This is a genomic window from Chryseobacterium flavum (assembly GCF_003385595.1).
GTDB lineage: Bacteria > Bacteroidota > Bacteroidia > Flavobacteriales > Weeksellaceae > Chryseobacterium > Chryseobacterium flavum.
The window spans coordinates 173,015-403,700 of the sequence record NZ_QNUE01000001.1; the positions used below are offsets into that span (position 1 = coordinate 173,015).

Consider the following 230,686-nt stretch of genomic DNA (forward strand, 5'->3'; position numbering starts at 1 on the left):
GGCTCATATATCCTTCTCTTCCGCCCCAGAAAACATAATTTTCACCACCAAGTGCTATCGTAGCATCTATTGAATTTTTCACCTGCGTTCCTGCGCAAGCAACAACATCAAAATTTGGGTTTGTAGAAGCACCGTTCATGTATCTTTCATGGGTGAAAACATTCGCTGTTCCCCATAAAAGCTTAATGCCTGTTTCCTGCTGCTTTTGTTTGGCGTATTCCACGATAGTCTGCATATTCTTCTCGTAGTCTTTCCAGTTGCTGGCTGGGTCTACCAAATCGATATCATGGAAGCAGTAATAATTGAAACCCATTTTGGACATGAATTCAAAGCCTGCATCCATTTTGTGCATTGCTCTTGTTACCGGATCATTTCCGATATCCCATGGGTGGTGGATGGTAGGTCCCCCGAACGGATCACTTCCGTTTGCACATAAGGTGTGCCACCATGCCATTGCAAATCTTGTCCAGTCTTTCATAGGTTTTCCCATCACGATCTTTTCCGCATCATAATAGCGGAATGCCAACGGGTTCCTGCTCTCCTTCCCTTCAAACTTAATTTTTTCAATACCCGTAAAAAACTCTTTTGTACCTGTTAAAGTGTTCATATTTATTTGATTATTTTTTATTTATTTTTAATTTTTTGCGTAGAGATCCCCTTCTCACTGGTTCTTAAGGATCAGTAAGAGGATGAAAAATACGGTTGTAATTGTCCTAGATTATTTCGTTAAGATGATGTTTCCATCTGCCATAGGCTTCTAAATATTGTTCTCGTTTTTCGTGTTCAGGCTCTATTACCGCTATCTGCTCAAGGGAAGAAAATGCTTCCCTGGAATCTGAATAAAATCCTATTCCCATTCCGGCAGCTCTTGCTGCTCCCACCGCTCCATCGGTATCATAAAGTTCAATGACCGCATTGCTTACACTGGATAGCGACTGGCGAAAAATTGAACTTAAAAACATGTTGGCATTTCCTGCACGGATGACCTGGATATCCATTCCGATATTTCTCATGATATCCATTCCGTATTCATAAGAGAATACAATACCTTCCTGCGCCGCACGCAGTATATCTCCTTTAGTATGTATATTGAAATTAATTCCGTGAATAGAACAGCTTGTATCTTTATTTTCCAGCACTCTTTCTGCTCCGTTTCCAAAAGGAATAATGCTTAACCCTTTTGAACCGATAGGTGAAAGTGAAGCCATATCGTTCATATCCCCGTAAGAAGAAAGTGAGGTTGCAAAATTGTGCTTCAGCCACGAATTTAAAATACCGGTTCCGTTGATACACAGCAAAACCCCAAGTCTGATCTGTTCCGGAGTATAATTGACATGGGCAAATGTATTTACCCTTGATAATTTATCATATTCCAGCTGGTCCAAAACTCCGTATACCACTCCTGAAGTTCCTGCTGTAGAGGCAATTTCTCCCGGATTAAAAACATTCAGGGAAAGCGCATTGTTGGGCTGATCTCCTGCTCTGTAAGAAATAGGTGTACCTTCCTTTAAGCCTAATTCTTCCGCTGCTGCCCTTGAAACTGTTGCCTGAATACCGAATGTAGGTACAATTTCGGGGAAAAAACTTTCAGGAATTCCATAGTGGTTAATGATATCTTCCGAAATGCAGTTGTTCTTAAAATCCCAGAATATTCCTTCTGATAATCCTTCAATGGTCATTCCTATCTGCCCTGAAAGTCTCATGGCAATATAGTCTCCCGGAAGCATTATTTTATCTATCTTTTCAAAGATCTCAGGTTCATTTTCTTTTACCCATGCAAGCTTAGAAGCGGTAAAATTCCCCGGTGAATTCAACAGATGAGAAAGACATTTTTCTTCACCTATGGTTTTAAAAGCATGCTCACCATAAGGCACAGCACGGCTGTCACACCAGATAATGGATGGTCTTAAAAGGTTCTGATCTTTGTCTACCAGAATCAACCCATGCATCTGCCAGGTGATTCCGATTCCTTTGATATCTTCAGCATGTACTCCAGATTCATGCATGACAGCTTCGTGTGCCAACTTCAGATTGATCCACCAGTCAACCGGATTTTGCTCTGCCCATCCCGGATTTATAGCAGTGATTTTCATTTCTTTTTTGGGAGAAAATTCAGAAGCAATCACCTTTCCACTGGATGCCTCGATGAGACACACTTTCACAGAAGAACTGCCAATGTCATAGCCTAGTAAGTACATAATTTTTTTAAAAAAGATTATTTTATAAGTTTTGTATTGTTTTTCTTGTAAATCTTAGCATCAAACCTGTAATATCTTGCGGCGCGGTGTGATACATCTTTTTGGATTTCATCCAAAGGAACAATATAGGGGAACGAAGATATTTTCTTATGAAAATTCTTAATATCGATATTTTTTTCGCTTAAAGCACTGTATAGCTGATAAAGCTGTCTTATGGTAAACCTTTTCGGCAGCAGCTCAAAAATAATGGAGAAATCAGATTCAATCCACTTTCTGATCTCAATCAGTGATTCATTGATAATTTTGTTATGGTCAAACGGCAGTACCGGAACCTCATCAATAGGATACCAGTCTACGGTATCGTATTTTGTACTGTTGATCTTATGGTCTATTTTGCAAAGGGAAAGATAAGCCACTGTGATGATCCTGTCTATATGATGCTTGTATTCCTTATCCATCCATTTTATATCATGTATGTTGCTCGCTCTCATAGGGTCAGCAAAGCACCGGAACTGTTTAAGAACCATTTTCTTTATTCCTGTAAGCTCATGAAGTACCCTTTGTGCAGCATCATCTACATCTTCATCACTAAAGATCAGGCTTCCCGGCAGTTTTCTCTGTTTTTCCAACGGAATATCATCAACATGGCGTTGTACTAATAAGATATTCAACCGGTTTTCATGGTCAAATCCAAATACAACACAATCGACAGAGACATAGGTATGAATAAAGTTCTGATTCATTAGTTTGTTAACATTTTGGTAACATTACAAATATAAAAATTCATCTGAATAAAAAAAATAAATCAACCATTATCTGCTGCTTATCAACACCTTACATATCGAATTTTTATGATATCAATTGTATAAAAAATATGATAAGGTTATCATTGATTTTACACTTAGTATTTTCATAAGATATGAATTCACAATTAATTGCAATCTTAATCAGCTTAAAAAAAAAATTAAATTTTCTGAAGAAATATTATGATAAGAAGAATGATTTTTTTTTTCATTTCACTTGAAAAAAAAATGTAAAAAACACACTTTTCATTAATAAAATACCACCAAAAATGGTTTTTTTTTCACCATTTTTCTTACTCAACCCTAAAGATTTACGAAATAAAGAATTCGAAGAGAAGAAACAACTGATTTTTACAGGTATCAGAATTCAGAACCAGGAATGGCCGGAAATAATTCTGTTAATATGTTTCGTTGAATGACTCGAAATACCAGTAAATCTAATGAATTCAACCTTAAAAAAAACACAATACTCAACCATTAACACACTGAAAACCAACGGCATAAAATTTACTATTTGTTAACTATCAAATCACTCCCTATGTCACATAAATTTATTCTTTTTCTGTATTCCGTACCTTTCATAACATTAGCTCAAGTTGGTATTAATACCAATACTCCAACACGCAAACTTCATGTCGTTGGTAACATGCGCGTTGGTGTTTTGACCAATAAATCTGAATCTGCGGCATATGATCAAATATTATCTACAGATATTAACGGGAATGTAGATTATATTACAAAGTCCAGTATGAAGCCTCCATTGGATCCCGGAACGTCCAACAAAGAAAGTTACAGTTTACTTTATAATATGCCCGGCCCTAACGGAGATCCTGCCAGAACATTAAAATGTGGTAAATTTTTATTTGTCTTTGAAGGCACCGATCAATCACGGATCAATTTCAGGCTGGCTGAAAATCCGGGAACTGATGTAAATATTTATATGAGTATGGAGCAGAATTTTAATGCCAATGGCTTTCAGTTTTATCAGGGAAAAGCTCCAACCGACCCCTCCACTGTTCCCTTTTTATTCACTACCTCTAACTGGAACGTTAATCAAGAATTTGCACGGGCAAATTTAGCTGATTATGAACAGAATATTATGCATTTCCAATACCCAAATGACACAGATTTTTATAGGCTGACCATTTATAAGGTAAAGCAGAATACCGGAGCAGATAGTTGGGATTTTGTTGCTTCTTGTGAAAAATTTTAGATATGAGGAATATAGTATTTTTAGTTATTGGGCTTAATGGTCTTGTGATGGCTCAGGATCAAAAGTTTGGTATAGATACCAATATGCCCACAAGGAAATTGGATATAAACGGAGACTTAAGGGTCACTTCTACAAACGACGTAACTAATAATGTTTCCTATGACAGAATTGTAACCGCAAGTAATGCAACAGGTAATATAGACTATATTAATATATCTGCTGTTGCACAAACAGAGACAAACAATGTTGAAGTAAAACGTATGGTCTATAACAGTTCTGTGCCGGATGAGACTAAAGAATGTAGTTGTGGTGATGTCACTTTTCGGATTAATAATCTGAATACTGCTGAAATTAAACTTAATTCCCTCACCACTTTTGTAACAAATGGGAACATTACAAACTTTAACCTGGGCTATGGAATTAAAAGATGGATAAATAATTCATATAATTTTGTCAACAGAACAATTGCATTTACAAATTTGAATTATTCAGCTTATCAGTCATTAGACCCTGCTACATTTACCACAGGTCCAAATTACACAGTCAGAATCTATACAATTGTACCGCCAAAACAAAATAATTTGTACCGCCTCACTCTATCCCGTATCAGTAATACCAATACTGATTTTACATATGCCCTTATATGTGAAAAATTTTATATTCAAACTCTATAATATGAAAAATATTTCTTTATTTTTTAGCCTGGTATCATTTTCCATTAACGCTCAAGTTGGCATAGGAACAACTGCGCCAGCCAGAGCATTAGATGTTAATGGTGATGTAAGAATAAGAACGTTAACAGATAAAAGTACCGATGGTAATTACAATAAAATAATTGTTGCCAATTCAAATGGAGATCTCGACTCCTGGGATAAAGCAAGTTTATTAAATACGGTAAGAGATCGTGCCATAGAAAATAAAAAAATTGTTTATTTTTCAAATTCCCCTGTAATAGGGAATGTCATGGATTGTGGCAAAATGCAATACAGATTTGACACTGGTCCCCTACCTCAAATGAGATTGGTAACCGCTGCTGATATTATAATCTATTACACTAAGATTCAAAAAGTAAATAGCAACGTCAATACTTTTATACCTCCCAACAGCATTATATCAAACCTTACTGCAACATATACTGCATCAAACACCTGGTTCACTCTGGACCCTGCTTATTCAAATAACATTTTAGATGAACTTTACATGACTTATCCAGGTGATGCCAACCTTTACAGGGTAACTTTTCTAGCAAGAAATATGGGAGCAGACCAATATTTCTATACGATGCTCTGCGAAAAATTTTAAATGAGAAATTAAAGTATCCGGATTAGCGGCTGAAACAATCTCTGATGAACTGAGCTTTGACTTTGCATGGATGGATAATTGATATCATTCCCGAAAATGAAATCAAATAATAGACTAATACATAATCATTGTTTGCATCTTATTAACTTAATTCCACTTGTTCAGCAAGAAATATTGACTATTCTTAACCGATTTAACGACAAAATGCCAAATGATTGTTTTTGCATCATTTGGCATTCTTTGTTATTAGTGAACCCACTGGTACAGAACTCGAACTCACTACTGGAAGATTTGAGGCGATTGAACCAATTGAAAGACAGTCCATATCAACAAGATTTAAACACGGAAAAGGTTAGTCAATCTAAACCTAAACAGCCTCAAAGCCCTGCAAAAGTAGAGGGAGCTAAAAAGATACGGTTTTGATATACATGGTATATATACCCAATGTTTTGCAAAGGCTTTCGATATTGTCCAGTTTATCCCCTAAAAAAATCTTACCTGACTTCGGTTCGTATCATGGAACAAATTCATAGTTAAGGCTAATATTTGTATTAAGATAGATATTACCTGATTTAAAAACCGTGGCTATGAGACATCCATTACAGACCATTGTTGCCGACATCCAAAAGCAGGAAAGAAAATTATCTGCCGAAGCATCCAGTTTCATTGATGAGGCTTATAAAATGACTATTTATCTTCAAGAGTTGTTGCGTACCCTCAAAGAAGATGTATTGAAAGAGGGCTTTTCCAGCAAAGACGAAGAAATCAATTTTTTCAAGCTGATAAAACCTAATATTCTCGGTAAACTCATTTATTACAACAAAGTGTACCGGATTGAAACAGCCTGTCCCGCAGAAAACGGAAATTTACATCAATGCTATTTTGCTTTGCAGTTGAGGGAATTAAAGCAGGAATACAAAGAGCATATCTGTAACTCGGAATTTTACAGGTATTACCGCTCCGGCAGAACCGACCGTGATGAGAATTACTATACGCTGGGTAACATCAACTACTATGATGGGCTAAATAGCTTTGTATTTGAAATTGACCCGAGCTTCTCTACCTACTTTGATTATAAGGTGGCAAAAATCATCGCCAACGAACTCATCTATAATTATCTCACCACAAAATTAAGCCCTGAACAAAATCCCGATGTTTTATTGCAGGATAGCGATGCAAAAGATATTTTTTGGACACAAACAAAGAACGCACTCATTGAATTGATTTATGCACTCCATGCCGCCGATGCCATTTCACACGGAAAATTAGGCATCCGCAAAATCAGCATGGTGTTTCAAATCCTGTTCCGTGTTTCTCTTAATGATATACACAACAGCTTTCACCGTATGAAAACCCGTGCAGGCTCACGCACTTTGTTTTTAGACCAACTGAAATACAGTTTAGAGGAATATATGGATAAGGAAGATAACCACTAATTGCCCTCTTTTCTTTCAGGTAAAGGAACAGCATCATTGGTGCTGTTCCTTTTTTTGCCCCTTTGCCTATATGTGTATATAGACAAATCCGTTGTTTGGAACACCCCATGAGCAACGGTAAAAGCAAGAAACCCCTAAAAAGCAGCACTTTAAATCAATTGCAAAAAAATTGAAAAAAGTGCCTTTTTGATAGACACGTATCGGAAGACAGGCCCCGCCAAACGCTCCAATTTTGTATGGTAAGAATATCATTAAAACGTACCATTATGAATATTGACAGAATGGAATTTACCGCATGGATGGAGCGTATCATGGAGCGTTTCGACATTTTAAAAGAGCATATCATTGATATACAGAAACAGCGCAACAGCATAGACGGCGAAGAGCTACTGGACAATCAAGACCTGCTCCAAATGCTCAAAATCAGTCATCGCTCTTTGCAACGATACCGCTCGTCCGGCAAGTTGCCTTACTATACCATTAGCGGTAAACTGTACTACAAACTATCAGATGTACACCAATTCGTCAGGGAGAGTTTTAATATGCCCCTGCAACGTACAAAGGACAATCAATGACAAACAGTGCCACCTAAAGACGGGTACGGCTAAGCCGTATTCACTTCAATTACATTCGGATGGTAACATTTTAAAATAGCAATATTATGAGCGAACAAAACATTGAAAATCCACAGCAATATCCCGAACAGCTTTCGGATGTGCTGTTGGTGATGGACAAAGAGAAAAAGAAAATCCAAGCGGTTACAGGTATTGACGAAAATGGCAATTTGAAAACCGTTGATGCCGATAAAAAGAACCAAAGTGAGTTCATGCGGGTAGATAAAAGCGGTGATTTATTCTCCAACTTCTTTTCCAATTTTTGGCGACAGCTTAAAGACCCGACCCACTTTTCATTCTTTAAAGTTCCTGCATCGGAAGCGGTCGAAACCGCTAAAGAAATGCAGAAACAAGTTGATGCCCCTACCAAAGAGGGTGAGGCGGTTATGCAGAAGCATGAAGTCAAAGAGCCAAAGGAACAGCAACAGGAAAACAAAAATGAGACGGGAACAGCACAAGCAACGCCCACGCCGGAAACAACCGAATATCGCTATAAGGCAGAAGATATTGATTGGAAAACTTTAGAGCAAATCGGGATAACCAAAGATAGGCTTGAAAAGGACGGTGTGCTGGATACGCTATTGAAAGGCTATAAAACTAATAAGGTATATCCGGTGAGTATCAATTTTGGTTCAGCCATAATCCGTTCCGAAGCGAGGTTGGGGCTTCAAAACGGCGAAGATGGAAAGCCCGTATTTGTCATGTATGGTGTCCGCCACGAACCGAACCTTAATGCTCCTTTCTTTGGTCATGAATTTACCAAAGAGGACAAAGACAACCTGCTCAAAACCGGAAACATGGGGCGTATGGTGGAATTGACCAATCCAAAAACAGGAGAAAAGATACCGTCCATCATTAGTATTGACAAGTTAACAAACGAGGTAATCGCCTTACGGCAAAATTGGATAAAAGTACCTGACAAAATTGGAGGTGTGAAACTCAATGCAGAACAAAAACAAGCTCTATATGAGGGCAAAGTCATCCACTTAGAGGGTATGGTGTCCAAAAAAGGAAAGCCTTTCGATAGCGATGTTCAATATAACGCTGATAAGCGTTATCCAGAGTACCTTTTTGACAGGGGTATTAACAACAAACAATCCCAAAACCATCAGCAAACGCAGTCACAGGATAACCCAAGATTATTCAGGGGCAAAGAGTTTAGCGATGAACAATACAAAAAACTCATGGAGGGCAAGACCGTTTACGTTTCGGATTTCAAAGACGGAAAAGGACAGCCTTATAAGGGCTACGTTACATTGAGTGCCGAAACAGGAAAGTATGGCTTCAATTTTAGAAACCCTGACAAGTTAAAGGATAAGATTGTTCCGGCAGAAACCCACAAAACACAGGTTGCCGTTAATTCTGAGGGAAAAACCAATGAGGCAACCAAAAATATCAATGAGCCTCTAAAATCCCAACAAACCGCCCCAGCCAACAAACAGCAGCAGGAAAAGCAGGAAACACCAAAACCAGCTAAATCAAAGGGTGTAAGACGATAATCACTAAAAAGAAAAAGATATGAAAGCAGTTATTGCAGAGAAACCGAGCGTAGCCCGTGAGATAGCCGCCCTGTTGGGAGCCACCGATAAAAAGGATGGCTACCTAACAGGCAGCGGCTATCAGGTTACGTGGGCATTCGGGCATTTAATCGGACTGGCTATGCCGGAAGATTACGGATTGTCGGGCTTCCAAAAAGAAGCCCTGCCCATTTTACCAAATCCCTTTTTACTGACTGTACGAAAGGTAAAAAAGGACAAAACCTATGTTCCCGATAGCGGAGCGTTAAAACAATTGAAAGTTATCGAGCAGGTTATTGGTCGTTGCGATAGCATCATCGTGGCTACCGATGCCGGGCGTGAGGGTGAACTCATCTTTAGATACATTTACGAATACCTAAAGTGTAGTAAGCCTTTTCAACGTTTATGGATAAGTTCACTTACTGAAAAAGCCATTAAGCAAGGGTTTGACAACCTGAAAGCTGGAAGCGACTTTGACGGGCTTTATCAAGCCGGACAAGGACGGAGCAAAGCCGATTGGCTGGTAGGGATTAATGCTTCGCAGGCATTGAGTATTTCAGGTCGTGGCGTGTACTCCCTCGGTAGAGTGCAAACGCCCACGCTTGCCCTTATCTGCAAACGGTATTTGGAAAACAAAAACTTTACCGTCAAAAAATATTGGCAGATACAATTGGGACACCGCAAAGAGTTTTTGGATTTTAAAAGCCTTTCTAAAACCAAATGGGAAGACAAAAAGTTGGCTGACGATACGCTTAAATCCATTGAGCGTGCCGGAATAGCGACCATTACGGCGGTAGAGAACAAAACCTTTTCAGAACAGCCACCGTTGCTGTTCGACCTTACAGGACTACAAAAGGAAGCCAACAAAAAGCTGGGGCTTTCTGCCGAAGAAACATTGAACATAGCGCAAAGCCTGTATGAAAAGAAATTTATTACCTACCCCCGCACAGGTAGCAAATATATTCCCGAAGATATTTGGACTGAAATTCCTGCATTGGTAAGGTCATTGGAAGCAAAAACTTCCTGTAAAGAAGCTATTGGGAAAGTGAAATGGGGTCGGTTCAATAAGCGCATCGTGAACGATGTAAAGGTAACAGACCATCACGGTTTGCTGATAACCGAAAAAATACCGTCCGCCTTGCCCGCAAAGGAAGATGCCATATACGATATGATTGCCTTGCGTTTGCTGGAAGCCCTATCACAAGCCTGTTCCAAAGAGGTAACCGACATCACATTACAGGCTGTTCATTATGATTTTATGCTCAAAGGCTGTAAAATTCTCGAAGCAGGCTGGCGTGGTATCAAAGGAAATTTTACAGAAGAAGACAGCGAGCCTGCACAGGAATTGCCCGATTTAAAAGTTGGTGATGAACTAAAAATAAAAGATACATCCGTATTGGAAAAGAAAACCAAACCACCTGTACTTTATACGGAAGCTGGTCTATTGTCCGCAATGGAAAATGCCGGAAAGGAAATAGCGAACGAAGACGAACGGAAAGCCCTGCAAGGCATCGGTATCGGCACACCTGCTACAAGAGCCGCCATTATCGAAACGCTTTTTAAGCGGGATTATATCAGGAGGGAAACGAAATCCCTTATTCCTACAGAAAAGGGTTTACAGGTGTACGAAGCGGTAAAGGACAAACGGATTGCCGATGTAGCCATGACTGCCGAATGGGAAATGGCTTTGCAGAAGATTGAGAACAACGAAGCGGATGCTATGGATTTTCACCAATCAATGGAAGCCTATACTTCATCTATTACACAGGAACTTATGAACATCAGCATTGCAAGCGAAAAGCATCCCGAATTGACCTGCCCTAAATGCAAATCCCAAAAACTGCTCATCAGGGATAAGGTTGTAAAATGCACGGATGAAACTTGCAGTTGGCTCCAATTCCGCAATGTGTGTGGAATACAATTAAGTCTTCTTGAAATAGAAAACCTCGTAAATAAAGGTAAAACCAGCCTTATTAAAGGAATGAAAAGCAAAGCGGGTAAAAAGTTTGATGCCTATATCGTCCTGAAAAATAACGGGGAAACCTCTTTTGAATTTGAAAATAACAAGTACAAAAAGAAATGAATAGTAACGTTTTTATAAGCCAAAAGGAAATAGAACCCCTTATCTATACGGTACGGGGTAAACAGGTCATGGTTGATAAAGACCTGGCTATGCTTTATCAGGTCGAAACCAAAATTCTGAACAAAGCCGTAAAAAGGAATATCGAGCGGTTTCCCGACACATTTTGTTTCCAGTTGACCGAGCAGGAAAGTGAAACTTTGAGGTTCCAATTTGGAACCTCAAACGGCGGACGTGGCGGGCGGCGTTATCTTGCCTATGTGTTCACAGAACAAGGAGTGGCTCAGCTCTCTGCCGTATTGCGCAGTGATATAGCTATAAAAGTAAGCATTGCGATTATGAATGCCTTTGTAGAAATGCGGAAACTGTTAATCGGTAATGCTGCATTGTTCTCCCGGATGGATAAAATAGAATTAAAACAGATTGAAGCAGACGGCAAGTTTGAGGAAATTTTTAAGGCTTTGGAAAGCGGCAAGCTCCATAGCGATAAAGGTATTTTCTATGACGGGCAGATATTCGATGCCTACACCTTTGTTGCCGATATTATACGGAGCGCAGAAAGGTCAATTATCCTGATTGACAACTATGTGGACGATACGGTGCTAACGCTACTTGGAAAGCGTGGCCAATCCGTATCTGCCACTATTTATACCAAAAGCATCAGCAATCAATTACAGCTCGATTTGCAACGCTACAACAGTCAGTACCCGCCTATAACTATTCATACTTTTGCCCATGCACATGACCGTTTCCTCATTGTTGACAATACTGAACTATACCATGTCGGCGCATCATTAAAGGATTTGGGTAAAAAGTGGTTTGCTTTTTCGAGAATGGATATTGAAGTAGGTAAAATGCTTCAGAACTTATCTCCATAGTACAAATCCTCTTAAATTTTAGAGGGTTTTCTATGTTATTGTTAACGGTGGTTGGGAGTTTCAGCCCAATCATTGTATGCCATCTCAAATTTAATTTCGCCTTTACCGTGCATCCCGATTTCTTTCCAGCCAGCTTTTCTATAAAATGCTTCTGCTCTTGTTCCCGGAGCGGTTCCTAACCAAACAGTTTCTTTTGTTTTACTAAAATACCAATCAATCATCACATCATGTAGTTGTCTGCCAACTCCCTGTTTGTCAAATTTAGGATGAACAAATAAAGCCCAGATATTATGCTCTTCCAAATCGGCAATAGAAAATCCAACAATTTCATTATTTATCTCACAAACCCAGCCTTTGCCTCTTTCTGTCATAAATATTCTGCAATCTTCGTCTGTTACAAGATTAGGGTCTGATAAGGTGTTTTCTTTTACAGCATTTCTTACTATTTGAATTTGACCAATATCTTCAATCTTTGCTTCTCTAATTATCATATATAGCCTCTTTTTTGTTGAGCGTATTGTATTGTTTATTCTTTCAATTTATATTTTGGCTAAAATACAAAATATATAGCTTTGCATTTATCTTATCATATTCAATTCCTTAATTATACCATTATAGAAGCTTGGGCAAAAAAGATTTACCTTTTCCAAAATGAACGCAGAAGCAATCAAGATGCTTAGTTTTCTGAATGGGATATAGCGTGAGGGATAGAAACGGCATCCTTTTGTAGTTCTTGCAGATCTACAAAAGATATAGTGGATAGCCCGACCCGCTTGTATTTTGAGATTGCCCGTTATGAGTTGGTGAAATGCAGGCGGTGGCACGTCCAAATAAAACTAAATTTCATTTGTCCTGCTCATCCATTTTCCTGATAAGCCCGTCCCGGAGTGCATCAAGGAATTTGGTGCGGTTCATTTTTCGGGTTCTCAATTCCAAATAGGTTTGGTAAAAATTGCCTAAGTCAATGTTATAGTTATTTTCAAAATCTTTGGCTATAATCTGTATATCGTTGTTTCCGTTGTTAAAAGCACCCTGATAATGCAAGGCATAAATCAGCTCTATCAAGGAGGCTTTACTGCCAGTCCATTTTAATTTTTGCTGGCTTGACGATTTGTCTATTTGTGATGTTTTATAAAGTTGGTCTTCGATATAGACTTGTATCAAATCATTCGCCATAATTTTGGCTACCTTGAAATCATGCGATGTAGAAAATGATTGGTCGGACTGGAAATAATAGGTATCTAAACATAGCTTAATATCATGCTTGCCCCGAACAAAAAAACTCTCGTCAAGAAAGGAATTATTATTGCGGTAATACTTATAAAAATCAAGGTTATTGTCAAAGAACCTTTTGAGTTTTTTCAATTCTTTATTCAAGTATTTCCGTATAGATTTTGTGCCATAGGGCTTCTTTATCTCGATTTTATAAATGGCATTGTAGTAGATAAGTTTTGCAAGAATAGTTGGCTTTTGATACTTGAAAAATCGGATTTCCTCATTCACATTCTTAAACCCTTTTTTTAAGACATATTCTTTTACATCGGAAAGGCATTCTACAATCAGGTGTATAACAGCCTCTATACGTTGTATAGAGCAATCGGCTTCAATTTCTAATTCGCCGATTGCAGTTTCCAGTTTATATAATATTTCAGTATGGTATTTTTCCATTCCCTTTACAAGCACACGTTATTTTGAAAAGTGCAACTTTTTATTGTCCCTGCTCCACACGTTCCAAAGCCTCATTATGCTTTTTTCTGAATTGGAAATGCTGAAAATCTGTACTTGTTGGTGCTTCTAATTCGAAATTCTTTAGAACCGCAATTTCTATTTTTAGGTTCTGACCTTTAAAGCCTAATACGTGTCCGCCCTGTTTTGTGTCTGAACTAAGGTAATGCAGATGAAAACCGCTTACTTGTATTCCGTTCAGATATTCAGGAAGATGATAGCCAACCAATGTCCCTGCGGTGTTTTGGATGTCGAAGAACTGCTGCCTGTCTAAAATAGTTGAAAGCACCGGAAAGGGTTCTTCTTTTACTGGCGGAAATGCCCGTGTTTTCACATTGTTGAAATCCCCTGTAATCCTGATGGCGTACATCGCATTTTTATTAATCAACTTACTTTCTATGGTTTCCAACAATGCTTTTTGTTCCATAGTCCCGTTGACGGTGAATGTTGTGTCCGCCTTGAAAAAAGTTACCGTTGAAAAAGATGTTTTATGGTCATTATCCAACACAGTAGTTTCTCCGGTAGATTTGGTTTGGTAAGCTTTGCCGTTCAGCATAGTCAATTCTCCATCCAACATATCAGGCGCACCAATCCCGAAATCACCTTTCAATTTTAAATCCTTAATAGGTAACGAGCCTTTGTAAAGCCCGCCTATAAACGCATCTATAATACCGTAGTTATACAATATGTTGGTTTTAGGATGTGCATCTGTAATTAGTTTATCCTTTTCGGTAATGATGACCTGATTGTGGAACATTTGGGGCATATAAATTTTTTGCGTGGCAGGGTCGTAGTAAATATCTGCGATACTTTCAGCTGTCAGGTAAGACTGGCTTTTCTGCTTCGACAAATCGTAAATCCACATTTTCCCAAAACCCTTGATAGGGAATGTTACCCAATCCGAGATTAGCAAATGGGTATCATCTATCCATTCTATACCGTCAAAAAAACCATTGGCAATATTGGGAAGCTCCTGAAAACTCCCATTGCCTGATTTTATATAAACACTTCCATCTCCGTAACTTTTTCCATTGGTACAGACCACTAACTGTTTTGTCCTCTCGTTGTAATTAATCCCGTTTGCAGTAGGTACATTACCGATGATTTCAAAGGATTTGTTTTTGGTGTTTATTTTATAGATGTTGCCCGAAACCGTTTCTGTAACCGCTATAAAACCATTTTCCAAACGGCATATATCGTTCAATACTTTTGTTGCGGGAATGGTTAATTCAAAAACTGTTTTTCGTGTATTGATGTCAAAACCAACAACACGCTCCATATCGGCAACGTACAAAATATTGCCCGAAACCGTCATTCCTTTGGGTGCATTCAATATTCCGGTTTCCGGAAGAAATTTTGGGTTGACTAATTTTCCTTCTGTGGAAATTTCACTGATAAAGCCATCACCATCTTTACTGAAAACGTCTTGCCCCTGATTGGAAACAAAAAAACGTTTGCCTTTAGATGTAATACTTTCCGGCATTGCAAAGCCATTAGTAACCTGTTGTGAAAAGCCACCTAATCCGATACACATAAAAGCGGCTGTTAATATATTTTTTAATTTCATTTCTCTTTGTTTAAAATTTATTGGAACGGGCTTTAATTGTTAATCAGTTTAAAAGCACCCTCACTGTATCTTGCTCCCACATTGGGATGTTTAGCGACAATAGTATCAATAGCCTTTAATTCTTCTGCCGAAAGTTTTAAGTCAATTGCCACCATATTTTCTTCTAAGTATTTCCTTTTTTTAGTGCCGGGAATTGGAATAATGTCTTCGCCCTGCGCCAGTACCCATGCTAAAGCCAATTGTGCCGGAGTACAGCCTTTTGATGATGCAACTTGTGCAAACTCTGTAACAAGACGATTATTATTTTCGGCAAATTCTTTTTGATAACGTGGCAGATTTTTTCTAAAATCACCATCGCCAAACGCCTCTATATTTTGTGTATTGGTTACTAATCCCCTCGCCAAAGGCGAATAAGGAATGAATGTTATACCCAACTCTCTTACTGTGTTTAGTATTTCGCCCTCAACATCTCTTGTCAATAATGAATATTCTGTTTGTAAAGCAGCAATGGGATGTACAGCATGTGCTTTTCGGATTGACGTTGCCGAAGCTTCACTTAAACCAAGATAACGGACTTTTCCCTCTTTAACCAAATCAGCCATTGCACCAACCATGTCTTCAACCGGAACGTTTGGGTCAATGCGATGAGCATAGTACAAATCAATTACGTCAATATTTAAACGTTTGAGGCTTTTCTCCACCGCTTCTTTTACATATTGAGGCGAGCCATCAAAATAAGTGGTGGGCGAACCGCTTACCCCGGCAACTCCGTCTTTGAAACGAAAGCCGAATTTGGTCGCAATAAAAATTTTATCACGGTTTGGGGCAAGGACTTTAGATAGTAGTTCTTCATTAGCACCATTGGCATACATATCGGCGGTGTCCCAAAAATTAATACCAAGGTCTAAAGCCTTGTGCAAGGTGGCTATACTTTCAGTATCATCTGTCTGACCGTAAGCAAAGCTCATTCCCATGCAGCCTAATCCTAAAGCCGAAAGTATTTCTCCAGTATTTCCTAATTTTCTGTATTGCATATTTTCTGTTTTAGGTTGTTAAAACTTGATAACGATTTTACCAAAAGCCTTACCCGATTTCAATTTTTGAAATGCTTCCTGTGTCTGTTCTAAGGTGTAGATGCTATCAATAACAGGTTTGAGATTGTTCTTCTCAATACCATTTATCAAATCACCTAATTCCTGTGCATTGCCTACGGAATAACCTTGTAAACGGATATAGTTCATAATGAGTGGGAACACATCAAAAGACAATTTGCTGCCCGACATAAAACCCACCAAGCCCACAAAACCGTGTTCTTTAACGGAAAGAATACTTTGCTCAATGGTTTCATTTCCTGCTACATCAAGTGTAATATCTACGCCTAAGCCGTTGTTCAGCCGTTTTACTTCATTGCTCCACTGTGGAAAGTCTTTGTAATTGATAACTTCATCAGCTCCTAAGTCTTTCAGCTTTTGTTCTTTTTCTTTGCTTCCGGTTGTAGCAATTACTTTCAATCCAGACATTTTAGCAATTTGTAAGGCAGCTAAAGAAACTCCTCCGGTTCCCTGTATCAGAATGGTTTGTCCCGCTTTGATGTTGGCTTGTGTTACGAGCATTGCCCAAGCGGTAAGACCTGCAACAGAAAGTGATGTAGCTTCTTCATCGGTCAGGTTTCCAGGAGTGCGAACCAATGTGTTTTCAGGCTGTACGGTAAACTCTGCCATTGTTCCCGAAGTCTGCATACCCGTTCTCAAAGCATTGTGGTAAGGCGTAGTTTTCCCTGCTTCCCAACGAGGAATAAAAGGAATGAGAACACGGTCGCCTTTTTTCCATCGTGTTACATTCTTACCCACGCTTTCCACAACACCCACACCCTCTGACACAGGAATGAACGGAAGCGGAATATTCAACCCTACTGTATTTTCTACTGTGAGCAAATCAAGATATTGAAGCGATACAGCTGTGGTTTTTACCAATATTTCATTTTCTCCTATTTCGGGCGTTGGCACTTTGGCAACTTTTAAATGCTCAATGCCGTAATTTTCTAATTGTATTGCTTGCATAAGTTTAAATGTATTAAGGTACAAAGTTCGCCTTGATGCCTCTTTAAAAATTATGCAATTCAAACAAATGGTTATGAAATGCAACCAATAAAATTACTTGTAATAATAGGGCATGCTTAATCTTCTTCTTTATTGACAATCCTACCTTAATCTTGTGAACGGGTCAGTACGAAAGCTTTTCTCCTTTCCAGCCAGTAATATGTAGAAACTCTTCCCAGGTGAGTGTGTTGGGATTTATCTGTTTGCTCCACATCAAATCACGGTCTTTTCTAAAATACCCATATTCAACGGCATACTCTGCCATCCCTAAAATCTCACGTACTAAAGTTTCATTTGAACCAAATTCGGGGAAATGGTTAATCAATTCCTCCTGTGAAAATGCAGAACTGTAAACAGCTTTTTTGCCTGTTACTTCAATAAACTTATCCACTATTTCCTGCGGTGAGATAATGTCCCCGATTACTGGCAACGACTTGCCCGCATATTTGCTTGGATTTGAAAAAATTTCCAAAACGGCAGGGCCTGTCGCAGTAAGAGGGTCAACAAATGGCGCACGGAAATCTCTTGGTAAATAAATCGGAAACACAAGTGTATCGCCTTTCATAACAGGTGTATAAAATTCTATCAAATTGGTATAAAAGAACGACATATAAATAAATGAACTTGTAACAGGGAGCGTTCGAATGTATTCTTCAATTTTGGCTTTGTCTGTAAAATGAGGAGCAAACTTTCTTCCCATTGTAATTTTATCCACATTTTCCAAGCTGCTGAATACAATATGTTGCACTTCTGCTTCAACAGCTGCATCTGCAAGTTGTTTGCCCAATTCCATCTCGTGGGTTGCAGGTGGTGCAATATTGGGTGTCATCATAAAAACCCCATTTGAACCACGAAAAGCCTTTACAAAATCTTCTTTATATCCGAGGTCAAGTGGTAAATCTACAAGTTCAAGCCCTTGCTCTACCAAATTAATTGCTTCTGGTGAATTAATACGACGGGTAATGCCTCGAACTCGGTAACGTCCACTCTCCAACAGGGTACGTGCGACACTAAGACCTTGTTTACCCAAAACTCCAACAATAGTGATGAGTGGTTTATCGTCCTGTTTCATCTTTTTATTCTCTTTTAAATTTGATACCATTCCTTTTCTATTTAGTAAAATAATAAACTATAATAATTATAGTTGCAAAATTAATTTTAGTAGATTATTTTTGCAATAACTATCAAAATGGATAGGTTCAAAAAACTTGCTATATGAAAACAGAATGTCTTGGTGATTTTGTAAAACTGAATGGAAAAACTTACCCCTGTACGGTAAGTCTAACAATGGATTTGGTAGGTGGAAAATGGAAAACGGTAATCCTTTATCATCTAAAAGATGAACCAAAAAGATATAATGAACTTCGCAAAGAAATGCCGTCCGTAACCGAAATGACTTTGAGTTTGCAATTAAAACAATTAGAAAAAGACGGTTTGGTGTCAAGAAAAGTATATGGCAAAAAACCGCCTATTAAAGTTATTTACAGCCTAACCGATTTCGGTAGCAGTTTTGTTCCTGTTTTAGAAGCCATTACTAAATGGGGCAATGAAATTGTCAGTGGAAAAGGCGAATTTGTTTCTATTGAACAGAGCGTATAATAAAGTTTAAGTTCTATTATTTTAAACAATACTTATTCCGATTTCTTTCCTGAATTGCAAAGGTGTACTATCCGTCTGCTTCTTGAAGAAAATAATAAAGTTTGATGAGTGTTCAAAGCCTAAACTGTATGCTATTTCGGCTATATCCCAATTGCTGAACTGTAACAACGCCTTAGCTTCCTTAATCATTCTTTCGGCAATCCATTCCGTAGTTGTTTTGCCTGTACTTTCTTTCAAAGCCCTGTTTAATGTATTGGTGTGTACGTTGAGTTGCAGAGCAAATTCATTGGCTGTATTGAGTTTTAGGGTTTGGCTCGGTGCATCAATAGGATATTGCCGTTCCAATAGTTCCAAAAACAAGGTACTGATACGTTCCGAGGCATTACCGTGCTGATAAAAGGTTTCAGGTGGTTGTATTTTCATTGCTTCGTGCATAATGATTTGCACGTAGCTTCTCAACAAATCGTATTTGTTGGTATAACCGGAGTTCAGTTCACGAAACATACTTTCAAAAATCCCTTTCAATAGCAAAATGCTTTCTTCACTCGGAAAAAATATGTGATTACCTCCAACCTTGAATAAAGGTGATTGGGATAGGCTTTCGCTTTTGAGGTTCTGATTAATGAAGTCCTCTGTAAAAAGACAAAAATAACCCGCCTGGTCTTGCGAAGTCGGCTCCCACGAATAAGGAATGAGTGGATTTAAAAAGGTAATGGTTGGCTTGTCAATGTTAATGGCTTTATCAGCATAACTGATAATACCTGTCCCTTTGGTAATCATGGAGATTTTGTAAAAATCCCTGCGGTTGGGAGGGAGAGCGGTACTGTCACAGGCAAATTCTTCCCTGCGGTATATATTGAACTGTCCGGCTTTTGGATATTCCTGCCCATGTCGGGTATAAAATTCTGCTATGCTCTCTTTCTTGCTCATTGTACAAAGTTATTAAATTCAAACAAACCTAAACAAGATTGTGCTTTATATTTTAGTGCAGTCCCGTTTTTAGTATCTATTAGTAATTAACCCTGTTGCACCAAATGCTGTAAGTCCGGGTCATTCTTGATGCGCTCCATTTCACTTTCAACAATATTCATAACATCCAGTTTTATCTGTTTGTAATTGCTTTCAATTTCCTGCTTCATATTGTCCGCTCCGTTTTCATCGGTAAAAGACAGTATCTGCGGTATCTTTTTGTAGGCTTTGGTTTCGGCAGCAACCCTGTCATTATCTACTACGATTTCTGCATGAAATATTTTTTGCTCGATGCGTTCATCGAAGTTGTCCGATACCGCTCCAACAAACATACCCTGTGTAAGCGTGGAGATTTTGGACGCTGGTATCAAGCTATCCATTTGGGTAGATATAGAGGTGGATTTATCGTTACGGTTGATGGTCATGCTTTGGCGTTTCTGCAATACTTTCCCGAACCTTTCGGAAAGGTTCTTAGCGGTTTCGCCAACTACCTGACCACTGAAAATATTACCAACGGTGTTCTGTATTACCTTACTCTCTTTATCGCCGTAATCCCTCGTTAATTGCGAAAAGTCCTGAAAACCCAAACAAACTGCAACCTTATTACTTCTCGCAGTTGCGATAAGGTTGTCCAATCCCCTAAAATAAATTGTGGGCAGCTCATCTATGATAACTGAACTCTTTAATTGACCTTTCTTATTAATGAGTTTGACAATTCTTGAATTGTACAATCCCAAAGCTGCGGAGTAAATATTTTGCCTGTCGGGGTTGTTGCCAACGCATAAAATTTTAGGCTCTTTCGGGTTGTTGATGTCTAATGAAAAGTCATCGCCTGTCATTACCCAATACAATTGTGGGCTAATCATACGGGACAAAGGAATTTTTGCCGATGCAATCTGTCCTTGTAACTGGTCTTGTGCGCCTCCTAACCAGGCATCCATGAACGGCGATAAATAATTTTCCAATTCAGGATATGAAGTCAATATAGTAAATACGTCTGCGTATTTTTTGTTGAGCAATTCGATGGCGTGTGGAAACGTGCAATGCTTGCCATCCTCGTAGATTTTCAGATACCAAATAATAGCAGCCAAAAGAATGATTGGGCTTTCCACGAAAAAGTCTCCCTGCTTCGTTATCCAGCTTTTGTTAAGGTTCAGCATGATGGTATAAGCGGCTTCGTAGGCATCCGATATGTCCGTCATGAAATTAGGATTAAGGGGATTGCATCGGTGGCTCCGGCGTGGGTCGTCAAAGTTGATGGCGTAAAATTTGGGTTTTACCTCGTACTTATTGCTGTGCTTTAACAGGTGGTTGTAAGCAATGGTAGAAAGGTCATCGAATTTGAAATCGTAGATGTACATCGAAAAGCCCTTTTCGATGTGTTGTTTGATATAATTATTTACGATTGCATAGGATTTTCCTGAACCCGGAGTTCCCAGCACAATCGAGGCTCGAAAAGGGTTGACTACATTAATCCAGCCGTTGTTCCATTTGCCTTTGTAATAAAACTTCGTGGGAAGATTAACCGAATATTCATTTTGCATCAGGCTGGTTTCCTGTTGGAAACTCTCGTTTTCATTATTGAAAACGTCGTCCATCAGGTTGTTGCGGAGCAGTCGGCTCATCCATACCCCGGCCATGAGCAGGACAATATATCCCATACCCGTTGTAAGGATGTAAAGCGATGTGGCAACCACTGCCGATAGCTTTAATAATGGTGTGTTCAGGAAGAACAGTACAAAGCCGATGGCTAAGGCAACATAAATCTTAGTCCATGTTATCTTTTCGTTCTTTACGCCCTTAGTACCGAGGCAACTCAACGCCAGTAATACCAGCGCAAAAATTTTGGTGTAAAGTGTATGTGCAAAAAGCCCTGCGGTACGATTGAAATTGGTGAGTATCTTACCGATGATTTCCAATGTCCAGCCCCGCTGGTCAAAGTACCCGTAGCAGAACCAATAAAAGTGCATCAACACAATGATGATGCTTACCGCTCTCATAAAAGCCATTATTTTGGCTAACCCTCTTAAATCGTCTTCTCCTTGCATAATTCAAAAATTTGTTTTGATGCAAGTGTAGCCGCTATGAATATTGGCTTGCCGAAATTGGTGTCAGATGGCTTTTGGTGGCATTATTTGGCTTTATTTTAAAACCACAAAGACCAAGATGTTAATCCTGGTCTTTGTTAGTTAAAAGGTAATCTCGTCTATATTTTGAATTTTAATATAGCACAAAGAATTAGCCAATATGCTTTTTAAAGAATGGTATAATTTGCTCAATTGCCTTGCCCGTAGCTTCTTTTCCGTCATACAGGTCATAGTGGCTTGCTCCCTGAACAACCTGAATGGTTTTTTGCTTTGAAGCAGCTTTATCAAACAGTTCAAATCCGTCCCTGTATGAACCAAACGCACCTACTTTATCGCCGATTACTACGTGAAGCGGCTGCGTAAGTAATAAATCTGCCAAATGGAAGGCATCGAATGCCATCGCTTTATCCAAGCTGTCCACACGCAAATGGTTCGGGGAGTTCGGATGCTGCGCTCTCGGTGTCTGGTAATAATCAACGGCTTCAACAACATCAATATCGTTTATTCCTGCTGCTTGCCTTTCTTCCTGTGAGTTTGGTCTGTAAACTGTAATAGCAGGTTCGGCACCTCTTGCCTGTGCGGTACGTTGCTTTGCAATCCCCTCCAGTGTTTTGATGGCTGCATCGGTAGTAAAGTCGCCCTCACGAAGTAAACGACCATAATTTGCACCCACAACCGTCACAACAGCCTTAAATCTTCTTTCGGTCATTGCAGCATTGGCAGCATAGCCACCGCCGCCACATACGCCTAAAACACCTATTTTTTCTTCATCAATATAGTTTAACGTAGTCAAAAAGTCTGCTGCACAACGAAAGTCCTCTATACGGGTTGCGGGGTCTTCTAAAAATCTTACTTCGCCGCCGCTTTCGCCCTGATTGGAAGCGTCAAAAGCCAGTGTAATAAAACCTGCTTCCGCCAATGCCTTACCGTAGATGTTTCCGGCTGTCTGTTCTTTACAACTGCTGATTGGATGCGCACAAACAATTGCCGGATATTTTTTAGTTTCATCAAAGTCTTTCGGGAACTGCAATATGCCTGCTACTTCCCAATTCCTGTTTTTGAATTTTACTGCTTTCATTGTCATTTATCTTTAAAAGTTATTGAACAGTACAAAGATATTTCAAGCTGAAAGCTATCTGCTTAAAGTAATTACGGGAAGACTTTAACTAATTACTGATTTCTGAAAACACTGGGAGAAATACCTGTTTCCTTTTTAAAGAACGTTGCAAAGTAAGATGGGTATTCAAACCCTAAGCTGAAAGCAATTTCACTCACGCTTAATGACGTTGTCCTTAATTTGTTCTTGGCAATCTGTATCAACAGTTGATGTATATGTTCCTGTGGCGAACGACCTGTGTAGTGCTTGATTAAGTCGCCAAAATAGTTGGAAGACAGGTTAGCCATGTCCGAAAAATAAGAAACTGATGGGACTTTCAGCGCATTCTGCTCATCGTGGTAATAGGCTTCAAGATTTTTATAAAAATCAGCTACGGTAGTGTTATACAATTCCTCCCTCGTATCAAATTGCCTGCTGTAAAACTTTTGAATGTAGGACAGGATAAGCGAAGCATAGTGAATGACAATGTCTTTTGAGAAATGCTCATTCCCCTCAAATTCATTCAGTGCTTTTTTGAAAAGGTCAGTAATAATCTGCTCTTCTTCTTTAGTGATGAATAATGCTTCATGGTTACCGTAATAGGTAAAACTGTACTCTTTGGCAATCTTTCGGAACAGTCCTGCATCTATCAGAATATGATAGCCAGATATTTGATGCTCAATATCCCATTGAAGCAAATCGCCCGGTTGGTCAAGATAGACAAAGGCATCAGCCTGGTCAAATGTTGTCTGTCCAAAATTTTTGTCCTTGTCGTAGTCCAGTTTAATTGCCAGTAGATAAAAATCAAGCTCGATAGGTGCTGATTTTCGCCTCATATCCTTTTGCTTTTGGTATTCCACCAAATGGATATGATTGTTCTTATACCCACTGATGTTGGTATAATCCAAAAATTCTTTTATATCGTACTTTTTCTTCAATGCTTTTTCTCTTAATATAATACAAATTTAGAAATTAGTAGGACTATGAGCTTTAAGTTTTCACTGAAAGACTTTCAATTTTTACAGTATAACTAAGAATGCTGATTAACTGCCATACGAATAAGGGAATTAGAATGAAATGGAAAATCAAAGTTTTTTTCTCCGCTTCTTTTTCTTCATTCGTTTGGCAAAAGCCTGTTCTTCGTAATCCTCGGCCTGTGCTTCGGGCAGTAACCCACCAAAGCCATCAATCATTCCTGTATCATCATTCGGTTGTTCTTTATTCAGGAAATCAAAAAGCTGGTGGGTTTCTTCCTTTTCATCTGCAACGTTTTTACCTGTGGTTGGTGCATCTGCGATGCTGGTCTGTTCCGCATTTTGGCGTTGCTCAACTGCCTGCTCTTTCCACCAATCATTAAAGACATTGGCAGAAATATTTTTGCCCAAAGCAGAACCGTTCCAAACGGTACGGCTTTCATGGTCTATAAATGTCATACCATATATGCGCCCCTCATCATTGCGCCGAACAACAGTATTGATGCCTTGTTCCAAAAGTTGCCTTTTAAAATCCGTTTCATTAGTAGTTGTGTGCATAGCTGCCTCGATGGTGTTTTTCAACACGGCTCTTACCGGGCTATTTTTCATCTGCTCTTTAGATTGCATAAAATGTTCCTGCAAGGCTTCCAATCCTGCGTGTTTGCCAAAACGTGAAGCCTTAAAGGGATTGCTGGCTTTTTCTCCCTGTTCGTTCAGGGCAAAATACACCAGCCCATTTTTGGGCTGTCCGTTCAGCTCGCCTTTCACTTCTTCCGCCGTAATATTAAAGAGGGAAAGCAACGCATTATACGTTCCGAGGCTTGGGTATTTGTAATACTTCGGCAGGTGTCGTACCACCGAAGCAATTTGGCTCTTAACGTCTCCGGCTCTGTAATCCACCGGACGGAATACCTGCTCGTTGCCTGTGCTTTGTTTTTCCGTTGCGGATACAAGATTGTATCGCTGTTCTAAATCCCTGCAAATAGCCATTGACCGTGGATGGTCGTAACTATCCGGTATTTTCTTCCCGTCCAAACCCGTACAGACCGTTACGATATGGATGTGGGTGCGTTCAATATCGGTATGCTTAAAAACAATATAAGGTTGGTTGCCATATCCCATTTCCTGCATATACAACTGTGCCATTTCCATAAACTGCGCATCGCTGACCCTATCCGCAGGATCAGGGTTCAGCGATATATGGCGCACTGGCTTTTCGGTTCTGATATTTGCGGACAAATAAGGTTCAAAACGCTGGTGCAGGTAGCTGGTCGAATAGTTATTATCCAACCTTTCAGGTATCTTGTTCAATAGTAAAAACTGCCCTTTTTCCGTATCAATCTTCTGTTGGTTGTAAGAAATCGCACCGTACAAATTCTCACCCTTGCCAATCTTCGCTATCATTTTATTGGTCTTTGTGCAGGTGCTTTTTCTCAAATTCCTGTGCCAGTTCAATCACTTTCCGGCACAAGTCCGCCATTTCCGCTGTTTGCTTTTCCAGTTTAAAGAGATAAGCTGCTGCTTTTTTCTCCGAAAAATTACGGTACAATATCTTCACGATTTGATTGTAGTTCACACCAACCGCCCTGAACTGGCTGTAAAAATTAGTGAGCCGTGTATGAAACTCTATGGCATCCATATCAATTTTTACGGTCTTTACTGTTTTCTGAAAGATGCAGGCGATAATAAAATGTGCCATTACTTTCATTCCCGATTGCTCGAACAAGCTCAGGAACTGTGCATTTTCCGTGTCGTTCAGGCTAATCGAATAGCGGTGGATAGCAGGGTCTTTCTTAGGCTTGCGACCACCTTTGCTAATTTGATTTCTTTTGTTGTCTTCCATATCTCTAATCCATTATAATTAAAATAAACCCCGACTTCGGAGGGCGTTTTCCGGCTCCATGCAATGGCAAGTTGTTTTTAGCTGCGGAAAGCATTTCGAGCAGCTAAAAACATAACTTGCTCTGTTCGGGTGAACAGAAAATCCGCCCTGCGGGACGGATTAAGTAAAGTAGAAAAAACGGCTTTGAGCCGTTCCACCTGTTCCCTGTTATCTGAAATGATTTCTCCATTCTTCTGTTGCATTTATGCAATTACAAAATAAGCGCAGCTTTCCCAAAGCATTGCAGTACGACATACTGCCAAACCCTGCCACTGAACGCCAAAACAGGACAGGTTTAATAAAGCGGGTATATATCTGCATTCCTTTGTATCAGCATCCGCTTTTAACTGAATATGTATGTAGGAACGTGGCTACATAGCTATGTGAATACGGAAGCAGGCAAGTAACGATGTATGCGATTGGGTAAGCCTGTACAATATGATGTAAGCTGTTATGCAGATAAGCAGGTAAAAATGTACAGTTACATTTCCCTGCATACGGATATAAAACAGGATGTATGTTTTTACGAAAATACCAGCGTACAAAAGCCTGCAAATGAAAATATGCGGATGTGCCTATGTAATTACTTGGGTAATCAGCTATAAGAATATAGCAATACATAAACAAATGAATAATTAAAAACAGTTACGCACATGGACACAAAGAAACAACCATTGTTTATCGCCTTTTCCTCCCAAAAGGGTGGTGTAGGCAAAAGCACTTTTACCACACTTGTTGCCAGTCTTCTTCATTATCGGCTTGGCTATAATGTAGTCGTCTTTGACTGCGATTTTCCCCAACACAGTCTGATGCAGATGAGGGCAAGAGATATGGGCAGCATTATGGGTAATGAGGTGTACAAAAAACTGGCTCATAAACAGTTTACGAGCATCAATAAAAAAGCCTATCCGGTTATGCAGCATCGGGCAGACGGTGTGCTGGATGAGGTAGCGCAATTCCTGCAATCTTCTTCCGTTCCGGTGGATGTGGTTTTCTTCGACCTGCCGGGTACGGTCAATTCCGCAGGGATATTGAAAACACTGGCGGGTATGCACCACATCTTTACACCCATTATCGCAGACCGTGTAGTCATGGAAAGCACCTTGATTTTTACACAGGTATTAAACGATGTTGTCCGCAAACAGGGCGCAACGGCTATCCAAAGCATCAACCTGTTTTGGAACCAGGTGGACGGCAGGGAAAAATCTGCTTTATACAACGTGTATGAAGACTTAATCAACAGCTTGGGCATCCACTTGATGGGTAGCCGTATCACAGATAGCAAGCGTTTCCGAAAAGAGGGGGAAGCCGAGGCAAAAACGGTCTTCCGCTCGACCTTGCTTCCTGCCGATGAACGGTTAATGAAAGCCTGCCGTTTGGATTTGTTTATGGAGGAATTTTTAAGAACCGTGAAATTGTAAGCCCTATGGAAAATGATAATAAAAGGAAAAACAAGCCGGAGATAGACGAGGAATTTTTGATGAACATTATCGCCGATGGCGTAAAAAAGGACGGTTTGAATATACCGCCCGAACCTCCTAAAAAACAGGAAGCGGAAAAAGAGCCGGAAAAGCCAGTAAGCAGGGAAAGGAACCGTTCAAAAAAAGCCAGCGAAGCGGATTACGAAAAGCTATTTTTCAAAAGAGCGGAAACCAACGCCCGCAATGGAAAGTCGGTGTATATACGCCCCGATTTCCACGAAAGGCTTTCCCGTATCGTGCAGGTCATCGGTGAAGACAAGATAACGATATATGCCTATCTCGATAACCTGCTGGAATATCATTTTCAGGAATTTGGCGAAGATATTACCAAAAGTTTCAATGATAAGTATAAACCCATTTTATAAGTACAGCTATGGAAATTATAATAGTTATCTGCTTGCTCATTGTTATTGTGCTGTTGGCAAAGGACAAAATCATCATTAAAAAAGTGGTAAAGAGCAAGCCCCAGCAACCTATGGTAAATCCCGATTTACCGGAAATAATGGGGCAACCAAAACCAATAGAGCGACACATAGTGCCAACAACTGCCACAAAACGTCAATTGGTTGAACAGGACGATATACCTGATAATTTTGGAACAGAAACCTACGAAACAGGTTTTTCAAGGGAAATTCCGCAGGAAGAATTGGATGAAGTTTTCGGGAGTGAACCTGATTTTGATTTCGAGGATGAGGACGAAGAATGGGAAGAACAGGGATTACCGGACAGCGACAATGGGTTTGCCACAGGGGTTACCTTTGATGAGCTAAGTACCGTGGGGGCATTGTTACAGCAGGATGTGCTGGAACCTGCCTTGCAACAAAAAGCGGTCGATATAGTTCAGCGAATACAAGGAACCGAATTGTTTAGCTTGCTCGAAAACTCAATGGAGGGGGCTTCGCAAAAGATTGCAGCGTTGTTGGATAAGAGCCTCTCCACCGGAACGGATTTCAGTTCTTCCAATTTGCGGAATAAGGATTTAGAGGGTTTCGACATCGGGGAGTTTGTGTAAGCAAACTCCCTTTTGTTTATATCGCTTTATCAAGCCTTTTATGAATGTAGAATATAGTGTTCAAAATATCCAAAGCCTCATCTTCGGTGATTTCAAATTTTATTTTAGGTTCATGTGCCGTAGAGTTTCTGATTAAGCCAAACATACCTTTAATTAAATTACATAATCCTAAATGCTCGCTTCTATCTGTATCTGTTTTTAGGTGATTAATTTTAACCAAAGGATTACTGGTAGAAAATGCTGTTTCTGCCAACGCATTACCATCTGCATAAAGTCCGGTCATTGTCCTTAAACGGTCTGCAATACTTTTGGTAGCCTCAAAGACTGAATGAAAGTAGTTTTCAACCAATAATTCAGCTTTGCAATATTCAAATACCGCAGCATGAACATTTCTGTTTTCCAACTTATGTTTTAAACGGCTGGCACGTTGTTCAGCTTCTGCGATTGTTGTAGCCTTTTCAACCAATCTGAATTTACCTTGTTCTGTAAATTCTGTACCTATAAATGCTAAACGTTTATTAACCTCTAATCTACGATTATGAAAAATTTCTTCTTTTCCAATGTATCGCACAGGTTGCAAAGCATCTTGCACAAATCTTAGTATATGATTTGAGCATTGGTTTTTATTCTGCCAATCAGCAAATGCCGAAAACAGCCTTCTCCATTTTGTGTTTTGAGGGTCAATATCTGGAATGTTTGAGTTTAAAAGAATTTGCCCTATTTCCGTGCCTGTTAAACCATCCGAAGTATCTCCAATAGTTCTACATAATCCCTCCAATACGTGTGCTTCAAACATTGGACGTTTAATACTTGCCATTATTATTTTTTCATTTATTTAGAAAATCGTTATTTAATAAGACTGATAAATTCGGCAGCATATTTCTCTGCCAACTCACGGCTATTTTCAACACTTGCTGTTTCTCTGTTCCAGTTCGCTTTTGTTGTCCAATTATATGACCCATGAATAATTGTCTTTAAATCAATAATGCAAAACTTATGGTGCATTATATTTTCATATTTCCCGTTTTTGGGAACTCTTTTTGTTTCAAAATACTTTTCATAATCGAAGCCATATTTCGTATTAATCTCATCGTCTAAAACAACAACACGAACGTTAATACCTTCTTGCTTTCGATTGTATAGCTCCCTCATTAGTGTTTTGTTTGTAAACCACGCTACCGCTACCCAAATAGAAAATTTCGCAGCTCGAATTTGCTCAACAATCTGCGCCTCTATATCCTCAAAATGAACTTCCACTTCAATATTTTCCGGCAAGTCCGCACCTATAATTTTATACTTTCCCTCGAAATCTTCAAGTCGATAACCATCCTGTTGTAAGAGTGGGTTAATTTGTTCTACTGCTGCCTTTATATCTTTTGAAGTGTCTTGGGCAAAATGTCTTGGGTCGAAGACTACCTGCAATAGCTGAACCATCTCTTTTCGACCATTTATTTCATATAATTTTTCTAAAACATACGCATTTCGGCTAAGACTATTTGGCATCCCACCGTCACCATATTTATAAACGTCTTTGAACCCAACGTGATTAAACAGTTTCAAAATTTTTTCACCTGTTAATCGTGGTGTTAAATGATTATCACCTGATATAAATTCCTTTATGCTTTCTATTGTTAAGTCCGAAAGTTTCATGTTCTATTAAAGTAAATATTATTAGTGCTAAAATAACATAAACTAATTTTATAGAGAAGATAAGCCACTTTGTAACATGATTTAGACACTCCTAATGGTTTCCTAAAACGCCACTCACTGCCAAGTAATTCCACTGAAAGACACATCATTATTACGCCTTGTTTTTCCTGACACTTTTGTCCCTAAAGCCCGCACGAAGTTGAAGGATTTCGACATGGAGGAGTTTGTGTAAGCAAACTTCCTTTTTATCTATGGTAAATTTAAGCGACTGCAATCACGTTATCATTCCCAAACCATACTTTAGCTTTAGCTATTACTTGCGGGTCAGGATTATGAAAAAAAACTGCTAAACTTTCTTTAGCCCTTGTACAACAAACATAAAATATCTTTTGAGTTCTATCCAATACACTTGCCGAGCCTGTTTCTAAAAAAAGATTTCCGAAATTGTAATTGTTCCAACCTCCATTATCAAGTATCACCAAGACGTTATTAAATTCAGCACCTTTAGTTTTATGCTGTGTTGAAAAGGGTGTTTGTCCTTCTAAATATTCGTATAGTTTCTGAAATTCACTAAACTTGACATCCTTTACACGGTTGTACAAATACTCTTTTTTATCCTTAAAATCAATGAGCTTGTCATCAATCAAACAAATACCTTTTTCATTAGCATCGTTAATTACGTCTTCAATCGTTTTTTCTCCAACATTTACAAGGCTTTCAATATTTTCTTTTAATGCCCTTTTGCTTGCTATACTTACTATTCTAAAACGATAGTCGGTGGCTCTTAGAAACTCGTTATACTTTTTACTCTGATACAGAAAAATGTTAGTTTGAATTTTGAATAAGTGTTTTATCAGATTATCTCTTTTTGAACCTTTCTTATTTTCATCGTTTTCATCTTGCTTTTTATCATCAATGAGAGCATCTTTATTCAAATAGATTTTTCTTACTTCCGAAAACGGCTTATCCTTTAATTGATTATAAAGCTCTGCTTTTAAAGGGTCAGCCATTATAATATCCTTTTTTAATTGCTTCTGTCTGTTTTTTAATTGAAACTTATCTACAACAACATCAAAAGTATCATCGTCATTGATTTCGACTTCTGGCTTGTTGTTTTTCTTGTTGTATTTAATCTTTTCAAGTATTTCAGATTTCAAGCCAATAATGGGGTCGTCATCATAAATATCCATTAGGGTTCTAAAGCCAGCTTTACCTGCTATTAAATTGTGAGTAAGGTTCAGTTCCTTTGTTTCTTTTGAATTATTGAAATCCCATTGATAGTTTTCTTCCAGGAACTTTTCAACCTTACTAATATCTCCATCCGTAGAATGTAAAAATAAAACAGTGCCTTGCTTTACAACACCATCGACCATATTAGGTGCTTTAGGGTCAATGGATGGCTCTTGCGTTATCCCGTCTGTCCTTAGTTTATTAGCTAAGTCAATTACAAGTTGAGGATTTCTTCTATTTTGTTTTTTCGGAATTTCATTCACAGTATCCGCATCGTTTCCTTTGTATTCATCTAAATTCCCAATGCCATCTTCATAAATTGATTGCATCGCATCACCAAAAAAACCAATAATATTTTTCCTTTCGCTTTTCTTGAAATGAGTTAGAAATGTATCTACAACATCTTTACTTGTATCTTGATACTCATCAATAAAAATGAATTTGTATTTATCTTTTACTATACTACTTAGTTTAGGATATTTCTCGAATAGGTAATTGGCAACTACAAGTAATTCATCATGAGAAATTATCCCTTCACGTAACCTTACAAATTCTTTATACTGTATTCCATCTGGCAAAAGGTCAAAGTATGTGTCGGGAATGGGATGTACATCCTCAATTGAAATCTTGCTAACCTCTTCATTATTCGCCAAAGAAATGATAGCCTCTTTAAGCTCCTTTTGAAAATGTTTTATATTATCCCACAAAAAGTCGTGTATCGTAGATACATTCAGGTTCTTGTGGTTTACTCTTTCTTCGATTTCCTTTACTGCCGCATTGGTGTATGTCATGCAGGCTACTTTTGCCGTTGGATATTCTGCAATTACCTGACGAATGACACTTACCAGTGAATAAGTTTTGCCACTTCCTGCTCCGCCGCTTAAAAGAAAATTTCTCCCATTGTCAATTGATTGAAGAATTTCTTGTACTTCGGGTTCTAAACTTAATCTTCCTTCAACCATAATAAACCATTTTTTATATATGCTGGAATATCCCAATTGCTAAAGTCCTTATCACTGTGATATAAAATATCCAATGCAAAGTGAGTTTTCTTTTTAATACAGGAGCCTGCTAATGAATAGGCATCATTGGCAGCCTCGTCAAATAACTTTCTATTTTGTAATCCCTGAAATTCATCTTTTTTGCCATTTACAAAAGCACGGTTAATATGAATAAATGCATCCTCGAAACTCCTTGCATGATATGCATTTTCTTCCTGCTGATAGCATATACAAACCGTAGAACTTCCAACAAGAATTGTTCTATTTGCGACAGGCAATGTCTTTAAATCATCCCAAACAACTTCTTTCAAAAAATGATTGATTGCAGAATTGCTTGTTTTTGTTCCCTCATTGACGGGGCAAGCACCCCAAACATCTTGCCCTTTGTGGTCTTTCTTTACAACTTTAATGGCATCAATATCCGTTAATATCAAAGATTTAATACCTAAAAAGTCAATAAATTTTTCAAAGATTTGGGAATATGCGCCCACTTCAATTATTGATATATTTTGGGATAATAGCGGAAGAAAAGTGTCCTCTTTACCCTCTGCCTTTAGGCGAGCAGCTTCTTCCAAATCAACTTTTCGCATAAAGGTTGGTATCAATATCCTTTCTGTGTCGCCTTCAATCAAAACGGCTTTATCTGCAAAGAAAATTTCAGCCCTGCTTATTGTTAAATATTGTTTTAGAAATTGATATTGGCTTGGGTCGGCATCGTATTGCTTTCTTAAATCCGAAAGATTTTTTGCAACAACATTATTTTTATTCTCCGATTTCAAGTATTTAATATCATCAAAATCACTATCTGCAACAATATGGGACGAATGGGTAGTAATGATATATTGTAAGGGTCTTTTTATTCCGTCATCCCGCTTAATACCTTCAGCAAGCAATTTCTTTATATTCTTTATAAAGACATACTGCATTTGTGGATGAGTATGGGCTTCCGGCTCTTCGATAATTAGTAAATTAATGTCCGCTGGCCTTTTGTCTTTATCTCTTTTGAAATCCTGGACAAGAATTTCAATTTCAAAAATCATACTTATAAGGTTCATGTAACCTAAGCCATTGTAATGTTCAGGTAGCTTATGGTCATCATGAGTATATACTACGGTTGTATTTCCTTCAAGTAGTTCCCTGTGTTGCAGTGTTGAAATTATTGCTATATCAGTGTCATTCAGTTTTATTCCTCCGAAGTCTTGTACTTTTTTAATTACATCACTGAACAGGTCTTTGTATATTTCGCTTAATGTACTATCAGTTTCAGAAAGCTGGTCTTTAAAATTTTCAGTAGCTTGATTTTTTTCGCTGTTATCCTCCTGCTTTTTATAAAGACTGGATGTTTGTTTTGATAAGGTATTTTCCTTCTCCTTATTGGTTACATCTCGTCTTGCACTAATGTATTTGAAGCCAATTATATCTTTAATGGCAATACCTTCACTTTCAAGGTCTATAAAATTAGCATCATTAACTTTATTAGTAGCCATATCATACTCAAAAGACATTTTATGGGTATGGAAATAGTTATCTAATCCTTGCTTTAAAAATTCTTTAATCTCGCCGGGTTTATTTTTCTTTTTTGCATCAACTTTTCCCTTTTCATTTGCTTCAAAAGCGGCATAGTCGGTTTTGACTTTAAAAAAATCAGTGTAGGTTACCGTATATTCAAATCCCAATACAATTTTGTTATTGTCCGGGTCTAAATCCATCAAAACTCTACTAACATTTGATAAATCATCTTTCTCGTTGTATTCAATAAATATTTTTAGTTTGATGCCTTTGGGTGTAAATTCTTCGGGAATAGCCCCTGATTTTATAAGAGCTTCTAATTCGTTTTTGAAATCAATATTAAAATCATCATAAGAAAATTTACTTTTCTCGTTCAGGAACTTGTCAAGAACGGAAAGGATAGAGGTTTTTCCCGTATTGTTTTTCCCGATAACTAAGGAGAGGTCTTCCTCCAAATCCATTGAAAAATTCTTTAGTAGGCGAAAATTTTCAACTTCAATTTTTATAATCTTCATAATGGCTGTTTATCGTATTTAATTAGTTTTTACTGTTCCCCTCTCTCATTCTTTTTTGTGTCATTTTTAACGCTTGTTCAGCTAATGGCTCGTCTCGCAATAATTCGGTCATTTTATCCGACAGCCACAAAATCAATAGTTCGTCCAATTGTACATTCAGAAATTCAGCGAGCCTTTCCAAATGCTTTCTCGGTAAAAGTCTTTCTTCATTTTCCACCTTGCTGATAAAAGCGTTATCCAACTGTAAAGCGGCTCCAACCTCTCGTAGAAACAGCCCTTTACTTTCTCTCAATTCTTTTATGCGTTTACCAAGTGCCATTTTGATTTTTTAAGACTTGTCTAAATAAATCAAATTTAAGCAAAACAATGCAATAATCTATAAGCCAAGTAACAGTATATGAGATTACAGTAAGGCAATTAAAAATGTACTAAAAATTCTTAGACACTGCCACTCACTGCCAAGTAATTCCACTGAAAGACATATCGTTATTGCGCCATGTTTTTCCTGACACTTTTGTTCCGAAAGCCCGCAAAGAGCGGGAAAACAGAAACAAATTAATGTGTTTAAATCATGGAAAAACAAAGAAAAAAAGTATTGCTGACAGGCTTAGGGTTACTGTCAGCATTTGGTGTGTTCGCACAGGGCAACGGCTCGGCTGGTATCAATGAAGCCACGCAGATGGTAACAAGCTACTTTGACCCTGCAACCCAACTCATCTATGCGATTGGTGCAGTCGTGGGGCTTATCGGAGGCGTGAAAGTGTACAATAAATTCAGCAGTGGTGACCCTGACACATCTAAGACGGCGGCAAGCTGGTTCGGAGCCTGTATTTTCTTAATCGTTGCAGCTACTATCCTGCGTTCATTCTTCCTTTAATCCATAGCCCTATGAGTAGTTACAATATCAATAGAGGCATTGGAAGAACGGTTGAGTTCAACGGACTGAAAGCACAATATCTGTTCATTTTCGCAGGCGGTTTGCTCGGTATGCTAATCCTCGTGATGGTTATGTACATGGCAGGCGTAAACTCTTACGTGTGCCTGTTCATCGGAGCTGGTGGCGCATCGCTCATCGTATGGCAAACATTCGCACTCAACGGTAAGTATGGCGAACACGGGTTAATGAAAGTCGGCGCAAAAAAAAGGCATCCGAAATATATCATTTGCCGCAAAGCTATACACCGCTATTTGAAGTTAACCGCTAAACACAATGCCGTATGAGAAACACAGCAAAAGCCACAACGCTTGAAAGCAAGTTTCCATTACTGGCGGTGGAACACAATTGCATCATTTCAAAGGATGCGGACATTACGGCTTGCTTTCGGGTACACTTGCCCGAACTATTTACAGTAGCATCACCAGAGTACGATGCCATTCATTCGGCATGGCACAAGGCAATTAAAACCTTACCCGATTTCTCCATCATCCACAAACAGGACTGGTTTATCAAAGAAAATTATGCACCTGATATTGCACAGGATGGATTGAGTTTTTTAGCGAAATCTTACCAGCAACATTTCAACGAACGTCCCTTTCTCAACCATTACTGTTACCTCTTCCTGACCAAAACCACAAAAGAACGGATGCGGATGCAGAGCAACTTTAGTTCGCTTTGCAAAGGTGTTCTTATCCCGAAAGAAATAAGGGATAAAGAAGCCGTTCGCAGATTTATGGAAGCGGTGGCACAGTTTGAGCGCATCATGAACGATTGCGGGTTTGTGAAACTGGAACGACTGACCGAAGATGACATTATCGGTACAGATGACAAACAGGGATTGCTGGAACAATACTTTACCCTGTCAAGGGAAACGGGAACAGCCATGCAGGACATCGCTCTCGGTTCAGAAGATGTGCGTATTGGCAACAAAAGGTTGTGCCTGCACACCCTTTCAGATACGGACGATTTGCCCGGAACGGTATCGGCAAACACCCGCTACGAAAAACTGTCAACTGACAGAAGTGATTGCCTGTTGTCCTTTGCTGCTCCGGTGGGCTTGCTTCTTAGCTGTAACCATATCTACAACCAGTATTTGTTTTTGGATAACAGTGATGAGAACCTGCGCAAGTTTGAAAAATCCGCACGTAATATGCACTCGCTGGCAAGGTACAGCAGGGCTAATCAGATTAACAAAGAATGGATTGAAAAGTACCTGAACGAAGCGCACAGCTTCGGGCTTTCCTCCATTCGTGCGCACTTCAATATAATGGCGTGGTCGGACGACCCGAACGAACTCAAACAGCTAAAGAACGATACAGGTAGTGCGCTGGCTTTAATGGAATGCAAACCACGCCACAATACCGTTGATGTTGCCACGCTGTATTGGGCAGCTATGCCGGGCAATGCGGGCGACTTTCCCGCAGAGGAAAGTTTTTATACGTTCATTGAGCCAGCCTTGTGCTTCTTCACCGAAGAAACCAATTACCAAAGTTCGCCCTCACCGTTCGGTATCAAGATGGCAGATAGACTAACGGGTAAACCTATCCATTTGGATATTTCCGACCTGCCCATGAAACGGGGTATCATCACGAACCGCAACAAATTTATTTTGGGGCCATCAGGTTCGGGTAAATCTTTTTTCACTAATCACATGGTGCGGCAATACTACGAACAGGGCGCACACGTCCTGCTCGTGGACACGGGTAATTCCTATCAGGGATTATGTGAGTTGATTAAAGGAAAGACCAAAGGCGAAGACGGTGTTTACTTTACCTATACCGAAGACAATCCTATTGCATTCAATCCATTTTATACGGACGATGGTGTATTTGACATTGAGAAAAGGGAAAGTATCAAAACGCTCATCCTTACCCTATGGAAGCGTGATGACGAACCGCCGAAGCGTTCGGAAGAAGTGGCATTGTCCAATGCCGTGAGCGGCTACATAGACCGTATCAAACAAACCGATGAATACCCATCATTCAACGGCTTTTATGAGTACGTGAAAGGTGATTACAAAAATGTGCTGGAAGAAAAACAGGTACGGGAAAAAGATTTTGACCTCGCAAATTTCCTGAACGTACTCGAACCTTATTACAAGGGCGGAGAGTATGATTACTTGCTCAATTCAGATAAGCAACTCGACCTGCTTTCCAAACGCTTTATCGTGTTTGAAATTGATGCGATTAAAGACCACAAAATTTTATTCCCAATCGTGACCATCATCATCATGGAGGTCTTCATCAACAAGATGCGCCGATTGAAAGGTGTGCGTAAGCTGATACTGATTGAAGAAGCGTGGAAAGCGATTGCGAAAGAGGGCATGGCAGAATACATCAAGTATTTGTTTAAAACTGTCCGCAAATTTTTTGGTGAAGCCATCGTGGTTACGCAGGAAGTGGACGACATCATCCAGTCGCCCATCGTAAAAGAAAGTATCATCAATAACTCCGACTGCAAAATCCTGTTAGACCAACGCAAGTACATGAACAAGTTCGATGACATTCAGGCGATGCTCGGACTTACGGAAAAGGAAAAATCACAAATCCTTTCTATCAATATGAACAATGATGCAAGCCGACTTTACAAAGAGGTATGGATTGGCTTGGGCGGTACGCATTCCGCAGTGTATGCCACAGAAGTTAGTGTTGAGGAATATTTAGCCTACACCACGGAGGAAACCGAAAAAATGGAAGTGATGCAGCTTGCCCACGAACTGGACGGCAATGTGGAGCAAGCCATTAAGCGTATCGCCCTCCAAAGACGTGAAAAAACAAATAATTATTAATCATTAAAAAATCAGAAGCAATGAAAAAAGCAATGTTACTGGTGTGTACGGTATTAATGTTAGCCGTTGCACCATCCGCTAAGGCACAATGGATAGTTACTGACCCTGCAAACCTTGCATCGGGTATCATCAACAGTGCCAACGAAATCATACAGACCTCATCCACCGTATCGAATGTCGTTAAGAATTTCAACGAGGTAAAAAAAGTGTATGAACAGGGTAAGGAATATTACGACAAACTGAAAGCCGTAAGCAACTTGGTGAAAGATGCCCGTAAGGTACAGCAGACTGTTTTGCTGGTGGGCGATGTATCCGAAATGTATGTGAAGAATTTCGGCAAGATGATGAACGACCCAAATTTCACCCCACAGGAATTGGCGGCAATCGCCAACGGTTATTCCACGCTCCTGAACGAAAGTACAGAGTTGCTGAAAGAACTGAAACAAATTGTCAACAATACCGGACTTTCCCTGAACGACAAAGAGCGCATGGACATCATAGACAAGGTGTACAATGAGGTAAAGGACTATCACAACCTTGTGCGCTATTACACCAATAAGAACATCTCCGTAAGCATTTTGAGAGCCAAGAAACAGAACAATACCAAAAGGGTGCTGGAACTGTACGGCACTGCTGAACAAAAATACTGGTAAGCTATGGAATGGAATAATCTTCACGAAATGCTGCGGAGCCTGTACGATGAAATGATGCCTTTAACGGCAGACATGGCGGCAGTGGCAAAAGGCATCGCCGGACTGGGCGCACTGTTTTACGTTGCCCTGAAAGTATGGCAGGCATTGAGCCGGGCAGAACCAATAGACGTGTTTCCGCTCTTACGACCTTTTGCCATCGGGCTATGTATCATGTTTTTTCCAACAATGGTATTGGGAACAATCAATGCGGTAATGTCCCCCTTGGTAAAAGGCACACACGCCATGCTCGAAGACCAGGTGCTTGACCTGAATAAGCTGCAACAGCAGAAAGACCAGTTGGAAAGGGAGGCAATGCTACGCAATCCCGAAACCGCTTACCTCGTAAGCGATGAGGAATTTGATAAGAAGCTGGACGAATTGGGATGGTCGCCGTCCGATTTGGCAACCATGTCGGGAATGTACCTTGACAGGCAAGCCTACAAGATAGAAAAAGCGATAAAGGAATGGTTTCGCAACCTGCTGGAAATACTGTTTCAGGCGGCGGCACTCGTCATAGACACGATACGAACATTCTTTCTTATTGTGCTTTCGATATTGGGGCCAATAGCCTTTGCCATAAGCGTATGGGACGGTCTTCAGTCTACGCTTACGCAATGGCTGACCCGATATATCAGTGTCTATCTGTGGTTGCCCATATCTGATATGTTCAGCTCCATACTGGCAAAAATACAATCGCTCATACTGGAAAGGGATATTGAAATGCTTGCCGACCCAACGTTTATACCCGACACATCCAACACCGTGTACATCATTTTCATGCTGATTGGCATTGTGGGTTATTTCACCATTCCAACGGTGGCGGGCTGGGTGATACAGGCGGGAGGTGCAGGAAATTTCATGCGCAACGTAAACTCTACGGCATCGAAAACCGGAAACCTCGCCGGAGCCGGAACGGGAGCCACAGTTGGCAATATAGGCGGCAGGTTAATGAACAAATAATAATCATCGTAAAAATGGAATTTAAGACTTTAAGAAATATCGAAAACAGTTTTAGACAGATAAGACTGTATGCTATTGTATTTGCCATTCTCTGCATTGCAGTGGTAGGATATGCCGTATGGCAGTCCTACCGCTTTGCGGAATTACAACGGCAAAAAGTATATGTACTGGACAATGGCAAATCATTGATGCTGGCATTGTCACAGGATGCAAGCATTAACAGACCTGTGGAAGCCCGTGAACACGTAAGGCGTTTCCACGAGTTGTTTTTCACCCTTGCACCGGACAAGAATGCCATCGAAAGCAATATGAAGCGGGCGTTTAACCTTGCTGATAAATCGGCTTTTGATTACTACAAAGACCTGTCGGAAAAGGGCTACTATAACCGTATCATTTCGGGCAATGTACAGCAACGCATCGAAGTAGATAGTGTGGTCTGCAACTTCGACAACTATCCTTATGCTGTAAGAACCTACGCCAAACAATTCATTATCCGTTCCAGCAATGTTACAAGACGAAACCTTGTAACCTCCTGCTATCTCGTAAACTCCGTCCGTTCGGACAACAACCCACAGGGCTTCAATATCGAAAAGTTCGCCGTGCTGGAAAACAAGGACATAGAGGTCATAGAACGTTAAAATCAATCTTATGGAAGCATTATCAGATTTAAACACATTTGCCAAAATCCTTACAGCCAAAGGATATAATGGCTATTTCCATACGCAGGGTGCGTATGCCGGAAAATTGAAAGAAAGCATAGGTACATATCTCGAAAATTGCCGGAAAGGTACAGAGGGAACACCTAAATCTGAACTGCTGCTGACAGGCTTCCTCCAATGGACTGGTGAAGATGAGCCACGGATAGAATGCAGTATGTGGGTAAAGTACCTGAACGGAAAATTCTTCCTCCATAAAATGGAAGTTGCAAAGAAAGACCAGTTCGGCGGGTTACTGAAACAGTCGAAACTGACCAATCTATCCGTAATTACTGCTCCCAAAGCTAAGGAGGTAATCGCTATGGTAAGCGATACGCCTGTGCAAAAGGTTGTTCCCAAAGGCAAAGGTTTCAGGCACTAAACTAAATAATCAGGCATGAAAAAATGGAGAACAACAATCAGTAAATGGTTTGATAGGCTCGATGAGCAGTGGCGGGATTTACCTGTTAAAAGGCAACACCACTATACGCTGCTACTCTTTGCAGGCTATGCAGCATTGTCCCTTATCGTCATAGCGAAAGTATGTTATGATGTTGGCGAGAGCGATGGCAAGCTGACAATAGAGCATATCGAAAACCCGCTTATTAAGCAAAAAAAGTCCTCGGCAAGTCCGCAGGACAGTATAACAACAATTTTAAAACGTAAAATGTATGAAAGATAGCGAAAACAAAAGAGTGAGTTTTCTGGTCGAAGATGACGGGCAGAAAACCGGAACAGACGTGCCGAAAGACGGTGCGCAGAGCAAAGCCGAAAAGTTAAAGAAACCCATCATTTTCGCCCTCATGGGCGTGGTGTTTCTCGGCTGTATGTACCTAATCTTCAAACCGTCTTCGGATAAAAATAAAATAGAAGATATTGGTTTGAACGATGCCGTACCACAGGCGACCGATGCAGGTATGCAGTCGGATAAGCAAAAGGCTTATGAGCAGGAAATGCTCGAACAAAAAACACAGGAAAAGCGTAGTTCCCTTATGTCCCTGTCGGATTATTGGAATGAAGACAGTACCGCCAATAAGGAAGCAGTTCTACCGGATGAGGGTTACGAAGACGGATCTGCTGACGGAGGCGGTACACGCAGGAATGCAAATCCGGCATTGAACAGTTACCGCAATGCACAGAATACACTGACCTCGTTCTATGATAACAACGATAATCAAACGCAGGAACTCCGTAAACAGATTGACGAACTGAAAGAGCAGTTGGCAGAAAAGGACGTACCACCAAACAATACCGTCCAAGACCAGTTGACGTTGATGGAAAAGTCCTATGAAATGGCGGCTAAATATTTACCGTCCAGTACGACTACACCATCCAACAAACCCGATACGATTATTGCGACAAAGGGCGGTACACAAAAAGAGCATTTTGTGGCTTTCAAGCCTATCAGGAAAAATGCTGTATCAGCCCTGTACCGTGAACCGACCGATAGTGCTTTCCTTGCAAATTGGAACGAAACCCGCAACAGGGGATTTTATACAACCGGAACAAGCGAACAGGTACAACAGCCTAAAAACAGCATTAGGGCAATTGTACAGGAAACACAGACCGTAACCGATGAAAGCGGTATTAGGTTGCGTTTGCTGGAAACAGCAAAAACGCCCAGCCGTACCATTCCCGTAGGGACGGTACTAACGGCAAATGCAAAATTTCAGAATGGCAGGTTACAGTTAAAAGTAACATCCGTTGAGTTTGAGGGCAATATTATTCCTGTGGATATAACCGTGTACGATTTGGACGGACAGCAGGGTCTGTATGTGCCTTATTCGCCCGAAATGAATGCTTTAACGGAAATCGCTTCCAACATGAGCCAGACCTCCGGTACTTCCATTATGATGACCCGTTCCGCCGGGCAACAGGCGGCGGGCGACCTATCCCGTGGCGTGGTGCAAGGTATATCGGGGTATTTCTCCAAGAAAATGAGAACGCCAAAAGTTACCGTTAAAGCCGGTCATCAGTTATTCCTTGTTTCAAAAAACTAATGTTCAACAAAAAAATCAGAAAGAAAATGAAAGCAATATTTAAAAGCCTTTTGGCAATAGTTTGTTTAATAGCCTTTAGTACAGGTACGAACGCACAACAAGTGGCATCCACCACGAGTAAATTAAGCATGGGTAAGGTAGAGCCTTACGAAATGCAAGTAACGTATAACAAGACCTCTCATTTGATATTCCCGGCGGCAATCCGCTATGTGGATTTGGGCAGTGAATACCTGATTGCAGGAAAAGCCGAAGATGCGGAAAACGTATTGCGTGTAAAAGCTACCGTTAGGGATTTTGAAGAAGAAACCAATTTTTCAGTCATTACCGATGACGGACGTTTCTACAATTTCAACGTGTTTTATAGTAGCTATCCTGCAACGCTCAACTATGACTTGCTAACGATGCAAAAAGCATCCGACAGGGAAAACGGTAACGATGTGTTGTTTGAAGAATTGGGTAGCAACTCGCCATCACTGGCAGGCTTGCTCATGGAAACCATTTACAAAAAGAACAAAAGAATTGTAAAGCATATCGGGGCAAAAAGCTACGGCATCCAGTTCTTGCTGAAAGGCATATACGTTCACAACGGTAAGTTCTATTTCCATACGGAGCTGCGCAACCAAAGCAATGTGCCATTTCAGATTGACTTTGTGAACTTCAAGGTCGTGGATAAGAAAGTAGCGAAGCGCACCGTGGTACAGGAAAAGCCGATGAACCCGTTGCGTATGTACAAACCGCTCGATGAAATTATGGGCAATACTACCGAGCAAAACGTGTTCCTGCTCGACCAATTTACGATAACGGATGATAAAGTATTGGTGATTGAAATCTTTGAAAAGAACGGTGGAAGACAGCAAATGCTTGAAATCGAAAATTCGGATTTGGTACATGCCAAACTGATAAACGATATGCACCTAAAAATTAATTAACCCAAACAGAAAGAACAATGTTAAAATACATTTTTGCCGTGATGTTTGCCATGTTGAGCATTACGGCAGTACAGGCACAAAGAATGACACCCGGACAAAAGGGGCTGGAAATAAACGCAGGTTTATTGTCCAAAGAAATAAGCGACAATTACTACCTGAATTTGACCTTGACCGTTTACGGAAAGAACGGTAGCTATTGGATATGGGGGGCTGAATATACCCACGGGCTTGCCGATTACAGGACTGTACGGATACCGCTCGAAACCTATACAGGCGAAATGGGTTACAGTCTTCAGCTATTGGGCGATGCAAGAAAAACGTTCACCTTAAACGCCGGGCTTATGGCCGTGGCAGGCTACGAAACCATTAACCGCAGTGAGGCAAGACTGTTTGACGGTTCAAAAATCCTCGATAAAGACAATTTTATCTACGGAGCCGGAGGGCGTTTGTCTTTTGAAACCTATTTATCTGACAGGTTGGTGCTGCTCCTGCAAGGTCGTACCAAAGTATTATGGGGTACGGATTTAAAACAGTTCCGTCCATCAGCAGGCGTTGGGCTAAGATTTAACTTTTAAAAAGAACAACAATGAAACGATTATTAAGTAAAAGCAAAATTTTATGGATGCTTGTCCTGGTCTTTACAAGTGCCATCATGTTATCGTCCTGTGATAAGGATGAATTGGAGATACAACAGAATTATCCGTTTGAGGTTAAGGTAATGCCAGTTCCGGGAGATGTAGCGAACGGACAGACCGTTGAAATAAGGATTACGATAGAGCGAAGCGGAAACTTCAACGATGCGGAATACTATATACGCTACTTCCAGTTTGACGGACAAGGTACATTACGGTATCATAACGAACCAGTGTATCAGCCCAACGACCTTTATCCGTTGCCAGCAAGACAGTTCAGGTTGTATTATACTTCACAGTCCGCCGTTTCGCAGTCCTTTGATATTTGGATAAGCGACAATTTCGGAAATGAAAAACAGGTCAGTTTTCAGTTTAACAGTAGTGATTAACAACATAAAATCCTGCCGAATTGTGGCAGGATTTTTTCATTTAGAAGCCTCTTACTTTATGGTTTTTTAGTAAATTTAAACAGTAGAAATAAATAGGTCATCGTTATGGTTGCATCATTGGTTATAGGCATAATATTTTTAGTTACGGGCTTGGGATTGCGTTATTGGATTAATCGCAGAAAGTTTTACAGGCGAAGCCCTATGGGAGCGGAGGGGTTTTCAAGCTATGAAAAGTCAGTTGCCATTAAGTTTATCGAACGGGTCGGCAAATGGGCAGCTTATGCCTTGATTATATTCGGGCTATTGTCGCTATGGGTCTATTCCCGTGAGAAAAAAGAAATTACTACCAAAAATACGGAAGTGCAAAAACCACGATAATCAGCAATACAAATATTATATAGAACGGTACAGGTCTTTAGGGGACTGTACCGTTTTCTTTTGAGCCAACCCTTAGAACGCTGAATTAAACTATTAACCATAAATAAGCAGAAAGATAAAATACACGGTTGTGTAAGAGAACCAACATTGTTATCTTTGCTATGTAAAATATAGAAAATACTTGAAGTGTTTTTGCTTTAAGTCCCACATTGAAAACTGGTAATTTTTAGACAACGGGACAAATAAGTAGGAACGCTCACGTCAAAAGCGTGGGCGCTCGCTTATTCGTTGTCGGGCATACCAGTGCCTCAATGTGCGGTAAGTGTAGTTGCCTGCGCTTCTTTTTTGTTGCAGGCTCCGACACTGAAAAAACGTACATTATGGACACTGCAAACAATACCTATCCTGACTTAAAATTTCCTTCTTCCGAATTATCGGCTTTTGCGGTTACTATCGACTTTTTTATCATATCCTTCAAAAATGGCAACCTGATACACTTCGTACCTGATAATGTACAGACGTTTTACGACTGGCTGATTGCTCATGGCGTAAGGGATATACAAAAGGAAAATCCTACCGCTATAACACCAAACAGAGAAAGTAAAGGATGGTTCAAGCGCAAAAAACAACATGAAAAATTATGAATAACGGGAATATAATTCGTGTAGCGGTTATAAATTACCATGCACAACTTCGGGATATATCTGTAAAACAACTTGAAAATGCAGGTTTCAATATATTTTTCCAAGCGGATAATGGGCAACAAGCCCTTGAAAAAATAACGAGCGATGGTTTACCGGATGTTTGTATCGTAGAAGAGGATTTTGCAACGACTAAATTGCTGCTCGAAAAATATCCCGATTTAAACGTATTGATTTCGAGCATGGATGATGACGAAAGAAGCGTGAAAGATATGCTGAAAACGGGTGTATCAGGCTATATACTGAAATATGCCGACCCTAACGAGATAGTAACCGCCGTTAACGCATTGAACGGAGGCAAAAAATATTTCAGCGTGGGAATTAGCGGGATAGCTAAGGAATATTTAAAAGGGCAATCATAATCTTTGGTTTCTTTGCTACTTTCTTTTTCGCCAACTCACGAAAGAAAGTAGTCCGTTCCAAAAATAATAAATGGGATAATGAATATCCCACTAAAATTTCCGCAACATGTTTGGCAAAATGTATCGGATGGAATGGTGCGCAGGCATTGCATTTTGACAAAGGGGTTGTACCGTTTTAAGGCAAAAAGACTGTTCCGACCATCGGTAGGATCTGTCTTTTTGCCCCCCCCCCGATTTTTCGGGTCAGGCTATGGGAACGCTTACCGCTCCCGTAAATTCAATTTGACATAACTTATTCCTCCTTCAAAGAGGTTGCTATCATTTTAGCATAACCGAAAAGCAAGTGTATAGCCTCTTTCAGCTTACGGTCGCATTCTTTCGTGTCCGCATACTCTAACAGGCAGTTTGTTAGAAATATGGCATTGTATCCGTCGAATAGTTGGTCGGAAAATACCCGTGTGCTACGGTGTAACATCACGTTGTATTGCTTTAATATATGTTCGGTATTGCCTACCAAGCCAAACCAAAAATCAGCGGTTATGAGGGTTTTGTCTGCCCAAATGCTACGCATATATTCCTCCTGCGTTCTGAAACGCTCCGTTTCCTGTTGTACAAAAACGGTCAATTCCTTTAGGGTTTCAGGGAATAGCTTTGCAAGCAAATACGCCCTTTCAACGTTGTTCATTTCTTTTAATGCTTTCATCTTTATTGATTTTTTAAAGGCGACCACCTTTGCAGGCGGTCGCCTGTGATTGAAAAATTGTATTTATGAATTGTAGAATACATAGCCGCTATCGCTCCAATAGTCGCCCAAAAACAAGTCCCTTGCATACGCCTCATAATCAAAGTATCTTTTTGCGAAGTCGGGTAAATTCATTTCTTCTACTTGTTCATAGGCAAAATCTTCTTCGGTGTTATATTCCCCGATATAGTCGCTTTCAAAGGCACTGATTAAGTCGTCTATATCTTCGTCTGATAGGCTATGATGCCCGTTATTGCACCATATTAAGAATGGCTCTTTTTGGTTTTCGTCCATATTCCCGAAAGCCTCTATAACCTGAAATATGTTGTTGCTCATCCCGTATTCACTGATTAAACCCTCCGGGATATTTTCATAATCCTGAAACATAAATTCGGGGTCTTCCTCATCGTTGTGAAGTTCTTTACAGGCTGTGTAAAATTCTTCTTTGTCTGTATAGTCGGATAGGTTTAACCATTTTCCGAATATTGAACCCTCATTGTATTTATGGTATGTTCCTACATATACGCTTGCTTCTGATATATTGATTTGATGTGTCATTTCTTTAGTGTTTAATCGTGATTTGAATTGATTTTTTTTCTGATTTATTCGGTAATGAGAGGAGGTGCTGTTTCGTTTCATTACCATTTCCAATGCTGTTAATCTTCATGCTTGACATTTTTTTTATTCGTCTAAAGAGCCGGAGTATGCTATGTTTCGTTTCACGAGCAGTTTAGGTTAGTGTTTAGGAGGCACAAGGTTTTGAAAAAAAATACTTACCCAACGGGTGGAGATTTTTTTTCAAACTTGCATGACCTTTTGCCTCCGTTAAGAACACGTCCAACCTTTGCTCTTGACAACGGGACAAAACCGCATACTGGCTCTTTGAATAAAAAAACAGGAGTGGAAACAATGAAGATTACATTGGCAAATGGTTCCCAATGGATTGAAACAACAGTTCTAATTCACTGAATTTTTGAACACCAAATCATAACACATTCGATGACAATCAAAGCCAAATAGTGCTACCGGAAGCCAGTTTCAAATATCCTTTCTGTCAGCTCTCTATGTTTGTTTGTGCGGGCTATTCCGCATGGTTAACAGGTGAAAATGAGTTGAAGATGGAGAAAGAAAAAGGGAACGAATTAACTCCGGAAAGAGTTATGCAAATCTTGAAAAAGAAAGGAACGGAAGTAGATATAGAGGAAGCTAAAATCATCTTGGCATTTGTCCAAAAAATTGCTCACATAGCAGTTAACCAGTATCTAAGGGGAAACCTCTAATCCAGTAGAACAAGAAAAGTTGTTGTGATGAGAAAGGCAGATTTGTACATACGTGTATCGACCGATGAGCAGGCGGACAAGGGATATTCGCAACGTGACCAGGAAGAACGTCTACGAAAATATTGTGAAATAAAAGGTATTTCAATAAGGGATGTCTATATAGAAGACCATTCGGCCAAGTCTTTCAAACGCCCCGAATGGCAGAGATATTTATCCAACCTACGCAAAACCAAAAATAGTAAGTCAGGAGCATTTTTACTATTTACCAAATGGGATAGGTTCAGCAGAAATGCTGGAGATGCCTATCAAATGATTAATCAATTGCGGACATTCGGTGTTGAACCGGGAGCAATAGAACAACCCTTAGACCTGACCATTCCCGAAAATAAAATCATGCTGGCATTCTATCTCGCTGCACCGGAAGTTGAAAATGACCGGAGGGCGCTTAATGTTTTCCACGGAATGCGCAGGGCAAAAAAAGAGGGACGGTATATGGGTACGGCTCCATTAGGATATATCAATAAAATAACGGAGGATAAAAAGAAATTTATTGCTCCACATGAAGTTGAAGCTCCCGTTTTGAAATGGGCATTTGAGCAGATTGTAGCAAACAATTTCAATACCGAACAGATATGGAAAATGGTGCGGGAAAAAACCGATGGTAAAGGTAGGTTTAGTAAGAATAATTTTTGGGTAGCCTTGCGAAACCCATTGTATTGCGGCAAGATTTTCATTCCTCCATACAAAGATGAGCAAGGGTACTTCGTGGCTGGACAGCATGAACCGCTAATCAGCGAAAAGATGTTTACGGATGTTCAAGATGTTCTTGATGGAAGAATGAGGGAAATAAAGCCCAAAATAGTGGCAATGGACAATCTGCCACTTAGAGGCTTTCTAAAATGTCCTAAATGCGAAAGGATGTTGACGGGGAGTGCCTCAAAGGGAAAAATGGGTAATTACTACAACTATTATCATTGTAGTTCTTCTTGCGGAACACGGTTCAGGGCGGAAGCCGCAAATGAGGCATTTATAAAACAATTGAAGTATCTATCTCCAAAGGAGGGTATGGTGGATATTTTCATTGAAGCCTTTATAAGAGACTTCAATAATAAAACTAAAGCCCAAAACAGTGAAAGAACCAATATCATAAGTGAGATTGATACATTGAACAAACGTTATCAAAATGCACTATTAAAGAACGCAGATGGTGAGATGGCAGATGATGATTTCCAAGAAGTGAAGAAATTGACCAAAGGCAGGATTGAAAAATTGGAGGGACAGTTGAATGCTTTAGCATCGGTAGGAACTGAAATTAGGGACTTGGTAGCATCTACCTTAAAAAAGGTCGCAAACATTGATAGACGCTATGAAAACGGGGATATAGAAGAAAAAAGGACAATAATAAGTTCGATGTTCCCTGAATTTTTGGAATTTGACGGGACACGACATCGAACTCGAAAGATAAATTCTGCGATAATGCTTATTTATCAGAATACCAGCAAATTACAGGGTAAAAAAAATGGGACAAGTCTATCATTTTTAGACTTGTCCCAAGACGTGACCCGGCTGGGATTCGAACCCAGGACCCATACATTAAAAGTGTATTGCTCTACCAGCTGAGCTACCGAGTCAGTTTTTACTTCTTATGTTTCCATATTCAAGCAAATCCTTTATTTAAGGGACCGCAAAGATAATAATTATCTGTTTGAATCCAATCTTTTCTGAACATTTTCTGGTTCCCAGCCTTGTATTTAAATGTAAACAACAGGCAGACAGGCAGATTAATTTATATAAAATCAAAAAGATAATCTGTAGTAAATCCCGCTACAAAAAATGGATGATCAAGTCTGATCATCCAATTGTGACCCGGCTGGGATTCGAACCCAGGACCCATACATTAAAAGTGTATTGCTCTACCAGCTGAGCTACCGAGTCGGCCTTACTTTTTATGTTTCCATTTTTAAGTAAATCCCTTTGTTTAAGGGACTGCAAAGATAGTAATTATACATTTAATTCCAATTTTTTTTGAATGTTTTTACCCTAAAAAATCTTAATCAGAATGCAATATTCTGTTATTAAACCAATTACCGTATCAATACTTAATGTATATTTTGTGATCTGGTATGAAAGACTATATGTAAATTGGATCATTTAGACATTTGGTCAAATCAAAAATAAAACATATCTTAGCAACTAAGATAATCATATACTAAAATAAATGAATAAAAAGGTAATCCGGCAATTTAGGGAAGCCAGCAGACAATACTCTGATGCATCTGTATTTATGCATGAAGCTATTGCCAGAAAAGCAGGTCTCTCAAGTGCAGACCATAAATATCTGGGGCTTATCCTTCAGTATGAATCCATAACAGCCGGGGAAATCTCAAAAATAACAGGGCTTACTACCGGTGCTGTAACAGGTTTGATAGACCGGTTGGAAAAAAAGGAACTGCTTAAAAGGCAGTTTGCCAAAGAAGACAGAAGAAAAGTTTTTATCATTCCTGACCTTGAAAACAGCATGAAATTACTGGGGCCGATTTTTGATGAACTGCAACAAAAAACAACCGCTCTTATTTCAACTTTTTCAGAGACCGAAATAAAAATCATTGAACGCTATTTTAAAGAAGCGACCTTAATTATGAAGGAAACTGCAGATCACTTAAACAATACATAAAACCATGGACAGCTTAACAACAACCTATGTAACACGGGCCGAAATATGGCTGGGAATTACAATTTTACTTTATTTCCTGATGAACGGAGCCCAGATTTTTGAAACGTTTGTATTTGTACCCAAATGGGCTTCATCACCTCCTGACAGTCTGAAGCTGCTTTCAGATGGAAAAGGAATAAGCCTTAAAGTTTTCTGGATTATATTTCATTCACTGCATGAAGCAGCATTTATTCTTGCGATCATATTTTGCTGGAAAATTGATCCGGTAAGAAACTGGCTCCTGATTTTATTTGTCGTTCATGCATCCTTAAGGATCTGGACCTTATCATTTTTTGCTCCCAATATCATTCATTTTCAAAAGATTGCAGAATTGCCGGGTTTCTCAGAGGATCTGACTCAGAAGATTTCACTTTGGCAAACTCTCAACTATGTGAGGGTTGCTATCTTCGTTGCTGTTTCACTGGGATTTATTCCCCTGCTTATTAAAATCTTTAATTTACGTTGAATAAGAGTATGATCATTCCTCATTCCTGGATCCTGATAACTACTTGATATCCGGGCCATTTCATTTATCCGGAACTACTTCAAACAGGTTAAGGAATATAATTAAGCATTTCAGGCCCAAGGATTTCCCTTATTTTAACAGCTTTGCTTATATTTTGATCAGAGGTTTCCATATTATCATCCAAATCTATTATTATTCCGTTTTCAGAATCGTGAATACGGATGGTATCAGGTAAAGCCCTTGCTTCATTTCTATTTTCAAAATAAGTTAAAAAACCAACCCATAAGTTTTGTCCGGCAGTTTTCACTTTACGTCTGAATTCATTCGAAATAATAACAGCATATATTAAGTCTCCTGATAACTCTATAGATTTAATGATTTTTATAAGAGATTCTTTGGTAATATCATTAAGAAACTCATCAGAAAATTCAATATTAATTAAAGCGGTTTTGTTTTTTTCAGCTGCTCCCTGGGTGATATTTACAGAAATATCACTTACCTCACTTTTTTCCCTGCTTATATACACTAAGGTGTTAAATCCTACCCAGCTTTTTGAATTTTCATGAAGATCTTTATCTTGTCCGTCCTGATTTGAAAAGACATCTTCTTCTTTGTTATATATAAGTATTTTGTCAAGGTTCTGACCGTTAAAATCCATTAAGTCATTCTGAAAATAAAATTTGGAATCTGTACTATCATCCCATGTTGACACCATATGGAGGTCATTGAACTTATTTTTTATATTTATAATAATATTTTTGCAATAATCAATAAATTCATGGGCAGACATTTCCCTGTTTTTCAAACGGCTAATCAATTTTATTTTTTCCATATTTTATTTATTTTGGTACCACGATCACATCAATATCTATATTTGCATCATCAAATAAGTCAGCTAATTCATCTGCTTTTTCCTGGGTGGGAACATGCCATTCAAGCTTTGAGCCTGCTTCCTGAGCGATCTCAGCATCTTTTCTGGCGGAATCAAGCATTTGCTGCCTTCTTCTTCTTGCCCAGTCACTATCTCCTTTAGGCGGCCATTTGTCCCAATCTTTAGAGTCTTGCAGCGTATTTGTATCAGGGTCATATCCATCGAATTTTTTTTCTCCGCTCTTCATTTTATCTGTCTTTACAACGTACTCTGTATCGTCCGGTGCTCCCGTTGTTTTCTTCTGATACTCTGCCCCTGCTTTGGGTGAATGCCGGTTTTCCCATGTTCCGGGCCCGCCATCACTTTCTCCGATTTTATAAGATGGCTTTTTGATCGTTCCATCTGTAACTTTGGCAATATCCGCCCCTTCTTTTTTAGCAAGCTGCTCCAGTGTTTCAGCAATGCCTTTTTTGGTTCCGGCTTCCACAACATCATCTGCTCCTTTTTTTACTCCCTGTTCTACAGCTTCTTCTACGCCTTCTTTAACTGTTTTCTCTACAACCGCTTCAGCTCCTTCCTTTAAAACTGTTTTTCCGGCAGTAGCTGCCAGGGATGTTCCTCCTGAATACACTGCTGCTGCTGCATCAGGAATAAACTCTCCTACAGTAGTTCCTATTTTTCTGGGGTTTTCAGCTACCCACCCTGCAGCATCTTGTGTACCTTCCCAGGCTGCATTTCCTGCATCTACCCAGTTCTGGCCATCACTGGCCCAGTTCCATGCTCCTTCGGCCGCATTGCTCCAGTTTTCCCCTTTGCTTGCCCAATCCCATGCATTTCCCACACCTTCAGTAGTTGCATTCCAGGCATCGCTTACCATTCCGCCCAATCCTTCTGCAGTGCCTACAGGATCTTGCCCGACCTGATAGATGGTTTCTCCCAGCCCTACTACACCATTCACAGCACCTTCAACCAAGCCTGTTCCCAGATCACTGAACCAATCTGATACCCCCGTTACCGGTTTCATCCAGTCCGGAAGCATCTGATCCCGGATATCACGGGATTTTTTGTTCTGCTCAGCCAGCCAGTCAAAACCTTCTTTTATATAATCAGTAGGCATTTTTCCTTCACCTATACCATACGATACTGCAGCTGCCCTGTCAAAAAAGATACTGATCTTCCCTCCAAATATACAATTACAAAAAGAATCTTCCAACAGCATTCTGCTTCCGTTTATTTTAACACCATCTTTTGGCTGCTGCCATCCTGTGGGAACAGTTGGAAGACATGAAACTCCTGTTGCCCATTTTAAAGGATTGGTACAGAGTCCCATTGGCTTGATATTGAAAAAAGGAAGAAAATCCAGCTCAGAAGCCATAGGAACGCTATATATTGTAGTGTTCTTATTATTGCTTACTCTTAGAGTAGAAGGGCTTGTTCCTTTGTCGCAAGCTAAAAAAGCACCTTCAGGTACATATTTTTTTGCCATAATGCGATGTTTTAGAGGTTAATTTTATCTGAACTCAGAATTACATGGGTCAGTCTTCTGAAAATATTTTCCAGTTTATTTAAATTTTCCTGAGTCTCAAGGACTATCTTACCAGGAACATTTAGCAGCTCCGACACTTTACAGCTTCCAACCGTACACCAATACTCCCCGTCTGCATATATATGCCATTCAGCAGGAACTGTAACCTTCAGTATTCTTTCATCCTCAAAAAGAAGATAATAACGGTCATTCTGGAAAACAATATCAAGCAGTTGGACGGTCATGAATAGCTTTTAAAATATTTTTTTCTTCACGGTATAAACTTCCCGGGATCTGTGCCAGGCTCATACACATGCTTTGTTCAGACCAGGGCCATTCTTCAAGAAGATAACGTTCCATATAGTTCAATTGCAGGAGTGTAGGCACACGGGGACGGTTTTTTAAAATGCGGATCATAGCTGTAACTTTATCCTGTTCAAACCGGTTTTCATCTATACTTCCCTTTACATCAATCTGGTATCTGCCATCTTCCAGCTCTGAGATTTTTTCTTCGGTGGTAATGGGAACACTCTTTGCAGCAATAAAATTCGGAAGTTCACGATAACCGCTGATGATTTGATTTTTTTTAAATTCTTTCAGATGAATACCCGGAAAAAGTAACTGATAGGGCATTGCAAAACGAAAAGCTTCTGCCAGACGCTTACCATCTTCAAGAAGTTCTTCAACTCCTTTAATAAAAATTTCACGATATCGCTCATTTCTGTGTTTCAGAATAATTTTCGGTTTTATTTCCCTCCACTTATTCTGAACCTCATCAATATTGATAATTTTTCCGAGCTGCCCATTTTCATTGAGTGTACAAACAATTTTTTCCCTCAGCTGATGAAGGTCCCCCACCCATTTATACATACCCTCTGTATTCGTCTGTCTGTAAAGCGGCATTTCTACTGTAAATACAGGTTTTTCCTGTTCAAAAGAAGATAATGTCACCTTTAGTTCCGCTTCAATGTAGTTCTCATTCCGAAGACCCTGAAACTGATATCTTTCTTCCCTCAGGAATGTATACTTCCGAAATTCTCCTTTGTTATCTGTATTGACCTGCATGATTATCCTTTGTTAATTTCCACATCAACTCCTTTAATATTGGTGGGTCCTGATGAAGATGAATTTATTTTAGCGGCATTGGCATTGATATCATTATCAATTTTAATTCCCGGATTTGCTGCTGCTTTCCCCAATTCAGTCGTGCTCTTTCCTATAACTTTTACATTAAGCCCCTCTATAGTAATATCGCCATTGGTATTAAGAATAATTGAGCTGCTGCCGGTTTTAATCGTAATATTTGTATCACATTCCAGGGTAATATTTCCACTGTTATCCATTTTTAATATAGAATTTGCACCCCCGCCTTCTTTTCCTCCTACATTAATAGCGCTGATACTTCCTACATTTACAGTGTTATTATTCCCTACAGTTACCGTTTTATTATTATTGGCGTGAGTGCTTGCATTTCCTGCTCCATCAAAAAACATACTGGCTCCTCCCTGATCTTTCAGGTTCATGGAACCTGTACCGTTATCATATTTAAGCTCTGCTCCGCTTCTACCGCTGAAACTCATAATGTTATTACCAGCTCCTCCACCTGCACCAATACTGCCATGAAACATTCCTCCCATTACAAAGGGGCGGTCCGGATGCTGATGAGCAAAATTCACTACAACCTGGTCTCCTACCTCAGGTACAGACATAAATCCCCGGTTTTTATTCACTTTATCACTACTTCCTGCATCGGGAGTCATTACTCTGATAAATTCTGTAGTTTGTTGTCCCTTCTGCCAGTCAAACTGCACCTGCACCCTTCCCTGGTTCAAAGGATCTGTATTGGAAATAACTTTAGCAAACTGAGCTTCAGCTTTTGGAAATTCAAATTCCGGTCTGGGTATGTATCCGGTATCTGCAGCTATACCTTCAAAAGCCCCGTTGTAATACCCCCTGGTATCTACCTCATGAGTAACTTCTGTAATCATCAGCTTCGTAAAATAAGAAGTCTCATTACTGTCTGTTTTTCTCATTTCAATATCTGCTGTACATCCCGGATATAAAAAAGGGACACTGGTGGTTCCAGAAGTAATAAATACCTGTGAGGCCTTACTTCCCGCAGTTCCTTTCTGAGAAGCATCTACATCCATAAATGAAGAAGCTTTGATAGGGGCTACTCTTAGTGAAGGGGTTTTAAAGATCTTTTCTGAAATTTCATAAGCCCGTTTTGCAATATCTGAAGTATGATTTATCCTGGAACTTCCGGTAATCAGCTTTTCATTTTTGCTGCTGTTATACCCATAAAATGTAGGATTTACATGCTGGGCTTTCATCTTTATCTTTATATCATGAACACTGCTTCCGTAAGTAAGTGTTACAGGCTTTTCCTGAGGGGGAAGCTTGCCGAAATGGAGAACTTCGCCGTCATAAAAAAATTGTTCCCCATATGCTTCAGCCATTCTCGCCAGGTAATTATAATGGGTTTCTTCATACTGGGAGCTATAGGAAACATTTCCATGCTGGGCATCTACCCTGAAATCAAATTTGCTTGATCCCAGCCCCTCCTTTATTACTTCACTCGCTATACTGTTCAGGCTTATAGGCTGATCTCCTCCAAAACTCTGAATATGAGGTGCTGCATCCAGCAGAATTGTCGGGCTATACCCTGTAAGCACTACATCTCCCAGGCTTCCTTTTTCCTGATTAAAACCTACTTCAGTAATTACTCCTATAAAAATTCTTTCAGGGCCTTCTTCAACATCTTTATACCTGAAAACAACTGTTATTCTTTTTCCTAAAAAATTTTGAGTCTCTTCCAGATTATGATTTTCAGGATTACCTAACGTATCATGGGCAAGTGTTAATTCAAATTCATGATGTTTTGTAGCACTCTGCTTTAATTTAAAATGTTTGAAATGGGTGATAATCTTACCTTCCACAATAATATCGAGCTTTATAACCCGGTTAATTCCCAGAATCTGGTTTACGAGAATAGATTCTGCATTATGTATTCTGGAAGTAGGCTGATTCGCCCAGATCTTATCATTTACTATGGAGGTCTGGTTAGGAGTGAAAGCATTATTCATAAACATGGCGCCTTCTTTTACCGAATTGATTTTTGACAGAGTGTTCAAGGGATCACCGTCAATAGACTTTTTATCTGATTTAATATTTCCCGGAGACTTTTTCCCATTTTTGGGTGACTTTCCATTGGATGATTCTTTAAACATGATATATTTTTTTACAGGTATGTAAAAGTATTCCGCATATAAAACGGAATGAAGTATGACCAAAATTCAGCAAGCAGCAGGATAATGATGTAATGGCCCAAAAACAGATTTCCTTATAAGCTGCGGTCTGTAGATCGAATGTAAGAAATGATAATTAAGAACCCCTGACGGAATATATCCGCTCAGTTGTCCACCCTTTTTTTTATTTATTTAACTGATACTCTTTGACTTGGTACTGCCAATTTATCAATATTAAAATTCACGGCAAAATGAATTTTAATTTATTTAAAAAATTGTAGTAATTCTACGATTTTATCTTTTTAAAATCACAACCCAACTGATACAATACACTGATCAGTATTCTTGAAAAGATACTTTATATACCCGCTCAGTCCGGCTGTTCTTACATAAAAGGTTTCAGAAATACAGGCCTGGAAAATTAATACAAAACTCAGCTGCTTTAAATTCAATGGTTTTTTTATGCCGGGGATAATCTTCGGGATTTCAAATAAAGAACAGTACGGTTGAGATATGGAAAAAAAATGATTAATACCAAAGTGGCAGCAAGAAGCCAGACCATCATTTCATAGTAATCCATGGCAAAACGTACATGGTTCTGAATATTCAGCTTTCCAATCAGCAGTTTATGAGCTGCTTTCCCGGCATGGTCTTCAGGCATTCCTTTTGCAGCAAGTCTGGCCGTCTGCCTGTAGAGAAAATTCTTTACTTCAGGGTCTGTTTCAGTCAGGTGATCCTGAAAGGCATTATAATGCCTGCTTTTCTCAAAGAGTTCATAAAAGTTAATCAGGGCAATACTGACACAAAAACCCAGATACCGTATAGCTAATGCTACCGCTGCAGCCGAAGGACCAATGGAAGCAGGAACTGAAGAAATAATATAAATAACCGTAGGAACCATGATCAGCCCTACGCCCAATCCCTGGATAAATAGTGGTATAAAATAATTAAATTCATCAGCCTGAATGTCAAAGGAATAGTACATCAGAACATGAAACAGCAACAGCATCAAAAATCCGGGAAACCAGATGTATTGTATTCTTTTTTTCTGCAATACCATACAACAGGCAATGATAACCCCGGTAACGAGCCCTGAAATATTAAAAACATTAATGTACGAAACATAAAAGGGATCAAAATGCAGTTCTGTTACAAAATAAGTATTGGTAATTCCTGATGTAAAACGACAGATGTACATGATGAAAAGAATCAGTAATCCTACTTTAAAGTTCCTGTACCTGAAAATACGCATATCTATATATGGTCTTTTAATGGCTTTTTGCCGGTATACAGATATGATGGTCAGAATCAGTATTCCCACTACACTTCCAAGAATCCTCCTGTCTTCCAGCCAGTAATATTCCTGTCCGAAAATCATAATATATCCAATAAGTACCAGCATTGTACTGTAAAGAGCAAAACTCTGCCAGTCCAGCTTATACAGCGGAAACCTGGCAGCGCTCTTATAATTGGTCATGGTAAAGCTGATAAACAGAAGTCCCGGTAAATATGAAAAAATTGCAACTTTATAGATAATATTAAAATTATAAGAATCAATAAGTTCAGCCGTAATCAGGTTGTTAAAAGGCAATGCACACAGCAAGGTTCCGAAAAAGACCGAAAAACTAATCTCCCTGCCCCTTTCAGTACTCAGTCTTGTAAAGATCAGGGTAAGAGATAAATTGACATTACAGGCAAACAGCATTCCCTGAATAAAACGTACCGGAAACAGGATATATATTTCATGGGTAAAATAGCAGATGAGGCTGGCCAGGATCTGCATTGTTGTAAAAATCAGGAAGTATTCCTTTGCCGCAAGAAAACTGAAAAACCTCCTTTCCAGGCTATAAAATCCTACATACCCGGCATAAAAAAGTGCTACAGAAAACTGTATATCTGCAGGCTCACATCCATAATACCCTGCAGCTGCATTAATGTTGGTAAGGGGAAGGAAAAATATAATGATTCCCGGAAGTGTCATTGCAAAAAGAATAATCTTGATCAGCCATTCCGGGGCCCACCTTTTGAAAACAGGGATTTTTCTAGCCATTGAAATGCTTTTTATCCGCATATACATTCACATTCATTCCCATCTTCAGGACGTTAATTTCATTTCTTTTCCCGTCAACTCTTATTCTTACCGGGATGCGCTGTACAATTTTAACATAATTTCCGGTAGAATTATCAGGAGGTAAAAGCGAAAAGCTTGAGCCCGTTGCCGGTGACAGGGAGATGATGGTTCCATGAAATTCCCGGTCAGGATAAGAATCAGCAACAATTTTTACCCGGTCTCCGATTTTCATATCCTTTATCTGTGTTTCTTTATAATTGGCAACCACCCATTTGTCAGTTTCATTGTTAACTATAAAAGCGAGTGTTTCCCCGGCATCAATCATTTGTCCCACTTCTACGGTTCTCCTTCCCATTCTTCCGTCATAAGCCGCTGTAATGGCTGTATAGCTGACATCCAGTTTATGCCGGTCCAGCAATGCTTCCAACCTGGCAATCTCAGCCTGTACCACTTTTTTTTCAGCCTGAATATCATTAATTTTAGATACAGAGGCAGCATAGGTATCGCGGGAGGACTGATAGTTGCTTTCATTGACTTCCAGAGTAGCTTTTACCTCTTCAAGGCGCTGTTTAGTGGCAGATTCTTCATCATAAAGCTTTTTATACCGGTTATAATCCAGCTCCTGTTTCCAAACTTTTGCTTTATTTGCTTCCACCTGAGCCTGGGCTGAAGCGGCTTCCTTTGTGATAGTGCCTGTATTGCTTTCAAGTACTTTCAGCTCCGCACGTGCTTTCTGAAGAGCTGCCTGGGTTTGCTTTTGCTGCAAAATGTACTCACGATTATCAATCAGTAATAAGGTATCCCCTTTTTTCACTTCCTGATTTTCCTCAAACCTTACAGCAACTATAAATCCGCCTGCCCTGGAAATGACGGGGTTTATATATTCCTGAACCTGGGCATCATTGGTCTGTTCATATTCATAATAATTCTTAAGAGTAAAGCCGCCCCAGATAGTCAGTGCCGCAACAATTAAAACTGAAATCCATCCTGTAATTTTTGTAATTATCCTGTCGGTAGGGGTATATTTTTTTTTCATTGTATTATAAAACGCCTGTGATATTTTGTAGTAAATAATAATTGTTCTGTGCCGTAATCTTAGCCGATTCCAGTTCAAACCGGGTCTGAAGAAGCTGTATATCAGCATCCAGTAACTCTGTAATAAGTGAGGTCTGGCTGAAATAGGTATTTCTGGTAATGCGTGCATTTTCTTTCGCCTGAGCAACATCAGCTTCAGCAACTTTAATCTGCTCAAGAGCTTCCTGGTATCTCAGGTAAGCCTCTTTCACCTGTTGCCTTACCTTGTCTTCCGTATCCTTATGCATCTCTTCTTCTTTTTCAAACTCCAGTTTTGCAGCCTTTACTTTATGAGTATTATGATACAGGGAGGAAATGGAAAAAGATGCTTTTACCCCAACCACTCCCAACGAATACCAGTAGGGATTATAAGGAAAAAGAAAAATCTGCGGGTTGGCATAGTAAAACTCTCCATACAGTCCGATTTTAGGGCTTACATTGGCTTTAACCTGTTTCAGTTTAATTTTGCTCAGTTCCGTTTGCTGCCCGGAAACATGATAGTCAAAAGAATGTTCCAGCGCCTGCTTCAGATAATCCTCATAAGAGGTATTTTCATTCCATTGGGTAACCGGAGCATCGGGGATGACAATCTGATCATCAGGAAGTCCTAAGATAATATTCAGCTTCTGCGTAGCAATAAGGATATCATTTTCTATGGTCACCAGGGCCATCTTCCGCTTCGATAGTTCAAGTTCAATCCTTAAGACATCACTTTTCAATACAACCCCATTCTTATATAGAGCCTGTATTTCTTTAAGCTGTTCTTTCTGGTCCTCAATATCCTGTTTTATAAGATTTCTGAAAATTAAAGTTTTCTGAAGCTCAAGATACAGAGCTGCTGTTTTGTAATGAATATCGGAAACAGACTGCTCCTTCCTGATTTCCTTAACTTTCTGAAGAACCTGATTCTCTTTAATCTTCAGATTCAGTTTATTGCCATTATAAATATTCAGATAAAAATCGGCTCCGGCTCTGTAAAGCGTATGAATTACCTCATGCTGGGACGGTCTTGAAAAAAGCCCGTTTTCATAAACAGGGATATTGGAAGCTTTTTCTACAGAACCTTTTACTCCTATTTCCGGAAGACGTTCTCTTTTCGAATCTTTAACTTCGGCTTCCGCAATATCTGCACTGATGGTATTGATTTTAATATGACGGCTGTTTTCTTCAGCTCTTTGCCATGCATCCCGTAAAGAGAGCCGTATGGTATCATTTCGGGGACTGCCTGTCTGGGCCGATACAGCATAAGAGGTGCCCAGTATCAGCAGTCCGGTGACATACATTTTCATCTGAATTTTTGAATTATTGCAGTGCAAATTTATCTGCAATCCCGATATTATTTTTATCTAAAATAGTCAAGTTTTACATGATTCCAGCCAAATTATTATATTTGTATTTTATACTATTTCAAATTATTCAATGGGGCTTATTGCAACTCTTCCGCATATAGATCAGTATGATAAAAGTGTATTTGTCATGCATGAAAAATCGGAAAAACTCATTCCTTTCCATAAACATACCAAGGGACAACTGAGCTATGTAGAAGGAGGTATTGCCTATATTACCATAGATAACCGTACCTATGTAGTTCCCGCCAGGCATTTCTTCTGGATTCCTCAGGGAATGGAACATATTTTAGAGATCGGACACACAGCCACCGTATTGCGCTCCCTTTATTTTTATTCCCATGATGATACTTCAGATGCGTTTTACAGCCGGTTGGGCATTTATCCGGCCTCTGAGCTTTTGATCCAGATGATCAAATACACTGAAATATGGGATGAAAAACATATTACAGCTAAAGATGAGAATTTTGAATTTCTGGTCGCCTTAAAAAAGATCCTGCCGAAGACTCATAAACAGCCCTTGCCTATTATTCTTCCTGCCACCCACAACCAGCAGATGATGAAAATCGTCTCTTACCTGGAGTGGAATATCGGAGAAAAGCATACTCTTACGAATATAAGTTCAAGATTTGGATTAAGCGAACGCTCCTTATCCCGTCTGTTCAAAGCCGATATGAATATTTCTTTTCTTCAGTATCTGAAAACTTTAAGAATTATTAAAGCCATTGAACTGCTTTTAAACACCAACAAGTCAATCAATGAAATCGCCGATGATGTGGGTTACAGCTCAATAAGTGCCTTCAGCGACACTTTTCATGAATTTACCCGGTCGCGGCCTTCTGATCTGAGAAAAAGCAGTAAAGTACTCCGAAGTTCTTCAATATAGAAATATGCAGTACAACTTTAGCACATGGGTTAAAAATAAAAGAGTTTTTTATCTTTTATTAAAAATAACTTTATATCTTTGCTTTATAAAAATTCAGAAAATGTTTTCAAAAACCTGTGAATATGCTTTAAGAGCTTTAATCTATATAGCCCAGCAGTCTAAAAATGACAGCAGGATTGGCATCAAGGATATTGCAAAAAACATTAACTCACCAGAACATTTCATTGCTAAGATACTACAGGATTTAAGCAGAAAAGGATTTGTACAGTCTGCCAAAGGCCCCAATGGCGGGTTTTATATGGATACTAAAAATCTGGATCTTACCATTGCTGATATTGTAAGGGAAATTGATGGTGACAAGCTGTTTACCGGTTGTGGCCTTGGCCTTGAAGAATGCTCTGAAAGTCATCCCTGCCCCCTGCACAATCAGTTCAAAAGCATCAGACAGGATCTGCGCATTATGCTCGAATGTTCTAAAATTCAAATGTTTGTTGATAACCTGGATTTAAAACTGACCCATCTTAAAGTATAAATTTATCCTGATAAAAGTCAGACAAAATAAAAGACAAAAAAGTCTCTTATTTTAAAAATAGATTTTATCTTTGTATTAGTAAAAATAACATACTACAAAACCCGGTAAAAAATATACAGCTGAGAATTATAATTCTCTTCCTGATACAAGACTCAATTATAAAATTTAACTGCCTGCTTATAAGTTTTTATTAAGTTTGAATTGTTAATAAAGGATAAAAAGGTATTAATATCTTAAAAATGAAACTGAATATTAAAAATCCTCTGGTACTCATGCTGCTTTGTCTTATGACAGGCGTCTTTGTCACCGTCAGTTTTCTGGAAACACCCATGAAATTTCAGGTTCCGGGAATGACTCTCCCGGCAGCACTCGGACTGGGCATGCTGATGTTTGGGATATCTACTAAAATACAGTGCCTTTTTCTGGTCCTTATTATAATAACAATGCTCATAACCAGAAAAAAATATACAAAAACAGATTTTATTATCATAGCCGTCTTATTTGCTGTTTTAATTATAGAAAAGTTTTGGATGCTCCCGGTTCTGGATAGCCGCGCCCATCTGCTATCAGTTGGAAAACCGGTTTCTCCGTCAGAAATGCATACCTATTTCATCTATGCGGAATCCTTCAAGACTTTCTTCCTGCTTACAGCCATTATTTTTCAGTTTACAAAGCATAAAAATAATTACTGAAGCAAATTATTACCCATGCAGAAGATTTAAATCATTAATTATACGTTATGAAAAAAACACTATTATTCACTGCAGCTTTATGGGCAGTGCTGGCTCTTGATGCCTGCAAACAAAACCCTGCAACAGATTCCGGTAATCCTGCAAATACAGAAAATATCAAAACAGACGGTACAAGTGAAGAGCTGAAAATGCCACTCCCACCTAATGTTCCGTTACCTGTAGGCCAGCGTGCAGCAAAAAAAATTATCGTGAAGCTGGAAACCATAGAAAAAACAGGAGAACTGGCGGATGGTACACAATACAATTTCTGGACGTTCAACGGAACAGTTCCGGGAAGCTTCATCCGGGCAAGAGTCGGAGATGATATTGAACTGCATTTAAAGAATCATGAAAATAATACATTTCCTCATAATATTGACCTGCATGCAGTAAATGGCCCTGCAGGTGGTGCTGAAGCTACTTTTGTAGCTCCCGGTAAAGAAGCTGTTTTTAGTTTTAAAGCGCTGAATCCCGGATTATATGTATATCACTGTGCAACTGCCCCGGTAGGAATGCATATTGCAAACGGAATGTACGGACTTATCCTTATTGAACCTGAAGGCGGGCTTCCTAGAGTTGACAAGGAATTTTACATCATGCAGGGAGATTTCTACACAAAAGGAAAATTTGGCGAAAAAGGGCTTCAGGAATTTGACATGGATAAAGCTATTGATGAACATCCTGAGTACGTAGTCTTTAATGGGAATACAGCTTCTCTTTTAGGCGATAAAGAACTTCAGGTAAAAACCGGTGAAACCGTACGGTTCTTTGTTGGAAACGGAGGGCCTAACCTCACCTCCTCTTTCCACATTATCGGGGAGATATTTGATAAAGTATATATAGAAGGGGGAAGCAAAGTCAACGATAATGTACAAACCACTGTAATTCCTCCGGGTGGTGCTTCTATAGTAGAATTCAAAGCTACGGTACCGGGAGAATATGTCATTGTGGACCATGCTATTTTCCGGGCATTCAATAAGGGAACTTTAGGTAAGATCAAAGTAACCGGACCTGAAAATCCGGCAGTTTATAAAAAGAACTGACTATCAATATTCATCAGGATATAAATAAAGAAGTAATGAGGGCTTTTACATTCATAACGCTTTTAGCGGTCTGCTCGGGATTGGTCTTCTGTTCTGAACAGACAAACAGTCCGGATGCTGAAGTTCCGGTCCGTACTCAGCTGCAACCCATTATAAGCCAGAAAAAAATGATTGAAATACAAGGCGGAACCTATAAGGCATTTATAGGAAAAGATTCAGGAAGGATTGTAAAGGTACAGACTTTTTATCTGGATGACAGTCCTGTTACCAACCGGGAATATCTTGAGTTTCTTATCGCTAATCCTCAATGGACAAAAAGTAAAGTCCTCCAATTATATGCAGATTCCAATTATCTGAAACATTGGAAAAGCGATTATGAAATTCCGGAAGGAATAAGCCCTGATGCTCCGGTGACCAATGTTTCATGGTTTGCTGCTGAGTCCTATGCAAAAAGTGCCGGGAAAAGGCTTCCGGAAATAGATGAATGGGAATATGCAGCACTGGCGGATCAGCATTCTAAAAATGCTTCTGAAAAACCTGCCTTTACAGACTATATCCTGAAGTCTTATCAGAAAAAAAATAAAAACAAACAACCTGTAAAACAGAATCTTCCCAATTATTACGGCATACATGACCTGTACGGAATGGTTTGGGAATGGACTCATGATTTCAATTCTGTTATGATGAGCGGAGAATCCAGAAAAGATAATACCGTTAATGACAACCTGTTCTGTGCGGGAGCAGCAGTAACTTCGTCTGACCTAAGAAACTATGCTGCCTTCATCAGGTATGCCTTACGGGGAAGTATAAAAGCCGATTACTGTCTTAATAATCTCGGATTCAGATGTGCTAAAAATTAAAAATAATCCTTATGAAAAATATAACAACCTGTATCCTGGTGGCATTAATAATGCTATCCTGCAGTAAAAAAGATGAAGAAGCGCCCTCTGATTCCATTTACAATATTCCCACAAGCTGGGAAAAGCAGGATGGTAGGAATATTACATTTTCGGACCTGAAAGGGAAAGTACTGGTAACAGCCATGATTTTCACTTCCTGTAAAACCGCCTGCCCGAGACTGACCGCAGAAATGAGAACCATATCCCAAAAAGTCGGCAAAACAGATCCGGACCAGATCCAATACGTACTCATCTCCATTGATCCGGAAAATGATACCCCAAATGCAATGAAAAGATATCTTGATATGAACCGTTTCAATGAAAAAGAATGGACTTTTATCCGCGGCAGTGAAGAGGAAATCCGGGAGCTGGCCAATATAATGGCTGTAAAGTATAAACAGATCTCCCCTATAGAATTTTCACATTCCAATATTATAACGGTATATTCAAAAAAAGGAGTTCTTTCTTTTCAGAAAGAGGGACTTGATAGTGATTACGAAGCTATCGTACATGAAATAAAAAAACAAATACAACTTTAAATGGATTAGATTATGAAAAAATTAATTTTAACAGCTTTGCTGTTTTCACTCACTGTAACTTCATGTTCAGATAAAAAGGAAGAATCAATTCCTCCTCTGCAGGAATCAAATGTAATGCTGGATGAACCTAAACCCCAGAATACAGCTCCAGCTGCAACTCCCCTATCAGGAGCTGATGCAGAAATTGCCGAAGGAAAATCCCTGGTAGAGGGAACCGACTGTTTATCCTGTCATAAAATAGATTCTAAACTCGTAGGCCCGGCATATCAGGATATTGCTTCAAAATATACTGATGCGGATATTGATCTTCTTGCCCAAAAAGTTATTGACGGAGGAAAAGGTAACTGGGGAGATATTCCAATGACACCCCATACAGGCTTAAGTAAAGACAATGCAAAACTTATGATCAGGTACATCCTTTCCCTTAAAAAACAGTAAAAAAAATTTAAAATAATAAAAGACAAAAAAGTATTATATTATGAATACAAAAACAGATTTTATAGGAAATATTGTTGCCGAAGATTTCAGAACGGCCGCTATTTTTAAACGACACGGAATTGATTTCTGCTGTAAGGGAGGAAGAACTATAGAAGAGGCCTGTCATAACAAAAAACTGGATCCCGAAAGAATCTATGAGGAGCTGGATGCTCTTCCGGGAAATGAGGAAGCTTCAATAGACTTCAGCAGCTGGCCTCCTGATCTTCTGGCAGACTATATTGAAAAAACCCATCATCGTTATGTAGAAGAAAAAATTCCTGTTTTACAGACGTTCCTCGATAAATTATGTAAAGTCCACGGAGAGAGGCATCCTGAGTTATTTGAAATCAACACTTTATTTAATGAGTCTGCACAGGATCTGGCAGCGCATATGAAGAAGGAAGAATTTATTCTGTTCCCCTTTATCAGAAATATGATGAATGCTAAATTATCAGGAACAGCTTTGCCACATCCACCTTTCGGAACAGTTGAAAACCCGGTAAACATGATGCAGCATGAGCATACGGTGGAAGGAGAACGTTTCAGAAAAATCGCTGAAATTACAGATGAATACCTGCCTCCTGCTGATGCCTGCAATACCTACAAAGTAGCTTTTGCCATGCTTCAGGATTTTGAGAATGATTTACACAAACACATTCATCTTGAAAATAATATTCTTTTTCCACAGGCTATCCAACTGGAAAAAGAATTTACTGTTGAATCTTAAAAATGATACCCAATGACACCTAAAAAACTCTGGATATGGCTTGCTGTAGTCATGGTTGCTTCATTTGCCGTCCTCATATTTTACGGAACTGAAATTTACAGAAAAATTCCTCCCATCCCGGATAAAATAGTAAGTACAGACGGAACTGTAATTGCTACCGGCCAGGATATTAAAGACGGGCAAAATGTCTGGCAATCTATCGGAGGACAAACGGTAGGAAGTATCTGGGGGCATGGTGCTTATATCGCTCCGGACTGGACGGCTGATTACCTGCATCGAGAATCACTTCTTCTGCTCGGGGAGCTGGCTGAAAAAGATGGAAAATCTTATACAGACCTTCCTGACGACGAACAGGCTAAATATCAGGTATTGCTGAAAAAAGAACTGCGTACCAATACCTTTAATGAAAGCAGTAATGAAATCGTATTCTCCCATGAACGGGCTGAAGTTCAGAAACAGCTGTCTCAGTATTATTCACAACTATTCATGAATGACACTTCAATGGCAAAGCTCCGGGATCAGTATGCAATCCCGGAGAATACCATCAAAGATCCTGAAAGAATGACTAAAATGAACGCATTTTTTGCATGGAGCACATGGGTCTGTATCACAGAGAGACCAGGAGACGATGTTACATACACCAATAACTGGCCGCATGATGAATCAGTAGGAAATATTCCACCACCTTCACTGCATTTATGGTCGGGATTCAGTGTATTGCTGCTGCTGGCATGTGTGGGCCTTCTGGTATTCTACCATGCCAGAAACAAGGAAGAAGAGATCAGTGAAGCACTTCCTCATGAAGATCCGCTTCGAAATATGAAACCTACTCCTTCTATGAAAGCTACGCTGAAATACATCTGGGTGGTCGCATTACTGATCCTTATACAGATGCTTGCCGGTGTGGTTACTGCTCATTACGGCGTAGAAGGAAGCGGTTTTTATGGTATTCCTTTAGACCAGTTTTTACCTCAGTCAGTTTCCAGAAGCTGGCATGTACAGCTGGCTATATTCTGGATCGCTACATCATGGCTGGCCACAGGACTTTATATAGCTCCCGCTGTTTCAGGTTATGAACCGAAATATCAGAAGCTGGGGGTCAATATCCTTTTCGGAGCTTTACTGATTGTTGTTCTCGGGTCTTTAACCGGACAATGGCTGGGAGTAATGCAAAAACTTGGACTGGTTGATAATTTCCTATGGGGACATCAGGGATATGAATATGTAGAACTGGGAAGAATCTGGCAGGTCTTACTGCTTATCGGACTTATACTCTGGCTGGTTTTAATGGTAAGAGCTCTTCTTCCTGCATTAAAAAGAAAAGATGGAGACCGTCATTTACTTACCTTATTTACTCTTTCTTCTGTAGCTATTGCAATGTTCTATGGAGCCGGCCTGATGTATGGAAGACAAACCCATATGGCCATTGCCGAATATTGGAGATGGTGGGTAGTTCACCTTTGGGTAGAAGGTTTCTTTGAGGTTTTTGCAACGGTAGTGGCAGCATTCCTGTTTACAAGACTTGGGCTGCTAAGACTGAAATCTGCAACAAATGCCGTTTTATTTTCCACCATTATTTTTCTGGCAGGAGGAATTTTAGGAACATTCCACCACCTCTATTTCAGTGCAACTCCTACTGCCGTACTGGCATTGGGAGCCACTTTCAGCGCACTGGAAATTGTACCGCTGGTCCTGATCGGTTATGAGGCATATCAGAATTACCAGCTCAGTAAATCCACCAAATGGATACAGGCTTACAAATGGCCTATCTATTGTTTCATTGCCATGTGTTTCTGGAATTTTCTGGGAGCAGGGATTTTCGGATTTGCCATTAATCCGCCCATAGCGCTGTATTATATTCAGGGACTGAACACCACAGCTGTTCACGGGCATGCTGCTCTGTTTGGAGTATATGGTATTCTGGGAATTGGCTTGATGATGTTTGTTTTAAGAGGCTTATATCCGGACCGGCAATGGAATGACAAACTTATAGGCTGGGCATTCTGGCTCACCAATATCGGACTACTGGTAATGGTAACAATCAGCCTCCTTCCTATAGGAATTATGCAGTCAATAGCTTCTATAAAAGAAGGATACTGGTATGCCCGTTCCGCTGAATTTATGCAGACCGACATGATGCATTTCTTAAGATGGATGCGTGTTCCCGGAGATATTTTGCTGGCTGCCGGAGAACTGCTGCTTGTTATTTTTATCATGGGACTGAAGTTTGGATGGTCATTGAAAGAAAAGCGTTAGTATAGTATTTATGTAACCTCACAGGATTTGAACCTGTGAGGTTTATTTTCATAAAAAAAACATCTCGTGTGAGATGTTTCAATATAATTGCCGTTTTACCGGGTAGCTTTAATAACTGCTGCAGTAATTTCATTTTCTTTCTTCCTGGAATATGTAGAATCATAAGGCTCCATGATCTCAAACAAATACTGGTAAAAAGGTGTAATCTTCTGGACATTCCCAGATTCTTTTACAGCTTTTTCTTTTCCCATTTTCTGCAGTCCTGCTATAAAAGCATTCAACTTCTGATCTACCGGTTCTATAGATTTCAGCAGATATCCATAGGCTTTTTCTTTTTGTCCCAGTGTTTTATAAGCTTCTGTAACCGCAGAGACCACAAGGGCATATTCCATAGGTTTGGTTTTCAGCTGTTTCCGCGCAGCTTTCCGGAATGAAGGAGAAAGACTGAGATAATACTCATACTCTTTAAAAATATTTTTCTTTAGATCTTCTGCCAGCTGAATCCCTTTCTTTTCCTGACCGGCCATAATGTATCCGGACACCATTAAACTTAATGAACGCGGATCGTTGTATTTTTCAGCAGGAATTTCCCTGGCTGCAAGATCCAAAAGCTCTGTGGCCCTTGCTTGTTGTCCGGCCAATACCAATGCTGAAACGGCTCTGCCCACAGCCATTCTGTAACCGATTATATTGGAAGTGGCTGTTTCATCATAATGAATACCCAGGTCTTTAAAATTCCCCCATCTGAAATTTTTTACCACCTGGTAAAGAGCATTGGCATCTACCCGTCCTTTATCACCATCCGTGTTTTGAGGGGTACGGATCGGGACCAGCCTGTAACTAAAACCGTCAAACTGAAGGTAATCATCCAGGTAGAAAATATTTTCACTGTCATAAATACCTCCTGAAGAGAAACTAATCGGGCGTTTCCAGTCGAAGTTTGCCAGCAGGTCCAGCATCACCAGGTTGTTTTTGAAAAGTGTATTCCCTTTATAGGTAATCATAATCCGGTCTGCTGCGTCCGGCAAATCTTCCCGGGAAATAATTCCTGCCTTTACCGCGTTTTCTTTATTTACCGGAAGAATAAACTTGTTTACCGGGAGAATATTGAATCTCTCATACTTTTCCTCACCAAAATACATCTTCAATAATTCATCTTTTTCAGGTGATTTGAATTTAATGAAATCAATAGCTTCTTTCAATGTTAAAGAATCCTGGGTAAGATATTTTCTGAATGACTGGAATTCTGTTTCCGGTGCTCCCTGTTCTTTTAACATTGCAAAAAGTCCTTCCCAGTCTTCTTTTTTCATCATATAAATCTGATCGTTTACCCCGTCTCTGTAATCTTCATGGGTCAGCTGTCCGGGAATTCCTTCTGCATTATAGGTTTTTCTCTTTACCTGATCAATATTCCAGGGCGTAGCCAACAGTGTAAAATTTACCGTTTTTACATCATCTCTGAACCTTTCCGTTTCCTGGATTCCCCAAACCGGATAGGTATCATTATCCGCATAAATAAAAATGATATCATCTTTAGGCAGCGATCTAAGAAATGAATAGGCATAGTCATAAGCGGCAGATTTCCTGCTCCGGTCATGTGATGTATAGTTCTGGAATCCCATCATAAAAGGAATGCCCAGCAAAACTACACCTAAAGCAACATTTGCACCATTGGATTTAATTCTGGATTGCAGGAACCATAAGATAGCACCGGCTCCCAGTCCGATCCAGATGGCAAAAGCATAGAATGAGCCTACCATGGCATAATCTCTTTCTCTCGGCTCAAAAGGTTTCACCCCTGTATAGAAGATAATCCCTACGCTGGTTAAAATAAATAAAGAAAGTAATGCATAGAATCTTCCGAAATCCCTGTTCAGCTGGAAAAAGAATCCGATCAATCCTAAAATTAAAGGAAGGAAGAAAAATGTTACCGTACTTTCATTTTTAAATTGGGCAGGCATTTTATCCTGATTGCCTACCAGAGCATTATCGATAAAAGAAAATCCAGAGATCCAGTTTCCACGGGTATTTTCCATATATCCCTGAAGATCGTTTTGTCTTCCTACAAAGTTCCACATCAGATATCTTACAAAATAATAACCATTCTGAAAGGATATAAAATAATCCATATTTTGTAGAAAAGAAGGACGCTGAACCTTAATCAGATCATAGGGCTTTACTTTCAGATAATCTGAAGCTGTAATTGATTTATCTTCATATTTGGTTCTGAGCTCATCAAAAATCTGATGTGCCTGCGGGTTATCTGCCACCTCTTCATTAGCATAGTTAAATGTAAAATCCGGAGCGCCATACATAGCAATATAGTTAGCCATCACCTCTTTGTCCTCATTGAACATTCTCGGCATTAAGCTCACCTGAGACTTATTGAATACATAATTAAAACGGTCTCCGGTTTTTCTGTACGTTCCGGTCTTTTCATCTTTCTCATAGATTTCACCGGTTTTCTCTGTTTTATAGCTTCCGTCTTCATTTTTTTCAATTCCGTTTGCATCAAGGAAAGCAGTATAATTTTGTCCGTAGATCGTAGGCCAGTCCCCATATTGTACCCTGGTATAATAATCTCTCATTCCGATTGCCGTATCAGGATCATTAAGGTTCATCGGAGGATTGGCATTTGCCCTGATTGGAATTACCATCCAGCAGGAAAATCCTATAATCATATACACTGCAGACAGAATAACAGTCTGATATATCTTTTTTTTACTCTTACGGGACCATCTGATCAGGAAATAGCAAACCGCAGTCATTAAGATAAATGCAGCAATTGTTCCTGAATGGAAAGGAAGCCCAAGGCCGTTTACGAAGAATATTTCCAGCCTTCCGAATAGGGTCATAACCGACGGGAAAACAACTTTAAACACCATTGCAAGAATAATAAGTGTTATCAGATTTGCTATCATAAAACTTTTCCAGGTAAACGTATAATTTCTTGCATAATATACGAGGCATACAGCAGGAATAGCCAGCATACACATCATATGTACTCCTACAGAAAGCCCCAGAATAAAGAAAATCAGGACAATCCATCTTTCGCTGTCTGCAGCTTTATATTCAATTTCCCATTTGGTGATCAGCCAGACCAACAGTGCAATAAACATGGAAGCCATGGAATACACTTCTCCTTCTACTGCTGAAAACCAGAAAGTATCTGAGAAGGTAAAGCAAAGTGCTCCCACAGCTCCAGCAAATAAAACAGAGATTTTCCGGCTTCCGGTCATCTCTTCAGCGTCTTTGTTTATGAGCCTTCTCAAAAAATGGGTGATCGTCCAGAACAAAAACAAAATGGTAAATGCACTGAACACTGCTGACATGGCGTTGATCACAATAGAATAATTCTGCTCATTACCCAGTGCAAAAATACTGGCTACCGCGCCTGCAATCTGGAATAAAGCAGCTCCCGGAGCATGGGTCACTTCCAGTTTCACTGCTGAAGAAATATATTCTCCGCAATCCCAGAAGCTCAGGTAATGTTCAATAGTAGAAAGATAAGTAATTAAAGCAATTACGAAAAGGAACCATCCTACTATAGTGTTCCATTTTTTAAAAGGCAGGGTTTTCATATAATATTTCCAATAATAAACAGGACAACTGACCGGCCGGAAATATTACACGATTTTGTGAAATTAGTATCTAATAGGTATTATTCAGTCCTCCGTCCAGGGGAATACTCGTTCCTGTAAGGTAAGATGAATATTCCGATGCCAGAAAAGCAACCAGATGGCCGTATTCCTCCGGCCTTCCCAACCGTTTCATCGGAATTTTATTTTCCCTTACTTTTCTGATTTCTTCAATAGTGGCCCCGGTTTGTTCAGATTCATGTTCTATTAAATTCTGAATACGTTCCGTATCAAAATATCCGGTAAGAATAGTATTGACTGTAATATGGTGCGCCGCCACCTCATTTGACAATGTTTTCGCCCAAGCAATTACCGCCGACCGGATCGAATTGGAAAGCACCAGATTATGAATAGGCTCTTTTACCGATAAAGAAGAAACATTAATAATACGTCCGCTTTTCTTGCTGATCATATGAGGTAAAGCCAGTAAGGTGGTTTCACAAACCGTTTTAAAAAGAAGGTCAAATGCCCTTTGATAATCATCTGTATTCTTATCAAGTGCCAGGCCCGGCTCCGGACCATTCGTATTATTCACCAGAATATCTATAGAATTCGTAAGGAAATAGGCTTTAATAATTCTTTTGTAATTTTCAAAATCAGAAAAATCAGTAACCAGATATTGATGTTTCTGTCCGGAGTGTACTACCGGTAATGATGACACCATATCCCTTAGTTTCATTTCATTTCGGGCCATAAGAGTAACATTAGCTCCGCATTTAGCCAGTTCGGAGGCAATACCGGCACCTATTCCCTGAGTGGAAGCTCCCACTAAAGCATTTTTTGAAAAAAGCTGAATATTCATACAATAATAATGATTGAGTCTTATAAAAATACGAAAAACCTCCAAATATTGGAGGTTCGCTTGGTGTATTCAATAGAGTAATTTAAAGATTCCGGGGTTAGTATCCTTTTAAGCTTCAAATAATACGTTATTTCCGAAAGGATAACAACATTTCCACGGCCCGGATTACGATTGCATTGTAAGCAAATAACAGCAGAATACAAATGTCAATACATACTATTGATTACACCTGATATGATGTATTGTGTTTATTCTTTTAAATTCTTCCTATGATCCAGTATGTTGTACCATCATCAGGCAGAACAACACCGGAATACGGCACTGATTGATATAAAATACTGGTTATCAATATTATTTAAAGCAAGCTACGGCTGTATTATAAATTAAAAGCCCTGTAGCCGCATCTTTTATTGTTGTACCGTCACTGATTTCTTTCAGATCAATTCCTGGCGGCAGAATCCTTTATCAGTTCCGGCAATCTCCAATGCTGCAGAAGCATGGGGCTGAACAGTATTTATTCCTACCTGACCAAAAACAGTTAGTGAAATACACTCAGAGACTATTCCTGTCATCACTTTTTGATTCATATATTTTCTGATTAATATCTTTATATCTCCTTTCGCTCGACTGTCAACATATAATTTTTATATAAATACCCGTTTTCAGCCATTAGGTTTATAAGATAAAAATTGGAGACTGTTGTACAATTCTAACCTGAATTGAAAAAAGAGCTTCTAAGATTATAGTAGTAATCCATACAATGGAATATCAATATAGGGCTAAAATGTTTGGAAAATCAGCATCATGTCAATTGCTACTTCATTGACGGCGCAAAAGTAAAAAGGTCTTTTTTTATATAATGTAAAAAAGGTAAAAAACAATATGACAAATTAACAATTCAGATTTACCTTTTTATAAAAAATTCATTATCAGTATTTTAAATATATTGCTAATCATCAATCAAATTTTCTGCAAAGCCGGTCTGAAATCTCTATGGATCTTTAATCTGAATGTCTGAAAAAGGAGGATTTATACTTTCAAAAGATAAAAATAATTATTCTGACCCACTATCTATGAATAAAATTACCGACGTGAAAACTAAGGCATTCCTCAATACCGATAAAATGATAATTGAGTTTTTTCACTATTTTTTGACCGGATACTTTTTGAAAAGAGCTCAGAAATTCAATATTAGCTTTGGTAAGCAGTCTCAATTCCGGAAACAGCCAGCCTAAAAAAGGCTTAAAAAAACAGACTGTGTGCATAATTCTTCCGGATAAAACAAATGGCTTATTTTTATGCTGCTTCATTTTGGCTATCCTGGCGATATCCCTGTACCTGAGATTCCCGGAAGCAATAAGAAACTGCTCTCCAAAAGCATTCTTATCCATCAGCTCTACAGCTATCTTTGCTGCATCTCTTACATCTACCCATCCTGCTCCTCCTGAAAATGTATAAAACCGGCTGATAAGGATCTGCAACAACTCACCGCTGCTGCTTTGCCAGTTTCCGCTCCCTATGATCATTCCCGGATTCAGGACAATGGTATTCAGACCTTCTGCAGAAGCTTTACAAACCTCTCTGTTCGCTTTAACTTTTGATATCGCATAATCCGTATTATTCTTACTGCTGATCAGAGGGGATTTTTCATCAATATAACCATCCTTTTCACTGTCAAAAATAATTGAAGATCCTATATATAGAAACTTTTTTATATTGCTGTATTTGCAGGCTCTCAGGATACTTTGGGTACCACTGACATTGGTATGGTATATTTCTTTCCGGTCAGCCGGATCATAACTTACCTTAGCTGCGCAATGGTATACCTCCTCCACCCCCTGCAGAGCATTGCGGAGGCTGGACTGCTGATCAAAGTCCACCGTAACCCATTCAATCCTGTTAAAATACATATCCGATTGTTCGCTGTAGCACCGTAATGATATCCTGACTTCATGAAGATCACTGGATATTCTTCTGGCAGCCCGGACCTTCCTCCCTCTTTTCAGCAGCTCAAAAACAATAATTCTTCCAAGAATTCCTGTAGCTCCGGTCACAAAAGCAATATTACCCATGTATATTAAATTATTCCATATCCTATAAATGTAGGTATATACCGCATCAACACTTTATGAGCAGGCTCACAAAGTATCTGACTTGCGTAACTGGTATTGTTAAAAAGCAGGTCTGAACAGGGACTTGTAAACTTCTAATATAAAGCCGACTTTGAAGAAGATTTCAGGATCTTCTCGCTTCTCTTGAGGCTCTGGAAACTCCTGAATCCGGAAAGATATACCAGTTCTTCATCTTCCGCGTTTTCATACTCCGGCAGTTTTTTTAATCTCTCAAACTCTTCCAGCCTGAACCGGTTTATATACATACTGAAATTTAATCCGTATGTTGTATTAATAAAAGAAGACAAGTATGTCCGGTTGGTCCCGAAAACTGTTATCAGGTCTGTAATTTTCAGATTTGGATCCAGATAAGGCTTTTCCTGAATCATGTATCTGGAAACGGTCTCATGATTGAGCATTTCCCTGCTTCCTTTTTCCTGCTCGGCAAGCCTGTCCGCTATAATGTCCTCCGTCAGCAGTATAAAATTTTGCCTGAATATATGATAACACAGGATCACATTCAGGAAAAGCAGGAATAAATTAGGAATGATCAATCCTATAAAACGCGTGTAGGCTTCATTATCAATAAAATAGTATAGAAGCGGAAACGGGATAACCAGAAACAAAGCTCCAAAAATCTGATAAAGCCATCTCAAAGAAGCCACTTCAAAATTAGAAGAGTATTGTACAATTTCTTTCCTGTACAGAATCACTCTTCTTATTGACAAGTATGTATAGATCAGACTTAAAGTTATTCTTATATAGAATCGCGCATAATCAAAAATGACAAATCCTTCATATCCTGTTCCCCATTGAAACGTTTTATCGTTTGTATTTCTTCTGATTTCTTCAGGCATCAGCATAAACCATATTCCATATGCTGCAGCCAGAGCATAAGGAGCAGCATAGTGCCAGAGTGTAAATTCCTCGGAAGTCCTGAGCCTTGTCAACTTAAAAACCAAATGGTAGAACATAACAGGAAGCACCAGCATGGAGAGAAAATTAAAGGGTTTTGTTTGAATAAATGCTTCCTGGTCAAAATTATAAAAGAAAATTGTAGTTATATAGATCATTTCCATTACATACCCCCATATAAGCAATACAATAACTCTTCTTACATATTTATCTACCTGACTAAAAAGTCTCATCAAAAGCAGTATGCTGCAGAAAAAAGCAGAAAATACGGCAACAGAAAAAGATATGAGCAGAAGTAAATGTTTAATTTCCATATTTCCTATAACTTACTATTTTCTTTAGATAGATCTTTCTGATCAAAGCTTTTTTTAACCCTCCAATACGACCGTACATTACCGAACCCCGCCATCAGGGAAAGCTCCTCCTGGGTCTTATCCTGATAATCACCATTTTTCTGAAGGTATTCCATTTCTTTCAATCGCCAAAGATTATTATACTGGGAAAAATTCACCCCGAACGTTTTATTTATAAATCCGGAAAGATAAGTTCTGTTGGTTTCAAAATAGGCTGCCAGATCATTCATCTTAAACCCTGCGTTCAGATAAGGCTTGTTTTTTTCATAATAGGATTCAAGTTCTTCTTTGGTAAGAAGCGGAACCATATCCATTTCTAATTGGGTTTTCTGTACCCCATCTTCTTTTAACAATGAAATGACTTCTCCTCCTGTAATCATGATAACATGATTTTCATTAGAAGACAATATATTATAGTTTTTCATCAGCATATTATACACAATAATAAGGTGCTGGGCAGAAAGAACTATCATCATCATTACAGTAATAAATCCTGGTTCCAGCCGGTTAAACGTAAGCAAAACAATAAATATAGCTTTCAGAAACATAAGGTATACAATCCAGAACATTGCTTTCCATTTTTTTGTCCCGTTGTTTTCCATCAGCCTTCTCCTGTATTTTATAATGCGCATGCTTCCCAATATAATGTAAAATACCATATAAAACAGAGATGATACTATAACATACGGCCTGAAAAAAGTGGGAATATCATCATTAGAAAACTGGTCGGTATAGAGATAGGTAATCATAAAAATGCCTATAACCACACAAAGAACGAAGGGAGGAATATAGTGCAGCTTTATATGAAGGGGATTTTTCTTTTTCAGCGGGGTAAGCAGGTAGATATAATGATAAAAAATAACCTGAGTGATCTGAATAACCAGACAGGTTAACGGGATCAGATATTTTAAAAAAGGCTCATATCCGGGATATAGCAAAGCATGGAACCAGCTGATGGCCATAAGAATAAAATAAACACATAATAATTTCTTAGCCTGATGCTCTACTTTGGTTAACTCCTGCTGATATGCAATAACAAAAAGCATCCCACAGGTAAGGGAAGAAATCATAGGTAGAGAAGTATAGATGTATTTCAAAAGCTCTGCCATACCAATAATAAATTATACAAAAATATAAAATTATAGATCAGGTTTTTACATGATTTTCATTATAATATTTTATTCTTAAAAAGCAAACAGCTTCTTCAACAAGATACTGTGCAAAAAAACAGGGCTCCGTTATAAAGGCCTGCATGATTCTCTGACAATTATCTGTTTTATATTGTTATTTTTCCATTGCCATTGATTATCCTAATTCAGTCTTTGAGCCGTCATATAAAAATAATAATTGGAGCTATCCTGAGTTGCATGCCAGGTACAGTTGTACCATTCACCATCCGGAAAAGTCAGCATGACGTTCATATATTCTGCAGTAGTTCCCGGTATCGTTGAGAACTGGTCATCTCCATCGATTACAAAACTGTAGGCTTGTGGAACTATACTCGCTCCTCCCCCTCCTATATTCTGGTTTCCGGTTGAAAGGGAAGATACATTGTATTTGATTGTTTCATTAGTTACATTATACAGCTTGGGACTGATATCATCTGTTCCGATTGACTTACTCATAAAATCCATTCTCAATCCTTTAATTTCAATGTATTTAGCCTGTTCGGAGGGGGCAGCCGTTAGATATCCTCCTCTTCTGTTCGTTGTGGTATAAGCTGTTTTAGAATACATTACCTTTACATTCGGGCCGCTGGTCTTGAACACAGAAGCAGGTACCGTGATTCTGGCTGACTTTACTTCTCCCACAGCAAATGATGAGCTGTTATTTCCCAATGAGACAGCGCATGTATTTCCGAGAAAGTTCAAAGGTACAGATATCGTATCGGGAGACGAGAAATCCGGTATCCCTGAAATTGAATAGGTTGCCGTCCCGTTTCCACTGTTCAGAACTCCCTCATTTAAGGTAAAAGTAAGTCCGTTCTGGGTATGTGCAGGGCCTCCAGCATAGGCTCCTCCATTCCCTAAAGTATAGGGAAGTGTCAGTACCCCTTCATAAGGCTGTCCGGAGATAAACTGAATAGGAAATGCTGAGGCATTCTTACAGTTGATACTTTGAACCACAGGTGTTTTGGTTGTAGAGTAATTGATGGCTTTCCACTCTGCTCCGTTCCAAAACAGGAATCCCTTATATTTCAGCTGGCCGATTCCTTCATTATATACCAGTAATCCCGAAGCAGGTGTGGCAATAGTGATACTATCCGTAGGACTGTTAAGCACTACCTTTGGAATTAAAACTCCTTTATCAGAGGATGCAATATCCAGTATGGCAGAAGGGTCCGGAGCTATTTTGCCTATTCCTATCCGCCCGTCAGATGTTATGGTGAAATCATCAGAAAATTTCTCATTATCAGGAAGCTCTAAAGTATCCTGCGGATTATTTTTCTTACTATCCACGTGAAATGCTCCTTTTGGCTGTGTTGTATTAATGCCCACCTGAGCTTTCACCGTCTGCATACAGCCTATCATGGCTGCCGTAAACATTATAATTTTTTTAGAATTGTTCATAAAATTTGGTTATCAATGGTATTTTTTAGCTTAATATGTTGAAATACTATATTTAATCACTCCGGTAAATGGAGATAACGTCTTTGTTTTTAATCAGGTCCGGATAAAGCTCCGACCCTCAAAAAGTATTTTTAAATCACACCGGATATTTCTTTATAGGATTTTTTCCACTTTGCTATTGTATTACGACTGATCCCCAGCTCTTTTGATAACTCCACATTATTCATCCTGTTTTCAGACTGGTACTTCAGGATTTTCAAAATTGATTTTTTATCATAGGACCGGTGGATTCTTTTCTTCCTGCTTTTGCCGAATATAATCCTGTTGATCTGGATTACATCAAGCGCTGTCATCGTATTTTTTTCAAGAAGTATACTGCATACATCCTTCTTTTCAGGATATTTCAGTTCAATAAGGTCACTGTAGATTCTCTTGTAATCAGGAGTATTTTGAATTATTTTTTGATTTCTCATAATGAGTATATTTTGGTAGTGAAAGAATATTATATTGATTGTAGTAACATGGTGTGTTTTTTTGAGTAGGATAAAGTATCCGGGCATCGCCTGTGTGTTTATGAAACCAATGGCAGATGACTTTTCTTTTCACCGGTTAGAAATTTAAGTACAGATCAAAGGTTACTGTTTCATAAAGCAGGGAATTGCTTTTTCATCATCGTATGTTTAAGAATCGTATTTCACTCTGATCTGTAAGAATTAACCCAACTGCACCGTTATCTTACTTTTCTGATTTCAATATAGGTGGCATTGGCTGTCCCTAAAGAGGGTACTCCCGGACTACGATAATCAAGTTTACGAAGAGTAAATGGTCTGTAATGCCCCGTTTGTAATCTGTATGATTGTCCTCCGATCAAATTTCTAATAATAGCTTTACCTCCATTTGTATGTTACCTTTACTGACAGATAAACAGCTCTATCATCTTCAAATTCAATATGCAATGTCGTTTTCTGCACCATCCATGAGGTATCTACGATGTAACTCCATAAATCGTCTTCCATCTGATCCGGTTTTCTCTCCATTCTTTCATACACCTGCTTTTTCGTCTTGCCCAGCAGATTATAATTCACGAATTTATTTTTGATTTTTAAAAACATTGGGAATTATGTTTAATGGTTGTACAAATGTTCTTTTTCCCAATGAATTTTATTAAAAACTCTTTGAGATAGGAACCCAAAATTTCTTTCCTTTTTTATTAGTTGAAGGCAGTATTATTCATACTCAAATTATATATGAATGCTTCAAATAAGACCTAATGGGGAGGGATCCTCCCCATCTGCAGGCTGCGAAAGTAATTACTAACGAATTGTTGTTACTACCAGGTGTTGTACCTTCGACAGCCTACAGGGTCTACACAAAACACTTAACTTAAGAATGCTTCACTATATTTTCAATTGTGTTATGATGATATGTCAAATAATTATTTATGTATCTAAATAACCTCAGTCTTCATCAGGTTTTTGCTGCTTGTATTTGGTCAGCCATTTATATAAGGTAGTCTTTGGTATTTTATAATCTTCCATAACTTCCTGCCTTGTTTTTTCTCCGGTATCAATAAGCCCAAGAATAAATTGGATGATTTCAGTAGTATAAATATTCTTCCTGAATACAGGTAGCGAAGTCTCTCCATCCTTCTCTTTCTTCTTCTCATTCATAAGATCTTTTCCTGTAGGAGCATACAGCATAATATGCTGAGTATATAGCCTGAAAAAATCATATCGTAACAATTTGCTCCACCTAAGCAGTACTTCAGTATCAAGAGAAGAACAAGTAAACATTTCCAGAATTTCCTCTTCCGTTCTTTTCATAAATCCAATAATGCGATCCATTTCCAATCCTGATTCATCTACTCTTCTTCTGATAAAATTCCCTATGTGAATACTTCTAAAATCTTCCATGGCTCAATGTTTATTTATTAAGTTACCTATGATCCCAAATGCATCGTGTAGGTATGCCAGACAGACAGGATGAGGAGGAAACCTCCTCATCGGGAAGTTGTTTCAAGCATACTTTTCATCTTTGTGTTTGTTTTTCATCATTTGTTTAATTCATCATTTGAATTTTAAGGTATGCTCAATAAACTGTCCATCTGCACAAAATACTTAGGGATGTATTATTGTTTAAAAAAAATTAATAGTAACATATTATGAATACTTTCTGAATAGATCTGATTAAATTCACTAGATAGATGTTATTCTTAATTTTGATGGAGCAAAACTAAAGCTTCACAATGAAGCATAAATAAAAAAAGGTAAAAATCAACACTGACATTTTGTAAAATTTGATTTACAAAACAATTAAAACGCTGAAATGCAATAACTTAATCAAACTAACAGATTAGTAAAAAAAATCGGCAGAATATTCGTAAAAAAAGAATTTATTCAGGATTTAAGCCTATCATATTTTATTTTTCAAGTAAAAAAAAATGAAAATAATTCGAAACATTAAATTATTTTTCACCAAGTGTTGATATTTAATATGACTTTTATTTACCAAAAAAGAGATGAAAAAAATAATGATGGAATTTTAATCAAGATCATATGTCAGACCCCAGCGTTATAAAATAAAAAAACAAATATTAAAGGTCATTTCTCATTTTCCGGTTTTGCCCTGTTAAAATAAAGAACAGGAAATATCCTTTTATAAATATTCATTATCTATCTAAACAACAAACATTTATGAAAAAATAAACATACACTGATGAATTGTCAGTGTATGTTTTTACCTTTTTCACAATCTAATACGCTGAATTAGAAATAGCTTTGCCCAGTTAATCCTTACCATATATTATGAAACTACAAAAGATATTAATAGCATCTCTGTGCAGTGGCAGCCTGCTGGCGGTTTGCTCATGCAGTAAAGATGATATTGAAAGTACTGAAACCAGAATTACATATGCTGACCTTCCTGTTGCCAGTCAGAAAATAATCACCGAAAATTTTGCGGATGCCTACGTAACACAGGCTGTAAAAAAGAATAATCCCGAGTCAGACGGTACACTTTATAAGACCTGGCTCAGCAACAGCTTTAAAATAAATTTTGATGTTAAAGGAAGCCCTACAGATATTGAGGGTCATCAAAAAAAAATCCCCGATAATATGGTGCATCCCAATATCCTATCTTATGTAAATCAGCATTATTCTGCTTCGGTGTACATCAGAGATATTGATAAAGAGCATTATGGCTATGAAGTGGAATTATCCAATGATGTAGAACTTAAGTTTGATAATTCAGGGAACTTCATGAGTGCAGAAACGGACAATGATTCTGGTGAAATTTCAATTTCATACAGCAGCCTTCCAAAAAAAAGCAGGATTTTTACAGAAACCCATTTCCCGGGAATCACGGTGTCATCTGTGGTAAAAAATAAAGTCATTGACAGTGACGGCATCCTGTATGAATTAAAACTGTCCAACGGTGCTGAAATTGATTTTGATCCGGAAGGAAACTGGATGGAAGTTGAAAATAAATATCATAAGATTCCCAGCAGCATAATTCCTTCTCCTATTCTGTTATATACCCAGCAAAACTACCCGGTACCCCTGTTTGTCAAAGGGATCAAAAAGAAAATCTACGGATATAAAACTGAAATCTCCAATGGAGTGGATCTGAAGTTTGATATCAATGGAATTTTTCTGGGTATTGATGATTAATAATTAAACCTCAATAACTAAATAATTGTACACTAGCCGGACAGATTCTGTCCGAAAAGCTGTCTCCTTCATGGAGACAGCTTTATTTTTTTATCAATATACCGGAAATAAAGCAATAAATTCAGCATAATCCTGTTTGTAGAATAAAACTAAACCACAGACTAAGCAGAAAATATTAATATTTTTCGTATGTAACGAATCCCCTGTTCTTCCAACTAATCCAGCATCAGATAAAACCGGAATTGTATAAAAGAGATCTACTACTTTAAACAAAACTAATGCAAACATCCTTTTTTAAAATTACCGCAGCCACTGCTGCGCTCTGTTTCAGCACCTTTGTACTCGCACAGCAGACCTATTCCGTAAGCGGAACGGTGAAAGACAAAAAGAATGGTGAACTGCTGATCGGAGTCACGGTAAAAGTAAGTGAAGACCCTTCCATCAATGTGATTGCCAATGAATACGGATTCTATTCTTTATCCTTACCGCAAGGAAATTATACGATTGTGATTTCCAGTCCCGGATATAAAGATTTTGAACAACAGGTCACTGTAAATCAAAACCTGAAACTTGATCTACCGCTTGTCCCGCAGGATACCCCTTCCAAAGCCATTGATGAAGTAGTGATCACCGGTATTAAAAAAGACAAAAATCTTTCTACCGCTCAGATGGGAACTGAAACCCTGAACATTAAAAGTATAGAAAAACTGCCCGTTCTTTTCGGGGAAAAGGATGTTATGAAAACAATACAGCTGTTGCCCGGCATCAAAAGCAATGGTGAAGGAAGCAGCGGATTCAGTGTACGGGGAGGTGCTACCGATCAGAATCTTATCTTACTGGATGAAGCACCGGTGTATAATGCTTCTCATTTGCTGGGCTTTTTCAGTACTTTTAACAGTGATGCCCTGAAAGATGCCAGCATTATTAAAGGAAACAGCCCTGCCCAATATGGAGGCCGCCTTTCTTCCGTACTGGATGTTAAAATGAAGGACGGAAACAATCAGGATTACAATGTAAACGGAGGAATCGGGCTGATCAGCAGCAGACTGAGCGTAGAAGGACCTATCCAAAAGGAAAAATCTTCATTCATTGTGTCTGGCAGAAGGACCTATGCTGACCTGTTTCTTAAAGCCAATAAGGATTACAAAGACAATAAGCTGTACTTCTATGATCTTAACCTGAAAGCCAATTACCGGGTTAATGAAAACAACCGCCTGTACCTGTCCGGATATTTTGGAAGAGATGTTCTGGGATTGGGTAACACATTCTCAACTGATTGGGGAAATACCACTGCTACCCTACGCTGGAACAGCATTATCAGCAGTAAATTATTCTCCAATACTTCCCTGATTTACAGCAATTATGATTACAAGATCAGTCTGAAAAGTAATGATAATGTATTTGATATGAACTCAAGAATACGGGACTGGAACCTTAAGCAGGATTTTACCTGGTTTGCCGGAAACAGGCATTCAGTCCGTTTTGGTCTGCAGTCCATTTATCATACTATTACCCCAAGCAGTGCTTCCGGAACCAGTGTGAGCAGTTTTCCAAGAAATCCAAGGTATTCATGGGAAAATGCACTCTACATCAATGATGATTTTAAAGCTACAGAAAAGCTGACTATTAATTATGGGATCAGACTTTCTCTGTTCAGTGTACTCGGAGGAGACACGTTCAATACTTATGAAAACGGAGTTCTTATCAGCAGCCGTTTTTTAGAAAAGGGAAAATTCGGAAAAACTTACGTCAACCCTGAGCCCCGTATTACAGCCAATTACCGCATCAATGAAGTGAGTAGTATAAAAGGAGGTTATTCCCGGAATACGCAAAACCTTCACCTTCTCAGCAACAGCAACAGTGGAAATCCTACCGACCAGTGGATAGGAAGCAGCTATAGTGTAAAGCCTGAAATTGCAGACCAGATCAGCGCAGGCTACAGCAGAAATTTCAAAAACAATAATTATGAACTCAATGCTGAGATCTATTACAAATCCATGCAAAATCAGATCGACTTCAAAAACGGAGCCCAGATCTCTTTTGATACCGGATCTGATGTAGAAAGTGAATTGCTGTTCGGAAAAGGAAGAGCTTACGGGCTTGAGCTTATCGCCAAAAAGAAAAGCGGAAAACTGACCGGCTGGATTTCCTATACGCTTTCCAAAACAGAAAGAAAGATAAACGGGATCAATAATAATGAGTGGTACAACGCCAGAATGGATAAAACGCACGATCTTTCCATCGTAGCAACCTATCAGCTGAATCCGAAATGGTCTTTTTCAGGACTTTTCCTCTACAGTACAGGAAATGCAGTCACCTTTCCTACCGGAAAATATGAACTGAACGGGCAGACCATATTCCAGTACAGCAACAGGAATGCAGACCGTATGCCGGCGTACCACAGGATGGATCTGAGCGCTACTTATGAGCCGGAATCCAATAAGCGCTTCAAAGGCTCGTGGACATTTGGGATCTATAATCTTTACGGACGTGAAAATGCCTATACCATCACCTTTGAAGACAACCCGAATAACCCGGGAACAACCCGTGCCATGCAGACCTCATTATTCCGCTGGGTTCCCAACATTACTTATAATTTCAAATTCTAAATCATGAAAAATACATTTCTTATCATATTATCCCTGTTCGCTTTATCCTCCTGCCAGAAAGAAATCGACCTGGACCTGGATGACCAGAGCGGAAATATTGTTATTGAAGGCAATATTACAGATCAGGCCGGGCCCTATACTGTAAGAATAACAAAATCCGTTGCCGTTTCCCAAAACAACCAATATCCGGCTATTACCGACGCAAAAGTAACTTTGAGTGACAATACCGGACAAACAGAAATTCTCCAGTACATTGGCCAGGGACAATACCAGACCTCAGCTTTTACAGGTGTGCCGGGCAGAACCTATACCCTGAACGTACAGGCGGAAGGAAAACAATACACTGCACAAAGTACAATGCCGGAGGCGGTTCCTTTTGAAGGACTGCAGCAGGACTCCTTTATTTTCGGAGATAAAACAAGCTATACCCTTTTACCTATCTTTACAGATCCTGCAGCTTTGGGGAACCGGTATCTTTTCAGTTTTACCATCAATCATTTAACCAGGAAGACCCTCAATGTATTTTCAGACAATGTGAATAACGGACTTCCCAACCAGCGCCCGCTGATGCTTCCTAATGATGACAACGACGGGAATGACCATGAAGTGGTAGCAGGCGATACCATCCATGTTGAAATGCAGAGTATTGACCCTAATATATTTACCTACTACAGCGCCCTCCTTGATATTTCAGGAGGTGGAGGGGTTACCCCTGCCAATCCTCCGAGCAACATCAGTAACGGAGCCTTAGGGTATTTCTCTGCCCATACGGAAAGCAGAAGGAGTTATATCATCCAGTAGCTAAACCCGACCATCCATAGCAAAAAGCTGTTCTGAAATACCGGAACAGCTTTTTTATAATCTAAGTTTTCTTTTCAGGGCATAATAACGGTATAACACCTTATCATACCGGATAATTAAGATCATTAGTCCTGCTGCATACAAAAGTGTTTTCAGATGCAGTATTTTATACAACAATCCTCCAATCATGCAGCCGCTGAAAAAACAGATAATAATAACCAGCTTCAGCATAATATTTTTTTTCAACTGCCTATATCCGTTTTCTTCATGTTTAAAAAACAGCTTTGACAGCTCTATACCCAGATCGGTAAAAAGCCCGGTAAGATGTGTGGTTCTTACTACAGACTGCGAGACTCTTGTGACCAGGGAATTCTGTAGTCCCATCGCAAAAAGCAGCAGTGCAGCAATGGTGTAGGCAGAAACTGTAATGCCCAGCTTTTTGATATCTGATAGTCCTGCAAAACCAAGGATCAGGATTTCAATAACGAGGGGAATAAGATGTGGACGAAGTTTTTTACGGCCGGAAGAAAACTCCACAATCAGACTTGAACAGAAAGCCCCGGCCAGAAAAAACAGAATATATAAAAGGTATACCAATGCATTACTGTAATTCTTAAGAAATATCTCTTCGGAGAAGAAAGCAAAGTGCCCCGTTATATTGGTTGTCAGTATATTCACAGACAATACTCCCGTAATATTTACAATCCCGGCAACAAATGAAAGGGCTGAAGCCAGTTTAAGGTTGTGAAAATAAGTCCGGTTTTTTCCTCTGTGCCTGAACATAACAAAATTCTAAACAGTTCAATTTCCAAATGATCTTATAACTATGATATGCAGTTACAGGACTTCTTCAAGGTTTTGTATACTGAAGCCCTGAGACTCCATCCACTCATCATTATATATTTTCGAAATATAACGTGATCCATGATCGGGAAAAATGAGCACTACAATATCTTCTGCGGAAAATGTGTGGCTTTCAGAATATTGTTTTAAAGCCTGTACTACGGCTCCTGTGGTATAGCCTCCCATAACTCCTTCTTTCAGCGCTGTTTCCCTGGCTGCAAAAGCGGAATTTTCATCATTCACCCGAATAAATTCATCTATCTGATCAAATAATAACGCTCCGGGAATAAGATTTTTACCCAGTCCTTCAATCTGGTAAGAATGAATTTCATTATAATTAATGACTCCGGTTTCATGATATGTTTTCAGAACAGATCCATCAGCATCTACCCCTATTACCTTAATATCAGGGTTTTGTTCTTTTAAAAATTTTGCTGTCCCGGACAAGGTTCCACCGGTACCGCAACATGCAAAGATATGGGTGATCTTTCCTTTTGTCTGTTTCCATATTTCAGGACCTGTACCCGTATAATGGGCCTCAATATTCAATTCATTAAAATACTGGTTGATATAAATGGATTCCGGAGTTTCTGCGGCAATTCTTTTAGCAACTTCGTAGTAAGATCTGGGATCATCAGCAGGCACATCCGCCGGGCATACATATACTTTCGCTCCTAAAGCTTTTAAATAGGCAATTTTTTCAGGTTTGGTCTTATTACTGACCGCCAGTATACACCGGTAACCTTTAATAATGCTGATCATGGCTATGGAAAATCCGGTATTTCCTGAAGTGGTTTCTACAATGGTTGCTCCTGGCTTTAAAACTCCTTTTTTCTCAGCAGTCTCTATGATATGGGCAGCGATTCTGTCTTTGGTAGAATGTCCCGGATTACAGGATTCAAGTTTAGCATATACAGCAGCGGGAACCTCCTTCATAATCCCGTTTAGTTTTACAAGAGGCGTATTCCCGATCAGCTCTAAAATATTATCAAATACATTCATTATTTACTACTCTGGCTACCTGCTTTAAAAGGGGATATATCTTTTCAGAAAAGAGTGAAAAACTGGATAAAATAAATAAGTAAAAAAAAAAATAATTTAGAAATGTCAGAGGGTAACCGTTAAAAACATATCAACTTAAATTTTTATCCAGTGCTTTTATATCCTTACTTCAGGTAAGCATTTATTATTCATGAACGGCCAGTGTTTTTCCCTGTATATGCGGAAAGATCTGTAAAAAGGTTCCGGCATCTGCACAATCAGAGATATTCTCCGGCCATTTCAAAATCTATTTTATACTTTTGTAAAAGTAACCTCTTTGGTTAAAAAATTTAGTGAGATAAATCTGCTTAAAATGTGATTTAAGTTAAAAAAATGAACGTTTTCCAATAGTCCTGATATAACAATTATGATCTCAAAGTTTACCTTTAACAATCAATATCTTTTTGATGAACTTCCCGAATATGACAAGAATTTACTGCTGAAGGCAATGAAGACCAAGAATTACCGGAAAGATGAGGCCGTATTTGCTGACGGTACAAAACCCAATGGAATTTACTATCTCAATGAAGGTAAAATAAAGAAATACAAGGTAGATAATGACGGCCGGGAACAGATTATCTATATCTACAGTTCAGGAGAATTCTTCGGATATTCTGCAATATTGAGTAATGAATCCTATGGGGATACCACCACCACACTGGAAAATTCTGTTATCTCATTCATTCCGAAAGACAGTTTTCTGGAAATCATGGATCAGTCCCCGGTGTTTTCCAGATTATTACTGAAATCTTTAAGCCATGAGTTTAGTGTGATGGCCAACCTTATTGCCGTTCTGTCCCACCGCACTGTCAGGGAAAGGGCCGCCCTAAGCTTACTGATCCTTCATGATAAATATAAAACGAATGCTCCTCATGAAACAGAAGTCCTGATTTCCTTATCCCGTGTTGATCTTGCCAATATGGTGGGAACCGCAAGGGAAACCCTGGCCCGAATTATCAATGATTTCAAGCAGGAAAAGCTGATCAGAACAGAAGGAAGAAAAATAAAAATTACTGATTTTAAGCAATTAATCCATATCGCAAACTTCTACTGATCCGGAGCTGCATTTAGTTTTTACCTCCCTCTTTTTCCATAGCCTGCCTAATTTTGACAAGCATATCGATCGCATTCAGATTTTTTGGGTTCAGAGATAAAGATTTACCGTAATTGAGAATAGCGGCATTATAATCTTTGGCTACCCAGTATGCTTCTCCGAGACTGTCGAACAAATTGGCATCTCCGGGGTACATTTCCGTAGCGAAAGTGAAGATCTTTATAGCTCCGTTTACCTGCTTTTTATCGCGCATCCATTCATATCCTATATAATTACTGAGCCATACCAGCCCGGAAGCAGACCTGTATTTTTCAATTTCGTCCCTGGATTTACCAGCCGTTCCTTTTGTCCAGAGTTCCCTGATATATCCTGCCGGATCATTGGGATTATTATATTTTTTATAAAATGCTACCCCTTCGGCAGATTCCGGAAACAGCTCTGCCATCATATAGGAATGCGCCCCTTTCTTCAGCTCATCTTTCAGATTAATTTCCACGGAATGACCGAAATCATGGTGCAGGAACAGTTGTATAGTTCCTTTATTCAGGTCATAAATATTGGTATACTGAGTGTCTTTTACGTGCATCTGATCCATCACCGAAGAACAGAAAGCTGCTGTTCCGGTTGGCTGGTTAGAAGCAAGAAAGCTGATTCCTTTCATATAATAATCCAGTTTTTTCCTGTCTTCTTCCACAGTACTTTTAGTAGGGTTAAAATTGGACTGGATATAGTATTCCTGCTTCCCGAGGGTGAGTGCACCGCCTTCTACCAGCAGATATTCGCCCGTTTTATCCACAAACATCATCACACTCGAAGTCAGGAAACTCATATCAATGGTAGACAGGTAATCTTTCACCTGATGCACAGTGTGGAAATGACTCATTACCTGCCGAACAATTTCTTTCACAGGCATTTCAATCTTACCCGCCTGTTTGGCCACAGGCATTTCCGGTGTGGCAAAACCGTCAAAAACCAACCCTGCCTCATTCATTGCGCCCTGTGGAAACCGGTTAATGAATCCCACATAAGCAACTCCGTAGCTGTTCTGCATTTTAGGTTCAAACCAGATTTCAGCATTCGGGCTTACCCAATCTTCATTGTTTCCTACAATGGTTTTGCCTTTATGGGTCATTTTAAACATACTGCAGCAGTAAGCAGTATGGCCCAGGACAAGCAGAAAAATAGTTAATAATCTGATTTTCATAGATTAACATTTTAATATTATCAAATTTAGCTAAAAAAAAATATGAAAACCATTTATAAAATATAAAAATTCGGATCTGTCCTGACAAGCTGTTGTCACCCAATGCTCCTAGTTTTGCATATAGTATTAAACCTCAATAAGACATTATGAAATTAACATCATTAAGAATTATCACAAAAAACATTCAAAAATCTGTTGAATTTTATGAAAAAATAACCGGATTAAAGGCGCAATGGTATACGGAAGATTTTGCCGAACTTTCCACCGGAACAATTACACTCGCCATCGGAAGTACCCGCACCATGAAGCTTTTCGGTGAAGGGCTTACCGAAATATCAGGATATAAAAACAGTATTATAGAATTTATGGTCACGAATGTAGAATACGAAAAAATAAAAACACTAACCCATGATATTATGCAGAAGCCTACAACGATGCCGTGGGGTAACCGTTCTCTTCTGTTCTGCGATCCTGATGGAAACCTGATTAATTTTTTTACTCCTGTAACGCCCGAGGCAATAAAGAAATTCAGTTAATCCGGATAAATAACACTCCGCCATATTGTACTGATCATCAAATGGTTAAGGTCATTTAATAATTCATTGACCTGCAGGAGAACTTCAAAATGCAGACCCGCCGATCAGTAAGAAATAAAAAAGCAGGATTTAAATTATTTTTAAAATTATTTTACTTTTTATGCTGTGAATCATAAAATATCTGGAAATGTGGTACGTATTTTTGTATTACCATAATTAGTTGTGCTGGTAGCAGTGCAAAATTTAACCCTCCTTAATGGGAGGGTTTTATTTTTGGACCGGAATATTTTATCAGGAAATTTCTGCTTTTTCCTTTAATTTTTCCAATTCTGATTGTAACATTTCAACCTGCTCTTTCAGAAGGCCAATGTATTCATGATTTTACAGAAAGTACTCAGGAATATTACAATACTGATTATAGTTATACTTAAAATAATTTTTTGATTTTAATATCAATTCATGCAGTAACTCTAACAATAATTCAAAACTTAGCCTCAATTTTTTTACTTAGTAAATAAATGAATAAACCTAATGTTACATATCCCAGCAATACTTCCAAAATAACTAATGCCTGGCCAAAATCACCCACCGGATGTATATCACCATACCCCAATGTTGTGAACGTAACAATACTGTAATAGAAACAATCAAAAAAAGTATACTCTTTAGAGAAAATAAAATCATTTCCAAAAAAATAATAAACCCCAGAAAAAATCAGATTTATTATTAAACTGACGACCCCAAGTACACTAAATGACTGCCAGTATTTTGTAAAAAGAACTTCAAAAAAAAACTGCAGTCGTATCTTAAAAGGTAAGGCCTCATATCTATGAACCATTCTGTACACATGCTGAAACCATTTTATATAATAAGCTAATGGAATTAGCTCAGAATTATTGATCCCAGTAATGGAATTTGTCTGAAAAAGAGTATGCTTTCTTATCTCAGGATCCTTCACGGGCCTAAATAAATTGATCATACTTAATTTAAGCAGTTCCCAATAAGAAATTTTATTAAACTTTATGGGATTATCACCCAGGTTTTTATCATTAAAATCAATAGCATTGACAAAAGCATTAGTAAAATTTACTCCATTAATTGAAGAATGCTCATCCATTCTAACAGAATAAAACCGGGCATTTGTAAAATCTGAATTTGTAAAAGTGGTATTTTTCCATTGTAATTGCTGAAAATGACTGTCTTTAAAGTCAGCATAAGCAAACATACAATTTACAATAATGCAGGAATCCAGCTGTATCCCTTGTAAGTCAATACCTCTCAAATCAGCCAGACCGGAAATTTGAGAGGTAGAAAAACTTTTCGCAAAAGATTCAAGATTATAATGCACTCCTTTATATTCAAATGTAAAATCTGTAAAGTCTATGTCCGTATATTCAAAAGGAGCAAAACCTTCATATTTTCTTTCATACCTTTTACTACTCTTAAGTAGTAAATAATCTTTTACTTTTTGCCTGCAGACTTTTCCAAAATCTGACTCCCAACGAACCGCTAATCCAAAAAGGTCAGGTTCCCCATTATTAAAGAAAATATCTGAAGCTTCATTTACTCCCTTTTCAAACCAGAAGTCAGAAATATTTACATCTTTATCAAATGATTTATGCTGCTTTAATTTAGACTTGTAAAAATCATATATTCTCATGGTTATAGTTATAGTTTTAGATCTAAATCTACAAAATTCAATTCATAAGGAATAATTCATTCATCCCTTTTTGGGAAAGTATGAGTTTATTTTCCTAAAAACTCGGTTGTCTTGGCTACAAACTTTTCATGATTTTGAAAGAAAGAGGCGTGTCCTGAATCGGGGAAGATGAGCAGTTCTGCATGCTCCAGATTCTGAGCCATATTTTTAGCATTCTGCACAGATACCGGCAAGTCATTTTCACCGTGAACAATAAGAACGGGATTCTTAATATTCTTCAGCTCTGTCAATGCATTGGCATCGGGTTGGGCCCAATTTAAAACGGCGGTCAGCTGTGTGCCTGAGCTGGCATCGGTTAACGGCAGATCCCTGTCTGTGGTACGGCGCTGAATTCTTGTATAGGCGGCTTTTCCTGCTGCGATACTTTCTGCAGACTGGGTAAACCCGAATTTCAGGAAAGATTCTTCCGGACTTAATCCGGCTGTTCCTGCAATAATACCCGGCAGATCGGATAATCCAATTGCTCCTTTCGGGCCTGTCCCGGTTAAGATCACTTTATTAATCAGTGTCGGGTGGGTAAGCACTACTCTCTGTGCTACAAATCCTCCCATTGAAAAACCCATAATATTCACCTTATTCAGGTTCAGGGCCTGTATAAAATCAACGGCATCGTCTGCCATTTCCTGAATGGAATTCGGAGTTGTTCCTTTTGAAGAGGCCACTCCCCTGTTATCAAAGATAATAACCTTGTACTTTTGGGCCAGGCCATCGGTAATCGCGGGATCCCAGTCATCCATTGATCCGCCCAGACCAGGCAGCATTACCAAAGGAATTCCTCCTTCTTTTCCCAAAATACGATAGGCAAATGAATTTCCTTTTACATTTATAAATTGGGTTTTGGCGTTCTGGTGGTCATTGTTTTGTATCTCCTGAGCCGTGGGAGGTTCACTTTCTTCACTGCAGGACACCGTCACTACGGTAAAAAGACTTAAGAATAACAGACTTGCTACTGAGAATTTTCTGATTGTTTTCATTGTTGTTTATTTTTGTAAGATTATGGTGCAAACATAGAACACAAAAATAAACGGACCTTCCGGAAACCTTCCGAACCGGACATCTTCAGCTGTAAACCGGACATTGCGAAAAGTGATTCAGCTCCTGTTTTTCTTAAAACAGATAAAGCAGTACAAAACTGCACTGCTTTATCTGCTATTTCTTAAAATAAATGTTCTCTGCTTTTAAACAGGGTTTAGTAATAAATCTGACGTTCTCTGATCTGCACCATATTTTCCTGTTCCATTTTTTTTACAGCACGTATCACCGTTTCAACACGCAATCCCGTTAAATTGGCAATCTGCTGGCGGGTCAGCGGAATATGATATCCAAACTGCTTGGTCACCGGAGAAGATTCCTTATAATAATCCATCAAAGACCTGATCTTTGAGGCGGGATCTACCGCAGAATTATTGAAAAGCATGACATACTTATAAAATAACCTGTCAGACAGGTGACGGAACAGATCAAATACAGTTTCCTGATTATCCCGGAGCAGCTGTAAAAAATTGGATTTCGACAATTTTAATAAACGGCAATCTGTTTTTGCAACAGCATTCATGGGATAGGTTTTATCACCAAAAAGCAGTGACTCTCCTATACTCTGCCCCTCAGAAAGAATATTCAGGGTAAATTCTTTACCATCTTCATGGTAATTGTTCAGCTCTACAGTACCGCGGATGATCTGGAAATAATAATGAGGAGTATCCCCAATGTGATAGATCGTTTCCTTTGCGGTGTAGTCTTCGTACGCAGCTCCATTTTCGAGCAAAAGATTTTCATCGATTATCATATTTATATCAATATTTGGTTATTGTTGAATGGATGAACATCTTAGTATTGGCTTCATTTGAAATACAAATACCAGGCCATATCAGGAGCATTTAAAGTTAACACGTACCACATAATTCACTATTTTATAACAAATTACATATATTGTATATATGTTGTCAATATAGATCAATGGGTGATAGGTACAGAGAAAACAAACCATATATTTCTGCACATAGTTTCCTTAATTAATATAATTTTTTTAAAGAAGATTTCCCATATGCAGTAAAAATCATCAATACTATAGGAATAAAAAAAGGAGGCTCTCGCCTCCAGTTTTTTCGGGTATCATAGCCTTAAAGGAACAAAATTAACTTCTCTATATATATTTGTGTTTTTTTGGGTTTCAAGAAGTTAATATAAGGCCATCATCATTTTCTAATTCTATCTCATCACCTGTGCTTTGTATATAACTATAGTTTATTATGTATAATATCGCTTTTATCATTTGTGTTGTTTTCTCATTTGTGTAAAAACTCAAAAAACATACTTTTTTCGCTTGTTGAATTTTATACTACAAAGTAACAACATCAGAGGATAAAGTCAACTATATTTACCATAGATAGCCCTCTAGACAGGTATAGATATTTATCTATATTTAATATGATGAACCAGAACGGATGATGATGCTTTAGATTTTATGATGGGTCTTGATCAGATCAATCAGTTCCACAATATTTTCAATTTTCAATTTCTCAAAAATATTTTTCTTAATGGTACTTACTGTATTTTGCTTGATGTCAAGGCTATTTGAAATTTCCAGGTTTCCAAGCCCGTCTGCATACATTTCTGCAATCTGCAATTCCCTTTTGGTTAAACGGCTCAGGGGGTTTATAAGATCCGGGTTGGCAATTAACTGTACCAGAAGGTTCCGGGAAATTTCAGAATAAAACTCTCCCTTCTGTATAAAGTGAAGCAGGGCCTCTCTTACTTCTTCTTCTTCACTTAATTTACTAAGATATCCATTGGCTCCTGCTTTGAAAAATTTAAGTGCATGCACTTCTTCCTCCAATCCGGAAAATATTAATATCCTGATATCGGGGTTTGCCTTTTTCATATCCGCTATAATGTGCAGACTGTTCCCATCCGGAAAATGGGCATCCATGACCGCAATTTCTATTCCTTTGGTTTCTACCAGCTCTATCACCTTTTGTAAAGATGAAGTGTGATAAAATATAGCGTCCGGAACAATATCACTAATCGTAATTTCCATCCCCTGCCGTACAATACTGTGATCATCAGCCAGCAGGAATGTAATTTTTCTGTTTTCAATTTGTTCCATTTTCATAAATATTTAAATTGATCCTGAATGTTATTTTTGTTCCTTTATGCAGTTTGCTTTCAGCAGAAATCTCACCGTTAAAAAGTTCCACAATTTCTTTGCATAAATTTAATCCCAGACCTGCTCCCAGGTTATCGATCTCGTCAGACAGCACTCCCTGATAATAGGGTTCAAAAATTTTTGCCACATCAGATTCTGATATTCCTACACCTGTATCTGCCACTGTAGTGATGAGGGAAATTATTTTTTCGTCTACCGGTTCTGTAGCCATAATAAGGTCTATCTGCCCGTTTTCAGTAAATTTATTGGCATTTCCCAGAATATTCATAAATACCTGGTTAATCTTTATATTATCCGCAAAAACCATGATACCCTCCGGTATTCTGTCTGTTACTACAAACTTATTATTCCTTGTTTCTATATAAGGCGTAATGATTTTGGCAATAGAATTAAGCTCATCCTTAAGGTTAAAAACCTTATTCACCATTTTTTTATCGGCCTCCTGATTTTTAGTGTATTCCAAAATCTGATTAGACTGCATCAGCAAGGTACTGTTGGTAAATTTTATAGATTGCAGGTAATCCTTGATCCCGTCATCAGTGGTTGTTCTGCGGATCTTATCAATAAAGATATTAATGATCTTCAGCGGAGATCTCAGGTCATGGCTCAGCATTCCCAGAATCCTGTTTTTGAAGTTCAGGTTCTTTTTAATTTCCTCATTTGCCGCATTAAGCTGCCTTTCATAGATAAAAGCCAGCCTTGTAAGATACATGATCAGAATGGAAACAATGAACATCAGGATCATCAGCCCAAGAACCATTTTGGTCCTGATCTTATTATTATTTGAACTTTGCTCGTTATATTCTTTTTCCAGTTGTGCCCTGAAGTCATTAATGGCATTTTCATATACTTCTATCAATCCGTTACTATATACAAGCAGCTTGTTAAAATTACTGTAAAACTGCAGGTTATCACGCTGGGATTTGGCTGCGGTTAACTGCACTTTCTTGATTTCAGCAGTATAATGCTTATCCATGGATTTCATGGCGTTGTTCATTTCAGATTTTACCTGCGAAAGATCAAAGGTCCTGTTATTGCTCAAGGTAACAACGGTGCTTTCTTTCTGTACATTCACTTTATTTGTAATCGCATCTTTTAACCGTCCCATAAAGCCTTTCTTTTTGATGGTATCAGCATATGTTCTGGTTTGTATATTCAGATTTTCAAAATCATTCTTATACTTTTCCGGCTCATAAGGTTTTTCATCAATTTTTGCGGGAGGGTTCAGAGAAGTCTGGTAAACAGAGTCTATTAATGTTTTAAACTTGATAATTTTCAGGGTATCTTTTCTGCGCCGCTCCAGGTTAGTTTTCAGCCTTGGACTCGTTTTTTCATACTCCCCTATTTTATCAAAATTACTCTTAAGCTTTTTGAGTGACTGAAAATACAGCTGCAAATCTTTATCATCCTGAGTAACCATATATTTCTGAAGAAATTCCTGCGCATCCATAAAATCTTTTCTGGAATTATCAGTCAGCCCACCAAGAGCCCTGCTTTCTTCCAATTGATCTTTAATGAACTTTAACTTCTTTGCATTAACAAATTCAGTATAAAAAAAGGTTGCTATAATCACCTGTATCAACAGAATACAAAAGATCAGTGAATAATGGACAACTTTTCTCCATTTAAAATTTAAGAATTTATATTCCATATTTATTTATCACAATTTAATCCGCGATTACTCAAGCTCATGTGGTATCAGTTTAAACAATAAAAATAGTACCAAAAAAATCAGTAACTGCAAAATATTATCCAATCTGCAAAGTTAAAGTAATTTTTATCTTCCTAAAATAGTGGATAACAGACCAAAACGAATATTTTAATTCTTCTCTATACTAAATTACAAATAAAATTTTAAGATTTTGTTAACATAAATGTATTTTTTTAATTGGATATAAAAAATTTAGTTCCTCACAAAATATGAAGGATTTTATTTATTTTTTTTCGAAGCCTTACCGGAAGGACAGTCTACCACATTCCACGGGCTATTCTGATGATATTGTAAAAAAATAAAAACCTGCTGTTATGCAGGTTTCCAGTATTGTTACAGCCGGTTTTTTATTGTACATATTATTTCCAATGTACCATATCATACGGATAATAAGGATTATCTTTAAAGCCACTGTCATCCAATCCCTTTCTTTTTACAACAGCACCTGCTTCCCAGGCCCAGTATCCGCTGTATCCCCAGTCTCTCAGATGCGAATTATACCAGGCTTCCTCTTTATACAGACTGTACCAGTCTTCAAGATATTTTTTTACAGCCGTTTCCGCTTCCTGTACAGAAAGATTGATGATATTGTTTAGTAAAACAAATGGTTTATAATCATTGGTACTTACCGCTTTATTTTCAATGCCGGCAATGAAATAGATAGCCGGAATCGGTTTAAATTCCGGATCCGTACTACTATTCTCCCAGGCACCGATGAAATTTTGTATTTGAGTTTTGTGATCCTCAAGCTTATTTAAAAGCAATAGTAAAGAACAGCATTTAAGAAACAGGGAATTATCCTTAAACTCTGCCGGATCAGCCTGAAAAAGAAAGCTTAAAGCTTCATCAAGAACAGGTGATATCTTTTCTACATCCTCTCCTTTTGAATATATATCCTGGATCTTTTGAAGTCTGATCGTACAGGCTTCAATATAATGATGGTTTTCCAGTTTTCCGTTTTTTTGTTTATAGGCCTGAAAATCTTCTTCATCATCTTTCATCCAGAGGTCAATTCTTTCTATTTCCTTTGTGAAATATTTTCTGTCTTTATATTGTGATCTTATTTTTTGAGAACTGTTGTTTTCTTTATCCTCGCCAAATATTTTACTAAAAAATCCCATAATTAATTTTTATTACTGCTAATTTAAATTAAAATAACCAATCTACGATCTTAGATCCTGCGCCACTTCCTATCAATCCACCCACAATTCCGCCTACTACTCCCCCTACCACAGTTCCTATTCCCGGACAGATCGCTGTCCCGATAACGGCACCGATTTCTGCTCCGGCCCATCCTCCGGCCATTCCACCTACTGCCGATCCTGTTGCCTGCTGGGTTTTATCTCCAAAACCACCTTCTTCCTGATAGGCAGAATAAATACTTGCAGCATCCAGCACCACTCCCACTACTACAGCTCCTCTTCCCAATACTTTTCCTGTTGTTTTAAGGGCCGGACTGGATTCTACAGCCTGAGTAGCTTTCCATAATGCATCATTAGCCTTTGTTGCACCTTTACTTGACTGTACCGCAGCAGAAAAATTTGAGTTAGCCAAAGCCTGTACCGGTTTGGAATTACGAAGTGATGACCGGGTACCCTGAATAAACTGGGAAGCTTTTGAGGGAGGTTTCATTTCGATATCAGTAATAGCTCCCGCTCCTTTTCTATAGCCATCATCATTTACAGGAATATTCCGCATATTCCCTTCCGTATCTATATGGGTAACAGCTCGTTCCAAAGACCCGTTGTTATTTGCCCTTCTCATCCTTCTGGCATCTTCGGCACTTGTAATAGCTCCATTATCTATATGATCATTCGTCCATTTTACATCGAGCTCCCTGTTTCCACTTCCTTTATTTGTTTTCAGCTTAGCCTGATCATATTTTGCATCTGTTTCCCTGTATACCCCTCCTTTTTCATAAGCTCCGTCAATCCCTGATGCAGTAGGCTTGTCTATATCCATATTGGGAGATTCTTTCCGTATATCTCTCCAACCCTGCTCTCTATAATACACCTGATCTTTCATTTCTCCATAATTCCCTTTTCTATGCTGAGATCCGGTGTCTGTGGTTAATGCAAGCTTACCTTTTTCCACATCATAAATAACCCCTCTCTGGTTATAATCAAGAACGCCGTTATAATCCATCCACTGGCCTGCCAATGCAACACTGCCATAAGAAAACCAAAATCCGGAACTGGAAGACGGAGCATTGAAATCAACACTTATTTTTCCTCCCTGCTGACAAAGCAGGTTCGCATCTTCAAAAACAAGTTTATAACCATTCAGCTTTACTCCTTCATTACACTTATCCCAATAGATCGGTGCAAATTTGCACGGACCTCCTGCAATAGAACAGGTTCCCAGCGGAGGAATATTCTCCCCCGGAATCATATCCATTTCATTCGCCAGATATTCTCCATATATCTTTGAATTGTTATGGTGGGTCACTTTAAGTTTAACCGGCACAGATCCTTTATCACATTTAAGCCAACTGTTATCCGGTATATATTTCTTGGCCATGATGCTATTCTTTTACAGTGGTATTCAGGGTATCCAGGGCAAGAGAAAAATGGTTCTCCGGAGATTTATTTTTCAAAGATCTTGCTACGGTATAGCTATAAATAGGTGATTCTATAAATGACATATACGTTTCCGCTTCCTGAAGAATATGATGTTCATCAAATAAGTAAGATTCTTCATGATCAAATGAATAATCAATTTTAAGATCGTATTGATTAACCAGTTCCTTTAAATTTCTTACATAGCTCTTCCTGTCAAATTTATCTTCGTCCACTTCTCCTTTGACCTTTACCAATATAGCCCGGGTATCCGGGATTACAACCGCCTCCCATTTTTTCTTTATGAACAGATCCAGCCCCATAATCAAGGTTTCAAATACCTGTTCTTCTTTTATTTCAGAGGAAAAATCTTTATAATATCCGGCAAAGAACATTTGTTGAAAACCAGTGCTGTTAAGCTGCTTAACCAGTTTTTCCCGGTTATTGACAAAATGATGAATATGTTCTGCGGTCTGCTTTACAAGCTCATTATCCTGATAATTATTCTGCAGTCTTTTTCCCAGTTCCCTTAATTTTCCATCCAGGTCAGGAATTTCCACATCAATAGCTCTTCCCTCATGATCAGGCAATACCAGAATTTGGTTTAACAATGAATTGACCAGGTTGGTAAATGTAAAAAAATCAGGATGGGAGCTTTCAAAAGAGACTTCTTTAACTTCCATTTTTACCACAATATCTTTGTTGGCATTGAGCAGATAGCTGAATTCCACATCAATATCTTCAACCATTTTAACGGTATAGGTCCCCAGATGAATCTGCATTGCAGTAGAGATACGGTATAACTGAGGAGACATTACCGGAATATTTAAAACTACTTTATCCATTATGACTGATTTATTTCAACTTCATTTCCTGATATAAACACCATATCTCCTCCGGAGACATTTACCTTTGTAGATCCGTCAATTCCTACTTCTGCCGAGCTGCTTTTTATGGTTACCGGCCCTGCTGATGCAATGGTTTCCACTTTTCCTTCGCTTACAGTCGTTATGATTCCTTCAGGGGAAATCGTAATGGTATTGTTTCCTACTTTGAAAACAATACTGGTTTTTCCTTCCAGAATAATATTTCCTCCGGCATCCATCTGCAGCAGAGACTGAGGCGGTGCGCCTTTCTCTCCTCCCACATTAATGGTACTGCTGCTCCCCGCATTAATGGTACTGGCAGCACCGGCATTGACCATATGATTGCTTCCGGCGTTTGTGGTATGGTTCACATTGGTATTGGTGGTTGCATTACCGGCTCCGTCAAATACCATATTCGCTCCTCCCTGATCTTTCAGACTGACAGAACCACTCCCGTTATCATATTTCAGTTCGGCACCGCTTCTTCCGCTGAAGCTCATAATATTATTTCCTGCTCCTCCTCCTGCACTGATCCCGCCATGATACATTCCGCCCATGACAAAAGGCCGGTCAGGATGAAGATGTACAAAGTTTACAATGACCTGATCCCCCACTTCGGGAACCGACATAAAGCCACGGTTTTTACCCACCTTTTCACTGCTTCCGGCATCAGGGGACATCACTCTTATAAATTCCGTAGTATCCTGTCCTTTTTGCCAGTCAAGCTGAACCTGAACACGACCCTGATTCAGTGGATCGGTATTTGAGATCACTTTACCAAACTGAGGCTCAGCAATCGGAACCGTGAATTCCGGTCTCGGGATAAATCCGGTATCTGAAGCAATGGCTTCAAAATAACCGTCATAATAGCCTCTGGCATCTACTTCGTGGGTTACTGCTATCAGCATTAATTTTGTAAAGTAAGAAGTATCATTACTATCCGCCTTACGCATTTCAACATCTGCAATACATCCCGGATACAGGAATGGTACGGTGGTAGACCCCGAGGTAACAAATACTTCAGAAGCCTTACTTCCCGCAGTTCCTTTCTGTGAGGCATCAATATCCATAAAAGAAGAAGCCTTTATGGGCGCAACCCTTAAGGAAGGGGTAGAAAAGGTTTTTTCTGATATTTCATAAGCACGTCTTGCAATATCTGAGGTATGGCTGATCTTTGAGCTTCCTCCTGTAAATTTTTCATTTTTACTGCTGTTATATCCATAGAAAGTAGGATTAACATGCTGTGCCCTCATTTTTATTTTAATGTCACTCAGGTTACTGCCATAGGTTAGTTTAACAGGCTGCTCCTGTGGCGGTAACTGTCCGAAGTGCAATACTTCCCCATCATAGAAAAACTGTTCTCCATATGCCTCAGCCAGCCTTGCAAGATAATTGTAATGAGTCTCCTCATACTGAGAGCTGTAAGAAACATTTCCGTAACGGGCATCAACCCTAAAGTCATATTTTCCTTCTCCCAGCCCTTCCCTGATAACATGGTGGGCAATACTATTAAGACTGATAGGCTGTCCTCCGCCAAAGCTTTGGATATGTGGCGCTGCATCCAGGAGGATAGTGGGGCTATATCCTTTCAGTACAAGATTTCCAAGGCTGCCTTTTTCCTGACTGAAGCCAACCTCTGTAATAACACCAATAAAATTTCTTTCCGGGCTGCTCACCACATCTTTATATTTAAATACTATGGTAATCCGCTTGCCAAGAAGCTTCTGTGCTCCTTCAAGATTGTGGTTTTCTGTATTTCCCAGGGCATCATGGGCCAGAATAAGATCAAACTCATGATGTTTTACTGCACTTTGGGTAAGCTTAAAATGTTTAAAAAATTTAATAGGTTCACCTTCTACAAAAATATCCAGACGCACAACCCTGTTTATTCCGGCTATAAAATTTTCAGGGATGCCTTTTGCATTAAATATCTTTGAGGTAGGCTGTTTTGACCATACTTTATCCGGAACAACCGCCGGATCATTGGGAAGCAGCGGCTGGTTCAGAAATCTTCTTCCGGTATCTGCTGCTTTTTTATGCTTTGATACCGTATTTTCGGAGTCAGGAATGTGGACAATATCCTGAATTTTATCTGTAATATCTGTTTTGTCTGAGACAATTTTCTGTGTGGGAATATCTTTTCCTTCTTGAAACATGACAAAGTTTTTTTCAGTTGTTGATTTGGATTTGAAGAATACTTTCAGGTAACTTTAAGTTCTGAAACAGCCTATAATAGTTGACCGGACAGAATTCCGGAAGAGTTATTATACTGAAACTCTTCCACTTGATCTGATAAGCAATGGTTTGGACCTCTTTTCATACTTTTTACTGATTTGGTAATGCAATATATTACCTAAAAAATTCACGTACAAATGAATTAGGAGTTATTTCGAAAAGTGTCGTAATTCTACGATTTAACAGGGACTGCTCATAAAATTATGAATTCCGGCTGCCTTCTCTGAGCTGTCAGTTTATAATTTATGTGAAGATTTTCAGTTTCACTATCAGATTCCCATCCATCTTTTCCGGACATTCAGCTGCTTTAAACCGGGATTATCAATATAGTCAGCCTTAATATGTATTTTAGGGTTCTCTTTCAGGATAAAGGAGATTTTCTTTTCCAGGCCATCTCTTTTTATACTGATAATTACCTCATCACCGATATTCTTTTTTGCAAAGACTGGTAAGGTTTCCAGGGCTACAATAGACCCCGATTTTATATTGCTCATCTCCCTTGTAATTTCTGAACCGTCCAGAGCAAGTATTTCATCATGTACATTTAAACCATGCATCCATGCCGGTGAATCTTTTAAAACACTGCTGACCTTTACGGTATTTTCTGCTTTTACTAAAGCTCCTGTATAAGGCTTTCCGGGGGAGGCAATCTCTTTATCCGCCTGTATGCCGGCGTAGGAAAAGTATTTTTCGAAATCAATATCATCAGTTCCGTCAATATATTTTTTCCAGAATACCGTAAAATCAATACCACTTATTTTCTCTACCATTGCTTTGAATTCAGCATCAGTGTAGCCACGCTTTTGAGCATTGCCCTGTTGGTACATTGCTTTCATCACGTCGTCCAGGCTTTTAGCTCCGTTGGTAGCATTGGCAATTTCCAGATCCATCAGCAAACCGATAATTTCTCCTTTGCTATAATAAGAAACAGAACTGTTCCTGGAATTTTCATTAGGCCTGTATTCAATTATCCAGGCATCAAAGCTCGATGAAGAGGCAGACTGTACTTTTGTACCGGGTGTATTGATCACATTTTCAAGATCTCTGATCAGGTCTTTTAAAAAAACAGCCTGATCAATAATTCCGGCTCTGAGTAATATTTTGTTCTCATAATAAGAGGTAAAGCCTTCTGCTGTCCAAAGATTGGTTGTGTAATTTTCCTTATCATAATCAAACGGTCCGAGTGCTACGGGACGCAATCTTTTTGCGTTCCATAAGTGGAAATATTCATGAGCAACCAGACTGTGAAATATTTTGTATCCTTTTTCTGTATTATAGGCATTTCTACCTGCTGCCAGAACGGTTGAGTTTAAATGCTCCAGCCCGCTTCCTCCAGGCAAAGAATTATTGTGAACGATAAATGTATAATGCTTATTGGGATTATCAGCAAAGATACCGGCACTTTGTTCCACCACTTTTGCCATATCTGCCTTCAGTCTTTCTTTATCATAATTCCCACCGCCATACATTGCTACTTCATGCCGTATTCCTAATGCCTTAAATTCAAAAACATCCTGATTTCCCACTTCAATAGGACTGTCAAAAAGAATATCAAAATCCGGGGCATAATAGGTAAACTTCTGCCCTGCCACCGGTTCCAGTCCTGTACTTACTTTATCCCATTTTCCAAAAGGTAAAATTTTTACAGTGGTGGGTGTAATGATCATTCCGTCAGGATACATAAAAACTCCTGTCGGGGAAAGAAATGCATGTGAATCATCAATAAAAGAAGACCGGACCGAAACTTCAAACGCATATATTCTGTAGTGTATTTTTGCAGCGGCAGCTCCGTCATTGAAAACCCTCCAGGTATTCTTGGTTATTTTCTGAACTTTGGCAGCCTTCCCGTTAACAGCCGCAGTAAAGCCTTCTACATTTTTACTGAACTCACGGACCAGATAGGATCCCGGGGCCCACACCGGCATTTTCAAATCAATATAATCTTTTCCTCCAAGGCCTCCTATATTCATGTCCACCTCTGCATAGTGCGCCTGTGGTTCTTTAAAGGATATTTCAAAATCTATTTTAATCTGTGATTTTACACTGATGCTAAACATCATCAGCAATACTATTCCCAGTATTTTTTTCATATCGTACGGTATAATGATTGGATTGCTTTATAGCTTTGTTGAAAATATTGTTATTCAAATTCACATTTATCTTTTATCCTCTGGTACGCCAGCTATATCCCCGAAAATTATCATCATACAAAAAGATCAGGTTTACAGGCTTTTGAATCAGATCAAAATATTTCTGTTCTTATTTTACGTATACGTTTTTATCATGCAGCTCCATCCATTTGGAAGGATCAGCAATATCTGTCCATCCAAACTGGCGGTATAGTCCATGCGCATCACCAGTCAGCAGAATCCATCTTCTGAGCCCCTGTAGATCAGGATGCTGCATAATCATTTCCATTAACCGTTTAGAAAGTCCATGCCCCCTGAATTCTTCCAGAATATAAACATCCCCTAAATAAGCAATGGTAGAAAAGTCTGAAATGATCCTTGCAAACCCAATTTGTTTTTGATCATAATACACTCCAAAACAAAGAGAGTTCTGTATTGCTGTCTGCACCTTTTCTTCTGGAATATTCAGGCTCCAGTATGCTTTGGTGGATAAAAATTGGTGTATCGCATGAATATCCAGTTTACTTTTATCCGTAGATATCAGAAACTCTCCTGAGTTTATTTCAACATTTTTCATATTATTTATTCTTAATGCACACTATAATTAAATAAATCTGTTAAAATTAGTAATTCTTTACTAGCATAAAATAAATTCTATTAAAAAAATATTACGATAGGTAAATCAGCAAAGAAGACCATAAAAAAAGGCTGTTCATCCCGAACAGTCTTGTGAGAAATATAACTTATTCCTGTAAGTTAGCTTTTTTACATAGTCTATACACCTTTTGAATCAGCAGAAAAGATACAGTCTAATTGTTAGACTATATAAAATTGTTTTTTAATTTACATCCTTAACAAATATACTTTAGCTTTTATTCACGCAAAAGTTTTCATCTGTTGACTTCGTCATATTTTTTATATTTTTTCCGGACTGTTTTTTTAGGTTTTTTAATTTTCTGTTCTTTTTTCTTGATTTCAATAAGCAAAAGCATCATTATTAAATGATAGATACTGAAAAAAACATTCATCAACACAATATCGAAATCCAGGGAACATCTCAATATAACCCCAATCAGGTTTGCAAATAAATACCATAAAGTATCTTAGATAATAATACCTGACTCCTGTTTATTACTTTCCTTTATTATGGAATAAAACCAGTAGAAACCGGCTGAACAAAGTCCGGCTAAGTATATCAGTAAAGAATATTTTTCCATATCATATGAGTATTTTATTCCCGCTTTTTGGAGCAATTTGTGTTGTCAGTCTTATACTGGGTATAAGTAAAATGATTTTATTTTTGCACCAGCTTTCTTGATACATTCCTATAAACAATTATTTTCCTGCTATTACTGACCATATAATTTTTTCCATTTCGTAACCGTATTTCTACTCAGCTTAAAATATGAGGCCAGGTCACTGTTATTAAAGTTGTATTTTTTTTGAAAATCCAGTATTTGTAGAATATCTTCTTTACTGTAAGATTTTAACTGCTGATTCTTCCGGGAGGATATCTTGTTTCCGAAAATCTTTTCATTCATATCTATAATATCCAGAGCAGATAATTCCTGTTTTTGTAGTAATAGTTCAAATTCTTTTTTCCTTTCCGGATACATTTTAGTCAGAATATCTGAATAAATAGCTTTATAATCAGGTTGTTTATATTGTTTCATTACATTTTTAACCAGTATCAATAGATTTGCAGTCAGACCAGAGGGAAGGCCGGTTTTATTTACCATACTTCGCAATCCATTTATACAATGTAGTTTTAGGAATGCGGTATCTTTCCATTACTTCCCGCTTTGTCATCTCCCCTTTTTTAATCTGGGTTAAAATAAAATCAATTACCTCTTTGGTGTAGATATTCTTACGGAATATCGGAGATTTTGTTCCGAAACCATCTTCAGATATTATCTTTTCAACCGGCGGCGAGTACAAAATAAGATGTTGGGAATAGATTCTGAAAAAATCATATTTCAGAAGTTTGCACCATTTCAGGAGCACATCTGTAGAAAGGCTCTCCTGTTTAAAGACCTGCTCTACTTCCCCTACACTACATTCAAAAAAATTACAGATCCGCTCTATATTCATATTAATCTCTGCAATTCTAAAGCTTATCATAGAACCAATATGGATGTTCTTAAAGTCCATGAATATGTATTAGATTAAACCCATCCATATAACAGTAATTCTGGTAAACTGCAGCAATATAAACCACACAGGAAAAATTAATTTTCTTTTTCCACATCTTCTTATGTTATTTTTTATCATTTTTGTGAAAAACTATAAAAAAAGTCAATTAAAATTAAATCAACCTATTCAAAATAGTTTTTTATTTTTTGCGCAAATATATAACGATAATTCAGTTTAAATTATAAAAAATAAAATACGTTAAAAACTTTTAATGCAATAAGTTACATTGTACATATCCACTCTTGGGCATATGATATATTTTTAAACATTTATTATTAAATCTAATTTCTATATAATAAATTATGAATTAATAATCATTAAAAAAAAACAGAAAATAAAAGCAATACATCAAAAAATAATTACAGATTAACTTTCGTTAATACATGACAAAAATCACACTTAAAACAAGAAGTCTATTGCTCAACAAACTACTTACGGATTAGCTTTTATATTGAATCCATATCATAACCATTAGTATTTTCTATTTTTAATATCATTTTCCCATATGATATTTTACTAACTTTTCAGTTTGAAAAAAGAGTATCTTATACATTATTGATATTCTTAATTCAGCTAAGTATTGATTGTTCAGTTTGAGTACTTACAACATCAAAAACAGATTTTTCATCTTATGAAAAAAACAGATTTTAATTTTCATCATGGCATTACCTTCAGTAAGCATGTACCGGAAAACTTATCAGATTTTGACAGGGTTTTTGATATTTTCAAAGATCTGCTTACTCATACTTCCGGCGATATTGAAGAAGCTTTTGAATGGCTGGATATGCTTGATAAGGAATATGACATTTTTAATGAGGAATATACCCTTCAGGATTTCGAAGAAGATTTGAAAAAGCGGGGATACATCAGGGAAGAAAAAGACCCGGAAGATGGCGGTTCGGGAAAAGGGAAAGGTAAAAATATCATGACTCCAAAACTGGAAGCTGCCCTAAGAGAATATGCACTGGACCAGATCTTTGGAAAACTGAAGAAAAGTGGCATAGGAAATCACAGGACTACAAAAACAGGAATCGGTGATGAACGGGATGGTGAAAACCGCTCCTATCAGTATGGAGATGATCTCTCCACCATCAATATGACGGAAAGTTTAAAAAATGCACAGATTAATAACGGAATTTCCGGCCTTCACATGACTGAGGATGATCTTATTGTAGAAGAAACCAGACACAAGGCACAAATGAGTACCGTTTTAATGATCGATATCAGCCACTCCATGATTCTATATGGTGAAGACCGTATTACCCCTGCCAAAAAAGTAGCAATGGCTCTGGTGGAATTAATTAAACGAAAATATCCGAAAGACTCAATAGATATTATTGTTTTCGGAAATGAAGCCTGGCCGGTTAAGATCAAAGACCTTCCATATCTGAAAGTAGGCCCTTACCATACCAATACGGTTGCCGGTTTAGAACTTGCCATGGATATCCTGCGCAGAAAAAGAAATACAAACAAGCAGATTTTTATGATCACAGACGGAAAGCCAAGCTGTATAAAGCTTCCCAATGGGGAACTCTATATGAACAGCTATGGCCTGGATGAAATGATCGTAACCCAATGCCTTAACCGGGCAGCACAAGCCCGTAAATTAAAAATTCCGATTACCACCTTCATGATCGCACAGGATCCTTATCTACGTCAGTTTGTAAAAGCATTCACAGCCCAAAACAACGGAAAGGCTTTTCTGACGGGACTTTCAGGCTTAGGACAAATGATTTTTGAAGATTATGAGAAGAACAGAATAAAGAGAATATAAAAATGAAAAACGATATTACATTCAAAGAATTAAAAAAATCCGGTTATACAGACAAAACCATCACTGAGGAGATCCGGGCTAATTTAATATCACGTATCAAAGCTAAAGAACCGGTATTTGAAGGGCTATGGGGATATGAAGACACTGTTATTCCGCAGCTCAAAAAGGCTATTCTTGCCGGGCATCACATCAATCTTTTAGGACTGCGCGGACAGGCTAAAACCAGAATTGCAAGAAGTATGGTCAATCTTCTTGATGAATATATGCCAATTGTAAAGGGTTCCGAAATTAATGACAGCCCGTTTCATCCTATTTCTAAATTTGCCAGGGATCTCATTGCCGAATCAGGTGATGAAACACCCATATCCTGGGTACACCGATCGGATCGTTTCTTTGAAAAACTGGCCACTCCCGATGTTAACATTGCTGACCTGATCGGCGATATCGACCCTATTAAAGCTGCCACCCTTAAACTTCCTTACTCTGATGAACGGGTATTACATTATGGAATGATTCCGCGTGCCAATCGTTCTATATTTGTATTAAACGAGCTTCCGGATCTGCAGGCCAGAATTCAGGTTTCCCTGTTCAATATTCTACAGGAAGGAGATGTTCAGATCCGTGGATTCCAACTGAGAATGCCTCTTGATATTCAGTTTATCTTTACTGCCAATCCGGAAGATTATACCAATCGTGGAAGTATTGTAACTCCATTGAAAGACCGGATCGGATCCCAGATTTTTACCCATTATCCCAAAACAATCGCACTGGCAAAACAAATCACAGAACAGGAAGCTATGATTTCAGCCGAAGACAGATCCCAGATTCAGATTCCTGATCTGGCAAAAGATCTTTTGGAAGAAGTAGCGTTTGCAGCACGGGACAGTGAGTATGTAGATGCTAAAAGCGGAGTAAGCGCACGTCTTACAATCAGTGCCATGGAGAATTTGGTTGCAGCCGCAAAATTGAGACTGATTGAATCTGGCGCAGAAAAAACCACAGTCCGCCTGCTCGATTTTATGTCTATCATCCCATCCATAACAGGGAAGATTGAACTTGTATATGAAGGAGAACAGGAAGGCGCAGATTATGTAGCAAAAATATTAATAGACAAAGCAGTAATGATACAGTTCGAAAGCCTGTTCCCCCGTATCTCCAAACTGGAAAAAGAAGGAATAAAAACACCTTATACCGATCTGATTAAGTGGTTTGATAAAAACCATCTGGAACTTAACTACAATGATACTGATGAAGAATTTTATGCTAAGATTGATAAGATTGGTCCTTTAGCTACTCTTGTTGAAGAAAATGTTTCTGAACTAAGCACTGAAGATCAGAATTTTTGCAAAGAGCTTATATTATGGGCATTAACCATCAGTAACAAAATAGACAAATCTGAGAATCAGTCTGTTTTCACTTTTGACTCTGCAGGAATTCGTCAGTATCTACGGGATTAAAACTTTTTCAAACGTTATAAAAAAGCTATCGGAATCGGTAGCTTTTGTTTTAAATTCTTACCTTAATAAAAAAAGAACCTTAGATATTATATCAATTCATCATTGAATTTCCCTGTTCAGTAAAAATCTCTGAGGATAGAGTACGATACAATCGTTAAAAAATAACGTAAATTTGCTCATCCTTCCCCGAAGGAGCTCTTTTTAGTTTACTCCATCATGAAAAAAATAACACTTTCTTTATTTGTATTCCTGGTTCATATGACCTGCCAGGCCCAAAACTTCAGCCTTGTTCCTTTGGGTATATATGGCGGAGAGCAGGAAGATAATCTGTCTTCTTATTTAGTAGGGACACCGGAAGACAGTACTTTTATTTGTCTCGATGCAGGTACGGTAAATACCGGAATACGAAAAGCCATTCAGTTAAAAAGTCTTCACGGAACAACAGAAACAGTCCTGCGGGATCAGATCAAAGGGTATTTTGTATCTCATGGCCATCTGGATCATTTGGCCGGTCTTATTATCAATTCTCCGGCTGATTCCAAAAAAGACATTTACGCCATGTCTCCGGTACTTCAAATCTTGCAAAACCACTATTTTATCAATGATACCTGGATCAATTTTGCAGATCAGGGCCAAAAACCGATACTTGGGAAATACCACTATAATGAACTCCAGGAAGGGAAAGAAATACCGGCATCTCAAACCCCGTTCTATTTAACAGCCTATGAACTGAGCCATGTCAACCCTTATAAAAGCAGTGCTGTACTTGTAAGAAATAACACGCATTACTTATTGTATTTAGGAGATACAGGAGCAGACCGGATAGAGAATTCTGACCGGCTGAATAATCTCTGGACTACTATTGCTCCCCTGGTCAGAAAAAAACAACTGCATACAATATTAATAGAAGTTTCTTTTCCAAACAGCCAGCCTGAAAAACAGTTATTTGGCCACCTTACACCTAATCTTCTGGTGGAGGAATTAGAAAAGCTCAAAGAAAAAACCGGTCAGAAAAATCTGGAGAACCTGCATGTTGTTGTTACTCACAGGAAACCTACAGGAGATAATCCTGAAATCATAAAAAAAGAATTACTGGACAACAACCCTTTAAAAATACAGTATATTTTTCCTGAGCAGGGAAAAAAGATCATTTTACCATAACTATCAATAAAAAAGATGAAGCATTATAGCTTCATCTTTTTTATATCAATCTGATTATTAAAGACTTAATATCCACCGGACATTAAAAATATCCGTAATTTCAAGGAGTTTTTCCTCCCCAAAATACTTCATAGGGCCTCCTTTTTCTCCGGTAACCAGCTGCCTGGCAAGTTCTGTCCTTTCTGAAAGATTTTTACAGGGAAAATAAACAGCGAGGTGATTACCTGTTCTTTTTCCTTCATGAGGAACAAGATCAGATCCATAAATAGTGATCCTTTCAGAAATAAGAGAGCCACTCACCACCGGTTTATCTTTATATCCGTCCAGAGCCAAAGTGAATAAGTCTAAAAAAAGCTCTCCTCCCAAACAGGATTTATAAAAAGCCAGCGCTTTTTTACAGTCTCCTGCAAATGTTATAAAGATTCCGGACTTAGCTATTTTTTTTTGCTGCTCAGACATCACTGTTCAGTTAAGCATCCGGGATTTCAGGCTCTACAAGCCTCTTTAATTTATCCAGGGATTCCTGCCAGCCCAGATAACACATCTCAACAGGAATCATATCCGGAATGCCGGTCTGTTCAATATTAATCTCCGTACCACATGACACTTTATTCAATGAAACCGTAGTGGTCATTTCCCCGGGTAAAGCCGGATTATCAAATTTTTCTGCATATTTAAGAAATTCGTTGGGTTTAATTTCAATATATTGCCCTCCAAATGAATGTCCGTTACCGGTACTGAAATTTATAAAGGTCATTTTAAATGCTCCTCCCACTCTAAAATCCATTTGTTGTACCGTACATACAAAGCCATAGGGAGGAAGCCATGTGGCATGTGCGGCAGGATCTGAAAATGCCCGGAAAACTTTCTCAGGCGCAGCCTGAATAACTCTGTGTAAAGAAACGCTGTTATTTTTCATTTTGTTTGATTTTTTTAGATATTGTTTCAAAAATAATTTTTATCAACTGATATTCAGTTTTATTCTATATAACAGAAACCTCACTGTAAGGATCAGCTTCAGTAAAGGAAACTTTTCTGCTATTCCATTTTCTGAACCGGTAAGAAATCATCAGTATTCCCAGGAAGACCAGTGGCATTAACATGTATTCCGGTTTTTGATCAACGCAGGCGTGACTTATCAATGCAAATATCAAGTTAAATGCCAGTCCCGCATATGCCCATTCTTTTAACTTATCCGGTACCTTATTCACTGAGATTGCCGTTACTCCAAGTATTTTACAAATAATCAGCGAATAAGCAAAGTAATCAGGATATCCCAGGGCCTTCGTTCCGGCATTTACATACTCTGGTGCAAATACCAGTGTGGCAGCAGGCATGATTCCTTCCCAAAGGATCAGGATAACAGTAGCTACCCAGAAAAATATCTTACTTTTTTTCATGATTTCAAGTATTAATGTATTGATTCCACATATTTTACAAAATTACCAAGTATTGCCTGCCAGCCCTGCTTTTGAAATTCATGATCGTTTTCACTTTCCGGATCAAATGCAGTTAAAACCTTTGTTTTTCCATTCTTGTCTTCAAAAGTAGTAGAGACTTTTCTTCCGTCTGTCATGGTATAGGCTATTTCCTTATGTAGATCTACTTTATCATAGATCCCGGTAAAGTCAAAGCCAAAACTGCCGTCCTTTGCTTCCATTCTGTTATTAAAAGCACCTCCTACTCTAAGATCATTGGTGCTGTCCGGACAGTGCCAGCCCGGATCTGCAGTATTCCAGTTCATAATATCTTCAGGAGTATTCCACATCTTCCATACTTTTTCTACTGAAGCGTCAATCAATGCTTCTACCTTAATTTTTACTGATTCTTTCATTGTTTTAATTTTTGTTTGTAATCTTATGACAAAGATGGGACAGAATCTAAAATTCCTTCTGTTGCAAAAACGACAACTTAAAGGGTAGATTGCGACAGGAAATATACTTATATTTGTAAGTAATTAAATTATAGAGATATGCAGGTTTCAGTTTTCGTTCCGCAATATGGCACAATCGAAGCCATCACTCCGGCATTCAGGACTTTCCATACAGCCAATGAATTTCTTTCTGTATTTGGAAAAAAACCGGTCTTCAAGGTAGAATATGTAGGCCTTAATGAATATGTCCCGGCTAATAGCGGAGAATATACAATCAGGACCAACCGGCTTCTTCAGAACGTTACGCAAACTGACCTTCTCATTATTCCACCGACTTTCGGAGATATGGATCAGGGTATCACCGCCAATGCAGAGGCTATCCCTTACTTCAGAAAACTGTATTATGGAGGAGCCAGCCTTGCCAGCCTATGTGTCGGGGCTTTTCTTCTTGCTGAAACGGGACTTATTGACGGTAAAAAATGTTCTACCCACTGGGCCTATATCAGCGAATTTAAAAACCGGTATCCTTACGTAGAAGTAGAAGACGGAGCTGTTATCACTGAACACGATAATATCTACAGCAGTGGCGGAGCCAGCAGTCTGTGGAATCTCATCCTGTATCTGGTAGAAAAATACTCAGACCGTGAAACGGCCGTTATGATCTCAAAATATTTCGCCCTTGACATCAGCAGAGACAGCCAGTCTCAGTTTGCCATATTCAGAGGACAGCGAAATCATAATGATGAACAGATAAAAAAAGTACAGGATTATATTGAAGAAAACTATGAGGAAAAAATAAATGTTGAAGAACTGGCAGAATATGCAGGTACCGGACGACGGACTTTTGAAAGAAGATTCAAGGAAGCAACTAACAATACCCCTGTGGAATATATACAACGGGTACGGATAGAAGCCGCAAAGAAATTTTTTGAAGCCTCCAGAAAAAACGTTTCAGAGGTAATGTATGATGTAGGGTATACAGATACCAAGGCATTCCGAGATATTTTCAGGAAAATAACAGGTCTTACGCCCGTTGAATACAGGAATAAATTTGCTAAGTTTGTTGAAATTCCTTAATTCTCCATAACAGTATTTTCCAGGTTATCGGGTTAAAAATACTTTAAAAGCAAAAATCTGCAATACTAATAAAAAAATTTCTATACTGATCTAAGGGGTTTGCTGTACATTGAAAACGGTACCTGCAGGATCTGTAATCCAATGCATATTTTCAGGAAGCTCCTCAAATTCATCACAGGTCTCCACCCCTTTTGACCGGAGATATCCGGTGGCTTCTTCCACGTTACGAACTGTAAGCTGCAGCCAGGTTTCGGAGTGGGTATAGTTATCCACGCAATCCAGCCATATGATATTATTACCAAACTTCACCTCATGTGTTCTGGAAACCGTAGGATTGTCAATTGGCTTTTCTTCAACATCCAACTTCAGGATATCCCTGTAGAAAGCAATTGTTTTATCATATTTATTTTTTGGAATCTTTATAGCAATATTAATTCCTGCTTCAAATTTTATATCCATAGCAGCCTTTTTAAATTTCAATGTCACCGGTCAAAATTTCTCCATCACGTTTATAACACGCAATGATTACTCCTTTTGAAGTTATATGGCTCTCTGTTAAAGCAAATGCAGCCGGAACCGCGTTATTGTCAAACAGTTTTTTCCCATCGCCAAGAATCAGCGGATAAATTTTAAACCGAAATTCATCCACCAGATTATGCTTCAGCAAAAGGCGGACAAGCTCACCGCTTCCCCAAACCTGAATATCAGTTCCCTCTGACTGTTTAAGCTTCTCTATATCAGATAAACTCCTGAGAAAAACAGTATTATCCCAATCAGACTGCTCCAGGGTCCGGGATAAAACATATTTAGTTCCCTCATTAATAGCCGGCCAGAAATCAGCATGCTGAGGCCAGTAAGATGAAAAGATATCAAATGTCTTTCTTCCGAGTAGATAATCTGCCGGTCTCATTTCCTGTTGTATAACTTTTCCCAAAAGTTCATCACCATATGATACCGTCCAACCACCATATTTAAATTCTCCGGACCTGTCCTCTTCAGGACCGCCAGGTGCCTGCATTACCCCATCCAGGGTAATCATTGATAAAACCGTTATTTTTCTCATTATATTGGATTTTATGAATAAAGTGAATGATATATCAGATCCTGTTTTTTATATTAAAATTAAAAACTCAGAAGCATAACCGGCTTGTCATAAGGTAAGATTTTTTCTTTATCCGGATCAGATCTTGTACCAGGCAGAACAACTGAATATATTTGTTGAAATCAGCGGATTGATATTTGACAGGAAAAATGTGTCTGATGCCGGAACTAAAAGAAACCCTGCCTTTTTTTCGAATGATCTTTAGAGAATTGCACCACCTTAATCTTGTTTTCCACTTCGAACTTAACAGTAATCGTATCAATTTCGATTTTTCGCCTGGCTTCATTCCCTTTTTCATAATCAAGATCTTTTACATATAGGTTTTCAGCATTTTTCAGATGGGATACCTTTTTATCATATCTATTCAACACTCCATATTCTTTGGAGCTTACTTCTAAAACCCGGACTTGTTTGGAAGAACCACTCTTATTTGTAAAATAGGCAACCAGACCTTTTTTAGGCAGGCCATTCTGGCGTGGATAATTATTGATTAAGTATCCGACTTCATAAAAGTAGGAGCTGACATCAATACTGGGTTTATCATAGCTGATAACAGAATATTCAGTACACCCCAATAAGAGCAGCAATGTTCCCAAAAGTATTTTTTTCATGATTATCATTTTTAAAAGGCAGCTTTCCATATTAAAGATCCATATTCCGGCTTTAACTATACTGCATACCCTTCTTATGCCTTAAATATACATTTTTTACAACAATAAATAAAAAACACTCAATGGCTGAGAATACAATACTATCATCAGCTTTCCGTAAAAAACCCATTTTTTTTAATACAAATATCGTGTAAATACGGATTGTGACTTTATACAGTAAATTATACATTTGCTCAATATGAAATCAGCCTTTCATTTATACAAGTATCTATCTTTATTCAATGAAAAAATTTTTTTTCTTTTTTTTGTCTGCCATTGTATTTGTATCTGCCTCTTTCACACGGGAACAAAGGGTGATGGATAACCCTGGATATGAAAACACCCGGTCTGAACCGACTGCCTCCTTACTTCAAAATAAACTTACCCCCAAACTCTTTATCTGGAAAGATAGTATCACGATCTTTAAATACAGATATACGTCCTTAGCACAGCCGTCATTAAAAGTCATGTTTACGAAACATCATCTCGCTATAACCCATTTGATTCTAAAGTCTCCAATTATGGAAAAACCATCAGATTCTTCAGCTGTAAAGCAAAAAAGGACAGCAAGATATAAGTCGGTAAATAAATTCTTTTTTTGGTGGCAACCCAAGCCTTTTACCATAAAAACGTCCTCTTATAATGCATCCCCTGTATTGTTAGATTCTTTCAAATAATTGAAATTGTGAATCAGTTTTGCAGCTATGTTTTAGCTTTTCTTTTTCTCTAATTCAACAACTGATCAGTGAAAGTATTTCGTTCTTATAAAATTGCTGAGAGTTACATCTAATTTAAAATAACTCTGGATGGCTACATAGTCGAGAGAAATTAAAGGGTTATTGAACCAAATTCTTAATCTGCCCTTTATCATCAACAACTTCAATTTTTGGTTTGCCACTTTTATCCACATAGATTTTCATTTTCGCTTTTCCATTTTCGTCGTATAAAAACAACCCGGCATCACTTTTAGTTGTTCTTCCAACGAAAACCCTCTTCTTTGCTCCTTCCTTTTCGAATAATTCATTGATTTTCTGTTCCCGTTCTTTGGCGTCAGCAATCTTCTCCAAAGCTGCCATTTTATTTTGTCTGGAAATTAAATCAGAACCTACCGGAAATTCCCTTACTATAAATCCTCTCTGCACAGAAGCTTTTCCTTCCTCATAAGTTTCATCATTCAGAAGTTGAATGACCTGGTCATCATGATAGTTATCCATTGTAAAAGACATTCCTGAATTTATAGATTTCCCCTGTTCCGATACTGCAGCCACAATACCTCCACATTCATCCCCTTGATTGTTGAAAAAAATAATTCCCGCAGGGCGCTCTCTTTTAGCTAAGTCCTGGCCGTTAATTCTACCGGAATGCTGCCGTGTTTCATTACTGATAACCATTCTAAGACTACCGTCTTCACCAATCAGATTGATTTTTTTTACAGTGAGTTCATCCATATTTTCCTTTCTGTCTTTTTCGGCAAAGGAAGTGAGAACAAATAGTAAAAACATTGTTGAACTTATCACCGCATAAACTATAAGGTAGTTTATTTTTCTTTGAAGACTTTTTTCTGGCTTATCCATTTTATAAATTATTAAATTAGTTTATCAAAAAAAGATTGCTATTAGTATTTCTAATTTTAAGCAATCTATTTAATTTACCATAATATGTTTTAGATGTGTTAATATTACAACTTCTATTTTTATCATTCTGCTAACATAATGCTTTTTTTAATTAAATATAACACAAAATTTAGCCATACTCACATAACTCTTTTATAAATTGGAATAAGGTCATTTTATGGATAGAAGTAAGATAAAGCAGATACAATTAATTCCTAATCACTTAGATAAAGCTACAATCTGTAGCAAGATATATTTCTGATCATTTAGAAAAATCTTGATATCAATACAACGATTACTGTTGGTTGTATATGGTTATGATCCAACTAAACAGCCATCAGAGACGTTGAATAAGCAGAAATTACATCATGTTCTGCATTAAGAAGATTATAATGAATTAATCATAGGAAATGTTTAAACTTATTTGGCAGAAGCCTAGTATCTTATCTAGATAAAAATTTTAGAATATAGCTTAGAGTGTAAAGAATAAATGTTCTTCAGGTTTAATCAAAATTTTTGTTAAGCTTCTGACTTTACATCTGAACTAAAACTCTAACAAAAAAACCTGCTGGAATCAGCAGGTTCTATTAAGTATTTCGCGGAGAGTGAGGGATTCGAACCCCCGGACCTGTTACAGTCAACAGTTTTCAAGACTGCCGCAATCGACCACTCTGCCAACTCTCCTTAAACTCCGGTTATACCGTTGTTTTCAGTGGTGCAAATATAGAACGATTTTTAATTTCCGCAAAACTTTTACAAGATAAATTTTAACAAAACTTAATAATAGATTAGTAATCAAGGGAATTATTTTCTGAAGGATGTAAACTATTCCCTGTCTACGATTGCAATAAAACTGTTTTTTAAAAGATCTGACGGATAAACAAACTGATCTCCGCCTTCTCTTTTTACTACAATAGCACCCTGTTCATCATTCAGGCACTTGTCCAGTTGGGTTTTCATGTCATTAAGTGCTCCATTGGGAACCTCAATAATGTATGTTCCTGTGACATGTGTGATTTTTATAATTTTTCTTTCCATATTCTTTTTTGATTAGGGAGCTAAATGTAAGGATTTTACCTGACACAATAGGAATAATTGCTTACCCGCAACGTTTGTCATTCTGAACAATTTAAACTGTTATTTTATCATCACTTATTATAAGAATACTTTTTGGCCTGGATTCCTACGGAATGATAAGCAGAACGCTTTATCTATGCGCACACTTTGTCATTCCTAGAAATCTAAGCTTTATTAAAATATTCTAGTCCACGCTTTATCTTGTCCCGCACTGAATGACAATCTTTAAGTATAGCTAATAGCAGGTTGTCAATCACAGCCCTTTCCGTCCTCTACTCTCCTGCCGGTTCAAATAATTCTATCTTATTTCCTTCCGGATCCAGGATGTGTACAAATTTTCCATATTCGTACGTAGCAATCTCATCCAGAACCGTAACCCCTTCTTTTTTTAATTCCTCTACCAGCGTTTCAATATTCTCCACATGATAATTGATCATAAATTCTTTGGCAGAAGGCTCAAAGTATTGGGTAGATTCTTTAAAAGGACTCCACAGCGTATATCCTTTCTTACCGGATTCTTCGTCTTTCCAGTCGAATTTGGCTCCGTATGGGCTGGTGGGCAATCCCAGATGGGTTTTGTACCATTCATTTACTTGTTCAGGGTCTTTACACTTAAAGAAGATTCCCCCGATAGCGGTTACTCTTTTCATTTTTGATTCGTTTTTTCAGTTTATATATAATGGATGCAAAGCAGAAACGTTTGCAGTTTCACAAATATATTAATGTTTTCATGGAATATTTGATATATAAAAACATTTTATATTGGAAAACAGTATAATATTTAACCATTAAGAAAAATTAAATCCTTAAGAATATTAAGAAACGGTACGCTTTAAAAGTATCTTTGATACTTCCTTAATTTTCCTTCACAGCTTCAATCTGCTTAATGGTTCAAAAATCTGAAAACATTATATTATTTTTTCAATTCTCAGAAAAGAATATAACAAAAAAGCGCACCCTTTGGGTACGCTTTGTATTGTATAAACTGAATAGTATTAGTGTAATTCGGCTAAATATTTCTCTGCATCCATTGCAGCCATACATCCGCTTCCGGCAGCCGTAATAGCCTGTCTGTAAATGTGGTCCTGAACATCTCCGGCAGCAAATACTCCCGGAAGATTTGTTCTTGAAGAACCTTTTTCAGTAACAATATATCCGTTCTCATCAAGATCTATTTGTCCAACAAAGATATCTGTATTCGGTTTATGACCAATTGCGATGAAGATTCCTTCAACATCAATTTTAGAAGTTTCCTGGGTCTGATTATTAATGACCACAGCCTTCTCCACTAAACCGTTTTCCCCTTCAATCCCGATTAACTCATGATGAAACTTCACCTCAATGTTCGGAGTATTTTCAACTCTGTGGATCATTGCTTTTGAAGCTCTAAAGACATCTTTTCTAACCAGCATAGTCACTTTCTTACATAGTTTAGCAAGATAAGTTGCTTCCTCTGCTGCTGTATCTCCCGCTCCTACTACCACAACATCTTTACCTTTGTAGAAGAATCCGTCACAGGTTGCACAGGCGGAAACTCCACCTCCTGCATATTTTTTTTCGTCTTCTAGTCCCAGATATTTTGCTGTAGCGCCTGTAGAAATAATAACTGTTTTAGCCAGGATTTCTTTATTTCCTGCATACAGTTTGTGAACTCCTCCTGCTTCTTTGGAGAATTCAGCTTTAGTAATCATCTCATAATGAACTTTGGTATCAAATCTTTCTGCCTGTTTCTGCAGATCCATCATCATTTCAGGACCTGTAATCCCGGCTGGATATCCTGGAAAGTTATCAACCTCAGTAGTTGTAGTTAATTGTCCGCCCGGCTCCAAACCTGTATACAATTCAGGTTTTAAATCTGCTCTTGCTGCGTAAATAGCAGCTGTGAAACCAGAAGGTCCAGATCCAACGATCACACAATCTAAAATGTTTTGCTCCATATCTATTTGTTCAAAAAGATTTAATTAAATTAAGACCGCTAATTTCGTAATTTTTAATGTTTTTTTAAAGTTATTTTAATGATACTTGTCAATATCAGATATGCGGATTGTCAATTGAAGGATGTGAATATTAAAACAAATCAAAGTATAGTTTAAGAATAGGGTTTGAAATTCAAAAAAGTTATCTGTTCAATACAGGATTACACCTTCATTTTAAATTTATCGATATTAATAATCTTATACACCAGCTCCCTGATCAGTTCTGCCTCACCCATATTTACGGCTCCAAGCCCTTTTCCCTTCATATCAAACTCCCTTAAAACAGAGATTACCCTTGTTGCATGTTTTAAAGGATATAACCTTGCACTTTCTGCATAATCCTTGATGAAATAAGGATTTACGCCCATTTGTGAAGCAATCGCCTGCGGTGGCTGACCTGCCATTGTCTGATAAATAATCACATTTGAAAAGTAATTGTAAAGACTGGCCAACAACATTACAAAAGGATTATTTTTTGGATTTTTACCCATAAAGTGAGCGATCTTAAAGGCAGCATTCGCATTTTTTGTTCCTAAAGCTTTCTGAAGCTCAAAAACATTATATTCCTTACTGATTCCGATATGGTTTTCTACAATAGTTCCGTCCAATACTTCTCCCTCTTTCAGGATAATCTTCAGCTTATTTAATTCATTAGCAATCCTTGAAAGGTCATTTCCCAGATACTCCGCCAGAAGATGTGAAATATTAGGTGCTGTCTTGATCTTCAGTTTTGAACATTCGTCACTAATCCATTTGGGCAGATTACTTTCCTTTACGGATTCACTTAAAAAAAGGAAATTAGCTTTATCCAGGGCCCTGGCTGCTTTTTTCCTGCTGTCCAGTTTCTTATGTTTATGCGCAAAAACCAATACTGTGGAAGGAACAGGATTTTCGACATATGCTTCCAGAATCCGGTTTTCCTCTTCATTAAACCTGAGGTCCTGAGCTTCTTTGACGATGATTACCTGCTTGTCCCCCATCATCGGAAACTGTCTTGCCAGAGAAAGTACTTCCTGATAAGAAGTATCCTTTCCGTATGCAACAGTTTGATTGAAGGCTTTTTCATCCTCTTCCAGAAAGTTGTGTTCAAGAGCTTTTACAGCTACATCAATAAAGTAGGGTTCTTCTCCGTGGAAAAAATAAATAGGTAAAACTTCTTTATTTTTAATATTTTTGAGGATTAAATCTAATTCTTTCATCTTACTAATGGAACTTCCAAAACTGAATTTTCAGGAAACTTTTGATTTTAAATTCAAGAAAGACAAAGATAAGTTTTTTATTTATGATTTGGTTCGTAAAACTTATCTTCTGCTTACTCCTGAAGAATGGGTCAGACAACACTGGATACACTATTACCTTACTGTAAAAGCCTATTCCGTATCAGCATTAATCACAGAAAAAAAAATTATTCTGAACGGGTTAACCAAAAGAGTGGATCTGCTGATTACTGAAAAAACAGAACCTGTAATCCTGATTGAATGTAAAGCTCCACACATCAAATTAACGGAAAAGACATTTGAACAGACTGCCAGATACAATTCTATTATCGGAGCTAAAGAAATCATCCTTACCAATGGCCTGCAGCATATCAATGCCTATTATGAAAACGGGCAATATCAGTTCTATAAGCCCGAGTAGAACCGATTAAAAAGTAACAGGTTAAAAAAACACTTTTCTATCTTATAAAGCCGATTCAGAACATCGCATAAATGGAAATCAACACTACTTTTTAATCAGCCATACAACATTATTAATTAAGTTATTTTCATTAATTTAGCTAATAATTTACTTGTATCAAAAAAAACAGATTACAATATTAAATTTAATTAACCAATACAAAATAAAAAGTATGATTCGTTCAATCTTATTAACCACATTCATTATGGCTTCAGGAACATTTTTCAGTCAAAAACTCAAAACAGTTTCCTATCAGGATGGTAATCAAAAACTGAATGGCATGATCACCTCCAATGCAGGAAAAAAACTTCCCGGAGTATTGATTCTTCCAGCCTGGAAAGGAATTGACGAAGAAGCTAAAACAGCAGCCATCGAACTTGAAAAACAGGGATACATAGCTTTTATTGCTGATATTTATGGGGAGGGTAAAATTCCTGCTGATAATGATGCAGCAGCAAAAAGTTCAGGATATTACAAACAGAATTATAAAGAATATCAGAAAAGAATATCTCTGGCTCTGGAAGAACTGAAAAAAAATGGTGCGATCTCTGATAAAACGGCAGTAATCGGATATTGCTTCGGGGGTACCGGAGCTTTAGAATCTGCCAGAGGGCATTTACCTGTTGCAGGAGTTGTTTCCATTCACGGAAGTCTGTCAAAAGACCAGAACAGAAAAAATGAAGCCTTAACCGCCAAAATCCTGGTAGAAAATCCTGCAGATGATCAGAGTGTAACCCAGCAGGATTACGACAACCTCATCAAAGAAATGAATGAAGGAAACGCTGACTGGCAGATCATTACCTACGCCCATTCAAAACATACTTTCACGGATCCCAAATCACCGGATTATAATGAAATAATGGCAAGGAGAGCATGGAATCATACTTTGATGTTTCTGAAAGAGATTTTGAAATAAATTTCAATGAGTAAATAAACAATGTACCCATACAAAATATGGGTACATTGTTTATTTATAAGATTAATCCACTCCTTCCTCTTCCCTATGGACCAGTTCCATAGAAAAAGCCGGAAGGCAAATGGAAAGATATTCACAAGGTTCTGAAAACGGATTGCTATACCGTATTCTGGCTCCTTTTTCGACAAGAATACTGTTTCCTTTTTCCAGGACGATAATCTCACCGTCTATTTCAAATTGTTTTTTACCTGAAATAATATAGGTAAATTCATCAAATTCCGGAGTCTGATGGGGTTCACTCCAATCCGGGGGTGCTATCATATGCGCAATAGACACATTGGAATTTCCTGTAGAATTCCCCCAATGCTCTTCGATTAGCTTTCCATCATGAGTTGGAACGATGAATGGAGATTGCTGAATTTTATATTTTTTCATACCCAATCTTCTTTTTTGATTTCATATACGAAATTAGTCCTCGTAGGTTCAGCATAATAAGCCACTTCCTCCTCAGCAATCTTTTTGGCCCCAAGCCTTTCCATAGCAGTCTGGGAACGAAAGTTTTCTTTCCCTACATGAAAATGAACCTTATCTACATATTGGAAAATATAATCCAGCATCAGTTTTTTAATTTGTGGATTAATGCCTTTCCCCCATGATTTTGTTCCGTAAAAAGTATAGCCTACAAAAATATGGTTATCATGCTCATCAAAATTATAATAGCGGCTGCTTCCCAATACATCTCCGGAAGCTTTTTCAATGATTTTAAAAGCGCCTCCGCTATGCATAGCCCCTTCAAAAAAGGTTTCAAATACTTCTCTTTTATACCGGTCCTTATTGGGATGCTGTTTCCACACTTCAGGATCGGAAGCAACTTCATACAAAGATTCAAAATCCCCTTGCTGCAAGGGAACTAACTGAAATTCTTCATTCTCTAAAACAGGCTGAACAGAAAAATTCATTTCTTAGCTTTTTTTAGTAGAATCAGCTTCTATTTTCTTAATTTCTTTCAACTTATCAGAAATCTTGATTACCGCATCAAGTTTGGATGGCTTTAACGGAACTTCCGCCTGCAGATAATCCCATTTCAACACTAAATTAGCCGTATTTTCATCGGTAGGATTTAAGGTAATTTCAAACCATTCCTGTTTATCAGCCAGTTTGTTAACCGGTACTGTAACATCTACGACATCCTGTTTTGGATCATAGGTGTAGGCTCCCCATTGCTGAAAGTCTTTATTTAAAATCACTTTCCATTCTTTTTCTGTAGGAACAATAAACAGTCCATAGGTTCCGGCAGGAACAATTTTCCCTCCGAAGTTTACAGATTGTCCAAAAGTAATTTTTGTAGAGGAGTTAGCCCCTGCTCTCCAAACCTGTCCGTATGGTACCAGCTCTCCAAAAATCTTACGCCCCTTTACCCCCGGTCTTCCATAATCTATAGAGATCTTGGACATCGAAAACTGTTGTTCCACTTTCTGACGCGGACTCGCTGCCGGTACAGAATAATCCTGTGCAAAACTGAATGTTGAAACTGAGATGCAAACTGCTGCTAATAACTTTTTCACGTTTAAATTTTTGTTTAAAATTACAAAAATCAGAACAAAATAGCTTTCTCTAATTCCAATAATTTTTGTTTTCTCCATATCCCTCCGCCATAGCCTGTGAGCTGGCCATTACTTCCGATGACTCTGTGACAGGGAATTATGATAGAGATTTTATTCAGTCCGTTGGCATTGGCAACGGCTCTCACAGATTTAGGATTTCCCAAGATATCAGCCTGTTCCTGATAACTTCTTGTTGTTCCATAAGGTATTCCTTTTAAAATAGTCCAGACTTCCTTTTGAAACGTTGTTCCTACCATGGAAAGAGGAACAGTGAACTCAGTTCTTTTTCCTTCAAAATATTCAGAAAGTTCTTTTTCAAGAATCATAAAATGTGGGTTTTCTCCCTGCACAATATTGGCATTAAAATATTTTGAGATTGCTTTTAATTCTGTAGGAAGGGCTTTCCTGTCCGAGAATTCGAGGAGGCAGATTCCTTTCTCATCAGCACAGGCGATCATTGTTCCCAGTATTGTCTCTATCCTTGTAAGGTCTATGATTTTTTCCATACTCTTATTTTTGGGAGATACTCCAAAGATGTTCTTAAAACTTTCATTAAAACCACTCAGACTTTCATATCCCATATCATATGCAACTTCTGTAACGGGTTCACCCTGCTTAAGTTTCTTAAAAGCTGTATGCAGTTTAAACATTCTCTGAAAAGCATGAAAGGTAATCCCATGATGCTTAAGAAACCATCTGCGTACAGTAGCTGGCTCAAGCCCCCGTTTTACCAGATCGTAATCTTTGAGTTTCAGAGAGGGATCTTTAGAAATTTCCTGTAACAGTTCTCTGATATATTGCGGTGTTGCATCCAGATTTTCTAAAGGCCGGCATACTTTACACGGCCGGTATCCTTTTAGGATAGCATCCTTTGTGTTTGAAAAAAATTCTACATTTTCAAATTTCGGCTTGCGTGCCGTACAGGTCGGGCGACAGAATATTCCGGTAGTTTTTACGCCCATCCAGAATATTCCTTCAAATGATACATCTTTATGAAAAGAGGCATTATACATTATTTTTTCAGTAAGTTCCATTTTTAAGTAAAAAGAGGTGAAAAACTTTGATTATCTTTAATAATTCCGCAAACCCTTTCCAGTTCCTTATAAATATGTCTGTTTAAAAAAGCTCCCGACGTAATTCTTCTTATCCCCAGTCTTTTCAGGGTATTAAAATCCGGAAGCCCTGGCAGACACATCACATTCACGGGCAAAGATGTTGCCTTAACGACAGTCTGTATATCAGCTTCAGCAGTCATTCCGGGAATAAAAACTCCATCAATCTTTAATTCCTCAAATAACCTGATTCTTTCCAAGGTTTCTTTTAACGCATGGTCAATCCCCAATAAAAAAGGATCAGTTCTTACATTAATAAAAATCTCAGTCCGCCTTTCTTTCAGCTTTACAATAATATCCTTCAGCTTTTCAGAAAAGGCTTCACGTCCTGCAAGCTGTCTCACGCCATCCTCCATATAAGTATCTTCCAGATTAATACCTGCAATTCCTATGTCCAGAAGTCTTGTAATATTGGAAACAATAAGATCTCCGTCTGCTCCATATCCTGCTTCCAGGTCTACAGATAAAGGAACAGAAACCGATGCTTTAATTCGCCTGATCATATAAAAATATTCATCAAAGCTCATCTGCTCACCATCTTCATATCCTAAACTGAGGGCTACCGCTGAACTGGAAGTTGCCAATGCTTTATATCCTGCGTTTTCATAAATCTCTGCACTCTGTACATTCCATACATTACCTAATAATAAAGGTTCTTCATTATGGTGTAATTCTTTGAAACCAGTCATTATCTTTTTTATTCAAAAGTAAGAATATCGCAGGGCTGCCCGCAACCGAAAAATGAACAGCTATTTTTTATGAATGAAAATGGTTCCGGGAATGGTAAATTGAATATTGCTTAAAATAAAATTGCTTTTTCCAGTTCCAGAAGTTTTTGTTTTCTCCAGATTCCTCCTGCATACCCTACCAATTCCCCGTTTGAACCGATCACCCGGTGGCATGGGATTAAAATAGCAATTTTATTGATCCCGTTAGCCGTACCTACCGCACGTATAGCTTTCGGATTTCCCAGAAATTCTGATTGCTGTTTATAGGTTCTTATTTCTCCCATTGGAATTTCACGCAGGAGCTTCCATACTTTTTCCTGAAATTCTGTTCCTGTGGTAAATACCGGAACCTCAAACTGTTTTCTTTTCCCTTCAAAATATTCTCCCAACTCTGTTTCCAGCTGCCTGAAATGTTTATGCTCTTTTTTTATAATTTCAGATTGAAGAGCCTTTGATAAAGATTTAAACTGCTTCTCAATATTTTTCCGGTCTGTAAATTCAAGGAGACAAATCCCCTGATCTACCGCGCAGGCTATCATCTCACCTAATGGTGTTGATATTGTTTTCTGATATATGGTTTCCATTAGGCTAAAATTAATATTTTTTCAGAATTTAAACCTTATCAATTATCCGGAATTTCCAAAACAGTTACACCCCTTTTTTTAAAACTCTTTAAAAACATTCTTCTGCCCAATCGGACTGATTTCTCCGGTTTTTAATTTTTCTACCATTCCGGTTTATTATTTGCTGTTCCGAAGATAATCGGTAATTTTAAGGTCTCTTTATAACACCAATCACTTATAATGCTCAAAAGAACAAGTCTTCTATTCCTTTTTGTGGCAGGACATTTCAGTCTGCAGGCCCAGCAGGTCATTCCTTTCCGGATAACAAAACATAACAATATTATTGTTAAGACATTGGTCAATAAAAAAGATTCTCTTGATCTTATGTTTCAGATTGCGATGAAAGAAGGATCTATATCACCGGAACGTCAGCGAAAAGCAGATCACCTCATATTTAATAAGGATGGAATCAGTGATCATAATACTGTTAGTATAGGAAAAATGACGTGGAAGAACATCCGTTTTCTTGACAATCAGATAACGGGTCATGAAGCAGACGGGAAGATTGGAACAGGACTTTTTGAAGGAAAAGTATTCAAAATTGATTACGATAATAATCAATTTGCAATATATGATGAAAAGCCAGATCTGAACGGGTTCCAGCCTGTTAAAATTATTTTTGATCAGGATGCGTTCTATATTCCTGCTGATAATATTATTGATGACCATCAACAGCAGGAAGCTTATTTTGTTCTTCAATCGGGGTATTCCGGAGGGATACTGTACAGCAATGAGTTTGCTGAAAAAAATGAACTCAGCAATAAACTGAGGATAACCGGAGAAAAGAAGCTCAAAAACTCAAATGCAGAAAACCTGATCATTAAACAGGGAGTCCTTCCTTTTTGGAAACTGGAAAATTTTGTTTTTAAGGATATTCCTGTAGGATTTTTTACAGGAGAGCAGCAAACACAGAAGGTCAGTTATTTCGGAGCAGATATGCTGCGCAGGTTTATCTGGATCTTTGATGCCGACAGAGAAATGGCATACATAAAACCGAGCAAATATTATTCAGAACCTCATTATAAAATAAATTAAAAAACAAAAACATTTAAAACATTCTTAATAATGAAGATTAATACAGCCTTAGTGCTTCTATCTTTACAACTGATGATCACCGGTTGCAGAAAAGACGACAAAAAACAGGTTCAGGACCCGCTCAATATTCCGGCCAATCCTGTGAAACCAGAGGCAAAGACGGAGGATGAGATAGACTTTAAGAATTTTAATATTTTCGATATTTCCACCATACAGCGTAACGAGCTTATGGATGCCTTTATCTCCGTATCTGATATTTACCATGACAAACAGGCGGTTCCTGCAGATTTTCTTAAAAGCCAGAAGGATGCCCCTTTCTCTAAGATGGCATATCTTGAACTGAATGATCAATATAGAAAAAAGATGATGGACGGACTTCATCTTACTGAGAATGACTCATTATATCTCTACAATTATGAGACTAATACACTGAAAAAAATCCCTGTAAATACATTAAAAGCGGTTGCATACATTTCTCCATATATAAGTGAAGGAGAAGAAATTGATGTTGACTCTTATATGATTGGCTTCCAGATAGAAAACCAGAAAAGCCTCAATATTTTTGACAAATACACCAATGTTGTTGCCTATTTCGGGAATAAAAATCCATTTACAGAAAATAAAATGAAAATGATTAGATGGAAGAAAGCAGATGTGGAGATCCAGAAAAAATATTTTCCAGGCTCAAATCTTAAATACGGAGGCACTTACCAGTCCAGATATGAGAACCTGACTTATTATGTACAGGATCTTCTTGAAGAATACGGAACCCGGGAACGCAAACTGGTGGTCATTAACGACAAGAATGAAAAAATATTTGAAAAAACATTTACCATTAGTGACGGTGCGGAATTCAATCCTCTTGAAAAAACAGAAAACGAAACAACGAATTACCACGCTCAATGGACAGGCAGGCTCTTCAAAGGAAAAGAACCTGTGGTACTTAACTTTACTTCTCCTTCTTTCGGATGTCCTGTGATTACTTTTTTAGATAAAGAAAAAACCGAACTTACTATTAATTGTGATAACAGGCATTAAAACAAGAAACAGGACGATAACAGTTGTTATCGTCCTGTTTCTTACAATTATTTAAGCTTCAATTATTAACTTCTATTTCGTTTTAGGGTAAAGCCTGTTCTTAAGGTTTATAAAATATGTTTCTGATTCCTTGAAATCATTACTTTTCATGAACTTAAGAATAACATTCAGATAAGTTTCGGATGGAATAAACTTTTCTCCCATTCTATCTGAAAATTTTTTGTACTCTTCTTCAAGTAATTCCGGATTTTTAGCAAACTGCTTAATATTTGTTCTGAAACCTTTGAATATGAATTTTAAAGCTTCATAATTTCCCTGGTAGGAAACAGTTCCATGGGTTTCGCCTTCAAAAAAAGTGTGCTTATAGTTCAAAGTTCCATTTTTCTCTACAATTCCTTTAAACTTTTCAATGGACTGTGTCATGTCTGAATTCCAGTTTTTCTGCTGTTCTTCATTATCAGCCTGGGAAACATATAAAGATTTGTTGGCAGGAAACTTTTTATTCTTTTCAAGATAATTCTCTGTTCTTGAGATCATTATTTCATTATCCCACCATAAACTTGGATCATTGGCTACATATGAATTGAAATATTCCGGATGGGTAAGCAAGACATTGATGGCAAACAACCCTCCGAATGAATGTCCTACCAACACTGAATACCCCTGGGTTCTGTAGTTCTTACTGATAAAAGGCTTCAGTTCTTCCTGTATGAATTTTACAAAGTGTTCACTCCCGCCACTGTCTGTAAAAAGTGTTACAGCAGAATTTACAGGGCTTTTCTTTTGAGATTTTGTAGGGGTAAGATCTCTTGTACGTTCTGTATTTTTAATCCCCACTACAATACATTCCGGAATATCAGCATAGGGAGTTCTGGCAATAAAATCCGTTAATCCGGCAAAGTATTCAAAGTTGTTTTCACCATCTAAAAGATAGATAACCGGATATTTTGCCGGATTAATGGTGGTATCGTTATATGTTTTAGGCAGATGGATCCAGATTTCCCTGTCTTCACTTAAAACTTTTGAAAATACGGTCCGCTTCTCTCCTATCATAAGCTTGTCCTGCGCTTTACTAAATGTGAAACATAAAAATGTAAATATGTATAAAATTTTAAACCAATTGTTCATGATGTGATTCTTTTCTGTGTTGATGAATGTTTTTAATTTCGTTTTTCTTTTTCGGGGCTTTATTTCTTCTGCCCCACCAGATCAGGAAACCGGTTACCGGAAGGCTTGTACAAATGATTCCGATAATGAATGTGAAGATCTTTCCGAACATTCCCCCCCCAATATCCCACATGAAGATCAAAATTCATATGCTCTATCACTTCATGCCTCTGTACTTTTTCAGGATAATCAATTTCTTTTCCGGTGTATTTATTGGTTTCCATCCTTTTCCCGTTGACAAGGCTTTTCAGACCAATAAACTGAGCTGCCACCACATGATAAACAGTTGCGGAATCATTTCTCGGAATACTCATTCTGAACTGTTTTGCATCGGGAAACTCCTTGAATTTTCTGTCAAGAAAATCAGTATAGGTCAAAGCTTTTTTCTCCGGATCAAACTTAGGTTCATATTTTTCTGCAATGGTATGGGCATCCACAGCTCCTCCGAAAGCCTGCTGGGTAAGATCGGTTAAGACCTTGTATGCCATGATCAGTCCGGTAATGGTAATAAACACTGCCGGAAGCAATGAATAAAATCCAAAAACATTATGAAAATCGTAGTTTTTCCTGCGCCATTTCGTTCCGGATTTGATTTTAAAAGCTGTTGTTCTGGTTGTTTTGTTCCATTTTTTAGGCCACCAGAGAATCAGTCCGCCGATGAGCTGGATAAAAAATATGATGGAAGCAACGCCAACTACCGTTTTCCCAAACTTCCCTGCCAGCAACTGGGCATGAATATGGGCTACAATATAGAAAAACTCATAGCTTTTGGTAGAACCGATTACTTTTCCGGTGTAAGGATCAAGATAATGATAGGCAAATACACCTCGTGGGCCACGCCCTTTTTTCTTTGATTTTTCTGCTTTCTCCACGGTTTTATCTTTAGGTGGTTTCGTTGCCGATGCTACTCTGAAGCTTCTGTCTGCTTCTTTGTAAGTATCAAAATAGAACGCTTTTCTGTCCGGAACCTGCTGATGAAAGCGGGCAAGCAACTCTTCGGGTGTCATTTTTTCAGTATGAGCCGGAGCCTGGACATATTTTGCGCTTCCGCCGCACAGATCGATGATTTCGTCACAAAAGACAAAGACAGTTCCCGAAAGAGTAACGGTAAGGACAATGATTCCGGAAACCAGCCCGAGCCAGAGGTGTATCCAGCCGGTGATCTTTTTCGTGAGGGATTTTCCCTGCTTTTTCTTAGGATTAGTTTTTTTATTCTCCATATCTGTTTTTTATCTAGTCAAAATATAACAACAGAAAATGCAAAGGCGCAATAGAGTTTATAATGGCGTGTTTGTAAAGTGAAAAGAGTTATTCCTGCTGCCGTTACTTTAGCATATTTGAAGGCTTCAGAAACAGAGAGTATTATAACTCAAAGTGTTGCACCTTTGCGGTTTTCATCCTTATATTTTCGTTGATATTTTTTTGTTTTCAGGTATTAAAATTTGAACGCAAAATTGGCAAGGATTTCTCTAGGCTTCTGTGGCTGACCGTAGAAGTTCCAGTAGTTTTCATTCAGTGCATTATTCATTTTCAGACCGATTCTGTATTTTTTCCTGTCATAGAAAATAGTTGCACCTACAGTAGTGTAAGAAGGAGCTAGAAAATGGTTAACAATATTGATATAGGTTTGGTCTACAAAATTAAATCCGGCTCCGAAACCAAGTCCTTCATAAGCTCCGTCCATGATCTTGTAGCTTGTCCATAGATTGGCTACATGTTTTGGAGTCCATGCGATTCTTTTTCCGCTGTCTTTGCTTCGGTCATCGTATTTATTATCGTTATAACCATATCCGGCAACGATATTCCATCCTTTGAAAGGGTTGGCAATGATTCCTATTTCCAGTCCCTGACTTTTGATATTTCCATCCTGAATACTTCCTATTCCACCCGGATCTGCAACCAGTCTGTTTTTAACCTTAATATTATAATAGCTTACGGTTGTCAGTAATTTTTTATGGAAAAGATCTACTTTGAAACCTGTTTCAATCTGATTTCCCTGCTCAGGATCCCATTTTGTCAGAATACCCACTTCATTCAGTGATGGAGCATAGTTTTTAAATCCGTTCACATAATTGGCAAAGAATGAGATGTGATCTTTTACAATTTCATACACTAATCCGAATTTTGGTGAAAACTGGGTCTGGCTGTAACCGGAAACTTTATTTTCAGGATATCCGTTTTTGGTAGAGATCTCTACCCCGTTTACAACTGTATCATCATTCTTATAGCTGTCTACCCTCAAACTGGCCATTACCAGTAAATTATCTGTGATATTCAAAACATTGGAGATATAACCGCTGATCGTTCTGAATCTTGTAATATCCGATTCTGTAGATTTTCTTTCCTTATTCATGAATTTGTTTCTTGAAATAGGATCCCACGCGGAAGAGCTGTCGAGATTCACTTTATCATAAGGCATGAAAACATTACTGTATCCGTTGGCCTCATAGTAAGGAAACTGATATTTTGTTGTTTGCTGGAAATAATCTATTCCTACTACCAGACGGTTTCGTAGGCCTGCTATTTTAAAATCTCCTGTGAAATTCTGCTGGATATTGTCTGTTGTCACTTTAAAGCTGTCAAAAGGACGGATCATTCTTTCTACCTGATTATTATTCAGATATCTCAGCACTAAAAAGATCGACTCATTTTCATTGGCTTCCCCTCTTTGGTAAGATGTTTTTGACGTCCATTGATCGTTGAATTTATGGGTAACCTCAGCCATTGTCACAAAGTTGGTTCTTTTGGAACCGATATCATTACTTGTGAATGCTCTTTTGTAAGCCACTTCCAGGTCTTTCATGGAGTGGAGAGTCAGCTTTTCTGAATTTCTTACATAGGCATTCAATGTTTTATTGGGAGCATGAAACTCGGTATCAAGTGTCACTGTGGTTTTATCGCTTACTTTATACAGAACACTTCCTGAGAAAAATAGTCCTTTGTTATACCCTGCATCCTGGAATGAATCCTGAGAATAGGCTGCCACATTGAATCTTGCCAATGCAGTTTTTTCTTTGTTTAAAGGAGTATTCACATCTGCTGTGATCCTGTTCATTCCCCAGCTTCCGGTGGTATAGTTGATAATTCCTCCGAAGTTTTCCTGTGGTTTTTTCGTAACGATATTCACTACTCCCCCGTAGTTGGCCAGCGTTCCGCCGAATAAAGTTCCCGATGGGCCTTTTATTACTTCTACTCTCTCGATATTAGCGATCTCGGACTGCACTCTTGGGTTTTGAGTCAATCCGTTTCTGAAACTGGCATTGGAACTGAAACCTCTCATGAAAATATCATTCCCGCTGTCGTTGACACTGTTGCTTACGACAACTCCGGGTGCAGAAGCCATCGCTGTATTGAAATCCATGGCTCCCATTTCACTGATGATTTCTTTGGGAACGAGGTTGTAAACGGTTGGATTTTCAAGGTTTTCAAGAGGAAGTCTTGCTATGGATTCAGATTTTTTGGTTCTGTAATTGTGAGTTCCCTGGAGTGATACAGCCTGGATTTCAGCAGTTTTAAGCGTATCCTTTTCCTGTGCGTTCAGGAGAGATATTGCCAATACTGATGCAGAAATAATTATTCTTTTCATTTTATAATTAAGTTTAGTTTTGCAAAACTATATTATTTTTATTAGTTCTAAATAAAAATATGATACAAATCATGAAACTTCCTTAATGAAATAGCCTATAAATAAAGGATTTCAGGAAAATAAACAGTAATTGGAAGTTAATTTTTCCTATCTTCATTACTCCATATCAAGCTAATTATTGACTATAATTTTCAAAAATGAATAACAATTCTCAAGAAACCGTTCAGCAATTTCTACAGTTTATGTCGGAAAGAAATTCGACAGAATTAACCAACCTTTTTTCGGACACTGTAGATTGGTATATACCTGGAGATGAACAAAAAGCACCCTGGATGGGAGTAAGAAACAATAAACAGGAAGTCTCAGATTTCTTTGAATTATTATGGAAAAATACGAAACCTGTTTCTGTAAAAATTGATCATATTTTTACTGATGATGAAAATGCCGTGATTACAGGAGAATTTATTACGAAAATGCTTGAAACAGGTAAAATTGTAGAGTCTTTATTCTGTATACAGATGCGTATTCAAAATCATAAAATTACACGCTACAGACTACTGGAAGATAGTTTGGCAGTTTCGAAGGCTTTGGATAAGTAGTTAAGGTATTGATAGTAAATGAGATTCTTTGAACAATGTTCGCAAAATTTCATTTTGTGTCAGAATGACAAAGTCGAATAATTCGACTTTTGAGATAATGACATGTAATAATTTTTATTAAACCTAAAATTACCTTTTCTATATCACGGCAGCGGCCATCATCGACATATAATAATTGGCGCAATGCAGTGCATTAATTAAAACGATTTCTTTTTCCGGAAAGGTTTCATAGGCATCCGATGTGGTGATCCGGTATTCATAATTCATAGAAGTCCATTTCAGATGGGGTTTTATGATCATCAGCTCGACGCCGTCCTGATCTGTAAGAACAAATGATTCTTTAAAAATACCTCTGTGTTTGAAAAGGTAGCCATTCTTCACGCCGTCAAAATAGGTTTGCACTACAATTTCCCCGTTCCAGTTCATTCTGAATTTCAGAAGGACTCTTTCCTGATCTTTCAGCTCAATGGTCGTTCCCCAAAAACCTTTTGGTTCCACCTGATAAGTCTGACCATCTGCAATATCAATAACAGCATTAAATTTAAACCAGCTTGTATAAATAAGTTTCCCGATTAACTTTTCTTCTCTTGTGATCTCAAAAGACAAAGAATTGCTTGATTTTGCGTAATATTCTGCCATGGTTATATTTTGATTTGGTGGAATTTTTATTAGTTTTTAAATAATAATAACAGCCTGAATTTTAACGCTCTAATTTATAAATAATTCGGTAAAAATAAATGTATTTTTAGGCTGGTATGATTAAAATAATTGATAATTAATTGGGAGTTGTGTGTTTTCAATCTAATTTTTCATAATAATGGTTTGAATCTGCATTTAGACTAATCTTAGGCTTTTCAAAAATCCCATTTAAAAAATAGGTTTTGTAAGCAGCTGGCTGACCAAAATCTGTATAATAAAGTTCTATTTCAGGATTTATTCCATTATATAATTTATATGTACCCATTCCATAAAATTTACTTCTAAATGTATTGTCTTCATATAAAACTAAAGTATCAGCAGTGTGAGGAGCTTCCACACAGCAAATTGGCTTATCAAAATTCATGTTAATATATTTTCCATACATATCCTGCTTTTTTAATGGAAGATTTATATTGAGAATACATATAACTCCTACTACAAAAGTGAGCGCAAAAAGTGTTTTTTTCATAGAATAGTTAATAATACCACGATATTCTTTTTAATCGAAATATTTACTGACCTAAATTATAGAATTTATGCAGAAAAAAGCTCATTGAAATCTATGAGGTTTAAACTATTTTAAGATCATTTTCATTCAATCTTTGTAAGTGTCATTGTTTCATCATGATCTATACTTTCAGGCCGTTTCCCATTCATGTTGATCAGCATAAGGAATTTTGAATCGTTAACAGGAACGATAATTCCTAACAATCTTCCTTTTTCCTGATTATCTTTTACTGCAATAAAATCAATCTCAATTGGTGTTTTATCCGTATCAATTTTATATTTGAGTTCTCCCTTTTGCCCATTATTAGGACCTCCGTGGATGATAAAATTCTTGCCGTCAATTTCTTTCCCATTAATTGTAATGGATACATATCCGTCTTTTGTAAAGCCTGCTTTGCCTTTACTCTTCCAGTAATCAATGGATTCCCAGTTTCCGACAATATTAAACGGAGATTTTTGAGCTTTGACCTGAAAACCAATGATAATTATAAACGCTATTACGCTTTTTAGAAAAATCTGTTTTATTTTCAAATAAAAATTCATAGTAAATTTTAATTAATTTTATAAACATAATCCTTACTGATATATCTGTTTTTACTTATTAATTCTGAAGGATAAAAAATGGTTCCATTAATCTCAACACTTTTAACCCTATATCTCCAGCTTCCATTATGGCTTTTGTAAATTTTTGTTGTTGAATTTGGATAAAGCTTAAGAACAATGGAAGAGTCTTTCACTTCTATTTTTTCAAGAGACTTTGGGTTTTTGATTTTATAGAAAGACCGAGGTGACAATATTCCATTTTCATAATTAAATGCAAAGCTTCCGCCTTCATTATCAATTGCTTTTGAGATGGGATAACTGTAATTGATCTTAATTATTTTTTTGGAGCCAGTCAGGTTTTGAATATAGAAATCAGTGATCCAGGAACATCCTGAAAGCACTGCTACGAAAATACAACATAGAAATCCTATCGTAATTGATTTTATACTCATCATATTGAAGTTTAAATGGCTTTTGCAAAAGTAAACAGAATCCTTTATTTTATCTGGATTAATTGATAAAAAAATTCCGCAAGAAAACTTGCGGAATTTAAGTATTTATTCTGGCTCGAAATTACATCGTCTCCATTTTGAAGCTCATGCTTTCAATTACTTTTAGGATGGCTTCTACCGTATCCATTGAAGTTAAACAAGGAACACCATTTTCAACGCTCATTCTTCTGATCTGGAACCCGTCTCTTTCAGCCTGCTTACCTTTTGTAGTGGTATTCACAACATACTGAACTTTTCCTTTCTGGATCAGGTCAATAAGGTTCACATCTTCTTCTCCTATCTTATATCCTATTTTACAAGGAATACCTTTTTCTTCAAAGAACTTCGCAGTACCTTCCGTAGCCCAGATTCTGAATCCTACTTCATGGAATCTCGCTGCAAGAGCTGCTGCTTCATCTTTGTGCTTATCTGCCACAGTAAACAGGATGGATCCGTGCATCGGAACTTTTCTTCCGGCAGCAACCAGCCCTTTATAAAGTGCTTTTTCCAGTGTGGTATCTTTACCCATTACCTCTCCTGTAGACTTCATTTCAGGACCCAGAGATATATCCACTTTCGTTAGTTTTGAGAAGGAAAATACCGGAACTTTTACGAAAACTCCTTCTTTGTCTGGAACCAGGCCGTTTTTATATCCTAAATCAGCCAGCTTCTGCCCCAGAATTGCTTTTGTAGCCAGATTAGCCATTGGTACATCCGTAATTTTCGATAAGAAAGGAACAGTTCTTGAAGAACGTGGATTAACTTCAATCACATATACATTCCCTTCGAAAAGGACATATTGGATATTCATCAGTCCAATTACATTCAGGCCTTTTGCCAATCTTTTTGTATAATCTACCAGAGTATCAATTTCGCTCTGTGAAATATTTTGTGGCGGATATACGGCAATAGAATCTCCTGAGTGAACCCCCGCTCTTTCAATATGCTCCATAATTCCCGGAATCACTACTGTTTCACCATCACAGATTGCATCTACTTCAATTTCTTTTCCTACCATGTATTTGTCTACCAATACCGGGTGTTCAGGACTTGCGTCTACAGCATGCTCCATATAATGAGCCAGTTCTGATTCTGCATATACAATTTCCATCGCTCTACCTCCAAGAACGTAGCTCGGGCGCACCAGTACCGGATAACCGATCTCATTAGCGATTTTTATTGCTTCTTCTTTGGAAGTTGAAGTTCTTCCTTTTGGCTGAGGAATTCCAAGCTCCTGAAGTGCTTTTTCAAATTTATCTCTGTTTTCAGCTCTGTCAAGATCTTCCAGTGAAGTTCCTAAGATCTGTACTCCGTGAGCGGCTAATTTATCTGCAAGGTTGATGGCAGTCTGTCCTCCGAACTGTACAACTACTCCTTTTGGTTTTTCCAGCTCGATGATGTTCATAACATCTTCCTCTGTAAGCGGTTCGAAGTATAGTTTATCAGAGATGGAGAAATCTGTAGAAACTGTTTCCGGGTTGTTGTTGATGATAATCGCTTCGTAACCCATTTCTTTGATCGCCCATACTGAATGAACTGTTGCGTAGTCAAATTCTACTCCCTGTCCGATTCTGATAGGTCCTGAACCCAGTACGATGATTTTTTCTTTATCTGAAACAACGCTTTCGTTTTCCTCTTCGTAAGTTCCGTAGAAGTAAGGCGTTTCACTTTCAAACTCAGCGGCACAAGTGTCTACCATTTTGTACACCGGCATGATTCCGTTTTCTTTTCTGAAGTTGAAAACCTCACGCTCTTTTACATCCCAAAGAACTGCAATGTTGATGTCTGCGAAACCTAATCTCTTAGCTTCAGTTAATGTTTCTTTATCAAATTTGTTGGCAGCAATTACTTTTTCGAAATCAACCAGTTTTTTAAGCTTCCAGATAAAGAACTTATCAATCTTACTCCATTCTACTATCTGTTCCCAGTCATATCCTCTTCTTAAAGCATCTCCTATGATAAACAATCTCTCGTCATCACATACTCTGATTCTTCTTTCGATTTCCTCTTCCGTAAGAGCCTGAGCCTGTTTGGTTTTTAATCCTAAATGTTTGATTCCTGTTTCCAGTGAACGGACTGCTTTCTGTAAAGATTCTTCCAGGTTTCTTCCGATCGCCATTACTTCTCCGGTAGCTTTCATCTGAGTAGAAAGTCTTCTGTCTGCTGTTTCGAATTTATCGAATGGGAATCTTGGGAATTTCGTTACCACATAGTCAAGAGCCGGCTCAAAACATGCGTATGTTTTTCCTGTTACCGGGTTCATGATTTCATCCAGAGTTAATCCAACTGCGATCTTCGCAGCAATCTTTGCAATCGGATAACCTGTTGCTTTACTTGCTAATGCTGATGAACGTGAAACTCTAGGGTTTACTTCGATGATATAGTAATCAAATGAATGCGGATCTAAAGCTAACTGCACGTTACATCCTCCTTCAATTCCTAAGGCTCTGATGATTTTCAGGGAAGCATTTCTCAGTAACTGATACTCTCTGTCTGAAAGCGTCTGAGAAGGAGCAACTACGATAGAGTCTCCTGTGTGAACACCTACCGGGTCTATATTTTCCATGTTACAAACTACAATGGCGTTGTCGTTTGCATCACGCATTACTTCGTATTCAATTTCTTTGAAACCTGCGATTGATTTTTCAATAAGACACTGTGTAACCGGGCTGTGCTTTAATCCCAATTCAGCAATCTCTTTCAATTCAGCTTCTGTGGAAGCGATACCTCCTCCGGTACCTCCCATTGTGAAGGCAGGACGAACAATTACAGGGTAACCGATTTCATCTGCGAAAGCAAGCGCTCCTTCTACCGTATTTACAATATCGGATTCCGGTACCGGCTCGTTCAGTTCTCTCATCAGCTCACGGAAAAGATCTCTGTCTTCTGCTCTGTTGATCGCAGAAAGCTTTGTTCCCAATACTTCCACTTTGCATTCTTCAAGAATTCCTGATTTTTCCAGTTCTACCGCCATATTCAGACCCGTCTGCCCTCCAAGAGTCGGTAATAACGCATCCGGACGTTCTTTTCTGATGATGTGGCTTACAAACTGTAATGAAATCGGTTCAATATATACTTTATCTGCGATTTCCACATCCGTCATGATCGTTGCAGGGTTTGAGTTGATCAAAATTACCTTGTAGCCTTCTTCTTTCAGAGACAAGCAAGCCTGCGTTCCTGCGTAATCAAATTCAGCTGCCTGACCGATGATGATAGGTCCTGAACCGATTACTAAAATTGTTTTTATATCGTTTCTTTTCATAGGGGTTTAAAATGTAACAATTTATCAATCTAACAGTGTAACAATGTTACTGTCCGTTTTCATTTGATAAACTTGTGCTTAAAATTTTATAAATAATTTTTCCAATTTCTATAATCTGTGTTTCCAAGTTTTCATTAAATGGATAACTTTGAGAATATTTACACAGATATAACCAATATTTTGTTTCTTCAAGCTCTTTAGCAGCAATTTTAATCTTATTCACAAAATCTTTTTTACTGTAGGGATTTTGTGCTTCAAAAGAATTTGCGCCAATACTTGTTCCAGAACGTAATAATTGTTTAGCAATAACAAATTTCTTTTTACTTTCCAATAATTCACAGAACTCTATAATATCTAATGAGAACTTAACGGTTTTTTCAATTAAAGGATTGTTTTCGAAATTGATCATTTTAATTATTGTTAAACTGGTACATTTTTAAATTGGTGCATTAAATCAATGAACTCATCAAACAGGTAGTTTGCATCTTCAGGGCCCGGGCTCGCTTCAGGGTGATACTGAACTGAGAAACAAGGGTGGATTTTGTGTTTTAATCCTTCGTTGGTTCTGTCGTTCAATGCAATGTGCGTTTCGATAAGGTCAGTTCCTTTTAAGCTTTCCTGATCTACCGCATATCCGTGGTTCTGAGAAGTAATAGCTACTGTATTTTTCTCCAAATCCAATACCGGGTGGTTTCCTCCTCTATGTCCGAATTTAAGTTTGAACGTTTTCGCTCCGCAGGCAAGACCAATTAACTGGTGGCCTAAACAGATTCCGAAGATCGGAACTTTTCCTAATAATCCTCTGATCATATCTAGAGCATGCGGTACATCTTCAGGGTCACCAGGACCGTTTGATAACATAATTCCATCCGGATCCATCAACAGAATTTCTTCTGCTGTGGTGTCTTGGGAAACCACAATGATATCACAGTTTCTTTGAGATAGTTCTCTGATAATTCCCAGTTTTGCACCAAAATCCACCAGTACAACCTTGAAGCCTCTGTTAGGATTAGCATAAGGTGTTTTTGTGGAAACTTCCTCTACCTGATTGGTTGGGAAAGCTGTTGATTTCAATTCTGAAGCTACAGCGGCTTCATCAGCATCAGCGTTTACAATTTTTCCTTTCACTACTCCGTGGTTACGAAGAACTCTGGTCAGCCTTCTGGTGTCGATTCCTGAAATTCCTGAAAGGTTTTTCTTTTTAAATAATTCATCTAAAGTGATCTGAGTACGGAAGTTAGAAGGTAGATCGCAAAGTTCTTTTACGATAAGCCCTTTGATTGCCGGCTCGATACTTTCATAATCATCACGGTTAATACCATAATTCCCGATAAGCGGATAGGTCATACAAACTATCTGACCGCAATACGATGGGTCAGAAATCAATTCCTGATACCCTGTCATTCCGGTATTGAAAACTACTTCCCCTGCAGTTTCCAATTCTGCTCCGAAACCTTCTCCATGAAACACTTCACCGGACTCCAGTATTAATTTTTTCTTCATTTTTAAAATTAGATTTTCTATTATTTTCTTTTTGTACAATATCAGGTCTAAAATGTATAAGGTATTCTTTACATTTTACTTTACATTGTACTTTATACATTTTACTTTACAATTACTTAAAGGTATACCCTTTGCTTTCCAGCGCATCTTTCAGAATAGCCATTCTTGCGAATACTCCGTTTTGCATCTGCTTGAAGACTCTTGATCTTTCGCATTCTACAAGATCTGAATCTATCTCTATCCCTCTGTTAATTGGGGCAGGATGCATGATAATAGCTCCTTTCTTCATCGCCTGTTCTCTTTCTTTTGTCAGTCCATACCTTTTATGATATTCCGAAGCTGTGAAACTCATAGCAGCATCATGTCTTTCATGCTGAATTCTTAATAACATCAGAACATCCACCTCAGCAATCAGTTCGTCTACAGAAAGATAGGTCCCGTTAATCAAAGCTCCCTCATCAAACCATTGTTCCGGTCCTGAAAAATAAACTTTAGCCCCCAGTCTTCTCAGTGCTTCTGCATTCGAATTGGCAACACGGCTGTGTTTAACATCTCCTACAATGCCCACTTTCAATCCTTCAAATTTTCCGAATTCCTGATAAATCGTCATCAGATCCAGCATACACTGTGAAGGATGGTTTCCTGTACCATCTCCTCCATTGATTACGGGAATTTTTATGTTCTTTAATTCTTCGAAATACCTGTCTTTTTTGTCCCTGATCACTACTAAATTTACTCCCAGGCTTTCAATGGTTTTCACCGTATCATACAGACTCTCACCCTTATTCACAGAACTGTGTGATGCATCAAAAGGAATAACCTGAAGTCCCAGCTTTCTCTCCGCAATATCAAAACTTGTCTTTGTTCTGGTACTGTCTTCAAAGAAAAGGTTTGAGCAAAAAACTTCTCCTTCAATTTTAGCAGCTTTCCCATTTGCAAAAGCCAATGCTTCTGTCAGTATACTGTTGATTCTCTCCGTGCTTAGTTCTGTAATCGTAAACATAATTCTTAATTTTTGAGCATAAAAAAAGCGAAGACAAGATCTTCGCTTAATAACAATAAATATCGTAAAGGGCGCTTTCGCCCGGTAAATCTAATGATATAAATACTTTTTTATTCATTAGGTGCAAAGATACGAAAATTTATGAACCTACAAAAGCAAAGTCTTAAAAAAATTAAAAACCGCTGGATTTTCCTATTCTCATTTAAAATTAATATTTTTGTTAAAACTCAAATTTATTCTATGGATTTAAAAGACAAAATGATTCTCAGCATTATACAGGAAGACTCTACTTTATCTGTTAAGGAAATTTCAGAAAAGATCGGTCTTACCTTTACTCCAACCTATGAGCGTATCAAACAATTGGAAAAACAGGGTATCATTGAGAAGTATGTAGGTCTTTTAAACCGTGAAAAATTAGGTTTAAATATTGTAGTATACTGCAATATCCGTCTTAAAGAGCAATCCAAGAAAGTATTGGAAGCTTTTGAGAAAAACATAGGAAAGTATGATGAAGTTCAGGAAATCATCAGCCTTTCCGGTGAGTATGACTATATGCTGAAGATCATTGCCAAAGACATCAACTCCTATAATGAATTTGCAGTCAACGTCATTTCAAATATCCCTAACATTGGACAATATCACAGTTCCATCGTACTTCATGAAGTCAAAAAATCCACAAAATTCAAAATTGAAATGGAATAATATTCTCAATCATTAAGAACTTCAAGCCATTAAGACATCATCATTGAATTCAAAGAGCGGAATAAAATCAAACCATTAAGATAATCCAGGTAAGTAAGATTTATTAAGATTAAAGGATTCAAACGAATACAAGGCGGTATATCAAATAATTTAGATATAGCTGATTGACCTGAATTTTTCTATGATCTTAATGGTTTAGATTCTAACCCAATAATTTATTTTTCAGTTTATTAAACTGATATTCTATTTTATCCAGGCAAAGATTTCCTATACTTCCCTGATGGGTATGATCAAGTTTTCCGACTTCAAATTCAAATTCATTGTTCTCAATCTCCTTTCCTACTTTTATATAGGCATCCCGGAAAGAACTTCCGCTTTTTACCTCTTCATTGATCTTCTCAACACTGAAAAGATATTTATACTTCTCATCTTCCAGTATTCCATCTTTCACCTTGATGTTGGGCAGTGTATAACTTAAAATTTCCAGACACTCCTTCAGGGAATCAATGGCAGGAAAAAGAATTTCTTTTGTCAGCTGAACGTCTCTGTGGTATCCTGACGGAAGGTTGCTTGTTAGCATAATAAGCTCATTCGGAAGCGCCTGGATACGGTTACATCTTGCCCGTACCAGCTCAAAGATATCCGGATTTTTTTTATGTGGCATAATACTGCTTCCTGTTGTAAATTCTTTCGGAAAGCTGATAAAATCGAAATTCTGATTCAAATACAGACAAACATCGTATGCAAATTTCCCAAGCGTTCCCGCCAATGTAGCCATTGACATCGCCAGTAATTTTTCTGATTTCCCCCGGGTCATCTGGGCATATACCGAATTATAATTCATCGACTGGAATCCCAGGTTATAAGTGGTACTTTCACGATTGATCGGAAAAGACGATCCATAGCCTGCAGCTGATCCAAGTGGATTTTTATTAATGATATTCTTTACTGAAAACAGCATTTCCACATCATCCAAAAGTGCTTCCGCATAAGCTCCGAACCACAATCCGAATGATGAAGGCATCGCAATCTGCAAGTGGGTATATCCCGGAAGCAGAACATTCTTATGCTCATCTGCCAATTGAATTAAAATCTGAAAAAAATCAGCTGTCAGCGCAGTTATTTCACGGATCTCATCCAATAAATAGAGTTTAATGTCCAATAGAACCTGATCATTCCGGGATCTTGCAGTATGAATTTTCTTCCCTGTATCGCCTAATTCTTCAATCAGAATCGCTTCTATCTGAGAATGGATATCCTCAGCTTCTTTATCAATTTCAAAACTGCCGTCTTCAATTTTATATAAAATACTATTTAAAACAGATAACATCTGTTGTGATTCTTCCTGAGTGATAATTCCGGTTTCTGCCAGCATTTTACAATGTGCCATAGAGCCTTTGACATCATATTTTGCCAGACGCTCATCAAAGTCAAGATCTTTCCCGACAGTGAAGGTATTTACTAATATATTGGTGGCAAGGTCATCCTTCTGCCATATCTTTTTCATATGAATTTATTTATTTTTTCAGATCACACTGATATCGTTAATGATAAACTGATAGATCTGCTTAATTTTTTGTTTGGTTTTAACCTGCCCAGCAAGGCAATCCTTATTACTATTAACTATAAAAAAACATTTCCTTATTAGTTTCCGTTCCTAATTTTCTTTTTGCATAAATCTTATTAAAAACTTAAACCTTAATGCCTGCTGAGCGAAGTCAAAACATATATTATCTTTTATAACACTTTTTCCAGAATCCGGATATAAATATCAATTCCTTCTTCTATTTCACTGATACAGATAAATTCATCTGCAGTATGAGAACGCCTGCTGTCTCCCGGACCTAACTTTACTGAGGTACATGGAATAATCGCCTGATCAGAAGACGTAGGAGAACCATAGGTTGTCCTGCCTGTTTCCAGCCCGGCCCTTACAAACGGATGATCGGCTTCGATTTTTGATGAATTCAGTCTGAAAGACCTTGCTGTAAGTGTCGATTTCATTTGTGACTGAATAATTTCAAAAACTTCTTTATTGGAGTACTCATCTGTCACCCTCACATCCAGAGTAAAGTGACAGGACTCAGGTACTACGTTATGCTGCACCCCTGCATGAATACCGGACAGGGTAACCTTAACCTCTCCCAGGTATTCAGAAACCTTTGGAAATTTAAAATCTAAGATGTGCTGCAGATCCAGCATACATTTTACAATTGAGTTATCATCATTAGGATGAGCAGCATGAGAAGGAGTTCCTTTCATTTCCCCGTCTATCACGAGCAGTCCTTTTTCTGCAATCGCCAGGTTCATCTGCGTGGGTTCTCCTACAATGGCGAATTCTATATTAGGAAGCTGTGGAAACAGGGCTTCAATTCCGTCAAAACCTGAAATCTCCTCCTCCGCTGTCAAAGCAATAACTAAATTATATTTTAAATCTTCCTTATCATAAAAATGTAAAAAAACCTGGGCCATTGAAACCAAAGAAGCTCCGGCATCATTACTTCCCAATCCATACAGCTTCCCATCCTTTTCAACAGGTAAAAACGGATCGAGCGTATAAGCTTTATTGGGTTTTACCGTATCATGATGCGTATTCAATAAGACAGAAGGTTTGAATACATCAAAATTTTTATTGACTGCCCAGATATTATTCTTGAAACGCTTTGTAGGAATCTGATGCTTTTTGAAAAAATTTTCAATCTCAACTGATGTATTGAATTCATCTTTACTGAATGAAGGAATTTCAATCAGATTTTTAAGCAATCCAATAGCATTACTTAGAAGTTCTTCTTTATTATAAACAGATTTCAGTTCCTGCATGATGATTCTCTATATGGTTTTTTAATTGGGTTTCTTTAATCAGAAACACTTTATTTACATTATTTTTTATGGCGCCCAATGCGTTTTCCAGTTTAGGCAAAATTCCTTTGTGGAGTTTCCCCTGTTCCTTTAATACAGAGAACTCCTTCTCTGAAACGCTCTTTATAACAGATTCTGGATTGTTTACATCCTCCAGTACTCCTTCCTTATCAAAGCAGTACAACAACTCTACTTCGTATTTTGATGATAATGCCTGTGCCATTACCGAAGCTATTGTATCAGCATTGGTATTAAAGAGATTTCCTTTTTTATCGTGTGTAATGGCAGAAAATACAGGAACAAGACCGAGTTTAAGCAATTTTGAAAGTAATTTCCTGTTTACACTTTTCTTATTAATGTCCCCCACAAATCCAAAATCAATTTCAGCATGTTCTCTTTTCTTGGCTTTAATTAAGTTTCCGTCTGCTCCGGAAAACCCGATAGCATTGCATTTTTTCTGCTGCAGCTTTTCAACTATATTTTTATTGATTCCTCCTGCATACACCATGGTTACAATATCCAACGTATCCTTGTCTGTAATTCTCCTTCCGTTGACCATTTTCTGCTCGATGCCCAATTTATCAGCCAGCATTGTAGCCAGCTTTCCGCCACCATGAACAAGAATCTTCTTTTCATTAATTCCGGAAAACTGTTCTAAGAATTGGTTTAACAATTCCTCATCATCTATTAAAGCTCCGCCAATTTTTATGATGTATAACTTTTCTTTCATTGTAAACGTTTTGAGATCTTACTTCTTCTTTCCTTGCCAGGGTTTTAAGACCTTGGCAAAAATCATGGATCAAGATTCTGAATTGAAAAACTTATCCGGCATTAAGTTCATTTAAAATTTCACTGAATACAGCCTGTGCAGAGAAAATACGGTTTTTGGCCTGCTGATAGATGATAGAATGATCTCCATCCATCACCTCATCGCTCAGCTCAACATTACGACGGACCGGAAGACAGTGCATTACTTTTGCATCGTTGGTATGGGCTAATTTTTCATTAGTAAGCATCCAGTCACCCTTTACTTCAGGCATCGCAGCATAGTCATCAAAAGAAGACCAGTTTTTTACATAAATAAAATCAGCATCTTTCAAAGCTTCCTCCTGATCGTGGATTACTTTCACGTCTTTTGTAAAGTTTTTATCCAGGTCATATCCTTCCGGATTGGTAATTACCAGCTCCACGTCCATTTCCTGCATCCACTCGGCGAAAGAGTTTCCAACAGCATGTGCAATAGGTTTGATGTGTGGAGCCCATGTTAATACTACTTTCGGCTTGTGGACTTTTTTCCAGTTTTCTGTAATGGTAATGCAATCTGCCAGACTTTGCAACGGATGGCGCGTTGCAGATTCCAGTGAAACTACAGGAACTTTCGCATGCTTCTCAAACTGACTCAGGATACTTTCATTCACATCATCTTCTTTACTCTTCATTCCCGCGAAGCAACGCACAGCAATGATATCACAATATTGGTTTAACACTTCAATAGCATCTTTGATATGTTCCACCGTATCACCATTCATGACAGCCCCGTCAGCAAATTCAAGATTCCATGCTTCCTGAGCAGCATTTAAGGTTAATACATTCAACCCTAAATTTTGTGCTGCAATCTGACTGCTCAGACGGGTTCTCAAGCTTGAATTTAAAAATACAAGCCCGATTGTTTTTCCCTTTCCCTTTTCTGTTTCAGTAAGAGGGTCTGCTTTTATATGTAAAGCTTTTTTTATGATTTCCTGTAAGTTTTTCACATCGCTTACAGAGGTAAATTTTTTCATTTCGAATTGATTTTAAAGATTTTATTTCCACATTAATTGTAGATCTGGCTACAAAAGGGACACAGGTTTTTATTAAAAACACTTAAGTTTACTACTGAAGCATTTACTATTTTCTTAAAATCACTTAAGTGTTTAAATTCTTTTGTGACTTTTATGGTTTAAATATTTCCAAGCACTGCTTTCAAAGCATTGATGAACAGATCCGTTTCCTCTTTCCTGATATTCAGTGCCGGAAGAATCCTCAGCACTGTTTTATCATTCGAGTTTCCGGTGAAAATATGATGATCAAACAGCAATTCTTTCCTTATTTCAGAGCAATCCCTGTCAAGTTCTATTCCGATCATTAATCCTTTCCTTCGGATAGATTTAATATGTGGTAAATCTTTAATTTCATTTTCAATATATTCTCCCATCTGGCGGGCATTTTCGATAAGATTTTCATCTTTCATAACATCCAGAACAGCAATAGAAGCTGCACAAGCCAGGTGATTCCCTCCGAATGTAGTCCCGAGCAAACCGTTGCTTGCCTGGAATTTCGGATGTATCAAAACACCGCCAACAGGAAATCCATTCCCCATTCCTTTTGCTGTTGTAATAATATCTGCCTCAACCCCAAACTCCTGATGCGCAAAAAAATATCCGCTTCTTCCATATCCCGACTGCACTTCATCCAAAATAAGAACAGCTTCATATTTTTCGCATAACTCTTTGATTTTAGATAAAAATTCAGATGTCGGAACCATAATTCCTCCTACTCCCTGAATTCCTTCGATGATTACTGAAGAGATTTCATTTCCGTATTTCTCAAAAGTTTCTTCTAGCTGTTCTACATCATTCCATTCTGATTTGATAAATCTTTCGGAAAAGTTTACCGGAGCAACAATTTTCGGGTTATCTGTCACCGAAACCGCTGCAGAAGTTCTTCCGTGGAATGATCCTGAAAAATAAAGCACCTTGCTTTTTCCGTTATGAAAAGAAGCAAGCTTCAAAGCATTTTCATTCGCTTCTGCACCCGAGTTACACAGGAAAAGGTTGTAATTTTCATATCCTGAAAGTTTTCCCAGCTTTTCTGCCAGTTCGGTCTGCAATTCATTCTGTACGGAATTGGAATAAAAAGATATTTTTTCCAGCTGATCTTTAAGCTTATTCTGATAATGCGGATGGTTATGGCCGATAGAAATTACAGCATGACCTCCGTAAAAATCGAGATATTTTTCTCCTTTATCGTCCCAAAGAAATGATCCCTGAGCTTTTACCGGATTGATGTTGAATAATGGATATACGTTGAATAAATTCATTTTTTTGTTTTTTAATTTTTCTTTTGTCTTGAAACAAAAGAAACAAAAGTTCAAGACCTGGAAACTTCCGCTAAAAATTAGTTCTATTCTCTAAAAATTCTAAAACTTGTGCGAAATCCAAATTGGTTCTTTGGTTCTGTATTCTCCTCGCACTTCGAACAGTAGAATTTTCTTAACGTTCATAGAATTAATTTTCTTAACGCTACATTTTCCTAAGTCGGATTTACTTCTTGTTTAAAATTCTCAATTATTTATTGTCAATTTAAAATGCTACCGGTTTCAGGTTCAGTCCGGCATTTTCTTCCCAGCTCATCGCCAGGTTCATATTCTGGATCGCCTGCCCTGAAGCTCCTTTTAACAAATTGTCAATCGCTGAGTGAATAACGGCAACATTTCCACTCTTTTCGATTTGAACCACACAGCGATTGGTATTGACAACCTGCTTTAAATCAACCGCCTTCCTGCTTATAGTAACGAAAGGCTCCTCTGCATAAAAATCCTGATACAATTGCTCAATTTCCTCCAGCTCCAAATCTGTCTTCATTGTGGAACTTGTAAAAATCCCTCTTGCAAAATCTCCTCTCCATGGAACAAAATTCAGGATTACTTCTTTATTATTAAATGAAACCAGCTGCTTCAAAATTTCATCCACATGCTGATGAGTCAATGTTTTATACGCTGATACATTATCATTTCTCCAGGTAAAATGAGTCGTTGCCTGCAGAGACTGCCCGGCCCCTGTAGAACCTGTAATTCCTGTAGTAAATACCTCATTCAGCATTCCTTTTTCTGCCAGTGGCAGTAAAGCCAACTGAATAGCAGTAGCAAAACATCCCGGGTTGGCAATACTTTTAGCCCCCATCAGTTGTTTTTTATTGATTCCCGGTAATCCGTAGATAAAATTTCTGTTTTCGAAATTTCCTTCCAGACGGAAATCATTTCCAAGATCAATCACCAGTGTTTCATCTTTGACAGGATTCTGAGTTAACCAGTTTTGACTTTCCTTATGAGGCAGACACAGAAAAAGAATATCCACTTCTTCAGGTTTATCCGTCAAAACCATTTCACAAACCGTCGTTAAATCCGGGTACGGATCCGAAATACTTGTTCCCGAATTCGAACGACTATATAAAAAACTCAATGTCACATGGGGATGAAAAGCCAGTAAACGTATCAGTTCACTTCCTGTATAACCGTTTGCACCAATTATTCCTACTGTTTTCTTCATTTTGATTCTGACAGAATTTTGTTCTGCCTTTCAGTAAATCGTCCCTTAGGAACTTAATTAATATTCTGGTTAATCTGGTGGTATATGTTTAAAGAATTGCTTACAATCTTCGTATATCCTTTCACATCATCACCAGTCCATGCTCTGTTGGCCTCGCCATAGCTTCCGAATTGATCAGACATCAGATCATGACTGGATTCAATTCCGTTAAGAATAAATCTGTATGGATGAAGTGTCACAAATACTTTCCCGCTTACTGTTTTCTGAGAATCTGTAAGGAAAGACTCTATATTTCTCATGACCGGGTCTAAAAAAAGCGCTTCATGAAGCCAGTTTCCATACCAGTCAGATAACTGTGATTTCATCATTTGCTGATATTTTGAAAGAGTATGCTTTTCCAATAAGTGATGCGCCTTAATGATCACTAATGCCGCTGCTGCTTCAAACCCCACTCGTCCTTTAATCCCAACAATAGTATCTCCTACATGAATATCACGGCCGATTCCATATGCAGAAGCCAGCTCTTCTATTTTTTGAATAGCATACACAGAATGCTTAAAGCTTTCTCCATTCACTCCTACCACTTCTCCGTTTTTAAATTCGATCTCCAATTCTGAAGGCTGAGTCACTTTAACCTGAGACGGAAAAGCTTCTTCCGGAAGATAATTTCTTGAAGTCAGGGTTTCTTTACCTCCTACTGACGTTCCCCAAAGTCCTTTATTCACAGAATACTGGGCTTTCTGGAATTCCATTTCATACCCATGGCTTTTCAAAAACTCAATTTCTTCTTCACGGGAAAGAGCCATATCGCGGATAGGTGTAATGATTTCGATATCCGGGCACATTACCTGGAAGATTAAATCAAAACGAACCTGATCATTTCCAGCTCCTGTACTTCCGTGAGCAATGGCATCTGCCTGAACTTCAATCGCATATTTTGCAATTTCCTGTGCCTGAATCGTACGCTCAGCACTTACAGAAAGAGGATACGTATTGTTTTTCAGCACATTTCCGAAGATCAGATATTTTACACAAGAATTGTAGTAATCTTCCTGAGCATCTACACACCTGTATTCTTTCACCCCAAGATTCAGGGCTTTTTTCTCCAGTTCTTTTTCTTCTTCCTTAGAAAAACCTCCGGTATTTACAGTTACTGCATACACATCATACCCCAGTGTTTCACTAAGGTATTTAGCACAGTAAGAGGTATCCAGACCTCCGCTAAATGCTAAGATTACTTTCTTTTTCATTGCTATAATCAGTTTCAGGCTGCTGATCCGCAGCTCCATTTATTTTTAAATTTTCCGGAACAAATAACATTGCTGTACACAGGCAGTTTTTACGTTCCTTTTTCATTAATATTTCATAGTTTACACAGTTCTTGCAGCCATTCCAGAACTCTTCATCCTGCGTCAGCTCAGAATAGATAACCGGCTTATACCCTAAATCACTGTTAATTTTCATAACCGCCAGGCCGGTTGTAAGCCCGAACACCTTAGCATTCGGATATTTTTCTCTAGATAACTGGAAAACCTTATGCTTTATTTGAGTAGCTACTCCCCCGTTCCTGAATTTCGGAGATACAATTAGTCCCGAATTGGCAACAAACTTCCCATGTGACCAGGTTTCTATATAGCAGAAACCCACCCACTCTCCGTTTTCAGTAGCAACCACAGCATTACCTTCTGAAATCTTTTTACTCAAATATTCTATAGAACGTTTTGCGATTCCCGTTCCACGACGCTGTGCAGAATCATACATTTCCTGCTGTATTTCACTCACATACACTAGATGTTCGCATGAGGAAATTTCTATTTCCATTTATTTATCTAAATTTTTTGGCAAATTTAAAATATATTTTCTTTTAAATGCAAATAAAAAAGATATTTTTTTTGTTTTAAAAATTTAAACAGGTAAAATTATCTTTAACCAAAATCATACATTTGCTAATTTGTTATATATTTGCTAAAATACTATAGTTATGGAAAATACATGTCCTAAATGCAACAGCAGCAAAGTTGTTAAAAGCGGGATTGTAAACGAGAAACAACGTTTTCACTGCAAGAACTGCAATTATTATTTTACTGTTAAAAAACTGGGTAAACAAATTGATGATTATTATGTCACCAAAGCATTACAGCTATATCTGGAAGGTTTAAGCTATCGTGAAATCGAACGGATCATTGGCGTTTCCCATGTTACCATAAGCTCATGGATTAAAAAATATAATATTACAAGACCACCCCATTCTGAATTCCATCCGGTCTATAAAATATTAAAACAAAATGAACTCATTGACTACATCGCCCACGAAGAAAATATTAAAAATTCAGGACTTATCATCACTCAGTTTGCAGATAAATATATGCTGATTAAATGGGAAAGGTTTAAGAAATAGGCAGATAAATAGCCAAATACAGCTACTCAAATATAACAATCAACTATTTATATATATTATTACCAAAAATATATATTAAATTTTTATAAATAAATTATTAATTACAATTTGGCTTTCACAAAAAACAACGCCAAAAATTGATAATTTATGAAGAAATTACTAACATTTATTGGAGTAGCACTAATCAGCAGTTCCCTATATTCACAAGGCTCACCTGATTATGGCAATGGACTGAAAATTAACCTTAACCCGGAAGGAGATAAATTTATCCGATTTATTTTATGGGATCAGCTCTGGTTAAGAAACTCATCTATGAACCCCGGAAGTATGGTGGGTGGAGAACCCACAGACAACACATGGAGCCTGGGAAACAGAAGATTACGCGCTTTAACATACGCCCAGATTTCCAAAAGATACATGATCCTCCTTCATTTTGGAATCAATAACCAGACTTTCATTAATGGCGGCGCAACCGGAACCTCAGGTACAGGAGGTTATGGAAACGGAAAGAAAACACAACTTTTTTTTCATGATGCCTGGAATGAATACGCAGTGATTTTACCTGGAGAAGCAGGAAAATTCAGTTTATCTTTAGGAGCAGGGCTTCATTATTACATGGGACTTTCCCGCATGACCATGGCCTCTACATTAAATTTTCTTACCGTAGACTCTCCCGTTTTCTCATGGCCCCTGATTGACAATTCAGACCAGTTTGCAAGACAGCTTGGAATGTTTGCCAAAGGGAAATACGGAAAATTAGAATACCGCCTCAGCCTGAACAAGCCTTTTGCAACGGATTTAACCCCTGCCAATGTGACTGATCCTTCAAAAGCTGTAGCAGTAGACAACAATGGAAATCCAAGCTTTTCAAAAGCAGGCTATCTGGAATATCAGTTCCTGGACGAAGAGTCAAATACCCTTCCTTTTAAAGTAGGCTCCTACCTTGGAACGAAAAAAGTTTTCAATGTAGGCGCTGGTTTTTACCATCAGGCAGACGGAACCAGAACCTCCGTCAATTCAAATATTGAAAAATATGACATCACCCTTTTCGCAGTAGACGCCTTTGCAGACATTCCATTGGGTGAAGCAAAAAATAAAATGGCCGTTTCTGCTTATGCCGGCTATTACAACTACAATTTCGGGCCGAACTACATAAGAAATCTGGGAACTATGAATATTGCCGCTACAGATCCCAATTTCATAGGTAATAAAGCAATTGCCGGCCCGGGAAATCTACAACCCACTATTGGAACAGGAAATATTATCTATGCGCAGGCAGGGTTATTATTACCCAGTCAGGCTGAAAAACCAAAAATCAGAATCCAGCCTTTTGCCGCTTACACTCATAAAAATTTTGAAGCATTCGATAAATCTTCCTCTCAGTTCGATGTAGGGGCCAACTGGTTCATAGACGGGCATCATGCAAAAATAACAACCCAGTATTCAACGAGACCGGTTTACACAAGCCCTACGGAAAGCCCGTCCTCAAAAGGAGAATTCATTGTACAGTTCCAGATCTATTTATAAGGCTTCATAAAAAACGAAAGCAATAAGATAAAACATTTCACTGATTTATAGCTTTAGCCATTACTCTTCTTTTACTCAAAAACTAATGGTTTAAACTGATTTCAACGGATGAATTAAATATACCTCAATTAACATCAAAATCAATCAATATGAGCGAAAACCACCACGAAAGCTATGAAAACATGACCGATAAGCAGAAAAACCGCACCATATGGAGCGTTATTACTGCCTCATCACTCGGTACATTAATAGAATGGTACGACTTTTATATTTTCGGAAGTTTAGCTGTTGTTTTAGCAACAAAGTTCTTTCCGGCTGATAATCCCACAGCAGCCTTCCTTTCTACTCTTGCCACATTTGCTGCCGGATTTGTAGTGAGACCGTTTGGCGCATTATTTTTCGGAAGACTGGGGGATCTGATCGGACGGAAATACACCTTCCTTGTTACTCTGCTGATTATGGGATTCTCCACCTTCCTGATCGGATGTATTCCAAGCTACGAAACGATCGGGTTTCTGGCTCCGGTCCTCGTTTTAATTTTAAGATTATTACAGGGACTTGCACTTGGTGGTGAATACGGTGGCGCAGCAACCTATGTTGCAGAATATGCACAGCCACACCGCAGAGGTTACTGGACTTCATGGATTCAGACTACCGCCACAGCCGGACTTTTTATATCATTAATTGTTATTCTGATAACCAAGACCTCTCTTTCTCCTGAAGAGTTTGACGGCTGGGGATGGAGGGTACCCTTCTGGATTTCCATCTTGATGGTAGGAGTTTCCTATATCATCAGGAAGAATATGAAGGAATCACCACTTTTTGCAAAAGCCAAAAGCGAGGGTAAAACTTCCAAAAACCCTTTAAAAGAGAGTTTTGGCAACAAATATAATTTTAAATTCGTTTTGCTTGCCCTTTTTGGTGCAGCCATGGGACAAGGGGTAATCTGGTACACAGGCCAATTCTACGCCATGAGTTTCCTTCAAAAGGTAATGAATGTAGAATCTGCTCAGGTAGACTCTTTGATGGCCACGGCTTTATTCTTAGGAACTCCTTTCTTTGTATTCTTCGGATGGCTGTCTGATAAAATTGGCAGAAAAGCAGTAATGATGACGGGAATGCTGGTTGCCATTTTAGCTTATAGACCTATTTATGACAGCATGTTCAAGAGTGTGAACCTTGAAAGCAAAACCATTGCCGCTAACGGAATTACAGAAAAAAGGACAGCCAAAATCCACACTGATATCACAACAGACAGCCTGATTACTTTTCACAAAGAAACACTTTATACAGACGGAACCCTGATCAAAAAAGACAGTATTACACACTGGTCTCCTAACGGCCCGGTAATGAAAGACGGAAAAGCAGAAGAACCAAAGATTTCCCAAACGGTCAAATTAAGTGACCATACAAAGTGGTATCTGGTCTTCCTTGTTTTTATACAAGTAATATTTGTGACGATGGTTTACGGTCCGATTGCAGCTTTTCTTGTAGAAATGTTCCCTGTAAGAATCCGGTATACATCAATGTCATTACCTTATCATATAGGTAACGGGGTATTCGGAGGGCTTCTTCCTGCTGTTGCCACCTACCTGGTAACAACCGGAAAAGAGGCTGGTCATTCCACATGGTACCTTGAAGGACTCTGGTATCCGATAGGAGTTGCTGCTGTATGTTTGATCATCGGATTATTTTATCTTAAAAATAAGAATAATAATCTTCATGATTAAACACTGAATCACTCAAATTTTTATTAATTTTAAAACTACTAAAATGAACGGTATAAAAAAAATATTAGGCATTCTCTGGATTGCAGTTGCTGTAATTGTAGGATATTTTGGAATTACAGTATTGGGAATCCCAAAGATAGCATCAGGAAAACAGGAAGACCTGGTTTTCGGAATTATTATTTTGTTTGTCCTGATGCCAATCATCTCAGGCGGAATGGCTGTTTTTGGCTATTATGCATTGAGAGGAGAATATTCTGACGACAAAATATAATTATAAGAAATAAAAGATAATTGATGGACGACATCGTTAATCGTGCGTCAATTATCTTTTACACAGTATTATTTATGAAAAAAAGACATGAGCAAAAACTGATTATTTTAAGCATTGGACTAATGACCGCTTTCAGTATTCCTGTTTCTCTTCTTTTCAACAGTGAAAAAGAAGTTTTAGGTTACCCTATGATTTTAATCTACCTGTTTGCAGTCTGGATGATTTCCATTGTAATTTCTTTTGTGATTGTAAAAAGGTATGATGAGTAGTTTTGCATTATTTTTTGTGGTTCTGTTTTACCTTGCCCTTCTGTTCTTAGTTGCCCATCTGGCAGAGAAGAAAAGAAGCAAGCTGTGGATCAACAATCCTTACATCTATGCACTTTCTCTTGCTGTATACTGTACCGCATGGACTTATTACGGAAGCATCGGAGTGGCGGCAACAAGTGGATTAAACTACCTGCCGATCTATATTGGCCCCATCATGATTATTCCGGCATGGATCTATATCAATACACGGATCATCAGGATTTCAAGAGTTAATAAAATCAGCAGTCTGGCAGATTTTATTTCTTTACGATACGGAAACAGCAGAAGCTTCAGCGCCATCATTACCATCGTTTGCCTTCTCGCAATTGTACCTTATATCGGGTTGCAGATCAAAGCTATTTCTGAAACCTTCCATCTGGTAACAGAAACCTCCATGTCCAAGGATATTCTTACTGACAATGCAACATTTGTCGTGATTTTAATCGCCTTGTTTTCCTCCTATTACGGAACCCGATATGTAGACGCCTCAGAAAAACGCCTTGGTATCATTTCAGCAATTGCTCTGGAAAGTTTTTTAAAACTGTTCTTTATCATCATCCTGGGATTTTTCGTTATTTATTATGTATTTGATGGATTTACGGATATCTACCGGAAAGCAAGTCAGTTTGAAGATTTTAAAGAAAAAAACACATTTAATGGAATTGAAGGAGCTCTGAACTGGATGGTTTTATGCATGATATCTGCTACGGCAATCTGCATTCTGCCAAGACAGTTTCATACGGCCATTATAGAAAACAGACAGGAGAAACATGTACGGACCGCTCTGTGGTTCTTTCCTCTTTATCTGCTGATCTTTACCATCTTTATCTTCCCGATTGCCTGGGGAGGAAGGTTGATTTTTGACGGGCAAAAGGTAAACCCCGAATTTTACTCTATCCTTATCCCACAACATTTTGATAATACATTAATTACAGTCCTTGTGTTTCTGGGTGGATTAAGCTCCTGTATTTCCATGATCATTATTTCTGCCATTACTTTATCTATTATGCTTTCCAATAACCTCATTATTCCTTACGGCTTACTTGGAAAATTCAAATCAGAAAGTGAAGAACAGAATACCAGAAACATCACCAACATCAGAAAATTCAGCATTTTTGCGCTGATTATCATGGCTTTTGCTTTTTATAAATACTTCATTCTGAAAACTTCACTGGATTCCGTTGGCTTAATTTCATTTGTTGTGATTGCTCAGTTAGCTCCTACATTTTTTGGAGCTTTATTTTGGAGGAGAGGGAGTTATAAAGGAGCGGTAACCGGACTTATAGCCGGGCTCGTGATCTGCTATTTCGGGTTAATTATTCCACAGTATTACTTTTCATACAATCAGGAATTCAAAGGAGTTTTAAGAGATATGTATGATGCGTTTAATTTTTTCACCATTCCATACCTAGGAAGAATTCCTCAGATATTTTTCTGGTCTCTCCTGGTAAATACGGGTCTCTTCACCATTATCTCAGTCAGCACAAAAGGAAATTACCGGGAACGAAATTTTGCAGAGCTTTATGTTGATATTGACAAATACATCCAAAATCATGAAAATGCATTCATATGGCGTGGTACAGCTTATATTTCTGATATAAAAAACATCCTGGAACGGTTTTTAGGCAAGAATAAAACAGAACAGGCTCTGCGGATTTTTAATTTGAAGTACAATATAGATTCTCAAACCGAAACTGCTGATTCCCGTTTTATTAAATTCTCTGAAAATCTGCTGGCCGGGAGAATCGGTACAGCTTCAGCAAAAATACTGATCGAGGGGGTAACTAAAGAAGATAAAATATCTTTAAAGGAAGTTTTAAATATTCTTGAAGAATCCCAGGAAAACATCAGCTTAAATAAAAAACTTACAGAACAGTCTGAAGAACTACAAAAGCTGTCCGATGATCTCAGAGCAGCCAATGAGAACCTGATTGTTAAAGACCGCCAGAAAGATGATTTCCTGGACTCCGTAGCGCATGAACTGAGAACTCCTATTACAGCCATCCGTTCAGCTGGTGAGATTTTAGCAGATGACGATGACATTCCCCTGGAAATAAAAAGAGAATTTTTAAATAATATCATCACAGAATCTGACAGACTGAGCGAAATCATCAATGATATTCTTTATCTTGACAAGCTTCAACACGGAGAAATCTCTTTAAATATCCAGCAAAATAATATTATCGAGACTTATAAAAAAGCACTAGGCCCAATCCTTCATCTGATCCAGCAAAAAAATATTCATTTAAGCGAAGTTAATCTCTTGAACCGGACTGTTTTTGAGTATGATGAAGCAAGAATGATCCAGTTATTTCAAAATATTTGGGGCAATGCTTTAAAATTTACAGACGAACAGGGAACAATACAAACCAAATTGTTTGAAAAAGGAAACCAATTAATCATTACAATTTTTAATACAGGAAAAAATATTCCTGAAGAAGACCTTGAAATGATCTTTGACAAGTTTTATCAATCAAAGAATCAAAATATTCTAAAACCGACAGGAAGCGGACTCGGGCTGGCCATTTCCAAAAAGATAGTTCAGGCTCACGGAGGTTATATAAAAGCTGAAAACAGCGGACTTGGCGTAACTTTCACTATAAGTATTCCTGAGAAAATAATTAAAGAGATTAAAAATGAAGTTGAACACCATTAAAAAGCACCTATGAAAAAGATAATCATTGCAGATGATGAACATAAAATATTAATGTCACTGGAATACAGCTTTAAGAAAAACGGATATGATGTTTATATTGCCCGTGACGGAACGGAAGTTCTTGATTTTTTAAAAACTATGACTCCGGATGTAATCCTTCTTGATATTATGATGCCGAATCTTGATGGATACAGCACCTTAGATATCATCAGGCAGGATGAAAAACTGAAAGACACCAAAGTCATCTTTCTGAGTGCCAAAAACAACCCCAGAGATATTGAAAAAGGATTGGAAATGGGTGCAGATGCTTATGTCACAAAACCCTATTCCATAAAAAAACTGTTGCAGCAGATTGAGGAAATGTTTTAAAGTTACTCACCTTCGCTCACCACTAACCTTTATTATTTATTCTTGTCAAGGTTTTGAACATTGAAGGATAAGCAGAAAAAACAAAACACGATAATTGATATGAATACCGATATTTTATTCAAACAAAGCATAGAAAATAAAGAAGAGTTCTGGAAAGAACAGGCTGGAAACATAAAATGGTTTGATTTTCCCCGGCAGATTCTTTCAAAAGATGAAAATGACTATCCCCAGTGGTTTGCCGATGGAAAGCTTAATATGTGCTACTTATGCATCGACCGGCATATTGAAGACGGATTCGGAGATCAGACTGCTATTATTTATGATTCTCCTGTTACCCATCAAAAGAAAATCTACACTTTTCATCAGGCGAAAGAGGAAATTGCAAAACTCGCGGGAGGATTGATTTCCCTGGGATTAAAAAAAGGAGATACAGCCGTTATTTACATGCCTATGATTCCGCAGACTCTTTTTGCCATGCTGGCGTGTGCTAGAATCGGAGTAATCCACAATGTGGTTTTTGGAGGTTTTGCACCTCATGAACTTGTAGTAAGAATTGATGACTGCAAACCAAAAGTATTAATCACTGCTACAGCCGGCGTGGAGATTGCCAAAAGAATTCCTTATCTGCCGCTGGTAGAAAAAGCCATTCAACTGGCACAGGATAAAGTAGACAACATCATTGTATACAACAGAAAATTAGTGGACAACCAGGATGAAATGTTTGATGGATTAATTGATTATGAAGAACTGGTTGAGAAATCAGTTCCGGCCGGCTGTATTTCTGTAGAAGCTACGCATCCTCTTTATCTGCTTTATACCTCAGGAACCACCGGAAAACCTAAAGGTATCGTCCGTGATACCGGAGGATATGCTACAGCATTAAAGTTTTCCATGAAATACGTTTATGGTATAGAACCCGGCGAAACCTATTGGGCTGCATCAGACTTTGGGTGGGCAGTAGGACACAGCTATTCAGTCTATGGACCACTGATCAACAGGAATACTACCATTATTTTTGAAGGAAAACCTATAATGACTCCTGATGCCGGAACATTCTGGAGAATCATTTCAGAATATAAAGTCTCTGCTATGTTTACTGCTCCTACCGCTATCAGGGCCATAAAAAAAGAAGACCCTGAAGGAGAACTGGTCAGAAAGTATGATCTCTCCCACTTTAAGAAACAGTTTTTGGCCGGTGAAAGATGCGATGTAGCCACATTGGACTGGTTTGCAGAACATATAGGAGTTCCTGCCATTGATCACTGGTGGCAGACAGAATCAGGATGGCCGATGCTGGGATTATTGACTTTTAATGATCAGTATCTGATCAAAAGAGCTTCTGCAGGAAAACCCGTTCCCGGATATGACATTAAAATTTTTGATGAAAACGGATTCGAGCTTGACCCGCATCATGAAGGCTATCTCGTAATCAAGCTTCCTCTTCCCCCCGGTGCTTTACTTGGAATCTGGAAAGATCATGAGCGATTTAAGAACAGCTACTTATCACAGTATAAAGGTTATTATTTTTCGGGAGACGGTGCTATACAGGATGAGGATGGCTACATTTTCATTACCGGAAGAGTTGATGATGTGATTAATGTAGCCGGGCACAGACTTTCTACTTCTGAAATGGAAGAAATTGTTTCTTCTCATCCGGCTGTTGCTGAATGTGCTGTTGTAGGTATTGATGATGAATTGAAAGGGCAGATTCCTTTTGCAACGGTTGTTTTAAAAAACGGAACTACAATTACCGAGGAAGAAGTTGAAAAAGACCTCATTCAGATGGTCCGCGAAAAAATCGGGGCTGTAGCTTTTCTCAAAAATGCAATGGTTGTCAAAAGATTACCCAAGACACGATCCGGAAAAATTTTAAGAAAACTCATCAGGACCTTACTGGATGGAAAAGATTTTCAGATTCCCTCCACTATTGACGATGAAAAAATCATTGAAGAAATTCAGCAAAAAGTCAGGGAATATAAGGCTTAAACAGGAAATTAAACATATATTTAAATATCTAAGATTCTATCCCTTAAAAAAGGAATGATTAACACTCCAAATTCAGGACAAAAAAATATTATCAATAAAAAAATTCAAAAAGAACAGATATGAGAAATTACTTAATAGAGGATTTACCTCACTATTTTGAAGAGTATAAAAAGTCTATCAAAAATCCTAAAAAATTCTGGGATAAGGTAGCTGATCAAAATTTTGTGTGGTATCAGAGATGGAGCAAAGTTGTTAAGTACGATATGAATGAAGCTAAAATTACGTGGTTCAAAAACGCTAAACTCAATATCACTAAAAACTGCCTTGACAGGCACCTTTCTGTAAGAGGAGATAAAACCGCTATTATTTGGGAACCCAATGATCCTAAGGAAGAAGCACTGCACATTTCTTATAATGAGCTATACACCCGGGTCAATAAAACAGCGAATGTACTTCGCGATATGGGAATTGAAAAAGGAGACAGGGTATGCATTTACCTTCCGATGATTCCTGAACTGGCAATTACTATGCTGGCATGTGCCAAGCTGGGCGCAGTTCATTCTGTAATTTTTGCAGGATTTTCAGCATCAGCTGTTGCTTCAAGGGTAAATGACTGCGAAGCCAAAATGGTCATTACCTCAGACGGAAGCTACAGAGGAAATAAAGTACTGGACCTCAAAAGCATTGTGGATGAAGCTGTGGAAAAAACGCCATCTGTAGAAAAGATTCTGGTGGTCAGGAGAACTCACAATGAAATAAAGATGAAAGACGGAAGGGATTACTGGATGGCAGACCTGTACGAAAAAGCTTCTCCTGACTTTGTAACGGTAATCATGGACTCTGAAGATCCTCTTTTCATCCTATATACTTCAGGATCTACAGGAAAACCTAAAGGAATGCTTCATACATGTGCCGGATATATGGTATACACCGCTTATACATTTAAAAATGTGTTCAACTATAAAGAAAATGATATCTACTGGTGTACAGCAGACATCGGCTGGATTACCGGACACTCCTATATCTTATATGGTCCTTTGCTGAACGGGGCTACGACTGTAATATTCGAAGGAGTGCCTACTTATCCGGAACCGGACCGCTTTTGGGAAGTTATTGAAAAGCATAAAATCACCCAGTTTTATACCGCTCCAACAGCTATACGCTCGTTAGCAAAAGAAAGCACGGAATGGGTAGATAAGCATGATTTAAGCACGCTAAAAGTAATCGGCTCCGTGGGAGAACCTATCAATGATGAAGCGTGGCATTGGTTTAATGATCACGTCGGAAAGAAAAAATGTCCGATCGTTGATACCTGGTGGCAAACTGAAACGGGAGGCATCATGATATCTCCACTCCCTTTTGTAACCCCAACAAAGCCTACCTATGCCACCCTGCCCCTACCCGGAATACAGCCTGTTTTAATGGATGACAAACGTAATGAAATTACAGGCAATCAGGTTACAGGAAACCTATGCATTCGTTTTCCATGGCCGGGAATAGCAAGAACTATCTGGGGTGATCATCAGAGATATAAAGAAACTTATTTTACAGCATTTCCGGGTAAATACTTCACAGGTGACGGTGCTTTGAGGGACGAAGTAGGCTACTATAGAATTACAGGCCGTGTGGACGACGTCATTATTGTTTCGGGACATAATTTAGGAACTGCACCTATCGAAGACAGCATCAACCAGCACCCTGCAGTTGCAGAATCAGCCATCGTAGGGTATCCTCATGATATTAAAGGAAATGCATTATATGGCTATGTAATGCTGAAAGAAGTGGGAGAAGGCCGGGACAGAGAAAACCTTAAAAAAGAAATTAACCAACTGATCTCTGATCAGATCGGACCTATAGCCAAGCTGGATAAAATACAATTTGTATCCGGACTTCCAAAAACACGGTCCGGAAAAATCATGCGTAGAATCTTAAGAAAAATTGCAGAAGGTGATTTTAGCAATTTTGGAGACATCAGCACCCTACTGAATCCTGAAATTGTAGAAGAAATTAAGAATGAGAGAGTTTAACTGAATCTAAAATTACTGATACAAGAGGATATTTCAAGTTGAAATATCCTCTTTCCTTATATATTGCTCTTGTCTATCTTTATCCACTTTTTCAAAAAAAAAATTTATCTAATCCTTAAATTTAAACACATGTTCAATAGATATCCTCAAATATTTTAACAATGACTTATAGACAAAATATTAATATGTAAATTTTATTGTTTTTCTTTAAATAATTCAGAAATTATTATTAACTTTAATCACAACTTAAAACCCATTAATTATGTCAAATATATTAGCTGGGCAATTTGATCATCACAGCGATTACAAAAAGCTCGAAAACGATCTGGAAAATTCAGGGTTCCAAAATTCAGACTATATCATATACCTTAATAGTGAAAACCATAGTTCCCAATACCTGGTAAGTATTGCTGTAAAAAACAACAGTGAAATAGATACAGCCCGGAGTATTTTCACCCAATATTCGGTTCTTAGAACCTATTTATTTGAAAATATGAGTATTGACCAGGCTAATTATGATACTATTAAAAAATATATAGATGCAAGAAACAGGGCTGAAATTCACAACAGCCCCGACATCAAAATCAGAACGTCAAGTGACGGGATGAATTCGGAAGTAAAATTCTAAGAGATATAAAACCTAATAACCGGAATCCGTAGAGTCTTCTACGGATTTTTTATGTTTGAAAAAACTAAAAAATTTCGTATTTTCGTCTAATTATAGGCATCTGCACAAATGAGTTACGACTTAGAACAAGAGAATAAGGAAATCCTTGCACGGTATAAGGATCTGATTTCTAACACATACAGGACATTGGATGAGGAAAACAATAAACTCATCCGGAAAGCATTCGACATTGCTCTGGATGCTCATAAGGATCAAAGGAGAAAAACCGGAGAACCTTATATTTACCACCCCATTGCTGTTGCTAAAATTGTAGCCACAGAAATTGGTCTGGGAGCTACTTCTATTGCCTGTGCCCTTCTGCATGATGTCATTGAGGACTCAGACTATACCTATGAAGACCTGAAAAAAATCTTCGGAGAAAAAATTGCCAATATCGTGAATGGATTAACCAAAATATCCATCATGAACCATCAGAATATTTCGGTACAATCAGAAAACTACAGAAAGCTTTTACTGACACTCTCTGAAGACTTCAGAGTTATTCTGATCAAAATTGCAGACAGGCTTCATAATATGCGGACCCTGGAAAGCATGGCTCCGGACAAGCAGAAAAAAATAGCTTCGGAAACCGTTTATATTTATGCACCCATGGCCCACCGCCTGGGATTGTATAATATTAAATCCGAGCTGGAAGATCTTTCATTAAAATACAACAATCCTGAGGTCTATAATGAGATCACGGAGAAGTTGGAACTTGCTAAAGAAAGCCGTGAAAAATATATTGAAGAATTTAAAACCGAGGTTTCAGAAAGGTTAAAGGAAGAGGGTTTAAATTTCACGATCAAAGGACGTGCAAAAGCGATTTCTTCTATCTATAGAAAAATGCTGAAACAAGGTGTTTCCTTTGAAGAGGTTTTTGATAATTATGCAATCAGGATTATTTATAAATCTGATGCTAAAAATGAAAAATTCCTGGCCTGGAAGATCTATTCAATCGTTACAGATGTGTATCACAGCAATCCGTCCAGAATGAGAGACTGGATCACACAACCACGTTCAACAGGCTATGAAAGTCTTCATCTCACAGTTCTGGGTCCTGATAAAAAGTGGATCGAAGTGCAAATCCGTTCAGAAAGGATGGACGAAATCGCCGAAAAAGGTGTTGCTGCCCATTACAAATATAAGGAAGGGTATAAACAAAGCTCTGATGACCGTAATTTTGAGAAATGGGTTACAGAAATCCGAGAGGTTCTTGAGCAACAGCAAAACCTTTCTACTTCTGAGCTTTTGGATAATATTAAACTTAACCTTTATTCAAAAGAGGTATTCGTATTTACTCCTAAAGGAGAAATAAAGATTCTGCCAACGAATGCCACAGCACTGGATTTTGCTTTTTCTGTACACTCTGATCTGGGAATGAAATGTCTTGGCGCGAAGATCAACGGAAAGTTAGTTCCTATTTCATATATTCTGCAAAATGGTGACCAGGTAGATATTCTTTCCTCACAAAATCAGAAACCTAAATCAGACTGGCTGGAATTTGTAGTTACTTCAAAGGCTAAGTCAAAAATCAAAAGCTACCTGAATTCACAGAAGAATCAGCTGGTTGAAGATGGAAAGGAGATTCTGCAGAGAAAACTGAGACATGCGAAAATCAATTTTAATGATGAAGAAATTAATAAACTGCAAAAATTTTTCAATTTAAAATCATCCCAGGAACTGTTTCTCAAATTCCAAAGCAACGAACTGGATGCCAGCAGCTTAAGAAAATACATCGAAAGTAAAAACGTATTCAACAATCTGCTTTCAAGATTCAGGAAGTCTCCTTCAAAAAATCAACATTTCGAGGAGCCTAAAGAACAAAACCTTGATATGATTGTTTTTGGTAAGGATGAAGAAAAGCTGAATTACAGCTATGCAAAATGCTGTACGGTAATCCCCGGAGATAAAATTTTCGGATTTATTACTATTTCTGATGGAATTAAAGTACACAGTGATAACTGCCCGAATGCCATTAATCTCAGAGCACAATATGATTACCGTGTTATTCCTGCCAAATGGGTTAATGCGGAAAGCTTTAAAAACAGGGTGAAGATCGAAATTGAAGGTCTTGACAGAATGGGAATGATCAATGATATTACCACTGTGATCAGCGGAAGTATGGGAATGGATATGAAAAGTATGTCCATTGAATCCAATAACGGGGTTTTTACAGGTAACATTACCCTTGAAGTAAAAAATAAAGGACAGCTTGAAGAGACCTTTAAAAAGCTTAAAAATATTAATGGCGTTTCCAGAGTGAGACGACTACAATCTTAAATATGAATTTATCACTTTATTTCAAAAAATTTTTCAATAACAGCCAGGCATCAGGAATCATTCTTATTTTCTGCGTACTTATTTCGTTACTCATCGCTAATTCTGCTGCTGCTGAAGGATTTCAAAATCTGTTAGACAAAGAAGTAGGTACCCACCTCTTCCATCTGGAATATCCGGTTGCCATCTGGATCAATGACGGACTGATGGCTGTATTTTTCCTGCTGGTAGGTCTTGAAATAAAGCGAGAACTTGTAGAGGGAGAGCTTTCTTCTTTTAGAAATGCCTCTTTACCTATTTTTGCAGCTGTTGGCGGAATGCTTGTTCCTGCAGTTATCTATAGCTTATTTAATTCAGGAACAGAATACAGTAACGGATGGGGAATTCCGATGGCAACGGATATCGCATTCTCTCTAGCAATTATTTCAATGCTGGGAAAAAGAATACCCAATTCCATTAAAATATTCCTTGCTGCATTGGCTATCGTAGATGATCTGGGAGCCATTCTTGTCATTGCAATTTTCTATACAGACCAGATCCACTGGAATTATCTGCTGCTATCTTTTGGAATAACTGCGCTGCTTTTCATCCTTAATTTTTTAAAAGTTACCCGCATAGTTTTTTATATTATTCCGGGACTTTTCTTATGGTACTTTCTTCACCATTCAGGTATTCATGCTACAATAGCAGGTGTTTTACTGGCCTTCTCAATTCCAACGAATGTCTCCAATGTTGAAATTTCACCGTTAGAAAAACTGGAACACCAGCTGCATATTCCGGTAAGTTTCCTGATTATGCCAATTTTTGCACTGACCAATACCAACATTACTTTTTCCGGCGAGATGGTTTCCGGAATAGCCAGCACGCTGGGATTAGGAATCATTTGCGGATTGGTTTTAGGTAAACTGATAGGAATCAACTTATTCTCTTTTATTGCAATTAAACTAAAACTTAGCTCCTTACCCCAGAACAGTAACTGGACTCAGATGATGGGTGTAGGTTTACTCGCCGGGATTGGATTTACTATGTCTATCTTTATTGCCCTTTTATCTTTTAAAAATGAGGTTTACATTCAGGATGAAGCCAAATTTGCTATACTTGTTGCTTCTTTTTTAGCTGCAATTCTTGGTTTTACAATACTGAGTATGAGCTCTAAAGAGCGTCCGGAGCCGGAAGATTAATCCTTTTTCCGGTCTTCCAAATTCCTTTTATGCTCCTCGTTTGTATCAAAATCGGGTTCTGTGATCTGGGTATGAAACAGGCCTGCTTCTTTCTGGATCTCATCAGATAAAAGCTTTTCAATTCTAAGCTTTCTGATCGCCATATTAAGCTCGTTTCCAAACAGAAGAAGATACACATTTACATTCACCCATACCATCAGTAGGATCATACTTCCGATGGAACCGTAAAGAACGTTATAACGGGCTATATCTTTTACATAAATGGCAAAAATATAGGTGGTCACCAAAAACAAAACCGTTGTAAGAACCGCTCCGGGAATTGCCTGTCTGAAACGGATAATTTTCACCGTTCCCAGCCAATAAAATAAAGTAAGCAGGATAAAATAGAATAACGGAAAAGATACAAACCCGATAATACTGGAAAGGTTGTCAACCAGCCATGAAACATCATAGGAAGGTGTAAAGAGTTTCATTACCACCTCTACATAATAAACTCCGAATAAGGTCAGAAATACAATTGTGATGAAGCCTATTGTGATAAAAAACGATAGAATAAACTCCTTTACATCACTTAATTTCTCATCTGTATTCTCATTAAATCCGTTAATAAGCGAAAAAGTCCCGTTGGTGGCAAATACAAGAGCCAATACTATGGTAAGGTTACTGATTCCTTTCATATTGGGAATAATATTCGTTTCAATATATCCTCTCACATCATTTTCCATATTGGAAGGAAAAACATTATGCATCAGCACTTCAAAAATATAAAACTGCAGCTTGTCATAATGTGGCATATAAGGCAATACCGAAAGAAGGAACAGTATAAAGGGAAATAAACTGATGGTAAAGCTCCAGGAAATAGCCGCAGCTTTCCTGCCTATCTTATCTTTAAAAATTCCGGATATATAAATCTGAAACATTTGCCATAATGATATTCCCAGAACAGGAATATGTATGTCATCAAAAAAGTCTTGAATTTTCAGGATAAAACCGGGAACTTTTATACTCATCTGTTGTTTACTATTTCACAATTAGCTCAAGAGATCAGAGTACTGATTTTATTAGCTTTTACAGTATCCTTATTCTCTTTTATACAAATATAAACATTTTCCTACTCCTATTTCTAAATGGCAAATTATATAGAATTAAGGTGTAAACCAAAGATGATCTAAAATAGTAAATCTTTTGTCTTTACAGATATTATCATTTTATTGAAACCTTAAATATTGGAATAAGAAGAAATTATTGAAACCCGGGCAGACTTTGATTCCTTTCCTTAAAAAACTTATATTTGCGGCTGAAACTTCCTACAATGCGCATTAGTTTACTTTGTATCGGTAAAACAGATGATAAGGAAATTAATTCTTTAATCAATTATTACCTTAACCGCCTTCCCAAACACTGGAATTTTGAAATCATTGAAATTCCGGATATTAAAAATGCCAGAAACCTGTCCCCCGACCTTCTTAAAAAAGAGGAATCTAAATTATTTTTGAATCATATTGATAAAAACGATCTGGTTGTAATACTTGACGAAAAAGGGAAACAATTTACCAGCCGCGAATTCTCACAGAAAATCGATTCATGGATGAATTCTTCCATAAAAAAAGTACATATTCTCATAGGAGGAGCCTACGGCTTTTCGGAAGAGATGTATGGCAGGGCCAATGAGAAAATGTCACTTTCCAAAATGACATTTACTCACCAGATGATCCGGCTTTTTATTGTTGAGCAACTTTACAGAGCTGATCAGATCCTTCAGGGAAAGCCCTATCACAATGACTGATTTCGAAAAGTTCAGATATAATTCAGAAATTACTTTTTGGCACATTTAGTATAATAGTCCGCCAATACGGCTTTTTCATATCCCAATGTTACTGCTTTATCAAGATTTTCACAGGCTTCTTTAGGCTTTGCGGTATCAAATAAAACCAAGGCTTTTGTTACATAAGACTGAGCAAATTTAGGATCTATAGAAGTTGCTTTATTAACATCTGTAAGAGCCTCTTTATATTTTTTCATTTTTAAATATACATCTGCACGTCCGTTATAAAGCAATGATTCAGGCTTTTCAGCAATAAGCTGGTTATAATCCTTCAAAGCTCCTTCAAGATCTCCGTTATTCTTTTTCAGGTTGGCCAATCCTGTCTTCGCAAAAATATTATCTGGTGCAAAACCAAGGATCTGATTCAGATCTTTGATTGCAAGATCCTTTTTTCCCTGACTGTCATAAATTTTGGAACGTGTAAGATATAGATCTACATTTTCAGGCTCTACCTGAAGTCCCTTTTCTACATATTCCAGCGCTTTTGTCTTGTTTCCTTTCTGACTATGCAATGAAGACAGGTTAACATACACAGGAGCTGACATAGGATTAGCTTTAAGAGCTGACTCATAAGACTTAAAAGCTAAAGCAGCCTTACCAAGCCTTCTTTGAGAAGTTCCCAGATAATTATAATATTCAGATTGAAATCTCTGTATTTGTTCTTTTTCAGCTAATTTCAGATATTGTTCTTCAGCACATTTATAATCTGCTTTTTTAAAACATTCTTCCGCCAGCTTTTTATCCTGGGCGTAAAAATTAAATGAGATACAAATGGATGCAAGCAGTAATAAAGCTTTCTTCATGGTGTTATATTTTGTTTGTTGATCACTTTTCTGGCGAGTGCTCCAAATACCACTCCCAATAAAGATCCAACAAACGCCCCCACCAAAATATCTATCGGGAAATGCACTCCTAAATAAATCCGGCTGTAGGAAACCACTATAGCCCATACAAATATAGCATATGGAAACCATTTAAGTTTATTTTTCAATAAAATACTTAAAAAAGATGCCAGAAAGAACGTATTGGATGCATGTGCGGAATAAAATCCAAATTGCCCGCCACATTTTACAATTCTCATATGATGTTCCAATGTAGGATCATGACATGGCCGCAGTCTGGCAACACCATATTTAAAAACACTGGCCAGCTGGTCAGAAACTGTTACTCCAAGTGCTAAAAAAATCAGAATAAAAACCAAAGATCTTAGTTTATAGTTTTTATATAAAAAATAAAGGAATATAATGTAAAGGGGTACCCAGATCCAGGTACTGGAAATCAGCATCCACAGCTGGTCAAAAGAAGAATCACCTAAATTATTAAGGTATAGAAACACCTTTTTATCTTCCTGAATAATTTCTTCCATATTTATCTGCTTACAGGCCCTTCATAAGTTTCATCCTCAGAAGGTTTAGGTTTTGGAGGCTCATTGGATGCAACAGGCTCTGTCAGAATATCTTTTTTGATATCGTTTACCGGATTGAAATCTTTAGCAGCATCTTTTACCTTTTCAATTTCACGCTTGATTTCAGAAACAGGATTATCGGTCTCTTTCATAATTTCAGTTTTGATATCTTCCACTGCACCACGCATTTTTCTAACGCCAGACCCAAGGTCACGTGCGATCTGCGGAAGTTTATCAGGTCCGAATAATACAACGATTGCGATGGCAATGAGTGCCATTTCTCCAATGCTTAATTCCATTTTGTAAAATTACAAAAGATTATAACATTTATTTACTTTAAACTTAAATTTTAAATAAATTTTAAGATTTTAAAAGCCCATTTCAATAACACATGTATATAGATAATCCCCCGTCACTTTTTAAATTCAATATCTCCATTTTTTTTAATAATTCAGTAAACAGTTTCACACGTTTTCCGGATTAGGGAACAATATTGTAAAATTGTAAACAATAGAATCAATTTCTTTATCCATAGCCTTTCACCAGAGAGCAAAAAAAGCTGATCACTTCCACTTGCTTATTAATATTAAATTTAGCTAGAATTTTTTATTTAACATAATAAAATATCTCCATGTAGTGATTAACTAATTGTATATATTTATAGCTTAATATAAAATATTAATTATGAAAAATCTTAAAAACTTTCAAGAGAAAATTTGAAAAATGTAGTTGGAGGACTTATGGAACCTCGTAGATGGTGCTGCTTTGGCTAATGGTGTAGTACGGGTGTATATGGAGATTCATGATTTAGTGTGTGTTGATGCTTGTACTTCATTACAAAAGTACTAAAAATTAAGGTTAACAATTAAATCTAAATTAATAAAGGGTTACTTTGGAAAGCACCCTTTTAAAGTTTTTTTAAATATGAAAATTATATTTTTCTTCTGGCTTTTCTTCTTTTCTATATGTTATTCTCAAAATATTAGATTTTCTTATAATTATAAATTTATTATAGATACTTTACAGAAAGATAATATATCTGAAGAAGTTGTAATTCTTGATTTTAATAATGAAAAAAAGGAATCTATTTTTACAGGACTAAAACATATTTTATCTGATTCAACGATGGCAGTAATGTCGAGAAAAGGAATAATGCTATTTCCAGATAAATCAATGAAAATAAAATATGTAGTAGAAAAAAAGAATGATAGTATATTATATTTTTATACTGATAATCACATGCCTAATCCTGCATTAAAGGTTAAAGATAAAAGAACAATAAATTGGAAGATTTTAAATGAAAAAGAAAAAATATCAGGATATCCAGTTCAAAAAGCAATAGCTACTTTTGGAGGAAGAGAATGGATCGCTTGGTTTACTAATGAAATCCCTATTTCAGATGGACCATATAAATTTCGAGGTCTACCTGGCCTTATTCTAAAGGTTTATGATAAAACTAATACTCACATATTTGAAATAATATCTGTTCAAAAACAAAAATCTAATTATATTGTTTTAAATGATGATACTTATAAAAATGTAAAAGAAATTAGTTTTAATGAGTATCAAGAGATATCTAAAGAAAGTCCTTTGGAAAGATATAGAAATAAAGCTTTTAGTGGCGATATAATTTTTAAAAGTAGCGAGGAAAAACAAAAATTTTTGAAAGATTTAGATATTAAAATAAAAGAGAGTAAAATACACGATAATAATCCAATTGAATTAGTTGATGTATTTAAAAGAAAAAGATAGTATAAACCTTAATAACCGGAACTTTTATCTTCTATTAATAACTTCTCTATCTTTTCTCTGATTCTATAGGATATCACTCCATATATCCAGTCTATTCTTTTTGAATTTTATCCACGAGATCATTCTCTCTGTACACTGCATTTCTTCTTGCAGTCCAAAAATTCCTTCATTATCCTGAACAACTGTTCTTTACTCCTAACCAATATAACTTCTTTTTGATCAAAGGACATGTAAGCGTAACTGCCACAAAGTCACACTCAATAAGATAATTTATCTCCGTCTATCACAACAAGAAGCAGTAAATGAGTTCTGGCAGTATTTTCATCCTTTTCTCTATATGACTCTTGTTAGCTGTAATTCCACACTAAATCATAATATTCCAGTACTTTTTCAAAAGCAGATTATGTTCATAACAACACCCCTGCATTCGCTAACCACTTTCCTAAAACATGATAATCTGAGCGAAGGAACAGTTCCCGTATATGAGTCAATTTTCAAAGGGAATATACTAAGGATGCAGTTGATAATTTTTTTACAGCACGCTGATATTTGCTTCCGAATCCTCGGAATAATGAATTCTTTCCAGGTATTTTTCAAATCCCTGCTCTATCATCATCGCAAATTTTACAATTTATTTTTTTTGTGAAAAGCAGAATAGGTAACAATAACACTAATGGCCATTAAAATAAATGCAAGGAAAAACGGTGCTCCGGAAAACTTGAACGGTGCTTCATCATGTGTGAAAAAATAAAACAGGTTAGTCATCATCGGTGGGCCGATAATTGAGGTTGCACTCATAAGGCTCGTCAATGCTCCCTGCAGCTCTCCCTGTTCATTAGAAGGGACACTCTTGGTAATCACAGATTGCAGGGCAGGTCCACAAATTCCTCCTAAGCAATAAGGAATTAAAAACACAAACATCATCCAACCTTCTGATGCAAAAGCAAAAAGTAACATTCCCACAGCATACAGTGCCAATCCGTAATAAATACTCTTCTGCTCTCCTAACCTCGGAGTTGTCCATCTGATCAGTCCCCCTTGTACAAGCCCAACCAGCAAACCTACTACCCCCAACGAAATTCCTACCATTCTTTCTGTCCAGTTAAACTTATACATGGTAAAGAAACTCCAGTTACTCTGTACAGCATGTCCTGCAATATAGATCAGAATCAATGATACAATCAGTCCTGAAATTTCAGGATGCTTACCTAAAAACTTAAATGATCCTACAGGATTTGCCCGTTTCCAGTCAAACTCTCTTCTTTTATCCTTATCCAAACTTTCGGGAAGAATAAAATAGCCATAAAGAAAATTCAGCAAACATAAACCTGCTGCTGCATAAAACGGCACTCTCGCACCATAATGTCCCAAAACTCCTCCAAGGACAGGACCTATGATAAAACCGAGACCAAAAGCTGCCCCAATAAGCCCGAAATTCTTTGCCCTGTCTTCATCAGTGGAAATATCTGCAATATAAGCACTGGCAGTCGTAACACTAGCCCCTGTAATCCCTGCAATAATCCGTCCTAAAAACAACCACCAGATAGTGGGAGCCAATGCCAGAAAAATATAATCTACAGCAAAACCGAAAAGAGAAATGAGAATAATGGGTCTTCGTCCGTATTTATCACTCAGGTTACCTACAAGCGGTGAAAATATAAATTGAGTAAATGCATAAGCAAATCCCAGCCATCCACCATACTTTGCGGCCTCACTGATATCTGCATGAATAAGCTCTTCAATTAACTTGGGAACTACAGGAATAATGATTCCCCATCCCGTTATATCAATCAGTAAAGTGATAAATATGAAGCCTATAGCGGCCTTTTTCTTTGAATTTTCCATGATCCTGCAAAATTAATCAAAACTAAAAAATAATGATTCTAAATTTCGATATATTAAAAAATTATAATATCAGTTAATCTCCTGCTATTAAAAATAAAAAGCCTTTCTTTCGAAAGGCTTTACTTATTTATTGTAGTTTGTATTACTTTGAAGCAAGTACTTCTTTGTTAGAAGTTGTTTTTCCGTGTACTCCCTCCTCTTTTCCTTTTTTAAGAAAGTCATAAGCAATTGCAGATGCAATAAAGATTGATGAGTAGGTACCAAACCCAATACCGATTAACAATGCAAACATAAATCCTCTTAAATTATCTCCACCGAAGATAAAAATTGCCAGGATTACCAGAATGGTTGTAAATGAGGTGTTGAATGTTCTACCTAATGTACTGGAAATTGAATCATCAAATAATCCCGCCAGTGTTATAGATTTCTTCTCTCTCAGATACTCTCTGATTCGGTCAAAGATAATTACCGTATCGTTAATAGAATACCCTAAGACAGTAAGGATAGCCGCAATGAAGTCCTGATTGATCTCCATGTTGAACGGCATATATTTATGAAGCAGGGAATATGTTCCCAAGATAATTACTGCATCGTGGAACAATGCTGCCACAGCTCCTAAAGAAAACTGCCATTTTCTGAATCGGAACAAAATATAAATAAAGATTCCTGCAAGAGCAGCAACTACGGCAAGGATACCATGTGTCTGAATATCGTCTGCCACTGTTGGACCTACCTTTTCAGATGAAATAATTCCGGCATGGTCTTTATCTGCAGATTTAAAATCTTTTAGGGTAAGCGTTGCAGGAAGGTTTCCTTTTAATCCCTGATATAGTTTTTCTTCAATAGTCTGGTCAGCCTTTAAAGACTCATCTTCAATAAGATAATCTGTAGAAATTTTTAACTGATTGGCATTACCAAAAGTTTTAGCCTCTACCGAAGAATTTTTACCATCTTCAGTTTTAAACAGTTTTACCAGATTTTCCTCAACATCATTAGCATTAACCGGCTTATCAAATCTTACGATGTAATTTCTACCTCCGGTAAAATCAATACCATATTTGAAACCATGGGTTACCATAGAACCGATACAGATCACCGTTAAAATACCTGAAATAATATACGCGTATTTTCTCTTTCCGATGAAATCAATCCATGTATTTCTGAATAGGTTCTTCGTTGGCGGAGTCCATACGGAAAGCTGCTTACCTTTATTCAATCTGTTGAAGATCATTACCCTTGAAAGCAATACAGATGTAAACAATGTCATGATGATACCGATCATCAGTGTCAATGCAAATCCTTTGATAGGCCCTGTTCCGAAGAAGAATAATACAACAGCAGTCAATAACGTAGTGGAGTGACCATCAATAATGGCACTTAATGCATGCTTGAAACCATCTTTGTAAGCTTCAAGGATACTCTTACCTGCAAATAATTCTTCTTTGGTTCTTTCGTAGATAATTACGTTTGTATCTACCGCCATTGCCATCGTTAACACAATACCGGCAATACCAGGAAGCGTAAGGGTAAAGTCTCCGGAATCCATAATTCCGAAAATATAGAAAAGGTTGATTACCATTGCAATTACAGCGTACACACCGGCACCACCATAATAGAAAATAATATAAACAATGATAATTAAGAAGGCAATAGCAAATGAGATCATACCGGCGTTGATAGATTCCTGCCCTAGAGAAGGACCTACCTGAGTAGCCTGAACTACTTTTGCTCCTGCCGGTAATTTGCCGGCTCCTAAAACGTCAACCAATTCTTTTGCTTCATCCTGAGAGAAGTTCCCTGAAATCTGAGTTCTTCCGTTAGGAATAGCATTTACAACGTTCGGGGCAGTATAAACTCTGTTATCAAGAGTTACAGCAACCGGTTTTCCAACGTTTTTCTCTGTTAAAGTTTTCCATTCTTTTGCTCCTTTGGAATCCATCTGCATATCTACTACCACTCTTCCCAGTTCATCATAGCTGATGTTGGCCGTTTCTACGGCACCATCTACCGGAGCTTTTTGATTAATGTTACCTCTGATTGCATACAATACCAGGTTATCCGGGCTTGTAGCTTCAGGTTTGTAACCCCACATGAATTGTGTATATTTAATGTTTGCCGGACGTAAAGCCTGACCTACTTTGCTGTTTAATATTTTATTTACAACGGCAGTATCTGATAATTTTACGTTGGCAACACCATTACTACTTAATTTGTCAAGCTGTAAAAGATTCATGAAGTTAACATTTTTTGCAACTCCCATAGAATCTCCTTTTGCTGCAACCATAGTTGTCAATGTCTGGAAATAAGGTACGATCTCAGGAACCTGCTGTACTTCCCAGAACTGTAGTTTTGCTGAAGTCTGAAGCATTTTCTTTACTTTATCGATATCCTTCATTCCTGGCATTTCTACTGAAATTCTAGCAGTTCCGGGTACTCTCTGAACGTTCGGCTGAATTGCACCAAGCTTGTCAATTCTTGTTCTGATTACCTCGAAAGCTGTTCCGACAGAAAGATCAATTCTTCTTTTAACAATACTTTTTACCTGCTCATCAGTAGTATTATACTTGATTTCAGACAGGGTTGTATTTCCGAAAAGCTCCGGATCTGCAAGCTTAAGGTTTGTTCCTTTTGCCTTGTTAACCGCATCGAATTGTTCAAAGAAGTTATCGATATACGATTTTGTAGAATTTTTCTGAACTTCATCAGTCTTGTTTAAAGCTTCAATAAGAACAGGATTGGTAGAATAATTGGTTAAATCATTCACCAGATCTCTCTGGTTGATCTCCAATAGAACATTGATCCCTCCTTTAAGGTCAAGACCAAGTTTCATTTCCTTGTCTTTAGCTTTTGAATAATAAAGCTTTGTATACCCAAGATTAAGAGTATCTTCCTTGATGCGTTTGATCTCTTTCTCGTTTCCTTTCGCAGCTTCGATCTGCGATTCAATTTTGCTGGCGTACCAGGTTGGTAATAGCTCGTTTAAGCAGATCAACCCCAGGACAATAGCAACAATTGTAATAAGTCCTTTTCCTTGCATTTTGTTATAACTACGTTAAATTAAGTCGGCAAATATAATGATTTTCTTGTATTTTATGAATTTTTAACAACAGAAATGGTTTATTTTCAGATATATTGGTATTACAATCTCTATTTAAGATTTAACAATTTTTCCACACTATCTTAATGAAGTTTTCAAATTTTGATTGGTATAAATTTTTCATACATTTTTCAACACACTAACTATCAAAATATTATGAAAAAATTACTTTTTACGATGACTATTCTTTCTTCCTTAATCGTTAATTCTCAAAGTATTAATCTGGAAGAATTTGCTACCGGACTTACCAGCCCGGTCGAAATTACAAACGCGAACGACAGCCGTCTTTTTGTTGTGCAGCAAAACGGGATTATAAAAATCATACAACCCACGGGAACCGTAAATGCAACCAACTTTCTGAATATTACTTCAAAAATAACGTATGGTGGAGAAAGAGGTCTTTTAGGACTTGCTTTTCACCCGCAATACCCCTCCAACGGGTATTTTTTTGTTTATTATAACAATACTGCCGGAAATATTGTTGTCGCCAGATATACCGTAAGCCAGACCAATCCTGATACAGCCGACCCTGATTCTGAAAAGATCATACTGAATATTCCCAAACCCTTCGACAATCACAACGGAGGAAGTATACATTTTGCACCTGACGGAAAGCTCTGGATCATTACCGGAGATGGAGGAAGCGGCGGAGATCCCAACAACAATGCCCAAAACAAAAATTCACTCCTTGGAAAAATGCTGAGAATCGATGTGGATGCCACCGGCCCCTATAATATTCCGGCTGACAATCCTTTTGTGGGAACCGATGGTGCTGATGAAATCTGGTCATATGGATTAAGAAATGCCTGGAAATTTTCTTTTGACCTGACTACAGGCAATGCCATGATTGCAGATGTTGGCCAGGGAGCGATAGAAGAAATAAACAAGATGCCTATAACTCAGGCTGGCTTAAACTACGGCTGGCGGTGTTACGAAGGAAACAATGCTTATAATACTGCAGGATGTGCCACACCATCCACCATGACCTTTCCTATTGCCGTATATGATCATTCAGGAGGGAAATGTTCTATCACAGGAGGATATGTTTACAGAGGAGCCCAGAATCCTTCATTACAAGGAAAATATTTCTTTGCAGATTATTGTTCCACCCAAATTGGAATTCTGGATAGTAATAATGCCATCACGTGGACAACACCCTATTCCGGAAATAATTTCTCTACTTTCGGGGAAGATTATCAGAAAGAGCTGTATGCTGCAGCTGTAAACAATGGGAAAATTTTTAAAATATCAACAGGAACCTTAGGTATTCAGGAAAATAATTCCCTTGGAAAAATAAATATCTACCCTAATCCGGCACATAAAGAATTATTCATTGATGGAATTAAGGATAAAAATCTTATTCTGGAGATTATTAATACTGAAGGAAGAAAAATTCTGACAACCAATAATCTGGTCAATAAAAAAAGTATAGACATTTCCGGAATTCCTTCCGGCATTTACTTTATCAACCTGAAATCAGGCAATCTGAAGTCTTATAGCCAAAAAATCATTATTAAATAAAGTATCTTTAAACTTAAAATTTAAGTAAATATAAAAAGCGGTTCAAGTGAACCGCTTTTTATATTTTATATTGTCATTGAGAAAATTCTTGTTTCAGGCTTATTCCTCATCATTCTGAGATCAAAAACCATGGCTACATTTCTTGTAAATGCTCTTCCTGCTTCTGTAATCTTAATCTCATTACCACTAATTTCCACTAATCCGTCATTTTCCATTTCTTTCAGCATTTCTAATGCATTTTCGAGTTCAGGAAATGAGTTATCTACATTGAAAGTTGTTTCGAGCTGACACATTAAATTCAGAATATGCCTTCTGACTATAAGATCTTCTTCATTCAATACATGCCCTTTTACCACAGGTATTTCCCCTTCTTCAACAGATTTCTGATATTCTTCAACAGTTTTTACATTCTGGGCAAAAGCATACCATGAATCTGAAATGGCTGACATTCCCAGTCCAATCATCAGCTGAGTATTGCTTGAAGTATATCCCATAAAATTTCTGTGAAGCTTTTTGTGAATTAAAGATTGATATAAATCATCATGCTCCAGTGAGAAATGATCCATCCCCACTTCAATATATCCTAAGTCCTGAAGCAGTTTTTTACCATCTTCATATAAACGGCGTTTTTCTTCTCCACTGGGAAGGTCATTTTCATCAAATCCCCTTTGCCCGACTCCTTTCACCCACGGAACGTGTGCGTAAGAATAAAATGCCAGCCTGTCCGGTTTCAATTCCATTGTTTTTCTGATCGTATGTTCCATTGCATCCCAGTTCTGATGCGGAAGTCCAAAAACAAGGTCATGGCTTATTCCTCTGTAACCGATTTCTTTAGCCCATTCCGTTACATTTTTTACATTTTCAAAAGGCTGAATCCGATTAATGGCTTTTTGAACTTTAGGATCATAGTCCTGAACCCCAAAGCTCACTCTTCTGAAACCAAGGTCATATAAAGTCTGAAGATGATCTTTTGTAGTATTATTAGGATGTCCTTCAAAAGAAAATTCAGGATGTTCCGCAATATCTACTGTTGAAAAAATTCCGTTCAGCAATGTCTTTAAGTTCTCAGGAGAGAAAAACGTAGGAGTTCCTCCTCCCAGGTGTAATTCTTTCAGCTTAGGTTTTTCATTGAACAGATCAAGGTAAAGCTTCCATTCTTTTAAAACGCTTTCGAGATAAGGAATTTCAACACTATGCTGTTTTGTAATACGTTTATGACACGCACAGAATGTACATAATGCCTCACAAAAAGGCAGGTGAATATAAATAGAAATCCCCTCTTCTGCATTACTTTCATGAAAAGACCGGATTACGCTTTCTTTCCATTTTTCCGGGGAAAACGTATTTTCATCCCAATACGGAACCGTCGGATAAGAAGTGTAACGAGGACCGGGAATATTATATTTATCTATTAAAGAGTTCATCTGAAAATTAAATTTTATAGAATATGAAATTTAACACCATTAAAATTTCATCCTGCAAAATTAGCTATTAGTTATGAATTTTAACCTATGAATTATATTAGGTTCTATTTTATAATGAATCTAAATTCCTGTTCATCGGCCTTTTTATAGACAATGATAAATTCTATACCTGATATTTACAATTCTAATTTCATCACTGCAATTCTATCTTTACCGGCAACCACAATTGTATTTCCATCTATCCACTGACATACAAAAAAACCTTTTTCATCGGAAATTTTTTTCCATGTCTTTCCGAAATCCTGAGAATAACTGATATGCCGGTCTCCGACTGCAACGATCTCCTTCCCTTTTGAGCCTGGCTTAATCTTTACACAGGTTATATATCCTGCATTTTGTCCTGAAGCCTGAATCTGCCATGTTTCTCCACCATCGGAAGTGGTTGCTATGTTATTAATATTAGCTTCCTGCCTGGTATAATCCCCTCCTGCGGCAATTCCAAACCGGTCACTGCTGAAATCTATGGAATATATTCCCTGCGAAGATTCTCCCTGTATAAACGGTGTATTGAAAACTTCCAGCTTATTGTTGTCTGTATTTAGTCTCACAATCCTTGAAGCTTTTCCACCTGTTGCAATCCAGACATAATTTTTAGCTGAGCAGATATTGGTATTACTGGCAGCAAAAGCAGCTTCTCCATCGTTCAGTATCAGGTCATTGTTAAACATGCCCCATTTTCCATTCCTGTATACTGCCAGTTTCAACAAATGATCCCGGTCTGCATCACTGAAAGTATACGCCAGTCTGTCATTCACAAAGTGTAAGGCATCATAAAAGGCTGTTTTGGCTGTATCTGTGAAAACAATCTGCGACCTGAGGTCTTTTTTATCTATTTTAAAGAAACGGGCAGGGCTCTCAATATTTATAGCATAAAAAGCATTTTTATCCTGAGCCAGTGTTCTAAACTGTAATTTGTCCTCTGATAACCTGATTTGTTTCTGTTTTTTGGGGTCCTTGAGATCAACAAAGCCAAACTTAGAGTCTGTTCCGCTGTACCAGACTTTATGATCATATACCTCAAGAGCCCTGATGCTGATCTTGTCATTAAGAATTGTTTCAATGCTTTTTACCTGCTGGGAAAATATATTCATTCCTACAGACAGTAATACAATGGAGATGATCTTTTTCATAATATATTACAACAAAAAAACCGCCGAAGCGGTTTATATTAATATTAATCTATGTTTTTATATTTTTCAGGATTGTTCAGTTTACTGTGTGACTTTCCATAAAGGAAATAAACAAAACCTCCAAGACATAACCATACTGCTGAAAGTTCCAGTGCATGAGCACTCAGATTAAATATCAGATACAGGTTAATGATCACTCCCAATGCTACAACTATTTTATATGCCGGCACCTTGAATGGTCTGATCAGGTTGGGTTCTTTCTTTCTCATTACCCAAACAGCAATACAAACCAATGTAAATGCAAACAGGGTTCCAAAGCTTGTCATATCTGCCAGCGTGGAGATCGGAGTAAATGCAGCAATAAATGCTACTACAATACCCAGTAAGATAATTCCTTTATAAGGAGTTCTTGTTTTCGGGTGAAGTTCACCAAAGAACCCCGGAATTAACCCGTCTTTTGCCATTCCGATGAAGATTCTTGACTGTCCCATCATCATTACCATTACTACGGAAATCAGTCCTACGGTAGCAGCAATCGTAACAATATTACTTGCCCAGTGTTTTCCTGCAATTTCAAATGCATACGCTACCGGAGCTTTGATCGCATCAGGATATTTTCCTTCAGGATTAAAGTCTGTATAATGCATCATCCCTGTCAAAACAAGAGATACACAGATATATAAGGCTGTACAAATTAGTAATGAGGCAATAATAGCAAAAGGAACATCCTTTTTAGGGTTAATAGCTTCTCCTGCCTGGGTAGAAACAGCATCAAAACCAATATATGCAAAGAAAATGGCTGCAGCTCCTGAAATAATTCCTTTAATACCATACGCCGATACCATATCTCCTTCTGAGTTTTTAATAGAAATCTGATCCGGGATAAAAGGATTCCAGTTTTTAACCCCTTCAGTAGCATTATAAAGCTCTGGATTTGAGAAAATGATATAAGCTCCTGCAATAACTACAAAGATAACAGCTGAAGTTTTCAACAGAACGATCAGGTTGTTCGCTCCTGCCGCTTCTTTTGTTCCTTTAACCAATAAGGCGGTAATCAACAGAACCAGAATAAATGCAGGAAGATTCATTGAGAAACCTTCTCCTGTATAACTTGCCGGATCGGAAGTTAAATAGGCAGGTAAATGAACTCCAAAAATTTTTAAAAATTTGGTAAAATAACCGGACCAACTCACGGAAACCGCCATACTTGCCATGGCATATTCCAGAATGAGACACCAGCCCATTGCCCAGGCAAAAATTTCTCCTACCGTTCCATAGGCATAAGCATATGCTGAACCTTCAACAGGAATAATAGATGCAAACTCTGCATAACATAATGCTGCAAAAACACAGGCTATACCTGCTATGATAAAAGAAATTGCCAGTGCCGGCCCTGCATGGTAATAGGCTCCGGTTCCGGTAAGAACAAAGATTCCACCGCCAATGATAGCACCTACTCCAATTGCTGTTAAACTCCATTTTCCAAGGACTTTTTTCAGCTCACTTTTCTGCATATCTGCCTCATAGGCACTCAGTGGCTTCTTAACCCAAATTTTAGACATGTTTTTTTATTTATTAAGGATTTACGAAAATATAAAAAATTTAGAAACTCTCACGTTTATCGGCAAATTTTCATCATTTATTTTAAATAAAAAATTTAAAAACCTGACTGACACATGATTCAAAGTATTTTATAAAGTGTTAATTTTTGTTTATTTTTGATCACATGAACTTATATGATCTTTTTGTAAAACCGTATGAAAATTATACAGCTTTACAGATTTTGCTGGAGGCGTCAGGTGCTTTCTTTGGAACGCTGAGTGTTTATTTTTCTATCAAAAAAAATATCTGGGTATACCCTACCGGCATTATTTCAACCCTGATCTATGTTTATATTCTTTTTAATTTCGGATTACTGGGAGACTGCCTTATTAATGTTTACTATACTATAATGAGTGTTTATGGCTGGATTCTATGGTCTAAAAACTCATCAGACCATATTCACGTAGATGTTACCTGGGCAACAAAAAAAGAATGGTTCTACGCAGGTATCCTTTTTATCCTGAGTCTGGCTTTTGTCACCCTGATTTATTATTATAAACCTTATATTGATAATGCAGAAAATGCTGATTTCGGATTATATCATTTAGATTGGGCGAACTGGCTGGATATATTCACTACTTCAATATTTTTAGTAGGAATGTGGTTTATGGCCAAACAGCGCATTGAGAACTGGGTTTTCTGGATTATCGGAGACTTAATTTGCATCCCTATGATGATTTTTAAGGGACTTGGAATCACTTCGGTTCAATATTTGGTATTTACTATAATGGCTATCCTAGGATACCTTAATTGGAAAAAAAGTTTAAAAGAAAAAAAAGTACAATAAAGTCATGAAAAATTTATTAAAAATAGCAGTCAGTATTTTTGCTATTACCAGTTTAACTTCTTGTCTGGCATATTCAGACGGTTATGCTAATGGTGGTTACGGAGACCCATATTATAATAACGGATATTATTATGCTCCTTCCGGATATTATGGAAATGGTGGATACTGGGGTAATGACGGCTATTATTACAGAAACGACATAAATTATTATTATGATAATGGCGTTCCTTATTACTACTACAATTATAATAATTCAAGAAGAAAAGTATATGTAGAAAGAAGATCTGAATCATCAAGACAGAATAATGGATTCAGGGGCCAGACCAATAGCGGAAGCGGCTTTAATAATAACAATAATAGCGGTTTCTATAATAATAGAAACAATAACAACAGTAACAGAAATAATAACGGAGGTTTCAGAAACCAGAACAATGGTAACCAGAATAAACAATGGAACCAAAATAATAGTGGAGGATTCAGAAATCAAAGTGGAGGAAATTATCAGAATCCTCAGAAAAATTCAAACAGCGGAGGCTTCAGAAACTCCGGAAACAACAACAAACCACAATCTTCAAACGGTGGAGGATTCAGAGGAGGTTCGGGTAACCAGGGAAACAGTTCTAATAACTCGGGGAACTCAAACAGACAGAACTCCGGAGGTTTTAGATAAAAACAATTATAAATAAAGAAACGAACAGCTAACACTGTTCGTTTTTTCGTTTTAAATATATTAATTTTGCCTCTTTATATATACAGAACAATGGAATTTTATAAATATCAGGGAACCGGAAATGATTTTGTAATGGTTGATAACCGTGACCTTCAATTCCCTAAGGATAAGAATATTATTGAGAAGCTTTGTGACAGACGTTTTGGAATTGGTGCAGATGGATTGATTCTGCTTGAAAATGATGATCAGTATGATTTCAAAATGGTATATTACAATTCTGATGGTGGTGAAAGTACAATGTGTGGAAACGGAGGAAGATGTCTGGTAGCGTTTGCCTTTTTTCTGGATATTTTTGAAGACAGATGTAAATTCATCGCAATAGATGGTGAACATGAAGCGGAAATCCACAATGGGATTGTTAAGCTAAAAATGATTGATGTAGACTCTATTTCCTATGATGGTACTGATTCTGTTCTTAATACAGGATCTCCTCACTATGTAAAATACGTAAACGATCTTGAAAATTTTAAAGTTTTTGCTGAAGGAAACGGCATCAGAAATTCTGAAAACTATAGAGAAAAAGGAATCAATGTAAATTTTGTTGAAAAAATTTCTGATAATGAAATCTTTGTAAGAACCTATGAACGAGGCGTTGAGGACGAAACTTACAGTTGCGGAACAGGAGTTACGGCTTCTGCTTTAACTTTTCTGCAAAAAGACAATCTAACTTCTGTAAAAGTTAAAACTTTAGGAGGTAACCTCAAAGTTTATGCTGAAAAAAGTGGTGACTCATTCCTGAACATATGGCTGGAAGGTCCTGCAAAGCAGGTTTTTAAAGGAAAAATAGACCTCCTTTAAGAACAAAAAAACTTTTAATCAATATTATTAGGAATGAAAAAAGCTATTCTCATTATCATTCTGCTGGTTTTTGTGATCGCGGGATTTTTTGGTTTGAGATTTTATAATAAATATTTCGGAAACAATGTAGAAAAAGAAGGGTATGTTTTAATTCCCCATAAAGCGGATTTTAAACAGATTCTGGATTCTATTGCTCCATATATAAAAAATAAGGAGTCTTTTGAAGCCGTAGCCAAAGACAAAGGTCTTGAAAGAAATTTCAAAGCAGGCCGATACCATATTCTAGAAGGAACAGGAAATACCGATCTGGTGAATATGATTAAGGCTGGTAATCAAACAGCAAATTCTTTCAGAATAGGAGATTTTGGAGATATGTATCAGATGATCGGTAAAGTGACCAAAAAAACAGAGCTGGATTCTTTACATTTCGTTAATGACCTTGATGGTCTTGCCAGGGAGAAAGGATTTAAAAATGCAGAAGATCTTAAAAAATATTTTTTTATAGATACTTACAATTTCTTCTGGACAGTAAGACCCAGAGAATTTTTTGCAAAGTTTGAGGAACAGTACAATGATTTCTGGACCAGTGAAAGGAAAAATAAAGAACAGCAATCTGGCCTGACAAGAGATCAGATTTATGCTCTGGCTTCTATTGTATACAAAGAATCCGGAGGAAAAAAGGATGAAATGAAAACAATCGCAGGATTATATTTAAACCGTTACAGAAAAGGGATGAAACTTCAGTCTGATCCTACCGTAATCTATGCGATCAATAAACAAACTAATTTTAAGGAACCTATTAAAAGGGTTTTGTATAAACATTTATCTACTCCCTCTCCATACAACACCTATTCGAATGCAGGAATTCCTCCGGGACCGATTTGTGTTGTGGATAAAAATTCAGTAGATGCCGTTTTAGACGCGGAAAATAATAATTATATATTTATGTGTGCCGACCCTGCAAGATTTGGATATCACAAGTTTACAGCAAGCGCTGAAGAACATGCTGTAAATGCAAAAGCCTATCAGGATTGGTTAAATTCAAAAAATATTAAATAGGCTTAGAAAACATTTAGAATTTATACAGTAAAATAATAACAAATCGTAATATTATGAAAATCAGAACAATCTGATATTTTATAATATTAGGGGTATCCCTTTATGATTTTATACAAAAAATAACCTATGAATAAGACAGAGATTGTCAATATTTTTACGAAAAAGGCTTTAGGGCTCACTTTAGTGCTCTCCGCTGCAGCGATGGCTTTTGCCCAGGAAAAAGCAGCCGTATCAGGTATCATTGTCAACAAGAAAAACCAGCCTGTAGCTTATGCTTCTGTAACCTTTAGCAATAAAGTTACAAAAACTCTCAGCGATGCAGTATTAACTGATGAAAAAGGGCAATACAGTTTACAGCTTGCCCCGGGAGAATATGAAATTACCGTAGAAGCAATTGATTACAAAAAAAGTGTTATCAGTAAAAATATTACCGGTGCAGGGAATATTGGCGCATTATCCATAGAACCTGAAGCTACCAGTACGTTGGATGGCAAAACACAGGAGCTTCAGGGCGTTGTAATTACAGCATCTGCAGCCAAACCTTACAAAGTAGAACTCGACAAAAAGACGTATGATCCATCCCAGGATATTGTCAGCAAAGGAGGAAATCTTCAGGATGTCCTGACCAATGTGCCTTCTGTTTCAGTAGATACTGATGGAACGGTATCTATGAGAGGAAACTCTAACGTAAAATTTTTAATTAACGGAAAGCCTTCTTCCCTTTTGGGTATAGATGATGGCGCCAATGCTTTGCAGAGTATCCCGGCAGATCAGATTGAAAGAATTGAGGTAATTACCAATCCTTCTTCAAAATTTGAGGCAAGCGGAACTGCGGGGATCCTAAACATTATTCTGAAAAAGGATAAAAAAATAGGATTTAACGGAACTGTAACGGGGACTTTAGGTTACCTACCCAGAACCAACCTCAATGCTAACCTGAACTGGAGAAAAGGCAACTGGACCTGGTTTTTAAACGGTGGTGGTGGCTATCAGAAGAATGAAAGTACTACAAAAAATACCACTACAAGAAAGGATGATATTAATGGATTGGATCCTGAGGCATTTCCTTTTACACAATATTCCCAGCAAAATGGAAAAACTACGCGGGAGAGCGACACTTATAATGTAACCGCTGGTTTTACTCATGATTTCAATGATAAAACCTCCATCAACTTTTCAGGAATGATCAGAAGTTTTGACACTGATCAAACAGGACTTAACACTTACAATGAAAGAGTTTACAGGTTACCTTCTGAGCTTAATAATGTTGTAAGGGAAAGAAACAGCTATGGGAATAACAAAAACCTGGCAACTCAGTTCGATTTGGGATTTGATCAGAAAATTGGAGATAAAGGCCAGCTGTTATCTGCATCTGCAAGCTATCAGACTAACAAGACTGACGGGATCAATCAGATTGTTCAAAAGTCATTTACAGAAAATGTGATAGATCCCAAGGGAAATATCATCAATAATGTAAATACAGATTCTAAAACAGATACATTCATCGGAAAAATTGATTATGAACTTCCAATAGGCGATAACTCTAAATTGGAAGCCGGTGCACGATACGATTATAATAAAAATACCTATAAGTATTTTGTAGACCAAAGCAATAATGGCCAGACTCCGTTTACAAGATATGATTTTACCAGCAATACAGTCTACTCTGAAAATATCCTTGGTGTTTATGCACAGTTTAAAAGCAAGATCGGAGAAAAGTTTGCTTATCAGCTAGGATTAAGAAGTGAAACATCAAAAATTGATGTTAATTTTCAAAATTTTGATAAAAACGGAAATCCGGCAAATACTCCTGAGGTAAATAAGAACTACACCAAATTATTTCCCTCTGTATTTTTAAGCTATGACCTGGCTAAAAACAACCAGATTTTGTTAAACTATTCGAGAAGAATTAACCGCCCAAGAGCTTTTTCCCTGATTCCTTTCATGTCTTTTGATGACGACCGGAATTATTTCAGAGGAAATCCTGATCTTAATCCAACGTATGAAAACTCTTTTGAGCTGGGGTATAATTATTCAAAGAAAAAAATCACCTTTAACCCTACACTATACTTCAAGAGATCTGAAGACGAACAAAACAGATATCAGTATATAGATAAAGAAGGAGCTGTGAATACCATCCCTTTCAATGTCGGTACCGAAACCAACTATGGTTTAGACCTTAACGGAACCTATGATCCTTTTAACTGGTGGAAGATCATGCTTTCTGCAGACCTGTACGGATATAAAAATACAGGAACTTATAATTTATTCCCTGATAATCCAAAGACATTAAATGATTTCTCCGGTTCAGGTTTCTCATACAGAATACGTCTCAACAATACGTTTAAACCAACCAAAACGTTAAGTTTACAAATTCAAAGTTTCTACAGGGCTGCTGAAAAAACAGCTATGAATAACAGAAAGGCAATGTATGGTATAGACCTGGGTGTAAGCCAGACGATCTGGAAGGGTAATGGAATTATCGGATTTAATATCAGGGATATTTTCAATACCAGAAAGATGAGAAATTACTCAGATAATGCCCAGTTCACGAGAGATATGGAAATGCAGTGGCAGCCACGACAGTTTGCTTTATCTTTCACTTATAAATTTAAGCAGGGTGAAAAAATTGAGACGAAACCAAAAGTTAAAAAAGATATTAACTCAAATACAAATGGTGACGACGAACAAGGTGGAAGCCCGATGTAATACAAAAAAATCCCGAAATATATTTCGGGATTTTTTGTTTTTATTTTACAGGCTGCTGTGATCTTGCAGCTTTTTCCTTTTCAGCTTCATAAATCCTTTTTCTTAAATCACTGGTAGAAAACCTGTGGTCTCTTTTATTATAAAAAATTTCTATTCCTTTCTCTTCACAGTATTTCTTTCCTGTAAAGTCTTTGTCCATATAATCATCTCCAATGATTCTTACATCGATGACAAAGGATTTTAGAATATCCAGTAAATCTTCTTCGGTGTAATAAGGGACAATTTCGTCTACAGCATTTACAGCTTTTAACTGGATATATCGTTCAACGATGGTCTGACTCGGTTTATTTTTGTTTGGACGGTCATGAGATGGGTCTATCTGCAGCCCCACGATTAAATAATCGCATACTGTTTTAGCCTCTTCAAGCATTTTAATATGTCCGGCGTGTAATAAGTCAAAAGATGAGAATGTAATACCTATTCTTTGTGTCTTCATATTAATTTAAATTAAAACTTCGCTGAAATAAATGTTCTTTTAAACGGGTAAAAGACCGGTGATTCAGGAAAGATGTTTTGTAATTCGCTTTTATACTCTTTTTTAAATTGTTCTTTTATGTCATCCGGAAGCCTTTCAACATACGGAATCATTGCTGTTCCTGAAGCCCATGCAAATACTGCATCAGCATTTTCCAGGACATGGGGAAATACTTTTTCATAAACGGTAATTTCTTTCCCTTTATTATCAAATAATATTCCGGCATATTCTTCAATGGTCAGAACAGTATATTTTCTTTCCCAGGAGTTGTATGCTGTTTTATAAGGTTCTCTTCCTGCAATTTCTCTCAGCAATTTATGTACCACATATTCATGGTTGGAAGGAATCTGTACTGCTAATTGTCCTCCGTTTTTTATCTTGCTGATCATCCTTGGAAAAAGTTCCTTATGGTTTTCACACCACTGGATAGCTGCATTAGAAATAATCAGATCATAAGTATCGGAAAAATGGAGCTGTTCTTCAATACTCCTCTTCTCAAAAGTCAGCCTGCTTGTCTTAAAATGGGCCGCTTTTTTCAACATTTCTTCAGAAGAATCTATTCCTAAAACTTTTGAATCTTCTAGATAATCCAAAAGTTTAGAAGTAAGCTCACCCGTTCCGCATCCTAAATCAATAACCGATAACCCGGATTTTGATTCCACCAGTCCTAATAATTCAAAGAAAGGAGCTGAACGCTCTTCTTTAAACTGATCATATAGTTCGGGGTTCCAAGGCATAATATATTAAGTTAAATATTTCTGGAATTCAGGTATTCCTGCCATTCCCAGGTTGTTCTCAAAGCTTCTTCCAATGATGTTTCAGATTTCCATCCTAATTCTCTTTCAGCTTTTCCCGGATCTGCGTAGGCAATGGTAATATCCCCTTCTCTTCTGGCGCAGATCTGATACGGAACCTCTACATCATTAGCCCGCTCAAAAGCATTAACGACCTCCAATACGGATGATCCTTTTCCTGTTCCCAGGTTATATACATCTATTACAGCTTCTTCAGACGAATCCCCGATCAGTTTTTTTAAAGCTGAAACATGGGCTTTTGCCAGATCAACCACATAAATATAGTCTCGTACCGCTGTACCATCTTCTGTTGGATAATCATCCCCCCATATATTTAATTTTTCACGGATTCCCGCTGCAGTCTGCGTTACATAAGGGACCAGATTATTGGGAACTCCGAGAGGTAATTCCCCTATTTTTGCAGAAGGATGTGCACCAATGGGATTAAAATACCTTAATAATGATATTTTCCGGTGATATGCCTCAGCAAAATCAATCAGGATCTGTTCTCCCATTTGTTTTGTTTTACCATATACACTTTCGGGTGTTTTTAGTGGGGTATTTTCATTAATCGGCATCGTATCAGCCTGTCCGTATACTGTACAGGATGAACTGAAAATAAAATTTGATATTCCTCTCTCTTTAAATTCCTGAAGAATATTAATCAGAGAAAACAGATTATTTTCATAATAGTCTACTGGCTTTATCTGGCTCTCTCCTACTGCTTTAGAGGCCGCAAAATTAATACATCCCCCTATCTGATGTGCTTCAAAAACCTGATGAAGCAGTTCTTTTCGTTTTAAATCAAAAGGATAAAAAACAGGCTTTATACCAGTAATTTCCTCAATATTATTTAAAATAAATTTTTCTGAATTAGACAGATCGTCTACAATAACAACTTCAAAGTCATTATTAAGTAATTCTACTACGGTATGGGAACCTATATATCCAAGTCCTCCTGTAACAAGTATTGTCATTTTATTTTTTTAATCTTCGTTTTTTTCCTATGCTTCCTATTTCGTTAAATCCTTCTTATTTTTTCACCTCAAACACATTTACAATCAGAAGACACAATATGAGTATAAATAAAAATTTAAAAGTAAACGCTCCAAAACATAATGTCCGTTTAAAAAATCCAAACAATAAAGGATAGCCAAAATTAATTATGGATAGTAATAAACTGAGATTTAGAAACAATTTAGCTTTATCATATTTTTCAATCAGATTGACAAATGCCAATGCATTAAGGACTAAGCAAATAACAATAAAAATGTTTTTAAATAAGCTAAAGTCATTAAATATTTCAAGGATCCAAAATGCTGATATTATAAAAAGTAATAAGCTGGTTATTACGCTAAGTAGTATACCAGCTTATAAATTTTTTTTTCACTACCCCATAAACTCAAGCACAGCATCTGTAATATACTTCAGCTGCTCTTCATCTAATTCCGTATGCATCGGAAGTGAAATAACCTGATCTAGAAGTTTATCCGTATTTACAAAATCAGCATCGTTACTTTCCTGATAATAAGCTTTTTGCTTTCTCAATGCTACAGGATAATAAATCATTGCCGGAATATCTTTTTCGGCAAGAAATTTCTGAAGCTCATTACGTTTTCCGTTCAGAACCCTTAAAGTATACTGATGGAAAACATGCGTAGAGTTTTCAGATCTTTTAGGAGTAAGAATATTGGCATGTCCTGCAAATGCTTCATCATAATAGTCAGCAGCTTTTCTTCTTGCCTCATTATACGAATCCAGATGTGGAAGCTTTTTTCTTAAAACGGCAGCCTGAATACTATCTAAACGTGAATTAACCCCCACTTCATCATGATAATATCTTTCATACATCCCATGATTTACGATTCCTCTTAAGCGGTGTGCCAGCTCATCATTATTTGTAAAAATAGCACCTCCGTCTCCATAGCATCCTAAATTCTTTGACGGGAAGAAAGAAGTGGTTCCTACAGTAGCCATTGTTCCTGCATACTTTACAGTACCATCAGAAAATGTATACTCTGCTCCGATAGCCTGTGCATTGTCTTCAATAACATACAGATTATGTTCTTCAGCTATTTTTAAAATTTCTTCCATATTTGCACATTGTCCAAATAAATGCACAGGAATAATTGCCTTTGTTCTGGGAGTAATTGCTTTCTTTAATTCTTCAGTTGAAATCGTAAATGTATCATAATCAACATCTACTAAGACAGATTTCAGCTTAAGTAAATGAATAACTTCTACTGTTGCTGCAAAAGTAAAATCCGCAGTGATGACCTCATCGCCTTCTTTCAGATCCAGGGCCATTAAAGCAATCTGTAATGCATCTGTTCCGTTCGCACACGGAATCACATGTTTTACATCTAAATAAGACTCCAATTCATTCTGGAAAGACTTTACTTCAGGACCATTGATAAAAGCCGCAGAATCCATTACATTTAAAACTGCATTATCTACATCATTCTTTATTTTGTAATACTGACTTTGCAAGTCAACCATCTGAATTTTTTTCATAAATAAATATTTCTGTAAAAATAAGGAATTTAAAATCCTATCAAAAATTTTATTGATTTTGTTTTTATCTTTATACAAATTAATACAATGAAAAAAACTTTACTCTTTTGTTTTTTAACAGGTTCCTATATCATATCTGCCCAAACACAGCTTGTTTTTGTATATTTCAATGGTAAACCCAATAAAGCTGCATTCTATGCCAATCCGTTGTCAGAACTTTCCCAGAAGTCACTTAACAGGCGTACAGCATTAGGTATCCCATTAAACGACCAGGATGCTCCTGTTGAGTCCTCTTATCTTCAGAACCTTCAAAATATGGGATTTACTGTTGTTGATTATTCTAAATGGTTAAATGGTGCAGCAGTGAATGCTACTCCTGCACAAATAACGACCTTACAGGCCCAGCCGTTTGTAACGTCTGTCCAGAGTTTTGCAAGAAACAGCACCACAACATCACCGATAAAACCTGTAAATAAATGGAAAAATCATACAGATCCGACCAATAAACCTCTTACCTCCTTCAATTATGGAGAAGGTGCTGCACAAATAGACCAGGTAAATATAAGACCTCTTCATCTGGCAGGATATACCGGAACCGGCATTTCAATTGCGGTTATTGATACAGGGTTTCCATTTGTCAATACAGGATCTGCATTCTCGAGATTATGGACCAATAATAAAATAAAAGCCGGCTATGACTTTGTCACCAAAAGCAGCAATATCTACAATTCGTCTTTAAGTGAACACGGTTCTGTAGTTCTGGGTGCAATCGGAGGTTATCTGGAAAATACCTTTGCAGGATCTGCGCCTGATGCTGATTTTTATCTTTACAGAAGTGAGAATGCTGCTGTAGAAATTCCGGAGGAGGAACTCTACTGGATTGAAGCTGCTGAAGAAGCAGACCGAAAGGGGGTAGAAATTATTACTTCTTCCCTGGGATATAATGTTTTTGATGATCCACAGTATAATTACAGCTATAGTGATATGAACGGAACAACGTCCTTCATTGCAAGAGCGGCGCAAATTGCTGCAGAAAAAGGAATTTTTGTTCTTGTGGCCGCAGGAAATTCAGGATCTGAACCATGGCACTATCTATTGACTCCGGCAGATAATGCCAAAGTATTTACAATCGGAGCAGTAGATATCTCAGGTAGCTCATCAGGTTTTTCTTCTTATGGTCCCAATGCCTCAGGAGTCATAAAACCAGACGGAAGCGCACAGGGTACTGCTACTACCAGTGTGAACAATAACTCTACTCTTATTGTCAATGGTACATCCATTGCAACTCCGATTGCAGCAGGTGGAGTGGCATGTCTTATCCAGGCATTCCCGGGAATGGACAGAGAACAGATCAGAACAAAATTGAGGCAAACAGCATCATTATATCCTGGTCATACCGATCAGATGGGATATGGCATCCTTAATTTTGGCAGCTTGTACAATACTCTGAATATTTCCGAATCCATAAAAAAAGAAATCGTATCATTATACCCCAACCCCGCAAGAAAAATTCTGACTGTATCATCATCAGACTCTGAAATAAAAGCATTGGAAGTGTATGATACCCTGGGGAGACTTATCAGGAAAAACAGTATGCAGGCTTCTATGAATGTAGAGGATTTCGCAAAAGGAATTTATTATCTGAAAATCCGGTTTAAAGACAGAATCCTGTATGAAAAATTTATAAAAGAATAAAAAACTCCTTTACAGAGCAGATGGATTAATCCGTTGATGGAGTGTGTTAAAGAAAAAACGGGCTAAGCCCGTTTCTGTTATATAAAAATTTGTATTTATACTATTGAACTATGCCGAATTTCTACTCGCATTAATATTTCCGAATAACGAACGTGTTACCAGCTTTCCGTAAGCTTCCAGATTCCCTTCTCTTTTCTGAATTTTCATTAAAGCATATTGCTGAATACTCAACAGGGGAAGTACAATTTTTTCACGGATTTTCACGGATTTTCTAGACAATGGATCTTCTTCCTGAAGCATTTTAAAACCGGTAAGTTCAAGCATGATTTCTTTGGAAAGCTTATACTCATCAAACAGTACGTTCCAGAATGCTCCGAATTTAGGGTTATTTTTGATATAATAAGTCAAAGGAAAATAAGATTTATTCATACTCATCATTGAGTTCAATACTAAAGTCTTAAAGAAATCCGAACCTTTGTACAGCTCCCTTACCTCTTCAAACCTTCCCTCCTCTTTCATCTTTTGCATGGCATAGCCAAAACCAAAGAATCCCGGTACATTCTGTTTCAGCTGTGACCATGAACCCACAAACGGAATGGCCCTAAGGTCTTCAAATTTCAGTTCACTGCCATTTCCTCTTTTTGACGGGCGGCTTCCGATATTCGTTTTTCCATAATATTCAAGGGTACTCATTTCCTGCAGATATGGAACAAACATTGGATGCGCTTTCAGGTCGGAATATTTTCTGAAGCTAATATCTGCAAGTTCTATAATTAAGGCTCTTTCTTTTTCTGTGAGATCCTTTTTTGCGGTCTTGAATACATCATTTTCTACCCCTGCCGTTAAAAGCTGTTCAAAATTATATTTAGCCTGTTCTTTATTTCCAAAAATACTGGTAATAGTCTGTCCCTGAATTGTCAGTTCAATTTTATTATTGGCAATTGTTTTCCCCTGAGAAGCATAGAAATCATGCGTTTTTCCTCCGCCTCTTGCCGGAGGGCCTCCCCTTCCATCAAAGAATACTACTTTAATGTTATTCTGCTCAGAAAGTTTGGTCAGTACTTCTTTTGCCTTATAGATTTCCCAGTTGGCTTTTAAATATCCTCCATCCTTGGTTCCGTCAGAAAACCCAAGCATAATGGTCTGTTGATTTCCCCTTCTTTCCAGATGCTTTTTGTAAACCGGATTCTGATACAGTTCTTTCATGACATTCTCTGCATTGGCAAGGCCTTCCATGGTTTCAAAAAGCGGAACAATATCCATATTGATATTTTGATCCTTATATCCGCATATTTTAAAGAATGCATATACGTTCATCACATCTTTTACCGCATCAGAATTGGAGATAATATACCGGTTCATTCCTCTCAATCCATTCAGGTTCTGGATATCTTCTACTTGTAAAACCGTTAATAAAGTATCTTTTACGATGTCTTCAAAATCATCCGCATTTACTTTCTCTGAAACCTGAATAAGTGTATTGAACTTTTCTTCTGCATCAGCATCTTTATTCCCATAGAGTTTTGCAAAAACCTCATCAATCACTTTCTGATGAATTCTGCTGTCCTGGCGGATATCCAGCGTTGCGAAATGAGTCCCGAAAATTTTCACCCGGTCTCTGAAGTTAACCAGGAGATCCGAAAACAAAGAATTATGTTCCTTGATCAGTATTTTTTCTGCTTCATCCGTTCTTTTTAAAATATCTTCTGCTGTAATATTCTTTCCGTCAAAAATTGCGGCATACAGTTCTTCGCTTAACTGCGTCAAAATTTCTGAAACACCTCTGAAACTCAACCTTCTCCGCACAAATTTTAAATGACTGTAATAAGACTTCAGAATGGCTGAATGAAGCTCTTCAGCTACTTTCTTAGTAACATCAGCCGTTACAAACGGGTTACCATCCCGGTCACCTCCCGGCCAGAATCCCAACTGAATAATATCTTCATGCAGATGGAAATGTCCGTTTCCAAAGGTCTTCTTGATTTTTGTAAACAATTCCCCGATTGTATCATAATATACATACCTTAAATAGGAAATAATACTCAGGGCCTCATCTATTGGTGTTGGTTTTTCTTTGTTGACAAAAGGAGTTTTACCCAACTGCTGCAAAAGCATATCGATCTGTGTTACGGAGTCACTGGTAATAGCCCCTCTCAGATCCTGAATAATTCTCTGGACCGAACTTGGGTAGAACTGTGTGGGGTGTGCCGTAAATACAACTTTTACACTGAAATCTTTTAACTTCTCCCTTACTTTTTCAATCTTATGGTCCTGCAAAGAGCGTTCAAAAAGATTAGTCACCGTTCCATTGTCACTTTCGGAATGGAGATTGGGAAACGCAGCATCTTCAATGCTGTCAAACAAAACCACCTGTCTTTCTATATATTGAATGATCTTGAACAGCAGTTCCAGTTTTTGCTCTTCAGTCTGGAGATCGGTATGATTCTTAAAAAATTCTTCGACGATATTTTCAGGAGTTTTTCCTGCTTCATAACCGGTTCTGCTTTCTTCATAAAGAAACGGAAGCAGCATTCCGATATTTGTCATTTTATCATAAGGCAGGCTCATAAATAATGAATTATAGATCTGGAACTTATTTTCCACGATCTGCCTGAATTTTTCTGCGCGTTGGTCGTGTATCATACTAACAAATGTAAGCGATTTTCAAATTAGTTGGATTGACAAATGACAAAAAATTAAGTACAAAATGCAAAAAATTAATATTAAATTTCAGTAAAAGATAACACATTTCCCAATGACGGAAAAAATAGAAATATCATCGATGATTTAATTTACGAATCAGCTTATTCAAATTTAAAATTATACATCGTGATAATATTCAGATTTAATATAATTTTGATTACAAAACATTAATAATTAATTTTACTCTATACACCATCCCCAATGAAAAAAATATTCATTTTCCTTCTCCTATCACTTTTGTTCAACTCTTGTGAAAAAGATTGTTACAATGCGCCGTTACCTATCATTTTTGAGTTTGTAAATTCCAACAATGAAAATCTTATTGCCAACGGGACCTTAACAAACTATTCCGTTCAGGATGAAAATAATGTAAGCATACAATTAACCAAAACATCCGACAACAAAGTTATTTTAGAAAATGTAGGGGCATATAACGGAACAAAAAGCTATAAATTTTATTCTAATATTAAAAATTTTGATTTTTCAATTAAGTCATCGGAATTTAAAGGAGGCTGTGACGGTTATCAAATCAATAAATTGACTTTTACAGGTATAAATATTGATGTAACTGATGAAAAAGGATACTATAAAATTGTATTGGAATAATACTTTCCTAAATTTGCAACGGAAACATATCGTCTATGAAAGCAATCATCGCATTTTCCGTGATCTTCTCCAGTCTGCTTTACTGCCAGATCAAGGTTCCTGATGATTATAAAAAAATTCCTGATATCCTTGATACGACAGACTATCTTTATCCATTCATTGTTCCGGATAAAGACTATGCTTATTGGCGCGTTCTCAGCAATGATATGGATTATGAAAAAGCGGTGATTTATGAAAGCCAGGCTCCCGACTTCATGACGATCAACGAACCTGTTCCTGAAAGAGGTTTTTTCCAGAGATGTATAGGCAATAATTGTTTTTCATATATCCTGGCATGTAAAAATGACAGATCTGTTTATTTTTCCAACGAACAGCAGCTGAGAGATTTTATCGGAACAGTAGATAATCTTCCTGAAGCTATTTTACTGGCAAAAACTTATGGTTATTCAGTGGATACCAGCACCCTGTTTACAGGAGCCTACAAAATTGAAGAAAATCATATTCTGATGTATCTTATGCAATCTAAGGGATGTCCGGTTGTTAAAGAATCTTTTTGGGTGAAAATCAATAGAAAATCAGGAAAACTGGAAGCGAGAAAAAATGGCATCTATGCCAGGGATGAAAATTGTTCCCCGTTATAATATCCAAGGTGCATTAAGCTGCTTTTTATTCTTTATTTCTGACTTTGTAAAGCTAATTCTCCATAATAGCTTTCATTAAAATAAGCCATAGTAATTTTAAAATTTTATTAACTTCGATTTCCCTTTTCATTCCGTACATTTGAAGTAAATAAATTTAGAACAATGCTTAACTTTGAGTTTAAAAATCCAACTAAAATACTTTTTGGAAAAGGTGAAATCGCTAAAATTTCCAATGAAATTCCAAAAGAAGCAAGAATATTAATGATTTATGGTGGAGGAAGCATCAAAAATAACGGAGTTTATGATCAGGTAAAAGAAGCTTTAAAGGGCCATACGTTATATGAATTCGGCGGAGTTCCAGCCAATCCTGAATATGAGGTACTGATCAATGCGATCAGTTTTATTAAAGAACATAACATTACTTATCTTCTTGCTGTAGGAGGTGGTTCTGTGATTGACGGAACCAAGTTCATTTCTGCAGCCGCCAATTATAATGGAGAACCATGGGAAATTCTAAAAAAACAGGTAAGAACTTTTGAAGGGGAAGGTATGCCTTTCGGAAGCATTTTAACACTTCCTGCTACCGGTTCTGAAATGAACTCAGGATATGTGATCTCCAGACGAGAAACCAATGAAAAGCTTTCTTCAGGAGGCCCGGGACTTTTTCCTCAATTTTCGGTATTAGACCCTGAAGTCATCCGATCAATTCCTAAAAACCAGATTGTAAACGGAATCACGGATGCCTACACCCATGTTTTGGAACAATATATGACCGCTCCGTCCTCTGCAGATCTTCAGGAAAGAATTGCTGAAAGTATTCTTATCAGCCTTCAGGAAACTGCTCCTAAGGTATTGGCAGATGATTTCAATTATGATGCTGCCGGAAACTTCATGTGGTGCTGCACAATGGCTTTAAACGGCCTTATTCAGAAAGGAGTGATCACCGACTGGGCAGTGCATGCAATGGGGCATGAATTAACTGCTTATTTTGGTATTGATCATGCAAGAACATTAGCGATTATTGCACCGTCTCATTACCGTTATAACTTTGAGGATAAAAAAGGAAAGCTTGCACAGTATGCGGAAAGAGTATGGGGAATTAAGGATGGAACAATAGAAGAAAAAGCTGAACTGGGTATCAGAAAACTGGAAGATTTCTTCCACAGTCTTCACATTAAAACCAGACTTTCGGAATATACCGAAGAATATAAAGGAACTGCGGAAAGAGTGGAAAAAGCTTTTACAGACAGAAACTGGTCTGGTCTGGGAGAATATAAGAAACTTACTCCTCAGGATGCCTATAAAATTGTAGAGATGAGCTATTAAGATAGTCATACAACTTTGTAAATAAAAGCGGGTTTTAATACCTGCTTTTATTATTTATCGGCTTATGTTTTGCATATGACCTGTTAAAGACTGATAATTTCTCCGTTTTCCTTATTATTATTTAAAGTCTCTGCCTTTTTGAAAAATTATTTTATTTATAAACAATTGTTTAAAAAATAACGATTTCATTACAGATATTTCAAATTTATTTATATTTTAGCATATTCTTAAATTTGTGAAAATGAAAAAACAACTACTTTTATTTGCCTTTTCTGCTTTGGCACTTACTTCTTGTCAGGATGACGATACACAAGCTTATGAAATGGAGCTGATGAAAGGAGATTGGAAGGAAGTCAAAAGGGAAGTTATTTCCGGAAAAGATAATAAAACAGTGCTTTCTTCTTCTACCCCGGAAGGGTGTGATGCAAAAAATCTGCTTTTCTTCAGAACAGACTTTTATGTTAGTTATACAGCTTATTCAGGAACAGGTGGTGCAGATTGCCAGGTTAACGGGAAAAGCGAAGGAAGATATACCTATGACGCAGAGTCCAAAATTTTAGGTATTGCATTTGATGGGGGAGAAAGTAGCAATTATAAGGTTGATATACTGTCCAGTACAGAGCTTAGGATAGCCCAGCAATTTGGTAATTATGATCAGAACGGAGATAAAATACCGGATGTCACTTATGTTACCTATAAAAGATAAATGATAACTCCCGTACAATCGGGAGTTTTTTATTATTTTTATACTAAATTAAAATTTGAATATAATGAAGAAGATTTTATCAGCATTCCTTTTGCTGTTTTTCGCCATTTCCTTTTCTCAGGAGAAAAAACCAATGTTCTGGCAGGACATCCAACATTTCAAAAAAGAAGATCAACAGAATCCACCACCGAAGGATGCTATTCTGTTTATAGGAAGTTCTTCTTTTACCAGGTGGACTGATGTTGCGGATTACTTTCCCGATAAAACCATCATAAACAGGGGATTCGGGGGTTCAAGACTTACAGACCTTAATGATTTTGCTGATGACCTGCTCGCTCCTTATCAGCCAAAGCAGATTATTATTTACTGCGGAGAAAATGACTTTGCTGACAACCACCAGTTAAAAGCAAAAACTGTAGTTAGCAGATATAAAACATTTTACAAAAAGATCCGTGAAAGGTTTCCGAATATTGAAGTAGATTATATTTCAATGAAGTACTCTCCCAGCCGGGAAAAGCTATGGCCTCAAATGAAGATTGCCAATAAAAAAATAGCAGCTTTCATGAAAAAAGAAGCTAATGCGGAATTCATTGATGTGACTAAGGCTATGGAAGATTCCAACGGGCATGTAAGAAAAGATATTTTTGTTGAAGATATGCTTCATTTTAAACCGGAAGGGTATCAGATCTGGAAAAAGGTTATGGATCCTTATATGAAATAAAAGAAGCGGCTGTACAGCCGCTTTTTATTTATACTACAGAATTATTAATTTCCGGGTAATTTTATTTTTTTCTCTTTGCCTTAGACTTGGCTTTCTGCTGGGCTCTGTTTGCTCCAAATTTTTTGGGAGCTTTTCTTTTTGACGGGCCTCCCCAGTTTTCTTTTGTATTTTTAGCTTTCTTCTCATGGAATGCCCCTCCACCCTCATTCAGCTTTACCTGCGCAGGATTTTTCATTACCACCTCATCTTTTTCAGAAGCAATCTTATTGGGGTTAATCTTAACGCCTTCAGGGAAGTCATTGAACTTTAATCCTTTATCCATCAGCAATTCGATATCAAGCACTAAAGGTTCTTCTTTCTTTGTTACAAAAGTAATCGCTTTCCCGTCCTTATCAGCCCTACCGGTCCTACCGATCCTGTGAATATACTGTTCAGGAATATCAGGCGTCTCAAAATTGATAACATGGGTAATATCTGAAATATCCAGTCCTCTTGCCATGACATCAGTAGTAATAAGCCCCCTGATCTCTTCATTCTCAAATCTTTTCATAGCTTTAAGCCTGTAGTTCTGAGATTTATTGGAGTGAATAACGTCAAACTGCTCCGGAAACAATTCATCAATTTTCGTAAACAGCAGATCTGCGTGTTTTTTATTATTATTGAAAATTAATACCTTAGACATCTCTGCATCATTCTTAAGCAAATGCTCAAGCAAATTGATTTTGGTATTGAAGTTTTCAACCTTATATGCCGTTTGTTCTATTTTTTCAAGCGGAGTTCCTGATTTTGCCAATGAAATTTCTATTGGATTGGCGAAATATTCGTCTAACATTTCATCTACAGCTTCGGTCATCGTTGCAGAGAAAAGAATATTCTGCCTTTTCTCTTTCATCATCTCGAAAATATGGGTAAGCTGTGGTCTGAAACCTAAGTTAAGCATCTCATCAAATTCATCAATAATGAGCCTTTGAATTTCTCTGAGGGAAATTGCATTATCTATCGCAAGATCCATAACCCTTCCCGGTGTTCCTACCAAAATATCACAACCGCCATCGAACAAAAGCTTCTGGGTATTGATATTTTTTCCTCCATATACTCCGATTACTCTTGCAGTAATGTTCTGCGTCAGCTTTTCAAGAATCTCCGTTACCTGAACAACCAATTCTCTTGTAGGTACAAGCACCAGAACTGTTGGGTTTCCGGTCTTATTATATTTCCAGGATTTCAGAACGGGTAAAAGATAAGCTAACGTTTTACCGGTTCCGGTTTGTGCAATTCCCATTACATCTCTTCCGGAAAGAATAGGTTTTAAGCTCTTCTCCTGAATAGGAGTAGGTTCAAATAATTCCAGATCCGCCAAAACATCAAGAATTTTAACCGGAAGGTCAAAATCTGCAAAAGTGAGTTTTTCCATTTTGCAAAGATAGGTATTTAATTTTGTAGTATGGAAGAGGGAGATTTGAAGCTGGAGATTAGATGTTAAATTTTGATTTTTACAGCTAAACCGATTGATGTAAAAAATATTTTCTCTAACTTCCATCCAATCCGGTCAATTCACCCTAACACTTTTCGTACTGATTTTAATATCATCATCTTTCCATTGACTTGAAGTAATCATTACGTATCCTTTTTTTTCCGGATCTTTTTTAATCGGAAACTGATTTTCCTCCCATTGGTTACAATGAGTGAGAATTGGGTCTACCAGGGGTTTCCAGCCTTCTTTTGTTAAAGTATAAACGTAAAATGGATGCCAACAGCTGGTGCACCAGCCCGGATAAAAGCCCAGTTCATCTTTTCCGTCACCATTAAGATCACCCAAATTATATAAGGCTCCATTATTAGAAGGTGAAATGGTAAATTCTTTTATCTGTTTATCACTGAAATTAATTGTTGTTTCACATTTTCCCTCACATTCATCACCACAATCCGTAACTTTTGTAAAAGCGTACTCCTTTGTTCCGTCACCATTAAAATCTCCTGAAGTCCTGTTTTCATTTACTTCCTGGGCAATACAGAATGACCAACAAAAAAAGGCTGTTGCAGTAATAAGTGTTTTCATAGCTGTTTCATTGTTTTATATAAAAGTTTTTACAAAATAACGTTCCCTGTTAACAGGTTAAAGTAATTGTAGAATAATCATTTTTTATTTCCTTGTAACTCTTAACAAAAGTATCAAAATCAGAATAACTGAAAAAACAAACCCGAATACAGCAACCAGTGACAGCTCTCCTATTCTGGGACCTGATTCAGAAACAAAAACAATAGCTGTTGCGATAATATTTGCACCCAATATCATGGCCAGAATCAGATTGATCACACTGGATTTAATCAATTGGTTTGTTTTTTCTATATTTTTTATCTCACTCGAAACTGTAAATTTATTTTCATCAAGCTTTTGAAGGACAGAGCGTAGTTCTTTCGGGATTTCATCTACATTATCCGTAAAATTCATCATTCTATCCATTCCCGTTTTCAAAATATTTTTAGGGCTGATTTTTTTGGTGAAAATCTTTCTGGTATAAGGATGCAGACTTTTCACAATGTCCAGATCAGGATTGATATTTCTTCCTACTCCTTCTATCAGGCTTATTCCTTTAAACAAAAGATAAAAATAATCAGGCATGTACAGTCTGTTGTCCTTTAAAATATCCTTCATTTTGTTAATGATCACCTGCACATTAATTTCCTGCAGTGAAGAGCTGTGAACAAAATTCAGAATGTCTTCCACATCATTTTCAAATCTTCTCTCATCGGGGATTTCATAGCTTACAGCCATCTTCTTCAGATAACGTACGATCTTATGTGGATTTTTAGCAACAAAGCTTACAATCAGATTTTCAAGAATCTCTTTATCATTAGGCTGAATTTTTCCTACTGCTCCGAAATCAATAAAAACAATCCGTCCGTCTTTTTTCACGAGAATATTTCCAGCATGAGGATCTGCGTGAAAAAAACCGTAATCCAGAATCTGGGAAACAAATAACCGTAATCCCGTTTCAGATACTTTGACAGGATCAATATTATTTGATAAAAGGACTGATTTATCCGTTACTTTAATTCCATCAATAAACTCCATACAAAGAACATTATTGTTGGAAAATTCTTCGTATACCTTAGGAACATAGGTTTCTTTATTATTTTTGAAATTGAGGCGGAACTGCTGGATATTATTTCTTTCATTGATCAGGGAAACTTCTTCCAGTAAGGATTTTTCAAAAGTGGAAATAGCCTGTTTAAGATTCAGCTTGTCTCCTATTTCAGAGTAAGCTGATAACAGTTTTTCCAAATCTTTAATTAAAAGCAGATCATCTTCAATAACGGACTGTACATCCGGCTTTCTCAGTTTTATTATGACAGGACTTCCATCCAGCAGGACCGCTTTATAAACCTGGGCAATAGAGGCTGTAGCCAAAGGTTCTTTCTGTATTTCAAGAAAATGATCTTTCACAGAAATATTAAATTCATTTTCAAGAATTTCCTCTACATCCATTTCTACAGTTTCTACTTTATCCTGCAGCTTCTGTAGTTCCTGAATAAGTTCCGGGGGCATCAGATCTTCCCGGTTACTAAAGGTTTGACCCAGCTTTACAAAAGTAGGACCTAGTTCTTCCAGGGCCAATCTGATTCTTTCATAGACTGTTCCTTTAGAAATGATCTCATCTGAATTTCCTGACGTTTCATCCTGCCTGTTTCCTCCGTTCATTCTTGCAAGAAGATCTTTGAAACCATATTTACTTAATACCGAAATCAGCCGGGCGGATCTTTTCAGTTTTCTTTGCTGTTTATCAAACATAGTATATAAATAGTAGGTGCAATTTACTCCAAAAACTATTCCTAATAGTATTTTTTATCCAATTCCGTCCAAGCATTCAGTATAGTTGTTTCATGAAAACTTAAATATCATTTTAAAAAACACAGAGAAACATCATTAAACCAATCATAAAAAGAATAATATTCACTTATCATAATATATTTAATATATTTTTCTATATTTACAGCGTACAAAACATTAAAACAAACCAATAAAAGTATTACAACATGAAAAAATTACGAAACAACAAACTTTCAAGAGAACAGTTAAAAGGTATTTCAGGAAGCGGGATCATCATTGGAAACTGCTCAAACCAGTGCTGTCCGGATGATGGAAGACCAAGATGTCCGGGATTGATCTGTCCTGCAGTAGTATGCCCTCAGTATGTATAATAAAATACTAAATTATTGACGTAAAAATAAAAACAGAATGCAAGATGCATTCTGTTTTGTTTTGTTATTTAAGGTAAGTCTCATACAGATCTTTTCTCCGGTCTTTCATGACCTGAACAGAGCCGTTATGATGAAGGTCTTTTAAAAGGTTTAAGTCTACATCAACAATCAATGTCATTTCTGTATTGGGTGTTGCTTCTCCTTTTACGGCATTTGAAGGGAAAGCAAAATCAGAAGGGGTAAATACTGCAGCCTGTCCGAACTGGATGTCCATGTTATTGACTTTAGGCAAATTACCTACACAGCCGGCAATCGCTACATAACATTCATTTTCTATAGCTCTTGCAGCCGCACAGTGACGGACCCTCATATATGCATTCTGGGTATCTGTCAGGTAAGGAACAAACAGGATTTTCATTCCCTGATCTGCCAGAATTCTCGGTAATTCTGGGAATTCCACATCATAGCAGATAACCAGTCCTATTTTTCCACAGTCTGTGTCAAAAACTTTTATTTCATTTCCTCCCTTCATTCCATAATATCTTTTTTCATTCGGGGTAATATGGATTTTTCTGTATTCATCCATACGACCGTCCCGGTGAAGAAGATAGCTTACATTATACAGTTCATTGTTTTCAAATACCGGCATGCTTCCCGAAATAATATTGACATTGTAGCTGATAGCCAGCTCGGAAACCCTATTCTTTATCTGATCAGTAAGTTTGGCGAGCTCTATCATACTGTCTCTTTCCGAAAGATTGTTGAACGGTGCCAGCAAAGGAGTATTGAAAAGCTCCGGAAACAGTACAAAATCTGATTTGTAATCTCCCATCACGTTTACAAAGAATTCTACCTGTTCATAAAAAGCATCTATATCTTTGAAATGCCTCATCTGCCATTGAACCAAGCCAAGACGTATGATACTATCCTGCATAGTATTCGGTCTTTTGCTGTAATAGATATTATTCCATTGTAAAAGCACTGCATTTTCCCTGGATGCTTCATCTTCGGGAAGATATTTTTTCAAAACCCTGATCGGCAAAAAATTATTGGAAAGCTGGAAAGACAGTACCGGATCATAGATCTCCTTATCCCTGACTTTCCGTATATATTCTCTCGGAGAAAGCTCATGACTGTATTTGTGATAACTCGGGATTCTTCCGCCAAGAATAATTGATTTTAAGTTCAGTAATTCGCAGAGTTCTTTTCTCGCATCATAAAGCCTTCTTCCAAGACGCAGTTCACGAAACTCAGGGTCTACGAAAACTTCTATTCCATACAGAACATTTCCTGTTGAAGAATGGGTATTAAAGGTATAATTCCCTGTAATATCACTGTAGGTATGATCATCCCCGAATTCTTCATAATTAACAATGATGGAAAGCGCTACTGCAGCAAGCTTCCCATCCACAGTAATACAGATTTGTCCGTTAGGGAATATTTTTGTTAGTTTATCAATACTTTTTTTGGACCATATGGATTCCGACATTTGCGGATAGGCCCTTTTCATCGTTTCCGCCAGTTCATCATAATCCTGAAGAGTCAGGTTTCTTGTTTCTATTTGCATTTGATGTAATTTTACTTAAATTTAGGAAAAAATTAAACAAATACCGCTTTTTATTTATTGATGAAAGCCTATGCACTAACTTTAACAGTAACCATTACATTTATTTTTATTGTAAGGATTTTTTATCCTGATTCAATAATTAATGTTTCACACAATTTAAACTTATTTTCAGTAGTGGAAATAAATACCCGGGAAATCAAAAATGTTATTTATTTGTATTTAACAGGATCAATATTGTTAAGTTATCTTATTTTCCATAATCAACTATTATTCAAACTGATATATTGTTTACTAATTATTATCAATATTATACTTATTATTTTTTCATTAAAACAGTTTTAATAAAAAACCCCACCCAAAGCGGGCAGGATTTATATTGTAAATTCAAGTCAAAAATTATTCCCATTCAATGGTTGCTGGTGGTTTGCTTGAAATATCATAAGCTACTCTGTTAATTCCCCTTACTTCGTTGATGATTCTGCTTGAAACGGTATCAAGGAATTCGTAAGGAAGTCTACTCCACGTTGCCGTCATAAAGTCGATCGTATTGGCAGAACGAACTACAGCTGTGTATTCGTAAGTTCTTTCGTCACCCATTACTCCTACAGATTTTACAGGAAGGAGTACTACAAATGCCTGAGATACTTTTTCGTAAAGGTCATTTTTGTATAGTTCTTCGATAAATATATCATCAGCTTCCTGAAGGATTCTTACTTTCTCAGCGTCTACAGCTCCCAACACTCTGATTCCTAATCCAGGGCCAGGGAAAGGGTGTCTGTATACCAGATGATGTGGAATTCCCAATTCTTCTCCCACTTTTCTTACTTCATCTTTGAAAAGTTCTCTTAACGGTTCTAATAATTCAAATTCCATATCTTCAGGAAGTCCTCCTACGTTATGGTGAGACTTGATCACTGCAGATGGTCCGTTTACAGACTGGCTTTCGATAACATCAGGATAAATGGTTCCCTGAGCTAAGAATTTAGCGCCTTCAATTTTGTGGGATTCTTCGTCAAATACGTGGATAAATTCGTTTCCGATGATTTTTCTTTTGGCTTCGGGATCGTCTACTCCAGCCAGTTTTGAAAGGAATCTTTCTTTAGCATCCACCATTTTAATGTTCATATGGAAATGCTCTCCATACTGATCCATTACTTTTTTACCTTCATCCTTTCTTAATAATCCCGTATCTACGAAAATACAGGTTAACTGATCACCAATCGCTTTATGGATCAAAACTGCGGCTACAGAAGAGTCAACACCTCCGGAAAGTCCCAGGATTACTTTGTTGTCACCAACTTTTTCACGGATTTCTTCAACCGTCCTGTCGATATAGTTAGTCAGTTTCCAGTTTTTCTCTGCATTACAAATTCCAAAAACGAAATTTTCAAGCATTTTTGCCCCTTCTTCCGTATGAGAAACTTCAGGATGGAACTGCACGCAGAATATTTTTTTATCTTCATTAGAGATAGAAGCAATTACTCCTGATTTTGCATTTAATTCAAAGCCCGCAGGCAGCTCTCCCACTTCATCAAAATGGCTCATCCAAACTACAGAGTCCTGAGTAACACCTTTCAATAAAGAACTTTCTTTAACAATATCAAGGTTCGCCTTTCCGTATTCTCCTTTTTCTCCTTTATTTACTTTTCCTCCTAAAAGATGAGCTGTCATCTGCATTCCGTAACAGATTCCCAGTACAGGAACTCCCTGTTCATATAGTTCTTTTTCAACCAGATGAGCATTTTCGGCATTTACAGAGCTTGGTCCACCGGAAAGGATAATTCCTTTAGGTTGTTTTGCTAGAATATCTTGTAATGGTGTATTGTAAGGTAAAATTTCAGAATATACTCCCATCTCACGGATTCTTCTTCCGATAAGCTGGTTATACTGGGATCCGAAATCTAAAATAATAATACCGTTGTTCATTTTTGATAATTGATAAATGATGATTAATTTAAAAGCTTTAAACTATAGGTTTCAGGCAATAAGCTTTCTATACCGCAATAAGCACGGTGCCTCTAGCCTAAAGTTTATTGCTTACTTAACTGTTTTACAAAAAAAGACTTGGAACAGCTCCAAATCTTTTTTCGTGATTTTTATTAAAACTTTCCGATGTCTTCTCTGTAGAAGCCATAATCGAAATGTACGTGGCCTGCATCTTCGTAAGCTTTCTTACGGGCATCCTCGTAAGTTGATCCGGTGGCTACAATATTAAGGACTCTACCTCCATTGGAAACTACTTTATCTCCTTTTCTGATAGCTCCTGCATATAGCAACTGGCTGTTTTTTACTTTATCTTCGCCTACGATTTCAAATCCTGTTTCAATGTTTCTTGGATATCCTCCTGAGCACATCACAAGGCATATAGCTTTTTCATCCTTAAACTTCAGCTCAATGTCTTTTCCTTCCATACAATCCTGAATCACATCAAGCAGGTTATTTTCCATAAGAGCCATCAATACCTGAGTTTCAGGATCTCCAAATCTCATGTTATATTCAAGAAGATAAGCTCCGTTTTTCGTAACCATCAGTCCAAAGAAAATAATTCCTTTAAATCCGAATCCTTCAGCTTTAAGACCTTTAACGGTAGGTTCCAGGATATTTTTTTCGAAATCGGCGTAATGTTCCTGAGTAAACTCCGGACTTGGTGCCACAGATCCCATTCCTCCTGTGTTGGGTCCTGTATCTCCGTTACCGGCTTTTTTATAATCTTTTGCCGCTATACAAGGGAAAAGTTTTTCTCCGTTAGAGAATGCAATAATTGAAGCTTCAAAACCTTGTAAATATTCTTCAATAACTAAACGTATACCAGCATCACCATAAATTCTTCTGATCATGAAATCATGGATTGTTGCTTCTGCTTCTTCAAGAGTATCACAAATTACAACTCCTTTTCCGCCTGCTAAACCGCTTGCTTTGATAACCAAAGGATATTCCTGTGTCTGAACATATTCCTTAGCTTCGTTATATGAATCAAATACAACAGCTTTAGCCGTTTTGATATCATAGGTCTGCATAAACTTCTTTGAGAAAGCTTTACTTCCTTCCAGGCTTGCCACCTTTTGATTAGGGCCAAAAACTTTAAGGTCATGCTGCTTAAACTCATCTCTTATACCAGCTACAAGTGGAGCTTCAGGACCTACAATGGTTAAGTCAACTTTTTCTTTAATAGCGAAATCCCTAAGTTCTTTGATTTCTGATAAATGAACATTTTTCCCTATTACATCGGTAGTAGCATTCCCGTTGGCAAAAAACATTTTAGAAATTCTGGGGTCATTCTGAAGTTTTGCCGCTAAAGCAGATTCTCTACCGCCTTCACCTATGATTAATATTCTCATACTTTATTTATTATCTAGTCTAATTTACAAATATATAATTTTGAATGCTAAAAATACAATCCCTGATTATTTTTTAATTCTATTTTAATTAGTGGAAAAAGTGTCTGACACCCGTAAACATCATCGGGATTTTGTGCTCATTGGCAGCCTCTATGCTGTCCTGATCTTTAACACTTCCACCAGGCTGAATAATAGCTTTAATACCTTCCTGCGCACAGAAATCCACTACATCGCGGAAAGGAAAAAATGCATCTGAGGCCAAAACCAGATCTCCGGAGAATTTTTCTTTAGCTCTTTCGATTGCCTGCTGGGTCGCCCAGATTCTGTTTACCTGTCCACCACCGATACCGAATGCCTGAATTCCGTTGGAAACCACAATAGCGTTTGACTTCACATATTTTACCACTCTCTGAGAGAAAAGTAATGCTTTCTTCTGCTCTTCTGTAGGCTGTACTTCTGTAACCACTTTGATATCGTCAGAGAAGTGAGTATCATTATCCTGAACAAGAATACCACCATCTACCTTCACCCAGGTCTGTTTGTCAGAAACAGGGTTTACAATTCTGATAATTCTAAGATTTTTCTTCTTTCTTAAAATTTCCAGGGCTTCCTCATCAAATTCAGGAGCCATTACAATTTCAAGGAATGTTTTGTTCAGTTCTTCAGCTGTTGCAGCATCAATTTTGTAATTCATAGCAACAATTCCACCAAAGATTGAAACCGGGTCACATTCAAAAGTTTTTTGATACGTTTCCAATGCTGAAGTTCCGATAGCTACGCCACAAGGTGTGGAATGTTTTACTGCACAACAAGCCATTTCTTCTTTAAACTCATTCACAACCTTCCAGCAAAGGTCCATATCACGCAGGTTATTGAAAGACAATTCTTTTCCTCCAAGTTGTTCAAAGTCTTTCATCGCCCCGTTTTCGAAAGTAGAAACATAGTAAGCAGCAGTCTGGTGAGGGTTCTCACCATATCTCAGGTCAGAAACTTTTTTGTATGAAGCATTTAAATAAGCAGGATAATCTTCATCTAAAAGCATTCTGGAAATAGCCGCATCATAGGCAGAAGTCAGGTTGAATACTTTTCCTGCAAGTTTTTTACGTGTTTCAATATACGTATCACCATTTTGCTCCATTTCCAGTTTTACTGTTGCATAATCCTCTACATCAGTAATCACGGTAACAGAATCAAAATTTTTCGCCGCAGAGCGAAGCATTGAAGGTCCTCCGATATCAATAAATTCAACCTTTTCATGTAAAGAAATATTCTTGTTTACATTTTCAAAGAAAGGGTAAAGGTTTACGATAACCATGTCAATCAAACCAATTCCGTGCTCCTGAACTGTTTTCATATGCTCTTCGTTGGTACGGACAGCCAGCAATCCTCCATGAACTTTCGGGTGTAAAGTTTTTACCCTTCCGTCTAACATTTCAGGAAAATTGGTAACCTCATCAATCTGAATCGGATTTAAACCAGCGTCTTTCAAATGTTTGAATGTCCCTCCTGTAGAGATCAGCTCATAATTCCGGGCTTCCAGAAACTGTGCAAATTCAATTAATCCGCTTTTGTCAGAAACACTGATTAAAACTCTCTTTTTACTCATTTTACTTTCAATTTTTTACTTTTTACAGCTATTTCAAACTGTATCCGGGTCTTTCACCTCCGGGCTTACTTTTATTTTACTTAGATTTCTTCTTATTAATGTAACAATGTATCAGTTTAACAATGTAACAATAGATGATTGGTAAACCGGCACATTGTTAGATTGTTACATTATCAGTTTCCCAGGACTTTATTAATCGCTAACGGGAATATCTCATATTCAATCTGATGAACTTTTTGTGCCAATGTTTCAGGAGTATCATCTGCTGTTACTTCAAAAGATTTCTGAAGAATAGCTTCTCCTTCATCAATGCCCGGCGTTACAAAATGTACCGTTGCCCCACTTTCAACTTCTTTTGCTTCAATGACTGCATTGTGAACGTTCATTCCCCACATTCCTTTTCCTCCGAATTTCGGTAGCAAAGCCGGGTGAATATTGATTATTTTACCATTCCAGTTTTCACAGAATTCAGATTTTAAAATGGATAAAAACCCTGCCAGTACAATAAGATCTGTATTTTCAGGAATCACTTTAGCCAATTCACTGCTGAAATTCTTTCCTCTTGGAATGAGTATGTTTTCTATATTATGATTCTTTGCTCTTTCCAGTCCGAAACATTCTCTGTCAGCAACCACCAAGGTAACTTTTGCATTCCGGATTTCGCCTGAGTCAATAGTATCAATGATCCTCTGCAGATTTGTTCCTGAACCGGATACAAGTACAACGATATTCTTCATTATTCAGATGTTAGATCTCAGATTTAAGATTACAGACTTACAGTCTGATATCTAAGATCTGAAATCTGATGTCATTTAAAATTTCAAATTGATTTTCTCGCTTCCTTCAGTAATTTCTCCGATTTCGTAGGCATCATCCAGAAGGTGCAATACTTTTTCAGCATGTTCAGCGTCCACTACGATTACCATACCTACACCCATATTAAAAGTTCCGAACATTTCTTCCCTCGCTACTCCTCCTCTTTTTTCCAATTCAAGCATTACACTTGGAATTCTGATTTTAGAGCCATCAACAGAAGCGCATAACCCTTCAGGAATAATTCTTGGAACGTTTTCGTAAAGACCGCCTCCTGTAATGTGAGCAATACCGCTTACTTTTACTTCTTCCAATACTTTATGAATATCTTTATAATATAGTCGTGTAGGAACTAAAAGGGTTTCGTATAGTGGTTTTCCTTCAAATTCTTCTTCGAAATCCGGGAATACTTTTCTTACCAGTGAAAATCCGTTTGAATGGAATCCTGAGCTTGGTAAAGCAATAATTTTATTTCCTGCTTTAATGTTCGATCCGTCAATAATCTGGTCTTTTTCTACAATCCCTACACAGAATCCGGCAACATCATAATCTCCGGGCTGATACATTCCCGGCATTTCAGCAGTTTCTCCACCGATTAATGCACAGTTGTTATCTTTACAAGCATTCACCATTCCCAAAACGATCTCGGCTGCAATTTCAGAATCCAGCTTTCCGCAAGCCAGATAATCTAAAAAGAATAAAGGCCTGGCACCATGACAAAGGATATCGTTGGCACACATGGCGAAACAATCAATCCCGATAGAATCATATTTTTTAGTATCCAAAGCGACTTTCAGCTTCGTACCTACTCCATCTGTTCCTGATACAAGGACAGGATTTTTATATCCTCCGATTTCATAGAAAGCCCCAAAGCTTCCCAAATGATTCAATACATTGGAATTGTGGGTTTCACCAACTGCTTTTTTGATTTTATCAACCGTTTTGTATCCTTCTTCTTTGTCTACTCCTGCTGATTTGTAAGTGTTGCTCATGTTTAATAATTTATAATAATCTAGCAATGTAACAATAAATTGAATTGTCAGACTGGTACATTGATAAATTGGTACATTATATATTTACTTTTATACTTGATTTCAGAAAACAAAAAAGCCGACAATCTTTTCAGATTATCGGCCGTTATTTTATCTCAGAATTTCAGAGCCCACAATTTTCCCTTTATCAGAAAAACATTGTTTATAGGAGGTCTGAATTTTCATCTCTTTTCTTTTTGCAAAAATAGTAATTTTAAACGAATATTCAAATTCTATTTTTCAAGGATCGTTTCAATGGCAGAAATCTTCTTTATTTTTTCCTTTAATTCACTGTCTTTCTCTTCATTAGAAATTTTCTGACCCGCTTTATCAAAGTTGTCATTAAAGAAAGGGAGAGAGAATGTCTCAACCACATTTCCACCATGGAAAGGGAATCTTTTTGATGCTGCTTCCAAAACCCCGGCTCCACCTCTTCCACCCGGAGATGTAGACATCAATAGCATAGGTACTTCATTCCATACTGTTCTGTCTTTGATTCTGGATACCCAGTCAAACACATTTTTGAAAGCAGTGGAATACGTTCCGTTATGTTCAGGTAAAGAAACCAGCAGTACGTTTGCCCCATCAATTTTAGCTGCAAAATCATGAGCCTCCTGCGGAACTCCTCCCGCCAATTCTCTTTCATGTTTGTAAATCGGCATTTCAAAAGGATTCAGGTCTATTACTTCTACGTCTGCATTTTCAAATAATGTTGAAGCATATGCTACCAGCTGTTTGTTCATTGAAGCTTCTGAATTACTTCCTGCTATTGCTAAGATTTTCATGTATGTAATAATATTTAGTTATGTAAAATTGCTGTTTCTAATTCATCTGAATAAATCGCAGCGAATTACTATATTTTATTTTTTAAGGATACAAATTTAGTTTTTTATTTAAGATAAGAAGGCAATTCCATAGGAACTTCCATTAATAAAACCTCAGTGTCTTCCACGGCTTCGATATTAAAGCTCTGAGCATCCCATATTCCTAATCCGTCTCTTTCATTTAATATCCGGTCTCCAATCTTTGCACTTCCTTTCAAAACAAAAGCATATACCCCGTTTCCTTTTTTGTTGAGCATATAGTTTTTCCCGTTTCCTTTTTTAAAATTGGCAAGGTTGAACCAGGCATCCTGATGAATCCAAACCCCTTCATCATTTTTATTTGGTGATAAAATCTGCTGGAATCCATTGATCTTCTCTCCTTCTCTGATACTTTTCTGATCATACCTCGGTTCTACATTCAGCTCTCTTGGGAAAACCCAGATCTGCAGGAACTTTACCTCTTCATCTTTATTTTTATTGTATTCGCTGTGCATAACACCGGTTCCGGCACTCATCACCTGAATTTCTCCTTTTCTGATCACCGCTGTGGTTCCCATAGAATCTTTATGTTCCAAATCTCCCTCTAAAGGAATAGAAATAATTTCCATATCCCGGTGAGGATGCGTTCCGAATCCCATTCCCTGAGAAACGGTATCGTCATTTAAGACCCTTAGAACACCGAAGTTCGTTCTGTCCCTGTTCTGGTAATTAGCAAAGCTAAAAGTATGATAACTGTTCAGCCAGCCATGATTGGCATGACCTCTTGAATCTGCTTTATGATATACTGTTTTCATTTCTGTGATTATTTATGGTACAAATGTAAGGGATAGGAAGTAACAAAAAGTTGATGTAAGTTAAGAAAGGTATCTGTTCTAAGAAATTCAAAAAAATTGCAGGTTTAGTGTTCATTGAATACAGCTTTATAAAAATATGTAAGCGAGCTTAAAGCCCGCCTACAATTCTATTCTTAATTTAAAGATTTCTCAATTAAAAATGAACCTGTTGTATTTCCTGCTCAATTTCTTTAGGACTTTCTTCCTCTGATTTAATAAAAATCATAGTAACTAAAGCTCCTATCAGCATACATACTCCGCCTACAACAATATAATCAATAGCCTGCTTCCCAAAAACATTACTGACAACAGGGCCACCAAATAAACCGTTAATGATCTGTGGAATTACTATAAAGAAATTAAATATGCCCATATAGACCCCCATTTTCTTTTGAGGAATTACTTCAATAAGCATGGCATAAGGCATTGCCAGAATACTTGCCCAGGCAAATCCCAATCCGATCATTGAAATCCATAAATGATCAACATTTTTAATAAAATACATAGAGATCAGACCCAGCCCTCCACAAAGCAATGCCAGGGCATGAGTTTGCTTTTTACCGATCCATTTCGCTATGGGTGTCAGTAAAAAGGCAAACGGAACTGCCCAGAGATTATACATTCCAAATAGTTTTCCTGTTAAATCCCCTGCATCATTAAATGCTTTGGAATTTGTGTCTTCGGGAGACAGACCAAAATGATGGGTAGCCAGGGCGCTTGTTGTAAATACCCACATGGTAAATAAAGCAAACCATGAAAAGAACTGAACAGCACCCAGTTTTTTCATTTGTGCAGGAATCGCTGCAAAATCCCTGAAAATATCGGAAAACTTAGAATGTACTTCTTCTTTTTCATCATTTTCAAATTCAGCAAATTCCTGCGGTGAATATTCCCTTGTTGTCATAATGGTATATAGGATTGCTATTAAAAGTAATGCTGCTCCCACATAAAAAGAGTAAATCACATTATCTGCTACAAAGCCTTTTGGAGCGACATTGGAAATACCCAGCCTTGTTAAGCAATCAGGTAAATACGAACCCACCACTGCACCGATACCAATTAAAATGGTCTGCACTGAAAAACCTATTGTCCCCTGATGTTTGGGAAGCATATCCCCAACGAGGGCCCTGAAAGGTTCCATTGCTATATTAACAGAAGCATCCATCATGGCAAGGAAGATAACTGCCAGTAACAGAGCGTTGGCAGCAAACATCTGAGTGACAGAAGCTGCATTGGGAAGCAATACCAGTCCTACAGCACACAGAACAGCACCGATCAGAAAATACGGTTTTCTCCTTCCCAGCGGACTCCATGTATTATCTCCCATATGCCCGATAATAGGCTGAACAATCAGTCCCGTAACCGGAGCTACCAGCCAGAACCAGGATAGCTCGTGAACATCTGCTCCCAGATTAGCCAGAATACGGCTTGCGTTTCCATTTTGTAAACCAAATGCCATCTGGATTCCCAGAAACCCCATACTCATATTGATGATCCGGGTGAGTGAAAGTTCCGGTTTTATTTTTTTAGCCATTTATTTCCAGGTATTATTTTGTTTTTAGCTGCTGCAACAAAACATCTTCAAGTGCCGTTTTCTCCGCAACTACTTTATCTACTACTTCATTAGGAACCGTCATTGAAAGTACATATTGTTTCACTTTCCAGCTTCCATTAATCTTTTCTACCACTCCTGAACCTCTGCAAATTTTCATTTGGGTATCCAGTAATTCATCAAACCATGCCAACTTACCGTCTTTACTGAAATAAATATTTCTTTTAAGTGCCGTAAAGTTCCAGGTCTTTTTTTTATCAAAATAAGGTTTTGCCCAAACCATGAATGCTTTTTTATCCCAGATCTCAGTGGCATCTGTTCCTATAAATGTAGATTCATCTGCGAAATAATTGAAATAGGTGTTGTAATCTGCTTTTGCAGCAGCTACATTAAAGGCATCCAACATGGTGCTGATTTCAGTTCTTTCCTTTTCAAATCCAGCCTTTGACTGTCCTGAAAGAACAGAAAATCCAAATAAAAACAGGATGAGCGTATGGATTGTTATTAATTTTTTCATATAATAATTATTTTTTTAGTTCAATGATCAACGGAGTCTTTGCAGGGACAATTATATTGTTTTGTATTGCAATTTCTTTTTCTGAAATAACATCTTTTCCTCTTGAAAATCCTTTTAATGATTCTTCAAAACGTTTTAAATCTAACGTTTGATCTTTTTCATTATTATTGATAATCACCATTACACTTTCATCCCAGTTGTATCTGAAGTACGTAAAAACATTATTCTGAGGAACGTAATTTTTAGTCTTTCCGCTGTGTATCACATCTTTTCCTTTTCTCCAGTTTAATAATTTCTTGGTAAACTGAAAGAACTCTTTTTGTTCAGAAGTTTGTTCCGACGGATTGAATGCATTTTGTTGATCTGATTTCCAGCCCCCCGGGAAATCTCTCCGGATATCTGCGTCTCCTCCTTTTTCTTTATTGCCACGCATTCCTATTTCCGAACCATAATAAATCTGTGGAATTCCACGGACCGTAGAGATCATAGTCAGTGCCATTTTATAAGCTTTAGGGTCTGCATTGAAGATTTCATTCCATCTTTCTGTATCATGGTTCTCAAAGAAAACCAGGACATTATTAATATCCGGATACAGAAAATCGCTGGTAAATGAATCATAAATTTTTATCATTCCGGTATTCCAGCTTTCTTTTTCTTTCAGCGCTTTAGGCATATCTGCGAACAGCATAAAATCCATTACAGAGGGTAAGTAGGAATTGTATCCAGCGGCTTCTCCTGTCTTGGAATTTTTCTGCCATGCCGATATCTGGCCTGCGGTATACAACCAGGTTTCACCTACAATATTGAATTTGGGATATTCATCTGTAATTGCTTTAGCCCATTTTGCCATCGCTTCTTTGTCATTGTAAGGATAAGTATCAACACGGAATCCTCCTAATTCTGCATATTCGATCCACCAGATTGCATTTTGGGTCAGGTATTTTAAAACTAATGGATTTTTCTGGTTAATGTCCGGCATTGTTTTATCAAACCATCCATCCAATGCATATTTTTTATCAATATCTGATGCATTGGTATCAAACTGTGTTGTCGTTTTATAATTGGATCTTTTAAAACCTTCATCCCCGTCACCAAACCAATGTATCCAATCTTTTGTGGGAAGATCTTTAATCATCCAATGTGAAGTTCCCCAATGATTGGTTACATAATCCATCACCAGTTTCATATTTCTTTTATTCAGCTCCCGGGAAAGGGTACGATACTCTTCATTGGTTCCGTAGCGGGCGTCTATCTTATAAAGATCCGTCTGGGCATACCCGTGATAAGAATATACTTTTTCATTGTCTTCATTAACAGGGGTTAACCACACGGCTGTAGCTCCAAGGTCCTGAATATAATCAAGGTTGTTGATAATTCCTTTGAGATCTCCTCCGTGCCTCCCGTTAGGTAATTTCCGGTCGGCTTTCTCCGTCAGTTCAGGTCTGGAATCATTCTTTTCATCTCCATTGGCAAAGCGGTCCGGCATGATCAGATACATTACATCTTTTGAAGTAAACGACTCACGATTGGCAGAACCAGCTTCTCTTTGTTTTAATTCATAAACATAAGATCCCAGATTCTTCTTTGCTTTTTTGATATTGATGGTAAATCTGGGAACATTTATTTCATTGGTATTGACCGTAATAAAAACATAATTAGGATTTTCTACTTTTTGAAGATCTTTAATCTGTATACCATCTGAAAGGGAAATATCATTGTTGGCAATATTCTTTCCGTAAACAAGGATCTGTAATTCAGGATTTTTCATTCCTTTCCACCAGAATGCAGGCTCAACTTTTTCCAGAGTTTTTTGAGAAAAAGAGACAGAAGCTATGGAAAGGGCTAATGCTGCGTAAATTGTTTTCATAATAAAGGTCAATTTAGCATTAAAATTTTAAATAATTTATATAATAAAAAAAATAAATATAACACATTGCCTCCTTAAGTACTATTCTTAATTACGAAAACAGAGCCACTCATTGAGTGGCTCTGTTATTATAATTCCCATGAATAAGGATTTTTATAATAAGGACTTATTTCACATTTTGCATTATCAATTTTTAGATTTGTGATTTTCTCATAAACTTTTAAAATTTTGTTATAATCCAAAGATTCAAACTGTATCTTATCTGTATTGATCAAACAATACTTAGTCTGATGATTTTCTTTATCATTAAAATATTTATAGGCACCATAATTTCCTATAGAGTACGTTGGCATCAAATCATTATCTAAAAAAATAATTTCATTTATACCATAAGTAAACTTATCATTATCATTGTAGATAATATCAAAGTTATTTACTTCGTTAGATTTGATACACATAATTAAGTCATTCTTTTTATCTATAAGAATCTTTATTTTTTCATTATAGCCTAACAAGGCAAAATTATAATCATCATATTCTAATTTGAATACTGCTCCCCATTTGTTTGATGAACTATCACAAACTTGTTTGCTATTAAACATAATATTGATATCTTTTGGAAAATTCAGATTTTCAATACTTTTACAGTCTGTTTTCTTTTCTTTACAAGCTATCATGCTTAATAAAAACACAATAATAATTTTTCTTTTGATCATTTCTTAACTTTTTTATAATCAGCAGGTATAGGTTTGTTTGGATAAGTAATGGTACTTCTATTAATAGTTCCACCAGAAGAAACAGAAATATTAAAATAATTACTACTTCTTGTTACTTCACCATTTACATTATTATATCTTGCAAAACCTCCATATTTATCTTGATGCATATTCTCATTAAAATTAAACACTTGTCCACCCAAAACATTCTCCCTCGAAGTAGATTTAGCATAATTTAAAAATAAGCTTCTATTCGTTCCTCCTACGAAAAAGTTAGAAAAATTACTTTCAGTTTGTTTAGCTGATTTTTCCAGTCCTTTTTGATCAAAAATAATATTACAGGCAGTCATCACAACAGATGCATTATCACTTAGATTTTTTTCCAGAAATGATAATCCTTTACTTGATTTTGGATCATGAACTAAACCTTGTCCTGATTTATTATCCAAATCTGCACCTTCTCCTGCAACACCATGGCTTCTTATAACCAATCTATTTATAGGAGGAACATTTTTGCCATAGTGCTTTTGTAATAATCCTGAAGCCTGATCTATATTATCAACAGCAATAAAGTCAAATTTACCTGATAATTTTCGCATTTCATCATAGTTAGTTTTGATATTGGGTTCATTTATATAAATTAATAAGTTGTTAGATCCTGTTAATTTACTATGTGGACAATTAGGATCATCACACATTCCGGTTGGATCTGTTCTATTTATAGGATTATTTGAACAATAATGATATGGTGTTTTATTTGGTGAATGCTCTGCAAGTGGATCAACTCCATACCAGATACTCAGTCTAGGGTTATAGTACCTTGCACCATAATAATACAGGCCGGTTTCTTCATCCAGTTCTTTGGCATTGAATTTATAAGGGTTATTATAAACTCCGGTCATCTGCTCTGCCATTGTTTCACCGAAAGGTAAATTTAAGAAAAACTGGGTTGGTTTCATATTTTCATGAGTCACAAAGGTGGCCGTTCCTAAATTATCACCATGCAGATAATATACTCCTGTCTGCAGTTGCGGTCCTTTAGCCAGTTCTATTTTTACCTGATTAAAATCTATTCCTGCCTTTTTCAGGTATAGTTTCAGATCAGCTCCATTATCCTGATCTTTTGATTTACTTCCCAAAACAGAGGTATTAGTTTGTTTCATCGTTGGGAAATCAAAATCCATAATTCTGCTTGCTACTCTTTCTGCTCCTGCATAGTAATGCTTTGTCAGCATCTTCTCTGAAGTTTCCACATGATAAGCATTAGGATATATCTTGAAATTATTTATTCCAATCGATCCCGGGTCTATTATCTGCCCATTCTGATATAACTGAGCCGCCTGTGTAAGATTGTATTTGATTACTCTTTCACCCTTATCATCATATACATAATATTGGAAAATACCTTGGCTATCTTTATTTACAGCCTTTAGACGATCCTGTTCATCCCAAAACATCTGATCTGTATCTCCGTATTTGTCGTACATGGTTACATTCCCATTATAATCGTATTCAAATTTTTCATACTGCCCGGTAGCTGCGTTTTCAATATGTTCTACTTTATGAGTTCCTGCAACATAATAGTACCTGTTATCATATGTATTAAAATTGTTTGGCGTACCATCCTGATTATGTTTCTGGTTCTTTTCCTCAATTCCGCCAGCATAGTTATATCCCATGGTTATCTCAAAATCAGAAGAAGTTATTCCCAAAGGAGTATTCGGATCTCCTGTAAAACTTCCATCAGAAGAGGCAAGCCTGTTCAAATGATCGTATTTATAATTGAAAAGATAATTTCCACCCATTTCATTGTATACACCGGCACTGTTTTTAAGTTCAGTTATATTGCCTACATAATCATAAGTATAGTTATTGTTGAGCAATTCCGTTCCAAAGTAATCTTTAAGACGATGAACATTCAGTTTTCTATCTGCCAGAGTATATTCAAATTCTGATTTCATTCCGTTTCCAAGTTCAATAGAAGTTCTCTGCTCATAATGGTCATAAGCAATTTTTCTAACATATTCGTAACCCTCTTTATTCGATATTCTTTTAAGATTTCCTCCCAAATCATATTCATATATAACCTGTTCACCGTCAGCGTAGGTAAGATTTTGGATTCTGTTCCAGCTATCATATTCAAATAAAGTTCTGAACTGCATATTTGGAATTCCATATCCTGAAATTGTTTTATTCTCCATCATCACTTCTCCCATGTTTCCATATTCATAATTTGTTGTTCCGGAATTATCCGATTGAAAAATAACTTTTCCGGAATTATTTCCTGAACCAGGAGCTCCATATTCATAATGAACATTGGACGGATTACTTCCTGGGAGATCTGGGAATTGTATATCAGAAAGCCTGTTAAAATCATATATATAATGGATATACTTTTGGGTAGAACTTGTATTATCCATATTGGCAGTGTACAATCTGATCAGATTTCCTGCAGGGTCATACTCATATCTGTTGATTCCATGATCAGGCTGCTCCACCTGGATTCTTCTTCCTCCCTTATCATAAGAATACCGTGTTAAAATACCCATAGGATCCTCAGTTGACATCAGTTCCCCAATGGTATTGTATTTGTATTTTGTAGTCAGCGCCTGCCCGTTCAGATAGTTGTTAACCTGCATAGTCTTTCCTTCCGCGCTTGTAAATGTTTCTGTCTTAAGTTGAGTATTGCTGTTCTGGAAAAGTACCAAAGTACTCTTCAACATATTATTTTCAATAGAATACATTGTATTCGCCGTATGAAACAATTCATCTACTGTAACCGCAACCCTATCTTTAGTATCACGCTGTACAGATGAATAATACGGTGAAGGTGCACTCATATCAAGATGTTTATTGCTATTATATGGATCGTTAGGAGGGTATTTATCTTCAAACTTCGGATGGTGTTGTGAAATGGCCCTTCCGATGACATCATAAATCGTTCTTCCTGATACTGACATTTTTTCTTCCCCGTTCAGGAATATATCCTTTTTGGTCTGCACCACTTTACCCCAACCATCAGAAAATGTAATTGTCTCTATTGGATTAGACGGATCCTGAGGGTTATAATTTTCTGTTAAACACAGGTAATAATTACTGATATATCCTGTATTAGGATTAGGTGTCGGATAAGTATTGTAGTAATATTTAACCGTATATGGCGCGCCAGCCTCTTTTTCTTTAGGGGCCAGTATCTGAGTAATACGTCCTTTAGAATCATATTGATATTCGGTTGTATTACCGGAGACATCTGTAGCTTGTTTTACGGCATCAAATTTAGGATCATAATCTGCCGATGAGGTATATCCGAAAATATCATTTGTATTTACTACATACTTATGAGTTTCAGAATCATATTTATAGGTCAAAGTATACCGGTCTCCGTTTTCATTCTTTGGATAGACAACTGTACTTATATTTCCGAAGGAATCATATGTAAAGTCTGTCTGTGCTGTTTCAGAAGCATTTAGTTTAGCAGAAACCATGAGAACCAGACCTGTATTAGGGTCAATTTTAGTAAACCTCTCACGGATTGGATTTGAGGTGGATAATGCTTCATAAACCCTTATTGATTTTGGTGCACTTATGATATTATTAGGTAACGGATAACTGTGATATTCAATGACTGTATTATAAGTAGCGGCATTACTGAAATGCATTACTTGTCTGATAAGCCCTTTATCATTATATGAGAACCCTTCTGAAACCGTAATATTACCTCCACTTTCAATATTTTTCTTTCTGGTATTCTCCAATAATGCTATCGCCATTTTTCTACCTTCTTTTCCTCCCGTATCAAAAGTCTCAGTAACGGGAGAAGCCAAATCAATTCTTGTATTATTATCTTTAAATTTATAAATGCTGTAAGTGTATTCTGTTGAAGCATTAAGATCGTTTACACCCGTATACATCTCAGCCTTCTTCAGTTTACCATTCAAAAAATAGTTTCTGTTATGATAGTAGTCTATCTGTGATCTATATACATTATTGCTGTACCACATATTATATGTAGTTACCTTTCCGAATCCGAAAAATTCTCTTTCTCTTCTGTCATATCTTCCGTCTTCATATTTAAATGTATTCACTACATCTTTGTTATTCGTTGGTGATAAATATGTTGGAGAAAAGATATCAGGATTCACAATTCTGCACTCTTTCATAACTAACCTGCTATGAGGATCATTATAGGTAGGTTTTGTGAATTCATAATCAAGACCAAATACGCTGAATGGTGCCTTATCTTTGAAATTGGTAACGGTTTTAAGTTTATTGGTTCTTCCGATTGTTGAATAATTTACCACAAACCCGTCATCCTTAGATACCACCAGATCCGGATAGCCATCTCCATTCATATCTTTAAAGGATTTATCCACTTCAGCAATTGACAGTCCCATACTTCCTGTTACCTGACCTCCGATTTTCAGATAGATCAAAGGAATTGGCGGGAATGGCCACCATACAATAGGGAACGTATAGTAATAACCTGCTCCTACCGATACTCCTCCTCTGTAGGTCTTTGATTCATTATTATAATCTAGTCCACCACCATTTTTGAACAGCTCAACTGGATCAGAGAATTTATTTCCAAGATTATACTTTACATAAGTGTTGGAATTTCCTACAATCAATATATCAGACAGTCCGTCAGCATTAATATCTTCAAAGGTTGTTTTGGATGAGCCTAATGCTGCAGAAGCATTTGCACTGACACTTACCACCAATCCACTCATTCCTCCAAAATCAAAACCTCCTCCTAATCCAACAGATCCTACCGGCCCTGATGCAAAGGTCTCTGCATTTTTATAGCTGTAACCATTATCCAGACGATATCCTAAATTGAGATAATACTTCATATTGCCTGAGCCACCACCTGTAACCCTGTCAGCCAATCCATCTCCATTAACATCCATCCAATAAGATTCGCCGGTATCTTTAGAATCATAGTTCACAGAAGCCTGGCCTGACCATGATGCTGAGGTTTCAATTCCGCTATTCATTGCAATATTTGGTGAATAAGAATACATACTCGTATTGCTTCTTACTTCTCCGTTTCTGGATGACGCACCTGTTTGAATAAATTTAGACGCTGAATATTGTGGAGACAATGATTTAGAATAACTGTCCGTATTAGAAATATAAGCATTTATAAAAGGGTTCCGTAATCCTCCATGTCCGCCTGTTGAATTGGTAATCTGCATTGCATCTTTGTATACTGCATCCGGATACCCATCTCCGTTCATATCCATAAAGTCTTGCAGGGCAATATTTCCATCTCCTACTAAAACAGAACTCGCATTCTGAATTCCAACATTAAATAAACTACCACTTAAGGTATTTGTTCTGGATTTGCTATAATATTTTTTATTAATTGAGAACATTTTAGTATCCACATTTCCTTGTAAAAGCAAAGTATCCGGCAAGTCCGGATTGGCAGTCTGCGGGTTGAAAAAACCACTTGCTGCTTCATCGTCCTTGAATGAATCTGCCATTGCATACTGCTCAGGACCTACACCTATCCATTTTTCAGTGTAGGTAATCACTTCATTATCTCTTGGACCCGTTACTTGTTTATATACGGTTGGGTTTAAAACCGTTACCGGTTTGGGACCAAAATTAGCCGGGTTTTGATAGAATCCTGTATTACTGATCTGTTGGGCGATGCATTGTGCTGTTTCATCCTGTGTAGGAAGATTATTACATACCGGAAAATTCAGGTTTACCGGAACATTTACTTCTTCTATGGATGAAAGATTGATTAAACGTCCATAGTTATCCGAAGGAGTTGCCGGATTCAGCATAAATCCATCAGTATTCCCGGCTGGAACTACATCAGCATATTCATTATAAAGGAACTGGCTCCAGTTGTTATAAAACTGACCTATGTTTTCCAGTGCTGCTGAATTAACAGAGGTATGATTCACTGAAGCCAGGAATATATTACCTCCATAAGTAATATTAAAAGGCTGATTTTGGAAAAGAGCACTATAAGCTTTATAAAAATCATAATCGGCCTTGGTTTTACAATAAACCTGAATATTTAGATTATCCGTAAATATTGTACTATATACATCTCCCGTATAGAACTGAACCGGTACATCTCCGATAATCGCCTGATTATTATTAGCCATATCAACTTCAACGATATTACCGGAATTATTAATGGGAGCTATTATTCTTCTTTTTGTAACTACAGTTCCATTTTTTTTGATAATATAATAAAAACTACCTGGAGAAAGTCCTGAATTGGCAGGAATATTTTTATTGATCCCGATTTTATAGGTTTGAACACCACTTGGTACATTTAAAAAATCCGGAAGACTTATCTTAGGACTGAACTCAGTGATAACATGTGAAGGATAGCCTGCTACAGCAGTATAATTTTGAGAATTCCCCGATGTAGGATAATAATCTACATTGATTCTGTTCCAGTTATTATCTTTAAACGCTGTGTGGGAATCAGATTCTACAATGAAACTAATGGTAGCAGGAACATCGTTTTGGCTAAATGATAAGCTTGTTACATTTGCTACTCCCGGAAATAATGGAACAGTATCAAACGGAACATCGCTTTTAGCATAAGTTTTCGAATATATTACATCTGCAGTAGTGGAACTTGCAGTAGTTTTAACAATTTTAAAAGTAATATCATCCTGCGAATTCGGAAAAGTAATTTTTGGTACTGTGATATTAACAGTTCCCGGAGTATCAATGGATATTGGTTTTGTATGATTATTTAATAAAAAATTACTTCCATACTTCCCGTTGTTTAGCCTAAATCCATCCTGATTAAGCCCTATCATAACAGGTTTCGGAATCCATCCATAGGTTATACTTGGATTTGACATTACTTTAAAGCTATAATTGTCATTCTTATGTAACCTTATAAAAACTTTGTCTCCAGAATTTACATACAATTGTCCTGGGTTATCAATGCCTAAATGATCAACATTCGAAGGAGTAAGAGACTGTATAGCACCAAAGTAAGAATTATAATTATAAATAGATATATTTTCCACAGGCATTCCTGCCAAAAATTCCTTCATGTATATTCTTCCATTTTTACCGGTTGCAGGGTTTTTAATCTCAACAGAATATAAAGCTTTTGCATTGGGAATATTTTCTACCTGCACGCTGTCGTCAAACTGAATATACCCGTCTCTTGGCGCCACCCAAACTTTAACAACATCATTTTTAGAAATATCCTGCCATGTTCCTTCCAATGGGGAATTATGCTGAAGCATAGTATCTGCCACAATAACCATATTTTCCGTATTGTCACTGTATTGGGTCATTTCAACATTGCCGTTTGTTGGGTTAATTCTTCCAAATAAAACCTGTCCATCCTGAGCAACATCCATTACCCCGTCAGAATTGGCATCCAGAATAAAAGAGGAAGTTTCACTTTTACTGGTAGCCCACATCTGTGAAAAATTAAATCCTATACCAAATACGTTAATACCAGCATCATATCCTATATTCTGAGTCTTGGTTTTGGTAAGAGAGAAATTACTGTTGAGATACTGGATTTTCTTTTCCGGGCCAAAACTGATGTGACCACTTGAAAAGTTTCCAGGTCTTAGAAATAAGCCATTGCCTGGCTTTCGATAAATTAAGTCCGGAACCCCATCACCATCAAAATCCATAAGTTCCTGAGCCTTTTTGGCTTCAGCTTCTGAATGTCCCAGATTGAAAGAAGCCATTACATGACCATATGCCCTTGTTGGCCCCGGAAGGAGAAAGTCTAGGCCTACTCCCGGAACTCTCCCGTTAACGCCCCATTCAAATGTATTATTGGCAGATATCTTGGATGGCTTCAAAAAGCCCGGCAATATTGGAAAAGCATCTCCGCCTCCTGCACCATTAATATCTACTGAACTTCCAAAATTGACAGGTCCGCTGTTTTGACTTTTAATATCATCATAATATTCAAAATCAAATTGTTCCGTTAATAGATTTCCATATGAATTATCATTAGAAGTATCAGTATGTCTTACACTGCTTAATAATGTCTTAAAAAACTGTCCCTCTTTATACGAAAATGTATAGGTTCTTATGAGCTCATTATCATATTTAACATATATTTTAGATAGTTTATAAGGTTCTACCTCCTTTACTCCTCTTTTAGCGGTAATGCTGATGTCCGGCCTGCTGATTCTGTTTTCTTTTTCGAATTCTACAGTGTAATATTTCAGGTCTTTGCCATCCATCTTTGTATAGGTGATCTTACTGATATGGAAATAGCGTCCTCCGTTCAGATTTTCATTATCACCGGTAAGTCCCTGCAATATCACATTTTCATATTCGTATTCAATATAATTTCTGAGAACATCCTGTTCTCTCCATACTCCCCAATGAACAATATTGCCATTATCATCTTTTATCACGGTATTATCAATAACACCGGTTTCATTACCACCATAAAAAGTTTTTCCTCCATTTGTATTCGTGACAACCCATCTGTAGTCTTTAGGAGTCGATCCATATCTTTCTATTTTTGAGAAATCATGACTTCTTCTAAAGTAAAATACTTTTTTATTATTCGTTAAAAGTGTGTCTCTCTTTTGCTTCCTGGTTGTAAAAATGCTGCTGGTTTCACTGATATCATTATGTCTATGAGGAAGATAGTTACCATCATATACTAGCATTTCACCATTCAAAGAGTATAAT

205 protein-coding genes, 3 tRNA genes and 1 pseudogene (2 of these 209 cut by a window edge) are annotated in these 230,686 nt (G+C 37.6%); 82 read left to right on the forward strand and 127 right to left on the reverse strand.

Going from position 1 to position 230,686, the window contains the following annotated elements; genetic code table 11:
* The 3 genes from xylA to DRF59_RS00715 all read right to left on the reverse strand — a co-directional run.
* Positions 1-607 carry the start of a xylose isomerase gene (gene xylA, locus DRF59_RS00705; RefSeq protein ID WP_115956380.1) on the reverse strand. It extends 722 nt beyond the left edge of the window, so only the first 607 of its 1,329 coding nucleotides appear in the window; it begins with the start codon at positions 605-607; the stop codon falls past the left edge of the window.
* A 106-nt stretch (positions 608-713) separates the two neighbouring features.
* Complete coding sequence (locus tag DRF59_RS00710) at positions 714-2,198, reverse strand: xylulokinase (RefSeq protein ID WP_115956381.1); 1,485 nt, start codon at positions 2,196-2,198, stop codon at positions 714-716.
* 17 nt (positions 2,199-2,215) lie between these two features.
* Positions 2,216-2,941 carry an NUDIX hydrolase gene (locus DRF59_RS00715; RefSeq protein WP_115956382.1) on the reverse strand — a complete coding sequence of 242 codons (726 nt, stop codon included), beginning with the start codon at positions 2,939-2,941 and terminating at the stop codon, positions 2,216-2,218.
* A 598-nt stretch (positions 2,942-3,539) separates the two neighbouring features.
* Between DRF59_RS00715 and DRF59_RS00720 the strand changes: the two genes are divergently transcribed.
* From DRF59_RS00720 to DRF59_RS00760, 8 genes are all read left to right on the forward strand, one after another.
* Positions 3,540-4,214 (forward strand): hypothetical protein, encoded by a 675-nt coding sequence (locus DRF59_RS00720; RefSeq protein ID WP_115956383.1) that lies wholly within the window; start codon positions 3,540-3,542, stop codon positions 4,212-4,214.
* 2 nt (positions 4,215-4,216) lie between these two features.
* Complete coding sequence (locus tag DRF59_RS00725; RefSeq protein ID WP_115956384.1) at positions 4,217-4,888, forward strand: hypothetical protein; 672 nt, start codon at positions 4,217-4,219, stop codon at positions 4,886-4,888.
* 1 nt (position 4,889) lies between these two features.
* Complete coding sequence (locus tag DRF59_RS00730) at positions 4,890-5,516, forward strand: hypothetical protein (RefSeq protein ID WP_123873638.1); 627 nt, start codon at positions 4,890-4,892, stop codon at positions 5,514-5,516.
* A gap of 587 nt (positions 5,517-6,103) precedes the next feature.
* Entirely contained in the window at positions 6,104-6,952 is an 849-nt protein-coding gene (locus DRF59_RS00740) for an RteC domain-containing protein (protein ID WP_115956641.1), read from the forward strand.
* 266 nt (positions 6,953-7,218) lie between these two features.
* Entirely contained in the window at positions 7,219-7,527 is a 309-nt protein-coding gene (locus DRF59_RS00745; protein ID WP_115956387.1) for a helix-turn-helix domain-containing protein, read from the forward strand.
* Positions 7,528-7,613: 86 nt separating this feature from the next.
* Positions 7,614-9,065, forward strand: a complete 1,452-nt coding sequence (locus tag DRF59_RS00750; protein WP_115956388.1) for a DUF3945 domain-containing protein — start codon at positions 7,614-7,616, stop codon at positions 9,063-9,065.
* A 19-nt stretch (positions 9,066-9,084) separates the two neighbouring features.
* A complete protein-coding gene (locus DRF59_RS00755) occupies positions 9,085-11,166 on the forward strand; it encodes a type IA DNA topoisomerase (RefSeq protein WP_115956389.1) in 2,082 nt (693 codons plus the stop codon).
* On the forward strand, positions 11,163-12,041 hold the full coding sequence (locus tag DRF59_RS00760) for an ORF6N domain-containing protein (RefSeq protein WP_115956390.1): 879 nt from the start codon (positions 11,163-11,165) through the stop codon (positions 12,039-12,041). The genes DRF59_RS00755 and DRF59_RS00760 overlap by 4 nt, the downstream gene beginning before the upstream one ends.
* A 41-nt stretch (positions 12,042-12,082) precedes the next feature.
* Here the strand turns inward: DRF59_RS00760 and DRF59_RS00765 are convergent, their stop codons facing one another.
* From DRF59_RS00765 to DRF59_RS00790, 6 genes are all read right to left on the reverse strand, one after another.
* On the reverse strand, positions 12,083-12,532 hold the full coding sequence (locus DRF59_RS00765; protein ID WP_115956391.1) for a GNAT family N-acetyltransferase: 450 nt from the start codon (positions 12,530-12,532) through the stop codon (positions 12,083-12,085).
* Positions 12,533-12,884: 352 nt separating this feature from the next.
* Positions 12,885-13,709, reverse strand: coding sequence for an RteC domain-containing protein (locus DRF59_RS00770; protein ID WP_115956392.1), 825 nt, complete (start codon positions 13,707-13,709; stop codon positions 12,885-12,887).
* Between the two features lie 40 nt (positions 13,710-13,749).
* A complete protein-coding gene (gene budA, locus DRF59_RS21040; RefSeq protein WP_241505453.1) occupies positions 13,750-15,333 on the reverse strand; it encodes an acetolactate decarboxylase in 1,584 nt (527 codons plus the stop codon).
* A gap of 32 nt (positions 15,334-15,365) precedes the next feature.
* The gene (locus tag DRF59_RS00780; RefSeq protein WP_115956393.1) at positions 15,366-16,367 is read right to left on the reverse strand and encodes an aldo/keto reductase; all 1,002 of its coding nucleotides are present in this window, start codon (positions 16,365-16,367) and stop codon (positions 15,366-15,368) included.
* Positions 16,368-16,385: 18 nt separating this feature from the next.
* Positions 16,386-17,339: a zinc-dependent alcohol dehydrogenase family protein gene (locus tag DRF59_RS00785; RefSeq protein ID WP_167456626.1), complete on the reverse strand. Its 954-nt coding sequence runs from the start codon at positions 17,337-17,339 to the stop codon at positions 16,386-16,388.
* A gap of 217 nt (positions 17,340-17,556) precedes the next feature.
* Positions 17,557-18,534, reverse strand: coding sequence for an NmrA/HSCARG family protein (locus DRF59_RS00790; protein ID WP_206606736.1), 978 nt, complete (start codon positions 18,532-18,534; stop codon positions 17,557-17,559).
* 113 nt (positions 18,535-18,647) lie between these two features.
* On the opposite strand from DRF59_RS00790, the gene DRF59_RS00795 reads away from it, so the two are divergent.
* Positions 18,648-19,031, forward strand: a complete 384-nt coding sequence (locus tag DRF59_RS00795; protein WP_115956395.1) for a winged helix-turn-helix transcriptional regulator — start codon at positions 18,648-18,650, stop codon at positions 19,029-19,031.
* Between the two features lie 21 nt (positions 19,032-19,052).
* On the opposite strand, the gene DRF59_RS00800 is transcribed toward DRF59_RS00795, so the two are convergent.
* The 6 genes from DRF59_RS00800 to mobA all read right to left on the reverse strand — a co-directional run bounded on the left by DRF59_RS00800 (position 19,053) and on the right by mobA (position 26,000).
* Positions 19,053-19,961 (reverse strand): AraC family transcriptional regulator, encoded by a 909-nt coding sequence (locus tag DRF59_RS00800; RefSeq protein WP_115956396.1) that lies wholly within the window; start codon positions 19,959-19,961, stop codon positions 19,053-19,055.
* 86 nt (positions 19,962-20,047) lie between these two features.
* Positions 20,048-22,048, reverse strand: a complete 2,001-nt coding sequence (gene mobC / locus DRF59_RS00805) for a conjugal transfer protein MobC (protein ID WP_115956397.1) — start codon at positions 22,046-22,048, stop codon at positions 20,048-20,050.
* Between the two features lie 190 nt (positions 22,049-22,238).
* Entirely contained in the window at positions 22,239-23,165 is a 927-nt protein-coding gene (locus tag DRF59_RS00810; protein ID WP_115956644.1) for an alpha/beta hydrolase, read from the reverse strand.
* A gap of 92 nt (positions 23,166-23,257) precedes the next feature.
* Positions 23,258-24,121 carry a helix-turn-helix domain-containing protein gene (locus DRF59_RS00815; RefSeq protein ID WP_167456627.1) on the reverse strand — a complete coding sequence of 288 codons (864 nt, stop codon included), beginning with the start codon at positions 24,119-24,121 and terminating at the stop codon, positions 23,258-23,260.
* Positions 24,122-24,268: 147 nt separating this feature from the next.
* Positions 24,269-25,561 (reverse strand): conjugal transfer protein MobB, encoded by a 1,293-nt coding sequence (mobB, locus tag DRF59_RS00820; RefSeq protein WP_115956399.1) that lies wholly within the window; start codon positions 25,559-25,561, stop codon positions 24,269-24,271.
* Position 25,562: 1 nt separating this feature from the next.
* The gene (gene mobA, locus DRF59_RS00825) at positions 25,563-26,000 is read right to left on the reverse strand and encodes a conjugal transfer protein MobA (protein WP_115956400.1); all 438 of its coding nucleotides are present in this window, start codon (positions 25,998-26,000) and stop codon (positions 25,563-25,565) included.
* 692 nt (positions 26,001-26,692) lie between these two features.
* Here mobA and DRF59_RS00830 point away from each other — a divergent pair.
* From DRF59_RS00830 to DRF59_RS00840, 3 genes are read left to right on the forward strand one after another with little or no spacing between them, the layout of a single operon-like run.
* Positions 26,693-27,460 (forward strand): ParA family protein, encoded by a 768-nt coding sequence (locus DRF59_RS00830; protein ID WP_115956401.1) that lies wholly within the window; start codon positions 26,693-26,695, stop codon positions 27,458-27,460.
* Positions 27,461-27,465: 5 nt separating this feature from the next.
* Complete coding sequence (locus tag DRF59_RS00835) at positions 27,466-27,885, forward strand: DUF3408 domain-containing protein (protein ID WP_115956402.1); 420 nt, start codon at positions 27,466-27,468, stop codon at positions 27,883-27,885.
* Positions 27,886-27,893: 8 nt separating this feature from the next.
* Entirely contained in the window at positions 27,894-28,532 is a 639-nt protein-coding gene (locus DRF59_RS00840) for a conjugal transfer protein TraD (protein WP_115956403.1), read from the forward strand.
* Between the two features lie 16 nt (positions 28,533-28,548).
* Here DRF59_RS00840 and DRF59_RS00845 read toward each other — a convergent pair whose 3' ends face one another.
* The 5 genes from DRF59_RS00845 to DRF59_RS00865 form a co-directional block, all read right to left on the reverse strand.
* Complete coding sequence (locus DRF59_RS00845; protein WP_115956404.1) at positions 28,549-29,349, reverse strand: TIGR02391 family protein; 801 nt, start codon at positions 29,347-29,349, stop codon at positions 28,549-28,551.
* A gap of 29 nt (positions 29,350-29,378) precedes the next feature.
* The gene (locus DRF59_RS00850; RefSeq protein ID WP_115956405.1) at positions 29,379-30,182 is read right to left on the reverse strand and encodes a phospholipase D-like domain-containing protein; all 804 of its coding nucleotides are present in this window, start codon (positions 30,180-30,182) and stop codon (positions 29,379-29,381) included.
* 260 nt (positions 30,183-30,442) lie between these two features.
* On the reverse strand, positions 30,443-32,374 hold the full coding sequence (locus DRF59_RS00855) for a UvrD-helicase domain-containing protein (protein WP_115956406.1): 1,932 nt from the start codon (positions 32,372-32,374) through the stop codon (positions 30,443-30,445).
* Positions 32,356-34,437: an ATP-dependent endonuclease gene (locus tag DRF59_RS00860; RefSeq protein WP_115956407.1), complete on the reverse strand. Its 2,082-nt coding sequence runs from the start codon at positions 34,435-34,437 to the stop codon at positions 32,356-32,358. Before DRF59_RS00860 ends, DRF59_RS00855 begins: the two co-directional genes overlap by 19 nt.
* Positions 34,438-34,459: 22 nt before the next feature.
* The gene (locus tag DRF59_RS00865; protein WP_115956408.1) at positions 34,460-34,756 is read right to left on the reverse strand and encodes a helix-turn-helix domain-containing protein; all 297 of its coding nucleotides are present in this window, start codon (positions 34,754-34,756) and stop codon (positions 34,460-34,462) included.
* A 252-nt stretch (positions 34,757-35,008) separates the two neighbouring features.
* On the opposite strand from DRF59_RS00865, the gene DRF59_RS00870 reads away from it, so the two are divergent.
* The 14 genes from DRF59_RS00870 to DRF59_RS00940 all read left to right on the forward strand — a co-directional run bounded on the left by DRF59_RS00870 (position 35,009) and on the right by DRF59_RS00940 (position 45,900).
* On the forward strand, positions 35,009-35,314 hold the full coding sequence (locus DRF59_RS00870) for a DUF4134 domain-containing protein (protein ID WP_115956409.1): 306 nt from the start codon (positions 35,009-35,011) through the stop codon (positions 35,312-35,314).
* Positions 35,315-35,325: 11 nt separating this feature from the next.
* On the forward strand, positions 35,326-35,658 hold the full coding sequence (locus tag DRF59_RS00875) for a DUF4133 domain-containing protein (protein ID WP_115956410.1): 333 nt from the start codon (positions 35,326-35,328) through the stop codon (positions 35,656-35,658).
* Positions 35,655-38,162, forward strand: a complete 2,508-nt coding sequence (locus DRF59_RS00880; protein WP_115956411.1) for a TraG family conjugative transposon ATPase — start codon at positions 35,655-35,657, stop codon at positions 38,160-38,162. The genes DRF59_RS00875 and DRF59_RS00880 overlap by 4 nt, the downstream gene beginning before the upstream one ends.
* 20 nt (positions 38,163-38,182) lie before the next feature.
* Positions 38,183-38,815, forward strand: a complete 633-nt coding sequence (locus DRF59_RS00885) for a DUF4141 domain-containing protein (protein ID WP_115956412.1) — start codon at positions 38,183-38,185, stop codon at positions 38,813-38,815.
* Between the two features lie 3 nt (positions 38,816-38,818).
* Entirely contained in the window at positions 38,819-39,814 is a 996-nt protein-coding gene (traJ, locus tag DRF59_RS00890; RefSeq protein WP_115956413.1) for a conjugative transposon protein TraJ, read from the forward strand.
* A 14-nt stretch (positions 39,815-39,828) separates the two neighbouring features.
* Entirely contained in the window at positions 39,829-40,452 is a 624-nt protein-coding gene (gene traK, locus DRF59_RS00895; RefSeq protein ID WP_115956414.1) for a conjugative transposon protein TraK, read from the forward strand.
* A 10-nt stretch (positions 40,453-40,462) separates the two neighbouring features.
* Entirely contained in the window at positions 40,463-40,891 is a 429-nt protein-coding gene (locus DRF59_RS00900; RefSeq protein ID WP_115956415.1) for a hypothetical protein, read from the forward strand.
* A gap of 15 nt (positions 40,892-40,906) precedes the next feature.
* Positions 40,907-41,191, forward strand: coding sequence for a nitrogen regulatory IIA protein (locus tag DRF59_RS00905; protein ID WP_115956416.1), 285 nt, complete (start codon positions 40,907-40,909; stop codon positions 41,189-41,191).
* Positions 41,181-42,509: a conjugative transposon protein TraM gene (gene traM, locus DRF59_RS00910; RefSeq protein ID WP_115956417.1), complete on the forward strand. Its 1,329-nt coding sequence runs from the start codon at positions 41,181-41,183 to the stop codon at positions 42,507-42,509. The genes DRF59_RS00905 and traM overlap by 11 nt, the downstream gene beginning before the upstream one ends.
* 26 nt (positions 42,510-42,535) lie before the next feature.
* Positions 42,536-43,438 carry a conjugative transposon protein TraN gene (gene traN, locus DRF59_RS00915; protein ID WP_115956645.1) on the forward strand — a complete coding sequence of 301 codons (903 nt, stop codon included), beginning with the start codon at positions 42,536-42,538 and terminating at the stop codon, positions 43,436-43,438.
* A 17-nt stretch (positions 43,439-43,455) separates the two neighbouring features.
* Positions 43,456-44,013: a conjugal transfer protein TraO gene (locus DRF59_RS00920; protein ID WP_115956418.1), complete on the forward strand. Its 558-nt coding sequence runs from the start codon at positions 43,456-43,458 to the stop codon at positions 44,011-44,013.
* An 11-nt stretch (positions 44,014-44,024) separates the two neighbouring features.
* The gene (locus DRF59_RS00925) at positions 44,025-44,459 is read left to right on the forward strand and encodes a DUF3872 domain-containing protein (protein WP_115956419.1); all 435 of its coding nucleotides are present in this window, start codon (positions 44,025-44,027) and stop codon (positions 44,457-44,459) included.
* Positions 44,460-45,217: 758 nt separating this feature from the next.
* Positions 45,218-45,481 carry a hypothetical protein gene (locus tag DRF59_RS00935; protein WP_115956421.1) on the forward strand — a complete coding sequence of 88 codons (264 nt, stop codon included), beginning with the start codon at positions 45,218-45,220 and terminating at the stop codon, positions 45,479-45,481.
* A complete protein-coding gene (locus DRF59_RS00940; protein WP_115956422.1) occupies positions 45,478-45,900 on the forward strand; it encodes a response regulator in 423 nt (140 codons plus the stop codon). Before DRF59_RS00935 ends, DRF59_RS00940 begins: the two co-directional genes overlap by 4 nt.
* Positions 45,901-46,192: 292 nt before the next feature.
* Here DRF59_RS00940 and DRF59_RS00945 read toward each other — a convergent pair whose 3' ends face one another.
* Together DRF59_RS00945 and DRF59_RS00950 are read right to left on the reverse strand one after the other, a co-directional pair.
* The gene (locus DRF59_RS00945) at positions 46,193-46,603 is read right to left on the reverse strand and encodes a hypothetical protein (RefSeq protein ID WP_123873639.1); all 411 of its coding nucleotides are present in this window, start codon (positions 46,601-46,603) and stop codon (positions 46,193-46,195) included.
* Between the two features lie 63 nt (positions 46,604-46,666).
* On the reverse strand, positions 46,667-47,200 hold the full coding sequence (locus DRF59_RS00950) for an antirestriction protein ArdA (protein ID WP_115956646.1): 534 nt from the start codon (positions 47,198-47,200) through the stop codon (positions 46,667-46,669).
* Between the two features lie 560 nt (positions 47,201-47,760).
* Here DRF59_RS00950 and DRF59_RS20875 point away from each other — a divergent pair.
* Together DRF59_RS20875 and DRF59_RS21050 are read left to right on the forward strand one after the other, a co-directional pair.
* Entirely contained in the window at positions 47,761-47,922 is a 162-nt protein-coding gene (locus DRF59_RS20875) for a hypothetical protein (RefSeq protein WP_167456628.1), read from the forward strand.
* Positions 47,923-47,949: 27 nt separating this feature from the next.
* Positions 47,950-48,954: pseudogene (locus DRF59_RS21050) on the forward strand (recombinase family protein); the annotation flags it as partial.
* Positions 48,955-49,480: 526 nt separating this feature from the next.
* On the opposite strand, the gene DRF59_RS00970 reads toward DRF59_RS21050, so the two are convergent.
* Both DRF59_RS00970 and DRF59_RS00975 read right to left on the reverse strand, forming a co-directional pair.
* A tRNA-Lys gene (locus DRF59_RS00970) sits at positions 49,481-49,553 on the reverse strand.
* 231 nt (positions 49,554-49,784) lie between these two features.
* Positions 49,785-49,857, reverse strand: a tRNA-Lys gene (locus DRF59_RS00975).
* Between the two features lie 283 nt (positions 49,858-50,140).
* On the opposite strand from DRF59_RS00975, the gene DRF59_RS00980 reads away from it, so the two are divergent.
* Entirely contained in the window at positions 50,141-50,596 is a 456-nt protein-coding gene (locus DRF59_RS00980; RefSeq protein WP_115956426.1) for a MarR family winged helix-turn-helix transcriptional regulator, read from the forward strand.
* A gap of 4 nt (positions 50,597-50,600) precedes the next feature.
* Entirely contained in the window at positions 50,601-51,101 is a 501-nt protein-coding gene (locus DRF59_RS00985; RefSeq protein WP_115956427.1) for a transposase, read from the forward strand.
* An 88-nt stretch (positions 51,102-51,189) separates the two neighbouring features.
* Here DRF59_RS00985 and DRF59_RS00990 read toward each other — a convergent pair whose 3' ends face one another.
* From DRF59_RS00990 to DRF59_RS01025, 8 genes are all read right to left on the reverse strand, one after another.
* Entirely contained in the window at positions 51,190-51,933 is a 744-nt protein-coding gene (locus tag DRF59_RS00990; protein WP_123873640.1) for a hypothetical protein, read from the reverse strand.
* A 7-nt stretch (positions 51,934-51,940) separates the two neighbouring features.
* The gene (locus DRF59_RS00995; RefSeq protein WP_115956429.1) at positions 51,941-53,458 is read right to left on the reverse strand and encodes a PAAR-like protein; all 1,518 of its coding nucleotides are present in this window, start codon (positions 53,456-53,458) and stop codon (positions 51,941-51,943) included.
* An 11-nt stretch (positions 53,459-53,469) separates the two neighbouring features.
* Complete coding sequence (locus tag DRF59_RS01000; protein WP_115956430.1) at positions 53,470-53,742, reverse strand: hypothetical protein; 273 nt, start codon at positions 53,740-53,742, stop codon at positions 53,470-53,472.
* The gene (locus DRF59_RS01005; RefSeq protein ID WP_115956431.1) at positions 53,723-54,562 is read right to left on the reverse strand and encodes a hypothetical protein; all 840 of its coding nucleotides are present in this window, start codon (positions 54,560-54,562) and stop codon (positions 53,723-53,725) included. The genes DRF59_RS01000 and DRF59_RS01005 overlap by 20 nt, the downstream gene beginning before the upstream one ends.
* Before the next feature lie 2 nt (positions 54,563-54,564).
* Entirely contained in the window at positions 54,565-56,583 is a 2,019-nt protein-coding gene (locus tag DRF59_RS01010) for a type VI secretion system Vgr family protein (RefSeq protein WP_167456633.1), read from the reverse strand.
* 622 nt (positions 56,584-57,205) lie between these two features.
* The gene (locus DRF59_RS01015) at positions 57,206-58,795 is read right to left on the reverse strand and encodes an efflux MFS transporter permease (protein ID WP_167456629.1); all 1,590 of its coding nucleotides are present in this window, start codon (positions 58,793-58,795) and stop codon (positions 57,206-57,208) included.
* Positions 58,788-59,852, reverse strand: a complete 1,065-nt coding sequence (locus DRF59_RS01020) for an HlyD family secretion protein (protein ID WP_115956434.1) — start codon at positions 59,850-59,852, stop codon at positions 58,788-58,790. The genes DRF59_RS01015 and DRF59_RS01020 overlap by 8 nt, the downstream gene beginning before the upstream one ends.
* Before the next feature lie 4 nt (positions 59,853-59,856).
* Entirely contained in the window at positions 59,857-61,179 is a 1,323-nt protein-coding gene (locus DRF59_RS01025; protein ID WP_115956435.1) for a TolC family protein, read from the reverse strand.
* A 130-nt stretch (positions 61,180-61,309) separates the two neighbouring features.
* Here DRF59_RS01025 and DRF59_RS01030 point away from each other — a divergent pair, with 130 nt between their 5' ends.
* The 9 genes from DRF59_RS01030 (at position 61,310) to DRF59_RS01070 (ending at position 69,326) form a co-directional block, all read left to right on the forward strand.
* Positions 61,310-62,122, forward strand: coding sequence for an AraC family transcriptional regulator (locus DRF59_RS01030; protein WP_115956436.1), 813 nt, complete (start codon positions 61,310-61,312; stop codon positions 62,120-62,122).
* Between the two features lie 100 nt (positions 62,123-62,222).
* Positions 62,223-62,654 carry an RrF2 family transcriptional regulator gene (locus tag DRF59_RS01035; protein ID WP_115956437.1) on the forward strand — a complete coding sequence of 144 codons (432 nt, stop codon included), beginning with the start codon at positions 62,223-62,225 and terminating at the stop codon, positions 62,652-62,654.
* Positions 62,655-62,893: 239 nt separating this feature from the next.
* On the forward strand, positions 62,894-63,346 hold the full coding sequence (locus DRF59_RS01040; protein ID WP_115956438.1) for a hypothetical protein: 453 nt from the start codon (positions 62,894-62,896) through the stop codon (positions 63,344-63,346).
* A 47-nt stretch (positions 63,347-63,393) separates the two neighbouring features.
* Positions 63,394-64,428 carry a copper-containing nitrite reductase gene (gene nirK / locus DRF59_RS01045; protein ID WP_115956439.1) on the forward strand — a complete coding sequence of 345 codons (1,035 nt, stop codon included), beginning with the start codon at positions 63,394-63,396 and terminating at the stop codon, positions 64,426-64,428.
* A gap of 35 nt (positions 64,429-64,463) precedes the next feature.
* Positions 64,464-65,288 (forward strand): formylglycine-generating enzyme family protein, encoded by an 825-nt coding sequence (locus DRF59_RS01050; protein ID WP_115956440.1) that lies wholly within the window; start codon positions 64,464-64,466, stop codon positions 65,286-65,288.
* A gap of 11 nt (positions 65,289-65,299) precedes the next feature.
* Positions 65,300-65,866, forward strand: coding sequence for an SCO family protein (locus DRF59_RS01055; RefSeq protein WP_115956441.1), 567 nt, complete (start codon positions 65,300-65,302; stop codon positions 65,864-65,866).
* A 12-nt stretch (positions 65,867-65,878) separates the two neighbouring features.
* Positions 65,879-66,304, forward strand: a complete 426-nt coding sequence (locus DRF59_RS01060; protein ID WP_115956442.1) for a c-type cytochrome — start codon at positions 65,879-65,881, stop codon at positions 66,302-66,304.
* Between the two features lie 40 nt (positions 66,305-66,344).
* Positions 66,345-67,070 (forward strand): iron-sulfur cluster repair di-iron protein, encoded by a 726-nt coding sequence (ric, locus tag DRF59_RS01065; protein ID WP_115956443.1) that lies wholly within the window; start codon positions 66,345-66,347, stop codon positions 67,068-67,070.
* 12 nt (positions 67,071-67,082) lie between these two features.
* Positions 67,083-69,326 (forward strand): nitric-oxide reductase large subunit, encoded by a 2,244-nt coding sequence (locus DRF59_RS01070; RefSeq protein WP_115956444.1) that lies wholly within the window; start codon positions 67,083-67,085, stop codon positions 69,324-69,326.
* A 95-nt stretch (positions 69,327-69,421) separates the two neighbouring features.
* Here DRF59_RS01070 and DRF59_RS01075 read toward each other — a convergent pair whose 3' ends face one another.
* The 11 genes from DRF59_RS01075 to DRF59_RS01115 form a co-directional block, all read right to left on the reverse strand.
* Complete coding sequence (locus DRF59_RS01075; RefSeq protein ID WP_115956445.1) at positions 69,422-72,907, reverse strand: glycosyltransferase family 117 protein; 3,486 nt, start codon at positions 72,905-72,907, stop codon at positions 69,422-69,424.
* A 70-nt stretch (positions 72,908-72,977) separates the two neighbouring features.
* On the reverse strand, positions 72,978-73,766 hold the full coding sequence (locus DRF59_RS01080) for an SDR family oxidoreductase (protein ID WP_115956446.1): 789 nt from the start codon (positions 73,764-73,766) through the stop codon (positions 72,978-72,980).
* Positions 73,767-74,200: 434 nt separating this feature from the next.
* Complete coding sequence (locus DRF59_RS20680) at positions 74,201-74,353, reverse strand: hypothetical protein (RefSeq protein WP_167456630.1); 153 nt, start codon at positions 74,351-74,353, stop codon at positions 74,201-74,203.
* A gap of 480 nt (positions 74,354-74,833) precedes the next feature.
* Complete coding sequence (locus DRF59_RS01085) at positions 74,834-75,838, reverse strand: NAD-dependent epimerase/dehydratase family protein (RefSeq protein WP_241505454.1); 1,005 nt, start codon at positions 75,836-75,838, stop codon at positions 74,834-74,836.
* Positions 75,839-75,972: 134 nt separating this feature from the next.
* Complete coding sequence (locus DRF59_RS01090) at positions 75,973-77,025, reverse strand: helix-turn-helix domain-containing protein (protein ID WP_123873641.1); 1,053 nt, start codon at positions 77,023-77,025, stop codon at positions 75,973-75,975.
* 86 nt (positions 77,026-77,111) lie between these two features.
* Positions 77,112-78,254, reverse strand: coding sequence for a helix-turn-helix domain-containing protein (locus DRF59_RS01095; RefSeq protein ID WP_115956448.1), 1,143 nt, complete (start codon positions 78,252-78,254; stop codon positions 77,112-77,114).
* A 201-nt stretch (positions 78,255-78,455) separates the two neighbouring features.
* A complete protein-coding gene (locus DRF59_RS01100; RefSeq protein WP_123873642.1) occupies positions 78,456-79,715 on the reverse strand; it encodes a hypothetical protein in 1,260 nt (419 codons plus the stop codon).
* A 131-nt stretch (positions 79,716-79,846) separates the two neighbouring features.
* On the reverse strand, positions 79,847-80,188 hold the full coding sequence (locus tag DRF59_RS01105) for a transposase (protein ID WP_115956450.1): 342 nt from the start codon (positions 80,186-80,188) through the stop codon (positions 79,847-79,849).
* A gap of 257 nt (positions 80,189-80,445) precedes the next feature.
* Positions 80,446-80,586 (reverse strand): hypothetical protein, encoded by a 141-nt coding sequence (locus DRF59_RS20880; protein ID WP_167456631.1) that lies wholly within the window; start codon positions 80,584-80,586, stop codon positions 80,446-80,448.
* A gap of 16 nt (positions 80,587-80,602) precedes the next feature.
* Positions 80,603-80,827 carry a hypothetical protein gene (locus tag DRF59_RS01110; protein ID WP_115956451.1) on the reverse strand — a complete coding sequence of 75 codons (225 nt, stop codon included), beginning with the start codon at positions 80,825-80,827 and terminating at the stop codon, positions 80,603-80,605.
* A gap of 345 nt (positions 80,828-81,172) precedes the next feature.
* The gene (locus DRF59_RS01115) at positions 81,173-81,628 is read right to left on the reverse strand and encodes a transposase (protein WP_115956452.1); all 456 of its coding nucleotides are present in this window, start codon (positions 81,626-81,628) and stop codon (positions 81,173-81,175) included.
* 891 nt (positions 81,629-82,519) lie between these two features.
* Between DRF59_RS01115 and DRF59_RS01120 the strand changes: the two genes are divergently transcribed.
* The 3 genes from DRF59_RS01120 to DRF59_RS01135 all read left to right on the forward strand — a co-directional run bounded on the left by DRF59_RS01120 (position 82,520) and on the right by DRF59_RS01135 (position 86,793).
* On the forward strand, positions 82,520-83,383 hold the full coding sequence (locus DRF59_RS01120; RefSeq protein WP_115956453.1) for a PepSY-like domain-containing protein: 864 nt from the start codon (positions 82,520-82,522) through the stop codon (positions 83,381-83,383).
* A 278-nt stretch (positions 83,384-83,661) separates the two neighbouring features.
* Positions 83,662-85,992 (forward strand): TonB-dependent receptor, encoded by a 2,331-nt coding sequence (locus tag DRF59_RS01130; RefSeq protein ID WP_115956455.1) that lies wholly within the window; start codon positions 83,662-83,664, stop codon positions 85,990-85,992.
* A 3-nt stretch (positions 85,993-85,995) separates the two neighbouring features.
* Positions 85,996-86,793: a DUF4249 domain-containing protein gene (locus DRF59_RS01135; protein WP_115956456.1), complete on the forward strand. Its 798-nt coding sequence runs from the start codon at positions 85,996-85,998 to the stop codon at positions 86,791-86,793.
* Positions 86,794-86,847: 54 nt separating this feature from the next.
* Here DRF59_RS01135 and DRF59_RS01140 read toward each other — a convergent pair whose 3' ends face one another.
* Both DRF59_RS01140 and DRF59_RS01145 read right to left on the reverse strand, forming a co-directional pair.
* The gene (locus tag DRF59_RS01140) at positions 86,848-87,576 is read right to left on the reverse strand and encodes a YoaK family protein (protein WP_115956457.1); all 729 of its coding nucleotides are present in this window, start codon (positions 87,574-87,576) and stop codon (positions 86,848-86,850) included.
* 54 nt (positions 87,577-87,630) lie between these two features.
* On the reverse strand, positions 87,631-88,638 hold the full coding sequence (locus DRF59_RS01145) for a PLP-dependent cysteine synthase family protein (RefSeq protein WP_407643376.1): 1,008 nt from the start codon (positions 88,636-88,638) through the stop codon (positions 87,631-87,633).
* Positions 88,639-89,044: 406 nt separating this feature from the next.
* Here DRF59_RS01145 and DRF59_RS01150 point away from each other — a divergent pair, with 406 nt between their 5' ends.
* Entirely contained in the window at positions 89,045-89,731 is a 687-nt protein-coding gene (locus tag DRF59_RS01150) for a Crp/Fnr family transcriptional regulator (RefSeq protein WP_115956459.1), read from the forward strand.
* A 13-nt stretch (positions 89,732-89,744) separates the two neighbouring features.
* Here the strand turns inward: DRF59_RS01150 and DRF59_RS01155 are convergent, their stop codons facing one another.
* Positions 89,745-90,935, reverse strand: a complete 1,191-nt coding sequence (locus DRF59_RS01155; RefSeq protein ID WP_115956460.1) for a hypothetical protein — start codon at positions 90,933-90,935, stop codon at positions 89,745-89,747.
* Between the two features lie 146 nt (positions 90,936-91,081).
* Here DRF59_RS01155 and DRF59_RS01160 point away from each other — a divergent pair, with 146 nt between their 5' ends.
* A complete protein-coding gene (locus tag DRF59_RS01160) occupies positions 91,082-91,471 on the forward strand; it encodes a VOC family protein (protein WP_115956461.1) in 390 nt (129 codons plus the stop codon).
* 481 nt (positions 91,472-91,952) lie between these two features.
* On the opposite strand, the gene DRF59_RS01165 is transcribed toward DRF59_RS01160, so the two are convergent.
* The 13 genes from DRF59_RS01165 to DRF59_RS01225 all read right to left on the reverse strand — a co-directional run bounded on the left by DRF59_RS01165 (position 91,953) and on the right by DRF59_RS01225 (position 108,007).
* Positions 91,953-93,131 carry an ion channel gene (locus DRF59_RS01165; protein ID WP_115956462.1) on the reverse strand — a complete coding sequence of 393 codons (1,179 nt, stop codon included), beginning with the start codon at positions 93,129-93,131 and terminating at the stop codon, positions 91,953-91,955.
* 86 nt (positions 93,132-93,217) lie between these two features.
* Positions 93,218-94,165, reverse strand: coding sequence for an alpha/beta fold hydrolase (locus tag DRF59_RS01170; protein WP_115956463.1), 948 nt, complete (start codon positions 94,163-94,165; stop codon positions 93,218-93,220).
* Between the two features lie 215 nt (positions 94,166-94,380).
* Positions 94,381-94,977, reverse strand: coding sequence for a Crp/Fnr family transcriptional regulator (locus DRF59_RS01175; protein WP_115956464.1), 597 nt, complete (start codon positions 94,975-94,977; stop codon positions 94,381-94,383).
* Positions 94,978-95,646: 669 nt separating this feature from the next.
* Positions 95,647-96,297, reverse strand: coding sequence for a response regulator transcription factor (locus tag DRF59_RS01180; RefSeq protein ID WP_241505455.1), 651 nt, complete (start codon positions 96,295-96,297; stop codon positions 95,647-95,649).
* The gene (locus DRF59_RS01185) at positions 96,284-98,008 is read right to left on the reverse strand and encodes a sensor histidine kinase (RefSeq protein ID WP_115956466.1); all 1,725 of its coding nucleotides are present in this window, start codon (positions 98,006-98,008) and stop codon (positions 96,284-96,286) included. Before DRF59_RS01185 ends, DRF59_RS01180 begins: the two co-directional genes overlap by 14 nt.
* Positions 98,009-98,427: 419 nt before the next feature.
* Positions 98,428-99,189: a PoNe immunity protein domain-containing protein gene (locus tag DRF59_RS01190; RefSeq protein WP_115956467.1), complete on the reverse strand. Its 762-nt coding sequence runs from the start codon at positions 99,187-99,189 to the stop codon at positions 98,428-98,430.
* A gap of 28 nt (positions 99,190-99,217) precedes the next feature.
* Complete coding sequence (locus DRF59_RS01195; protein ID WP_115956468.1) at positions 99,218-100,588, reverse strand: PAAR-like protein; 1,371 nt, start codon at positions 100,586-100,588, stop codon at positions 99,218-99,220.
* Positions 100,589-100,592: 4 nt separating this feature from the next.
* Entirely contained in the window at positions 100,593-101,471 is an 879-nt protein-coding gene (locus tag DRF59_RS01200) for a hypothetical protein (RefSeq protein WP_115956469.1), read from the reverse strand.
* On the reverse strand, positions 101,471-103,648 hold the full coding sequence (locus DRF59_RS01205) for a type VI secretion system Vgr family protein (protein ID WP_115956470.1): 2,178 nt from the start codon (positions 103,646-103,648) through the stop codon (positions 101,471-101,473). Before DRF59_RS01205 ends, DRF59_RS01200 begins: the two co-directional genes overlap by 1 nt.
* A 348-nt stretch (positions 103,649-103,996) precedes the next feature.
* The gene (locus DRF59_RS01210; protein ID WP_115956471.1) at positions 103,997-105,817 is read right to left on the reverse strand and encodes a M61 family metallopeptidase; all 1,821 of its coding nucleotides are present in this window, start codon (positions 105,815-105,817) and stop codon (positions 103,997-103,999) included.
* 169 nt (positions 105,818-105,986) lie between these two features.
* Positions 105,987-106,433 carry a GNAT family N-acetyltransferase gene (locus DRF59_RS01215; protein ID WP_115956472.1) on the reverse strand — a complete coding sequence of 149 codons (447 nt, stop codon included), beginning with the start codon at positions 106,431-106,433 and terminating at the stop codon, positions 105,987-105,989.
* Between the two features lie 772 nt (positions 106,434-107,205).
* The gene (locus DRF59_RS01220; RefSeq protein WP_115956648.1) at positions 107,206-107,529 is read right to left on the reverse strand and encodes a helix-turn-helix domain-containing protein; all 324 of its coding nucleotides are present in this window, start codon (positions 107,527-107,529) and stop codon (positions 107,206-107,208) included.
* Between the two features lie 55 nt (positions 107,530-107,584).
* The gene (locus tag DRF59_RS01225; protein ID WP_115956473.1) at positions 107,585-108,007 is read right to left on the reverse strand and encodes a transposase; all 423 of its coding nucleotides are present in this window, start codon (positions 108,005-108,007) and stop codon (positions 107,585-107,587) included.
* 673 nt (positions 108,008-108,680) lie between these two features.
* Here DRF59_RS01225 and DRF59_RS01230 point away from each other — a divergent pair.
* The 3 genes from DRF59_RS01230 to DRF59_RS01240 all read left to right on the forward strand — a co-directional run bounded on the left by DRF59_RS01230 (position 108,681) and on the right by DRF59_RS01240 (position 112,441).
* Positions 108,681-109,823 carry a vWA domain-containing protein gene (locus tag DRF59_RS01230; protein WP_115956474.1) on the forward strand — a complete coding sequence of 381 codons (1,143 nt, stop codon included), beginning with the start codon at positions 108,681-108,683 and terminating at the stop codon, positions 109,821-109,823.
* Positions 109,824-109,825: 2 nt separating this feature from the next.
* On the forward strand, positions 109,826-111,280 hold the full coding sequence (locus tag DRF59_RS01235) for a sigma 54-interacting transcriptional regulator (RefSeq protein ID WP_115956475.1): 1,455 nt from the start codon (positions 109,826-109,828) through the stop codon (positions 111,278-111,280).
* 216 nt (positions 111,281-111,496) lie between these two features.
* On the forward strand, positions 111,497-112,441 hold the full coding sequence (locus DRF59_RS01240) for an MBL fold metallo-hydrolase (RefSeq protein WP_115956476.1): 945 nt from the start codon (positions 111,497-111,499) through the stop codon (positions 112,439-112,441).
* Positions 112,442-112,498: 57 nt separating this feature from the next.
* Here DRF59_RS01240 and DRF59_RS01245 read toward each other — a convergent pair whose 3' ends face one another.
* From DRF59_RS01245 to DRF59_RS01260, 4 genes are all read right to left on the reverse strand, one after another.
* Positions 112,499-112,900, reverse strand: coding sequence for a glyoxalase (locus DRF59_RS01245; RefSeq protein WP_115956477.1), 402 nt, complete (start codon positions 112,898-112,900; stop codon positions 112,499-112,501).
* Between the two features lie 10 nt (positions 112,901-112,910).
* On the reverse strand, positions 112,911-113,360 hold the full coding sequence (locus DRF59_RS01250) for an SRPBCC family protein (protein WP_115956478.1): 450 nt from the start codon (positions 113,358-113,360) through the stop codon (positions 112,911-112,913).
* A 64-nt stretch (positions 113,361-113,424) separates the two neighbouring features.
* A complete protein-coding gene (locus DRF59_RS01255) occupies positions 113,425-113,841 on the reverse strand; it encodes a DoxX family protein (protein WP_115956479.1) in 417 nt (138 codons plus the stop codon).
* Positions 113,842-113,852: 11 nt separating this feature from the next.
* Positions 113,853-114,275 carry an SRPBCC family protein gene (locus DRF59_RS01260; protein WP_115956480.1) on the reverse strand — a complete coding sequence of 141 codons (423 nt, stop codon included), beginning with the start codon at positions 114,273-114,275 and terminating at the stop codon, positions 113,853-113,855.
* Positions 114,276-114,413: 138 nt separating this feature from the next.
* Between DRF59_RS01260 and DRF59_RS01265 the strand changes: the two genes are divergently transcribed.
* The gene (locus DRF59_RS01265) at positions 114,414-115,391 is read left to right on the forward strand and encodes a GlxA family transcriptional regulator (protein WP_115956481.1); all 978 of its coding nucleotides are present in this window, start codon (positions 114,414-114,416) and stop codon (positions 115,389-115,391) included.
* 90 nt (positions 115,392-115,481) lie between these two features.
* Here DRF59_RS01265 and DRF59_RS01270 read toward each other — a convergent pair whose 3' ends face one another.
* The 3 genes from DRF59_RS01270 to DRF59_RS01280 all read right to left on the reverse strand — a co-directional run bounded on the left by DRF59_RS01270 (position 115,482) and on the right by DRF59_RS01280 (position 117,104).
* On the reverse strand, positions 115,482-115,850 hold the full coding sequence (locus DRF59_RS01270) for a VOC family protein (protein ID WP_115956649.1): 369 nt from the start codon (positions 115,848-115,850) through the stop codon (positions 115,482-115,484).
* A 10-nt stretch (positions 115,851-115,860) separates the two neighbouring features.
* On the reverse strand, positions 115,861-116,454 hold the full coding sequence (locus DRF59_RS01275) for a dihydrofolate reductase family protein (RefSeq protein ID WP_115956482.1): 594 nt from the start codon (positions 116,452-116,454) through the stop codon (positions 115,861-115,863).
* Positions 116,455-116,660: 206 nt separating this feature from the next.
* Positions 116,661-117,104, reverse strand: coding sequence for a hypothetical protein (locus DRF59_RS01280; protein WP_123873643.1), 444 nt, complete (start codon positions 117,102-117,104; stop codon positions 116,661-116,663).
* A 281-nt stretch (positions 117,105-117,385) separates the two neighbouring features.
* Here DRF59_RS01280 and DRF59_RS01285 point away from each other — a divergent pair, with 281 nt between their 5' ends.
* Positions 117,386-117,820: a hypothetical protein gene (locus DRF59_RS01285; RefSeq protein ID WP_115956484.1), complete on the forward strand. Its 435-nt coding sequence runs from the start codon at positions 117,386-117,388 to the stop codon at positions 117,818-117,820.
* A gap of 159 nt (positions 117,821-117,979) precedes the next feature.
* Here the strand turns inward: DRF59_RS01285 and DRF59_RS01290 are convergent, their stop codons facing one another.
* The 6 genes from DRF59_RS01290 to holA all read right to left on the reverse strand — a co-directional run bounded on the left by DRF59_RS01290 (position 117,980) and on the right by holA (position 123,008).
* Positions 117,980-118,645 (reverse strand): hypothetical protein, encoded by a 666-nt coding sequence (locus DRF59_RS01290; protein WP_123873644.1) that lies wholly within the window; start codon positions 118,643-118,645, stop codon positions 117,980-117,982.
* 710 nt (positions 118,646-119,355) lie between these two features.
* Positions 119,356-119,440, reverse strand: a tRNA-Ser gene (locus DRF59_RS01295).
* A 141-nt stretch (positions 119,441-119,581) separates the two neighbouring features.
* Positions 119,582-119,794: a glyceraldehyde-3-phosphate dehydrogenase gene (locus DRF59_RS01300; RefSeq protein WP_115956486.1), complete on the reverse strand. Its 213-nt coding sequence runs from the start codon at positions 119,792-119,794 to the stop codon at positions 119,582-119,584.
* Positions 119,795-120,105: 311 nt separating this feature from the next.
* On the reverse strand, positions 120,106-120,483 hold the full coding sequence (locus DRF59_RS01305) for a VOC family protein (protein WP_115956487.1): 378 nt from the start codon (positions 120,481-120,483) through the stop codon (positions 120,106-120,108).
* A 345-nt stretch (positions 120,484-120,828) separates the two neighbouring features.
* A complete protein-coding gene (trxB, locus tag DRF59_RS01310) occupies positions 120,829-121,770 on the reverse strand; it encodes a thioredoxin-disulfide reductase (RefSeq protein WP_115956488.1) in 942 nt (313 codons plus the stop codon).
* Between the two features lie 200 nt (positions 121,771-121,970).
* Positions 121,971-123,008 (reverse strand): DNA polymerase III subunit delta, encoded by a 1,038-nt coding sequence (holA, locus tag DRF59_RS01315; RefSeq protein ID WP_115956489.1) that lies wholly within the window; start codon positions 123,006-123,008, stop codon positions 121,971-121,973.
* A 7-nt stretch (positions 123,009-123,015) separates the two neighbouring features.
* On the opposite strand from holA, the gene DRF59_RS01320 reads away from it, so the two are divergent.
* Together DRF59_RS01320 and DRF59_RS01325 are read left to right on the forward strand one after the other, a co-directional pair.
* Entirely contained in the window at positions 123,016-123,447 is a 432-nt protein-coding gene (locus DRF59_RS01320) for a type I restriction enzyme HsdR N-terminal domain-containing protein (RefSeq protein WP_115956490.1), read from the forward strand.
* Between the two features lie 211 nt (positions 123,448-123,658).
* Positions 123,659-124,402 (forward strand): dienelactone hydrolase family protein, encoded by a 744-nt coding sequence (locus DRF59_RS01325; RefSeq protein WP_115956650.1) that lies wholly within the window; start codon positions 123,659-123,661, stop codon positions 124,400-124,402.
* Between the two features lie 63 nt (positions 124,403-124,465).
* On the opposite strand, the gene DRF59_RS01330 is transcribed toward DRF59_RS01325, so the two are convergent.
* The 6 genes from DRF59_RS01330 to DRF59_RS01355 all read right to left on the reverse strand — a co-directional run bounded on the left by DRF59_RS01330 (position 124,466) and on the right by DRF59_RS01355 (position 128,430).
* The gene (locus DRF59_RS01330) at positions 124,466-124,837 is read right to left on the reverse strand and encodes a cupin domain-containing protein (protein WP_115956491.1); all 372 of its coding nucleotides are present in this window, start codon (positions 124,835-124,837) and stop codon (positions 124,466-124,468) included.
* Complete coding sequence (locus DRF59_RS01335; RefSeq protein WP_115956492.1) at positions 124,834-125,361, reverse strand: GNAT family N-acetyltransferase; 528 nt, start codon at positions 125,359-125,361, stop codon at positions 124,834-124,836. Before DRF59_RS01335 ends, DRF59_RS01330 begins: the two co-directional genes overlap by 4 nt.
* A gap of 3 nt (positions 125,362-125,364) precedes the next feature.
* The gene (locus tag DRF59_RS01340) at positions 125,365-125,967 is read right to left on the reverse strand and encodes a DUF2911 domain-containing protein (protein WP_115956651.1); all 603 of its coding nucleotides are present in this window, start codon (positions 125,965-125,967) and stop codon (positions 125,365-125,367) included.
* Between the two features lie 29 nt (positions 125,968-125,996).
* Positions 125,997-127,040: a bifunctional transcriptional activator/DNA repair enzyme AdaA gene (locus DRF59_RS21210; RefSeq protein ID WP_115956493.1), complete on the reverse strand. Its 1,044-nt coding sequence runs from the start codon at positions 127,038-127,040 to the stop codon at positions 125,997-125,999.
* A gap of 2 nt (positions 127,041-127,042) precedes the next feature.
* Complete coding sequence (locus DRF59_RS01350) at positions 127,043-127,807, reverse strand: isocitrate lyase/PEP mutase family protein (protein WP_115956494.1); 765 nt, start codon at positions 127,805-127,807, stop codon at positions 127,043-127,045.
* Positions 127,808-127,917: 110 nt separating this feature from the next.
* Complete coding sequence (locus DRF59_RS01355; RefSeq protein WP_115956495.1) at positions 127,918-128,430, reverse strand: methylated-DNA--[protein]-cysteine S-methyltransferase; 513 nt, start codon at positions 128,428-128,430, stop codon at positions 127,918-127,920.
* A 219-nt stretch (positions 128,431-128,649) separates the two neighbouring features.
* Here DRF59_RS01355 and DRF59_RS01360 point away from each other — a divergent pair, with 219 nt between their 5' ends.
* Together DRF59_RS01360 and DRF59_RS01365 are read left to right on the forward strand one after the other, a co-directional pair.
* Positions 128,650-129,504: a hypothetical protein gene (locus DRF59_RS01360; RefSeq protein ID WP_115956496.1), complete on the forward strand. Its 855-nt coding sequence runs from the start codon at positions 128,650-128,652 to the stop codon at positions 129,502-129,504.
* Positions 129,505-129,534: 30 nt separating this feature from the next.
* On the forward strand, positions 129,535-130,542 hold the full coding sequence (locus DRF59_RS01365; RefSeq protein ID WP_123873645.1) for a hypothetical protein: 1,008 nt from the start codon (positions 129,535-129,537) through the stop codon (positions 130,540-130,542).
* A 72-nt stretch (positions 130,543-130,614) separates the two neighbouring features.
* On the opposite strand, the gene DRF59_RS01370 is transcribed toward DRF59_RS01365, so the two are convergent.
* The 3 genes from DRF59_RS01370 to DRF59_RS01380 form a co-directional block, all read right to left on the reverse strand.
* A complete protein-coding gene (locus DRF59_RS01370) occupies positions 130,615-131,595 on the reverse strand; it encodes an alpha/beta hydrolase (RefSeq protein WP_157967427.1) in 981 nt (326 codons plus the stop codon).
* A 134-nt stretch (positions 131,596-131,729) separates the two neighbouring features.
* Positions 131,730-132,929, reverse strand: coding sequence for a PepSY-associated TM helix domain-containing protein (locus tag DRF59_RS01375; protein WP_241505456.1), 1,200 nt, complete (start codon positions 132,927-132,929; stop codon positions 131,730-131,732).
* Positions 132,930-133,144: 215 nt separating this feature from the next.
* The gene (locus DRF59_RS01380; protein WP_115956499.1) at positions 133,145-135,295 is read right to left on the reverse strand and encodes a TonB-dependent siderophore receptor; all 2,151 of its coding nucleotides are present in this window, start codon (positions 135,293-135,295) and stop codon (positions 133,145-133,147) included.
* Between the two features lie 197 nt (positions 135,296-135,492).
* Between DRF59_RS01380 and DRF59_RS01385 the strand changes: the two genes are divergently transcribed.
* A complete protein-coding gene (locus tag DRF59_RS01385) occupies positions 135,493-135,894 on the forward strand; it encodes a nuclear transport factor 2 family protein (RefSeq protein ID WP_115956500.1) in 402 nt (133 codons plus the stop codon).
* A 138-nt stretch (positions 135,895-136,032) separates the two neighbouring features.
* On the opposite strand, the gene DRF59_RS01390 is transcribed toward DRF59_RS01385, so the two are convergent.
* The 8 genes from DRF59_RS01390 to DRF59_RS01425 all read right to left on the reverse strand — a co-directional run bounded on the left by DRF59_RS01390 (position 136,033) and on the right by DRF59_RS01425 (position 143,902).
* On the reverse strand, positions 136,033-136,533 hold the full coding sequence (locus DRF59_RS01390; protein ID WP_115956501.1) for a hypothetical protein: 501 nt from the start codon (positions 136,531-136,533) through the stop codon (positions 136,033-136,035).
* Between the two features lie 157 nt (positions 136,534-136,690).
* A complete protein-coding gene (locus DRF59_RS01395; protein WP_115956502.1) occupies positions 136,691-137,062 on the reverse strand; it encodes a hypothetical protein in 372 nt (123 codons plus the stop codon).
* A gap of 122 nt (positions 137,063-137,184) precedes the next feature.
* A complete protein-coding gene (locus tag DRF59_RS01400; protein WP_115956503.1) occupies positions 137,185-137,643 on the reverse strand; it encodes a hypothetical protein in 459 nt (152 codons plus the stop codon).
* 8 nt (positions 137,644-137,651) lie between these two features.
* Positions 137,652-138,098 carry a hypothetical protein gene (locus tag DRF59_RS01405; protein WP_115956504.1) on the reverse strand — a complete coding sequence of 149 codons (447 nt, stop codon included), beginning with the start codon at positions 138,096-138,098 and terminating at the stop codon, positions 137,652-137,654.
* A 118-nt stretch (positions 138,099-138,216) separates the two neighbouring features.
* Positions 138,217-141,396, reverse strand: coding sequence for a carbamoyl-phosphate synthase large subunit (carB, locus tag DRF59_RS01410; RefSeq protein WP_115956505.1), 3,180 nt, complete (start codon positions 141,394-141,396; stop codon positions 138,217-138,219).
* A gap of 46 nt (positions 141,397-141,442) precedes the next feature.
* On the reverse strand, positions 141,443-141,805 hold the full coding sequence (locus DRF59_RS01415; protein ID WP_115956506.1) for a four helix bundle protein: 363 nt from the start codon (positions 141,803-141,805) through the stop codon (positions 141,443-141,445).
* Positions 141,806-141,816: 11 nt separating this feature from the next.
* Positions 141,817-142,899 (reverse strand): carbamoyl phosphate synthase small subunit, encoded by a 1,083-nt coding sequence (locus DRF59_RS01420; protein ID WP_115956507.1) that lies wholly within the window; start codon positions 142,897-142,899, stop codon positions 141,817-141,819.
* Positions 142,900-143,011: 112 nt separating this feature from the next.
* Positions 143,012-143,902, reverse strand: a complete 891-nt coding sequence (locus DRF59_RS01425) for an aspartate carbamoyltransferase catalytic subunit (RefSeq protein WP_115956508.1) — start codon at positions 143,900-143,902, stop codon at positions 143,012-143,014.
* A gap of 240 nt (positions 143,903-144,142) precedes the next feature.
* Here DRF59_RS01425 and DRF59_RS01430 point away from each other — a divergent pair, with 240 nt between their 5' ends.
* Complete coding sequence (locus tag DRF59_RS01430; protein ID WP_115956652.1) at positions 144,143-144,604, forward strand: Lrp/AsnC family transcriptional regulator; 462 nt, start codon at positions 144,143-144,145, stop codon at positions 144,602-144,604.
* A 202-nt stretch (positions 144,605-144,806) separates the two neighbouring features.
* Here the strand turns inward: DRF59_RS01430 and argH are convergent, their stop codons facing one another.
* The 8 genes from argH to DRF59_RS01470 form a co-directional block, all read right to left on the reverse strand.
* Positions 144,807-146,111 carry an argininosuccinate lyase gene (gene argH, locus DRF59_RS01435; RefSeq protein ID WP_115956509.1) on the reverse strand — a complete coding sequence of 435 codons (1,305 nt, stop codon included), beginning with the start codon at positions 146,109-146,111 and terminating at the stop codon, positions 144,807-144,809.
* Positions 146,112-146,341: 230 nt separating this feature from the next.
* Positions 146,342-147,424 (reverse strand): M20 family metallo-hydrolase, encoded by a 1,083-nt coding sequence (locus DRF59_RS01440; protein ID WP_115956510.1) that lies wholly within the window; start codon positions 147,422-147,424, stop codon positions 146,342-146,344.
* Entirely contained in the window at positions 147,399-148,193 is a 795-nt protein-coding gene (argB, locus tag DRF59_RS01445) for an acetylglutamate kinase (protein WP_115956511.1), read from the reverse strand. Before argB ends, DRF59_RS01440 begins: the two co-directional genes overlap by 26 nt.
* A 91-nt stretch (positions 148,194-148,284) precedes the next feature.
* A complete protein-coding gene (locus tag DRF59_RS01450; protein ID WP_115956512.1) occupies positions 148,285-149,244 on the reverse strand; it encodes an N-acetylornithine carbamoyltransferase in 960 nt (319 codons plus the stop codon).
* A gap of 158 nt (positions 149,245-149,402) precedes the next feature.
* Positions 149,403-150,542, reverse strand: a complete 1,140-nt coding sequence (locus DRF59_RS01455) for an aspartate aminotransferase family protein (protein WP_115956513.1) — start codon at positions 150,540-150,542, stop codon at positions 149,403-149,405.
* A 262-nt stretch (positions 150,543-150,804) separates the two neighbouring features.
* Positions 150,805-151,770 carry an N-acetyl-gamma-glutamyl-phosphate reductase gene (gene argC / locus DRF59_RS01460; RefSeq protein WP_115956514.1) on the reverse strand — a complete coding sequence of 322 codons (966 nt, stop codon included), beginning with the start codon at positions 151,768-151,770 and terminating at the stop codon, positions 150,805-150,807.
* A 53-nt stretch (positions 151,771-151,823) separates the two neighbouring features.
* Entirely contained in the window at positions 151,824-153,020 is a 1,197-nt protein-coding gene (locus tag DRF59_RS01465) for an argininosuccinate synthase (protein ID WP_115956653.1), read from the reverse strand.
* The gene (locus DRF59_RS01470; protein WP_241505457.1) at positions 152,992-153,591 is read right to left on the reverse strand and encodes a GNAT family N-acetyltransferase; all 600 of its coding nucleotides are present in this window, start codon (positions 153,589-153,591) and stop codon (positions 152,992-152,994) included. Before DRF59_RS01470 ends, DRF59_RS01465 begins: the two co-directional genes overlap by 29 nt.
* A gap of 160 nt (positions 153,592-153,751) precedes the next feature.
* On the opposite strand from DRF59_RS01470, the gene DRF59_RS01475 reads away from it, so the two are divergent.
* The 12 genes from DRF59_RS01475 to nhaA all read left to right on the forward strand — a co-directional run bounded on the left by DRF59_RS01475 (position 153,752) and on the right by nhaA (position 169,167).
* On the forward strand, positions 153,752-154,168 hold the full coding sequence (locus tag DRF59_RS01475; protein WP_115956515.1) for an IS1/IS1595 family N-terminal zinc-binding domain-containing protein: 417 nt from the start codon (positions 153,752-153,754) through the stop codon (positions 154,166-154,168).
* Positions 154,169-154,315: 147 nt separating this feature from the next.
* The gene (locus DRF59_RS01480) at positions 154,316-155,695 is read left to right on the forward strand and encodes a porin (protein WP_115956516.1); all 1,380 of its coding nucleotides are present in this window, start codon (positions 154,316-154,318) and stop codon (positions 155,693-155,695) included.
* A gap of 149 nt (positions 155,696-155,844) precedes the next feature.
* Positions 155,845-157,425: an MFS transporter gene (locus DRF59_RS01485; protein ID WP_115956517.1), complete on the forward strand. Its 1,581-nt coding sequence runs from the start codon at positions 155,845-155,847 to the stop codon at positions 157,423-157,425.
* A gap of 43 nt (positions 157,426-157,468) precedes the next feature.
* Complete coding sequence (locus DRF59_RS01490; protein ID WP_115956518.1) at positions 157,469-157,696, forward strand: DUF6814 family protein; 228 nt, start codon at positions 157,469-157,471, stop codon at positions 157,694-157,696.
* A gap of 74 nt (positions 157,697-157,770) precedes the next feature.
* The gene (locus DRF59_RS01495; protein WP_115956519.1) at positions 157,771-157,965 is read left to right on the forward strand and encodes a hypothetical protein; all 195 of its coding nucleotides are present in this window, start codon (positions 157,771-157,773) and stop codon (positions 157,963-157,965) included.
* On the forward strand, positions 157,958-160,660 hold the full coding sequence (locus tag DRF59_RS01500) for an ATP-binding protein (protein WP_167456634.1): 2,703 nt from the start codon (positions 157,958-157,960) through the stop codon (positions 160,658-160,660). Before DRF59_RS01495 ends, DRF59_RS01500 begins: the two co-directional genes overlap by 8 nt.
* A gap of 9 nt (positions 160,661-160,669) precedes the next feature.
* Positions 160,670-161,029, forward strand: a complete 360-nt coding sequence (locus tag DRF59_RS01505; protein WP_115956521.1) for a response regulator transcription factor — start codon at positions 160,670-160,672, stop codon at positions 161,027-161,029.
* Positions 161,030-161,128: 99 nt separating this feature from the next.
* The gene (locus tag DRF59_RS01510; protein ID WP_115956654.1) at positions 161,129-163,015 is read left to right on the forward strand and encodes an AMP-binding protein; all 1,887 of its coding nucleotides are present in this window, start codon (positions 161,129-161,131) and stop codon (positions 163,013-163,015) included.
* 119 nt (positions 163,016-163,134) lie between these two features.
* Entirely contained in the window at positions 163,135-165,042 is a 1,908-nt protein-coding gene (gene acs, locus DRF59_RS01515) for an acetate--CoA ligase (RefSeq protein ID WP_115956522.1), read from the forward strand.
* Positions 165,043-165,304: 262 nt separating this feature from the next.
* Entirely contained in the window at positions 165,305-165,670 is a 366-nt protein-coding gene (locus DRF59_RS01520; RefSeq protein WP_115956523.1) for a hypothetical protein, read from the forward strand.
* A 108-nt stretch (positions 165,671-165,778) separates the two neighbouring features.
* A complete protein-coding gene (locus tag DRF59_RS01525) occupies positions 165,779-167,989 on the forward strand; it encodes a RelA/SpoT family protein (RefSeq protein WP_115956524.1) in 2,211 nt (736 codons plus the stop codon).
* A gap of 2 nt (positions 167,990-167,991) precedes the next feature.
* Positions 167,992-169,167, forward strand: a complete 1,176-nt coding sequence (gene nhaA / locus DRF59_RS01530) for a Na+/H+ antiporter NhaA (RefSeq protein WP_115956525.1) — start codon at positions 167,992-167,994, stop codon at positions 169,165-169,167.
* Here nhaA and DRF59_RS01535 read toward each other — a convergent pair.
* Complete coding sequence (locus tag DRF59_RS01535; protein WP_115956526.1) at positions 169,164-170,177, reverse strand: YihY/virulence factor BrkB family protein; 1,014 nt, start codon at positions 170,175-170,177, stop codon at positions 169,164-169,166. The genes nhaA and DRF59_RS01535 overlap by 4 nt on opposite strands.
* Before the next feature lie 302 nt (positions 170,178-170,479).
* Between DRF59_RS01535 and DRF59_RS01540 the strand changes: the two genes are divergently transcribed.
* Positions 170,480-170,953, forward strand: a complete 474-nt coding sequence (locus tag DRF59_RS01540; RefSeq protein ID WP_115956527.1) for a 23S rRNA (pseudouridine(1915)-N(3))-methyltransferase RlmH — start codon at positions 170,480-170,482, stop codon at positions 170,951-170,953.
* Positions 170,954-170,982: 29 nt separating this feature from the next.
* Here the strand turns inward: DRF59_RS01540 and DRF59_RS01545 are convergent, their stop codons facing one another.
* Genes DRF59_RS01545 through DRF59_RS01555 form a run of 3 tightly spaced genes read right to left on the reverse strand, consistent with a single transcriptional unit; the run spans position 170,983 to position 172,696 of the window.
* Positions 170,983-171,795 (reverse strand): tetratricopeptide repeat protein, encoded by an 813-nt coding sequence (locus DRF59_RS01545; protein ID WP_115956528.1) that lies wholly within the window; start codon positions 171,793-171,795, stop codon positions 170,983-170,985.
* Entirely contained in the window at positions 171,792-172,358 is a 567-nt protein-coding gene (locus tag DRF59_RS01550; RefSeq protein ID WP_115956529.1) for a phosphatase PAP2 family protein, read from the reverse strand. Before DRF59_RS01550 ends, DRF59_RS01545 begins: the two co-directional genes overlap by 4 nt.
* A 2-nt stretch (positions 172,359-172,360) precedes the next feature.
* Positions 172,361-172,696 (reverse strand): Sec-independent protein translocase subunit TatA/TatB, encoded by a 336-nt coding sequence (locus DRF59_RS01555; RefSeq protein ID WP_115956530.1) that lies wholly within the window; start codon positions 172,694-172,696, stop codon positions 172,361-172,363.
* A gap of 625 nt (positions 172,697-173,321) precedes the next feature.
* On the opposite strand from DRF59_RS01555, the gene DRF59_RS01560 reads away from it, so the two are divergent.
* A complete protein-coding gene (locus tag DRF59_RS01560; RefSeq protein ID WP_115956531.1) occupies positions 173,322-174,149 on the forward strand; it encodes a GLPGLI family protein in 828 nt (275 codons plus the stop codon).
* A 624-nt stretch (positions 174,150-174,773) separates the two neighbouring features.
* Here the strand turns inward: DRF59_RS01560 and DRF59_RS01565 are convergent.
* Both DRF59_RS01565 and secD read right to left on the reverse strand, forming a co-directional pair.
* The gene (locus DRF59_RS01565; RefSeq protein WP_115956532.1) at positions 174,774-175,994 is read right to left on the reverse strand and encodes a TCR/Tet family MFS transporter; all 1,221 of its coding nucleotides are present in this window, start codon (positions 175,992-175,994) and stop codon (positions 174,774-174,776) included.
* A gap of 142 nt (positions 175,995-176,136) precedes the next feature.
* Positions 176,137-179,031 (reverse strand): protein translocase subunit SecD, encoded by a 2,895-nt coding sequence (secD, locus tag DRF59_RS01570; RefSeq protein ID WP_115956533.1) that lies wholly within the window; start codon positions 179,029-179,031, stop codon positions 176,137-176,139.
* Between the two features lie 216 nt (positions 179,032-179,247).
* On the opposite strand from secD, the gene DRF59_RS01575 reads away from it, so the two are divergent.
* Positions 179,248-180,612 (forward strand): PQQ-dependent sugar dehydrogenase, encoded by a 1,365-nt coding sequence (locus DRF59_RS01575; RefSeq protein ID WP_115956534.1) that lies wholly within the window; start codon positions 179,248-179,250, stop codon positions 180,610-180,612.
* A 65-nt stretch (positions 180,613-180,677) separates the two neighbouring features.
* Here the strand turns inward: DRF59_RS01575 and hemN are convergent, their stop codons facing one another.
* From hemN to DRF59_RS01590, 3 genes are all read right to left on the reverse strand, one after another.
* On the reverse strand, positions 180,678-182,036 hold the full coding sequence (hemN, locus tag DRF59_RS01580; RefSeq protein ID WP_115956535.1) for an oxygen-independent coproporphyrinogen III oxidase: 1,359 nt from the start codon (positions 182,034-182,036) through the stop codon (positions 180,678-180,680).
* A 176-nt stretch (positions 182,037-182,212) separates the two neighbouring features.
* The gene (locus DRF59_RS01585; protein WP_115956536.1) at positions 182,213-183,226 is read right to left on the reverse strand and encodes a WD40/YVTN/BNR-like repeat-containing protein; all 1,014 of its coding nucleotides are present in this window, start codon (positions 183,224-183,226) and stop codon (positions 182,213-182,215) included.
* Positions 183,227-183,270: 44 nt separating this feature from the next.
* Positions 183,271-184,788, reverse strand: coding sequence for an amino acid permease (locus tag DRF59_RS01590; protein WP_115956537.1), 1,518 nt, complete (start codon positions 184,786-184,788; stop codon positions 183,271-183,273).
* 164 nt (positions 184,789-184,952) lie between these two features.
* Between DRF59_RS01590 and pnuC the strand changes: the two genes are divergently transcribed.
* From pnuC to DRF59_RS01615, 5 genes are all read left to right on the forward strand, one after another.
* Entirely contained in the window at positions 184,953-185,615 is a 663-nt protein-coding gene (gene pnuC / locus DRF59_RS01595; protein ID WP_115956538.1) for a nicotinamide riboside transporter PnuC, read from the forward strand.
* 4 nt (positions 185,616-185,619) lie between these two features.
* Positions 185,620-186,285: a hypothetical protein gene (locus DRF59_RS01600; RefSeq protein ID WP_115956539.1), complete on the forward strand. Its 666-nt coding sequence runs from the start codon at positions 185,620-185,622 to the stop codon at positions 186,283-186,285.
* Positions 186,286-186,375: 90 nt separating this feature from the next.
* Entirely contained in the window at positions 186,376-187,143 is a 768-nt protein-coding gene (gene dapF / locus DRF59_RS01605; protein ID WP_115956540.1) for a diaminopimelate epimerase, read from the forward strand.
* A gap of 33 nt (positions 187,144-187,176) precedes the next feature.
* Positions 187,177-188,202 carry an endolytic transglycosylase MltG gene (mltG, locus tag DRF59_RS01610; protein WP_115956541.1) on the forward strand — a complete coding sequence of 342 codons (1,026 nt, stop codon included), beginning with the start codon at positions 187,177-187,179 and terminating at the stop codon, positions 188,200-188,202.
* Positions 188,203-188,328: 126 nt separating this feature from the next.
* Positions 188,329-190,911 (forward strand): TonB-dependent receptor domain-containing protein, encoded by a 2,583-nt coding sequence (locus DRF59_RS01615; protein ID WP_115956542.1) that lies wholly within the window; start codon positions 188,329-188,331, stop codon positions 190,909-190,911.
* 40 nt (positions 190,912-190,951) lie between these two features.
* Here the strand turns inward: DRF59_RS01615 and DRF59_RS01620 are convergent, their stop codons facing one another.
* From DRF59_RS01620 to DRF59_RS01635, 4 genes are all read right to left on the reverse strand, one after another.
* Positions 190,952-191,407, reverse strand: a complete 456-nt coding sequence (locus DRF59_RS01620) for an adenylyltransferase/cytidyltransferase family protein (protein ID WP_115956543.1) — start codon at positions 191,405-191,407, stop codon at positions 190,952-190,954.
* Positions 191,408-191,418: 11 nt separating this feature from the next.
* Entirely contained in the window at positions 191,419-192,183 is a 765-nt protein-coding gene (locus DRF59_RS01625) for a methyltransferase domain-containing protein (RefSeq protein WP_115956544.1), read from the reverse strand.
* An 11-nt stretch (positions 192,184-192,194) separates the two neighbouring features.
* Positions 192,195-193,217 (reverse strand): UDP-glucose 4-epimerase GalE, encoded by a 1,023-nt coding sequence (gene galE / locus DRF59_RS01630; RefSeq protein ID WP_115956545.1) that lies wholly within the window; start codon positions 193,215-193,217, stop codon positions 192,195-192,197.
* Between the two features lie 412 nt (positions 193,218-193,629).
* A complete protein-coding gene (locus tag DRF59_RS01635; protein WP_115956655.1) occupies positions 193,630-194,754 on the reverse strand; it encodes a DegT/DnrJ/EryC1/StrS family aminotransferase in 1,125 nt (374 codons plus the stop codon).
* 87 nt (positions 194,755-194,841) lie between these two features.
* On the opposite strand from DRF59_RS01635, the gene DRF59_RS01640 reads away from it, so the two are divergent.
* Entirely contained in the window at positions 194,842-196,449 is a 1,608-nt protein-coding gene (locus DRF59_RS01640) for a S8 family peptidase (RefSeq protein ID WP_115956546.1), read from the forward strand.
* A 108-nt stretch (positions 196,450-196,557) separates the two neighbouring features.
* Here DRF59_RS01640 and DRF59_RS01645 read toward each other — a convergent pair whose 3' ends face one another.
* Positions 196,558-199,092, reverse strand: a complete 2,535-nt coding sequence (locus DRF59_RS01645; protein ID WP_115956547.1) for a phosphoenolpyruvate carboxylase — start codon at positions 199,090-199,092, stop codon at positions 196,558-196,560.
* Positions 199,093-199,353: 261 nt separating this feature from the next.
* Here DRF59_RS01645 and DRF59_RS01650 point away from each other — a divergent pair, with 261 nt between their 5' ends.
* The 5 genes from DRF59_RS01650 (at position 199,354) to DRF59_RS01670 (ending at position 203,152) form a co-directional block, all read left to right on the forward strand.
* Positions 199,354-199,758: a hypothetical protein gene (locus DRF59_RS01650; RefSeq protein ID WP_115956548.1), complete on the forward strand. Its 405-nt coding sequence runs from the start codon at positions 199,354-199,356 to the stop codon at positions 199,756-199,758.
* Positions 199,759-199,793: 35 nt separating this feature from the next.
* Positions 199,794-200,399, forward strand: a complete 606-nt coding sequence (locus DRF59_RS01655; protein WP_115956549.1) for a hypothetical protein — start codon at positions 199,794-199,796, stop codon at positions 200,397-200,399.
* 162 nt (positions 200,400-200,561) lie between these two features.
* Positions 200,562-201,725, forward strand: a complete 1,164-nt coding sequence (locus DRF59_RS01660) for an iron-containing alcohol dehydrogenase (RefSeq protein WP_115956550.1) — start codon at positions 200,562-200,564, stop codon at positions 201,723-201,725.
* Between the two features lie 241 nt (positions 201,726-201,966).
* Positions 201,967-202,431 carry a lipocalin-like domain-containing protein gene (locus tag DRF59_RS01665; RefSeq protein WP_115956551.1) on the forward strand — a complete coding sequence of 155 codons (465 nt, stop codon included), beginning with the start codon at positions 201,967-201,969 and terminating at the stop codon, positions 202,429-202,431.
* 64 nt (positions 202,432-202,495) lie between these two features.
* Positions 202,496-203,152 carry a GDSL-type esterase/lipase family protein gene (locus DRF59_RS01670; RefSeq protein WP_115956552.1) on the forward strand — a complete coding sequence of 219 codons (657 nt, stop codon included), beginning with the start codon at positions 202,496-202,498 and terminating at the stop codon, positions 203,150-203,152.
* A 61-nt stretch (positions 203,153-203,213) separates the two neighbouring features.
* Here DRF59_RS01670 and DRF59_RS01675 read toward each other — a convergent pair whose 3' ends face one another.
* From DRF59_RS01675 to DRF59_RS01685, 3 genes are all read right to left on the reverse strand, one after another.
* The gene (locus DRF59_RS01675) at positions 203,214-204,566 is read right to left on the reverse strand and encodes a DEAD/DEAH box helicase (protein WP_115956553.1); all 1,353 of its coding nucleotides are present in this window, start codon (positions 204,564-204,566) and stop codon (positions 203,214-203,216) included.
* Positions 204,567-204,701: 135 nt separating this feature from the next.
* Entirely contained in the window at positions 204,702-205,211 is a 510-nt protein-coding gene (locus tag DRF59_RS01680) for a hypothetical protein (protein ID WP_115956554.1), read from the reverse strand.
* Between the two features lie 84 nt (positions 205,212-205,295).
* The gene (locus DRF59_RS01685; protein WP_115956555.1) at positions 205,296-206,945 is read right to left on the reverse strand and encodes an ABC1 kinase family protein; all 1,650 of its coding nucleotides are present in this window, start codon (positions 206,943-206,945) and stop codon (positions 205,296-205,298) included.
* Positions 206,946-207,190: 245 nt separating this feature from the next.
* Between DRF59_RS01685 and DRF59_RS20885 the strand changes: the two genes are divergently transcribed.
* Positions 207,191-207,355: a hypothetical protein gene (locus DRF59_RS20885; RefSeq protein ID WP_167456632.1), complete on the forward strand. Its 165-nt coding sequence runs from the start codon at positions 207,191-207,193 to the stop codon at positions 207,353-207,355.
* A 64-nt stretch (positions 207,356-207,419) separates the two neighbouring features.
* Here DRF59_RS20885 and DRF59_RS01690 read toward each other — a convergent pair whose 3' ends face one another.
* From DRF59_RS01690 to DRF59_RS01755, 13 genes are all read right to left on the reverse strand, one after another.
* The gene (locus DRF59_RS01690) at positions 207,420-208,922 is read right to left on the reverse strand and encodes a carbon-nitrogen hydrolase family protein (protein ID WP_115956556.1); all 1,503 of its coding nucleotides are present in this window, start codon (positions 208,920-208,922) and stop codon (positions 207,420-207,422) included.
* A gap of 396 nt (positions 208,923-209,318) precedes the next feature.
* The gene (guaA, locus tag DRF59_RS01700; protein ID WP_115956558.1) at positions 209,319-210,848 is read right to left on the reverse strand and encodes a glutamine-hydrolyzing GMP synthase; all 1,530 of its coding nucleotides are present in this window, start codon (positions 210,846-210,848) and stop codon (positions 209,319-209,321) included.
* 173 nt (positions 210,849-211,021) lie between these two features.
* A complete protein-coding gene (gene purD / locus DRF59_RS01705; protein WP_115956559.1) occupies positions 211,022-212,260 on the reverse strand; it encodes a phosphoribosylamine--glycine ligase in 1,239 nt (412 codons plus the stop codon).
* 88 nt (positions 212,261-212,348) lie between these two features.
* The gene (gene purH / locus DRF59_RS01710; protein ID WP_115956560.1) at positions 212,349-213,866 is read right to left on the reverse strand and encodes a bifunctional phosphoribosylaminoimidazolecarboxamide formyltransferase/IMP cyclohydrolase; all 1,518 of its coding nucleotides are present in this window, start codon (positions 213,864-213,866) and stop codon (positions 212,349-212,351) included.
* Between the two features lie 173 nt (positions 213,867-214,039).
* Positions 214,040-214,603 (reverse strand): phosphoribosylglycinamide formyltransferase, encoded by a 564-nt coding sequence (gene purN / locus DRF59_RS01715; protein ID WP_115956561.1) that lies wholly within the window; start codon positions 214,601-214,603, stop codon positions 214,040-214,042.
* A 75-nt stretch (positions 214,604-214,678) separates the two neighbouring features.
* The gene (purM, locus tag DRF59_RS01720; protein WP_115956562.1) at positions 214,679-215,671 is read right to left on the reverse strand and encodes a phosphoribosylformylglycinamidine cyclo-ligase; all 993 of its coding nucleotides are present in this window, start codon (positions 215,669-215,671) and stop codon (positions 214,679-214,681) included.
* Between the two features lie 272 nt (positions 215,672-215,943).
* Positions 215,944-216,495, reverse strand: coding sequence for an NADPH-dependent FMN reductase (locus DRF59_RS01725; protein WP_115956563.1), 552 nt, complete (start codon positions 216,493-216,495; stop codon positions 215,944-215,946).
* A gap of 104 nt (positions 216,496-216,599) precedes the next feature.
* Positions 216,600-217,328 carry a pirin family protein gene (locus DRF59_RS01730; RefSeq protein ID WP_115956564.1) on the reverse strand — a complete coding sequence of 243 codons (729 nt, stop codon included), beginning with the start codon at positions 217,326-217,328 and terminating at the stop codon, positions 216,600-216,602.
* Positions 217,329-217,521: 193 nt separating this feature from the next.
* Entirely contained in the window at positions 217,522-218,901 is a 1,380-nt protein-coding gene (locus DRF59_RS01735) for an MFS transporter (protein WP_115956565.1), read from the reverse strand.
* Between the two features lie 13 nt (positions 218,902-218,914).
* Positions 218,915-219,436 (reverse strand): nuclear transport factor 2 family protein, encoded by a 522-nt coding sequence (locus DRF59_RS01740; protein WP_115956566.1) that lies wholly within the window; start codon positions 219,434-219,436, stop codon positions 218,915-218,917.
* Positions 219,437-219,443: 7 nt separating this feature from the next.
* Positions 219,444-221,303 (reverse strand): glycoside hydrolase family 13 protein, encoded by a 1,860-nt coding sequence (locus tag DRF59_RS01745; RefSeq protein WP_115956567.1) that lies wholly within the window; start codon positions 221,301-221,303, stop codon positions 219,444-219,446.
* 128 nt (positions 221,304-221,431) lie between these two features.
* Positions 221,432-222,019 (reverse strand): hypothetical protein, encoded by a 588-nt coding sequence (locus DRF59_RS01750; RefSeq protein WP_115956568.1) that lies wholly within the window; start codon positions 222,017-222,019, stop codon positions 221,432-221,434.
* A protein-coding gene (locus DRF59_RS01755; protein ID WP_115956569.1) for an RHS repeat-associated core domain-containing protein crosses the window boundary here: on the reverse strand, positions 222,016-230,686 show its 3' portion. 1,658 nt of this gene lie beyond the right edge of the window; only the last 8,671 of its 10,329 coding nucleotides appear in the window; the start codon falls outside the window, past its right edge; the stop codon is at positions 222,016-222,018. The genes DRF59_RS01750 and DRF59_RS01755 overlap by 4 nt, the downstream gene beginning before the upstream one ends.

What these genes read in the sequence shown, in the direction of transcription:
- DRF59_RS01265 (WP_115956481.1), top strand. Translation starts at nt 114,414, where the DNA reads ATGCAGGTTTCAGTTTTCGTTCCGCAATATGGCACAATCGAAGCCATC.
- DRF59_RS01565 (WP_115956532.1), bottom strand. Translation starts at nt 175,994, where the DNA reads ATGGAAAATTCAAAGAAAAAGGCCGCTATAGGCTTCATATTTATCACT.
- mobA (WP_115956400.1), bottom strand. Translation starts at nt 26,000, where the DNA reads ATGGAAGACAACAAAAGAAATCAAATTAGCAAAGGTGGTCGCAAGCCT.
- DRF59_RS01100 (WP_123873642.1), bottom strand. Translation starts at nt 79,715, where the DNA reads ATGAACAATTCTAAAAAAATTATAATGTTTACGGCAGCCATGATAGGC.
- mobC (WP_115956397.1), bottom strand. Translation starts at nt 22,048, where the DNA reads ATGCAAGGAGAAGACGATTTAAGAGGGTTAGCCAAAATAATGGCTTTT.
- DRF59_RS00835 (WP_115956402.1), top strand. Translation starts at nt 27,466, where the DNA reads ATGGAAAATGATAATAAAAGGAAAAACAAGCCGGAGATAGACGAGGAA.
- DRF59_RS00795 (WP_115956395.1), top strand. Translation starts at nt 18,648, where the DNA reads ATGAAAACAGAATGTCTTGGTGATTTTGTAAAACTGAATGGAAAAACT.
- DRF59_RS01075 (WP_115956445.1), bottom strand. Translation starts at nt 72,907, where the DNA reads ATGAAAACCCTGCCTTTTAAAAAATGGAACACTATAGTAGGATGGTTC.
- DRF59_RS01225 (WP_115956473.1), bottom strand. Translation starts at nt 108,007, where the DNA reads ATGGACTTTAAGAACATCCATATTGGTTCTATGATAAGCTTTAGAATT.
- DRF59_RS01030 (WP_115956436.1), top strand. Translation starts at nt 61,310, where the DNA reads ATGGGGCTTATTGCAACTCTTCCGCATATAGATCAGTATGATAAAAGT.
- hemN (WP_115956535.1), bottom strand. Translation starts at nt 182,036, where the DNA reads ATGAACTCTTTAATAGATAAATATAATATTCCCGGTCCTCGTTACACT.
- DRF59_RS01425 (WP_115956508.1), bottom strand. Translation starts at nt 143,902, where the DNA reads ATGTTTACGATTACAGAACTAAGCACGGAGAGAATCAACAGTATACTG.
- DRF59_RS01130 (WP_115956455.1), top strand. Translation starts at nt 83,662, where the DNA reads ATGCAAACATCCTTTTTTAAAATTACCGCAGCCACTGCTGCGCTCTGT.
- DRF59_RS01170 (WP_115956463.1), bottom strand. Translation starts at nt 94,165, where the DNA reads ATGAAAACAATCAGAAAATTCTCAGTAGCAAGTCTGTTATTCTTAAGT.
- DRF59_RS01060 (WP_115956442.1), top strand. Translation starts at nt 65,879, where the DNA reads ATGAAAAAATTAATTTTAACAGCTTTGCTGTTTTCACTCACTGTAACT.
- holA (WP_115956489.1), bottom strand. Translation starts at nt 123,008, where the DNA reads ATGAAAGAATTAGATTTAATCCTCAAAAATATTAAAAATAAAGAAGTT.
- trxB (WP_115956488.1), bottom strand. Translation starts at nt 121,770, where the DNA reads ATGGAGCAAAACATTTTAGATTGTGTGATCGTTGGATCTGGACCTTCT.
- DRF59_RS01540 (WP_115956527.1), top strand. Translation starts at nt 170,480, where the DNA reads ATGCGCATTAGTTTACTTTGTATCGGTAAAACAGATGATAAGGAAATT.
- DRF59_RS01735 (WP_115956565.1), bottom strand. Translation starts at nt 218,901, where the DNA reads ATGGCTAAAAAAATAAAACCGGAACTTTCACTCACCCGGATCATCAAT.
- DRF59_RS01420 (WP_115956507.1), bottom strand. Translation starts at nt 142,899, where the DNA reads ATGAAGAAAAAATTAATACTGGAGTCCGGTGAAGTGTTTCATGGAGAA.
- traM (WP_115956417.1), top strand. Translation starts at nt 41,181, where the DNA reads ATGAAAGATAGCGAAAACAAAAGAGTGAGTTTTCTGGTCGAAGATGAC.
- DRF59_RS01240 (WP_115956476.1), top strand. Translation starts at nt 111,497, where the DNA reads ATGAAAAAAATAACACTTTCTTTATTTGTATTCCTGGTTCATATGACC.
- DRF59_RS00985 (WP_115956427.1), top strand. Translation starts at nt 50,601, where the DNA reads ATGGACAGCTTAACAACAACCTATGTAACACGGGCCGAAATATGGCTG.
- DRF59_RS01585 (WP_115956536.1), bottom strand. Translation starts at nt 183,226, where the DNA reads ATGAAAAAGATCATCTCCATTGTATTACTGTCTGTAGGAATGAATATA.
- DRF59_RS00790 (WP_206606736.1), bottom strand. Translation starts at nt 18,534, where the DNA reads ATGGTATCAAATTTAAAAGAGAATAAAAAGATGAAACAGGACGATAAA.
- argB (WP_115956511.1), bottom strand. Translation starts at nt 148,193, where the DNA reads ATGAAAGAAAAGTTATACATCATAAAAATTGGCGGAGCTTTAATAGAT.
- traN (WP_115956645.1), top strand. Translation starts at nt 42,536, where the DNA reads ATGAAAGCAATATTTAAAAGCCTTTTGGCAATAGTTTGTTTAATAGCC.
- DRF59_RS01355 (WP_115956495.1), bottom strand. Translation starts at nt 128,430, where the DNA reads ATGGAAACCATATATCAGAAAACAATATCAACACCATTAGGTGAGATG.
- DRF59_RS01365 (WP_123873645.1), top strand. Translation starts at nt 129,535, where the DNA reads ATGAAGATTAATACAGCCTTAGTGCTTCTATCTTTACAACTGATGATC.
- DRF59_RS01155 (WP_115956460.1), bottom strand. Translation starts at nt 90,935, where the DNA reads ATGAAAATCAGATTATTAACTATTTTTCTGCTTGTCCTGGGCCATACT.
- DRF59_RS01135 (WP_115956456.1), top strand. Translation starts at nt 85,996, where the DNA reads ATGAAAAATACATTTCTTATCATATTATCCCTGTTCGCTTTATCCTCC.
- DRF59_RS01660 (WP_115956550.1), top strand. Translation starts at nt 200,562, where the DNA reads ATGCTTAACTTTGAGTTTAAAAATCCAACTAAAATACTTTTTGGAAAA.
- DRF59_RS01230 (WP_115956474.1), top strand. Translation starts at nt 108,681, where the DNA reads ATGAAAAAAACAGATTTTAATTTTCATCATGGCATTACCTTCAGTAAG.
- DRF59_RS01270 (WP_115956649.1), bottom strand. Translation starts at nt 115,850, where the DNA reads ATGGATATAAAATTTGAAGCAGGAATTAATATTGCTATAAAGATTCCA.
- DRF59_RS00885 (WP_115956412.1), top strand. Translation starts at nt 38,183, where the DNA reads ATGAAAAAAGCAATGTTACTGGTGTGTACGGTATTAATGTTAGCCGTT.
- DRF59_RS01290 (WP_123873644.1), bottom strand. Translation starts at nt 118,645, where the DNA reads ATGTTTTTACTATTTGTTCTCACTTCCTTTGCCGAAAAAGACAGAAAG.
- DRF59_RS00740 (WP_115956641.1), top strand. Translation starts at nt 6,104, where the DNA reads ATGAGACATCCATTACAGACCATTGTTGCCGACATCCAAAAGCAGGAA.
- DRF59_RS01670 (WP_115956552.1), top strand. Translation starts at nt 202,496, where the DNA reads ATGAAGAAGATTTTATCAGCATTCCTTTTGCTGTTTTTCGCCATTTCC.
- DRF59_RS01575 (WP_115956534.1), top strand. Translation starts at nt 179,248, where the DNA reads ATGAAAAAATTACTTTTTACGATGACTATTCTTTCTTCCTTAATCGTT.
- DRF59_RS01680 (WP_115956554.1), bottom strand. Translation starts at nt 205,211, where the DNA reads ATGAAAACACTTATTACTGCAACAGCCTTTTTTTGTTGGTCATTCTGT.
- DRF59_RS01080 (WP_115956446.1), bottom strand. Translation starts at nt 73,766, where the DNA reads ATGAATATTCAGCTTTTTTCAAAAAATGCTTTAGTGGGAGCTTCCACT.
- DRF59_RS00715 (WP_115956382.1), bottom strand. Translation starts at nt 2,941, where the DNA reads ATGAATCAGAACTTTATTCATACCTATGTCTCTGTCGATTGTGTTGTA.
- DRF59_RS01405 (WP_115956504.1), bottom strand. Translation starts at nt 138,098, where the DNA reads ATGATGAGTATAAAATCAATTACGATAGGATTTCTATGTTGTATTTTC.
- DRF59_RS01490 (WP_115956518.1), top strand. Translation starts at nt 157,469, where the DNA reads ATGAACGGTATAAAAAAAATATTAGGCATTCTCTGGATTGCAGTTGCT.
- DRF59_RS01465 (WP_115956653.1), bottom strand. Translation starts at nt 153,020, where the DNA reads ATGAAAAAGAAAGTAATCTTAGCATTTAGCGGAGGTCTGGATACCTCT.
- DRF59_RS01475 (WP_115956515.1), top strand. Translation starts at nt 153,752, where the DNA reads ATGGAAAATACATGTCCTAAATGCAACAGCAGCAAAGTTGTTAAAAGC.
- DRF59_RS00720 (WP_115956383.1), top strand. Translation starts at nt 3,540, where the DNA reads ATGTCACATAAATTTATTCTTTTTCTGTATTCCGTACCTTTCATAACA.
- acs (WP_115956522.1), top strand. Translation starts at nt 163,135, where the DNA reads ATGAGAAATTACTTAATAGAGGATTTACCTCACTATTTTGAAGAGTAT.
- DRF59_RS01245 (WP_115956477.1), bottom strand. Translation starts at nt 112,900, where the DNA reads ATGTCTGAGCAGCAAAAAAAAATAGCTAAGTCCGGAATCTTTATAACA.
- pnuC (WP_115956538.1), top strand. Translation starts at nt 184,953, where the DNA reads ATGAACTTATATGATCTTTTTGTAAAACCGTATGAAAATTATACAGCT.
- dapF (WP_115956540.1), top strand. Translation starts at nt 186,376, where the DNA reads ATGGAATTTTATAAATATCAGGGAACCGGAAATGATTTTGTAATGGTT.
- DRF59_RS01175 (WP_115956464.1), bottom strand. Translation starts at nt 94,977, where the DNA reads ATGATAATCGATGAAAATCTTTTGCTCGAAAATGGAGCTGCGTACGAA.
- DRF59_RS01020 (WP_115956434.1), bottom strand. Translation starts at nt 59,852, where the DNA reads ATGAAAAAAAAATATACCCCTACCGACAGGATAATTACAAAAATTACA.
- purH (WP_115956560.1), bottom strand. Translation starts at nt 213,866, where the DNA reads ATGAGTAAAAAGAGAGTTTTAATCAGTGTTTCTGACAAAAGCGGATTA.
- DRF59_RS01450 (WP_115956512.1), bottom strand. Translation starts at nt 149,244, where the DNA reads ATGAAAAAATTTACCTCTGTAAGCGATGTGAAAAACTTACAGGAAATC.
- DRF59_RS01285 (WP_115956484.1), top strand. Translation starts at nt 117,386, where the DNA reads ATGAAAAAATTTTTTTTCTTTTTTTTGTCTGCCATTGTATTTGTATCT.
- argC (WP_115956514.1), bottom strand. Translation starts at nt 151,770, where the DNA reads ATGAAGAAAACAGTAGGAATAATTGGTGCAAACGGTTATACAGGAAGT.
- DRF59_RS01375 (WP_241505456.1), bottom strand. Translation starts at nt 132,929, where the DNA reads ATGGAGAATAAAAAAACTAATCCTAAGAAAAAGCAGGGAAAATCCCTC.
- DRF59_RS01510 (WP_115956654.1), top strand. Translation starts at nt 161,129, where the DNA reads ATGAATACCGATATTTTATTCAAACAAAGCATAGAAAATAAAGAAGAG.
- DRF59_RS01165 (WP_115956462.1), bottom strand. Translation starts at nt 93,131, where the DNA reads ATGAGAATATATGATTTTTACAAGTCTAAATTAAAGCAGCATAAATCA.
- DRF59_RS01300 (WP_115956486.1), bottom strand. Translation starts at nt 119,794, where the DNA reads ATGGAAAGAAAAATTATAAAAATCACACATGTCACAGGAACATACATT.
- DRF59_RS01665 (WP_115956551.1), top strand. Translation starts at nt 201,967, where the DNA reads ATGAAAAAACAACTACTTTTATTTGCCTTTTCTGCTTTGGCACTTACT.
- DRF59_RS01380 (WP_115956499.1), bottom strand. Translation starts at nt 135,295, where the DNA reads ATGAAAAGAATAATTATTTCTGCATCAGTATTGGCAATATCTCTCCTG.
- DRF59_RS01650 (WP_115956548.1), top strand. Translation starts at nt 199,354, where the DNA reads ATGAAAAAAATATTCATTTTCCTTCTCCTATCACTTTTGTTCAACTCT.
- nhaA (WP_115956525.1), top strand. Translation starts at nt 167,992, where the DNA reads ATGAATTTATCACTTTATTTCAAAAAATTTTTCAATAACAGCCAGGCA.
- DRF59_RS01260 (WP_115956480.1), bottom strand. Translation starts at nt 114,275, where the DNA reads ATGAAAGAATCAGTAAAAATTAAGGTAGAAGCATTGATTGACGCTTCA.
- DRF59_RS01055 (WP_115956441.1), top strand. Translation starts at nt 65,300, where the DNA reads ATGAAAAATATAACAACCTGTATCCTGGTGGCATTAATAATGCTATCC.
- DRF59_RS01555 (WP_115956530.1), bottom strand. Translation starts at nt 172,696, where the DNA reads ATGGAATTAAGCATTGGAGAAATGGCACTCATTGCCATCGCAATCGTT.
- DRF59_RS01440 (WP_115956510.1), bottom strand. Translation starts at nt 147,424, where the DNA reads ATGCAGGAACTGAAATCTGTTTATAATAAAGAAGAACTTCTAAGTAAT.
- DRF59_RS00995 (WP_115956429.1), bottom strand. Translation starts at nt 53,458, where the DNA reads ATGGCAAAAAAATATGTACCTGAAGGTGCTTTTTTAGCTTGCGACAAA.
- ric (WP_115956443.1), top strand. Translation starts at nt 66,345, where the DNA reads ATGAATACAAAAACAGATTTTATAGGAAATATTGTTGCCGAAGATTTC.
- DRF59_RS01685 (WP_115956555.1), bottom strand. Translation starts at nt 206,945, where the DNA reads ATGTTTGATAAACAGCAAAGAAAACTGAAAAGATCCGCCCGGCTGATT.
- DRF59_RS20875 (WP_167456628.1), top strand. Translation starts at nt 47,761, where the DNA reads ATGGAGAAAGAAAAAGGGAACGAATTAACTCCGGAAAGAGTTATGCAA.
- DRF59_RS01625 (WP_115956544.1), bottom strand. Translation starts at nt 192,183, where the DNA reads ATGCCTTGGAACCCCGAACTATATGATCAGTTTAAAGAAGAGCGTTCA.
- DRF59_RS00810 (WP_115956644.1), bottom strand. Translation starts at nt 23,165, where the DNA reads ATGAAAGCAGTAAAATTCAAAAACAGGAATTGGGAAGTAGCAGGCATA.
- DRF59_RS00765 (WP_115956391.1), bottom strand. Translation starts at nt 12,532, where the DNA reads ATGATAATTAGAGAAGCAAAGATTGAAGATATTGGTCAAATTCAAATA.
- argH (WP_115956509.1), bottom strand. Translation starts at nt 146,111, where the DNA reads ATGAAAAAGATATGGCAGAAGGATGACCTTGCCACCAATATATTAGTA.
- DRF59_RS01560 (WP_115956531.1), top strand. Translation starts at nt 173,322, where the DNA reads ATGAAAATTATATTTTTCTTCTGGCTTTTCTTCTTTTCTATATGTTAT.
- DRF59_RS01095 (WP_115956448.1), bottom strand. Translation starts at nt 78,254, where the DNA reads ATGGCAGAGCTTTTGAAATACATCTATACTTCTCTACCTATGATTTCT.
- carB (WP_115956505.1), bottom strand. Translation starts at nt 141,396, where the DNA reads ATGAAAAGAAACGATATAAAAACAATTTTAGTAATCGGTTCAGGACCT.
- DRF59_RS01040 (WP_115956438.1), top strand. Translation starts at nt 62,894, where the DNA reads ATGAAACTGAATATTAAAAATCCTCTGGTACTCATGCTGCTTTGTCTT.
- budA (WP_241505453.1), bottom strand. Translation starts at nt 15,333, where the DNA reads ATGAAATTAAAAAATATATTAACAGCCGCTTTTATGTGTATCGGATTA.
- DRF59_RS01360 (WP_115956496.1), top strand. Translation starts at nt 128,650, where the DNA reads ATGCTCAAAAGAACAAGTCTTCTATTCCTTTTTGTGGCAGGACATTTC.
- DRF59_RS01745 (WP_115956567.1), bottom strand. Translation starts at nt 221,303, where the DNA reads ATGAAAACAATTTACGCAGCATTAGCCCTTTCCATAGCTTCTGTCTCT.
- DRF59_RS01105 (WP_115956450.1), bottom strand. Translation starts at nt 80,188, where the DNA reads ATGAGAAATCAAAAAATAATTCAAAATACTCCTGATTACAAGAGAATC.
- DRF59_RS00905 (WP_115956416.1), top strand. Translation starts at nt 40,907, where the DNA reads ATGAAAAAATGGAGAACAACAATCAGTAAATGGTTTGATAGGCTCGAT.
- DRF59_RS01255 (WP_115956479.1), bottom strand. Translation starts at nt 113,841, where the DNA reads ATGAAAAAAAGTAAGATATTTTTCTGGGTAGCTACTGTTATCCTGATC.
- DRF59_RS01190 (WP_115956467.1), bottom strand. Translation starts at nt 99,189, where the DNA reads ATGGGATTTTTTAGTAAAATATTTGGCGAGGATAAAGAAAACAACAGT.
- DRF59_RS01015 (WP_167456629.1), bottom strand. Translation starts at nt 58,795, where the DNA reads ATGGCTAGAAAAATCCCTGTTTTCAAAAGGTGGGCCCCGGAATGGCTG.
- DRF59_RS20885 (WP_167456632.1), top strand. Translation starts at nt 207,191, where the DNA reads ATGAAAAAATTACGAAACAACAAACTTTCAAGAGAACAGTTAAAAGGT.
- DRF59_RS00800 (WP_115956396.1), bottom strand. Translation starts at nt 19,961, where the DNA reads ATGAGCAAGAAAGAGAGCATAGCAGAATTTTATACCCGACATGGGCAG.
- DRF59_RS00920 (WP_115956418.1), top strand. Translation starts at nt 43,456, where the DNA reads ATGTTAAAATACATTTTTGCCGTGATGTTTGCCATGTTGAGCATTACG.
- DRF59_RS01535 (WP_115956526.1), bottom strand. Translation starts at nt 170,177, where the DNA reads ATGAGTATAAAAGTTCCCGGTTTTATCCTGAAAATTCAAGACTTTTTT.
- DRF59_RS01600 (WP_115956539.1), top strand. Translation starts at nt 185,620, where the DNA reads ATGAAAAATTTATTAAAAATAGCAGTCAGTATTTTTGCTATTACCAGT.
- DRF59_RS01050 (WP_115956440.1), top strand. Translation starts at nt 64,464, where the DNA reads ATGAGGGCTTTTACATTCATAACGCTTTTAGCGGTCTGCTCGGGATTG.
- DRF59_RS01025 (WP_115956435.1), bottom strand. Translation starts at nt 61,179, where the DNA reads ATGAAAATGTATGTCACCGGACTGCTGATACTGGGCACCTCTTATGCT.
- DRF59_RS01620 (WP_115956543.1), bottom strand. Translation starts at nt 191,407, where the DNA reads ATGAAGACACAAAGAATAGGTATTACATTCTCATCTTTTGACTTATTA.
- traK (WP_115956414.1), top strand. Translation starts at nt 39,829, where the DNA reads ATGGAATTTAAGACTTTAAGAAATATCGAAAACAGTTTTAGACAGATA.
- DRF59_RS01210 (WP_115956471.1), bottom strand. Translation starts at nt 105,817, where the DNA reads ATGAAAAAAATACTGGGAATAGTATTGCTGATGATGTTTAGCATCAGT.
- DRF59_RS01215 (WP_115956472.1), bottom strand. Translation starts at nt 106,433, where the DNA reads ATGAAAAATGTTGAAATAAACTCAGGAGAGTTTCTGATATCTACGGAT.
- DRF59_RS01235 (WP_115956475.1), top strand. Translation starts at nt 109,826, where the DNA reads ATGAAAAACGATATTACATTCAAAGAATTAAAAAAATCCGGTTATACA.
- DRF59_RS00710 (WP_115956381.1), bottom strand. Translation starts at nt 2,198, where the DNA reads ATGTACTTACTAGGCTATGACATTGGCAGTTCTTCTGTGAAAGTGTGT.
- DRF59_RS01145 (WP_407643376.1), bottom strand. Translation starts at nt 88,638, where the DNA reads ATGAATGTATTTGATAATATTTTAGAGCTGATCGGGAATACGCCTCTT.
- DRF59_RS01590 (WP_115956537.1), bottom strand. Translation starts at nt 184,788, where the DNA reads ATGTCTAAAATTTGGGTTAAGAAGCCACTGAGTGCCTATGAGGCAGAT.
- DRF59_RS01390 (WP_115956501.1), bottom strand. Translation starts at nt 136,533, where the DNA reads ATGGCAGAATATTACGCAAAATCAAGCAATTCTTTGTCTTTTGAGATC.
- DRF59_RS01400 (WP_115956503.1), bottom strand. Translation starts at nt 137,643, where the DNA reads ATGAATTTTTATTTGAAAATAAAACAGATTTTTCTAAAAAGCGTAATA.
- DRF59_RS01335 (WP_115956492.1), bottom strand. Translation starts at nt 125,361, where the DNA reads ATGAATTTTTCTGTTCAGCCTGTTTTAGAGAATGAAGAATTTCAGTTA.
- DRF59_RS01085 (WP_241505454.1), bottom strand. Translation starts at nt 75,838, where the DNA reads ATGGGTAATATTGCTTTTGTGACCGGAGCTACAGGAATTCTTGGAAGA.
- DRF59_RS00900 (WP_115956415.1), top strand. Translation starts at nt 40,463, where the DNA reads ATGGAAGCATTATCAGATTTAAACACATTTGCCAAAATCCTTACAGCC.
- DRF59_RS01675 (WP_115956553.1), bottom strand. Translation starts at nt 204,566, where the DNA reads ATGGAAAAACTCACTTTTGCAGATTTTGACCTTCCGGTTAAAATTCTT.
- DRF59_RS00745 (WP_115956387.1), top strand. Translation starts at nt 7,219, where the DNA reads ATGAATATTGACAGAATGGAATTTACCGCATGGATGGAGCGTATCATG.
- DRF59_RS01005 (WP_115956431.1), bottom strand. Translation starts at nt 54,562, where the DNA reads ATGCAGGTCAATACAGATAACAAAGGAGAATTTCGGAAGTATACATTC.
- DRF59_RS01330 (WP_115956491.1), bottom strand. Translation starts at nt 124,837, where the DNA reads ATGAAAAAATATAAAATTCAGCAATCTCCATTCATCGTTCCAACTCAT.
- DRF59_RS01730 (WP_115956564.1), bottom strand. Translation starts at nt 217,328, where the DNA reads ATGAAAACAGTATATCATAAAGCAGATTCAAGAGGTCATGCCAATCAT.
- DRF59_RS00865 (WP_115956408.1), bottom strand. Translation starts at nt 34,756, where the DNA reads ATGGCACTTGGTAAACGCATAAAAGAATTGAGAGAAAGTAAAGGGCTG.
- DRF59_RS00925 (WP_115956419.1), top strand. Translation starts at nt 44,025, where the DNA reads ATGAAACGATTATTAAGTAAAAGCAAAATTTTATGGATGCTTGTCCTG.
- DRF59_RS01500 (WP_167456634.1), top strand. Translation starts at nt 157,958, where the DNA reads ATGAGTAGTTTTGCATTATTTTTTGTGGTTCTGTTTTACCTTGCCCTT.
- DRF59_RS01275 (WP_115956482.1), bottom strand. Translation starts at nt 116,454, where the DNA reads ATGAGAAAAATAACGGTTTTATCAATGATTACCCTGGATGGGGTAATG.
- purD (WP_115956559.1), bottom strand. Translation starts at nt 212,260, where the DNA reads ATGAGAATATTAATCATAGGTGAAGGCGGTAGAGAATCTGCTTTAGCG.
- DRF59_RS01645 (WP_115956547.1), bottom strand. Translation starts at nt 199,092, where the DNA reads ATGATACACGACCAACGCGCAGAAAAATTCAGGCAGATCGTGGAAAAT.
- purN (WP_115956561.1), bottom strand. Translation starts at nt 214,603, where the DNA reads ATGAAGAATATCGTTGTACTTGTATCCGGTTCAGGAACAAATCTGCAG.
- DRF59_RS01220 (WP_115956648.1), bottom strand. Translation starts at nt 107,529, where the DNA reads ATGAAACAATATAAACAACCTGATTATAAAGCTATTTATTCAGATATT.
- DRF59_RS01250 (WP_115956478.1), bottom strand. Translation starts at nt 113,360, where the DNA reads ATGAAAAATAACAGCGTTTCTTTACACAGAGTTATTCAGGCTGCGCCT.
- mobB (WP_115956399.1), bottom strand. Translation starts at nt 25,561, where the DNA reads ATGATAGCGAAGATTGGCAAGGGTGAGAATTTGTACGGTGCGATTTCT.
- DRF59_RS01480 (WP_115956516.1), top strand. Translation starts at nt 154,316, where the DNA reads ATGAAGAAATTACTAACATTTATTGGAGTAGCACTAATCAGCAGTTCC.
- DRF59_RS00875 (WP_115956410.1), top strand. Translation starts at nt 35,326, where the DNA reads ATGAGTAGTTACAATATCAATAGAGGCATTGGAAGAACGGTTGAGTTC.
- DRF59_RS01350 (WP_115956494.1), bottom strand. Translation starts at nt 127,807, where the DNA reads ATGACTGGTTTCAAAGAATTACACCATAATGAAGAACCTTTATTATTA.
- DRF59_RS01505 (WP_115956521.1), top strand. Translation starts at nt 160,670, where the DNA reads ATGAAAAAGATAATCATTGCAGATGATGAACATAAAATATTAATGTCA.
- DRF59_RS01690 (WP_115956556.1), bottom strand. Translation starts at nt 208,922, where the DNA reads ATGCAAATAGAAACAAGAAACCTGACTCTTCAGGATTATGATGAACTG.
- DRF59_RS00755 (WP_115956389.1), top strand. Translation starts at nt 9,085, where the DNA reads ATGAAAGCAGTTATTGCAGAGAAACCGAGCGTAGCCCGTGAGATAGCC.
- DRF59_RS01455 (WP_115956513.1), bottom strand. Translation starts at nt 150,542, where the DNA reads ATGAATTTATTCAACGTATATCCATTATTCAACATCAATCCGGTAAAA.
- DRF59_RS01615 (WP_115956542.1), top strand. Translation starts at nt 188,329, where the DNA reads ATGAATAAGACAGAGATTGTCAATATTTTTACGAAAAAGGCTTTAGGG.
- DRF59_RS00780 (WP_115956393.1), bottom strand. Translation starts at nt 16,367, where the DNA reads ATGCAATACAGAAAATTAGGAAATACTGGAGAAATACTTTCGGCTTTA.
- DRF59_RS01495 (WP_115956519.1), top strand. Translation starts at nt 157,771, where the DNA reads ATGAAAAAAAGACATGAGCAAAAACTGATTATTTTAAGCATTGGACTA.
- DRF59_RS00840 (WP_115956403.1), top strand. Translation starts at nt 27,894, where the DNA reads ATGGAAATTATAATAGTTATCTGCTTGCTCATTGTTATTGTGCTGTTG.
- DRF59_RS01640 (WP_115956546.1), top strand. Translation starts at nt 194,842, where the DNA reads ATGAAAAAAACTTTACTCTTTTGTTTTTTAACAGGTTCCTATATCATA.
- DRF59_RS01545 (WP_115956528.1), bottom strand. Translation starts at nt 171,795, where the DNA reads ATGAAGAAAGCTTTATTACTGCTTGCATCCATTTGTATCTCATTTAAT.
- DRF59_RS00725 (WP_115956384.1), top strand. Translation starts at nt 4,217, where the DNA reads ATGAGGAATATAGTATTTTTAGTTATTGGGCTTAATGGTCTTGTGATG.
- DRF59_RS01370 (WP_157967427.1), bottom strand. Translation starts at nt 131,595, where the DNA reads ATGATAGGAGAGAAGCGGACCGTATTTTCAAAAGTTTTAAGTGAAGAC.
- DRF59_RS01120 (WP_115956453.1), top strand. Translation starts at nt 82,520, where the DNA reads ATGAAACTACAAAAGATATTAATAGCATCTCTGTGCAGTGGCAGCCTG.
- galE (WP_115956545.1), bottom strand. Translation starts at nt 193,217, where the DNA reads ATGACAATACTTGTTACAGGAGGACTTGGATATATAGGTTCCCATACC.
- DRF59_RS00750 (WP_115956388.1), top strand. Translation starts at nt 7,614, where the DNA reads ATGAGCGAACAAAACATTGAAAATCCACAGCAATATCCCGAACAGCTT.
- DRF59_RS00945 (WP_123873639.1), bottom strand. Translation starts at nt 46,603, where the DNA reads ATGAAAGCATTAAAAGAAATGAACAACGTTGAAAGGGCGTATTTGCTT.
- DRF59_RS01200 (WP_115956469.1), bottom strand. Translation starts at nt 101,471, where the DNA reads ATGGATAAAGTAGTTTTAAATATTCCGGTAATGTCTCCTCAGTTATAC.
- DRF59_RS01150 (WP_115956459.1), top strand. Translation starts at nt 89,045, where the DNA reads ATGATCTCAAAGTTTACCTTTAACAATCAATATCTTTTTGATGAACTT.
- DRF59_RS00770 (WP_115956392.1), bottom strand. Translation starts at nt 13,709, where the DNA reads ATGGAAAAATACCATACTGAAATATTATATAAACTGGAAACTGCAATC.
- DRF59_RS00950 (WP_115956646.1), bottom strand. Translation starts at nt 47,200, where the DNA reads ATGACACATCAAATCAATATATCAGAAGCAAGCGTATATGTAGGAACA.
- DRF59_RS01750 (WP_115956568.1), bottom strand. Translation starts at nt 222,019, where the DNA reads ATGATCAAAAGAAAAATTATTATTGTGTTTTTATTAAGCATGATAGCT.
- DRF59_RS00850 (WP_115956405.1), bottom strand. Translation starts at nt 30,182, where the DNA reads ATGAAACTTTCGGACTTAACAATAGAAAGCATAAAGGAATTTATATCA.
- DRF59_RS01385 (WP_115956500.1), top strand. Translation starts at nt 135,493, where the DNA reads ATGAATAACAATTCTCAAGAAACCGTTCAGCAATTTCTACAGTTTATG.
- DRF59_RS01090 (WP_123873641.1), bottom strand. Translation starts at nt 77,025, where the DNA reads ATGAGACTTTTTAGTCAGGTAGATAAATATGTAAGAAGAGTTATTGTA.
- secD (WP_115956533.1), bottom strand. Translation starts at nt 179,031, where the DNA reads ATGCAAGGAAAAGGACTTATTACAATTGTTGCTATTGTCCTGGGGTTG.
- guaA (WP_115956558.1), bottom strand. Translation starts at nt 210,848, where the DNA reads ATGAACAACGGTATTATTATTTTAGATTTCGGATCCCAGTATAACCAG.
- DRF59_RS00980 (WP_115956426.1), top strand. Translation starts at nt 50,141, where the DNA reads ATGAATAAAAAGGTAATCCGGCAATTTAGGGAAGCCAGCAGACAATAC.
- DRF59_RS01305 (WP_115956487.1), bottom strand. Translation starts at nt 120,483, where the DNA reads ATGAAAAGAGTAACCGCTATCGGGGGAATCTTCTTTAAGTGTAAAGAC.
- DRF59_RS01280 (WP_123873643.1), bottom strand. Translation starts at nt 117,104, where the DNA reads ATGAAAAAAATACTTTTGGGAACATTGCTGCTCTTATTGGGGTGTACT.
- DRF59_RS01180 (WP_241505455.1), bottom strand. Translation starts at nt 96,297, where the DNA reads ATGGAACAAATTGAAAACAGAAAAATTACATTCCTGCTGGCTGATGAT.
- DRF59_RS00935 (WP_115956421.1), top strand. Translation starts at nt 45,218, where the DNA reads ATGGACACTGCAAACAATACCTATCCTGACTTAAAATTTCCTTCTTCC.
- DRF59_RS00760 (WP_115956390.1), top strand. Translation starts at nt 11,163, where the DNA reads ATGAATAGTAACGTTTTTATAAGCCAAAAGGAAATAGAACCCCTTATC.
- DRF59_RS01525 (WP_115956524.1), top strand. Translation starts at nt 165,779, where the DNA reads ATGAGTTACGACTTAGAACAAGAGAATAAGGAAATCCTTGCACGGTAT.
- DRF59_RS01115 (WP_115956452.1), bottom strand. Translation starts at nt 81,628, where the DNA reads ATGGAAGATTTTAGAAGTATTCACATAGGGAATTTTATCAGAAGAAGA.
- DRF59_RS00870 (WP_115956409.1), top strand. Translation starts at nt 35,009, where the DNA reads ATGGAAAAACAAAGAAAAAAAGTATTGCTGACAGGCTTAGGGTTACTG.
- nirK (WP_115956439.1), top strand. Translation starts at nt 63,394, where the DNA reads ATGAAAAAAACACTATTATTCACTGCAGCTTTATGGGCAGTGCTGGCT.
- DRF59_RS01140 (WP_115956457.1), bottom strand. Translation starts at nt 87,576, where the DNA reads ATGTTCAGGCACAGAGGAAAAAACCGGACTTATTTTCACAACCTTAAA.
- purM (WP_115956562.1), bottom strand. Translation starts at nt 215,671, where the DNA reads ATGAGCAACACTTACAAATCAGCAGGAGTAGACAAAGAAGAAGGATAC.
- DRF59_RS01725 (WP_115956563.1), bottom strand. Translation starts at nt 216,495, where the DNA reads ATGAAAATCTTAGCAATAGCAGGAAGTAATTCAGAAGCTTCAATGAAC.
- DRF59_RS01195 (WP_115956468.1), bottom strand. Translation starts at nt 100,588, where the DNA reads ATGGCCAAGAAATATATACCGGATAACAGTTGGCTTAAATGTGATAAA.
- DRF59_RS00940 (WP_115956422.1), top strand. Translation starts at nt 45,478, where the DNA reads ATGAATAACGGGAATATAATTCGTGTAGCGGTTATAAATTACCATGCA.
- DRF59_RS01395 (WP_115956502.1), bottom strand. Translation starts at nt 137,062, where the DNA reads ATGAAAAAAACACTTTTTGCGCTCACTTTTGTAGTAGGAGTTATATGT.
- DRF59_RS00880 (WP_115956411.1), top strand. Translation starts at nt 35,655, where the DNA reads ATGAGAAACACAGCAAAAGCCACAACGCTTGAAAGCAAGTTTCCATTA.
- DRF59_RS01010 (WP_167456633.1), bottom strand. Translation starts at nt 56,583, where the DNA reads ATGAATAATGCTTTCACTCCTAACCAGACCTCCATAGTAAATGATAAG.
- DRF59_RS01415 (WP_115956506.1), bottom strand. Translation starts at nt 141,805, where the DNA reads ATGATCAATTTCGAAAACAATCCTTTAATTGAAAAAACCGTTAAGTTC.
- DRF59_RS01185 (WP_115956466.1), bottom strand. Translation starts at nt 98,008, where the DNA reads ATGGAATATAAATTCTTAAATTTTAAATGGAGAAAAGTTGTCCATTAT.
- DRF59_RS01035 (WP_115956437.1), top strand. Translation starts at nt 62,223, where the DNA reads ATGTTTTCAAAAACCTGTGAATATGCTTTAAGAGCTTTAATCTATATA.
- DRF59_RS01320 (WP_115956490.1), top strand. Translation starts at nt 123,016, where the DNA reads ATGGAACTTCCAAAACTGAATTTTCAGGAAACTTTTGATTTTAAATTC.
- DRF59_RS01550 (WP_115956529.1), bottom strand. Translation starts at nt 172,358, where the DNA reads ATGGAAGAAATTATTCAGGAAGATAAAAAGGTGTTTCTATACCTTAAT.
- traJ (WP_115956413.1), top strand. Translation starts at nt 38,819, where the DNA reads ATGGAATGGAATAATCTTCACGAAATGCTGCGGAGCCTGTACGATGAA.
- DRF59_RS01485 (WP_115956517.1), top strand. Translation starts at nt 155,845, where the DNA reads ATGAGCGAAAACCACCACGAAAGCTATGAAAACATGACCGATAAGCAG.
- DRF59_RS00855 (WP_115956406.1), bottom strand. Translation starts at nt 32,374, where the DNA reads ATGGTTGAAGGAAGATTAAGTTTAGAACCCGAAGTACAAGAAATTCTT.
- DRF59_RS01110 (WP_115956451.1), bottom strand. Translation starts at nt 80,827, where the DNA reads ATGTTTTTAAAAATCAAAAATAAATTCGTGAATTATAATCTGCTGGGC.
- DRF59_RS01000 (WP_115956430.1), bottom strand. Translation starts at nt 53,742, where the DNA reads ATGACCGTCCAACTGCTTGATATTGTTTTCCAGAATGACCGTTATTAT.
- DRF59_RS00990 (WP_123873640.1), bottom strand. Translation starts at nt 51,933, where the DNA reads ATGGAAAAAATAAAATTGATTAGCCGTTTGAAAAACAGGGAAATGTCT.
- DRF59_RS21210 (WP_115956493.1), bottom strand. Translation starts at nt 127,040, where the DNA reads ATGGAACTTACTGAAAAAATAATGTATAATGCCTCTTTTCATAAAGAT.
- DRF59_RS01740 (WP_115956566.1), bottom strand. Translation starts at nt 219,436, where the DNA reads ATGAAAAAATTAATAACAATCCATACGCTCATCCTGTTTTTATTTGGA.
- DRF59_RS00845 (WP_115956404.1), bottom strand. Translation starts at nt 29,349, where the DNA reads ATGGCAAGTATTAAACGTCCAATGTTTGAAGCACACGTATTGGAGGGA.
- DRF59_RS01325 (WP_115956650.1), top strand. Translation starts at nt 123,659, where the DNA reads ATGATTCGTTCAATCTTATTAACCACATTCATTATGGCTTCAGGAACA.
- DRF59_RS01635 (WP_115956655.1), bottom strand. Translation starts at nt 194,754, where the DNA reads ATGAAAAAAATTCAGATGGTTGACTTGCAAAGTCAGTATTACAAAATA.
- mltG (WP_115956541.1), top strand. Translation starts at nt 187,177, where the DNA reads ATGAAAAAAGCTATTCTCATTATCATTCTGCTGGTTTTTGTGATCGCG.
- DRF59_RS20680 (WP_167456630.1), bottom strand. Translation starts at nt 74,353, where the DNA reads ATGAATCAAAAAGTGATGACAGGAATAGTCTCTGAGTGTATTTCACTA.
- DRF59_RS01205 (WP_115956470.1), bottom strand. Translation starts at nt 103,648, where the DNA reads ATGTTTCAAGAAGGAAAAGATATTCCCACACAGAAAATTGTCTCAGAC.
- DRF59_RS01070 (WP_115956444.1), top strand. Translation starts at nt 67,083, where the DNA reads ATGACACCTAAAAAACTCTGGATATGGCTTGCTGTAGTCATGGTTGCT.
- DRF59_RS00730 (WP_123873638.1), top strand. Translation starts at nt 4,890, where the DNA reads ATGAAAAATATTTCTTTATTTTTTAGCCTGGTATCATTTTCCATTAAC.
- DRF59_RS01520 (WP_115956523.1), top strand. Translation starts at nt 165,305, where the DNA reads ATGTCAAATATATTAGCTGGGCAATTTGATCATCACAGCGATTACAAA.
- DRF59_RS01470 (WP_241505457.1), bottom strand. Translation starts at nt 153,591, where the DNA reads ATGGAAATAGAAATTTCCTCATGCGAACATCTAGTGTATGTGAGTGAA.
- DRF59_RS01160 (WP_115956461.1), top strand. Translation starts at nt 91,082, where the DNA reads ATGAAATTAACATCATTAAGAATTATCACAAAAAACATTCAAAAATCT.
- DRF59_RS00830 (WP_115956401.1), top strand. Translation starts at nt 26,693, where the DNA reads ATGGACACAAAGAAACAACCATTGTTTATCGCCTTTTCCTCCCAAAAG.
- DRF59_RS01430 (WP_115956652.1), top strand. Translation starts at nt 144,143, where the DNA reads ATGGATTTAAAAGACAAAATGATTCTCAGCATTATACAGGAAGACTCT.
- DRF59_RS01655 (WP_115956549.1), top strand. Translation starts at nt 199,794, where the DNA reads ATGAAAGCAATCATCGCATTTTCCGTGATCTTCTCCAGTCTGCTTTAC.
- DRF59_RS00860 (WP_115956407.1), bottom strand. Translation starts at nt 34,437, where the DNA reads ATGAAGATTATAAAAATTGAAGTTGAAAATTTTCGCCTACTAAAGAAT.